280 protein-coding genes, 2 tRNA genes, 2 rRNA genes, 1 other RNA gene and 42 pseudogenes (2 of these 327 running past the window's edge) are annotated in these 224,605 nt (G+C 40.7%); 178 read left to right on the top strand and 149 right to left on the bottom strand.

Annotated elements, in window-relative coordinates; all coding sequences use genetic code 11:
* The 4 genes from KUH03_RS28490 to KUH03_RS28475 form a co-directional block, all read right to left on the bottom strand.
* Positions 1-415 (bottom strand): 23S ribosomal RNA (locus KUH03_RS28490) (it extends 2,458 nt beyond the left edge of the window).
* Positions 416-682: 267 nt separating this feature from the next.
* Positions 683-756 (bottom strand) — tRNA-Ala (locus KUH03_RS28485).
* A gap of 9 nt (positions 757-765) precedes the next feature.
* Positions 766-839, bottom strand: a tRNA-Ile gene (locus tag KUH03_RS28480).
* Between the two features lie 209 nt (positions 840-1,048).
* Positions 1,049-2,573: ribosomal RNA gene (locus KUH03_RS28475) — 16S ribosomal RNA — on the bottom strand.
* The 16S and 23S rRNA genes sit together here with 2 tRNA genes alongside, the layout of an rRNA operon.
* Positions 2,574-3,292: 719 nt before the next feature.
* On the opposite strand from KUH03_RS28475, the gene KUH03_RS28470 reads away from it, so the two are divergent.
* The 11 genes and pseudogenes from KUH03_RS28470 to KUH03_RS28425 form a co-directional block, all read left to right on the top strand.
* Positions 3,293-3,502, top strand: a complete 210-nt coding sequence (locus tag KUH03_RS28470; protein ID WP_257087796.1) for a hypothetical protein — start codon at positions 3,293-3,295, stop codon at positions 3,500-3,502.
* 923 nt (positions 3,503-4,425) lie between these two features.
* Complete coding sequence (locus KUH03_RS28465) at positions 4,426-4,794, top strand: hypothetical protein (protein WP_257087795.1); 369 nt, start codon at positions 4,426-4,428, stop codon at positions 4,792-4,794.
* A 118-nt stretch (positions 4,795-4,912) separates the two neighbouring features.
* Positions 4,913-5,257 (top strand): AraC family transcriptional regulator, encoded by a 345-nt coding sequence (locus KUH03_RS28460; protein WP_257087794.1) that lies wholly within the window; start codon positions 4,913-4,915, stop codon positions 5,255-5,257.
* A 481-nt stretch (positions 5,258-5,738) separates the two neighbouring features.
* Complete coding sequence (locus tag KUH03_RS28455) at positions 5,739-5,912, top strand: hypothetical protein (RefSeq protein WP_373564505.1); 174 nt, start codon at positions 5,739-5,741, stop codon at positions 5,910-5,912.
* Positions 5,913-5,929: 17 nt separating this feature from the next.
* The gene (locus KUH03_RS28450; protein ID WP_257087793.1) at positions 5,930-6,187 is read left to right on the top strand and encodes a hypothetical protein; all 258 of its coding nucleotides are present in this window, start codon (positions 5,930-5,932) and stop codon (positions 6,185-6,187) included.
* Between the two features lie 191 nt (positions 6,188-6,378).
* Positions 6,379-6,666, top strand: coding sequence for a SelT/SelW/SelH family protein (locus tag KUH03_RS28445; protein ID WP_120261932.1), 288 nt, complete (start codon positions 6,379-6,381; stop codon positions 6,664-6,666).
* Between the two features lie 79 nt (positions 6,667-6,745).
* Complete coding sequence (locus tag KUH03_RS28440; RefSeq protein ID WP_257087792.1) at positions 6,746-7,132, top strand: helix-turn-helix transcriptional regulator; 387 nt, start codon at positions 6,746-6,748, stop codon at positions 7,130-7,132.
* Positions 7,123-7,176: pseudogene (locus tag KUH03_RS49280) on the top strand (hypothetical protein); the annotation flags it as partial. The gene KUH03_RS28440 and the pseudogene KUH03_RS49280, both read left to right, overlap by 10 nt.
* Before the next feature lie 69 nt (positions 7,177-7,245).
* Positions 7,246-7,533 carry a methylated-DNA--[protein]-cysteine S-methyltransferase gene (locus tag KUH03_RS28435; RefSeq protein WP_306429203.1) on the top strand — a complete coding sequence of 96 codons (288 nt, stop codon included), beginning with the start codon at positions 7,246-7,248 and terminating at the stop codon, positions 7,531-7,533.
* Entirely contained in the window at positions 7,499-7,882 is a 384-nt protein-coding gene (locus KUH03_RS28430; protein ID WP_257087791.1) for a hypothetical protein, read from the top strand. Before KUH03_RS28435 ends, KUH03_RS28430 begins: the two co-directional genes overlap by 35 nt.
* Before the next feature lie 20 nt (positions 7,883-7,902).
* Positions 7,903-8,181, top strand: a pseudogene (locus KUH03_RS28425) (alpha-ketoglutarate-dependent dioxygenase AlkB); the annotation flags it as partial.
* A gap of 253 nt (positions 8,182-8,434) precedes the next feature.
* On the opposite strand, the gene KUH03_RS28420 reads toward KUH03_RS28425, so the two are convergent.
* The 4 genes from KUH03_RS28420 to KUH03_RS28405 form a co-directional block, all read right to left on the bottom strand.
* Entirely contained in the window at positions 8,435-8,593 is a 159-nt protein-coding gene (locus KUH03_RS28420) for a hypothetical protein (protein ID WP_257087790.1), read from the bottom strand.
* Positions 8,594-8,747: 154 nt separating this feature from the next.
* On the bottom strand, positions 8,748-9,002 hold the full coding sequence (locus KUH03_RS28415; RefSeq protein ID WP_257087789.1) for a hypothetical protein: 255 nt from the start codon (positions 9,000-9,002) through the stop codon (positions 8,748-8,750).
* Positions 8,999-9,907 carry a hypothetical protein gene (locus KUH03_RS28410; RefSeq protein ID WP_257087788.1) on the bottom strand — a complete coding sequence of 303 codons (909 nt, stop codon included), beginning with the start codon at positions 9,905-9,907 and terminating at the stop codon, positions 8,999-9,001. Before KUH03_RS28410 ends, KUH03_RS28415 begins: the two co-directional genes overlap by 4 nt.
* On the bottom strand, positions 9,844-10,275 hold the full coding sequence (locus tag KUH03_RS28405; RefSeq protein ID WP_257087787.1) for a hypothetical protein: 432 nt from the start codon (positions 10,273-10,275) through the stop codon (positions 9,844-9,846). Before KUH03_RS28405 ends, KUH03_RS28410 begins: the two co-directional genes overlap by 64 nt.
* A 289-nt stretch (positions 10,276-10,564) precedes the next feature.
* Between KUH03_RS28405 and KUH03_RS28400 the strand changes: the two genes are divergently transcribed.
* The 13 genes and pseudogenes from KUH03_RS28400 to KUH03_RS49270 form a co-directional block, all read left to right on the top strand.
* A complete protein-coding gene (locus tag KUH03_RS28400) occupies positions 10,565-11,032 on the top strand; it encodes a hypothetical protein (protein ID WP_257087786.1) in 468 nt (155 codons plus the stop codon).
* Positions 11,020-11,874 (top strand): outer membrane protein assembly factor, encoded by an 855-nt coding sequence (locus tag KUH03_RS28395; RefSeq protein WP_257087785.1) that lies wholly within the window; start codon positions 11,020-11,022, stop codon positions 11,872-11,874. The genes KUH03_RS28400 and KUH03_RS28395 overlap by 13 nt, the downstream gene beginning before the upstream one ends.
* A 109-nt stretch (positions 11,875-11,983) precedes the next feature.
* Entirely contained in the window at positions 11,984-12,250 is a 267-nt protein-coding gene (locus KUH03_RS28390; protein ID WP_257087784.1) for a hypothetical protein, read from the top strand.
* Complete coding sequence (locus KUH03_RS28385) at positions 12,241-12,792, top strand: hypothetical protein (RefSeq protein WP_257087783.1); 552 nt, start codon at positions 12,241-12,243, stop codon at positions 12,790-12,792. Before KUH03_RS28390 ends, KUH03_RS28385 begins: the two co-directional genes overlap by 10 nt.
* A gap of 19 nt (positions 12,793-12,811) precedes the next feature.
* On the top strand, positions 12,812-13,786 hold the full coding sequence (locus KUH03_RS28380) for a TonB-dependent receptor plug domain-containing protein (protein ID WP_257087782.1): 975 nt from the start codon (positions 12,812-12,814) through the stop codon (positions 13,784-13,786).
* A gap of 8 nt (positions 13,787-13,794) precedes the next feature.
* A complete protein-coding gene (locus KUH03_RS28375; protein ID WP_257087781.1) occupies positions 13,795-14,637 on the top strand; it encodes a TonB-dependent receptor in 843 nt (280 codons plus the stop codon).
* Between the two features lie 251 nt (positions 14,638-14,888).
* Positions 14,889-15,209: a hypothetical protein gene (locus tag KUH03_RS28370; protein ID WP_257087780.1), complete on the top strand. Its 321-nt coding sequence runs from the start codon at positions 14,889-14,891 to the stop codon at positions 15,207-15,209.
* A gap of 286 nt (positions 15,210-15,495) precedes the next feature.
* Positions 15,496-15,639 carry a hypothetical protein gene (locus KUH03_RS28365; RefSeq protein ID WP_257087779.1) on the top strand — a complete coding sequence of 48 codons (144 nt, stop codon included), beginning with the start codon at positions 15,496-15,498 and terminating at the stop codon, positions 15,637-15,639.
* Positions 15,640-15,737: 98 nt separating this feature from the next.
* A complete protein-coding gene (locus KUH03_RS28360; RefSeq protein ID WP_257087778.1) occupies positions 15,738-15,896 on the top strand; it encodes a hypothetical protein in 159 nt (52 codons plus the stop codon).
* Positions 15,897-15,925: 29 nt separating this feature from the next.
* Complete coding sequence (locus KUH03_RS28355; RefSeq protein ID WP_257087777.1) at positions 15,926-16,234, top strand: hypothetical protein; 309 nt, start codon at positions 15,926-15,928, stop codon at positions 16,232-16,234.
* Positions 16,231-16,767, top strand: coding sequence for an SNF2 helicase associated domain-containing protein (locus tag KUH03_RS28350; RefSeq protein ID WP_257087776.1), 537 nt, complete (start codon positions 16,231-16,233; stop codon positions 16,765-16,767). The genes KUH03_RS28355 and KUH03_RS28350 overlap by 4 nt, the downstream gene beginning before the upstream one ends.
* 86 nt (positions 16,768-16,853) lie before the next feature.
* A pseudogene (locus KUH03_RS49275) lies at positions 16,854-17,619 on the top strand (DEAD/DEAH box helicase).
* 234 nt (positions 17,620-17,853) lie between these two features.
* A pseudogene (locus KUH03_RS49270) lies at positions 17,854-17,961 on the top strand (hypothetical protein); the annotation flags it as partial.
* Positions 17,962-18,327: 366 nt separating this feature from the next.
* On the opposite strand, the gene KUH03_RS28330 reads toward KUH03_RS49270, so the two are convergent.
* The 5 genes from KUH03_RS28330 to radC all read right to left on the bottom strand — a co-directional run bounded on the left by KUH03_RS28330 (position 18,328) and on the right by radC (position 21,067).
* Positions 18,328-18,603 carry a hypothetical protein gene (locus KUH03_RS28330; protein WP_257087773.1) on the bottom strand — a complete coding sequence of 92 codons (276 nt, stop codon included), beginning with the start codon at positions 18,601-18,603 and terminating at the stop codon, positions 18,328-18,330.
* Positions 18,604-18,658: 55 nt separating this feature from the next.
* Positions 18,659-18,793 carry a hypothetical protein gene (locus KUH03_RS28325; RefSeq protein WP_257087772.1) on the bottom strand — a complete coding sequence of 45 codons (135 nt, stop codon included), beginning with the start codon at positions 18,791-18,793 and terminating at the stop codon, positions 18,659-18,661.
* A 100-nt stretch (positions 18,794-18,893) separates the two neighbouring features.
* Positions 18,894-19,355 carry a hypothetical protein gene (locus KUH03_RS28320; protein WP_257087771.1) on the bottom strand — a complete coding sequence of 154 codons (462 nt, stop codon included), beginning with the start codon at positions 19,353-19,355 and terminating at the stop codon, positions 18,894-18,896.
* Between the two features lie 246 nt (positions 19,356-19,601).
* Positions 19,602-20,351 carry a class I SAM-dependent methyltransferase gene (locus KUH03_RS28315; protein WP_257087770.1) on the bottom strand — a complete coding sequence of 250 codons (750 nt, stop codon included), beginning with the start codon at positions 20,349-20,351 and terminating at the stop codon, positions 19,602-19,604.
* Between the two features lie 17 nt (positions 20,352-20,368).
* Positions 20,369-21,067 carry a DNA repair protein RadC gene (gene radC, locus KUH03_RS28310; RefSeq protein ID WP_257087769.1) on the bottom strand — a complete coding sequence of 233 codons (699 nt, stop codon included), beginning with the start codon at positions 21,065-21,067 and terminating at the stop codon, positions 20,369-20,371.
* A 168-nt stretch (positions 21,068-21,235) separates the two neighbouring features.
* On the opposite strand from radC, the gene KUH03_RS28305 reads away from it, so the two are divergent.
* On the top strand, positions 21,236-21,694 hold the full coding sequence (locus KUH03_RS28305) for a peptidylprolyl isomerase (protein ID WP_120261942.1): 459 nt from the start codon (positions 21,236-21,238) through the stop codon (positions 21,692-21,694).
* 25 nt (positions 21,695-21,719) lie between these two features.
* Positions 21,720-22,124, top strand: a complete 405-nt coding sequence (locus tag KUH03_RS28300; protein WP_120261943.1) for a DUF5606 domain-containing protein — start codon at positions 21,720-21,722, stop codon at positions 22,122-22,124.
* A 177-nt stretch (positions 22,125-22,301) separates the two neighbouring features.
* Here the strand turns inward: KUH03_RS28300 and murA are convergent.
* From murA to guaB, 4 pseudogenes are all read right to left on the bottom strand, one after another.
* Positions 22,302-23,626, bottom strand: a pseudogene (gene murA / locus KUH03_RS28295) (UDP-N-acetylglucosamine 1-carboxyvinyltransferase).
* 277 nt (positions 23,627-23,903) lie between these two features.
* Positions 23,904-24,640: pseudogene (locus KUH03_RS28290) on the bottom strand (DUF4290 domain-containing protein).
* A 122-nt stretch (positions 24,641-24,762) separates the two neighbouring features.
* A pseudogene (locus KUH03_RS28285) lies at positions 24,763-27,040 on the bottom strand (ATP-dependent helicase).
* A 143-nt stretch (positions 27,041-27,183) separates the two neighbouring features.
* Positions 27,184-28,656 (bottom strand): annotated as a pseudogene (guaB, locus tag KUH03_RS28280) (IMP dehydrogenase).
* A gap of 222 nt (positions 28,657-28,878) precedes the next feature.
* On the opposite strand from guaB, the gene KUH03_RS28275 reads away from it, so the two are divergent.
* The 18 genes and pseudogenes from KUH03_RS28275 to rodA all read left to right on the top strand — a co-directional run bounded on the left by KUH03_RS28275 (position 28,879) and on the right by rodA (position 42,212).
* On the top strand, positions 28,879-29,352 hold the full coding sequence (locus tag KUH03_RS28275) for a hypothetical protein (RefSeq protein ID WP_120261948.1): 474 nt from the start codon (positions 28,879-28,881) through the stop codon (positions 29,350-29,352).
* Positions 29,353-29,606: 254 nt separating this feature from the next.
* Complete coding sequence (locus KUH03_RS28270) at positions 29,607-30,077, top strand: hypothetical protein (RefSeq protein ID WP_257087768.1); 471 nt, start codon at positions 29,607-29,609, stop codon at positions 30,075-30,077.
* Positions 30,002-30,754: a hypothetical protein gene (locus tag KUH03_RS28265; RefSeq protein ID WP_257087767.1), complete on the top strand. Its 753-nt coding sequence runs from the start codon at positions 30,002-30,004 to the stop codon at positions 30,752-30,754. Before KUH03_RS28270 ends, KUH03_RS28265 begins: the two co-directional genes overlap by 76 nt.
* The gene (secD, locus tag KUH03_RS28260; protein WP_257087766.1) at positions 30,691-32,580 is read left to right on the top strand and encodes a protein translocase subunit SecD; all 1,890 of its coding nucleotides are present in this window, start codon (positions 30,691-30,693) and stop codon (positions 32,578-32,580) included. The genes KUH03_RS28265 and secD overlap by 64 nt, the downstream gene beginning before the upstream one ends.
* Positions 32,581-32,705: 125 nt before the next feature.
* Entirely contained in the window at positions 32,706-32,876 is a 171-nt protein-coding gene (locus KUH03_RS28255; RefSeq protein WP_257087765.1) for a hypothetical protein, read from the top strand.
* Positions 32,877-32,905: 29 nt separating this feature from the next.
* On the top strand, positions 32,906-33,139 hold the full coding sequence (locus KUH03_RS28250) for a MarR family winged helix-turn-helix transcriptional regulator (protein WP_257087764.1): 234 nt from the start codon (positions 32,906-32,908) through the stop codon (positions 33,137-33,139).
* A 5-nt stretch (positions 33,140-33,144) separates the two neighbouring features.
* Positions 33,145-33,573, top strand: coding sequence for an NAD(P)/FAD-dependent oxidoreductase (locus KUH03_RS28245; RefSeq protein WP_257087763.1), 429 nt, complete (start codon positions 33,145-33,147; stop codon positions 33,571-33,573).
* Complete coding sequence (locus tag KUH03_RS28240) at positions 33,567-33,782, top strand: NAD-binding protein (RefSeq protein WP_257087762.1); 216 nt, start codon at positions 33,567-33,569, stop codon at positions 33,780-33,782. The genes KUH03_RS28245 and KUH03_RS28240 overlap by 7 nt, the downstream gene beginning before the upstream one ends.
* Positions 33,737-33,922, top strand: coding sequence for a hypothetical protein (locus KUH03_RS28235; RefSeq protein ID WP_257098066.1), 186 nt, complete (start codon positions 33,737-33,739; stop codon positions 33,920-33,922). The genes KUH03_RS28240 and KUH03_RS28235 overlap by 46 nt, the downstream gene beginning before the upstream one ends.
* Positions 33,923-34,148: 226 nt before the next feature.
* A complete protein-coding gene (locus tag KUH03_RS28230) occupies positions 34,149-34,481 on the top strand; it encodes a (2Fe-2S)-binding protein (RefSeq protein ID WP_257087761.1) in 333 nt (110 codons plus the stop codon).
* Positions 34,482-34,733: 252 nt separating this feature from the next.
* The gene (locus tag KUH03_RS28225; RefSeq protein ID WP_257087760.1) at positions 34,734-35,708 is read left to right on the top strand and encodes an NAD(P)/FAD-dependent oxidoreductase; all 975 of its coding nucleotides are present in this window, start codon (positions 34,734-34,736) and stop codon (positions 35,706-35,708) included.
* Positions 35,624-36,040 carry an NAD(P)/FAD-dependent oxidoreductase gene (locus KUH03_RS28220; protein WP_257087759.1) on the top strand — a complete coding sequence of 139 codons (417 nt, stop codon included), beginning with the start codon at positions 35,624-35,626 and terminating at the stop codon, positions 36,038-36,040. Before KUH03_RS28225 ends, KUH03_RS28220 begins: the two co-directional genes overlap by 85 nt.
* 446 nt (positions 36,041-36,486) lie before the next feature.
* A pseudogene (locus KUH03_RS46930) lies at positions 36,487-37,508 on the top strand (rod shape-determining protein).
* A 92-nt stretch (positions 37,509-37,600) separates the two neighbouring features.
* Positions 37,601-38,152: a rod shape-determining protein MreC gene (gene mreC, locus KUH03_RS28205; RefSeq protein ID WP_257087756.1), complete on the top strand. Its 552-nt coding sequence runs from the start codon at positions 37,601-37,603 to the stop codon at positions 38,150-38,152.
* Positions 38,122-38,442: a rod shape-determining protein MreC gene (gene mreC / locus KUH03_RS28200; RefSeq protein ID WP_257087755.1), complete on the top strand. Its 321-nt coding sequence runs from the start codon at positions 38,122-38,124 to the stop codon at positions 38,440-38,442. The genes mreC (KUH03_RS28205) and mreC (KUH03_RS28200) overlap by 31 nt, the downstream gene beginning before the upstream one ends.
* Positions 38,443-38,485: 43 nt before the next feature.
* Positions 38,486-38,701 (top strand): hypothetical protein, encoded by a 216-nt coding sequence (locus tag KUH03_RS28195; RefSeq protein ID WP_257087754.1) that lies wholly within the window; start codon positions 38,486-38,488, stop codon positions 38,699-38,701.
* Between the two features lie 277 nt (positions 38,702-38,978).
* Positions 38,979-40,958, top strand: a pseudogene (gene mrdA / locus KUH03_RS49265) (penicillin-binding protein 2).
* Positions 40,951-42,212: pseudogene (gene rodA, locus KUH03_RS28180) on the top strand (rod shape-determining protein RodA). Before mrdA ends, rodA begins: the two co-directional pseudogenes overlap by 8 nt.
* 28 nt (positions 42,213-42,240) lie before the next feature.
* On the opposite strand, the gene KUH03_RS28175 reads toward rodA, so the two are convergent.
* The 7 genes from KUH03_RS28175 to KUH03_RS28150 form a co-directional block, all read right to left on the bottom strand.
* Entirely contained in the window at positions 42,241-42,885 is a 645-nt protein-coding gene (locus tag KUH03_RS28175; protein WP_306429199.1) for a phosphorylase, read from the bottom strand.
* A gap of 2 nt (positions 42,886-42,887) precedes the next feature.
* Positions 42,888-43,094, bottom strand: coding sequence for a hypothetical protein (locus KUH03_RS46910; protein ID WP_306429198.1), 207 nt, complete (start codon positions 43,092-43,094; stop codon positions 42,888-42,890).
* Positions 43,091-43,708 carry a YigZ family protein gene (locus tag KUH03_RS28170; protein ID WP_257097400.1) on the bottom strand — a complete coding sequence of 206 codons (618 nt, stop codon included), beginning with the start codon at positions 43,706-43,708 and terminating at the stop codon, positions 43,091-43,093. Before KUH03_RS28170 ends, KUH03_RS46910 begins: the two co-directional genes overlap by 4 nt.
* A 121-nt stretch (positions 43,709-43,829) precedes the next feature.
* Positions 43,830-44,222 (bottom strand): hypothetical protein, encoded by a 393-nt coding sequence (locus KUH03_RS28165; RefSeq protein ID WP_257087751.1) that lies wholly within the window; start codon positions 44,220-44,222, stop codon positions 43,830-43,832.
* Complete coding sequence (locus tag KUH03_RS28160) at positions 44,213-44,575, bottom strand: hypothetical protein (protein WP_257087750.1); 363 nt, start codon at positions 44,573-44,575, stop codon at positions 44,213-44,215. Before KUH03_RS28160 ends, KUH03_RS28165 begins: the two co-directional genes overlap by 10 nt.
* A gap of 15 nt (positions 44,576-44,590) precedes the next feature.
* Complete coding sequence (locus KUH03_RS28155) at positions 44,591-44,740, bottom strand: thermonuclease family protein (RefSeq protein ID WP_257087749.1); 150 nt, start codon at positions 44,738-44,740, stop codon at positions 44,591-44,593.
* Entirely contained in the window at positions 44,704-44,979 is a 276-nt protein-coding gene (locus KUH03_RS28150; RefSeq protein ID WP_257087748.1) for a thermonuclease family protein, read from the bottom strand. Before KUH03_RS28150 ends, KUH03_RS28155 begins: the two co-directional genes overlap by 37 nt.
* A 99-nt stretch (positions 44,980-45,078) precedes the next feature.
* On the opposite strand from KUH03_RS28150, the gene KUH03_RS28145 reads away from it, so the two are divergent.
* The 7 genes and pseudogenes from KUH03_RS28145 to KUH03_RS28120 all read left to right on the top strand — a co-directional run bounded on the left by KUH03_RS28145 (position 45,079) and on the right by KUH03_RS28120 (position 51,058).
* Positions 45,079-45,234, top strand: a complete 156-nt coding sequence (locus KUH03_RS28145; RefSeq protein ID WP_257087747.1) for a hypothetical protein — start codon at positions 45,079-45,081, stop codon at positions 45,232-45,234.
* A gap of 369 nt (positions 45,235-45,603) precedes the next feature.
* Positions 45,604-46,217: pseudogene (locus KUH03_RS28140) on the top strand (prephenate dehydratase domain-containing protein).
* Positions 46,218-46,255: 38 nt separating this feature from the next.
* Entirely contained in the window at positions 46,256-46,426 is a 171-nt protein-coding gene (locus tag KUH03_RS49260; RefSeq protein ID WP_373564504.1) for a hypothetical protein, read from the top strand.
* Positions 46,427-46,541: 115 nt separating this feature from the next.
* Positions 46,542-47,653: pseudogene (locus KUH03_RS28135) on the top strand (chorismate mutase).
* Positions 47,622-48,839: pseudogene (locus KUH03_RS49255) on the top strand (3-phosphoshikimate 1-carboxyvinyltransferase). Before KUH03_RS28135 ends, KUH03_RS49255 begins: the two co-directional pseudogenes overlap by 32 nt.
* Before the next feature lie 274 nt (positions 48,840-49,113).
* Positions 49,114-50,217: pseudogene (aroC, locus tag KUH03_RS28125) on the top strand (chorismate synthase).
* On the top strand, positions 50,204-51,058 hold the full coding sequence (locus KUH03_RS28120; protein WP_257087746.1) for an ROK family protein: 855 nt from the start codon (positions 50,204-50,206) through the stop codon (positions 51,056-51,058). The pseudogene aroC and the gene KUH03_RS28120 overlap by 14 nt, the downstream one beginning before the upstream one ends.
* A gap of 117 nt (positions 51,059-51,175) precedes the next feature.
* Here the strand turns inward: KUH03_RS28120 and KUH03_RS28115 are convergent, their stop codons facing one another.
* From KUH03_RS28115 to KUH03_RS28095, 5 genes are read right to left on the bottom strand one after another with little or no spacing between them, the layout of a single operon-like run.
* On the bottom strand, positions 51,176-51,316 hold the full coding sequence (locus KUH03_RS28115; RefSeq protein ID WP_257087745.1) for a hypothetical protein: 141 nt from the start codon (positions 51,314-51,316) through the stop codon (positions 51,176-51,178).
* Positions 51,313-52,404, bottom strand: coding sequence for an alpha-ketoacid dehydrogenase subunit beta (locus tag KUH03_RS28110; RefSeq protein WP_257087744.1), 1,092 nt, complete (start codon positions 52,402-52,404; stop codon positions 51,313-51,315). The genes KUH03_RS28115 and KUH03_RS28110 overlap by 4 nt, the downstream gene beginning before the upstream one ends.
* The gene (locus tag KUH03_RS28105; protein WP_257097398.1) at positions 52,386-52,934 is read right to left on the bottom strand and encodes a thiamine pyrophosphate-dependent enzyme; all 549 of its coding nucleotides are present in this window, start codon (positions 52,932-52,934) and stop codon (positions 52,386-52,388) included. Before KUH03_RS28105 ends, KUH03_RS28110 begins: the two co-directional genes overlap by 19 nt.
* Positions 52,859-53,173 (bottom strand): hypothetical protein, encoded by a 315-nt coding sequence (locus tag KUH03_RS28100; RefSeq protein WP_257087743.1) that lies wholly within the window; start codon positions 53,171-53,173, stop codon positions 52,859-52,861. Before KUH03_RS28100 ends, KUH03_RS28105 begins: the two co-directional genes overlap by 76 nt.
* Before the next feature lie 55 nt (positions 53,174-53,228).
* Positions 53,229-53,585 (bottom strand): hypothetical protein, encoded by a 357-nt coding sequence (locus KUH03_RS28095; RefSeq protein ID WP_257087742.1) that lies wholly within the window; start codon positions 53,583-53,585, stop codon positions 53,229-53,231.
* A gap of 277 nt (positions 53,586-53,862) precedes the next feature.
* Here KUH03_RS28095 and KUH03_RS28090 point away from each other — a divergent pair, with 277 nt between their 5' ends.
* The 4 genes from KUH03_RS28090 to KUH03_RS28075 are packed head-to-tail and all read left to right on the top strand — an operon-like array spanning position 53,863 to position 56,340.
* Positions 53,863-54,465 carry a DEAD/DEAH box helicase gene (locus KUH03_RS28090; RefSeq protein ID WP_257087741.1) on the top strand — a complete coding sequence of 201 codons (603 nt, stop codon included), beginning with the start codon at positions 53,863-53,865 and terminating at the stop codon, positions 54,463-54,465.
* Positions 54,401-55,051 (top strand): C-terminal helicase domain-containing protein, encoded by a 651-nt coding sequence (locus KUH03_RS28085; RefSeq protein WP_257087740.1) that lies wholly within the window; start codon positions 54,401-54,403, stop codon positions 55,049-55,051. Before KUH03_RS28090 ends, KUH03_RS28085 begins: the two co-directional genes overlap by 65 nt.
* A 52-nt stretch (positions 55,052-55,103) precedes the next feature.
* Positions 55,104-55,847 carry a hypothetical protein gene (locus tag KUH03_RS28080; RefSeq protein ID WP_257087739.1) on the top strand — a complete coding sequence of 248 codons (744 nt, stop codon included), beginning with the start codon at positions 55,104-55,106 and terminating at the stop codon, positions 55,845-55,847.
* A 37-nt stretch (positions 55,848-55,884) separates the two neighbouring features.
* Positions 55,885-56,340 carry an NUDIX domain-containing protein gene (locus KUH03_RS28075; protein WP_257087738.1) on the top strand — a complete coding sequence of 152 codons (456 nt, stop codon included), beginning with the start codon at positions 55,885-55,887 and terminating at the stop codon, positions 56,338-56,340.
* 353 nt (positions 56,341-56,693) lie between these two features.
* Here the strand turns inward: KUH03_RS28075 and KUH03_RS28070 are convergent, their stop codons facing one another.
* Both KUH03_RS28070 and KUH03_RS28065 read right to left on the bottom strand, forming a co-directional pair.
* Positions 56,694-56,867, bottom strand: a complete 174-nt coding sequence (locus tag KUH03_RS28070; protein ID WP_257087737.1) for a hypothetical protein — start codon at positions 56,865-56,867, stop codon at positions 56,694-56,696.
* Between the two features lie 59 nt (positions 56,868-56,926).
* Positions 56,927-57,406 (bottom strand): class I SAM-dependent methyltransferase, encoded by a 480-nt coding sequence (locus KUH03_RS28065; RefSeq protein ID WP_257087736.1) that lies wholly within the window; start codon positions 57,404-57,406, stop codon positions 56,927-56,929.
* A 197-nt stretch (positions 57,407-57,603) separates the two neighbouring features.
* On the opposite strand from KUH03_RS28065, the gene KUH03_RS28060 reads away from it, so the two are divergent.
* From KUH03_RS28060 to KUH03_RS28050, 3 genes are all read left to right on the top strand, one after another.
* The gene (locus KUH03_RS28060; protein ID WP_306429196.1) at positions 57,604-57,828 is read left to right on the top strand and encodes a LysR family transcriptional regulator; all 225 of its coding nucleotides are present in this window, start codon (positions 57,604-57,606) and stop codon (positions 57,826-57,828) included.
* A 142-nt stretch (positions 57,829-57,970) separates the two neighbouring features.
* On the top strand, positions 57,971-58,483 hold the full coding sequence (locus KUH03_RS28055) for a LysR family substrate-binding domain-containing protein (protein WP_257087735.1): 513 nt from the start codon (positions 57,971-57,973) through the stop codon (positions 58,481-58,483).
* A gap of 238 nt (positions 58,484-58,721) precedes the next feature.
* Complete coding sequence (locus KUH03_RS28050) at positions 58,722-59,654, top strand: serine hydrolase domain-containing protein (protein WP_373564503.1); 933 nt, start codon at positions 58,722-58,724, stop codon at positions 59,652-59,654.
* Positions 59,655-59,838: 184 nt separating this feature from the next.
* Here KUH03_RS28050 and KUH03_RS28045 read toward each other — a convergent pair whose 3' ends face one another.
* The 4 genes from KUH03_RS28045 to KUH03_RS28030 all read right to left on the bottom strand — a co-directional run bounded on the left by KUH03_RS28045 (position 59,839) and on the right by KUH03_RS28030 (position 61,236).
* Positions 59,839-60,363, bottom strand: a complete 525-nt coding sequence (locus tag KUH03_RS28045; RefSeq protein WP_257087734.1) for a glutathione peroxidase — start codon at positions 60,361-60,363, stop codon at positions 59,839-59,841.
* An 11-nt stretch (positions 60,364-60,374) separates the two neighbouring features.
* Positions 60,375-60,641, bottom strand: coding sequence for a hypothetical protein (locus KUH03_RS28040; protein ID WP_257087733.1), 267 nt, complete (start codon positions 60,639-60,641; stop codon positions 60,375-60,377).
* Between the two features lie 17 nt (positions 60,642-60,658).
* Positions 60,659-60,856: a hypothetical protein gene (locus tag KUH03_RS28035; protein ID WP_257087732.1), complete on the bottom strand. Its 198-nt coding sequence runs from the start codon at positions 60,854-60,856 to the stop codon at positions 60,659-60,661.
* A 227-nt stretch (positions 60,857-61,083) separates the two neighbouring features.
* Positions 61,084-61,236 carry a hypothetical protein gene (locus KUH03_RS28030; protein WP_257087731.1) on the bottom strand — a complete coding sequence of 51 codons (153 nt, stop codon included), beginning with the start codon at positions 61,234-61,236 and terminating at the stop codon, positions 61,084-61,086.
* A gap of 383 nt (positions 61,237-61,619) precedes the next feature.
* On the opposite strand from KUH03_RS28030, the pseudogene KUH03_RS28025 reads away from it, so the two are divergent.
* Positions 61,620-63,238 (top strand): annotated as a pseudogene (locus tag KUH03_RS28025) (M61 family metallopeptidase).
* A gap of 124 nt (positions 63,239-63,362) precedes the next feature.
* Here the strand turns inward: KUH03_RS28025 and KUH03_RS28020 are convergent.
* Complete coding sequence (locus KUH03_RS28020; RefSeq protein ID WP_257087730.1) at positions 63,363-63,794, bottom strand: hypothetical protein; 432 nt, start codon at positions 63,792-63,794, stop codon at positions 63,363-63,365.
* Between the two features lie 182 nt (positions 63,795-63,976).
* Here KUH03_RS28020 and KUH03_RS46885 point away from each other — a divergent pair, with 182 nt between their 5' ends.
* From KUH03_RS46885 to KUH03_RS28010, 3 genes are read left to right on the top strand one after another with little or no spacing between them, the layout of a single operon-like run.
* Positions 63,977-65,005, top strand: a complete 1,029-nt coding sequence (locus tag KUH03_RS46885; RefSeq protein WP_306429195.1) for an AMP-binding protein — start codon at positions 63,977-63,979, stop codon at positions 65,003-65,005.
* Positions 65,006-65,034: 29 nt separating this feature from the next.
* Positions 65,035-65,742 carry an AMP-binding protein gene (locus tag KUH03_RS46880; RefSeq protein WP_306429194.1) on the top strand — a complete coding sequence of 236 codons (708 nt, stop codon included), beginning with the start codon at positions 65,035-65,037 and terminating at the stop codon, positions 65,740-65,742.
* 35 nt (positions 65,743-65,777) lie between these two features.
* Positions 65,778-66,779 carry a YihY/virulence factor BrkB family protein gene (locus KUH03_RS28010; protein ID WP_120261973.1) on the top strand — a complete coding sequence of 334 codons (1,002 nt, stop codon included), beginning with the start codon at positions 65,778-65,780 and terminating at the stop codon, positions 66,777-66,779.
* Here KUH03_RS28010 and KUH03_RS28005 read toward each other — a convergent pair whose 3' ends face one another.
* Both KUH03_RS28005 and KUH03_RS28000 read right to left on the bottom strand, forming a co-directional pair.
* Positions 66,780-67,256, bottom strand: a complete 477-nt coding sequence (locus KUH03_RS28005) for a hypothetical protein (protein WP_257087729.1) — start codon at positions 67,254-67,256, stop codon at positions 66,780-66,782. It abuts the gene before it with no gap.
* Positions 67,257-67,533: 277 nt separating this feature from the next.
* Positions 67,534-68,145 (bottom strand): WbqC family protein, encoded by a 612-nt coding sequence (locus tag KUH03_RS28000; RefSeq protein WP_257087728.1) that lies wholly within the window; start codon positions 68,143-68,145, stop codon positions 67,534-67,536.
* Positions 68,146-68,456: 311 nt separating this feature from the next.
* Here KUH03_RS28000 and KUH03_RS27995 point away from each other — a divergent pair, with 311 nt between their 5' ends.
* From KUH03_RS27995 to rplI, 7 genes and pseudogenes are all read left to right on the top strand, one after another.
* Positions 68,457-69,101, top strand: a complete 645-nt coding sequence (locus tag KUH03_RS27995; protein WP_257087727.1) for a lysophospholipid acyltransferase family protein — start codon at positions 68,457-68,459, stop codon at positions 69,099-69,101.
* On the top strand, positions 69,098-70,129 hold the full coding sequence (locus KUH03_RS27990; RefSeq protein ID WP_257087726.1) for a glycosyltransferase family 2 protein: 1,032 nt from the start codon (positions 69,098-69,100) through the stop codon (positions 70,127-70,129). The genes KUH03_RS27995 and KUH03_RS27990 overlap by 4 nt, the downstream gene beginning before the upstream one ends.
* A gap of 145 nt (positions 70,130-70,274) precedes the next feature.
* A pseudogene (gene ligA, locus KUH03_RS27985) lies at positions 70,275-72,269 on the top strand (NAD-dependent DNA ligase LigA).
* A gap of 36 nt (positions 72,270-72,305) precedes the next feature.
* Positions 72,306-73,183 (top strand): annotated as a pseudogene (gene dapA / locus KUH03_RS27980) (4-hydroxy-tetrahydrodipicolinate synthase).
* Positions 73,184-73,329: 146 nt separating this feature from the next.
* The gene (rpsF, locus tag KUH03_RS27975) at positions 73,330-73,698 is read left to right on the top strand and encodes a 30S ribosomal protein S6 (RefSeq protein ID WP_104385828.1); all 369 of its coding nucleotides are present in this window, start codon (positions 73,330-73,332) and stop codon (positions 73,696-73,698) included.
* The gene (rpsR, locus tag KUH03_RS27970) at positions 73,698-73,961 is read left to right on the top strand and encodes a 30S ribosomal protein S18 (protein WP_028071347.1); all 264 of its coding nucleotides are present in this window, start codon (positions 73,698-73,700) and stop codon (positions 73,959-73,961) included. Before rpsF ends, rpsR begins: the two co-directional genes overlap by 1 nt.
* 15 nt (positions 73,962-73,976) lie before the next feature.
* A pseudogene (gene rplI, locus KUH03_RS27965) lies at positions 73,977-74,419 on the top strand (50S ribosomal protein L9).
* A gap of 476 nt (positions 74,420-74,895) precedes the next feature.
* Here rplI and trxA read toward each other — a convergent pair.
* A complete protein-coding gene (gene trxA, locus KUH03_RS27960; RefSeq protein ID WP_104385830.1) occupies positions 74,896-75,216 on the bottom strand; it encodes a thioredoxin in 321 nt (106 codons plus the stop codon).
* Positions 75,217-75,340: 124 nt separating this feature from the next.
* Positions 75,341-79,754: pseudogene (dnaE, locus tag KUH03_RS27955) on the bottom strand (DNA polymerase III subunit alpha).
* A 209-nt stretch (positions 79,755-79,963) separates the two neighbouring features.
* On the opposite strand from dnaE, the pseudogene KUH03_RS27950 reads away from it, so the two are divergent.
* A pseudogene (locus KUH03_RS27950) lies at positions 79,964-80,719 on the top strand (Cof-type HAD-IIB family hydrolase).
* Here the strand turns inward: KUH03_RS27950 and KUH03_RS27945 are convergent.
* Positions 80,716-81,141, bottom strand: a complete 426-nt coding sequence (locus KUH03_RS27945; protein ID WP_257087725.1) for a hypothetical protein — start codon at positions 81,139-81,141, stop codon at positions 80,716-80,718. The pseudogene KUH03_RS27950 and the gene KUH03_RS27945 overlap by 4 nt on opposite strands.
* A gap of 221 nt (positions 81,142-81,362) precedes the next feature.
* Here KUH03_RS27945 and KUH03_RS27940 point away from each other — a divergent pair, with 221 nt between their 5' ends.
* Positions 81,363-82,262, top strand: a complete 900-nt coding sequence (locus tag KUH03_RS27940; RefSeq protein ID WP_257087724.1) for a pirin family protein — start codon at positions 81,363-81,365, stop codon at positions 82,260-82,262.
* Positions 82,263-82,480: 218 nt separating this feature from the next.
* Here the strand turns inward: KUH03_RS27940 and KUH03_RS27935 are convergent, their stop codons facing one another.
* The 24 genes and pseudogenes from KUH03_RS27935 to KUH03_RS27825 all read right to left on the bottom strand — a co-directional run bounded on the left by KUH03_RS27935 (position 82,481) and on the right by KUH03_RS27825 (position 94,173).
* Positions 82,481-82,888, bottom strand: a complete 408-nt coding sequence (locus KUH03_RS27935; RefSeq protein WP_257087723.1) for a hypothetical protein — start codon at positions 82,886-82,888, stop codon at positions 82,481-82,483.
* Positions 82,870-83,259, bottom strand: coding sequence for a hypothetical protein (locus KUH03_RS27930; RefSeq protein WP_257087722.1), 390 nt, complete (start codon positions 83,257-83,259; stop codon positions 82,870-82,872). Before KUH03_RS27930 ends, KUH03_RS27935 begins: the two co-directional genes overlap by 19 nt.
* A 526-nt stretch (positions 83,260-83,785) precedes the next feature.
* Positions 83,786-84,199, bottom strand: coding sequence for a TlpA disulfide reductase family protein (locus KUH03_RS27925; RefSeq protein ID WP_257087721.1), 414 nt, complete (start codon positions 84,197-84,199; stop codon positions 83,786-83,788).
* Positions 84,196-84,564: a hypothetical protein gene (locus tag KUH03_RS27920; protein WP_257087720.1), complete on the bottom strand. Its 369-nt coding sequence runs from the start codon at positions 84,562-84,564 to the stop codon at positions 84,196-84,198. The genes KUH03_RS27925 and KUH03_RS27920 overlap by 4 nt, the downstream gene beginning before the upstream one ends.
* Positions 84,525-84,761, bottom strand: a complete 237-nt coding sequence (locus tag KUH03_RS27915; protein ID WP_257087719.1) for a hypothetical protein — start codon at positions 84,759-84,761, stop codon at positions 84,525-84,527. Before KUH03_RS27915 ends, KUH03_RS27920 begins: the two co-directional genes overlap by 40 nt.
* 17 nt (positions 84,762-84,778) lie before the next feature.
* Entirely contained in the window at positions 84,779-85,063 is a 285-nt protein-coding gene (locus KUH03_RS27910) for a hypothetical protein (RefSeq protein ID WP_257087718.1), read from the bottom strand.
* Positions 85,006-85,272, bottom strand: a complete 267-nt coding sequence (locus KUH03_RS27905) for a hypothetical protein (protein WP_257087717.1) — start codon at positions 85,270-85,272, stop codon at positions 85,006-85,008. Before KUH03_RS27905 ends, KUH03_RS27910 begins: the two co-directional genes overlap by 58 nt.
* A gap of 61 nt (positions 85,273-85,333) precedes the next feature.
* Positions 85,334-85,537 (bottom strand): hypothetical protein, encoded by a 204-nt coding sequence (locus tag KUH03_RS27900; RefSeq protein ID WP_257087716.1) that lies wholly within the window; start codon positions 85,535-85,537, stop codon positions 85,334-85,336.
* Between the two features lie 14 nt (positions 85,538-85,551).
* On the bottom strand, positions 85,552-86,106 hold the full coding sequence (locus KUH03_RS27895; RefSeq protein WP_257087715.1) for a hypothetical protein: 555 nt from the start codon (positions 86,104-86,106) through the stop codon (positions 85,552-85,554).
* Complete coding sequence (locus KUH03_RS27890; protein ID WP_257087714.1) at positions 86,061-86,798, bottom strand: PKD-like family lipoprotein; 738 nt, start codon at positions 86,796-86,798, stop codon at positions 86,061-86,063. Before KUH03_RS27890 ends, KUH03_RS27895 begins: the two co-directional genes overlap by 46 nt.
* A gap of 11 nt (positions 86,799-86,809) precedes the next feature.
* Positions 86,810-87,241 carry a DUF4843 domain-containing protein gene (locus tag KUH03_RS27885; RefSeq protein ID WP_257087713.1) on the bottom strand — a complete coding sequence of 144 codons (432 nt, stop codon included), beginning with the start codon at positions 87,239-87,241 and terminating at the stop codon, positions 86,810-86,812.
* Complete coding sequence (locus tag KUH03_RS27880; protein ID WP_257087712.1) at positions 87,199-87,579, bottom strand: membrane lipoprotein lipid attachment site-containing protein; 381 nt, start codon at positions 87,577-87,579, stop codon at positions 87,199-87,201. The genes KUH03_RS27885 and KUH03_RS27880 overlap by 43 nt, the downstream gene beginning before the upstream one ends.
* A 91-nt stretch (positions 87,580-87,670) precedes the next feature.
* Positions 87,671-88,372, bottom strand: a complete 702-nt coding sequence (locus tag KUH03_RS27875; protein WP_257087711.1) for a hypothetical protein — start codon at positions 88,370-88,372, stop codon at positions 87,671-87,673.
* 62 nt (positions 88,373-88,434) lie between these two features.
* Positions 88,435-89,064 (bottom strand): RagB/SusD family nutrient uptake outer membrane protein, encoded by a 630-nt coding sequence (locus KUH03_RS27870; RefSeq protein ID WP_257087710.1) that lies wholly within the window; start codon positions 89,062-89,064, stop codon positions 88,435-88,437.
* Positions 89,065-89,067: 3 nt separating this feature from the next.
* On the bottom strand, positions 89,068-89,592 hold the full coding sequence (locus KUH03_RS27865) for a hypothetical protein (RefSeq protein ID WP_257087709.1): 525 nt from the start codon (positions 89,590-89,592) through the stop codon (positions 89,068-89,070).
* 26 nt (positions 89,593-89,618) lie between these two features.
* On the bottom strand, positions 89,619-90,557 hold the full coding sequence (locus KUH03_RS27860) for a TonB-dependent receptor (RefSeq protein ID WP_257087708.1): 939 nt from the start codon (positions 90,555-90,557) through the stop codon (positions 89,619-89,621).
* A gap of 2 nt (positions 90,558-90,559) precedes the next feature.
* A complete protein-coding gene (locus tag KUH03_RS27855) occupies positions 90,560-90,760 on the bottom strand; it encodes a hypothetical protein (protein WP_257087707.1) in 201 nt (66 codons plus the stop codon).
* Positions 90,761-90,768: 8 nt separating this feature from the next.
* On the bottom strand, positions 90,769-91,056 hold the full coding sequence (locus tag KUH03_RS27850) for a hypothetical protein (protein WP_257087706.1): 288 nt from the start codon (positions 91,054-91,056) through the stop codon (positions 90,769-90,771).
* Complete coding sequence (locus tag KUH03_RS27845) at positions 91,053-91,826, bottom strand: TonB-dependent receptor plug domain-containing protein (protein ID WP_257097394.1); 774 nt, start codon at positions 91,824-91,826, stop codon at positions 91,053-91,055. Before KUH03_RS27845 ends, KUH03_RS27850 begins: the two co-directional genes overlap by 4 nt.
* Positions 91,827-91,828: 2 nt before the next feature.
* Entirely contained in the window at positions 91,829-91,972 is a 144-nt protein-coding gene (locus KUH03_RS49250) for a hypothetical protein (RefSeq protein WP_373564502.1), read from the bottom strand.
* 149 nt (positions 91,973-92,121) lie between these two features.
* Positions 92,122-92,304: pseudogene (locus tag KUH03_RS49245) on the bottom strand (STN domain-containing protein); the annotation flags it as partial.
* Between the two features lie 195 nt (positions 92,305-92,499).
* Positions 92,500-93,060, bottom strand: coding sequence for a FecR family protein (locus KUH03_RS27835; RefSeq protein WP_373564501.1), 561 nt, complete (start codon positions 93,058-93,060; stop codon positions 92,500-92,502).
* A 14-nt stretch (positions 93,061-93,074) separates the two neighbouring features.
* On the bottom strand, positions 93,075-93,617 hold the full coding sequence (locus KUH03_RS27830; RefSeq protein WP_257087704.1) for a hypothetical protein: 543 nt from the start codon (positions 93,615-93,617) through the stop codon (positions 93,075-93,077).
* A gap of 31 nt (positions 93,618-93,648) precedes the next feature.
* Positions 93,649-94,173: a sigma-70 family RNA polymerase sigma factor gene (locus KUH03_RS27825; protein WP_257087703.1), complete on the bottom strand. Its 525-nt coding sequence runs from the start codon at positions 94,171-94,173 to the stop codon at positions 93,649-93,651.
* Positions 94,174-94,687: 514 nt separating this feature from the next.
* On the opposite strand from KUH03_RS27825, the gene KUH03_RS27820 reads away from it, so the two are divergent.
* The 5 genes from KUH03_RS27820 to KUH03_RS27800 are packed head-to-tail and all read left to right on the top strand — an operon-like array spanning position 94,688 to position 98,763.
* Positions 94,688-95,212, top strand: a complete 525-nt coding sequence (locus KUH03_RS27820) for a carboxypeptidase-like regulatory domain-containing protein (RefSeq protein ID WP_257087702.1) — start codon at positions 94,688-94,690, stop codon at positions 95,210-95,212.
* Positions 95,209-95,439 carry a TonB-dependent receptor plug domain-containing protein gene (locus KUH03_RS27815; protein WP_306429815.1) on the top strand — a complete coding sequence of 77 codons (231 nt, stop codon included), beginning with the start codon at positions 95,209-95,211 and terminating at the stop codon, positions 95,437-95,439. Before KUH03_RS27820 ends, KUH03_RS27815 begins: the two co-directional genes overlap by 4 nt.
* Positions 95,424-97,511 carry a TonB-dependent receptor gene (locus KUH03_RS27810; RefSeq protein ID WP_257087701.1) on the top strand — a complete coding sequence of 696 codons (2,088 nt, stop codon included), beginning with the start codon at positions 95,424-95,426 and terminating at the stop codon, positions 97,509-97,511. Before KUH03_RS27815 ends, KUH03_RS27810 begins: the two co-directional genes overlap by 16 nt.
* An 11-nt stretch (positions 97,512-97,522) precedes the next feature.
* Positions 97,523-97,843 (top strand): hypothetical protein, encoded by a 321-nt coding sequence (locus KUH03_RS27805; RefSeq protein ID WP_257087700.1) that lies wholly within the window; start codon positions 97,523-97,525, stop codon positions 97,841-97,843.
* Positions 97,825-98,763, top strand: a complete 939-nt coding sequence (locus tag KUH03_RS27800) for a hypothetical protein (protein ID WP_257087699.1) — start codon at positions 97,825-97,827, stop codon at positions 98,761-98,763. The genes KUH03_RS27805 and KUH03_RS27800 overlap by 19 nt, the downstream gene beginning before the upstream one ends.
* A 376-nt stretch (positions 98,764-99,139) precedes the next feature.
* Here the strand turns inward: KUH03_RS27800 and KUH03_RS27795 are convergent, their stop codons facing one another.
* Both KUH03_RS27795 and KUH03_RS27790 read right to left on the bottom strand, forming a co-directional pair.
* Entirely contained in the window at positions 99,140-100,141 is a 1,002-nt protein-coding gene (locus tag KUH03_RS27795; protein WP_257087698.1) for a hypothetical protein, read from the bottom strand.
* Between the two features lie 5 nt (positions 100,142-100,146).
* Complete coding sequence (locus tag KUH03_RS27790) at positions 100,147-100,515, bottom strand: hypothetical protein (RefSeq protein ID WP_257087697.1); 369 nt, start codon at positions 100,513-100,515, stop codon at positions 100,147-100,149.
* 383 nt (positions 100,516-100,898) lie between these two features.
* On the opposite strand from KUH03_RS27790, the gene KUH03_RS27785 reads away from it, so the two are divergent.
* Positions 100,899-101,216, top strand: a complete 318-nt coding sequence (locus KUH03_RS27785) for an AraC family ligand binding domain-containing protein (protein WP_257087696.1) — start codon at positions 100,899-100,901, stop codon at positions 101,214-101,216.
* 498 nt (positions 101,217-101,714) lie between these two features.
* Here the strand turns inward: KUH03_RS27785 and KUH03_RS27780 are convergent, their stop codons facing one another.
* Entirely contained in the window at positions 101,715-101,993 is a 279-nt protein-coding gene (locus tag KUH03_RS27780; RefSeq protein ID WP_257087695.1) for a DoxX family protein, read from the bottom strand.
* Between the two features lie 451 nt (positions 101,994-102,444).
* Here KUH03_RS27780 and KUH03_RS27775 point away from each other — a divergent pair, with 451 nt between their 5' ends.
* Both KUH03_RS27775 and KUH03_RS27770 read left to right on the top strand, forming a co-directional pair.
* Entirely contained in the window at positions 102,445-102,924 is a 480-nt protein-coding gene (locus KUH03_RS27775) for an alpha-galactosidase (RefSeq protein ID WP_257087694.1), read from the top strand.
* Positions 102,855-103,616: a glycoside hydrolase family 27 protein gene (locus tag KUH03_RS27770; protein WP_257087693.1), complete on the top strand. Its 762-nt coding sequence runs from the start codon at positions 102,855-102,857 to the stop codon at positions 103,614-103,616. The genes KUH03_RS27775 and KUH03_RS27770 overlap by 70 nt, the downstream gene beginning before the upstream one ends.
* Before the next feature lie 94 nt (positions 103,617-103,710).
* Here the strand turns inward: KUH03_RS27770 and KUH03_RS27765 are convergent, their stop codons facing one another.
* The 4 genes from KUH03_RS27765 to KUH03_RS27750 all read right to left on the bottom strand — a co-directional run bounded on the left by KUH03_RS27765 (position 103,711) and on the right by KUH03_RS27750 (position 105,935).
* Positions 103,711-104,124, bottom strand: a complete 414-nt coding sequence (locus tag KUH03_RS27765) for an alkaline phosphatase D family protein (protein ID WP_257097389.1) — start codon at positions 104,122-104,124, stop codon at positions 103,711-103,713.
* Positions 104,125-104,156: 32 nt separating this feature from the next.
* Entirely contained in the window at positions 104,157-104,546 is a 390-nt protein-coding gene (locus tag KUH03_RS27760; protein ID WP_257087692.1) for an alkaline phosphatase D family protein, read from the bottom strand.
* 47 nt (positions 104,547-104,593) lie between these two features.
* Complete coding sequence (locus KUH03_RS27755; protein ID WP_257087691.1) at positions 104,594-105,457, bottom strand: alkaline phosphatase; 864 nt, start codon at positions 105,455-105,457, stop codon at positions 104,594-104,596.
* A 232-nt stretch (positions 105,458-105,689) separates the two neighbouring features.
* Positions 105,690-105,935 (bottom strand): hypothetical protein, encoded by a 246-nt coding sequence (locus KUH03_RS27750; RefSeq protein ID WP_257087690.1) that lies wholly within the window; start codon positions 105,933-105,935, stop codon positions 105,690-105,692.
* A 94-nt stretch (positions 105,936-106,029) separates the two neighbouring features.
* Between KUH03_RS27750 and KUH03_RS27745 the strand changes: the two genes are divergently transcribed.
* Together KUH03_RS27745 and KUH03_RS27740 are read left to right on the top strand one after the other, a co-directional pair.
* Positions 106,030-106,971, top strand: coding sequence for a hypothetical protein (locus tag KUH03_RS27745; protein ID WP_257087689.1), 942 nt, complete (start codon positions 106,030-106,032; stop codon positions 106,969-106,971).
* Between the two features lie 52 nt (positions 106,972-107,023).
* Positions 107,024-107,380 (top strand): hypothetical protein, encoded by a 357-nt coding sequence (locus KUH03_RS27740; RefSeq protein ID WP_257087688.1) that lies wholly within the window; start codon positions 107,024-107,026, stop codon positions 107,378-107,380.
* 12 nt (positions 107,381-107,392) lie between these two features.
* Here KUH03_RS27740 and KUH03_RS27735 read toward each other — a convergent pair whose 3' ends face one another.
* Positions 107,393-107,593, bottom strand: coding sequence for a hypothetical protein (locus KUH03_RS27735; RefSeq protein WP_257087687.1), 201 nt, complete (start codon positions 107,591-107,593; stop codon positions 107,393-107,395).
* 516 nt (positions 107,594-108,109) lie between these two features.
* Here KUH03_RS27735 and KUH03_RS27730 point away from each other — a divergent pair.
* Positions 108,110-108,445, top strand: coding sequence for a hypothetical protein (locus KUH03_RS27730; protein WP_257087686.1), 336 nt, complete (start codon positions 108,110-108,112; stop codon positions 108,443-108,445).
* A 99-nt stretch (positions 108,446-108,544) separates the two neighbouring features.
* On the opposite strand, the gene KUH03_RS27725 is transcribed toward KUH03_RS27730, so the two are convergent.
* Positions 108,545-108,889 carry a helix-turn-helix domain-containing protein gene (locus tag KUH03_RS27725; RefSeq protein ID WP_257087685.1) on the bottom strand — a complete coding sequence of 115 codons (345 nt, stop codon included), beginning with the start codon at positions 108,887-108,889 and terminating at the stop codon, positions 108,545-108,547.
* A 99-nt stretch (positions 108,890-108,988) separates the two neighbouring features.
* Between KUH03_RS27725 and KUH03_RS27720 the strand changes: the two genes are divergently transcribed.
* Together KUH03_RS27720 and KUH03_RS27715 are read left to right on the top strand one after the other, a co-directional pair.
* Positions 108,989-109,510 carry an alpha/beta hydrolase gene (locus KUH03_RS27720; RefSeq protein ID WP_257087684.1) on the top strand — a complete coding sequence of 174 codons (522 nt, stop codon included), beginning with the start codon at positions 108,989-108,991 and terminating at the stop codon, positions 109,508-109,510.
* Positions 109,507-109,977, top strand: coding sequence for an alpha/beta hydrolase (locus tag KUH03_RS27715; protein WP_257087683.1), 471 nt, complete (start codon positions 109,507-109,509; stop codon positions 109,975-109,977). The genes KUH03_RS27720 and KUH03_RS27715 overlap by 4 nt, the downstream gene beginning before the upstream one ends.
* A 236-nt stretch (positions 109,978-110,213) precedes the next feature.
* Here the strand turns inward: KUH03_RS27715 and KUH03_RS27710 are convergent, their stop codons facing one another.
* The 6 genes from KUH03_RS27710 to KUH03_RS27685 form a co-directional block, all read right to left on the bottom strand.
* Positions 110,214-110,996, bottom strand: a complete 783-nt coding sequence (locus KUH03_RS27710) for a S41 family peptidase (protein ID WP_257087682.1) — start codon at positions 110,994-110,996, stop codon at positions 110,214-110,216.
* A gap of 360 nt (positions 110,997-111,356) precedes the next feature.
* Complete coding sequence (locus tag KUH03_RS27705) at positions 111,357-112,247, bottom strand: TonB-dependent siderophore receptor (protein ID WP_257087681.1); 891 nt, start codon at positions 112,245-112,247, stop codon at positions 111,357-111,359.
* A gap of 25 nt (positions 112,248-112,272) precedes the next feature.
* The gene (locus KUH03_RS27700; protein WP_257087680.1) at positions 112,273-112,674 is read right to left on the bottom strand and encodes a hypothetical protein; all 402 of its coding nucleotides are present in this window, start codon (positions 112,672-112,674) and stop codon (positions 112,273-112,275) included.
* Entirely contained in the window at positions 112,671-112,880 is a 210-nt protein-coding gene (locus KUH03_RS27695; RefSeq protein WP_257087679.1) for a hypothetical protein, read from the bottom strand. Before KUH03_RS27695 ends, KUH03_RS27700 begins: the two co-directional genes overlap by 4 nt.
* Positions 112,881-112,977: 97 nt before the next feature.
* A complete protein-coding gene (locus KUH03_RS27690) occupies positions 112,978-113,094 on the bottom strand; it encodes a TonB-dependent receptor plug domain-containing protein (RefSeq protein ID WP_257087678.1) in 117 nt (38 codons plus the stop codon).
* A gap of 29 nt (positions 113,095-113,123) precedes the next feature.
* The gene (locus KUH03_RS27685; protein ID WP_257087677.1) at positions 113,124-113,666 is read right to left on the bottom strand and encodes a carboxypeptidase-like regulatory domain-containing protein; all 543 of its coding nucleotides are present in this window, start codon (positions 113,664-113,666) and stop codon (positions 113,124-113,126) included.
* Between the two features lie 117 nt (positions 113,667-113,783).
* Here KUH03_RS27685 and KUH03_RS27680 point away from each other — a divergent pair, with 117 nt between their 5' ends.
* The 5 genes and pseudogenes from KUH03_RS27680 (at position 113,784) to KUH03_RS27665 (ending at position 117,063) form a co-directional block, all read left to right on the top strand.
* Positions 113,784-114,446, top strand: coding sequence for a metal-dependent transcriptional regulator (locus tag KUH03_RS27680; protein WP_257087676.1), 663 nt, complete (start codon positions 113,784-113,786; stop codon positions 114,444-114,446).
* A 322-nt stretch (positions 114,447-114,768) separates the two neighbouring features.
* Positions 114,769-114,888 (top strand): annotated as a pseudogene (locus tag KUH03_RS49240) (ferrous iron transport protein A); the annotation flags it as partial.
* Positions 114,885-115,715, top strand: coding sequence for a FeoB small GTPase domain-containing protein (locus KUH03_RS27675; protein WP_306429814.1), 831 nt, complete (start codon positions 114,885-114,887; stop codon positions 115,713-115,715). The pseudogene KUH03_RS49240 and the gene KUH03_RS27675, both read left to right, overlap by 4 nt.
* A 161-nt stretch (positions 115,716-115,876) precedes the next feature.
* Complete coding sequence (locus KUH03_RS27670; protein ID WP_257087675.1) at positions 115,877-116,197, top strand: hypothetical protein; 321 nt, start codon at positions 115,877-115,879, stop codon at positions 116,195-116,197.
* Positions 116,198-116,199: 2 nt separating this feature from the next.
* The gene (locus KUH03_RS27665) at positions 116,200-117,063 is read left to right on the top strand and encodes a nucleoside recognition domain-containing protein (RefSeq protein WP_257087674.1); all 864 of its coding nucleotides are present in this window, start codon (positions 116,200-116,202) and stop codon (positions 117,061-117,063) included.
* 94 nt (positions 117,064-117,157) lie between these two features.
* On the opposite strand, the gene KUH03_RS27660 is transcribed toward KUH03_RS27665, so the two are convergent.
* The 4 genes and pseudogenes from KUH03_RS27660 to fbaA all read right to left on the bottom strand — a co-directional run bounded on the left by KUH03_RS27660 (position 117,158) and on the right by fbaA (position 120,986).
* On the bottom strand, positions 117,158-117,748 hold the full coding sequence (locus tag KUH03_RS27660; RefSeq protein WP_120262010.1) for a 2,3-diphosphoglycerate-dependent phosphoglycerate mutase: 591 nt from the start codon (positions 117,746-117,748) through the stop codon (positions 117,158-117,160).
* 380 nt (positions 117,749-118,128) lie between these two features.
* On the bottom strand, positions 118,129-118,611 hold the full coding sequence (locus KUH03_RS27655) for a sterol desaturase family protein (protein ID WP_257087673.1): 483 nt from the start codon (positions 118,609-118,611) through the stop codon (positions 118,129-118,131).
* A 400-nt stretch (positions 118,612-119,011) separates the two neighbouring features.
* Positions 119,012-119,686: a head GIN domain-containing protein gene (locus tag KUH03_RS27650; protein WP_257087672.1), complete on the bottom strand. Its 675-nt coding sequence runs from the start codon at positions 119,684-119,686 to the stop codon at positions 119,012-119,014.
* 221 nt (positions 119,687-119,907) lie between these two features.
* Positions 119,908-120,986, bottom strand: a pseudogene (gene fbaA, locus KUH03_RS27645) (class II fructose-bisphosphate aldolase).
* A 378-nt stretch (positions 120,987-121,364) separates the two neighbouring features.
* Between fbaA and KUH03_RS46875 the strand changes: the two are divergent.
* The 8 genes and pseudogenes from KUH03_RS46875 to KUH03_RS27610 all read left to right on the top strand — a co-directional run bounded on the left by KUH03_RS46875 (position 121,365) and on the right by KUH03_RS27610 (position 127,351).
* Entirely contained in the window at positions 121,365-121,565 is a 201-nt protein-coding gene (locus tag KUH03_RS46875) for a hypothetical protein (RefSeq protein WP_306429193.1), read from the top strand.
* A gap of 14 nt (positions 121,566-121,579) precedes the next feature.
* Positions 121,580-121,663, top strand: coding sequence for a hypothetical protein (locus tag KUH03_RS46870; RefSeq protein ID WP_306429813.1), 84 nt, complete (start codon positions 121,580-121,582; stop codon positions 121,661-121,663).
* 92 nt (positions 121,664-121,755) lie between these two features.
* Entirely contained in the window at positions 121,756-123,033 is a 1,278-nt protein-coding gene (locus tag KUH03_RS27635; protein ID WP_257087671.1) for a hypothetical protein, read from the top strand.
* On the top strand, positions 122,939-123,640 hold the full coding sequence (locus tag KUH03_RS27630) for a M1 family aminopeptidase (RefSeq protein WP_373564500.1): 702 nt from the start codon (positions 122,939-122,941) through the stop codon (positions 123,638-123,640). The genes KUH03_RS27635 and KUH03_RS27630 overlap by 95 nt, the downstream gene beginning before the upstream one ends.
* Before the next feature lie 211 nt (positions 123,641-123,851).
* On the top strand, positions 123,852-124,400 hold the full coding sequence (locus KUH03_RS27625; RefSeq protein WP_257087669.1) for a hypothetical protein: 549 nt from the start codon (positions 123,852-123,854) through the stop codon (positions 124,398-124,400).
* A 255-nt stretch (positions 124,401-124,655) separates the two neighbouring features.
* A complete protein-coding gene (locus KUH03_RS27620; RefSeq protein WP_120262015.1) occupies positions 124,656-125,069 on the top strand; it encodes an Rrf2 family transcriptional regulator in 414 nt (137 codons plus the stop codon).
* Between the two features lie 8 nt (positions 125,070-125,077).
* Positions 125,078-125,725 carry an NAD(P)-dependent oxidoreductase gene (locus KUH03_RS27615; protein ID WP_257087668.1) on the top strand — a complete coding sequence of 216 codons (648 nt, stop codon included), beginning with the start codon at positions 125,078-125,080 and terminating at the stop codon, positions 125,723-125,725.
* 144 nt (positions 125,726-125,869) lie between these two features.
* Positions 125,870-127,351 (top strand): annotated as a pseudogene (locus KUH03_RS27610) (amino acid permease).
* Between the two features lie 106 nt (positions 127,352-127,457).
* On the opposite strand, the gene KUH03_RS27605 reads toward KUH03_RS27610, so the two are convergent.
* Together KUH03_RS27605 and KUH03_RS27600 are read right to left on the bottom strand one after the other, a co-directional pair.
* The gene (locus KUH03_RS27605) at positions 127,458-127,598 is read right to left on the bottom strand and encodes a hypothetical protein (protein ID WP_257087667.1); all 141 of its coding nucleotides are present in this window, start codon (positions 127,596-127,598) and stop codon (positions 127,458-127,460) included.
* 93 nt (positions 127,599-127,691) lie between these two features.
* On the bottom strand, positions 127,692-127,997 hold the full coding sequence (locus KUH03_RS27600; protein ID WP_257087666.1) for a DUF1543 domain-containing protein: 306 nt from the start codon (positions 127,995-127,997) through the stop codon (positions 127,692-127,694).
* 155 nt (positions 127,998-128,152) lie between these two features.
* Between KUH03_RS27600 and KUH03_RS27595 the strand changes: the two genes are divergently transcribed.
* On the top strand, positions 128,153-129,025 hold the full coding sequence (locus KUH03_RS27595) for a serine hydrolase (protein ID WP_257087665.1): 873 nt from the start codon (positions 128,153-128,155) through the stop codon (positions 129,023-129,025).
* Between the two features lie 18 nt (positions 129,026-129,043).
* Here the strand turns inward: KUH03_RS27595 and KUH03_RS27590 are convergent, their stop codons facing one another.
* From KUH03_RS27590 to KUH03_RS46855, 7 genes and pseudogenes are all read right to left on the bottom strand, one after another.
* Entirely contained in the window at positions 129,044-129,235 is a 192-nt protein-coding gene (locus KUH03_RS27590) for a hypothetical protein (RefSeq protein ID WP_257087664.1), read from the bottom strand.
* A 184-nt stretch (positions 129,236-129,419) separates the two neighbouring features.
* Entirely contained in the window at positions 129,420-129,830 is a 411-nt protein-coding gene (locus KUH03_RS27585) for a hypothetical protein (protein WP_257087663.1), read from the bottom strand.
* A 175-nt stretch (positions 129,831-130,005) separates the two neighbouring features.
* The gene (locus tag KUH03_RS27580) at positions 130,006-130,911 is read right to left on the bottom strand and encodes a bifunctional 5,10-methylenetetrahydrofolate dehydrogenase/5,10-methenyltetrahydrofolate cyclohydrolase (RefSeq protein ID WP_257087662.1); all 906 of its coding nucleotides are present in this window, start codon (positions 130,909-130,911) and stop codon (positions 130,006-130,008) included.
* Between the two features lie 69 nt (positions 130,912-130,980).
* Positions 130,981-132,769: pseudogene (gene lepA / locus KUH03_RS27575) on the bottom strand (translation elongation factor 4).
* A gap of 147 nt (positions 132,770-132,916) precedes the next feature.
* Entirely contained in the window at positions 132,917-133,480 is a 564-nt protein-coding gene (locus KUH03_RS46865) for a cation diffusion facilitator family transporter (protein ID WP_306429812.1), read from the bottom strand.
* A 14-nt stretch (positions 133,481-133,494) separates the two neighbouring features.
* Positions 133,495-133,629: a hypothetical protein gene (locus KUH03_RS46860; RefSeq protein ID WP_306429192.1), complete on the bottom strand. Its 135-nt coding sequence runs from the start codon at positions 133,627-133,629 to the stop codon at positions 133,495-133,497.
* Between the two features lie 23 nt (positions 133,630-133,652).
* Positions 133,653-133,904, bottom strand: coding sequence for a cation diffusion facilitator family transporter (locus KUH03_RS46855; protein WP_306429191.1), 252 nt, complete (start codon positions 133,902-133,904; stop codon positions 133,653-133,655).
* Between the two features lie 275 nt (positions 133,905-134,179).
* On the opposite strand from KUH03_RS46855, the pseudogene KUH03_RS27565 reads away from it, so the two are divergent.
* Positions 134,180-135,319, top strand: a pseudogene (locus KUH03_RS27565) (pyridoxal phosphate-dependent aminotransferase).
* A gap of 118 nt (positions 135,320-135,437) precedes the next feature.
* Here the strand turns inward: KUH03_RS27565 and KUH03_RS27560 are convergent.
* Together KUH03_RS27560 and KUH03_RS27555 are read right to left on the bottom strand one after the other, a co-directional pair.
* Entirely contained in the window at positions 135,438-135,656 is a 219-nt protein-coding gene (locus KUH03_RS27560; protein ID WP_257087661.1) for a hypothetical protein, read from the bottom strand.
* Positions 135,653-135,826 carry a hypothetical protein gene (locus KUH03_RS27555; RefSeq protein WP_257087660.1) on the bottom strand — a complete coding sequence of 58 codons (174 nt, stop codon included), beginning with the start codon at positions 135,824-135,826 and terminating at the stop codon, positions 135,653-135,655. The genes KUH03_RS27560 and KUH03_RS27555 overlap by 4 nt, the downstream gene beginning before the upstream one ends.
* Positions 135,827-136,020: 194 nt before the next feature.
* Here KUH03_RS27555 and KUH03_RS27550 point away from each other — a divergent pair, with 194 nt between their 5' ends.
* From KUH03_RS27550 to ssrA, 4 genes are all read left to right on the top strand, one after another.
* Complete coding sequence (locus tag KUH03_RS27550; RefSeq protein WP_257087659.1) at positions 136,021-136,254, top strand: hypothetical protein; 234 nt, start codon at positions 136,021-136,023, stop codon at positions 136,252-136,254.
* Positions 136,255-136,702: 448 nt separating this feature from the next.
* Positions 136,703-138,154, top strand: coding sequence for a M3 family metallopeptidase (locus KUH03_RS27545; protein ID WP_257087658.1), 1,452 nt, complete (start codon positions 136,703-136,705; stop codon positions 138,152-138,154).
* A gap of 234 nt (positions 138,155-138,388) precedes the next feature.
* On the top strand, positions 138,389-138,871 hold the full coding sequence (locus tag KUH03_RS27540; RefSeq protein WP_257087657.1) for a hypothetical protein: 483 nt from the start codon (positions 138,389-138,391) through the stop codon (positions 138,869-138,871).
* A 199-nt stretch (positions 138,872-139,070) separates the two neighbouring features.
* Positions 139,071-139,438: a transfer-messenger RNA gene (ssrA, locus tag KUH03_RS27535) on the top strand.
* A 45-nt stretch (positions 139,439-139,483) separates the two neighbouring features.
* Here the strand turns inward: ssrA and KUH03_RS49235 are convergent.
* Positions 139,484-139,702, bottom strand: a complete 219-nt coding sequence (locus tag KUH03_RS49235; RefSeq protein WP_373564499.1) for a helix-turn-helix domain-containing protein — start codon at positions 139,700-139,702, stop codon at positions 139,484-139,486.
* A 288-nt stretch (positions 139,703-139,990) separates the two neighbouring features.
* Positions 139,991-140,329: an AraC family ligand binding domain-containing protein gene (locus KUH03_RS27525; RefSeq protein WP_257087655.1), complete on the bottom strand. Its 339-nt coding sequence runs from the start codon at positions 140,327-140,329 to the stop codon at positions 139,991-139,993.
* 229 nt (positions 140,330-140,558) lie between these two features.
* On the opposite strand from KUH03_RS27525, the pseudogene KUH03_RS27520 reads away from it, so the two are divergent.
* The 8 genes and pseudogenes from KUH03_RS27520 (at position 140,559) to KUH03_RS27485 (ending at position 145,035) form a co-directional block, all read left to right on the top strand.
* Positions 140,559-142,237: pseudogene (locus KUH03_RS27520) on the top strand (GMC oxidoreductase).
* A 227-nt stretch (positions 142,238-142,464) separates the two neighbouring features.
* Positions 142,465-142,692, top strand: a complete 228-nt coding sequence (locus tag KUH03_RS27515; protein ID WP_373564498.1) for a gluconate 2-dehydrogenase subunit 3 family protein — start codon at positions 142,465-142,467, stop codon at positions 142,690-142,692.
* On the top strand, positions 142,677-142,832 hold the full coding sequence (locus tag KUH03_RS27510; protein ID WP_257087654.1) for a gluconate 2-dehydrogenase subunit 3 family protein: 156 nt from the start codon (positions 142,677-142,679) through the stop codon (positions 142,830-142,832). Before KUH03_RS27515 ends, KUH03_RS27510 begins: the two co-directional genes overlap by 16 nt.
* 38 nt (positions 142,833-142,870) lie before the next feature.
* A pseudogene (locus KUH03_RS27505) lies at positions 142,871-143,927 on the top strand (sugar phosphate isomerase/epimerase family protein).
* A 20-nt stretch (positions 143,928-143,947) separates the two neighbouring features.
* Positions 143,948-144,151: a hypothetical protein gene (locus KUH03_RS27500; protein ID WP_257087653.1), complete on the top strand. Its 204-nt coding sequence runs from the start codon at positions 143,948-143,950 to the stop codon at positions 144,149-144,151.
* Positions 144,152-144,185: 34 nt separating this feature from the next.
* Positions 144,186-144,236 (top strand): annotated as a pseudogene (locus KUH03_RS27495) (hypothetical protein); the annotation flags it as partial.
* 140 nt (positions 144,237-144,376) lie between these two features.
* On the top strand, positions 144,377-144,529 hold the full coding sequence (locus tag KUH03_RS27490) for a hypothetical protein (RefSeq protein WP_257098064.1): 153 nt from the start codon (positions 144,377-144,379) through the stop codon (positions 144,527-144,529).
* A gap of 8 nt (positions 144,530-144,537) precedes the next feature.
* Positions 144,538-145,035, top strand: coding sequence for a Gfo/Idh/MocA family oxidoreductase (locus KUH03_RS27485; protein ID WP_257087652.1), 498 nt, complete (start codon positions 144,538-144,540; stop codon positions 145,033-145,035).
* Between the two features lie 198 nt (positions 145,036-145,233).
* Here KUH03_RS27485 and KUH03_RS27480 read toward each other — a convergent pair whose 3' ends face one another.
* From KUH03_RS27480 to KUH03_RS27465, 4 genes are all read right to left on the bottom strand, one after another.
* Positions 145,234-145,386, bottom strand: a complete 153-nt coding sequence (locus KUH03_RS27480) for a hypothetical protein (protein ID WP_257087651.1) — start codon at positions 145,384-145,386, stop codon at positions 145,234-145,236.
* The gene (locus KUH03_RS27475) at positions 145,377-145,661 is read right to left on the bottom strand and encodes a glycosyl hydrolase family 18 protein (protein ID WP_257097375.1); all 285 of its coding nucleotides are present in this window, start codon (positions 145,659-145,661) and stop codon (positions 145,377-145,379) included. Before KUH03_RS27475 ends, KUH03_RS27480 begins: the two co-directional genes overlap by 10 nt.
* Before the next feature lie 14 nt (positions 145,662-145,675).
* Positions 145,676-146,155: a glycosyl hydrolase family 18 protein gene (locus tag KUH03_RS27470; protein WP_257087650.1), complete on the bottom strand. Its 480-nt coding sequence runs from the start codon at positions 146,153-146,155 to the stop codon at positions 145,676-145,678.
* Between the two features lie 216 nt (positions 146,156-146,371).
* Positions 146,372-147,601, bottom strand: coding sequence for a DUF5009 domain-containing protein (locus tag KUH03_RS27465; RefSeq protein WP_257087649.1), 1,230 nt, complete (start codon positions 147,599-147,601; stop codon positions 146,372-146,374).
* Positions 147,602-148,088: 487 nt separating this feature from the next.
* On the opposite strand from KUH03_RS27465, the gene KUH03_RS27460 reads away from it, so the two are divergent.
* From KUH03_RS27460 to KUH03_RS27445, 4 genes and pseudogenes are all read left to right on the top strand, one after another.
* Positions 148,089-148,589 (top strand): GNAT family N-acetyltransferase, encoded by a 501-nt coding sequence (locus KUH03_RS27460; protein ID WP_257087648.1) that lies wholly within the window; start codon positions 148,089-148,091, stop codon positions 148,587-148,589.
* Positions 148,590-148,660: 71 nt separating this feature from the next.
* Entirely contained in the window at positions 148,661-149,098 is a 438-nt protein-coding gene (locus KUH03_RS27455) for a hypothetical protein (RefSeq protein WP_257087647.1), read from the top strand.
* 331 nt (positions 149,099-149,429) lie between these two features.
* Positions 149,430-149,993, top strand: a pseudogene (locus KUH03_RS27450) (FAD-dependent oxidoreductase); the annotation flags it as partial.
* Positions 149,994-150,103: 110 nt separating this feature from the next.
* Positions 150,104-150,592: a hypothetical protein gene (locus tag KUH03_RS27445; RefSeq protein WP_257087646.1), complete on the top strand. Its 489-nt coding sequence runs from the start codon at positions 150,104-150,106 to the stop codon at positions 150,590-150,592.
* Between the two features lie 113 nt (positions 150,593-150,705).
* On the opposite strand, the gene KUH03_RS27440 is transcribed toward KUH03_RS27445, so the two are convergent.
* Together KUH03_RS27440 and KUH03_RS27435 are read right to left on the bottom strand one after the other, a co-directional pair.
* The gene (locus KUH03_RS27440) at positions 150,706-151,524 is read right to left on the bottom strand and encodes a universal stress protein (protein ID WP_257087645.1); all 819 of its coding nucleotides are present in this window, start codon (positions 151,522-151,524) and stop codon (positions 150,706-150,708) included.
* A 119-nt stretch (positions 151,525-151,643) separates the two neighbouring features.
* Complete coding sequence (locus KUH03_RS27435) at positions 151,644-152,531, bottom strand: sugar phosphate isomerase/epimerase (RefSeq protein WP_257087644.1); 888 nt, start codon at positions 152,529-152,531, stop codon at positions 151,644-151,646.
* 260 nt (positions 152,532-152,791) lie between these two features.
* Here KUH03_RS27435 and KUH03_RS27430 point away from each other — a divergent pair, with 260 nt between their 5' ends.
* Entirely contained in the window at positions 152,792-152,974 is a 183-nt protein-coding gene (locus KUH03_RS27430; protein ID WP_147420488.1) for a hypothetical protein, read from the top strand.
* Positions 152,975-153,065: 91 nt separating this feature from the next.
* On the opposite strand, the gene KUH03_RS27425 is transcribed toward KUH03_RS27430, so the two are convergent.
* From KUH03_RS27425 to KUH03_RS27405, 5 genes are all read right to left on the bottom strand, one after another.
* Entirely contained in the window at positions 153,066-153,752 is a 687-nt protein-coding gene (locus KUH03_RS27425; protein ID WP_257087643.1) for a hypothetical protein, read from the bottom strand.
* On the bottom strand, positions 153,730-154,158 hold the full coding sequence (locus KUH03_RS27420; RefSeq protein WP_257087642.1) for a hypothetical protein: 429 nt from the start codon (positions 154,156-154,158) through the stop codon (positions 153,730-153,732). The genes KUH03_RS27425 and KUH03_RS27420 overlap by 23 nt, the downstream gene beginning before the upstream one ends.
* 17 nt (positions 154,159-154,175) lie before the next feature.
* Positions 154,176-154,376, bottom strand: a complete 201-nt coding sequence (locus KUH03_RS27415) for a hypothetical protein (protein ID WP_257087641.1) — start codon at positions 154,374-154,376, stop codon at positions 154,176-154,178.
* Between the two features lie 187 nt (positions 154,377-154,563).
* The gene (locus KUH03_RS27410; RefSeq protein WP_257087640.1) at positions 154,564-154,986 is read right to left on the bottom strand and encodes a hypothetical protein; all 423 of its coding nucleotides are present in this window, start codon (positions 154,984-154,986) and stop codon (positions 154,564-154,566) included.
* A 1,552-nt stretch (positions 154,987-156,538) separates the two neighbouring features.
* Complete coding sequence (locus KUH03_RS27405) at positions 156,539-157,219, bottom strand: hypothetical protein (RefSeq protein ID WP_257087639.1); 681 nt, start codon at positions 157,217-157,219, stop codon at positions 156,539-156,541.
* Positions 157,220-157,631: 412 nt separating this feature from the next.
* Between KUH03_RS27405 and KUH03_RS27400 the strand changes: the two genes are divergently transcribed.
* The 5 genes from KUH03_RS27400 to KUH03_RS27380 all read left to right on the top strand — a co-directional run bounded on the left by KUH03_RS27400 (position 157,632) and on the right by KUH03_RS27380 (position 160,260).
* Positions 157,632-158,267 carry an AraC family transcriptional regulator gene (locus KUH03_RS27400; protein ID WP_257087638.1) on the top strand — a complete coding sequence of 212 codons (636 nt, stop codon included), beginning with the start codon at positions 157,632-157,634 and terminating at the stop codon, positions 158,265-158,267.
* Positions 158,198-158,419: a helix-turn-helix domain-containing protein gene (locus KUH03_RS27395; RefSeq protein ID WP_257087637.1), complete on the top strand. Its 222-nt coding sequence runs from the start codon at positions 158,198-158,200 to the stop codon at positions 158,417-158,419. Before KUH03_RS27400 ends, KUH03_RS27395 begins: the two co-directional genes overlap by 70 nt.
* A gap of 68 nt (positions 158,420-158,487) precedes the next feature.
* Positions 158,488-159,102 carry a YkgB family protein gene (locus tag KUH03_RS27390; RefSeq protein ID WP_257087636.1) on the top strand — a complete coding sequence of 205 codons (615 nt, stop codon included), beginning with the start codon at positions 158,488-158,490 and terminating at the stop codon, positions 159,100-159,102.
* Between the two features lie 655 nt (positions 159,103-159,757).
* Positions 159,758-160,045, top strand: coding sequence for a helix-turn-helix domain-containing protein (locus KUH03_RS27385; RefSeq protein ID WP_257087635.1), 288 nt, complete (start codon positions 159,758-159,760; stop codon positions 160,043-160,045).
* A gap of 65 nt (positions 160,046-160,110) precedes the next feature.
* Entirely contained in the window at positions 160,111-160,260 is a 150-nt protein-coding gene (locus KUH03_RS27380; RefSeq protein WP_257087634.1) for a hypothetical protein, read from the top strand.
* On the opposite strand, the gene KUH03_RS27375 is transcribed toward KUH03_RS27380, so the two are convergent.
* On the bottom strand, positions 160,232-161,068 hold the full coding sequence (locus KUH03_RS27375) for a fatty acid desaturase (RefSeq protein WP_257087633.1): 837 nt from the start codon (positions 161,066-161,068) through the stop codon (positions 160,232-160,234). The genes KUH03_RS27380 and KUH03_RS27375 overlap by 29 nt on opposite strands.
* A 381-nt stretch (positions 161,069-161,449) precedes the next feature.
* Here KUH03_RS27375 and KUH03_RS27370 point away from each other — a divergent pair, with 381 nt between their 5' ends.
* The 3 genes from KUH03_RS27370 (at position 161,450) to KUH03_RS27360 (ending at position 162,934) form a co-directional block, all read left to right on the top strand.
* Positions 161,450-161,737: a hypothetical protein gene (locus tag KUH03_RS27370; protein ID WP_257087632.1), complete on the top strand. Its 288-nt coding sequence runs from the start codon at positions 161,450-161,452 to the stop codon at positions 161,735-161,737.
* A gap of 8 nt (positions 161,738-161,745) precedes the next feature.
* Positions 161,746-161,892, top strand: a complete 147-nt coding sequence (locus tag KUH03_RS27365) for a hypothetical protein (RefSeq protein ID WP_257087631.1) — start codon at positions 161,746-161,748, stop codon at positions 161,890-161,892.
* Positions 161,893-162,271: 379 nt separating this feature from the next.
* Positions 162,272-162,934, top strand: a complete 663-nt coding sequence (locus KUH03_RS27360; RefSeq protein ID WP_257087630.1) for a DUF6266 family protein — start codon at positions 162,272-162,274, stop codon at positions 162,932-162,934.
* Positions 162,935-162,976: 42 nt separating this feature from the next.
* On the opposite strand, the gene KUH03_RS27355 is transcribed toward KUH03_RS27360, so the two are convergent.
* Positions 162,977-163,555, bottom strand: a complete 579-nt coding sequence (locus tag KUH03_RS27355) for a hypothetical protein (protein WP_257087629.1) — start codon at positions 163,553-163,555, stop codon at positions 162,977-162,979.
* A 363-nt stretch (positions 163,556-163,918) separates the two neighbouring features.
* On the opposite strand from KUH03_RS27355, the gene KUH03_RS27350 reads away from it, so the two are divergent.
* The 4 genes and pseudogenes from KUH03_RS27350 (at position 163,919) to pstB (ending at position 167,255) form a co-directional block, all read left to right on the top strand.
* The gene (locus tag KUH03_RS27350; protein WP_257087628.1) at positions 163,919-164,779 is read left to right on the top strand and encodes a PstS family phosphate ABC transporter substrate-binding protein; all 861 of its coding nucleotides are present in this window, start codon (positions 163,919-163,921) and stop codon (positions 164,777-164,779) included.
* Between the two features lie 6 nt (positions 164,780-164,785).
* A complete protein-coding gene (gene pstC, locus KUH03_RS27345) occupies positions 164,786-165,589 on the top strand; it encodes a phosphate ABC transporter permease subunit PstC (RefSeq protein ID WP_257087627.1) in 804 nt (267 codons plus the stop codon).
* 95 nt (positions 165,590-165,684) lie between these two features.
* Positions 165,685-166,521, top strand: a complete 837-nt coding sequence (pstA, locus tag KUH03_RS27340) for a phosphate ABC transporter permease PstA (protein ID WP_373564847.1) — start codon at positions 165,685-165,687, stop codon at positions 166,519-166,521.
* Positions 166,511-167,255, top strand: a pseudogene (pstB, locus tag KUH03_RS27335) (phosphate ABC transporter ATP-binding protein PstB). Before pstA ends, pstB begins: the two are co-directional and overlap by 11 nt.
* A 126-nt stretch (positions 167,256-167,381) precedes the next feature.
* Here the strand turns inward: pstB and KUH03_RS27330 are convergent.
* The 3 genes from KUH03_RS27330 to KUH03_RS27320 all read right to left on the bottom strand — a co-directional run bounded on the left by KUH03_RS27330 (position 167,382) and on the right by KUH03_RS27320 (position 169,899).
* Complete coding sequence (locus tag KUH03_RS27330; RefSeq protein ID WP_257087626.1) at positions 167,382-167,741, bottom strand: hypothetical protein; 360 nt, start codon at positions 167,739-167,741, stop codon at positions 167,382-167,384.
* Positions 167,742-168,004: 263 nt separating this feature from the next.
* The gene (locus KUH03_RS27325; protein ID WP_257087625.1) at positions 168,005-169,441 is read right to left on the bottom strand and encodes a VWA domain-containing protein; all 1,437 of its coding nucleotides are present in this window, start codon (positions 169,439-169,441) and stop codon (positions 168,005-168,007) included.
* Complete coding sequence (locus KUH03_RS27320; RefSeq protein ID WP_257087624.1) at positions 169,438-169,899, bottom strand: carboxypeptidase-like regulatory domain-containing protein; 462 nt, start codon at positions 169,897-169,899, stop codon at positions 169,438-169,440. The genes KUH03_RS27325 and KUH03_RS27320 overlap by 4 nt, the downstream gene beginning before the upstream one ends.
* Before the next feature lie 216 nt (positions 169,900-170,115).
* Between KUH03_RS27320 and KUH03_RS49230 the strand changes: the two genes are divergently transcribed.
* The 9 genes from KUH03_RS49230 (at position 170,116) to KUH03_RS27280 (ending at position 175,801) form a co-directional block, all read left to right on the top strand.
* Positions 170,116-170,325: an RNA polymerase sigma factor gene (locus tag KUH03_RS49230; protein ID WP_373564846.1), complete on the top strand. Its 210-nt coding sequence runs from the start codon at positions 170,116-170,118 to the stop codon at positions 170,323-170,325.
* The gene (locus KUH03_RS49225) at positions 170,238-170,498 is read left to right on the top strand and encodes a hypothetical protein (protein WP_373564941.1); all 261 of its coding nucleotides are present in this window, start codon (positions 170,238-170,240) and stop codon (positions 170,496-170,498) included. The genes KUH03_RS49230 and KUH03_RS49225 overlap by 88 nt, the downstream gene beginning before the upstream one ends.
* Positions 170,499-170,561: 63 nt before the next feature.
* Positions 170,562-171,215, top strand: a complete 654-nt coding sequence (locus KUH03_RS27310) for a hypothetical protein (RefSeq protein ID WP_257087623.1) — start codon at positions 170,562-170,564, stop codon at positions 171,213-171,215.
* Between the two features lie 59 nt (positions 171,216-171,274).
* Entirely contained in the window at positions 171,275-171,802 is a 528-nt protein-coding gene (locus KUH03_RS27305; RefSeq protein ID WP_257087622.1) for a carboxypeptidase-like regulatory domain-containing protein, read from the top strand.
* A gap of 416 nt (positions 171,803-172,218) precedes the next feature.
* Complete coding sequence (locus KUH03_RS27300) at positions 172,219-173,196, top strand: DUF3857 domain-containing protein (protein ID WP_257087621.1); 978 nt, start codon at positions 172,219-172,221, stop codon at positions 173,194-173,196.
* Positions 173,166-173,873, top strand: coding sequence for a hypothetical protein (locus KUH03_RS27295; RefSeq protein ID WP_257087620.1), 708 nt, complete (start codon positions 173,166-173,168; stop codon positions 173,871-173,873). The genes KUH03_RS27300 and KUH03_RS27295 overlap by 31 nt, the downstream gene beginning before the upstream one ends.
* 11 nt (positions 173,874-173,884) lie before the next feature.
* Entirely contained in the window at positions 173,885-174,076 is a 192-nt protein-coding gene (locus KUH03_RS27290; protein WP_257087619.1) for a hypothetical protein, read from the top strand.
* Positions 174,077-174,667: 591 nt separating this feature from the next.
* On the top strand, positions 174,668-175,216 hold the full coding sequence (locus KUH03_RS27285) for a dihydrofolate reductase family protein (RefSeq protein ID WP_257087618.1): 549 nt from the start codon (positions 174,668-174,670) through the stop codon (positions 175,214-175,216).
* A gap of 99 nt (positions 175,217-175,315) precedes the next feature.
* Positions 175,316-175,801: a MepB family protein gene (locus tag KUH03_RS27280; RefSeq protein WP_257087617.1), complete on the top strand. Its 486-nt coding sequence runs from the start codon at positions 175,316-175,318 to the stop codon at positions 175,799-175,801.
* 109 nt (positions 175,802-175,910) lie between these two features.
* On the opposite strand, the gene KUH03_RS27275 is transcribed toward KUH03_RS27280, so the two are convergent.
* The 5 genes from KUH03_RS27275 to KUH03_RS27255 form a co-directional block, all read right to left on the bottom strand.
* Positions 175,911-176,270: a hypothetical protein gene (locus KUH03_RS27275; RefSeq protein WP_257087616.1), complete on the bottom strand. Its 360-nt coding sequence runs from the start codon at positions 176,268-176,270 to the stop codon at positions 175,911-175,913.
* Between the two features lie 86 nt (positions 176,271-176,356).
* The gene (locus tag KUH03_RS27270; protein ID WP_257087615.1) at positions 176,357-176,491 is read right to left on the bottom strand and encodes a hypothetical protein; all 135 of its coding nucleotides are present in this window, start codon (positions 176,489-176,491) and stop codon (positions 176,357-176,359) included.
* Complete coding sequence (locus tag KUH03_RS27265; protein ID WP_257087614.1) at positions 176,488-176,706, bottom strand: hypothetical protein; 219 nt, start codon at positions 176,704-176,706, stop codon at positions 176,488-176,490. The genes KUH03_RS27270 and KUH03_RS27265 overlap by 4 nt, the downstream gene beginning before the upstream one ends.
* 145 nt (positions 176,707-176,851) lie before the next feature.
* Positions 176,852-177,130, bottom strand: coding sequence for a hypothetical protein (locus KUH03_RS27260; RefSeq protein ID WP_257087613.1), 279 nt, complete (start codon positions 177,128-177,130; stop codon positions 176,852-176,854).
* Positions 177,127-177,384 carry a GntR family transcriptional regulator gene (locus tag KUH03_RS27255; RefSeq protein WP_257087612.1) on the bottom strand — a complete coding sequence of 86 codons (258 nt, stop codon included), beginning with the start codon at positions 177,382-177,384 and terminating at the stop codon, positions 177,127-177,129. Before KUH03_RS27255 ends, KUH03_RS27260 begins: the two co-directional genes overlap by 4 nt.
* A 144-nt stretch (positions 177,385-177,528) precedes the next feature.
* Between KUH03_RS27255 and bioB the strand changes: the two genes are divergently transcribed.
* From bioB to bioD, 10 genes and pseudogenes are all read left to right on the top strand, one after another.
* Positions 177,529-178,128 carry a biotin synthase BioB gene (gene bioB / locus KUH03_RS46850; protein WP_306429190.1) on the top strand — a complete coding sequence of 200 codons (600 nt, stop codon included), beginning with the start codon at positions 177,529-177,531 and terminating at the stop codon, positions 178,126-178,128.
* Positions 178,129-178,142: 14 nt separating this feature from the next.
* Entirely contained in the window at positions 178,143-178,391 is a 249-nt protein-coding gene (locus tag KUH03_RS46845) for a hypothetical protein (protein ID WP_306429189.1), read from the top strand.
* 40 nt (positions 178,392-178,431) lie between these two features.
* Complete coding sequence (locus tag KUH03_RS46840) at positions 178,432-178,650, top strand: hypothetical protein (protein WP_306429934.1); 219 nt, start codon at positions 178,432-178,434, stop codon at positions 178,648-178,650.
* A gap of 40 nt (positions 178,651-178,690) precedes the next feature.
* Positions 178,691-179,931: pseudogene (bioA, locus tag KUH03_RS49220) on the top strand (adenosylmethionine--8-amino-7-oxononanoate transaminase).
* A 30-nt stretch (positions 179,932-179,961) separates the two neighbouring features.
* The gene (locus KUH03_RS27235; protein WP_257087610.1) at positions 179,962-181,086 is read left to right on the top strand and encodes an 8-amino-7-oxononanoate synthase; all 1,125 of its coding nucleotides are present in this window, start codon (positions 179,962-179,964) and stop codon (positions 181,084-181,086) included.
* A complete protein-coding gene (locus tag KUH03_RS27230; RefSeq protein WP_257087609.1) occupies positions 181,083-181,274 on the top strand; it encodes a hypothetical protein in 192 nt (63 codons plus the stop codon). Before KUH03_RS27235 ends, KUH03_RS27230 begins: the two co-directional genes overlap by 4 nt.
* 56 nt (positions 181,275-181,330) lie before the next feature.
* Entirely contained in the window at positions 181,331-181,555 is a 225-nt protein-coding gene (locus tag KUH03_RS49215; protein WP_373564497.1) for a pimeloyl-ACP methyl esterase BioG family protein, read from the top strand.
* Positions 181,556-181,570: 15 nt separating this feature from the next.
* Entirely contained in the window at positions 181,571-181,786 is a 216-nt protein-coding gene (locus KUH03_RS27225; RefSeq protein ID WP_257087608.1) for a hypothetical protein, read from the top strand.
* 1 nt (position 181,787) lies between these two features.
* Entirely contained in the window at positions 181,788-182,492 is a 705-nt protein-coding gene (gene bioC, locus KUH03_RS27220; protein WP_257087607.1) for a malonyl-ACP O-methyltransferase BioC, read from the top strand.
* A gap of 231 nt (positions 182,493-182,723) precedes the next feature.
* Positions 182,724-183,356, top strand: a complete 633-nt coding sequence (bioD, locus tag KUH03_RS27215) for a dethiobiotin synthase (protein ID WP_257087606.1) — start codon at positions 182,724-182,726, stop codon at positions 183,354-183,356.
* Between the two features lie 291 nt (positions 183,357-183,647).
* Here the strand turns inward: bioD and KUH03_RS27210 are convergent, their stop codons facing one another.
* The 5 genes and pseudogenes from KUH03_RS27210 to KUH03_RS27190 form a co-directional block, all read right to left on the bottom strand.
* On the bottom strand, positions 183,648-183,944 hold the full coding sequence (locus tag KUH03_RS27210) for a phospholipase domain-containing protein (protein ID WP_257087605.1): 297 nt from the start codon (positions 183,942-183,944) through the stop codon (positions 183,648-183,650).
* Positions 183,920-184,234, bottom strand: coding sequence for a phospholipase domain-containing protein (locus KUH03_RS27205; RefSeq protein ID WP_257087604.1), 315 nt, complete (start codon positions 184,232-184,234; stop codon positions 183,920-183,922). The genes KUH03_RS27210 and KUH03_RS27205 overlap by 25 nt, the downstream gene beginning before the upstream one ends.
* Positions 184,235-184,338: 104 nt before the next feature.
* Positions 184,339-185,205: an alkaline phosphatase family protein gene (locus KUH03_RS27200; RefSeq protein WP_257087603.1), complete on the bottom strand. Its 867-nt coding sequence runs from the start codon at positions 185,203-185,205 to the stop codon at positions 184,339-184,341.
* Entirely contained in the window at positions 185,181-185,555 is a 375-nt protein-coding gene (locus KUH03_RS27195; protein ID WP_257087602.1) for a hypothetical protein, read from the bottom strand. Before KUH03_RS27195 ends, KUH03_RS27200 begins: the two co-directional genes overlap by 25 nt.
* A gap of 8 nt (positions 185,556-185,563) precedes the next feature.
* A pseudogene (locus KUH03_RS27190) lies at positions 185,564-186,003 on the bottom strand (alkaline phosphatase family protein).
* A 468-nt stretch (positions 186,004-186,471) separates the two neighbouring features.
* Between KUH03_RS27190 and KUH03_RS49210 the strand changes: the two are divergent.
* The 15 genes and pseudogenes from KUH03_RS49210 (at position 186,472) to KUH03_RS27130 (ending at position 195,689) form a co-directional block, all read left to right on the top strand.
* A complete protein-coding gene (locus tag KUH03_RS49210; protein WP_373564845.1) occupies positions 186,472-186,663 on the top strand; it encodes a response regulator in 192 nt (63 codons plus the stop codon).
* A gap of 11 nt (positions 186,664-186,674) precedes the next feature.
* On the top strand, positions 186,675-187,049 hold the full coding sequence (locus KUH03_RS27185; RefSeq protein ID WP_257087601.1) for a response regulator transcription factor: 375 nt from the start codon (positions 186,675-186,677) through the stop codon (positions 187,047-187,049).
* Positions 187,046-187,327 (top strand): hypothetical protein, encoded by a 282-nt coding sequence (locus tag KUH03_RS27180; RefSeq protein ID WP_257087600.1) that lies wholly within the window; start codon positions 187,046-187,048, stop codon positions 187,325-187,327. The genes KUH03_RS27185 and KUH03_RS27180 overlap by 4 nt, the downstream gene beginning before the upstream one ends.
* An 89-nt stretch (positions 187,328-187,416) precedes the next feature.
* Entirely contained in the window at positions 187,417-187,809 is a 393-nt protein-coding gene (locus tag KUH03_RS27175; RefSeq protein ID WP_257087599.1) for a HAMP domain-containing protein, read from the top strand.
* Between the two features lie 100 nt (positions 187,810-187,909).
* Entirely contained in the window at positions 187,910-188,437 is a 528-nt protein-coding gene (locus KUH03_RS27170; protein ID WP_257087598.1) for a sensor histidine kinase KdpD, read from the top strand.
* 102 nt (positions 188,438-188,539) lie between these two features.
* Positions 188,540-188,938 carry a hypothetical protein gene (locus KUH03_RS27165; RefSeq protein ID WP_257087597.1) on the top strand — a complete coding sequence of 133 codons (399 nt, stop codon included), beginning with the start codon at positions 188,540-188,542 and terminating at the stop codon, positions 188,936-188,938.
* A gap of 228 nt (positions 188,939-189,166) precedes the next feature.
* On the top strand, positions 189,167-189,322 hold the full coding sequence (locus KUH03_RS27160; RefSeq protein WP_257087596.1) for a hypothetical protein: 156 nt from the start codon (positions 189,167-189,169) through the stop codon (positions 189,320-189,322).
* On the top strand, positions 189,319-190,044 hold the full coding sequence (locus KUH03_RS27155; RefSeq protein ID WP_257087595.1) for a TolC family protein: 726 nt from the start codon (positions 189,319-189,321) through the stop codon (positions 190,042-190,044). The genes KUH03_RS27160 and KUH03_RS27155 overlap by 4 nt, the downstream gene beginning before the upstream one ends.
* Positions 190,008-190,972 (top strand): annotated as a pseudogene (locus tag KUH03_RS49205) (efflux RND transporter periplasmic adaptor subunit). The gene KUH03_RS27155 and the pseudogene KUH03_RS49205 overlap by 37 nt, the downstream one beginning before the upstream one ends.
* 22 nt (positions 190,973-190,994) lie before the next feature.
* Positions 190,995-191,654 (top strand): efflux RND transporter permease subunit, encoded by a 660-nt coding sequence (locus KUH03_RS46835; RefSeq protein WP_306429188.1) that lies wholly within the window; start codon positions 190,995-190,997, stop codon positions 191,652-191,654.
* Positions 191,655-191,694: 40 nt separating this feature from the next.
* Positions 191,695-192,132 carry an efflux RND transporter permease subunit gene (locus KUH03_RS46830; RefSeq protein ID WP_306429187.1) on the top strand — a complete coding sequence of 146 codons (438 nt, stop codon included), beginning with the start codon at positions 191,695-191,697 and terminating at the stop codon, positions 192,130-192,132.
* Positions 192,041-193,339: an efflux RND transporter permease subunit gene (locus KUH03_RS46825; protein WP_306429811.1), complete on the top strand. Its 1,299-nt coding sequence runs from the start codon at positions 192,041-192,043 to the stop codon at positions 193,337-193,339. The genes KUH03_RS46830 and KUH03_RS46825 overlap by 92 nt, the downstream gene beginning before the upstream one ends.
* Positions 193,339-194,100: an efflux RND transporter permease subunit gene (locus KUH03_RS46820; RefSeq protein ID WP_306429186.1), complete on the top strand. Its 762-nt coding sequence runs from the start codon at positions 193,339-193,341 to the stop codon at positions 194,098-194,100. The genes KUH03_RS46825 and KUH03_RS46820 overlap by 1 nt, the downstream gene beginning before the upstream one ends.
* A 215-nt stretch (positions 194,101-194,315) precedes the next feature.
* Positions 194,316-195,148, top strand: a pseudogene (locus KUH03_RS27135) (sulfite exporter TauE/SafE family protein).
* A gap of 142 nt (positions 195,149-195,290) precedes the next feature.
* Complete coding sequence (locus KUH03_RS27130) at positions 195,291-195,689, top strand: DUF1634 domain-containing protein (RefSeq protein WP_257087593.1); 399 nt, start codon at positions 195,291-195,293, stop codon at positions 195,687-195,689.
* Positions 195,690-195,710: 21 nt separating this feature from the next.
* Here KUH03_RS27130 and KUH03_RS27125 read toward each other — a convergent pair whose 3' ends face one another.
* Together KUH03_RS27125 and KUH03_RS27120 are read right to left on the bottom strand one after the other, a co-directional pair.
* Complete coding sequence (locus tag KUH03_RS27125) at positions 195,711-195,944, bottom strand: GNAT family N-acetyltransferase (RefSeq protein ID WP_257087592.1); 234 nt, start codon at positions 195,942-195,944, stop codon at positions 195,711-195,713.
* 52 nt (positions 195,945-195,996) lie between these two features.
* Entirely contained in the window at positions 195,997-196,248 is a 252-nt protein-coding gene (locus tag KUH03_RS27120) for a hypothetical protein (protein WP_257087591.1), read from the bottom strand.
* A gap of 355 nt (positions 196,249-196,603) precedes the next feature.
* Here KUH03_RS27120 and KUH03_RS27115 point away from each other — a divergent pair, with 355 nt between their 5' ends.
* The 3 genes and pseudogenes from KUH03_RS27115 to KUH03_RS27100 all read left to right on the top strand — a co-directional run bounded on the left by KUH03_RS27115 (position 196,604) and on the right by KUH03_RS27100 (position 197,888).
* Positions 196,604-197,131: a Crp/Fnr family transcriptional regulator gene (locus KUH03_RS27115; protein ID WP_257087590.1), complete on the top strand. Its 528-nt coding sequence runs from the start codon at positions 196,604-196,606 to the stop codon at positions 197,129-197,131.
* A 165-nt stretch (positions 197,132-197,296) separates the two neighbouring features.
* Positions 197,297-197,697: pseudogene (locus KUH03_RS49200) on the top strand (YceI family protein).
* A gap of 29 nt (positions 197,698-197,726) precedes the next feature.
* The gene (locus KUH03_RS27100) at positions 197,727-197,888 is read left to right on the top strand and encodes a YceI family protein (protein ID WP_257097364.1); all 162 of its coding nucleotides are present in this window, start codon (positions 197,727-197,729) and stop codon (positions 197,886-197,888) included.
* Positions 197,889-198,028: 140 nt separating this feature from the next.
* Here KUH03_RS27100 and KUH03_RS27095 read toward each other — a convergent pair whose 3' ends face one another.
* From KUH03_RS27095 to KUH03_RS27060, 8 genes are all read right to left on the bottom strand, one after another.
* On the bottom strand, positions 198,029-198,853 hold the full coding sequence (locus KUH03_RS27095; protein ID WP_257087587.1) for an SDR family NAD(P)-dependent oxidoreductase: 825 nt from the start codon (positions 198,851-198,853) through the stop codon (positions 198,029-198,031).
* Between the two features lie 50 nt (positions 198,854-198,903).
* The gene (locus KUH03_RS27090; RefSeq protein ID WP_257087586.1) at positions 198,904-199,161 is read right to left on the bottom strand and encodes a hypothetical protein; all 258 of its coding nucleotides are present in this window, start codon (positions 199,159-199,161) and stop codon (positions 198,904-198,906) included.
* An 88-nt stretch (positions 199,162-199,249) separates the two neighbouring features.
* Positions 199,250-199,975 carry an AarF/ABC1/UbiB kinase family protein gene (locus KUH03_RS27085; RefSeq protein ID WP_257097362.1) on the bottom strand — a complete coding sequence of 242 codons (726 nt, stop codon included), beginning with the start codon at positions 199,973-199,975 and terminating at the stop codon, positions 199,250-199,252.
* Entirely contained in the window at positions 199,975-200,142 is a 168-nt protein-coding gene (locus KUH03_RS27080) for an AarF/UbiB family protein (RefSeq protein WP_257097360.1), read from the bottom strand. Before KUH03_RS27080 ends, KUH03_RS27085 begins: the two co-directional genes overlap by 1 nt.
* Complete coding sequence (locus tag KUH03_RS27075) at positions 200,115-200,531, bottom strand: hypothetical protein (protein WP_257087585.1); 417 nt, start codon at positions 200,529-200,531, stop codon at positions 200,115-200,117. Before KUH03_RS27075 ends, KUH03_RS27080 begins: the two co-directional genes overlap by 28 nt.
* Positions 200,532-200,611: 80 nt before the next feature.
* Complete coding sequence (locus tag KUH03_RS27070) at positions 200,612-201,019, bottom strand: hypothetical protein (RefSeq protein ID WP_257087584.1); 408 nt, start codon at positions 201,017-201,019, stop codon at positions 200,612-200,614.
* 221 nt (positions 201,020-201,240) lie between these two features.
* Positions 201,241-201,369 (bottom strand): sigma factor-like helix-turn-helix DNA-binding protein, encoded by a 129-nt coding sequence (locus KUH03_RS27065; RefSeq protein WP_257087583.1) that lies wholly within the window; start codon positions 201,367-201,369, stop codon positions 201,241-201,243.
* A 122-nt stretch (positions 201,370-201,491) separates the two neighbouring features.
* Complete coding sequence (locus KUH03_RS27060; protein ID WP_257087582.1) at positions 201,492-201,740, bottom strand: sigma-70 family RNA polymerase sigma factor; 249 nt, start codon at positions 201,738-201,740, stop codon at positions 201,492-201,494.
* A 148-nt stretch (positions 201,741-201,888) separates the two neighbouring features.
* On the opposite strand from KUH03_RS27060, the gene KUH03_RS27055 reads away from it, so the two are divergent.
* On the top strand, positions 201,889-202,182 hold the full coding sequence (locus KUH03_RS27055; RefSeq protein WP_306429810.1) for a thioesterase family protein: 294 nt from the start codon (positions 201,889-201,891) through the stop codon (positions 202,180-202,182).
* Between the two features lie 237 nt (positions 202,183-202,419).
* Here KUH03_RS27055 and KUH03_RS27050 read toward each other — a convergent pair whose 3' ends face one another.
* The 5 genes and pseudogenes from KUH03_RS27050 to KUH03_RS27030 all read right to left on the bottom strand — a co-directional run bounded on the left by KUH03_RS27050 (position 202,420) and on the right by KUH03_RS27030 (position 204,171).
* Positions 202,420-202,539 carry an Hsp20 family protein gene (locus KUH03_RS27050; RefSeq protein WP_257087581.1) on the bottom strand — a complete coding sequence of 40 codons (120 nt, stop codon included), beginning with the start codon at positions 202,537-202,539 and terminating at the stop codon, positions 202,420-202,422.
* A 61-nt stretch (positions 202,540-202,600) separates the two neighbouring features.
* On the bottom strand, positions 202,601-202,861 hold the full coding sequence (locus KUH03_RS27045; protein ID WP_257087580.1) for an Hsp20/alpha crystallin family protein: 261 nt from the start codon (positions 202,859-202,861) through the stop codon (positions 202,601-202,603).
* Positions 202,862-203,331: 470 nt separating this feature from the next.
* Positions 203,332-203,469 carry an ATP-binding protein gene (locus tag KUH03_RS27040; protein WP_257097356.1) on the bottom strand — a complete coding sequence of 46 codons (138 nt, stop codon included), beginning with the start codon at positions 203,467-203,469 and terminating at the stop codon, positions 203,332-203,334.
* Between the two features lie 25 nt (positions 203,470-203,494).
* A pseudogene (locus KUH03_RS27035) lies at positions 203,495-203,869 on the bottom strand (AAA family ATPase); the annotation flags it as partial.
* Positions 203,870-203,949: 80 nt separating this feature from the next.
* Positions 203,950-204,171, bottom strand: coding sequence for a dihydroneopterin aldolase (locus KUH03_RS27030; RefSeq protein ID WP_257087579.1), 222 nt, complete (start codon positions 204,169-204,171; stop codon positions 203,950-203,952).
* A gap of 329 nt (positions 204,172-204,500) precedes the next feature.
* Between KUH03_RS27030 and KUH03_RS27025 the strand changes: the two genes are divergently transcribed.
* From KUH03_RS27025 to KUH03_RS27015, 3 genes are all read left to right on the top strand, one after another.
* Positions 204,501-205,229, top strand: coding sequence for a DUF1080 domain-containing protein (locus KUH03_RS27025; RefSeq protein WP_257087578.1), 729 nt, complete (start codon positions 204,501-204,503; stop codon positions 205,227-205,229).
* Between the two features lie 158 nt (positions 205,230-205,387).
* Complete coding sequence (locus KUH03_RS27020; protein WP_257087577.1) at positions 205,388-206,197, top strand: DPP IV N-terminal domain-containing protein; 810 nt, start codon at positions 205,388-205,390, stop codon at positions 206,195-206,197.
* Positions 206,109-207,563, top strand: coding sequence for a prolyl oligopeptidase family serine peptidase (locus KUH03_RS27015; protein WP_257087576.1), 1,455 nt, complete (start codon positions 206,109-206,111; stop codon positions 207,561-207,563). The genes KUH03_RS27020 and KUH03_RS27015 overlap by 89 nt, the downstream gene beginning before the upstream one ends.
* 109 nt (positions 207,564-207,672) lie before the next feature.
* Here KUH03_RS27015 and KUH03_RS27010 read toward each other — a convergent pair whose 3' ends face one another.
* The 6 genes from KUH03_RS27010 to KUH03_RS26985 form a co-directional block, all read right to left on the bottom strand.
* Complete coding sequence (locus KUH03_RS27010; RefSeq protein ID WP_257087575.1) at positions 207,673-208,116, bottom strand: hypothetical protein; 444 nt, start codon at positions 208,114-208,116, stop codon at positions 207,673-207,675.
* Between the two features lie 23 nt (positions 208,117-208,139).
* The gene (locus tag KUH03_RS27005; RefSeq protein ID WP_257087574.1) at positions 208,140-208,643 is read right to left on the bottom strand and encodes a hypothetical protein; all 504 of its coding nucleotides are present in this window, start codon (positions 208,641-208,643) and stop codon (positions 208,140-208,142) included.
* Positions 208,643-209,764 (bottom strand): M20/M25/M40 family metallo-hydrolase, encoded by a 1,122-nt coding sequence (locus KUH03_RS27000; RefSeq protein ID WP_257087573.1) that lies wholly within the window; start codon positions 209,762-209,764, stop codon positions 208,643-208,645. Before KUH03_RS27000 ends, KUH03_RS27005 begins: the two co-directional genes overlap by 1 nt.
* Positions 209,731-210,207: a hypothetical protein gene (locus KUH03_RS26995; protein WP_257087572.1), complete on the bottom strand. Its 477-nt coding sequence runs from the start codon at positions 210,205-210,207 to the stop codon at positions 209,731-209,733. Before KUH03_RS26995 ends, KUH03_RS27000 begins: the two co-directional genes overlap by 34 nt.
* 149 nt (positions 210,208-210,356) lie before the next feature.
* On the bottom strand, positions 210,357-211,373 hold the full coding sequence (asnB, locus tag KUH03_RS26990) for an asparagine synthase B (RefSeq protein WP_257087571.1): 1,017 nt from the start codon (positions 211,371-211,373) through the stop codon (positions 210,357-210,359).
* Complete coding sequence (locus KUH03_RS26985; RefSeq protein WP_257087570.1) at positions 211,373-212,044, bottom strand: hypothetical protein; 672 nt, start codon at positions 212,042-212,044, stop codon at positions 211,373-211,375. The genes asnB and KUH03_RS26985 overlap by 1 nt, the downstream gene beginning before the upstream one ends.
* A gap of 505 nt (positions 212,045-212,549) precedes the next feature.
* Between KUH03_RS26985 and KUH03_RS26980 the strand changes: the two genes are divergently transcribed.
* Positions 212,550-212,858, top strand: a complete 309-nt coding sequence (locus tag KUH03_RS26980; protein WP_257087569.1) for a Crp/Fnr family transcriptional regulator — start codon at positions 212,550-212,552, stop codon at positions 212,856-212,858.
* Between the two features lie 319 nt (positions 212,859-213,177).
* Positions 213,178-213,396 (top strand): hypothetical protein, encoded by a 219-nt coding sequence (locus KUH03_RS26975; protein ID WP_257087568.1) that lies wholly within the window; start codon positions 213,178-213,180, stop codon positions 213,394-213,396.
* A 285-nt stretch (positions 213,397-213,681) separates the two neighbouring features.
* On the opposite strand, the pseudogene KUH03_RS26970 reads toward KUH03_RS26975, so the two are convergent.
* The 4 genes and pseudogenes from KUH03_RS26970 to KUH03_RS26955 form a co-directional block, all read right to left on the bottom strand.
* Positions 213,682-213,956, bottom strand: a pseudogene (locus tag KUH03_RS26970) (HopJ type III effector protein).
* A gap of 132 nt (positions 213,957-214,088) precedes the next feature.
* A pseudogene (locus KUH03_RS26965) lies at positions 214,089-215,924 on the bottom strand (UbiD family decarboxylase).
* 207 nt (positions 215,925-216,131) lie between these two features.
* Complete coding sequence (locus tag KUH03_RS26960; RefSeq protein ID WP_257087567.1) at positions 216,132-216,284, bottom strand: hypothetical protein; 153 nt, start codon at positions 216,282-216,284, stop codon at positions 216,132-216,134.
* Positions 216,278-217,000, bottom strand: coding sequence for a hypothetical protein (locus KUH03_RS26955; RefSeq protein ID WP_257087566.1), 723 nt, complete (start codon positions 216,998-217,000; stop codon positions 216,278-216,280). Before KUH03_RS26955 ends, KUH03_RS26960 begins: the two co-directional genes overlap by 7 nt.
* 482 nt (positions 217,001-217,482) lie before the next feature.
* Here KUH03_RS26955 and KUH03_RS26950 point away from each other — a divergent pair, with 482 nt between their 5' ends.
* From KUH03_RS26950 to KUH03_RS26920, 7 genes and pseudogenes are all read left to right on the top strand, one after another.
* A complete protein-coding gene (locus tag KUH03_RS26950) occupies positions 217,483-218,040 on the top strand; it encodes a deoxyribodipyrimidine photo-lyase (protein WP_257087565.1) in 558 nt (185 codons plus the stop codon).
* Positions 218,037-218,276: a hypothetical protein gene (locus KUH03_RS26945; protein WP_257087564.1), complete on the top strand. Its 240-nt coding sequence runs from the start codon at positions 218,037-218,039 to the stop codon at positions 218,274-218,276. Before KUH03_RS26950 ends, KUH03_RS26945 begins: the two co-directional genes overlap by 4 nt.
* 58 nt (positions 218,277-218,334) lie before the next feature.
* Entirely contained in the window at positions 218,335-218,736 is a 402-nt protein-coding gene (locus tag KUH03_RS26940) for an FAD-binding domain-containing protein (RefSeq protein WP_306429809.1), read from the top strand.
* A 180-nt stretch (positions 218,737-218,916) separates the two neighbouring features.
* Positions 218,917-221,654 (top strand): annotated as a pseudogene (locus tag KUH03_RS26935) (2-oxoglutarate dehydrogenase E1 component).
* A 63-nt stretch (positions 221,655-221,717) separates the two neighbouring features.
* Positions 221,718-222,961: pseudogene (gene odhB, locus KUH03_RS26930) on the top strand (2-oxoglutarate dehydrogenase complex dihydrolipoyllysine-residue succinyltransferase).
* A gap of 327 nt (positions 222,962-223,288) precedes the next feature.
* Entirely contained in the window at positions 223,289-223,894 is a 606-nt protein-coding gene (locus KUH03_RS26925; RefSeq protein ID WP_257087563.1) for a hypothetical protein, read from the top strand.
* Positions 223,891-224,322 carry a hypothetical protein gene (locus KUH03_RS26920; protein WP_257087562.1) on the top strand — a complete coding sequence of 144 codons (432 nt, stop codon included), beginning with the start codon at positions 223,891-223,893 and terminating at the stop codon, positions 224,320-224,322. The genes KUH03_RS26925 and KUH03_RS26920 overlap by 4 nt, the downstream gene beginning before the upstream one ends.
* 46 nt (positions 224,323-224,368) lie before the next feature.
* Here KUH03_RS26920 and KUH03_RS46815 read toward each other — a convergent pair whose 3' ends face one another.
* Positions 224,369-224,605: the 3' portion of a hypothetical protein gene (locus KUH03_RS46815; RefSeq protein ID WP_306429185.1), read on the bottom strand. The gene runs 123 nt beyond the window's last position; only the last 237 of its 360 coding nucleotides appear in the window; its start codon lies beyond the right edge, outside the window — the gene reads right to left on this strand; it ends in the stop codon at positions 224,369-224,371.

Genomic DNA, 224,605 nt, shown 5'->3' with positions numbered 1-224,605 from the left:
CACAGGATTTCTCCGGTCCCGCGGTACTCAGGATACCACTATGTCAACATTCTTTACCTGTACGGGGCTCTCACCCTTATCGCGCAGTTTCCCACCTGCTTCCAGTTCATAGCGCTGTACAATGTCGTGGTCCTACAACCCCGACCATGCCGTAACATGATCGGTTTGGGCTCTTTCCCGTTCGCTCGCCACTACTTGGGAAATCATTGTTATTTTCTTCTCCTACGCCTACTTAGATGTTTCAGTTCAGCGCGTTCGCGTATCATACGACTATTCTTCAAATAGTCAGGTTGCCCCATTCGGAAATCTCTGGATCAAGTCGCATTTGCCAATCCCCAAAGCTTATCGCAGCTTATCACGTCCTTCTTCGCCTCTGAGAGCCTAGGCATCCCCGTGTGCCCTTATTTACTTTCTTCACCGGCATAGCCTTTTGCTACTATGCGGCTGCTTTTGATATATATACCGATATGCTACGCAAAGATTCGTTCGGCCTGGACCGAGGGTCTCCTCCCTACATCAGACACATATCAGCATTGTCTCTATACTGTTGTCTTCTCTTGTAATTTTTTTCTCTTTCAATATGTCAAAGAACTCTTTTTTTTTTTTAGATAGGAGATTTTAGATCTGAGATATCAGACCTTGTATGGTCTGTTATCTTGCTCTATCTTTCCCTCCAAAAACGTGGAGAATAACGGATTCGAACCGTTGACCCCCTGCGTGCAAGGCAGGTGCTCTAGCCAGCTGAGCTAATTCCCCTTTTTTTCGTAGTCCCGAGCAGATTTGAACTGCTGACCCCTACATTATCAGTGTAGTGCTCTAACCAACTGAGCTACGGGACTAGCTATTCTGTTCATCTATCTCTCTCGGTCCTGCTCCTTATAGGGGCGGGCACTTTCTTCTGATGTTTCCTTTTTAGTAGTGAATAATGCCTAGTGTGTATTTGGGATCCTCTATGTCGCCATAAAATAATCCGGGTACTAGCTACTCAATTCTCAATACTATATTCAATCATATGTAACGTGACGAGCACCGATCTTCGATACTCTAGAAAGGAGGTATTCCAGCCGCACCTTCCGGTACGGCTACCTTGTTACGACTTAGCCCCAATTATCGGTTTTACCCTAACACGCTCCTTGCGGTCACATGCTTTAGGTACCCCCAACTTTCATGGCTTGACGGGCGGTGTGTACAAGGCCCGGGAACGTATTCACCGCGTCATTGCTGATACGCGATTACTAGCGAATCCAACTTCATGGGGTCGAGTTGCAGACCCCAATCCGAACTGTGAATGGCTTTTAGAGATTAGCATCATATTGCTATGTAGCTGCCCGCTGTACCATCCATTGTAGCACGTGTGTAGCCCCGGACGTAAGGGCCATGATGACTTGACGTCGTCCCCACCTTCCTCTCTGTTTGCACAGGCAGTCTGTTTAGAGTCCCCACCTTAAATGCTGGCAACTAAACATAGGGGTTGCGCTCGTTGCGGACTTAACCCAACACCTCACGGCACGAGCTGACGACAGCCATGCAGCACCTAGTTTCGTGTCCCGAAGGACGGATGCGTCTCTGCATCCTTCACTAACTTTCAAGCCCGGGTAAGGTTCCTCGCGTATCATCGAATTAAACCACATGCTCCTCCGCTTGTGCGGGCCCCCGTCAATTCCTTTGAGTTTCACCCTTGCGGGCGTACTCCCCAGGTGGATAACTTAACGCTTTCGCTTGGACGCTGGCTGTCTATCGCCAACATCGAGTTATCATCGTTTAGGGCGTGGACTACCAGGGTATCTAATCCTGTTCGATCCCCACGCTTTCGTGCATCAGCGTCAATACCAGCTTAGTGAGCTGCCTTCGCAATCGGAGTTCTAAGACATATCTATGCATTTCACCGCTACTTGTCTTATTCCGCCCACTTCAAATGGATTCAAGCCCATCAGTATCAAAGGCACTGCGATGGTTGAGCCACCGTATTTCACCCTGACTTAATAGGCCGCCTACGCACCCTTTAAACCCAATAAATCCGGATAACGCTCGGATCCTCCGTATTACCGCGGCTGCTGGCACGGAGTTAGCCGATCCTTATTCTTCCAGTACATTCAGCTCTCTACACGTAAAGAGGTTTATTCCTGGACAAAAGCAGTTTACAACCCATAGGGCAGTCATCCTGCACGCGGCATGGCTGGTTCAGGCTTCCGCCCATTGACCAATATTCCTTACTGCTGCCTCCCGTAGGAGTCTGGTCCGTGTCTCAGTACCAGTGTGGGGATTCTCCTCTCAGAGCCCCTAGACATCGTCGCCTTGGTAAGCCGTTACCCTACCAACTAGCTAATGTCACGCGAGCCCATCTCTATCCTATAAATATTTAATAATCCAACGATGCCGGTAGATTATATTATGCGGTGTTAATCTCTCTTTCGAGAGGCTATCCCCTGATAGAGGTAGGTTGCTCACGCGTTACGCACCCGTGCGCCACTCTCATGGAATCAGAGCAAGCTCTGGTTCCAATCCCGTCCGACTTGCATGTATTAGGCCTGCCGCTAGCGTTCATCCTGAGCCAGGATCAAACTCTCCATTGTAAAATGAAGTTTTTGATTCCAACTATTTACATAATCAGAATTCTTTTTTATATCTCTGATCTTGGATCGAATTGAACGAATTGCTTGAATTTGTTCATGACTTTCGTTTTGTCTACTCGTCACGCTTACATGATTGTGTTTTCTTAAAGAACTTATCTCGCTTCAACTTCCGTATCCGCTATATTCCGATGAGCATTGCGCCCCTCTTTATCTTTTTTGTTTCCCTCCGTTTCCGTTGGGACTGCAAAGGTAGAAATCTTTTTTGAACTTCCAAAAAACTTTTGAAGTTTTTTTCTTTTTTTTTCCCGATTTCCGCGTTTAAAATAATCTGAACGGGATTTTAAATCCTGTCGCGCTTACCTAAACCCTTCTTTTTTCATGGTCTCTTCTTTCGAAGTAACCGTCCCTCCCTTGCGGAGTGGTGCAAAGATAGGGAGTTTTTATAATCACTTCCAAGCCTTTTGTTCTTATTTATTTCATTTTGCCGCTAACTCGCTGTAAAGGTGGAGGATTGTTTTTCTCCGGACGGGTTCCGGTGGGGCTTCGACGGCGCGGAAAGGCTGGTTATGCGTGGGTCTGTGGTGGAAAGGGAACGGGAAAGCGCGCGCGGATAGCGCTGAAAGGCGGGATTGCCTATGGGCTAGACGTACGCCACAGCAGCGCAGAACCGGGAATGCGACGAAAAAGTCGCAGCAAGGCCAGCTATACGCAAAAAAACAGTGAAGGGAGAAAAGTGGATGGGCAGCAGAAACCGGGGATCAGGGAAGCAAGGAACCGCGACAGTCACTGCCAGAGGGGCTGAAGGGTATTTTCAAACGGGCGCTCCTCGGGATCTGCTCACCCCTTCTTCGCCCTTCCTTCGGCCTCCACCTATCGTTTACCTATCGTTTCCCTATCCATTCCCTATTGTTTGGATAGGTGAACGATAGGTAACGGATAGAGAATATATAGAGAATTTCCGAACAAAGGGCGAAGCGTGGACGAACGAGACCCGAACCGCAGCCGAAAAAGGCCAAGTATGCGTGGAAACGCGGTGGAAAGGGGGAAGCAAAGGCCGGATGGAATTACCAAACAGCTGCTCCTCTATGGAACAGCTATACCGATTCTGTATTATATCAGCATCCTGTATCTATAATAGAACAGAGATATAAGTGATCTGGGGATTTCAGAAAAATCCGAACAGCACAGAAAAAGCCTTCGATACAACGGTAGAACAACCGGCAGATTGCTTCCCAACTACTTCTAAAGTAAAAGGATATTACATAGGGTTTACAGGGGTATGACAGGGGTAAATACCTATTAATCAGGTGTAATATCAGTGTTAATACTTTGCTATAACTTTTTTAGGTGTAAACCAGGTAGGAAGTAATCCCAGAGATGGGCCGGAGCGGAATCAGAAATGAGAACCTAATGACTGACCCCGGAACTCCTGTACACCTCCGTCGGGACAGCTTTGCTATCTGTCCATAGTGTCTCCATGGTGAGTCCGTGCTGAGTCCGAGTCTAACACGCTAGAACAGCGGTAGCAATCCGGTCAAACCATACCAACATCTGCGCTCACACTCGTTCAAAGCCCGATTCGGTCCCGAACAGTTCTCGAATCACAGCCGAAAAAACCCAAAAAGGCCAAACACTCGGACCCACTGGCTGGAAACGCAGTTTTTTGAAGCAAAAGCATTCAAAAATTGCGCATCACATAAGGGGAATTAAGCTGTATATTTCCCCTACAAAAATGCCGACAGCGGAGATGAGACCAATTCATTGTTTTTATATGAAACGCAATTATATTGTATATCAAAAGCAATTTATCTAAGTTTGGATAATAAGGAAAACTTAATCGTTGTAAACAGGTTTGAACGAACTTTTCAAAATATATCAAGTCGATGCAAAAGAAGCACTACGCATCCAAGAGTCGAAAAATGAAATGCACCAACATGATTTCGAAGAACTGATTATTGGTGTAAAGGGACGATTAGAGCATTTTATCGATTTTAAAGCGCAAACATACAGCGCTCCCTTTGTCAGTTTTGTAGCGCAAGGTAAGAATCATCGCGTGAAACCGATTCTCCAAGACAATGACATCGATTTTTGGGTTATCCGATTTAAAAGCGAATTCATCCCCGAAACCACCTTCCAACTCTATGCGCATTTTCATGAAAATGCAACATTAACTTTTTCCAACCAACCTGTTTTTCCAGATTGGTCATCCTGTGCCAAATGATCCAACAGGAAACACAACAATCCTTAGTAGATTATGCCGTTATTAAGCAATTGTTGAGTACAATCTTTATTATGATCGAGTCAGAGCGAAAAAACAATTTCCGGATACCCAACAACAATTGAAAAACCAAAGTACAACGTTCACTAGCTTTCTTTCTATATTAGAAGAGAATTATCGACGACCAGAGGGGGTTAACTATTACGCGGAAAAGCTTTTTATGTCTGCGCGAAATTTAAACCTGATCTGCCAAAGTATATTGCAACAGAGTGTATCGGAGATCATTGAAACAAGAAAACTGATAGAGGCTAAAAATCTATTGTTAACAACCAATAAGACGATTTCAGAAATAGGCTTCGAATTAGGCTATCAGGAAAAATCTTATTTCACCAACGTTTTCAAAAAGAAAGCCGGAATGACACCATCTGAATTTAGAAATGAAATACAGAAGCTGATTTCCGAATAATACAACAGATTGACTAAAAACAATACCTCCACCCTCCCGACTCTACTTAATTTTGTAATAACAATTAACGCTATTAGGAATATTCAAATGCGTAGAAAGGATTTTATAAAAATTATGGCAACATTACCCTTATCAGGCATAGCTAGTCCTGCAAGTTCATTACGTAAATTGTCTACTGAACTTACTGCGACAGATAAATTTCCAGCTCTTTTTTAGGCCATGGAAGCCCCATAAATGCCATTGAAGACAATGAGTTTGTTCAGGGATTTAGAAAAATAGGACAAACATTCGAAAAGCCGAAAGCAATCCTGGTTATTTCGGCGCATTGGGAGACACGTGGAACATTTGTTACCGCCATGGAGCATCCGGCTACCATCCATGACTTTGGAGGTTTCCCCAGGCTCTGTTTGACGTACAATATCCTGCACCCGGAAGCCCCTCTTTAGCCCATGAAACACAGCGTATCGTCACGAAAACCGAAGTGCATCTTGACGATAAATGGGGATTGGATCACGGTTCATGGTCTGTTGTCAAACATCTATATCCAAATGCTGACGTGCCCATTATTCAGATGAGTATCGACTACACCCAACCAGCTTCTTATCATTATGAAATCGCACAGCAGCTGGCAGAGCTACGGAAAAAGGTGTGTTGATTATCGGAAGCGGCAACATGGTCCACAATCTCAGAATGGTAGCCTGGGATAAACTCAACACAAGCGGATACGCCTACGAATGGGCCACCATTGCGAATGATAAGATGAAAAAGTTTATTCAAGAGGGCAACCATCAGGCTTTAATTGATTTCAGGCAACAGGGAAAAGAGTTTAACCTAGCAATCCCAACACCGGAACACTATCTTCCTTTAATTTATACACTCGCTTTACAGGAAAAAATGAAGATCTATTTTTGTTCAATGACAATTCTGTAGCAGGTTCACTGACCATGACTTCATTAAAGATCGGTTAGTCGAAAAAACAAAATGATGAACTAAGATTTCATCCCAGACTATTCAACGACTATTTGTCAACGGTCTGGGGTGGATTTCTTATGGACGTTTTGATGACAGCAGAGAGATAAGTACATTTGTTTTATAGAACGCATACTATTTTAGTTTAAATCATGGCATCAAAACCTGTTATCGAAATTGAATACTGTCCAAAATGCAATTGGATGTTGCGTGCGGCTTATATGTCGCAAGAGATATTGAGCTCTTTCACGGAAGATATCCACGGCGTCCTGCTTATTCCAAGTGAAATTGCGGGCCGTTATACCATACGCATAGACAACAAAGAAATCTTTGATCGAAAAAGAGCAGGCCGATTTCCCGAAATAAAGGAATTAAAGCAACTGATCCGGGATATTGTCGCCCCTGAAAAATCATTGGGACATTCGGATAAAACTTCTTAAAAATTCGTTCAATTTAGCATAAATCGGATTTTATAAACTTCTTCTTCTTAGCAACTTTGTATAAACTAAATGGACAATCATGACTATTCAACAAGAAGTAGATTTTCAACGTATCGCCAAGGCAATACATTTCTTACAAGAAAATTTCAGAACTCAACCCACACTGGGACAGATCGCTTCTCATGTCTACATGAGTGAAGCTCATTTCCAACGGATGTTTACCTCCTGGGCAGGCACAAGCCCGAAGAAGTTCTTGCAATATATCAGTTTAAATCACGCCAAATCACTACTGAAGGAAAACAATATTGCAGAAACTACTTTCCAACTGGGCCTTTCGAGTAGCAGCAGATTACACGAACTGTTTATCAATATCGAAGGGATGACACCTGCTGAGTACAGAATGAAGGCGCCAACCTGCTTATTTCATACTATTATTATGAAACACTTTTTGGCCCCATCATCATAGCCTCTACCTCAAAGGGTATCTGTCATATTGCTTATGAAGAAGATAAAGAATCGGCGTTCGAAACGCTTCAAAAGCGCTTCCCAAACGCAAAATATATACAGCAGAAGGATGTAATGCATGAAAATGCACTAAAAGCATTAAATCCACAGGATAATGATATCGGTCAGGTGAAATTGCATCTCAAAGGAACAGAATTTCAGCTGAAGGTATGGGAAGCACTGTTAAAAATTCCTATGGGCAATTTGAGCACTTATGGTTCGATTGCTTCTCAAATCGGAAACCCCAAGGCTTCACGTGCTGTAGGCACAGCCATTGGCAGTAACCCTATTGCTTATCTGATTCCATGTCACCGGGTTATCCAAAACAGTGGTATATTTGGGGGTATCGTTGGGATCCTATAAGAAAGACAGCGATTATCGGCTGGGAGAGCCTCCACACAGCAATATAAGGCAACAAAACAGTAAGGATAACATGGAACTTTTCGGCAATCTTTTTGATGGAAACAAAAATATACTTCCCTATGATGGGACAGTCAATTACTATGGTAAAATACTAGATCCGCAACAAGCGGATCACTATTTTAACCTGTTGATGAATTCCATCGAATGGGTAAACGATCGTGCGATTATTTTCGGAAACGAAATTATCACTAAACGCAAAGTCGCCTGGTATGGGGATCAGGCTTTTGAGTATAGCTATTCCAATACCACCAAAAGAGCTCTCCCTGGACAAAAGAACTACTCGAACTAAAAACACTTGCTGAATTAAAAACGCAGGAAACTTATAATTCTTGTTTATTGAATCTATATCACAATGGTGATGAAGGGATGGCCTGGCACAGTGACGGAGAAAAAGACCTAAAGAAAAATGGTGCCATTGCTTCTTTAAGTTTTGGAGCCGAAAGAAAGTTTGCTTTCAAGCACAAAACGACAAAAGAAAAAGTAGATCTTATTTTGGGAAATGGTAGTCTTCTGGTTATGAAGGATCTTACACAGACGTATTGGTTGCACCGTCTTCCCCCTACAAAAAGGTATTTATGCCTCGTGTGAATCTGACCTTCAGAACTATTGACAATTTTCAATAACACGGACAATTGACTCTTCAAGCTGATTATTTTCAAGTTAACCATCCATATAGGAAAGGATATTCAGCGCTGAAACCATCAGCAACAAAGACATCAACTTTATGTTAGGGGCTGATCTAAGCACACAATAATTTCATTGTCAGACAATGTGCGGCTATAAATTTAATAGGATTGTGTCAATCTCCTTCATAAGAAGGAGATTGACACAAATAACGTTGTTATTTTACAGCTTCCCAATCATTGTCTTTAGCTGTATAGTCCATAAAGACACCTCCATCCAACGTAATTTTCTTCACTTTCTTTGAAGAGGACCAGCTGACTGTTGCCTGTTTTTCATTCTGTTGCCAAATTACAGGTGTTTGATGTTTTGTTTCCAAAGTGCCGTCTGTATAGGTAATCAAGACATCAAATGGAACCGCAAATCCCCTACGTTTGTGATCGACAAGGTATTTTTATTGCCAGACTGCTTAAAGCTATCCACCTTTAAATCGATGTAATTATTGGTAAAATACCAGTTTTTCCAAAACCAATTTAAATTCTGACCAGCTCCGGCATTGATACTGTAAAAGAAATCCCATGGCGTTGGGTGTTTACCATGCCAAAGATCCATATAATGATGTAGTGCTTTTTGAAAACCGCATCACCTAAATAATCCCTTAACGCGATATACGATAAGGCAGCTTTGATATAGGCATTATTTCCGTAGCCCAGACCATTTAACTGTGAAGTCATGGTAATCAATGGTTGATCCTCTTCTGTAGACGGGTCAAAGATGTATCGTTTCACGCGTGACTCTTTAAAAAGCTCCTTATTCTTTTCGGCCCCGATCTCCGCATTACCAATCCAAAATTCAAGTGCTGTAGCCCAGCCTTCATCCATATAACCATATCGGGTCTCATTGATCCCCATGTAAAAGGGAAATAGGTATGTGCGATCTCATGATCCGCTGTTTGTCGGGCATCAACAAAATTGTCGGGCACACTTGAATCATTGATCATCATCGGGTATTCCATATCCGCAAAGCCCTGTACTGCTGTCATTGTTGGATAAGGGTAGGTCACACCGGGCCAATTTTTGGAAAACCAGTCGATACAATATTGCTGCCAGCCAATGTACTGTTCAAAATCGGGAGTGCCAGCAACATAACTGGATTGTACACTGACGCGTTTGGTCCCTAGATCGACACTAGCAGCATCCCATATATAATTGTCACTTACACTGAAACAAAAGTCAGGAACATAAGTTGCTTTAAATTTCCACTTATTCCATTCCTGCTGTGCAGTTACCCTGCCCTCCTTCATTTCAGATGCTGTAGCAACATGGATAGGCTCATCACGCTGTTTCGATTGCTCAAAGCGTTCTAAAATAGGCTTCTGCAATACTTCCGCCGCATTCTGAAGCTCACCTGTAGCCCAGACAACAAAATTCTTAGGAACAGCAATTTCAAACTGATAATCATTGAAACCATTATAGAACTCCTGTCTACCGTTATGCTCCAAAACATCCCAGCCATTATAATCATCATACACAGATACACGTGGATAGGAATAAGCACAATAGAAAGTAGATGCATTGAGCATGCCATCGCGATCACTCTCCACTGATAACGGATATTCCCAGCTAATCTCTAAGGTTGCCACTGTTCCGGGAAGAATTTTCTGCCCAAAATCACCGAGTTTGACTGTTCCCAATCGCCACTATTGACCTCATAAACCTGTCCGTTGAGTTTAAAGGATTTTATCTTTAACCCTGATGTCAAATAGTCGTCCGAAGCATAATTAGCACGTGCAGCATTGGGTTTGTGTACATTGTTCACAAATCGAATTGCCAATTGCTTTAACGTATCGGGGCTATTATTGGTATATAAAATTGTTTCTTTCCCACGGACGGTCTTCGCGGCAGGATCCAGCTGTACCTTGACATCATATTTCCCAAAGTTTTGCCAGTAGTTTTTACCAGGCACACCGGTTGTGGTCCGCGTGCCTTTTTCAATGGCTTGTTTAATATTCCTGGGTGTATAGAGTTCCTGTGCTTGCGCAAAACCCGTGAGCAACAGCAAGGCCAAACTGCAGCGATATATATTTTGTCGTATCATATGTCTGAATTAAATAATCAAAACTAAGATAAATTTCCCCTTACTTCCAAGTTTAATTGCGTGATTCTATCCTATCACTGAAAATTGTCTACCGCACGCATTTCCGCATTTAAACATGCAACGATTCAAGCAGATAATTTCCGACCCAACAAGAATTGGCGAGCCCCAATACCTGTCCAAAATAAAATTGTGTTCATTCCTTTAAAAACATTTTAATATTTTTGACGTTTAGATCTAAGATAAACCCGAAGGTATGCAGCAATTTTTACGTCATCACTATTTATTCACGCTCTGTTTTTTACTACCTTGCTTTCTGCTGATATCCAATAGGCTTGTGGCTCAATCTGAAACCGAGATAGATTCGGCTTCCTTCTATAAAAAGCAACGCGATTCCATTCTCGCGAGCCAATATGATATCTCGGATTTGATCGGCCGAATTATTCACCCCAAACGTAAAAAGGAAAAATCCAGCAAACGTTCGCCAATTACCTTAATGCCAAACATTGCCTATAATCCGACGATTGGTGGACAGATTGGAGTCAAGGCTGTTGCTGGAAAAGTACTGGGTGATCCCAAAACAACGACTATGTCAATTGCGGCAACGTCAGCCTCCATTACGACCAAAAACATCATGGTTTTCTATATTAGCCACAATGTATTTACCCCAAACAATAAGCTGAATTTTCAGGGGCTTTTGCGTTGGTTAAAATGGTTGCCCTAGACGCAGGTTTGGGTATGACCCCGCAGGGCAAATGGAACAATGAGGAGGAGGAAATACTTGCTAATCCCGAGCATAAAAAATATGGGGCCAAATACGATGCCTTCACGTTTAATGAGAAGGTCTATAAAAAGGTTGCTGATGACTTATTTTTAGGGGCCGGACTGGCCTTCGATCTGCGACGGAAAATAACAAGCAGTAGCCCAAATGGCAATATTACACCCAATACAATATATACCGAAAAGCATGGTTTTGCTCCAGATAGCTACAACTCCAATGGCCTCCTATTGAATATGCAATATACCACCCGGGATAATCCCAACAGACCTTATAAAGGGATCTATTCGGATATTGGCCTACGATGGAATACAAGCTTATTGGGCAGTAGCAAAAATGCCGTCCAGCTCACGACCGACTTTCGTAAATACTTTAGTTTATCGCAGTCAGATCCAGCACATGTACTTGCTTTTTGGTATTGGGGCTCTTACAAACTTGGTGGCGTTCTCCCCTACTTCGACCTCCCTGGTACAGGAAGAGATGCTGCTGTAAGAACCGGTCGCGGTTATACAATCGGTTATTTCAAGGGACCTTCTTTTGCCTATGCGGAAACAGAATACCGCTTCCCAATTTTAAAAAATCGCTTTTTGAGTGGCGCGGCATTTTTCAACCTCCAAAGTGCAAGTGATGAATTAGGCACAAAACTTTTTGAAAGATGGCAGCCGGGCGGTGGTGCAGGGCTACGGGTACTGTTTAACAAAGCCACCCGAACAAACCTCTGCTTGGACTATGCCATAGGAAAATATGGATCCCGTGGATTCTTCCTCGGATTGAACGAAGCGTTTTAATTTAATGGAAAGCGGCAAGACTTCTTTTCTATAAAATCATTAAATTAGCCGATATTGTGACTTCGTCCAGAATCTAAGGGATGGAGTCCCCCATTGAAGATAAATACGCATGAATTTACAGACAATTTTTCTATACCTTTTGCTTTTTGGATTTGCTTCCTGTCAGCAAACAACACAATCTAATCCTCAGACCATTCCTACAAAAGACAGTGTGGTCAATAACCAAAGTCAGCAGGCGACTGAAAGTCCCCAAGTAGTGAAACCTTTGCTCGATACCTCCACCTATACTAATCCACGATTCAATAAGATGGCTAATCAGCAACGCGAACAGCTGGTCAAATTGGCTGATGAGGACTCTTTGAAAAGTTGCATCTAAAACTGCAAGCAGACCTTGCTGAAGAGCAAAAGAATTATTTCGAGAGTCATGCAAATCTCAATATCTTGGCGCATACAAAAGGAGATATTTTTGAGAATAAAGGGAACGATCTGGCATATATTGTTTATGATAAAGAAAAACATCAAATTGAAATCCTTCTTTTTGATCAGAAGAATAAACGCTTTAAAACATTATATCGGGACGTACAAGTATCCAATTTGCTACATCAATCCGATTGTTACTATGCCAATGGAACAGTAGATTATAGTATTGGCGCAGAATTGATTTATCAAGAGGATTATATCCGTTCAAGTCAATCAAATTATTTGATTGATGAAAATGCATTTTCGATCAACAATATTTCAACCAATCATATCTTTGACCTCAAACGAGGATGCTTAAGCAGGGATTTCCCGACAAATGCTATGGCAAATACGCTGTGCATACCGACGAGCTCGGTATATGCCAATTATCAATGCTTGAAATACAATAAAACCAAAGCAGTTTTTGAAATTTACTTTAGCCAAGAATTTGCTGACTAGGCCAACCTAACCATTAAAAATGAAAAGAAATTACCTACTTGCCGCAATTTGTCTATGCGGTAAATTATATGCCCAAACGACTGACAGCATCAACAATAGACTTGAACAGGTCGAAATTAAAGCTTATTTTAATAAACAACCCTTACTACGACTTACATCATCCGCTGCCGTATTAAGTCAGCAGCGGATTCAATCTCAGCAATCGCCAGCGCTTGTGGCTGTCATGAATACGGTACCTGGACTACGCATGGAAGAACGCTCTCCCGGAAGCTATCGTTTAGCATTACGGGGTAGCATGCTCCGTTCTCCGTTCGGTGTCCGTAACGTAAAGATCTATCTGGATGACTTTCCGCTCACAGATGCTGGAGGAAACACTTACCTCAATCTGATTGATCCTTACGCAATAGACCAGATCAATATTTTGAAAGGACCCGATGGTTCTATTTATGGTGCCAACTCTGGCGGTGTAATTTCACTCTACAGCAAGGGTTTTAATACCCTGACCAAACCAGAAGTCAACTTACAGCTAACCGGAGGTTCATATGGCTTATTTCAGCAGCAGCTCAATGCGGTGCTTCCAATCAATCAGACACAGCAATTGGCGATCAATCAAAGCTGGACACGCAGCGACGGTTATCGGCAACATTCATCCTTGAACAAGAAAACCATCCAGTTGAACTACAATTGGCAATATGCAAAACATTCTGAACTCAAATTCACGGGATTCTATACCGACTTGGGATATCAAACTCCCGGAGGTCTTACTACAGCACAACTGGAGAGCGATCGCCGGCAATCTCGTCCCAAAGGTGGCCCGAATCCAAGTGCTGCGGAACAAAAAGCGGCAATCTATGATAAAACATTTTTTGGCGGTGTAAGCAACCAAACGAGTATCAATTCTAAATTAACCTTGTTTGCCAATGTATTCGGTTCGTCCAACCAGATCAAAAACCCATTTATCACCAATTATGAAAAAGAGATGAAAAAAACTTAGGGACACGGTTGTATTTATCCTATGTTGATCGGTTCAGCAAAAACTTAACGTATGAACTACAATTTGGTTTAGAGGCTCAAAAAGGTTGGTACGATATAGACAATTATGATAATAATCAAGGGCAGGCTGGCAATCCACAAGCCAAAGATAAGCTGGAAAATAGTCAACAGTCATTCTTTGCGCGCACTCAGCTAGCTTGGTTGGAACGTCTTCAAGTCGAACTGTCCATTGGGCTCAATGAAAATAAAATCGCTTACCAACAGCGCTATCCAATTGCACAAGAGGATAAGGCACATATCAATTTTGGCAATACCTGGATGCCGCGAGCCGCCGTCTCCTATATGGCAACGCCAACATTAGCAGTCCGGGCTTCTATTTCAAAAGGTTTTTCAGCTCCGACAATTGCGGAAGTGCGCTCATCTGACAATATGATCAATAAGGACCTAAGGCCTGAGACTGGAACCAACCATGAATTCGGTGTTCGATGGCACTTGTGGAACCGCCGTGTTATATTAGATGCAGCAGCATACACGTATCAAATGGATGATGCCATTATTCGGCAAGTACGCGAATCTGGAGCAGAATATTTTCAGAATGCAGGAAAAATAGATCAAAAAGGAATTGAAGCTTCAATACTCGCCTATTTGTTAACACCAACGTCTGCCGGACTGATCCGTAGTTTACAGGTCGGAAGCAATTTTTCATTAAATAACTATTCTTTCAAAAACTATCAAGTTGGGGATAAAGATTACAGTGGCAATAAATTAACCGCTGTCCCAAAAACAGTTTGGGTAAACACTTTAAATATTCTTTTCCCTATCAACTTCGCTTGGATCTACTTTCCAATTTAACCGCTGCCATACCATTGATGACGCCAATACCGTTTATGCAAAACGTTACCATCTTTTACAAGGCAAAATATCCTGGAGCAAATCTGTAGGCCATGGACATAAAGTCAGTATTTTTGCTGGTGCCGACAATCTGCTGAACCAAAAATATAGCCTTGGTAATGACATCAACGCTTTCGGTGGTCGGTATTTCAACCCAGCCCCATTGCGAAATTATTATGGCGGCATGAATTTTAATTTTTAATATACTCCGTATGGATTTCCATCAACATACATTGACAACAATAGATTTCGGTACAGTAAGCCGTTACTCTTATTTTCCCTGGATGGATACCGCCTTGGCAAATATCCAAATCAATGTCCTGGAGATGGAATTCAATCAAGCTACCTTTCAGGTGATCGAAAGCTATACGAATTTTCAGGTGATGGTTATTTACAAATCACCTGTAACTTCGCTTTTCTGCAATTGTGATCAAACAGGCTTTTGTACCCACCAGAAAGCAACGTTAACGAAACTATTCGGACAAGAAAACTGGTTATCTTTTTTGACCTCAACCGTTATCGAAATCTACTAAAAAGGCCGCTGTTCAGTATGGTTTAGAAAATGAGCCAGCGCTGGAAACCTATTTTTCGGCACAGGTTAAAGATGCTGATCTGCAATTCGTCTTAAAAGACAAACACCTGACCTCCATAGATGATTTTGATCTACTGGAGCCGAATGCAAGCCCCTCTAAACCTTCAAGTGAACAGCAGCATAGTTTTATCGTACTAACGCGCAATCGCTATTATAAGCAATTACAGGTATTGTTATGCCAAGCGCCACAGTCGAAATCGGGGGCACCGAAAAATCCCATTTCGGTTATGGAAAGTCAAACACGTATCTGGCAAACTGATTCCATTGAAGAAACCCAGTTTTTTGCAGCAATCAACCAGCTTGCTCAACCTTTACAACAAGCGGATGTCGCTGTTGAACGCAGTTTGCGTGCTATTGCAAAAATCCGCTGACCCTGGATTTCTACCTCCACGATCACGAAAAAGCAGAAAATATAACAGCTACTTCGTTATCTCCAATTCAGATCAGTCTGAATAAGGGAGAGATTAAATTGTTAGTCGAGCAAAATGACGCATTCTATAGTATAAAAGGGGAATTATCCATTTACGGTATCACTTACGATCTACAGGATCTGCATATTCTTTTTGACCACTTTATCCTGATAAAAAGCACCTCTACCTTGTCGAAAATAAACTTCACCTCAAGCTGATTCGACTTTTTGGAAACAAAGGCAATCAATTGCGTATACACCGCAACAAGTTTAAAGAGTTTAATGAGCTATTTCTAGAACCCCTTGCCAATTCAGTCGCCTTAAATTTCAAGGATATTCCCAAGGCGAGCAAACCCCAATTGAAGGAAAATCTCTACTATCAGGATATGCAAGCACTCCTTTTCCTGGAAGAATCGGAAGACTTTGTCAACATGATACCTGTCATGCGTTATGGCGATGTTGAAGTTCCTATTTTGAGTAAAAGGAACATTTTTGGAACTGATGCAAAAGGAGCCCAATTTTTGGTGGAACGAAAAAAGAGGCAGAAACCAAAGTGATCTCACTACTGCTCAAGCAGCATCCCTATTTTCAGGAGCAATTAGATGATGATAGTTTTCAGCATCTCTATTTGCACCGCAAATATTTTCTGGATAAAGACTGGTTTTTGAATGCCTTCGATGAATGGCACAATCAGGGTATCCAGATTATAGGGTTCAATACGTTAAAGGGGAATAAACTAAGCCGTTTCAAAGGCAAGATACAAATTGAGGTATTAAGTGGCCAAAATTGGTTTAATGCCAATATGTTAGTCAAATTTGGCCCTAAAAGTGTTTCACTGAAGAAGCTTGAAAAAGCTGTTCGCAATCGTTCTCAATTTATCAATCTAGATGATGGTACGCTTGGTATTTTACCCGAGGAATGGCTGGAAAAATTTGAAGCCTATTTTAATGCCGCTGAAATCATCGAGGATGAACTTATTCAGATTCCCAAATATAAGTTTAGCGAAATCGATCTGCTCTTTGACAAAAAAGAGCTCGATCAGGAAGTATCAGCCGAGGTTAACTATTTAAAAATCAACTTTCCGCTTTAGCAACATACCCACCAGTACAATTACCCGATATTTTTGTTGGAGATTTACGCAGCTATCAGCAACAAGGGCTGCAATGGCTCAACTTTTTGGACCAGTTAAATTTCGGAGCCTGTCTAGCTGATGATATGGGATTGGGGAAAACGGTCCAAATCCTAGCCTTTCTGGCAACCCAAAAGCAAAGGGTATATCCGCTCCAACACTCTTGGTTCTTCCGACCACACTGATTTTTAATTGGAAGCATGAAATTCAGCAATTCCTGCCATCTTTTAACACGCTGATCCTCGAAGGACCAAACCGAAGCGATATAACAGACCGTTTTGAAGAGCTGGATATCGTGCTTATTTCTTACCATAATCTACTGACCGATATCAATAGATTAAAGAAGCTGACATTCAATTACGTCATACTCGATGAATCTCAGCATATAAAAATCCAGATTCACAACGGTACAAAGCAGTAAATCTATTGCGGTCGAGAAACCGTATTATTCTTACAGGAACGCCTATTGAGAATAACACCATGGATTTATTTGCACAGCTCTCGTTTACTGTTCCGGGTTTATTGGGGAATAAGAAATATTTTAAAGACGTCTATACGACACCAATTGATGCTTTTCACGATCGTAAAAGAAAAAGGATGTTGAAGGAAAAAATCAAGCCATTTATCCTGCGGAGAACAAAGCAGGATGTATTGGATGATCTTCCCGCAAAAAATGAATTGGTGCTCTATTGTGAAATGAAAACTGCGCAACGTCGGATTTACGATCTCTATGAAAAGGAGTTCCGTGAATTTATCTCTGCTAAAGATGGGGATGAAATCAAAAAAGTCCCATGCATGTTCTTAAAGGTCTGACCAAATTGCGTCAGATCTGCAATTCCAGTAAATTGTTACAAAGCGAAGACCTGACATCTGCAGATGATTCGGCTAAGATCGAAATGCTGGTGGAACAAATCCAACACAAAAAGATCAGCATAAAATCATCGTGTTCTCGCAATTTGTCAGCATGTTGCGACTGATTAAGGAAGCATTGGATAAGAATGGAATAGCGTCGCTTACACTGACCGGTCAGTCCAGAAACCGGGGCAGCTGGTCAGCGATTTCCAAACGGATCAAAATATCCGTGTTTTTCTCATTAGTCTCAAAGCTGGCGGGACGGGTCTTAATCTCACAGCAGCAGATGTTGTCTATCTGGTCGATCCATGGTGGAATCCAGCCGTTGAACAACAGGCGATCGACCGTAGCTATCGTATTGGCCAACGAAAGAATGTCACCGCCGTTCGTCTGATCAGTCCGAATACGGTTGAGGATAAAATTCAGGTGCTACAACAGCATAAAAAAGAAATCAGCAGCACGATTCTTGAAGATGGTGGAAGTTTAAATGCTTTCTACCTCGACAAAGAATACCTATTGAATATATTGCGGTAAAAATAATTGATTATACGTAAAAGGGGCATCCATGGATGCCCCTTTACGTATAATGTTTTCTTAAATACTATTTTTTATCGGAAATATAGGTTTTATTACCATTTCCATTGATGTAATATTTACCTCCTTTTGGACCTAGATAAACTGTATGGCCGTTGTATTTTTCGCTGGTTGCCTTGTCGGCTGTTGCTGCGGCATCTTTTTAACAGCAGACACCTGTTTTTGCGCTTTAGTAACGTCTTTCTTTACAGCTTTCTCTTTGGTTTCTACTTGAGCAGTTTTTGTCTCAGCTGCTTTCGTAGCTTCCTTCTTTACGGCTTTCTCTTTGGTTTCCACCTGAGCAGCTTTGGTTTCAGTAGCTTTTTTTGCTTGAGTAGATTTCTCTTTGGCTACTGCATCTTTCTTTTCCATCGCTTTAGTGGGGCAGCTTTCGTTTCGGTCCCGGAGGCCTTGGTCTTTACCTCTTTTACTTTTTGTTCTGTTTTTTTGCTTCTTTCTCCATTTTTTTAGGAGCAGTTTGCGCATAGGATTGTCCCAATCCAAATGTTGCGATCAGAGCTAATGCAGCTGTGATTTTTTTGAAACGATTTATTGATTTCATAACCCAATTGTTATTTAAATAATTATAGGTAAAAGTACAATACAAATGCCAAAATTTCTTTACAATATTTTTTTAACAAAGTTTTAACTTCACCACATAATCACCTGATGATCTGCTTTCTATATTTCGAATCAATTATATATTTTACCCCTTTTGCATCCACAAAAACTTGCTTTCCATCATAGCGCTCGTCAAGCTGTTTATCCAAGGCTACACGATATAATGTACTTGAACGGGAAGAGGAGTATTTTATCCCCGCTTTAGGCTTGCTATCTTCCACAACGGGAATCGAAACCTCTGCGGTCGGACGATCTACTTTATCTATAGTTTGTTTCTTTACGACTGAATTTTTGGCTTTATCATTGACGTCTAAGTCCAATGCAACCACATTAGCCTGAATATTTAAAGGGAAAAAAGGATCTATCCAACGATTCGCAAAATGAAAATTCCCCTCCCAGCTACTGAAGGAAGTAAGCTGTTGACCGTTTACCCTGCCTGCCAACACGAAAATTGGCACTAGAAATAAACACCGTCTAAAGAATATTAATTCAACTCCAAACATATCTTTTTAACTTATCCCTCAATCACTTCCAAATAAAATGCCATGTACCCATTCCAGCGAGATCTTTAACATTTTTTTAACTATCACAGACATAGGTGATACCGAATGCCATACACTTTACAATTGGTATCCGCGAGTACGGATAATGATCATATTTTGCCGCTAATGACACACATTCGGGCCGACCAAACTCGTTTTCAATAAAAAAAAGCAACAAAAGGCTCCCACAGGTTCCACTAGTGTGTCTTAGCTGATATAGATCTCGGTAATATATTTAAACACGATACGTTGAGAAATTGCATACTTTTCAAACAATAAGCGGAGGTCATCGTATAAGCTTTTATTTTCATCCCCTTCTTTAGGAAAATAAGAAGATGATCTTACCCTTCCCAGAAACGATTTTAGATCGAAAATCTGTTGGTTAGGTAAAGAGACCTTTGTCATTGGTCTATCCGCAAAAAAACTCCGAAGGTCGTCATCGCATATATTTTTATGACTGACAGATTGGTAATTAGGAATATGATTACGTAAAAACTGTTCATATTCCTGTTGGAAAGCATCCGCTGGATCACGTTGATTCCAAACCAAGACGATATGACCATTTTTGGTAAGAATACGATTGAATTCGTTGTAACAGGCTGTCCGATCAAACCAATGAAAAGACTGTCCCGCAAAAATTAAATCCACACAACTGGATTCTATGGACGTATCCTCAGCCGTGGCATTTAATGCAATTAAATTCCGGTAGGTTTTAAAATGGTGTACCAATGATTCCCGCATCTCCCGATTGGGCTCAACGGCAAAGACGTCATTTCCATTTTCTAAAAACAGCTGCGTCGATAAACCTGTACCACTACCGATATCTGCAACTAGCCATTTCTTATCCAAACCTATCTTTTCTTTAAGAATCTGAATAATTTCCTTTGGATAATTGGGTCTAAATTTTTCATAATCCACGACCCTGCCTGTAAATCGCTCAATACTATTTTTGCTCATGTTAGATTGTCCTATACCTAATTAATTATATCTTCATCTCTGAAGCTATAATATCCATTGTCTGTAAAGATCAGGTGATCATTTACTGTAATATCCATAATTTTTGATGCCTCGACAATTTTTTGCGTCAGAATCCTGTCAGCATGACTAGGCTGCAAAGTCCCAGAAGGATGGTTGTGAATCAGCACAATAGAATGTGCTTTTATTGCAAGGGCATTTCTTAGGATGATTCGAACATCGACCGGTGTAAAATCATTTCCACCACGACCAATGAGCTGTTGATCCAGTAATTTGCATCCAGTATTCAGATATAGTGTCCAAAACTCCTCATGGGGCAAATCTTGTAGAATAGGTTTCATAAAATCATACACGCGCTTGCTGCTATTTAAGATCTTCTTTTCTTCTACAGGAGCCTCCTTCTTACGTCGCGCCAGTTCTAAGGCTGCAATAATCGAGATGGCTTTGGCCTCACCAATACCTTTGTATTGACTCAATTCATAGACTTCCATCTTCGAGACTGTGTCTAAGCTATTGTTGGCATCGGCCAATATACGTCGGCATAGTTCCACTGCACTTTCGTCCATTGAGCCAGACCCAATCAAAATTGCCAATAATTCTGCATCGGAAAGGGCCCTCCGTCCTAAATTTAATAATTTTTCGCGGGGTCGATCCGCCTCAGACCATTCCCTGATAACTAATTTGTGCAGATTTGACATTGTTTTAACTTTAATTGGCTAGCTCACATAAATATATAAAATATTTCGCATTATTTTTCAGGTCATTGATCCGTAGATAGATCAATTAAAAAAAAAAAATGGAGATTACGAATTACTTCACATTTCACTCTGAAACATTATCTTTGTATTTCATAAAAATTTTTGAACATGAGTAAAGCGATTATTAAAACAGAAAAAGGCGACATGACTGTGGATTTCTACACAGCTGATGCTCCAAATACAGTGGCAAATTTTATTAAACTTGCTAAATCAGGTTATTATGATGGTTTGGCTTTTCACCGTGTTATCCCTGATTTTGTTATTCAAGGTGGTTGCCCAAATTCACGTGAAGGCGCTGCAGGCATCCCTGGAACAGGTGGTCCCGGCTATAAAATCGATTGTGAATTAACTGGAGAAAATCAATACCATGACAGAGGTGTATTGTCAATGGCACATGCTGGTCGCAATACAGGTGGTTCTCAATTTTTCATTTGCCACAGCCGCAACAATACAGCTCACTTAGACCGTAATCATACTTGTTTCGGAAAAGTAATTGAGAATGTTGATCTGGTAGATGATATCAGACAAGGAGACCGTATTTTATCAATCGAAGTAATCGAAGATTAATTCTTTGAGATTTAAAAAAATTAAAATGAATTTAAGAGCATTAGTATCTGTAACTGGTAAACCAGGATTGTTCAAGTTGGTTGGACAAAATAAAGGTGGTTTTATTTTAGAAACCCTTGATCAAGCGAAAATCAAGTCTATAGTAAGTTTATCTTCGACAAAAATGGCGACATTGGAAGATATTACCATTTATGGTGAAGAAGAAGAAATCCGTCTTTTGGATATTTTCGAAACCATTAAAGAAAAAGGTCTGACATTACCGGACACGAAATCGGATGGTGCTACATTGAGAGATTTCTTCCGTGAAGTCGCTCCTGGCCATGATGAATCCCGTGTATATACATCAGACATCAAGAAAGTGATTACTTGGTACAATATTATCAAGGAATTCCCTTTATTTGAAGAAGAAGCACCAGCTCCTTTGGTATAATGGGCTAGCAAATAAATAGAAAAGGAGTTGATATGATCAACTCCTTTTCTATTTATTCAAGTTTTGTTATTATACTTCATTTCATAAACCTCATTTCATAAAAAAAGCCCCAGATTTTCTCCGAGGCTCTTATTATCAAATATTATTTTTTACGGGCTACTTATTCCCAATTTAAGACTAGTGTCCTTTCGGCTCCACGTCAACACGCTTGATATCTGCTCCTAATTTACGTAGACGCTCCTCGATATCTTGATATCCACGTTCGATCTGTTCGATATTATGGATCACAGATTTTCCTTTCGCCGATAATGCTGCGATCAATAAGGATACTCCTGCACGAATATCTGGAGATGTCATTTCGATACCTTTCAAAGAATGCGATTTATTCAAACCAATTACTGTCGCACGGTGTGGATCACATAAAATAATCTGTGCCCCCATATCGATCAATTTATCGACAAAGAACAATCTGCTTTCGAACATCTTTTGGTGAATCAATACGTTGCCTTTCGCTTGCGTTGCTACCACTAGAATGATACTCAATAGATCCGGCGTAAACCCTGGCCATGGTGCATCCGAGATTGTCAAGATAGAACCATCTATAAAAGTATCAATTTCGTAAGAATCCTGTGCTGGAATAAAGATATCATCTCCGCGCAATTCAAACTGGATACCCAAACGGGAGAATACCGATGGAATCACACCCAATTCCTGGAAACAAACATCTTTAATGGTAATTTCTGATCCGGTCATTGCTGCTAAGCCAATAAAGGAGCCGATTTCGATCATATCAGGCAACATGCGATGTGATGTTCCACCAAGACGTTCTACTCCTTCAATGGTCAATAAATTGGATCCAATACCTGATATCTTAGCCCCATGCGATTCAACATCTTACAAAGTTGTTGCAAATAGGGCTCACATGCAGCGTTGTAAATAGTTGTTACTCCTTTGGCTAATACAGCAGCCATAACGATATTTGCCGTACCAGTCACAGAAGCTTCATCCAATAAGATATAATTACCTTTTAACTCTGTTGCATCCACATTAAAGAAATGTGTGGCAGCATCGTAAACGAATTTAGCACCTAGCTTTTCGAAACCTAGAAAGTGAGTATCCAAACGTCTACGTCCAATTTTATCGCCTCCCGGTTTAGGGATAGCAGCCTTTCCAAATCTAGCCAACAGTGGCCCAACAATCATAATGGAACCGCGTAAGCCACCACCTTTTTCTTTAAATTCAGGTGATTGGAAATAATCTATATTAATATCTTTCGCTTCAAAAACGTAAGTGTCTTTATCTATACGATCAATTTTAACACCCAATGCAGCCAACAAATCAATTAACTTATTGACATCCTTAATATCGGGAATATTACTGATGGTCATGGGTTCCTCAGTCAGTAAAACTGCTGACAGAATCTGTAACGCTTCATTTTTTGCTCCCTGAGGAATAATCTCTCCCTTTAACGGTTTTCCACCGATTATTTCAAATGCATTCATTTATATAACTGATATCTTCTTATTACAACAAAACCCGACTCATAATTTAGCTTATGTCACTAAATGACACTTCGGGATTCTTAAAATCGACAAATTGTATTGAAAAAATTTTGTGGAGCTGTCCAATCAAGAATCCTAAGCCGTCAAGGGTCTTATTGATCGATCACCTAAACCCGGACTGACAGACAAATCCATACTATAAATAAAGAAGGCAATTGTAAAGAAATCTATGAATCACTTCGCAATTGCCTGCTTCTTAAATCAAAAACTTAAAGAACTAGCCTCTTTTATTATTGTAATTATTTTGAGGTTTTCTATTTCTATTGTTGTTATTATTGTTATTGCTATTGTTGTTGCTGCCAAAGTTGTTACGCTTCATATTGTTATTGTTATTTGACATACGAGGCTTGCCACTACCACCCCCGCCTTTCGACTGATAACCTGAAGAACTATTATTGTTGCTATGGCTATTATTGTTTCCACTAGAGTTGTTCGTTGTAGGACCTTTGATACGATTTCCTGGAGGCGGGGTTTTAAAATCAAGTTTAGTCAATACCGTACCTTCAGGTAAAGTTAATTGATATCCTGACAATTCTTTCAGATCCTGAATAATCAATTCGTCAGATACTGAATCCTTGTTCCAGGTAACGTATGCCATTTTCATAAAATTAGCGATACCGATAACCATCTGCTCGCGCTTAGGTTCATCAGTTACCTTCAGCGCTTTATCGATCATTTTCTCCACTGTAAATCCATAGTGTTTGAATTTAATCGAATGTTGCGGATAGCCTAAATGTTCAACTTCATGTTTAACACTTTTTGCTGTCGCAATAGGATATGGCGAGTCGATATCAAGCTTAAAATCAGAGATAATCTGTAAGTGATCCCAAAGTTTATGCTTAAAATCTGAAACGTCTCTTAAATGTGGATTTAACACCCCATCATGTCAATCACGATTTGGGCATGTTTATTTCTTTCTTCCTTTGTGGGTAAACTACAGATGTAATCTACCATATTTTGCACATTGCGGCCATATTCTGCAAGGATCAATTTTGGCCTAGTGCTGTTGTAGTCAAAGTTCATATAGCTAATATAAGTACCTAATTAAACGGTTAAGATCTCGTTTTGGTATTTTATTATTGAATTATTCTAAGTTTTGCAAATTTAAGCAACAATTGTTTCTGTCCCAACTCTTTAAAGAAAATAGTTGCTTTTATATCTCCTTTGTTTCCTTCGAGATTGACAACTTTACCAAATCCAAAGCGTTCATGTTCAACTTCCATGCCGACCTGAAGATTTGATGTGTCAGAAGGAGCAAAACCCGCAGTAGGTTTGTGGGCTTTGGGCAGTATAGACGTTGTTTTAACCATTGCTTTAGGCTTAGGTTTAGAAAACGTATCATCACTGTCCTTTTGTTGCCATGCAATTCGTTCGCCTTGAAAACTGCCGGCTGAGGCGGAAGTTTGTCGTGGTTTAAAATCCAGTGCAAGACAAGCAGGATTCAATTCATCCAAAAACGACTGGGTTCGCAATTATTCAACGTTCCCCAACGATATCGCGAAGTAGCATACGAAAGTAGTAATTTTTTTCAGCTCTCGTAACAGCAACGTAAAAAAGTCTTCGTTCTTCTTCTAATTCAGTCCTGGAATTCAATGACAACTGAGACGGAAACAAGTTTTCTTCTAGACCTACGATAAAAACAACGGGAAATTCAAGTCCTTTAGAAGAGTGTATCGTCATCAAAGAAACTGTATCCGCATTGGGGTCTTTATCGTTGTCATCATTGGTCAATAACGCGATATCCTGCATATAGACATCCAGACCGCGGTCTTCAATATCTTCCCGTTCAGAAAACTCTTTGATACCATTGAGTAGTTCCTGAATATTTTCATAACGCGCCAACCCTTCTACCGACTTATCCTCGTAAAGTTCTTTCAAGATACCACAGTGCTGTGCAATATGCATGGCGGTATCAAACGCATTATTATTTTTAGCCAAAGCCTGAAAACTTTGTACCATCTGCGCGAAACCACCAACAGAGGTCGCACTACGACCATCCAGGAAATGTGCCGCATTCGCAACAACATCCCAAATACGATATTGATTTTGATCGGCAGCAATCATGATCTTTTCTATGGTTGTATCCCCGATTCCCCGACGTGGATAATTGATCACACGTTTCAATGCTTCCTCATCATTGGGATTGAAGGTGAGACGGAAATAAGCGATCAGATCTTTAATCTCTTTCCGTTGATAGAAGGATGTACCACCATAGATCTTATAAGGTATATTGATCTTGCGCAGCGCCTCCTCCATCGCACGTGATTGGGCATTGGTACGATAGAGAATCGCAAAATCTTTGTAATTGAGTCCCTTTAAGGATTTTTCCTCAATAATCTGGTCTGCAACGATCTTTCCTTCTTCATTATCGGAAAAAGCACGTGAAACCTTGATTTTTTCCTCCTCTTCGTTATCCGAAAAAACATTCTTTTCCAGCTGATTCTGATTATTGGCGATCACTGAGTTTGCGGCATTGACAATCATTTTGGTGGACCGATAATTCTGCTCCAATTTGAAAATCTTCACGTCTGGATAATCTTTCTGGAAATTCAATATATTCTGGATATTCGCTCCCCGAAAAGCATATATTGACTGCGCATCATCCCCAACAACACAGATATTTTCATTGACTGCGGCCAGTCGTTTTACAATTAGATACTGGGAAAAGTTTGTATCCTGATACTCATCGACCATCAGGTAACGGAATTGATGTTGGTATTTGTGTAATACCTCTGGATGCTTATTCAATAAAACATTTGTCTTGAACAGGAGATCATCGAAATCCATGGCACCCGCGCGATAACAGCGTTGTGCATAGGTCATGTAAATCTGTCCCAATTGTCCACGTCCATTTGAAATATCTTCGGCTAATATGGCTTCATTTTTATTGTATTCCTGAGGGGATATCAAATTATTCTTGGCTTGTGATATCCGGCCATAAACATGGTTGACATTGTATAATTTATCATCCAGGTTCATCTCCTTTAGGATGGCACGCAACAAACTTTTGGTATCGTCTGTATCGTAGATGGTAAAATTTCTAGGGTATCCTATTAGTTCAGCTTCAACGCGAAGTATTTTTGCGAATACGGAGTGGAATGTTCCCATCCAAATGTTTTTCGCTTCGCTTCCGACGACTGAAACAATACGCGCACGCATTTCCTTGGCTGCTTTGTTCGTAAATGTCAATACCAATATATTGAATGGATCAACGCCTTTTTGAATCAAGTGTGCAACACGATAGGTAATTACCCGTGTCTTTCCTGAACCGGCTCCTGCAACAATCATCACAGGGCCTTCTGTTTGCTCTACGGCTCCTCGTTGTGAAGGGTTTAAACCCGCTAAATAATCCAAATTAACTCCTTAAATTTTAAAACCTGAGAATAGGGTATAAAAGTACAAATTTCCTATCGATCACTAGGGCAATCATGCCAATATTTTTGCACAAAAAAATCCGACAATTTAAAACCGTCGGATTTTTATAGTATCACTTGTGTTTAACCTCTGCTATTATAGTTTGGTGACTCTTTCGTAATAGAGATATTATGCGGATGAGACTCTCTCAATCCGGCACCTGTAATTCGAACGAATTGTGCATCTTGCAGTTTTTCGATCGTTGCAGCACCACAATAACCCATTGAAGCACGTAACCCACCGATATATTGATATACAACTTCAGCCAATGTACCTTTATAAGGAACACGGCCCACAATACCTTCAGGGACTAGTTTTTTGATATCATCTTCCACATCTTGGAAATAACGGTCTTTAGATCCTTTTTCCATTGCTTCGATAGATCCCATACCACGGTACGATTTAAATTTACGTCCTTCGTACATGATAGTCTCTCCGGGAGCTTCTTCCACGCCGGCAAATAAAGATCCAGCCATAATTGTGCTTGCTCCAGCAGCGATAGCTTTTGCAATATCACCTGTTTGTTTGATACCACCGTCAGCGATCAAAGGCACTCCTGTTCCTTTAAGTGCTTTAGCGACTTCATACACCGCATACAATTGAGGAACACCGACCCCTGCAATAATACGTGTTGTACAGATTGAACCTGGTCCGATACCTACTTTTACGGCATCTGCACCAGCTTCAGCCAATGCTGTTGCGGCTGCGCCTGTTGCAATATTCCCTACGATCACCTGCAGTTCTGGAAACTTGGATTTCACCAATTTCAATTTATCAATAACACCTTTGGAGTGTCCATGTGCCGTATCGATCGTTACCACATCCACACCAGCTTTTACCAAAGCCTCAACCCTATCCAATGTATCTGGAGTAACACCTACTGCAGCACCTACTAATAAACGGCCATGGCTATCTTTAGCTGCATTCGGATAATGCTTATATTTTTGGATATCCTTAAAGGTGATCAAACCCTTCAAGATACCTTCGTTGTTGACAACTGGAAGTTTCTCAATTTTTTCGTTCTGAAGAATTTCTTCTGCTTTCACCAAATCCGTTCCTTCGGGAGCAACGACAAGATTATCTTTCGTCATCAACTCATTGATCGGACGAGTCATATCTTTTGAAAGCGAAGGTCACGATTGGTTACGATCCCCACTAATTGACCTTTTTCATTAACCACTGGAATTCCCCAATCTTATGTTCCTTCATAATATTAAAGGCATCACCAACAGTAGCATTGGCTAATAGTGTTACTGGATCTTGGATCATACCGCTTTCAGAACGCTTTACTTTGCGTACTTCAGCGGCTTGCTCTGCAATAGTCATGTTCTTATGTAACATACCAATACCGCCCGCTTGTGCTATAGCAATTGCTAAATCAGCACCAGTTACCGTATCCATTGCCGCAGAAACCAATGGAATATTTAATTTGATTTTTTTGTCAGCGAGGTACTCGTATCGACGTCACGTGGTAAAATTTCAGAATAAGCTGGAATTAATAAAACGTCATCGTAAGTGAGACCTTCTGCTACGAATTTTTGTGGATCTAATTGCATGGCAAATATGTATTGGGTTTTCTATTTGCCAGGCAAATCTAAGAAAAATAAGCAATATAAAAAAAAAAATAAACAAATTACAATCGCTAGACAAATTAGAACGGTTATGAATTGACACAAAAGATCACCCTAGCTGCTTGCATCCTTTTTTTGGCAAGCTATTTGCTTTTGGTTAGCACGAAAAGTAATTTTAATTAATGAAAATATAAAGTAAAGATAATTATGAAAAAGACCTTACTCTCATTAGCTGCTGTTGCAGCATTAGCATTTGGTGCACAAGAAGCGAAAGCTCAATCACCACAACGTGCCGCTATTGGTGTTGTTTTTGACGGAACTGGTGGTGATCTTTGGGGTGTTCAATACAAGCAATCTTTTGGTGGAACAAACAATGGTCAAGCGCAAGTGATGTTTGATGACAACGTTGTTGCTGTAGGTGCGGATTATCAATATGCTAGACCATTCCGTGGTGTAAACGGATTAGGATGGTATGCAGGTGTTGGTGCGCAATTGACATTTGTTGACGCTGGTGACAACATTACTCTTGTTGGTTTAAGACCACAATTAGGTTTGGAATTTAAAATCCCTGCTGCCCCTATCGGATTTCACGCAGACTGGAAACCAGACTGGAGATTAAATCATGGTAATGATTTCGATGCTTCAACTTTCACTTTCGGTATTAAATATACATTGAGATAGTGTTAAAGAATTATAAAAAGGCCCTGCTCAAGTTTGAGCAGGGCCTTTTTTATAAAATAAATCCATTAAATATTTCTTTTTTTCAGCATTTCTTCTAATTTTATGCCTTTGACCTAAATGGCATAAATAAAGCTTTTCATTCTACAAAAATTTTATACCTTTGCCATTCTTGGTAAAGTGTGATTAAACAAGAACTAATTATCAATTACATAAACAGTATTTAACATTAAAATTAATACAATTAATAACAGACGATGCAAGGTAAAGGGCTGATTAAACTTTTAGTGATAGTGGTGTCATTAGCGTGTCTATACTCCCTATCATTTACTTGGGTGACCCGCAAAGTGGAGCAAGATGCTGAGAATTTTGCCAAAGGAGATTTGGCAAAAGAAAAGAGCTATCTAGACTCTATGGCAGGTGAAGTAGTGTACAATTTAGGTTTTGCGAAATACACCTATAGGGAAGCAAAAGCGAATGAACTGGCTTTAGGATTGGATTTAAAAGGTGGTATGAACGTTACCATGGAGATCTCATTGGATGAGTTGATCCGTAATCTGGCCAACAATCCAAAAGATGAGAAATTCAACAAAGCGTTGGAACAAGCGGTAGCAAAAAGCAAAACCAGTCAAAAACGGTTGTCGCTTTATTTATGGAAGAATATAAATCCATTGGAGCTTCTACCCCACTTTCGACATTCTTTTCGACAAAAGACAACGCTTCTTTAATTAAACCAGGTGATTCTGATTCAAAAGTTGAATCATTCCTTCAAAAAGAAGCTGACAACGCCATTCAAAATTCGTACAAAGTACTCCGTACACGTATTGATAAGTTCGGTGTTGCTTCACCAAACATCCAGATTCAACAAGGTACAAACCGTATCTTAGTGGAATTACCAGGTGTAAAGGACGAAAGTCGTGTTCGTAATCTACTTCAAGGTTCGGCTAAATTGGAGTTTTATGAGACTTACACCAATCAAGAAGTTTACCCTGTATTAGAAAATATTGACAGAACATTAGCAACTACTTTAAAAGCTGCACCAGCTGCGACAACTAAAACTGTTGCTGACACAACGAAAAAGTCAGACGATTTATTGTCCAACTTAACCGGTGGTCAAAAAGACAGCAAAGCTAAAAAGGATAGTGCAGCGCTTAATCTAGGTCAGAAAAACCCATTATTTGAAGTGTTACGTCCAGCAGTTTATATGGGTGAAAACCAACAAATGGCACTTATGCCTGGCGCTATGGTCGGTATTGCTTCATTGAAAGATACAGCTAAAGTAAACGCTTTTTTGCAACGCCCAGAAGTAAAATCAATTCTTCCAGGTAACTTAAAGCTTTTATGGGCGGTAAAACCAGAGCAAAAAACACCAGAGCAACTTTCCTATATGCTATCAAAGCAGTAGGAGCAGATAATGGTGCTGTATTGACTGGTGACGTGATCACTGATGCAAATGCCAACTTTGATGAGAAAAACCAACCTGTCGTTGGTATGCAAATGAATAATGAAGGTGCACGTGAATGGAAGAAAATCACAGCAAAAGCGGCTCAAAATAGAGATGCTATCGCTATCGTCTTAGATAATGTAGTTTATTCAGCTCCTTCTGTTAATGGTGAAATTCCAAATGGTAGTTCATCAATTTCAGGTTCGTTTACTGTAGAGGATACAAAAGATTTAGCAAACGTATTGAAAGCTGGTCGTCTTCCGACCACAGCTAAAATCGTTGAAGAAGCAGTTGTTGGTCCGACATTGGGACAAGCGGCTATTGATGCGGGTATCAATTCAGCGGTAATCGGTATTGTCGTTGTGATGATCTTCATGATTGCATACTACAACACTGCAGGTATCGTGGCTAACATTGCTGTATTGTTGAACGTATTCATTATCATGGGTGTATTAGCATCGCTCAATGCCGTACTGACCTTACCTGGTATTGCCGGTATCGTATTGACAATGGGTACAGCTGTCGATGCTAACGTATTGATCTATGAACGTATCCGTGAGGAATTGGGCTTAGGAAAATCAATTCGTCAGGCGGTTGCTGATGGTTATAAACATGCTTTACCATCTATCTTAGATTCACAGATTACCACATTCTTAATTGGTATCATCTTATTCTTATTTGGTAGTGGTCCAATTTTAGGTTTCGCAACAACATTGATGGTTGGTATTATCACATCATTGTTTACAGCAATACTTGTAACACGTGTTATTTTTGAATGGATGTTGGAAAAAGATATTAAAATTAAAGTATCTTTCCCTTGGTCTGCAAACACCTTGCATAATGCAAACTTCAAATTCGTTCAAAAACGTAAAGTATTCTACGCAATCTCCGTTGTAGCAGTCTTAATTTCTGCAGCTTCAATTTTCACAAAAGGTTTCAGTTTAGGTGTAGATTTCCAAGGTGGACGTACTTATACTGTTCGTTACGATAAACCAGTTGATCCGGAAGCTGTTCGTACCAGTTTGGACGATATTTTCCAAAAAACAACTGAAGTAAAAGTATTTGGTGCATCAAACCAACTTCGTGTGACAACAACGTATCATATTGAAGAAACTTCTGATGCTGCCGATAAGGAAGTATTGGATAAATTAAACCAAGGACTATCCAAGGTAGATGCTTCCAACAAACATGAGATTCTGTCCTCACAAAAAGTAGGACCTAGTATTGCATCAGACATCAAGTCAAGAGCAACTAGCTCGGCAATATTCTCCATTATTATCGTGGCGGCTTATATCCTAATCCGTTTCCGCAAATGGGAGTACTCAGTGGGTGCAGCGATTGCAACCATCCACGATGCAATTATTCTATTAGGTTTATTCTCCATATTGGATGGTATTGTGCCATTCTCATTGGATATTGACCAACACTTTGTGGCGGCCATCTTAACGGTAATCGCATACTCGGTGAATGATACTGTGGTTGTATTTGACCGCTTGAGAGAATTCGTATCAAAACCTAATGCGCATAACGAAGATCTTGGTGAGGTTGTAAATCATGCGATCAACTCAACATTGAGTAGAACAATCATTACTTCATTGACGATCGTTTTCGTTCTTGCAGTCTTGTTCATCTTTGGTGGTGAGGTTATCCGTGGATTCTCTTTCGCGATCCTAATCGGTGTTATTGTGGGTACCTATTCTTCAATTATCCTGGCTGCGCCTTCTGTATACGATTTACGTAAAGGAAAGCATTTGGCTGAAGGTAATACTGCAAAAAAGCTGAAGTAGTAAGACCATAATAAACTTTAAAATAACATAAAAAGGCGTTCAAAAATTTGAACGCCTTTTTTTATTGCATTCAAATTACTTGTTGCACTAAATAATTTTAGATATTTGTTGTACTAAATATTTGTATGCTAAACGAAAAATTCGACCGTTATTCTTTCATCTTGGATCAAACGGCCAAGAAGGTAAAACAATTTGCGCAATCGTCCTTTACAGAAAAGGGATTTGACATTACGGTGGATCAATGGGCCGTCTTAAAGGCGCTATATGAAACTGACCAGCTATCCCAAAAGAATTAGCTAAACGATGCGGCAAAGATCAACCCACGTTGACCCGTATCGTGGATATCCTACTGAAAAAAGGTTTGGCTGAACGTGTTATTGACGAGACAGACCGCCGAAGTCTCTATCTCCATTTGACGGAAGAAGGGAAACTTAAGGTGGCATCCTTATCCCCTATCGTCGCAGCGATCCGCATGAAAGCCTGGGAGAAATTAACAGAAAAAGATTTCGCGGATTTTACAAGAATATTAAACACCATTTACAACAATTTAAATGTATAATAGCTATGATAAATACTGATATTTGTATCATCGGTGCTGGACCAGTAGGATTGTTTGCTGTTTTTGAAGCTGGACTTCTAAAAATGAGGTGCCATTTGATCGATGTTTTACCTCAGGTTGGCGGACAGTTATCCGAAATATATCCACACAAACCCATTTATGATATACCGGGCTACCTGAGCATCACCGCTCAGGAGCTTATTGATAATCAACTTGAGCAGATAAAACCTTTTGCGCCTACTTTTACACTGGGTGAACGTGTAGAACAGATCGAAAAACAGGATGATGGTTCTTTTATCATCGCCACGAGTGATGACACAAAAGTGCATGCCCAGGTTATTGTCATTGCCGGTGGACTCGGCTGCTTCGAACCCCGAAAACCTGAGATTCAAAATCTGCATCTCTTTGAAGGTAAAGGGTGGATTATATGGTAAAAGATCCCGCCAAATATGCGGACAAACGGATTGTGATTGCTGGTGGAGGGGACTCTGCGCTGGATTGGACTTACCATTTAGCTGATATTGCACAACACGTTACGCTCATTCATCGCAGTGATTCTTTTCGGGAGCGCCCGATTCGGCGGAAAAAGTCTTTAAATTGGCCCAACAGGGCAAAATTAATTTACTTTTATCCCATAACCTGAGTAATATACATGGAAATGGTACGCTTACAGCAGTTGAAACGATAAATAAGGATAAAGAAACGATTGCGGTCGAAGCGGATTATTTCATCCCACTATATGGTTTGACACCTAAGCTGGGGCCAATCGCTGACTGGGGTTAAATATTGATAAAAATGCAATTGAGGTCAATACCTTCGATTATTCGACCAATGTCGAACGCATTTATGCCATTGGCGATATTAATACCTATCCCGGCAAACTAAAGCTGATCCTCTGCGGTTACCATGAAGCTGCTCTGATGTGTCAAAGTGCTTTCAAATTTGTTTACCCGGATCAAAAGTTAACATTTAAATATACAACCGTAAACGGTATCAATACTTTTTAGCCATGGAAGACAATTTGATACAAGTAACTGTCGTCGATCGAGATGGTTCGGAAAACACAATCGAGGTACCTACAGATATCAATCTTTCGTTGATGGAAATTTTAAAGGCCTCAGCATACGATATATTGGCTACCTGCGGAGGTATGGCGCTATGTGCTACATGCCATGTTGAAGTCCTTGAAGGCCTGGATAATCTTCCAGAAGCTAGCGACCAGGAGTTAGATATGTTAGACACCTTACCAGATGCAGATGGGCAAAGTCGACTCGCCTGTCAACTTCATCTTCATAATAATAACAATGGCATGAAAATCAAGCTGAAAGGCGCATTGCAATAACAAAGTCATTGTGTATTTTATACACAATGACTTTGTTATCTATGCAAGTTTTTTTTTAGCGCCTCTCTGAGTCATAAAAGACTTAAAACCAAAACACTACAAAATATTTTATTAAAAGAATTGGCCTTATAACGATAAATTTCACAATGTATTGCCATAATAAATAAATATTTTTTAGTTTTTTGGTTCAAAATTTAAGATATTTGCAGCTTAATTCGATTGTACGAATTTTTACAACAAACTATTAAAAATATGCCAAGCAATAGTTCAAATAGAAAATTCCCAAGAGTAATCATTATTGGTGCTGGATTTGGAGGAATTGAAGTTGCTAAAAAGCTTAAAAATAAGGAAGTTGAAGTTCTCTTATTAGATAGAAACAACTTTCATACCTTTCAACCATTAATGTATCAAGTTGCTACTGGTACACTTTCTGCGGACTCCATTTCCTTCCCTGTCCGTAAAATGTTCAAAAATCAGGAGAACTTCCATTTTAGACTTGCCGACGTAAAAAGCATCGATAACGAGGCTAAAATTGTTAAAACTGATATCGGAGATTTTGACTACGACTATTTGGTTGTTGCCACTGGTGCAACGACAAATTTTTTCGGCAATCAGCAAATTACAAAATATGCCTTGCCAATGAAAAACATCCAGGAGGCACTTAATATACGTAGTTACGTTCTTCAAAATCTTGAAGAAGCAGTAATGATCCCTAATCCTGAAGATCGTAAGCCTAATTTGAACTTTGTGATCGTTGGTGGTGGTCCTACTGGAGTAGAGCTTTCTGGAGCTATTGCAGAAATCAAGAATAATGTGCTGGAAAAAGACTATCCTGAATTAAAGAAATCAGAGATGTCTGTTTACCTGGTGGAAGGCCTACCAAAAGTGTTGGCTAATCTATCGGAGAAAGCATCAAAAAATTCTGAAAAATATTTAAAGGATTTAGGTGTTGAAGTACTATTGAATGTACAGGTAACTGGATACGATGGTAACTCCATTACCTTCGCCGATGGTAGAAGCATCGAAACAAAAACAGTCATCTGGGGTGCGGGTGTTGCGGGTCAATATCCAGATGGATTCAAAAAGAGGTTATCCAACGTGGTAACCGTATACAGACAGACGATCAATGCCGTGTCATTGACATGCCAGGTGTTTATGCCATTGGTGACGTATCTGCATTTATTACAGACGATCTACCTCGCGGTTTACCGGGCGTTGCTCCAGTAGCACAGCAACAGGGTGGATATGTCGCTAAACACATCCTTCAGACGATGTCTAATCAACCTACCGAAAAATTCAGCTATTTTGACAAGGGTTCAATGGCTACAGTAGGGCGTAATAAAGCTGTCGTTGATATGGGCAAAATTCACTTCAGTGGTTTCTTCGGATGGATGACTTGGATGTTTGTCCACTTGATGTCCATTTATGGTTTTAGAAATAAGTTGATCACATTTGTAAACTGGACCGTGAAGTTTTTCACGAAAAACAGTGGTGTCCGCTTAATCTTCCATAAGTATGACGAGCCAACGCCTGAAGAACAAGCGAAAACGATACAATAAAAGTCGATAAATAAAATTGTAAAAGACAGATTAACACTGCTTTTTACACAAAAAAGAGTGCTATTATTCAATAAAAATAATGGCACTCTTTTTTTTCAGCACCACTAAAAAACAACCGAAAGTTGATCAAAAAAATAGTTGATCTTAAAACTTGTCGCCCACTCCCATATCGTTGTCAAAGCTACGGTCCTGAAAACCCCAGTGCTCATACGGATAGCAAAGAATTCAAAAACATATTTTTAATTCCTGCTTGCTATTGCTTCCAATAAAAAATAAGTTACTATTAGACGTAACAATTGTAGATTATATTCGTTAAATTTAAAGACAGTTTTTTCCAGATAGAATTTACTTGCAGAATATAGTTTTTTTTTGATGTAGAACCTCAAAAAGATTAATTTTTTTGTGTAGGTTTGCATATTATTTTAAAATAGCTTAAGGATTAGCAAATGGGCTTATTTAATTGGTTTACGCAAGAAGTTGCGATTGACTTGGGTACTGCAAACACCCTTATAATTCATAATGACAAAGTAGTAGTGGATGAGCCTTCTATTGTTGCATTTGACCGCACCACAAACAAAGTGATTGCCATCGGTCGACAGGCCATGCAAATGGAAGGTAAAACACACGATAATATAAAAACGGTACGACCTTTACGTGATGGAGTAATTGCTGATTTTACAGCCGCTGAACACCTGATCAGAGGGATGGTAAAATTGGTTAACAACGGTAAGAGTTGGTTTTTTCCATCCTTGCGTATGGTTGTCTGTATTCCATCAGGTATCACCGAGGTAGAGAAGAGAGCGGTACGCGATTCTGCAAAATTGCAGGTGCCAAAGAAGTTTATCTGATCCACGAGCCAATGGCAGCTGCCGTAGGTATCGGTATCGATGTGGAAGAACCAATGGGTAACATGATTATAGATATTGGTGGTGGTACGACAGAAATTGCCGTCATCGCATTATCGGGTATCGTATGTGATCAGTCCATCCGTGTAGCGGGTGACAACTTTGATTCGGATATTGTTCAATACATCCGTAGACAACATAATATCATGATCGGCGAACGTACTGCGGAGAAGATTAAAATTGAAGTTGGTGCGGCACTTCCTGAATTACAGGAACCACCTGCAGATTTTGCAGTTCAAGGTCGCGACCTCATGACTGGTGTCCCCAAACAGATTACCGTTTCGTACACTGAAATTGCCCATTGTTTGGATAAATCAATTTCGAAAATCGAAGAAGCCATCTTAAAAGCACTTGAAATTACACCTCCAGAGTTGTCTGCCGATATCTATCAAACAGGTATCTATCTGACTGGTGGAGGCGCGTTATTACGTGGTTTAGACCGTCGTATTCAAGCGAAAACAAAACTTCCTGTACACATTGCCGAAGATCCTCTTCGTGCTGTTGTAAGAGGTACCGGTATTGCGCTTAAAAATATTGGTCGATTCAAATTCTTGATGCAATAATTAGCGTTCGATAATTAACAAGATTTTATTAAAGAGCGATATAATATGCAAAATTATTATATCGCTTGCTTATTAAATACCCACGATAAAAAATGAGAAACCTTTGGTTATTCCTGAGACGATATAATGCATTCTTTTGGTTTATCCTATTTTTTGGATTCTCATTATTTTTGATTATTACCAACAATTCGTTTCAACGCAACTCGGTGTTAAATTCGTCCAACAGTGTAATCGGCAACCTCTATGCAAAGGTAAACTCGTGGAAAAGCTATTTACATCTAGGCGAGACAAATGATGCCTTAGCTAAAGAAAACGCGCAGTTACGGAAAGACCTTCAAGCCTATAAATCAACGGATAGTATTAAGATCGGACCAGTACCACTCATCGATAGCAGTGAATTTGGGCGTTACCAATTTATTATTGCAAATGTAATCAACAACAGTATTCATCAAAAAGCGAATACAATCACGTTGGATAGAGGTAGTAAAGATGGTATTGAAAAGGGCATGGGTGTGATTGCTCCAAATGGCGTCGTTGGTATCGTATTAAATGTTTCGCCTAATTTTCCACTGTGCAATCATTATTACATCCTGACACCCGTATATCAGTCACTTTGGGCCGTAGTGAGACCTTTGGCTCTTTAGTTTGGGGTAACAACATCGATTATCGCGCAGCTACGGTTAAGGAGATTCCGAATCATATCAAAGTAAACAAAGGCGACAAAGTTTATACCTCGGGATATTCAGGACATTTTCCAAAAGGTATTTTTGTGGGCACAGTTATTCAAACCGGCATTTCTTCTGGAGATGCATTCCTGGATCTTCGCATTCTTTTAAGCACCAATTTCTCCAATCTACAACATGTATATGTAGTAAAGGATTTATTAAGTAATGAATTAAAAACATTGGAGGAATCGACTAAAGACAATGGCTAGGATTTTAATATTTAATTTTATTCGATTTATCGTCTTAATTGGAATGCAGGTATTTTTGTTCCAAAATATTGGCTATTATAACTTGGTTGCGGCATTTCCCTATGTTTTATTTATCTTTTTGCTACCGACCGGAACACCCAATTTTCTGGTTTACCTGATTGCTTTTCTAACAGGTTTGACAGTTGATTCCTTTTATGACACATTGGGGTCAACACCGCCGCATGCGTGGCTTTGGCTGCATTCCGAATTTTCTTTATGAAGATCACCCTTGAAGTAGAGGAACGGGACTCATTTCTTACACCAATGTTGGGGTTGATGAATGTGAGATGGTTTTTCTCCTATATCTTTTTGGTACATTGATTCATCATACATTCCTGTATCTACTGGAATCTTTCTCCTTCCAACATATTCAATACACACTGCTCAGTATTGTTTTAAGTTGTATATTTACGGTAATTATCATGCTGTTATTTAGCATATTATTCTACAAAAAGAAAGATCGATTGTAGTAGATCAGTGAATAGAAATTTATTTCTATGAATAGTTTTTTTGCTCGCAAGTACGTCGTTTCCGGAATCTTTGTTGCCATCGCGCTGACTTTGATTGCCCGTTTATTTTATTTACAGATCATCGACGATTCCTATATACATTCAGCCAATAGTAATGTCATGCGAAAGGTCATTGTCTATCCTGCAAGGGGTGTTATTTTAGACCGCAAAGGAAAAGTATTGGTACAAAATGAACCTGTTTACGACCTAATGGTTACCCCTCGCGAAGTCAAGGAGATTGACACGGCTTTGTTTTGTAAATTAATTGATATTGACAAAGAAGGCTTTATTAAACGGATGGATAAGGCTCGTGCCCATTCTCCATACAGGGCATCAATTTTTGAAAAACAGCTATCCGTCCGGACTTGGGCGCAATATCAAGAATATCAATATCAGTTTCGTGGATTTTATGTTCAAAAGAGAACCATCAGAAGTTATCCCGATAGTATTGCCGCTCAGTTTTTGGGTTATGTGAGTGAAGTAAACGATAAAGATATTGAACGATCCAACGGATTTTACCGAAGTGGTGACTATATCGGAAGAAGTGGTGTCGAACGTTCCTACGAAGATCTGATTCGCGGTAAAAGAGGCGTCAACAATTTGATGGTGGATGCGCTAAATCGTCCCAAAGGGATATTTATGGAAGGGAAATACGATACCTTGGCCGTTGCTGGTGAAGGATTAGTTTCCTCGTTAGACAAGGATCTTCAAATATTAGGTGAAAACTTAATGAAAAATAAGCTCGGTTCTATTGTCGCCATTGAGCCCGCAACGGGGGAAATCTTGGCCTATATAAGTAGCCCGAGTTACAACCCCAATCTGATGGTAGGTCGACAAGTCGGCAATAATTACATGAAATTATTGAATGACGATACCAAGCCCCTTTTTAATCGTCCTATTCAAGCCTCATATCCTCCGGGATCCGTTTTTAAGGTTGTTTCAGCCCTGACTGCACAGCAAGCTGGCGTCATTGACCGAAACACTGTATTTTCTGTCCTCATGGTTATAGCTATGGTGGCGGACGCGGCTGGATGGGCTGTACCCACTACCACGGTTCAACCACTTTACAACGTTCTGTAGCCGTATCCTGTAATACCTATTATGGGTTCACCTACGCCAAAATGATCGACGGGCGGGGGCTTTCGGGGCCAAAAGCTTACGACCTATGGCGCAATGCAACTACGCAGTTTGGAATCGGGCACAAATTGGGGATAGATTTACCGGGGAAAACCGGGATTATTGCCTACATCGGAGTTTTATACAAAACGATATGGCAATGACAAATGGCGTTCAAGTTTCAACATCTCCCTCTCCATTGGCCAGGGAGAGATGGGTATAACACCCCTACAAATGGCCAATATTATGGCTATTGTAGCCAACAAAGGTTTTTACTATAGACCGCATCTCATCAAGGGTATCGGCGCACAAAAAATCGCCAAAAAGGAATTTACAGAAAAGATCAGCGCTGGGGTAGATGAAAAATATTATCCTGTAGTCATCCAGGGGATGAGCGACGCTGTCAACACGCCTGAAGGAACAGCTTGGTCCAATCGTATCCCGGGTATTGAAATGTGTGGAAAAACAGGGACGGCACAAAATCCACATGGAGAAAATCACGCCGTATTTTTTGCATTTGCACCACGGGAAAATCCTAAAATTGCCATCGCGGTATTTGTTGAAAATGCTGGCTATGGTGGAACTTGGGCTGGCCCAATCGCCAGTATGATGGTCGAAAAATACCTGAAGGATACCATTACGACACCAAAATATATTCAGGATCGGATTTATAAAGCAAATTTTCTTCCTGCACCAAAGAAAGTAATAGATCCGAAAAGTAAAGATGTCAAGAAAGCGGATTCGATCAAATCAAAAACAGATACTGTTAAATCAAAACGACAATTAGCGGCATTGGTAAAACCAAAAGAAACAATTGTTCACCATAGTGAGGTAAAAAGAAGACATGAATAATCAAAAAAATAGTTTCTTTGGAAAAATAGATTGGTTAACAATCATACTCTGGCTCTCACTTTGTCTGATCGGTCTATTCAATATCCGTGCTGCTGTATTTAATCCAGAAATGCCTGGTTTTTTCACCTTGGGTACCAACTATGGAAAGCAGTCACTCTATCTGGTCTCAGCGATTATTCTCGGTATATCCATCTTGATTATCGATGCCAAATTTTTCAGCTCGGCCTCACCCATATTTTATGGTATAACAGCTATACTCCTTGTCATTGTTTTGGTTGTCGGGCGAAATGTCGGCGGAAATCAGGCCTGGATTGATTTAGGATTTTTCAGGTTCAACCCTCCGAGTTTGCCAAGCTCTCCACCTGTCTGTTGCTGGCCAACTTCCTAAGTGCGCAGAGCAATAAAGCCCCCACCATGCAAACATTGGCCATGGGAGCCGGAATTGTACTATTTCCTGTATTTTTAGTTATGCTACAGCCCGACACCGGTTCTGCATTGGCATTCTTTTCCCTGATTTTTGTTTTTTATCGTGAAGGTTATGTAAACAATGAACTATTGATATTCGGAGGTCTCTGTATCTTACTTTTCGTTTTAGCGCTGTTATTCAATCCATGGATTCTTATTTTAGTCTTGGCTGCTATCATTGGATTTTTTATGTGGAGCTTCCGAAAAAAGAGAAAATATATTATTAATCTAAGTATCCTTTTTGCAGCCTGTACTGCATTTATATTATGTGTGGATCTGGTTTACGACCATGTATTACAACCGCATCAGCGCGACCGAATCGACATCATTTTGGGCAAAACAGAAGACCTCAAAGGAAAGGGTTATAATCTGAACCAGTCCAAAATCGCCATTGGATCGGGTCAGTTCTGGGGAAAAGGCTATTTGCAGGAACGCAGACCAAATATAACTTTGTTCCCGAGCAAAGTACTGACTTTATCTTTTGCACAGTGGGGAAGAATGGGGCTTTGTAGGTTCAGTAACATTAATTGCCATCTATCTCACGCTGCTCTTGCGTATCATCCATATTGCAGAACGACAGCGTTCGGCTTTCGCCCGAATCTATGCCTACGGCGTGGCTTCTATCCTATTTTTCACTTGTTTATCAATATCGGAATGACCATAGGAATTATTCCTGTCATTGGGATTCCATTGCCATTTGTCAGCTATGGTGGGTCTTCACTCTGGAGTTTCACGATACTACTCTTTATTATGCTCAAATTTGACTCCAACAGGAAAGGAGTTGTTTAATGCACATGTGGTACTTGGAGAGATTTTTCTAAATTCTTTCCAGTACCAGTTGAATGGCTTTTTCCACGACTGCTTCAGGATTCGGCGAAAATTCTCCCGCTACCCGACTTGCTAAAATGGCATTTACGGATAAGGCCTGATGGCCAAACATTTTCGCCAAAGCATAGATACCCGCGGTTTCCATTTCTAGATTGGTCAAACGGAAATTGTTATGCTTAAATGAATTTACCAAAGGAATCAGATCTGGAATCGTATTATCTGAGCGCAGACAACGTCCTTGTGGCGCATAGAATCCCGGCGCCGTCAATGTCATCCCCTTGGGCAGATCAAAAGCAATTCGGTCTAATAGACGCTCTCCGGCTCCTGCTACATAAGGTTTTAAACTCAATTGTGGGAAATACCGAATTAGAGCCTGCTGGATATTCAATTCAATCTCATCGTAAGGCTTTTGATAGAACTGCATCAATGCATCAAAGCCAACCCCATATTCCGAAGCCAATATGCTTCCCATTTCAACATCCGTCTGTACAGCACCAGAAGTACCGATACGCACGATATCCAAAGAGGTCAGCTCGCTTTTCACAACCTTATGCTGAAAATCGATGTTTACCAATGCATCCAGCTCATTCAATACAATATCAATATTATCTGTACCTATCCCTGTAGAGATCACGCTCAGCCGTTTAGTACCAATATATCCTGTGTGGGTGATAAACTCACGCTTCCCCTTTTGAGTTCGATACGATCAAAATATTTCGACACCTTGGCGACACGGTCCGGATCTCCTACCGTAATGATCGTATTGGCTAAATCCTCGGGCAATAAATTCAAATGGTAAATACTTCCATCTGAATTTAAAATGAGTTCTGAATTGTTTATCATATCGTTCTTAAATAATTCAATTGACAACCTTCAATTTTCGAAAAACGATCTACGACCCGGTTCACCTGCATTTTACGCACCTCAAATTCCAGATAGCAATTATTGTCAAATTCCTGCTTTTCGATTTCCAGTCCTTCTTCCTTAATAATGCGCATAACATCATTCATATTTAGATAATCAAAGGTCAACCCATAACTATCATTAACTGTTCGTTCAATTACCTGAGCTTGATCCAAGGCATCCTGTGTGGCCGATTTATAAGCATTAATCAAGCCTGGTACGCCCAAAAGGGTTCCACCGAAATAACGAACCACAACGACGATTATATTTGTAACATCTGCCGAGAGCAAAGCATTTAAAATAGGACGCCCCGCGGTACCAGAAGGTTCACCATCATCATTTATGCGAAATACATTACGATCTGGAGTCAGCCGATAGGCCCAGCAGTGGTGTCTTGCTTTTGGATGCAGGGATTTCACCTCCTGTAGCAGATCTTTTAATTTCTCCTCAGATTTAAAAGGAAATGCATAGGCAATAAATTTGCTTCCTTTATCTCTAAAAATTCCCTCATAGTTTGCATCGATCGTTCGATAAGTATCTTCAAATAAACTCACTGATATGCGATAATTAAAACTGAAATAATGGAAAGAACTATCCCCAGGTAATTCAACCATGAGAGTCTTTCTTTAAAAAATAATACACCCACCAAAGCACCCAACGAGATAACACCAATATTCATTCCAGTAAATACGATGGAAGGGTTCTCGGTAATGCCCGATGAGCTTTCATATAAAATAATATATTACAAAAATTGAAAGCGCCCAAAATCAGGCCATAGACGACAGCTTTACCTGAAAAGATCTGCTTTTCAACAAAGATAAAATAGCCTAGTAAACCAAATGCAATCAGCATGGCCATGACAAAGATAATAAACATCGAACTGACATAAGGTATCGTCACATGCAATGCCACCTGTTTAAAAAGGATATCAATAATCCCCATACCAATAAAAACAAGCAATGGGTAGAGACTATTTTTATATCCTGTATTTGACAGGGTTACTGTAGGGAGAGATTTTCGCCAACCGATGGAACATATTATCGCCAATAGACCTACCCCTATTCCCAATAGTTTATTTCCCTGTAGCTTTTCGTGGAACAAAAAAACGCTGCTAGTAAGGGAATAAATAAAGACAGTCGTTGGGCTACCTCCGTTTTTACCAAACCACTGTAACGGATAGATAGCGCAATTAATACAAACATCCCCGGTAAAAGTAAAGCCAGTGCTATATATAGCGGAAATGGTAAGGCATCCCAGCTAATTTCTTTTATTTCGGGCCGTAATATAAAGTAGGTCAAAGCAACCGCCATAGGATAATTCCAGACAATCACTTGTTTTGTTTCTACGCCATACTGTTTTGCCAATTTTAATAATACGGCTACAGTGACGCTACAAATAACACTGATGAGGACAAAAATCATTGTTCTATTACTAAATTATTTCCAAAGTCCACGCTTAGCCTGACGGGCCTGTCGTTCTAATTTTACAAAAAAATCAGCATACTGAACATTCGGTGTCAGGGTGTAAGTCACAGCATAGCCCTGCTCTACTAACTCCGCGTTAACAAATTTCTCCCTAAGATACACATAAGCGAGAAGTCTTCCATAACGATCCTTTTACCGACATCAAATACCAGCTTCACATTCTTTCCAGTCAACAAAGCTTTTAGATATTCTTTTGCCTCCACGCCATAGTAACCAACCTCCTTTCGTGCTGTTCTCCTTGTTTCGGGAGCATCAATCCCAATCAAGCGTACCCGTTCGCCTTTTTTACTACCATTTTCAATCACAAAGGTATCGCCATCAATTACCCGTCGCACCTTCACATACCGTTCCTCCCCTTTATAAGAAAAACCTAAAAACAGAAACAGATGATAGTGGCACTCACTAAAAAAATTAAATCGCTTTAGCATAAAAAATTACATTTGGGCAAAGGTAATAAAATACTTTTTCAGCAAACAACGGATAAAACACAGCATATTTCAACAAAAAAACTAGCATTTTTAATCAAAAAAACACCAAAAAAACAGCACTTTTTAATAATTTTTTATGTTAAAAAATTATTAAAAAAACAGACATAAAAAAGACATTAAAAATCATAAAACACTATATAAAAGAAAATTACAAAAATAAGCCATCTCAAAAAAGCTATAAAAAACACGTCTTTTCAATATAAAAAAGTAATAAAAAGCAATCAAAAACACACCGATAAATGATGTATTTTTTATAAAAATTATTTTTTTCTTTGATATTTCAAAAACATTCGTACATTTGAAATGTCAAACAACACAAGGATGAACAGATCATATACATATTTCTATTTTAACTTCTTTTATTTTAAAAATAAGAGCCGGGATTAGATTGTGTATACATTAAAATATAACAAGAAAGAGTCCCGGTTTAGATCATCGGGACTCTTTCTTGTTTAAGGGCAAAATAGCAACAAAAAAATGAGTTTAAAAATTGCGATACAAGGAGCAAAAGCTTCATTTCACGAGGAGGCAGCATTTAAATATTTTGGACGCGAAGTCGAAATTGTTGAATGCGATTCATTCAAAAAACCTGTGAATTGCTTAAGCAAAGAAAAGTAGATTACATTGTTATGGCGATTGAAAATTCGATTGCGGGTAGTCTGTTACCAAACTACAATCTGCTTCGGGATTATAAATTTCATATCACAGGAGAAGTCTATCTCAACATTCAACAGAATCTGATGGTATTACCGGGTGTTAAATTGAAAGACATCAAACATATCGAATCACATCCGATCGCGATCCGTCAATGCGAAGAATTTCTTTCGGAGTTGGAGGGTGTACGTATTACCGAAGGGTCAGACACAGCGGCCACAGCAAAGATGATTGCAGAACGGAAATTGACTGATACAGCTGCTATTGCGGGCACTTTGGCTGCTGAAATTTATGGGCTTGAGATTCTAGAAAAAGAATCGAAACCAATAAAAAGAATGCAACACGTTTTCTTGTTCTATCGAATGAGGTGGTCGAACATAAAAATGCCAATAAAGCATCCTTATCGTTCCAAACAGGGAATACGGTTGGTTCCTTAGCGACAATTTTACAGTGTTTTGCTGAGCAAAATATCAACTTGAGCAAGATTCAGTCTATGCCTGTTATCGGAAAACGCAACGAATATGACTTTTTCGTTGATGTTGAATGGAAAAAACAATCAGACTATGAGGCTGCGATCCGAAAAGTACTCAAACATAGTATCAATTTCAATATTATGGGCGAATACATCAAAAACGAGAAACTATAATCAACAATTTAATAATTAAAAAAATCAACTTACCCTGAATCTGTCGGAGCTATAAAGACTTACAAAACAAGCATAACAGCTTAGCAGACTCAAATACCTTTAAAAATTTATTCCGATGAAAAATACATTAGAAATCACTCCTTTGAAATCATGGTTGGATACTGGAGACAAACCTTTAATTATCGCAGGCCCTTGTAGTGCAGAAACAGAAGAACAACTGGTATCTACAGCTCATCTATTGGCAAACACTGGAAAAGTAAATATTTTACGTGCAGGAATCTGGAAACCACGTACTCGTCCAGGTGAATTTGAAGGTATCGGTTCCATTGGTTTGGAGTGGTTGAAGAGAGCGAAAGAAGAGACAGGTTTATTGACAGCTACAGAAGTTGCGACAGCAAAACACGTTGAAGAAGCTTTGGCAGCTGGTGTTGATGTACTTTGGGTAGGTGCACGTTCCACTGCAAACCCATTCACGGTGCAAGAAATCGCCGATGCACTACAGGGAGTAGACGTACCAGTCTTCGTAAAAATCCGGTTAACCCAGATTTATCACTGTGGATCGGTGCTTTGGAACGTATCAACCGCGCTGGCATCAAAAAATTAGGTGCTATTCACAGAGGATTCTCTTCTTACGAGAAAACAGCATTCCGCAATGAGCCGATGTGGGATTTAGCCATCCAGTTAAAAACTGCTTGCCCTAATTTGCCGATCATCAATGACCCTAGCCACATTTGTGGTAACCGCGAATTGTTACCGTACATCGCACAAAAAGCAATGGATATGGATATGCAAGGTTTGATCATCGAATCACATATTGATCCTTCTGTTGCATGGACTGATGCTAAACAACAAGTTACGCCAGCAGCCCTAGCAGAGTTGATCAATCATTTAACATTACGTAAAGCTGATTCTGACAACCCTTCATTCGAGGATAAATTAGCCGAATTGCGTAGCAACATTGACAAATTGGACGATCTAATTATCCAAAAAATCGGCGAGCGTATGAAAATTGCAGAGAAAATCGGTGAATACAAACGCGATAACAATGTGACGATCTTACAGGTAAACCGTTGGGATGAGATTGTTCAAAAACGCACAAAACTTGCTGAAGCACTTTCTTTGGGCAGTGAATTTGCAACAAAATTCCTAGAATTAATTCACAACGAATCTATCCGTAAACAAAACGCGGTAATGAATTCACAGGAACAACCAACAGCAGAAGCATAATGAATCAACAAGTCATCAAGCTGACGCACCCATCAAAAAAATAAAAGGCACGGTTCAACTGACAGGATCAAAATCCGAGAGCAACCGTGCTCTTATTATTCACTCGTTGAGCAAGGGGCAAGTTGATATAGCAAACCTTTCCGAGGCTGCCGATACGGTGACGTTAAACCGTGTATTGCAGATTGCATCAGCTCCTCAACCCGGCTACAACACGATTGACATCGGTCCGGCGGGTACAGCAATGCGCTTTTTAACGGCCTACCTGAACCTTGTTCAAGGAAACTTTATTCTTACAGGGACCGAACGCATGCAACAACGGCCAATAGGTATATTGGTTGACGCCATGAAGGAAATCGGCGCCGACATTCATTATGAAAAAAAGCCGGCTATCCGCCCCTAAAAATAGAAGGCGGCATATTTCAAGGAAAGGACCGTGTCCGGATAAAAGGAAATATCAGTAGCCAATACATCTCTGCGCTGCTATTAATTGCTCCCGCATTGAAAAAGGGCTTACATTGGAAATCGAGGGCGAACTGACTTCCAGACCCTATGTATCCATGACCCTCGATATGCTAAAAAGCGTAGGCATACAGCATGAGTGGACAGCGAATGAAATACATATTGCCCCGCAGACTTTTTCAAAAAGCACAATTTATGTGGAGCCAGATTGGAGTGCAGCTTCTTACTGGTATGCTATTGTAGCGCTGGCAGAAGACGGAGCATCTATCGTCTTACCTGGGCTAAAAAAGACAGTCTGCAAGGAGATATTGCAATTGTCGATATCATGCCCCATTTTGGCGTGCAATCCAGTTTTGAAGCCGATGGCTTGCATCTTCATAAAACAGCAATAGATTCGGAAAAAACGTTATTTGATTTCAAAGAATGCCCCGATCTCGCACAGACTGTCGTCGTTGTCGCTGCAGCTTTAGGTCGTGACGTTTCTTTTACAGGTCTTGAGACATTAAAGATCAAAGAAACGGACCGTATCGCGGCTCTCCAGACTGAAATAGCAAAATTTGGCGCTGAATTGATAGCAGATAACGAAACCTATCATCTTAAAACAGCAGAGGTATTCCAGCCAAAAGAGGTGACCTTTGACACCTATGAGGACCACCGTATGGCAATGGCGTTTGCCCCCTTGCATTGGTTTTTGACCAGATCAAGATTGCGGAGCCAATGGTTGTAGAAAAATCGTATCCTGATTTCTGGAAACATCTACAGGACCAATCTTTTATCATTGACTAATATTTAAAAACCTGGGAGAATACAGTTATATACTTCCAGGTTTTATAACCTATATACACGCTATTAATGGCTTTAATGGCAACAAAAGAAATACTACCCACGGACAGACGCAGTCATGATTGAAAATAATCAAAATTGATAAAGTCAGGTTTTACAGTAGTGTTTTCATTGCATTTAAAGGCAAATTTATCTAAGTTTATTGAAATTTAATTCTTATGGCAGGAAACTCATTTGGCGATTTATTCAGAATCAGCACTTTTGGCGAATCACACGGAAAAGCGATCGGTGTAATTATTGATGGTTGCCCCTCAAATATAACGATAGACGAAGAGTTTATACAGTCTGAACTAGATAAACGGAAACCCGGACAGTCCAGAATTACCACACAACGAAAGAAAGTGATACCGCTCAGATATTATCGGGCGTATTCGAAGGGAAGTCGACCGGAACTCCGATTGCCATTGTTATACCAAATGAAGATCAACGTTCCAAGGACTATACCCACATTAAAGATATCTTCAGGCCTTCCCACGCGGACTTCACCTATCAGATGAAATATGGTATCCGTGACTACCGTGGTGGTGGCCGTTCCTCAGCCCGGGAAACAGCCGCCCGCGTTGCTGCAGGTGCTGTTGCAAAGAGCTTTTTACAACAATTTGGCATCGAAATCTTCGCGCATGTTTCGGGTGTAGGTACGATCGAAGCTCCCAATTTGGACACCAAAGATCTTAAAGCCCTGCTTGAGCTTCGGGAATCTAATATCGCACGCTGTGCTGATCCAGCTACAGCCAATGAAATGGTCGAATTTATAGATTCAGTAAGAAAAGCAGGTGATACAGTAGGGGACGCATTTCGGCCGTGGTAAGACATGTACCCGTTGGACTTGGAGAACCTGTATTTGACAAACTCCATGCTGACCTCGCGAAAGCGATGATGAGCATCAATGCTGTACATGGATTTGAATATGGATCAGGTTTTGCAGGTTCAGAGTTGCGAGGTTCCGAACATAATGATATATTTGTAGCAGATGACCATGATTTAAATCAAGTGCATACACATACCAATTTCTCTGGGGAATACAGGGCGGCATATCAAACGGTATGGATATTACTTTTAAAGTAGCATTTAAGCCTGTTGCAACCATCATGAGAGATCAAGAAACAGTCGACATCCATGGCAACCCAGCCATCGCAAGTGGTAAGGGAAGACATGATCCTTGTGTTGTTTCGAGAGCGGTAATTATTGTAGAAGCCATGGCGGCACTTGTGATTGCGGATCATCTACTTAAACATCAAAGTTACAAACATGCTGCAAGATAATTATGTCGTAGGTGTTGATATTGGAGGCACTCATATTTCTGCCTGTATCATTGATACCAAACAATGGAATATACATTTAGAGAACGTGGTCAGAAACCACGTTTTTTCTCAAGGAGATGCTAAAACGATTTTACACACCTGGGCTTCCACAATACAGGATAGTATTACCACCTCACCCACTGCTATTCAATTCATTGGCATAGCAATGCCGGGGCCTTTTGACTATGAAAATGGCATCTCTAAAATGTTAGGGCAAAGCAAGTACGACAACTTGTACGATCAGGACATTAAAAGCCTTTTATCCGCTGAGTTGGGTTTACCTTCTACTGCTATTCACTTTATCAATGATGCAGCGGCTTTCCTACAAGGTGAAATATTTGTACAGAACCTTCAGACCAATCCGAGAATACTCGGGATTACATTAGGGACTGGCTTAGGATCTTCGGTATGGAATAAGGGCGAGAAGGCCTTCGATGCAGACCTTTGGAATACACCTTATCAGGAAAGTATCTTTGAAGAATATCTTGTGACAAGATGGTTTGTCAAACGGTTTAAAGAGCTCACTGGGAAAGATGTCACTGGTTTAAAAGAAATTTTGGACAATCATAGAGAAACAGCTGCATTCGCAACAATCAAAGATGAATACGCAACACATCTATTCGATTTTATGCAATTTTTTGAAGAAAAATATCAGACTAATCTCTTTATTATTGGTGGCAATATTGCGAAAGCACTTCCTATCTTTATCGCGGATCGGAAAGAATTCAATAGATTCACTATCTATACAGCTATATTGGGTGAAAAAGCAGCCATGATCGGTGCCGCAAGTATTTTTAGTTAGTTTAGGGACTTAAAAACACAAAATAGCGTTCTCCCTAAAAAATACTATTCAAAGAGCTTCTTGCAAGCAGCTCTTTGAATAGTATTACTAAAATAACAAATCCAAAGAAATATCCATTTATTCAAACATAGATGGATATTTTTCTGGGTTGGCCTCATGCATGATTGCATATACCGTCTCTACAACATCATCCGAAGATGGTTTTGAGAAATAATCACCATCCGAACCATAAGGAGGGCGATGCGCTTTTGCAGTCAATGTCCGAGGTTGGCTATCAAGTAAATAATAACCATTTTGATTTTCAAGTATTTCCTGCAGTATAAATGCGGCAGCGCCCCAGGCACATCCTCATCTACCACTAACAACTTATTTGTTTTTTTCAGAGACTCCGCACATAATTGTCCTTTATCAAATGGCAACAAGGTCTGCGCATCAATAATCTCGATAAATATTCCCAAACGTTCTAATTCTACGGCTGCTTCTTCGACAACACGCAAAGTTGAGCCGTAAGAAACAACAGTGATATCCTGTCCTTCTTTAATGCGCTCAGCATAACCTATTGGCACTGTAAATTCACCAACATTCTCCGGCAAACGCTCTTTAAGGCGATATCCATTCAGACATTCAACAACAATAGCTGGTTCATCTGAGCGGAAAAGCGTATTATACATTCCAGCAGCTTGTGTCATATTACGAGGTACGCAGACATGCAATCCTCTTAAAGAGCCCAGTATCACACATCGGTGATCCCGAATGCCATACTCCCTCCAATCGGTGTCCGCGGGTACGGATAATGACCGGTGCTTTTGCCCTCCGAAAGTACGGTAACTTAAGCTGGCTAAATCGTCACTGGCAACAGTGATACCGTAAATCAAATAATCTAAGTATTGAATTTCAGCAATTGGTTTTAACCCACGAATTGCCAATCCGATCCCTTTACCGATAATTGAATTTTCGCGGATCCCGGTATCAAATACGCGATGTGCACCGAGCTTATCCTGTAGACCTGCAAATCCTTGGTTAACATCTCCTATTTTCCCTACATCTTCCCCGAATGCCAATAAACGTTCATCACGTTGAAAATTTTCTTCAAAACAAAGATTCAAGACTTCCCGACCATCTACAATTTTAGAATCCTCACTATAAATCGCTTCCACTGTAGGCACATTGAAGGGAGAATCAACGCCATCCGTAAATAATTTGGAGTTATACCGTTTTTCGTTAATCTCCTGTTTAACCTTATACCAATTCAACAATTCCTGACGGCCTTCTGTGTCTTTTCCCTTTAGCTCATGTAGGATCTTCCGAACCTGACCATACACCTCTTTCAGAGAGGGTTCAACCATCGATTGCAGTTTTTTTGCTGCGAAGTCCGCTTTTTCATTTGGAATTCGTGACAATAGATCAATAGCTTCTTTTGCTTCAAACGCCAAAGTTCTGATATAATCAGTCCAAGCTCTTTTTGTTCCTGGCGAACAAAATCCTTAGCCTCACGATCCAGTTGATCCAATTCTTCGTCTGTAGCGATACCCGAACTTTGTATCCACTCTTTCATTTTCGCAATACAATCGAAGTCCGTTTCCCACTGCAAGCGTTCCTGAGATTTATAACGCTCGTGGGATCCTGAAGACGAGTGCCCTTGCGGTTGTGTCAATTCAGTCACATGGATCAGACATGGGATATGCTTTTCTCTTGCAATATTTGCGGCCTGTTCGTATGTTTCACACAAGCCCGCATAATCCCAACCTCTGACTTTAAAAATTTCAATTCCGTTTGTCAGTTCCTCTTTTTGAAAACCCTTCAGTATTTCAGAAATATCACCTTTTGTGGTCTGGGTCTCATTCGATACCGAGATTCCGTAACCATCATCCCAAATAGAAATAATCGCTGGAATCTGATGTACTCCGGCAGCATTGACGACTTCAAAAATACACCTTCTGAAGTTGCAGCATTACCTATTGTACAGAAGGTAACTTCATTTCCCCTATTCGAGAAATAGGACAAATAATCCAAGTTTCTATTTTGTTTATATAATTTAGATGCTAATCCTAGCCCCAATATTCTTGCCATCTGCCCACCTGTGGTAGATATATCCGAAAAGGAATTCTTCTGCACCGTTTGATCAAGCCAATTCCCTGATCATCCAGCACCCGTGTAGAAAAATGACAGTTCATTTGTCGACCGGCAGAGGATGGATCAGCTTCAACATCTGGATGTGCATATAATTGAGAAAAAAACGATAGACATCACTGATGCCTGAAGCAAATATAAATGTTTGGTCACGGTAATATCCCGATCGCCAATCGCCATTTCTGAAGACCTTAGCCATCGCAATTTGTGCCAATTCTTTTCCATCGCCAAAAATACCAAACTTCGCCTTACCAGTAAGCACTTCCTTACGTCCCAATAAACTTACGTAACGACTTTCCAAGGCGGTCCGATAATCATTCACAATAATCTTTCTGAACTCGTCAAAGCTCAAAGTGGAAATAGATTCATTGTTTTGGTCAAATGCAGTATCAAACATATTCTTTTTTGTTTCAACAAATTTAACAAAAATATTATTCTATATAATTGGTGTTTGTCAAATAATTTGACAATCAATAGTTCGTATTTGAAATAGAATATTCTAATTTCTCAAATTAGTACTTTTTGAGAAAAATTCCTAATTTTTGCAGATTTTTAATTATTATAGATAGGGATTGAACGCTAGCGGCAAGGGATCAGAAATTCATAGCTTCATGATCTCCTAAGACAAAGACTCGAGATTGAGATAGTTCTTTTTTAAATTTTAACTTTTTACTGTGAATTTTTCGACACTACAACTCAATAAGCTCCTTTTTTCCAACATTGAGAAACAAAAGCTTTCGGTATTAACAACTGTCCAGGAACAGGCTATCCCTGCTATATTAGCTGGCGAAGATTGTCTGGCGATTGCCCCTACGGGAACCGGAAAAACCGAGGCTTTTGCCATCCCGATCGTACAACATTTATTAGAAAAAGAACAAAGAGAATCTGCCTCCGTTCTTATTCTACTTCCAACACGCGAACTCTGTATCCAAACGAAAGATCGAATTGCTAAACTGATTGAGGGTACAGGTCTCAATATTGCCAGTTTTTATGGTGGCGGAACTTACGAAAGCCAGCTTGCGGCCTATCCTAAAGCTCAGCTGATCCTAGCTACTCCAGGCAGATTACTTGACTTTTTGGAACAACAGCTTGTTGATCTAAAAGCGATAAACACCCTAGTCATTGATGAATTCGATCAATTGCTCGATCTTGGTTTTGCATTAGAAATCAATAAAATTATACAGGCACTTCCAACCGAAAGACAGTCTATTTTTGTTTCGGCGACACGCACAGCAGAAATGGATAAGATCATTCAAAAAGGCTCAAAAATCCAATAGAAGTCAGAGTAGAAGATCATCTAAAAAAGGAAAAATAAGCGAGTATGTATTATATGTTGATAAAAATGACAAGAAAAATCTAGTCCGTTACCTTCTTGAAAACAAAATTAAATCACAAGCCCTTATTTTCACGCGGACGGTACATGCTGTCGAACGGATTGAAGCAGATCTTCATCGAAATGGTATTTCGGCACTAGCACTATACGGTGATAAGACGCAACAGCAGCGCGAGGACATTGTCGCTAAATTTAGAAATAAAGAAAACAGGGTTTTGATTGCCACAGATTTGCTAGCAAGGGGCATAGATTTCCCCGATTTGGAAGCTATCATAAACTATGAAGTACCGGACTCTCCGGAGGTATATACGCATCGTATCGGAAGAACAGGCCGCTCTCAGGCTGACGGTACGGCCATCACACTCTGCGACGCCGAAGACAACCAAAAGTGGATCAAACTACAGTTGTCACTAAATAAACAGATACAGATTGACGATCAACATCCATTTTTATTGAGCTGGGAGAAAATGCTATCCAGTAGCCAAAACAATGGCCGAAAAGGACAATCAAAATCAAGAAAACGTCGTTAAATTATAATTATTCTTTTACTTTTACCTGCAATTAACAAAATCACAGTCCAAGATGAGTACAATACATTTATTTGACGATAGTAACAATGCGAACGACAATCGCTTAGGGGATCTGGAAAAAACCATCATCATTAATAATCTGATGGAGGTTCCTTTTGCAGAGCGGGATGAATTATGGCGTGATACCTTCTTAAATAACATCGCCGAGTGTACATTAAAACTCGCCGAAACCGAAGTAGTCGTTGGTCCGGACGGATTTCCTTATTTCCAGTTGGAAAGTGTCCCCAAAGATCAGAATTTTCAGGCCTTTGTGATCAAAAACCGTTTAAAGGATTTTGTACTACCAAAAGGCTTTGGTATTGCCATTAATACACAAAATGAAAATCCAGACTGGATATTTACCTATGGCGATCTGGTCAATTATTTCCTGAATGAAGAGTTTTATACAGACGAGTATTTTTTCGCAAAAAACGAGCAAACCACAATCGGTAAAGATGAAGAAATTTTAGTTGGCCAACCCGCCGAAACGATCCTACCTTATCATGTTCGTACACAGCTTCGTGAGTTTCTGGATTATTATGGTGTCAAGAATGCCAAAATTATGCTTATCGCACGTAATTATAAAGACGAAGAAAAGGCCTCTCAAGATCTGGTATTTAATATCGTAGCCAATCAGTTTAGAACAGAGAAAGAATTTACGAATATCATGGAAGCAATTGGCTGGTTTTTACCAAGACATTACTCCTATATCGGGTTGGATGAATTTGCGGTTGAAAATGGTTTCATGCCATTATAGAAGAAAAAAATTTGATTATATAAATAGAGAATAAATAATGTTTCCATTTAACGTAAGAGTATACGGGATATTGATCAACGAGAAAGAGGAAGTGCTGATCAGTGATGAAAGAACGGAAAATGTTTCATTTACCAAATTCCCCGGTGGAGGGTTAGAGTACGGCGAAGGTCTATTGGAGGCTTTAATCAGAGAATATCAAGAAGAGTGTGCATTTGACATTGACGTCGTTAAGCATATCTATACCACTGATTTTTACGAAAAATCAAGCTTCAACGATAGTCAGATCATATCAATTTATTATCAGGTCAAAAATACTTCGACCATTCAGATCAGAACGACGACTAAAGCATTTGATTTTGATCTGGATCAGAAAGTTGAAGATAATAAGCGTCAATCCTTCCGTTGGGTTCCGTTACATACACTTTCCATAGAAGATCTGACATTCAAAACCGATCAAATCGCTTGGTTGGAATTTTTGAAAACAATCAAATGATAATAAATTTCTAATTTTCGTCGATTTTATTTGTATTTAAAAAATAAACATATATCTTTACGTAAACCAATGGAAATACTTTGTTTTTTTAAAGTATTGACCTTAATAGCTACATTTTATTATTTTTTTGATATCTCGCTAAGACGAGATGGGTGCAGGGGAAGTGATATCAAACAGACATTGGTTTATTGAATTTGTAAATTCCTAGTCCTATAGGTTTTTTAATAGTTAGTGTGATTTTATGGCGATACTCCCCGTATCGCCTTATTTTTTTCATTTTATTGCCTGTTTCCATACTCAGCATTTATCCTTGCATTTTGTCTGCTTTGTCGTATTATTATCAAGCAAGATTACTATTTGAATGCGACGAAAGAAGCAAAACACAAATTTTTGTGTAGTATATCTATATCTTTAAATCCCACCTTAGCCAATAGCTCAAGCTGATAGACCAAGGACCGCGGCGTATCTTCATGTTCTACATAGGCAAAAACATGGTCACGATATGCTTCGTTTTGCAATTTAGTCAAGTACGCACCATATTTCTCACGATAGATCAGCTGTTGAAGAGGGACACTATTTTGTTCGATTAAATCGAAAATCCATACACTTCCCCGCTTTTGAGAAGTTTAAAAAGTTTGCGAAATGCTGTCTCCCAATCTTGATCGTCTCTCAAATGATGCAAAACTGCTGTCGCAATAATCACATCAAATTTCTCCTCAGACAGATCGGCTTGTCGAAAATCGCCTTTAATCAAATGAACTGCGCCAGTTGTAAGTACGCCAACACGTTCTTTGGCTCGCTCCAACATTGGCAAACTCAGATCGACCAAGGTAACATCCGGATTGGACCTGACTTTCTGAAGCAGTTTCACATCATAATTACCTGCACCGCAGCCGATATCCAACACCTGCTCAAGATTCGGGTAGAGCGATGAAATTGCGTCTGTTATAAGTTCCATATTCCAGACCGCATCCAATGTAGTCGCCTGACCTGTTTCTAAATTAGAGAACCGTTCGACATCTTTGTCAAATCGCGTTTCAATTTCTTGTAATGTTGCCTTACTCATAGCTAAATAAATATTTGTGAGCTCAAATGCCCGGTTTGTCATTCCATGGAAATATCGAATATCCAAGTTATTTTCATAAGCGCTTTTTGCATTCTATGCATTGATATCACCTATAAATTTTAATTATTTAAAGGTAGGATTAACTCAAATTCATTAAAAATATTTATTTTGTCATCGATTCATACCAAAAAGTATCAATGGAAATCCGACATCTTATTTATTTCAAAACAGTAGCCGAGGAACTCCACTTCGGAAGGGCTGCTGAGCGGTTATTTATGTCCCAACCACCGTTAAGTCGACAAATCAAAGATCTTGAAGATGAGCTGGGTGTTATACTCTTTTTCAGAACGAACAAAAGGGTAGAACTGACCGAAGCCGGTAAATACTTTTGGAAGAGGTTGTTGAGATACTTCAAAACTTAGCGCATAGCAAAACGATCACAAAACAGATCCATAACAATATTTCAGGCGAATTTAAATTGGGCTATATCAGTTCCACACCAAAGCAGATGTTGGCAACCGTCTTGAAACAGATTCAACAAAAATTCCCTATCTACGGGTCAGCTTGTTTGAGACATCAACACAAAAACAGAAAACAGCCCTGGAAAATGGAAAACTGGATCTCGGCATTATGCGTGCGCCTATTTACGCGAGCGAACTGCTCGTCACTCCCCTATTTGAAGATCCCATGGTTATTGCTGGATCCACGGAAGTAGACTTTAAGAACATCAATTTTTTCAATGAAAATTTTATCTCTTTCAATCAAAAATATGCTTCTGAATATCATCGCCTAACAATCAATACCTGTAATCGCATGGGGTTTGAGCCCAAAATTGTGCACCAAAGCAATTCTATGTCTTCTATCCTTGAACTCGTTTCACAGGGATTAGGTTTGGCCGTGGTCCCGGCATCCACGATAAAACAGTATCCACATTTAAAATTGAAAATCCTGAAACTTGATGACGTAGATAGTAAAACAGAGGTAATTTTGGTTTCGAATATAAAAAGTAAGAATAGTGCTCTTGCTGAATTTATTCAATGTATTCAAAAAGAATATCTTAAATTCAATAAAGGTTAGTAACCAACCCTGATTATTTTATTCCCGTAGACATTATGAAAAAGACTATCATTATCATCTTTCACTTAGCGCTGTTACTCCCCGTATTATTGTTCGGACAAGAGACTTCAGAAATTGACCAACGATTGCAAACTATTATGCAACGATATCAAGCAATAGGACTTAGTGTAGTGCTGGTAAAAACAACCAGATTTATTTTCATAAGAGTTATGGTAACAAAAGTATCGAGGACAAGACTTTGCTCGATGACAATGATATCTTTCGGATCGCTTCCATATCAAAGTCATTTACCGCGACATCTTTTATGCAACTTTTGAAGCAGGGGCGATGTTCTTTAGATGATGATTTCGGAGATCTTATCGGTTTTCCGATTAGAAATCCAAATTATCCCGAGGAAAAAATTACCCTTCGAATGATACTTTCTCACACCTCGAGCATTAATGATCAAAACGGTTATTTTAATCTGGATGTGATCAATCCAACCAAAAATCCGAATTGGAAAAGTTCTTATAATAATTATACACCAGGCAGTCAATATCAGTATTGTAATCTAAATTTTAATATGGCTGGCGCCGTATTGGAAAAATTGACGCAGATGCGTTTTGATAACTACATCTCCAAAAACATTCTTAAGCCATTGCATCTTTATGGTGGATATTGTGTTGACTCGCTAGATCATTCGAGATTAGTCCCTTTATATTCATTCGATAACAACGCTAATATTATCGAAGAACCGAATGCATATGCACCAAGGCGTGACGAACTTGCAGCTTATCAATTAGGCTATACGACTCCTGTCCTCTCCCCGACTGGTGGAATGAAGATCTCGACACTCGATCTCGCAAAATATATGCTGATGCATATGAACTATGGGGTGGCTAGCGGGAAGAAAATAATGGATAAAAAATATGCAAAGATCATGCAAACAGCTGTTAATAGCGATGCAGGATATGGCCTCGCCATTATGAACGAAAATACGGTAATTCCAGGTGTTACATTAACGGGACATACGGGATCTGCTTACGGCTTATATAGCGCAATGTTTTTCAATCCTGTAAAAAAATATGGATTTGTAGTGATCACCAATGGTTGCAACATACCTGATAGCGAAAATTTTAATCCACTGCTCAAAGACTGCATCCGCGCCTTATATGACACGTATATAAAATAGGCTAATATTCAGTAAAAAAGTTCCACAATTTTTATTTTCAATCGTTTATTTTAACTGCGAAAAAAAGGCTTGATAAGCAGAAGAGTTGGAGCACTTTCAGAATCATCCCGCTGTCTTTCAGCCATAAAAATACCCCAAATAGTTGAACACTATTTGGGGTATAGCTGTATTTCTTGCTTTTTACTTATTTCTTATTTCCTACCCAATTTACAATCGCTGGATCCAGTGGATTGGTAGCTGATCGAAAGCGATGTACTAATTTACCATTTTCGTCGATCAGGAATTTTTCAAAGTTCCATTTAATCTCTCCTGTAAAATCGGGATTTTCCTGTGTGACCAGATATTTAAATAAAGGTGAAATCTGATCCCCTTTAACTTCCACTTTTTCAGCCATTAAAAAGTCTACACCATAGTTTTGTTCACAGAATTCCTGAATCTCTGAATTGGAGCCAGGTTCTTGCTGTCCAAAGTTATTCGCCGGAAAACCAATGATAACCAATTTGTCGCCAAATGTTTTGTGTAGTTCTTCCAGGTCCTTATACTGTTTCGTAAAACCGCATTTAGAAGCCGTATTGACAATCAATATCTTCTTTCCTTTGAAATCGGACATTTTCACCTCCTGCCCTTCTAGCGTCTTAAAAGTGAAATTATAAATTTCGGGATTGCCAAATAACATTGACATGTACACCATAATAGTTGCTACGATCATATTTATTTAATTTAAAGACTCAACAATGAGTTACTCTCTCTTTCCAGCACCGCATTGAACAATTCGTTAATAGGTGACTTTAGTATTGTTCCGACCTTGATCTGATGTGTTTCACACACTTCACGCAATAACAGATCAAAGCTATAAGCAATTGAGCCAACAAAGTGGCACTCATACTGTGTATAATCCGCATAAGTCAAAATAGAGGCCTGAACAAACTCTTCAAAACCACCTTTTACCAGATCAATAATAAATGGATGGGTAATATTATCAGACATAAATGGTGCAAAGGAGGCTAAAAAGCATTCGGCCGTTCTTTTTGGTACACATTTTTGATAACAACCTCTTTATTTATACGGTATTTAACGGCGAATTTCTCATTCAAATCTTTTGGCATACGCCCATATAAAAATAAGCGTAGGAGCTTTTTACCGAAGTAAGCGCCCGAACCTTCGTCTCCCAGCACATAACCATTACCATTGTGGGAGGCCATGAGCTCCTCACCATCAAAAAGCTAAGATCCGATCCAGTACCAAGTGTAGCTACATAACCTTTTTTATTGCCACAGGTTGCTAAAGCACTACCAAAAGGTCGTTCTCAACTGCGATATAAGCATTTTCAAATAAAGGGGTCAATGCATTTGAAACCATTTCACGACGGTCAGGGTAATACAGCCCGCCCCAAAAAAATAAAGCTCTGTAACCTCGTCAGCATAGGGTATTATTTCAGGTATTTCTTTAATAACCCGTGTGATTTCTTTTTCATTAACGAAAAAGGATTGAGTCCATTTGTACTGAACGAAATAGGAGCACTATCAGGCAATTCCAATTTCCAATCTGACTTTGACGAGCCACTATCAACAACTAAGATCATACAAATTCTTGATTATTTTCCCCTTATAAACTAGTGTATCAAATATACAAAAATTACCTCCAAACTGAAACGACGATTCTTAAAGAAAATACGTATCTTGGAATTCTTATGTGACATCTTTACAATCCAATGAGACTTTTGAATCAATCAAAGTAAGACGGATCTAATAAGCTATTGAAGAACCAACAAAACATTTTTTTGTTTGATTTAAGCATAAGATACTTTTAATTTTGTAAGCGCATACTAAAATTATTTTTCATGGATAGTGACCATTTAAATGTACCTACAATAAACTTTGAGGTATCATTTCCAGAAGTACAAGCTCATTACATTGACGTAAAGATGAGCATCAAAAACTCAATCAACCCTATGTTGATCTAAAAATGCCAGTCTGGTCACCAGGTTCCTACTTAATTCGTGAATACGCAAAAAATGTAGAGCGATTTAAACCTGTCGATGCCAATGGAAATCCCATTCCTTTCAGCAAAATATCAAAAAATACTTGGCGTGTTACAATAGATGCACTGGATCAGATAGATGTCCACTATTCGGTATATGGCTTTGAGGTCTCTGTCCGTACAAATTTTTTCGACAGCGACCACGCATTTATCGTCCCAACAGCAACATTTCTACATATTGAAGGCTATCTTAACGTCCCTTCGACGATCGTTATTGTGCCAAAAGAAACCTGGAAAAGTATATCAACAGGACTTGAACGGTTGACGCAGCATACTTTCCATGCGCCCAACTTTGACGTTTTATATGACAGTCCGATTGAAGTAGGCAACCAGGATATTTGGAAGTTTCATGCTGCAGGCGTAGAACATGAGTGCGCAATGGTGGGTGGTGGCTCCTATGACAAAGAACGTCTTACCACAGACATTACACGTATTGTGGAAGAAGAAACCCGCATTTGGGGATCAAACCCCAACAAACGTTATGTCATTATCACACACAACTATCAATCTGGTGGTGGCGGTCTTGAGCACCTCAACTCTACCGTACTGGGGGCTTCGAGAAATGCATATCGCAATGAACACAGCTACAAAACATATCTGAGCCTCGTAGCCCATGAATATTTCCACCTATGGAATGTAAAGCGTCTTCGCCCCAAGGCATTGGGCCCATTTGACTATGATGGGGAGAACTATACCACAGGATTATGGATCATGGAAGGGTGACCTCCTATTATGATAATTTAATCATCAAACGCTGTGGGTTCTATGATGAAAAGGAATACCTTTCATTATTGGTCAATGATTTTAATATTATATTGAACCGTCCAGGACATGAGATACAGTCTGCGGCTGCATCAAGCTTTGATACTTGGATCAAATATTATAGACCAGATGAAAATGCCATTAATTCGGCTATTTCTTATTATAACAAAGGGGCTATGCTTACCGCCCTGCTTGATATCAAAGTAATAGCAGCCACAGATGGAAAAATAAAATTAGACGACATCCTCCGTGCTGCTTATGAAGAATTCTTCTTAAAACTTGACCGTGGCTTTGAAGAAAAAGAGTTTCAGAGCCTCGCGGAGCGTATTGCTGGCACCTCGCTGGATGATATATTCCAGGCAGCACATCAGGATGGCGAACTCGATTACAACGCTTATTTTAATTTGGTAGGATATGAAATTGTGGATACCAACGAAGATAATGACACATTAACCTTGGGTATCACGACCAACAAAGTAGATGGTGTAATCAGTGTTGCGACTGTTGAAAAAGGAACAGGTGCCTACGATGCTGGTTTAAATGTCAGAGATGAATTAATTGCAATCAATAATATCAGACTTGATTTAAAAGACAAGGAAATTGATTTTATCATCCAACATGCTACTGATGGTGAAATATTGAATTTCCTTATTGCAAGAGACGGCTTAATTCGAGAGATACCCGTTCAAATCAGAAAAAATAACAAGAAGATTCATGAAATCCGTCCGCTTAAAGACCAAACCTTTCTGCAGGAACTGTTGGGAAAAATCTGGATGGCTTAATGTGAACGTTAGTCAACTGTACCATTTAACAGAAAGAGCAGAAATATATTTCTGCTCTTTCTGTTAATTTTAAAACTTATATCTTACCGAGAATCCAATAGGATCAAATATCTTGAGGCTGGATTCATTCAAAAAAATCAAAATAAGGTTTTACATCCAATGAAATCTGAAATGGGGCTTGGGGAATATTATACTCTATCCCGACAATACCATCTATACTTAAATTAAGATGTGAATCAAAGGATTGACGTTGACCATTTATAATTTTGTCTTTTTCTTTGTACGATCCGATACTTCCACCAAAACCATAGTACCAATTTAAACCTGTCGCTAAAGGTTTGTAAATTTCATACAATCCAACTACACGAAATCGGCGGAAATCAGAATTGCTTTGAATACTCATAATACCTTCTAACGCATGATTTGAATTAAGTGTATGACGATAAGTAATCCCTTGAGCAGAACCAAACCGCCCACCAATAGCGCCTTTATTATCCAGCTGAGCTACAGCTTTATTGGATAACGCACCAAACATCAGCATTCCACCGACAGCCAAAAATATTTTCTCATAAAAATTGAACGCTTTATACTCTACTTTATATCTTTCAAAAGTAACAATTACAGCTATAACGACACAATGTTTAATTTGTTATGACATTAATCCCAATATCTCCAACTTTATTTCTGATATTTTTTTATATTTAAGTCAATAGTGATAACCAAATAAACTCAAGTGATATGGGCAGAATTTTTGACTTTATAACCTTATATAAAGAAAAATACGCAAAGGACATTATGGTGGCGGGCAGAGATTCCAGTGGCAACTGGAAAACTTACTCCACCAAAGAATATACGGAGGCAATTGATTCCTTGAGTAGGGCTCTATTGAAATTGGAGCTTAAGAAAGGGGATCGTGTCGGAATAATGTCCGGTAATAGACCGGAATGGAACTTGGTTGATTTTGCCTGCAATCAAATCGGGCTTGCAACAGTCCCGCTCTACCCGACATTATCTACACAAGATCTTTCATTTATTGTGAACGATTCCGATGTTAAGGTGTTATTTGTAAGCAATAAAGACTTGACTGCCCGTATTGAGCAGGCGATCAAGGAACATGGCATACAACCGCAGGTATATACCTTTGACCAGATTGAAAATCATACTCCTCTAACTGAGTTAATTGCAAGCGCAAAAGGAGATACGACTGATCTGTCCACTCATCGAGATAGTGTTACCGAAGATGATCTATTGACCTTGATTTATACCTCTGGCACCACAGGGCGTCCCAAAGGTGTTTACCTATCTCATAAAAATGTCTATAGCAATGTCACCGCCTGCAATTACCTGATACGGGAGGATTTCAAAACTGCACTTAGTTTTCTTCCGTTATGCCATATTTTCGAACGTATGGTTGTGTATATGTACTATTCAAAGGGGATTCAAATTTACTTCTCAGAAACCCTGGATAATGTCGTTGCTGATATTAACGATGTAAAACCAGATGTCTTTACAACGGTACCACGTGTACTGGAAAAAGTCTACGACAAGATCATTGAAAAAGGTAAAGCACTGACCGGTATTAAAAAGAAACTATTCTTCTGGGCAGTAGACTTAGGGTTAAAATTCCAGGAGCCAGGCAAAAATGGCATGCTCTATTCGATTAAACTGGGCATTGCCCGTAAGCTGATCTTTTCTAAATGGCAGGAAGCATTGGGAGGTAATATTAAGATTATTGTCTCAGGCGGTGCCGCCTTCAAGAGCGCTTAGCGCGTATATTTTGGGCTGCTGACCTCAAGGTGCTTGAAGGATATGGATTGACGGAAACATCTCCTGTTATAGCCGTAAACTCGTATCTACCGAATGGACTAAAATTTGGAACAGTTGGAAAACCGCTTAAAAACCTTGAAGTAAAAATCGCATCAGATGGTGAGATCCTAGTGAAAGGCCCTAGTATAACTACAGGCTATTATCAAAACGAGGAAGCCACTAAGGAAGCTTTCGATGAAAATGGTTTCTTCAAAACCGGAGATATTGGCGAAATTACGACAGATGGTTTCTTAAAGATTACTGATCGAAAGAAAGAGATGTTTAAAACAGCTGGCGGAAAATACATTGCACCGCAGTCTATTGAAAACAAATTAATGGAATCAACCTTGATCGGCCAGGTAATGGTAATCGGCGAGAATCGCAAATTTCCGAGTGCATTAATCGTACCTGCTTTTGATGTCCTTTCAAAATGGGCTGCCCAAAAAGGGATATCCAGTAGTTCAAATGAAGAACTTATCAAAAATTCCGACGTTGTTCAAAAATACCAAGAGGAAATAAACCGATTATCAGGTAACTTTGGCCATTGGGAGATTGTCAAGAAATTTATTCTTTTACCAAAAGAATGGTCAATAAATGAAGGTCAATTGACCCCAAAATTGAGTTTGAAACGAAAAGTTATTTTAAAAGAGAATGAAACTGCGATCGACAAATTGTATGTGGAACAGAATCAAGAATAACAATTTGCACGATTATTGGAGCGGATAATCTTATTATGAAGCACGTTACACTAAAAGATTTATTTACATTCGGGTACTGGAAAAATATTTGGCAGGTCATGATTGATGCCTTCAACGGATTCAATGATGACAAGTGCATGAAAAAAAGTGCGTCGCTAGCCTATTATACGATCTTTTCGATCGGTCCGTTGCTAATGATCGTCATTTGGTGTATCGGTTTCTTTTATGGTGAACATCTTCAAAGTGGTTCTTCTGCACAAGATGAAGTGCTGGACGAAGTTACGATACTTTTTGGACAGGGTGTGACCACGCAGATTCAATCCTATCTTCAGAAAATTACTTTTGAAAACAAATCCAATATAGGCATTACAGTCGGTATTGTTACTTTGGTCCTTTCCTCCACGACTTTATTTGTCGATATCCAGGATTCAATAAACAATATCTGGAAAGTGAAGCCTAAACCCAAGAAAGGATGGTTAAAATTGATCATCAATAGACTCATCTCCTTTTCCATCGTGATTGCTTTAGGCTTCTTATTAATTGCTTCATTGATGATAAACGGAGTTATTGTCGCGGTCACCAACCTGGTTATGACCTATTTCCCCATTATTCCGATTGCCCTGATATCTTGGGTAAATACCGGCATTACGTTTTCTGTCATTGTGATACTATTTGGATTTATCTTCTCATTCTTACCGGATGCCAAGGTGAAATTCCGCGATATGCTCGGTGGAGCTATTTTCACTGGCCTTCTTTTTATGCTGGGTCGCTATGGTATCTCGATTTATCTCAACCTCTCCTCCACGGCGAGTTTTTACGGTGCCGCAGGCTCTATCATCATTATGTTATTGTGGATCTATTATTCCGCAGCAATACTCTACTTTGGAGCTGAGTTTACCAAGTTTTATGCGATCAAATTTGGAGCGGGTATTGTTCCATCCGCATTTGCCGTTGCTGTTGAACAAACAGAAAAAGTCAAGAAAATGGGCTCCGATGCAGAAGCCCATATCGGAGATACGATTCAAGTCTTAAAGTAGTCACACTATTTTTTTCTTTTTCCCACTGATAGAGCCATCTATTCCGATCACATCAATAACCCTGTCACCAATTTGTGTGATATCTGATTTCAGTCCGATCATCACCGTAAAAATATTGACCGGTGTATCCTGTATCTTTCTGAAATTGTGCAAGTAACCTAATTCCAATCCAAGGAAAAAGCCATTGAATTTATAGTCAGCTCCAGCCCCTAGTTTGCTGGACAGGTTAAAACGATTTATATTTTCCATCTTAACCAGCTTCTGATCAGCCATTACATTCGCACGGGGTTCACTTGTCAAGCCTATTCCAGGCCCAAGAAAACCGTAAACATTCAATCGACGCATCTGTTTTCGCACACCGCCCGAAAATGCGAAAGTATAAAAATTCGTATTTGCATCCTCAATACGATAAGCAAAATTCGGATCAGGTAAGCGCTGTTTATATTTGAATGACAGGGTATACAATGTTGGCGACACAAAAACATCGAATTTTTAAGGAGATATCCAGACCAATACTACCAGAAAATTTTGGAGAGAGTATATCTTTCGTTTTGCCTATAGGAAATCCCATTCCGGTGGTTCCCCAATAGTAAACTTTCCGATAATGTATTGTATCAACACCGTTCTGGGCATAAGTAGCAATGCTAAACAAAGGAAGAAGAACGAAAACAAGAAGAAGTCTATTCATTTAAAAGCGTTTAATATTGAATAAGAACAATATTAAACGCAGAATGTTCAAGGTATCTAAAATAATTTAAAGATAGCTTTTGGACTGTGGACCTTGATTAAATAACAGATCGATAATACTCAAATCTGGATAGAAACCATTTTTATCCAAGAAAACCTGATAGTACTCTTTGGGTGCAACCAATATACTTTCCTTTTTCGGATGTATGATTTCCCGATAATCGATCGTGTCCGCATCATTGACCGTATATTCCTCGGTAAAAGAAACTGTTCTTTTTAGCTTAGTTGATTTTAGTATCAATTCCAACTGTGCAACGTTGAAGTCCAAGAGATAATCGAACTTTTCTTGATAAAAACGATTAAAATCATCTTCATAATATTCAAAATACGCAGAACTTCGATAGGCGGTCTGAATACTTAACCAATGTAAGCGCTGCCAGTCAAATTCATAACTTATCCGGATATCTTTCATTGGGACGCGTTCCTTATTACCATGTTGTATTGGAACGATTAAATCCTGTACTCCATTGGCAGAAGCAATGCGCGCCCGCGTACGATAGCTTTGTTTTTGAAAATGTTCATATTTTTCGATTACAATAGGGAGATTATTTTCCTGAATGGTATGAAAATAAGATATCGGCGGAAGATAACATGCTGGAAGTATTAACTGCGATTCCATAAAAACTGATGATTTTTGTTATAAGTGACGCAAAAATAACTTAATTTAAGGATATTTGTAAAATACAACTGGGAATTTTAGCTATAGCATGAAACAAAAAGCGTTAAACGCATTAATCTATGTCATCTCTCTTCTCCCCTATTGGTTTCTATATTTGATTTCCGATGGGCTTTATTATATCCTCTATTATATGATAGGGTATAGAAAGGGTATCGTATTCCAAAATTTAGAAAACGCTTTTCCCGAAAAAAAACCGAGGCTGAAAGATTGGTAATAGCAAAAAAATTCTACCGCTTTTTCCGGATTTACTTGTGGAATCCATTAAGCTAAAAACGATTTCAGCCAAAGAAGTCAAGCGGAAAATGACATTAGAAAATGAAGAGGAACTGACGCGCCATCTTGCTGCCGGGAAAAATGTGATTGGGGTAACCTCGCATTATGCCAACTGGGAACTCGGGATACACCGTCTGAGTTTGATCACTGATTTTCCAACATTGATTGTTTACAAACCGTTAAACAACAAGGATATTGATACAGTCTACAATACGATGCGTGGTCGTTTTGGTGCAGAAATGGTTCCAATGAAACAAATTCTCCGGCATATTGTAAAATTGAAGGGGCAACCCAATGTTAGTATGCTAGTAGCTGATCAGACCCCATTATATTCAGACTCTGATTATTTTATCAATTGGTTGAATCAAGAAACATTGGTCTATACAGGAGCTGAGCGGCTATCAAGAATAAGCAAAGCCCCTGTTGTATTTTGTTATATTGGCCGAAAGGCAAAAAGAGGACAATACTTCTGCAAGTTTGTGACTTTGGTAGAGGACCCTTCTGAATTTGCCGAACATGAAATAACCGATTTGCACAATCGCTTTGCGGAGCAAATAATTCGTGAAAATCCCGAATATTGGCTTTGGTCACATAATCGCTGGAAAAGGAAACGTAGAAAATGAGTAAATTACCAAAAGTAGCTGTTGTCATACTGAACTGGAATGGTCGTTTCTTCCTGGAGAAATTCTTACCTTCTGTTTACAACAGTTCTTATCCAAATATTGAGTTCGTCATTGGAGACAATGCATCGGATGATGATTCTATTCTGTTTGTTAAGCAGTACTATCCCACCATTACCATTCTTGAAAACGACAAGAATTATGGTTTTGCCGGTGGTTACAACAAAATCCTGGACCGTGTAGATGCGGATTATTATGTCTTGTTAAATTCAGATGTAGAAGTTAGCCAAAACTGGATAGAGCCTGTTATTACATATATGGAGCGTAATCCGGGTATTGCTGCCGCACAACCCAAGATCCTATCCTTTCATAATAAGGAGAAATTTGAGCATGCCGGTGCTGCCGGAGGCTACCTGGACTATTTTGGTTTTCCTTTTTGCAGAGGAAGAATTTTACATGAGGTAGAGGAAGACCATGAGCAGTACAATCAGGAATCCGAGATTTTCTGGGCATCAGGAGCCGCACTTTTTATCCGCGAGAAAGCCTGGAAAGAAGCAAATGGCCTGGATGAAGATTTCTTTGCCCATATGGAGGAAATTGACCTATGTTGGCGATTGAAAAAAATGGGTTATGGTATAGGTTACTGTCCAACGTCTGTTGTCTATCATGTAGGTGGCGGAACATTAAATGCCAGCAACCCCAAGAAGACCTACCTAAATTTCAGGAATAATCTCGTTATGTTGCAAAAGAACCTACCTTTGGGTAAGGCAATTTGGATAATTTTCCTACGGCTTTGGTTCGATTTGGCCGCATTGATGAAGTTTCTAATTGACCGAAAGCCGAAAGATGCATGGGCGATCAGTCGCGCGCATCAGTATTTCTTCCTAAATATTTTTAAAAATGCTAGAAAACGAAAGAAATATACGGCGATAGAAAACCAGACAGGACAATACAATAATTCAATTATTATTGATTTTTACACGAATAATAAACATAAATTTTCGCAATTGAATCCAAAGGATTTCAAATAAGGCATTTGAAGTTCGGATCGTAAAATGCACAAAAACGCATTTTAGAAATAAGGCACTCTTTACAACAAGATTCTTTATTTATTTTATTTAAACGTACTTTTTATTTGTAATTTTGCAACATGTTGGCGATGGATATTGAAAAAAGATAAAAGACTTAACAGCAGAACTTAATCATTACAACTATCAATACTATGTATTGGCGAATAGTCTTATTTCAGATTATGACTTCGATCTCAAGTTAAAGGAACTCGAAGCACTGGAACGTCAATATCCAGAATTTGCTGATCCAAACTCACCTACACAACGTGTCGGTGGCGATATCACATCTAAATTTAAAACGGAAAAACATCGTTGGCCCATGCTTTCTTTGGGCAATACCTACAGCCAAGAAGAATTGTTTGACTTTGATCAGCGAATCCGCAAGATCATTGGCGATCAGTTTGAGTATGTCTGTGAATTAAAATTTGATGGCCTTTCCATTAGCCTCACCTATGAAAATGGGATACTGAGCAAAGCGGTTACCCGCGGAGATGGAACACAGGGTGATGTCGTGACAAGCAATGTCAAAACGATTCGCTCCATTCCGATCAGACTCAAAGAAGGTGACTACCCTGAACAGTTTGAAATTCGGGAGAGATATTTATGCATAAATCCGCGTTTTTACGTCTGAATAAGGAACGCGAAGAGAATGAAGAACAGACTTATGCCAATCCGCGTAATTTTGCTTCGGGCACAATAAAACTTCAGGATTCGGCAGAGGTTGCCAAAAGACCCTTGGATTGTTTTCTATATTTCCTGTATTGTGACAATAGGACCAATTTATTTCACGATCACTGGAACAGCCTGGAACGTGTGAAAAACTGGGGCTTTCCTGTTTGTGAACACACAAGAAAATGTAATACACTGACAGATGTCTTTGAATTCATTGACTATTGGGATACCGAACGACATAACCTTGGATACGAAATCGACGGGATCGTTATCAAAGTAAATGATTATGCCCAACAAGAAGATCTCGGTTTTACGGCCAAGAACCCAAGATGGGCGATATCCTATAAATTCAAAGCTGAACGTGTTGAGACAACACTCAAGACCATTAGCTACCAAGTGGGGCGTACTGGAGCGGTGACTCCAGTAGCTAACCTTCAACCTGTAGTGTTGGCGGGTACAACGGTCAAACGTGCATCACTGCACAATGCCAACGAAATTGCACGGCTAGATTTACATCAAGGTGATACCGTCTATGTAGAAAAAGGTGGAGAAATCATTCCAAAAATCATTGCTGTAAACCTTGAAAAGAGATTAGCAGATGCAACAGCCTTTGTCTATCCAGACAGCTGTCCAGAATGTGGCACCGCATTAATTAGACAGGAAGGTGAAGCAGTCCACTACTGTCCCAATGAAACAGGATGCCCTCCACAGATCGTCGGTAAAATGCAGCATTTTATTGGGCGTAAAATGATGGATATCGAGGGGATGGGCGATGAAACAGTAGAGACCTTTTTCAAAAAGGACTATTGCATAATATCGTCGATATCTACGGTCTAAAAGATCATCAGGAAGACTTACAGCAACTCGAACGCTTTGGCCAAAAATCCATAGACAATATGCTTGCGGGCATTGAGAAATCAAAAGAGAAACCTTTTGAGAAAGTGTTGTTTTCTTTGGGCATACGTCATGTTGGCGAAACAATCGCAAAAAAACTAGCACAGCATTTCAAGAACATCGATGCTCTTGCTCAGGCTTCAACGGAAGAAATTGAAGGGGTACAAGATATCGGACGCCGTATCGCGGAGAGTGTCAAAGAATACTTAGACAACCCTATTCATCAGCAACAACTCATTAGCCTAAGACAGTATGGCTTAAATTTGGAAATTGAGGAAAAGGAAATCATTCTGGCAAGCGAAAATCTCAGCGGAAAGACTTTTTTGATTTCAGGTGTATTTGCTGATTATTCCAGGAGCAGCTCGCAGAGCTGATTGAGAGCAATGGCGGCAAGATGCTTTCTTCGATTTCTGCAAAGTTGAATTATCTGGTTGCAGGAGATAAAATGGGACCATCTAAATTAGCGAAGGCGGAAAAATTAGGTGTCCCGATGATTAATGAAAAGGATCTCTTAGACCTTATTCATGCCAAATAGGATTTTTAATTAAATTTATATAAATACAAAAACAAGATGAACGAGCTTCACGGCGCAGGAGTAGCATTGGTCACTCCTTTTAACTCAGATGAATCTGTTGATTTCGAGGCATTAGGTCAACTTATTGACTTGCAAATCAACGAGGGTATGGATTATTTGGTTTCTTTAGGTACAACTGGAGAAGTTGCCACACTGACTAAAGAAGAACGAAAGCGTATCTGGGATTTCACTGTCAAGCGCGTGAACGGTAGACTTCCTTTGGTTGCTGGTATCGGTGGCAACAATACAGCAGAGATTGTAGAACAGATCAAAGCTTTTGATCCGACTGGTTTTTGTGCCATCTTATCTGTGTCACCTTATTATAACAAACCGACACAGGAAGGAATTTATCAGCACTATAAAGCTATTGCGCAAGTTTCCCCTTTACCTATTATATTATATAATGTACCGGGCCGTACGGGTAGTAATATGACAGCACAAACGACACTACGTTTGGCTAATGATTTTTCAAATATTGTTGCAATAAAAGAAGCTTCCGGCAATTTTGCTCAATTCAGCGAAATCTTACGGACAAACCTGCAGATTTTCTATTGATCTCTGGAGATGATCCAGTGACTTTACCCATGATGGCACTCGGTGCTGCTGGCATTATCTCTGTCGTTGGAAATGCATTTCCAAAACGCGTTGCCAAGCTGGCAAAATTATGTGCAGAAGGGAATTATCATGAAGCAAGAGCAATCCATAACGATCTACTCCAGCTAACAGATCTTTGTTTTGTCGAAGGAAATCCTGCTGGCGTCAAATATATTCTTAAAAAATTAGGCATCGGTCATGATACTTTACGCCTTCCATTGGTAGGTATCAGTGAAAAAACACAAGTAGCGATAGCTGAAGAAATGGGCAAATTGAACTAAGCAATCAATTTGTTTGTTGTTGAAAAAGTTTAGATCTCGCTTGAGGTCTAAACTTTTTTGCTTCAAACGTTGCAATATAACAATATAATACCTACCTTTGCACTTCCACAAATGTGGAATTTTAAATAACAAAATTAATTAACAAAATGCAACAGTACGAATCTGTAATCGTTCTTACCCCGTTGCTTTCTGAAGATGCTGCGAAAGAAGTAATCGCAAAATTCAAAAACATCTTAACAGAAGGCGGAGCCGAGATTGTCGCTGAAGACAATTGGGGTTTGAAAAAATTAGCGTATCCAATCCAGAAAAAATCTACTGGATTTTATCACTTAACTGAATTCAAGGCTCCAGGTGAATTAATCAACAAATTAGAGGTTGAATACAAACGTGATGAGCGCATTATGCGTTTCTTGACTGTAAGTTTAGACAAACATGCTAGAGCTTACAACGAGAAAAAACGTAGCGGTGCATTCAACAAAAAAGCTGAAACTAAAACTGAGGAGGGCGCAAACTAATGGCTAACGAAAATATCCAATACGTAACTGCTCCTAAAGTAGAGGACAACCGTAAAAAATACTGTCGTTTCAAAAAGAATGGTATCAAATATATCGATTATAAAGATGCTAACTTCTTGATGAAATTTGTAAATGATCAAGGTAAAATCTTACCTCGTCGTTTAACTGGTACATCTTTGAAATTTCAACGTAAAGTAGCTCAAGCTGTTAAACGTGCTCGTCACATCGGTTTGTTACCTTACTTAGCTGATGCAATTAAATAAGGAGGACGATAGAAAATGGAAGTAATTTTAAAACAAGATATCAAAGGCTTAGGTGAGCAAAACGATATCGTTAATGTAAAACCAGGTTTCGGTCGTAACTACTTAATCCCTCAAGGATTTGCTATCCAAGCGACTGAATCTGCAAAGAAAGTTTTAGCTGAGAACATCAAACAAGCTCAGTTCAAACAAGAGAAAATCAAAAAGACGCTACTGAATTAGCTGGTAAATTGGAAGCTATTAAACTTTCAATTGGCGCTAAAGCAGGTGAATCTGGTAAAATCTTCGGTAAAGTAAATAGCATCCAAATTGCTGATGCATTGAAAGCAAAAGGTTTTGATGTAGATCGTCGTCGTATTACATTCGAAGTTGAGCCTAAGGAACTAGGTGAATATATCGCTAACTTAAACTTACACAAAGAAGTTAAAGTTCAAGTTCCTTTCGAAGTAATCGCTGAATAATTTTATATTATTTAGTACAATATACAAAAGCGGCTATCAATGGATAGCCGCTTTTTTTCGCTTACCTTCCTTACACCTGCTTAAAACAAAAAAACTCGCGCTGCTGAGAACAACGCGAGGCATAATCTAGGGTATTTGAAAGGGAAAATCTTTATTTATATCAAAATATCAATAAAAAACATAAATAAAACAAATAAATCAGAAAAATATACAGTTTTATCTCGTTTTAATATTCAAAAGAAGTAAAAATTATCCATTTATCAAAATAAAATTGATTTTATTTTGATAAATAAGCATAAACAACACAAAAACACAAATATTAACACTAAATTTAAATGAAAAACACATAAAAAACTTAAAAATACATTTTTTATGTAAAAAATTCATTTAAATCAGATAAAACAAAAAGAATTATCAAAAAAAAAAAAAGACCTGAAATAAAAATATTTCAGGTCTTTTTATCGAAACAACAACTACTATGCTAATTGCTTCTCTAATTTCTCATTTAAAACTGATTTTGGAACTGCTCCAATTTGCTTATCTACAATTTCTCCATTTTTGAAGAACAATAAAGCAGGGATATTGCGGATACCATAACGAACTGAAATTTCTGGATTTTCATCTACGTTTACTTTCCCTATCACAGCCTTACCTTCGTAATCTTTAGCTAATTCTTCAACAACAGGACCAACCATACGACAAGGACCACACCATTCTGCCCAAAAATCAATTAATACGGGTTTGTCCGCTTTCAAAACAACTTCTTCAAAGTTGCTATCTGTAATTTCTAATGCCATAATCTTTTAATTTTATAAACCGAAGTTATATTTACGATACTACTTAATTGCTAAAATCAATAAACAAAGATAGTAACAACTGTCAATGTAATTGTAATCTTAATTACACAAAATCTAATCCAAATTAGTTCAAACGGTAATTAATCCCCTCAAACTTGTCTATACAGTCCAAAAACTCATTTGTAAGGTTTATTTTCAGACTTTTAGCTGGCATTTCGACAGAGATTTCATCCTGAGGATCCCAGATTTTAAATTTCAATTGACAATTTGGCACAACGCCTTCAATCTCGTTCTGCGCTAAGACATTTTTAATACCATCTAAGAATTCTTCGTTCAGCTTTGGCAGAGGAATATTAATTGTAAAACTCTTCGCCATCTTTTCGCGGAGTTCAGAAAGCAGCTGCACACTTCTTAATTCAAAGCCCCAGTTTCCGACCTGTCTAAAACGCTCCTGAACCAATCCGCGCAATTGAACAAAATACCCCTCCTGTAAATACCCCTTTAGCTTCACATACTCTTCCCCAAACACAGCCATATCATAAGAGTCACTGTAGTCCTCAATGATAAAGGAGGCAAACGGTTTACCGTTTTTAGTCAGGCGATGATTTGCCGAAGCTATAATCCCGCCAATAACTAATTCTTTGTTTTTGATACGATTAAACTCGAGTAATGTCTCCTCATCTACTTCTGCAGCTTTCGCTTTGTTAATCAAGGAGAGGTCTGACACCGGATTATGACAAAAATGTTCGATCTCAAACCGATAAGTATCTAATGGATGACTTGTCAGGTATATACCAATGACATCTTTTTCGTATTTAAGCTTCTCGATCAATCCCCATTGTGGACAAGGTGTCAATACAGGTTCAGGCAGCTCGGCAGCTTCACCGGCACCAAATAAGCTGGCCTGTGCAGAGTTTTCATTTTCTTTATAGCGTTGTGCAAATCGGATTGCTTTCTCCATACCTGTTGAATTATCCTCGGTATGGAAATACTGCGCGCGATGGGTACTTTCGAAACTATCAAAACCACCGGCGTAAGCCAAACTCTCAAAAGCTTTTTTATTGACCGCACGTAAATCTATACGTTTGGCCATATCAAAAACAGACTTATACAATCCAGATTGTCTCGTTTGCACAATGGCATCTACAGCACCCGCCCCCACGCCTTTGACAGCACCGATACCAAATCGAATTGCTCCACGTTCATTTACCGTAAATTTATAGTAAGACTCATTCACATCCGGACCGAGTACCTCCAAGCCCATACGCTTACATTCCTCCATAAAGAATGTCACCTGTTTGATATCATTCATGTTATTGGAAAGCACCGCCGCCATATACTCTGCAGGGAAATGCGCCTTTAGATAAGCTGTCTGATAAGCTACCCAAGCATAACAGGTGGAATGTGATTTATTGAACGCATAACTCGCAAAAGCTTCCCAGTCCGTCCAGATTTTCTCCAGCACTTTTGCATTATGCCCTTTTTCCTCTGCCTGTGCAACAAACTTAGGCTTCATCTTATCAAGTACAGCCTTTTGTTTCTTACCCATCGCCTTACGCAAGACGTCAGCATCACCTTTGGAAAAACCTGCCAGCTTTTGGGATAAAAGCATTACCTGTTCCTGATATACCGTAATCCCGTAGGTTTCCTTCAAATACTCTTCACAAGCATCCAAATCATAGACAATAGGATCAATCCCATGTTTACGTTTAATAAAACTCGGGATATACTCGATTGGCCCTGGACGGTATAGGGCATTCATCGCAATTAAATCGGCAAATACCGTAGGCTTCAGATCGCGCATGTACTTTTGCATCCCCGGTGATTCATACTGGAATACACCGATTGTTTCACCACGCTGGAAAAGCTCGTAGGTCAATACATCATCTATCGGAAATTTGTCGGGATCTAAAACGATACCATGGCTTAATTTAACATTCTCAACAGTATCCTTGATAAGCGTAAGGGTCTTCAACCCCAAAAAGTCCATTTTCAATAGGCCAGCACTTTCAACGACGTGGTTATCAAACTGGGTTACATACAGATCGGAATCCTTTGCCAGAGAAACAGGGACGAAATTGGTAATATCATCCGGCGTGATAATCACACCACAGGCATGAATACCTGTATTCCGGACAGAGCCTTCCAATACCCGTGCCTGACGAATCGTTTCGGCTTCGAGTCCGGCGCCATCAGCGATCGACTTTAAGCGATTGACGGCCTCAATCTCTTCTGTTCTTAACTTCTCCTTTAGACCAGCATCATCCAAAGTAAATATTTTGGATAACTTCAGATTTGGAATCAATTTGGCGATTTCATTTGCATCTCCCAAAGGCAGATCCAGCACACGAGCAGTATCTTTAATCGAAGACTTGGCAGCCATTGTACCATAAGTAATGATCTGAGCTACCTGACTGGCGCCGTATTTATCGATTACATACTGCATGACCCGTCCACGTCCCTCATCATCAAAGTCAATATCAATATCGGGCATGGAAACACGATCGGGATTTAGAAAACGCTCAAATAGCAAATCGTATTTTATGGGATCAATATTCGTGATACCAAGGCAATACGCAACAGCTGACCCAGCCGCAGATCCCCGGCCCGGCCCAACCGAAACACCCATGTCACGTGCTGCAGCAATAAAATCCTGTACAATCAAAAATACCCGGGATATCCTGTTTTTCAATCGTCGCTAATTCAAAATCCAGACGTTCCCGAATGTCAGCTGTTATCTCTTCATAACGTTTCTCTGCACCAACATAACATAAGTGAGCAAGATATTTATTCTCCCCTCTTTTTCCACCATCTTCATTGTCCTCGGCAACCTGAAATTCTTCTGGTATATCAAATTTTGGAAGCAGGACATCTCGATTCAATTTGAAGATCTCCACCTTATCTACGATCTCCTGTATATTCAGAATCGCTTCGGGTAAATCTTTGAATAGGGTCTTCATTTCGTCAGAAGATTTAAAATAATACTCCTGATTTGGCAATCCGAAACGGAACCCGCGCCCCCTACCTTTTGGTGTAGAAAGCTTCTCGCCATCCTTTACACATAAAAGGATATCATGGGCATGTGCATCCCCTTTCTTTTCGTAATAGGTATTATTGGTTGCTACAACTTTAACATCGTATTTACGGGCAAACTTAAGTAAAGTCTGGTTTACCCGATCTTCATCTTCCTGTCCATGTCGCATGAGCTCCAGATAAAAATCTTCCCCAAAATGTTCCTTCCACCATTGCAAAGCTTCCTCCGCCTGGTTTTCACCGATATTAAGCACTTTGCTGGGCACTTCTCCTTGAAGGTTTCCCGAAAGCACAATGATATCTTCTTTATACTGTAGAATAAGATTTTTATCTATACGGGGCACATAATAGAATCCTGCGGTATAGGCGAAAGAAGCCAACTTAGCTAAATTATGATAACCGCGTTTATTTTTTGCCAACAAAACAACCTGATAACCATTATCCTTTCTGGATTTATCTTTATGATCTTCGCAAACAAAGAATTCACAACCTACTATTGGTTTTAGGAGCTGACCGGTAGGTTCCTCCCCTTTTTCCAGCGCTTCCGCATTCTGTGCTTCTACTTCTTTATTATGACTAATGACCCTGAAACAAATTCAAATGCCCCCATCATATTACCATGATCGGTAAGCGCAACAGCTGGCATATTATCCTTTACGGCAGCCGAAACTAACTTGTCATAGGACATTGTCGACTGTAAAATAGAAAATTGCGAATGGTTATGTAAATGTGCGAATTTCGCTTCTTTAAGTGCTGATAATGTATCTGCATCTACGACAACACGAACATCATCCGGTTCAGCCCGTTTTCTGATCTCATCAGAAGCGGCTTTTAAATTAACATGTTTAAGTCCTGTCGTAGGAACGGGACCAGGATTGTTCCTTTTGAAATCAACGAAGTAACCGGTATCAACCTGGAGTTCCTCCACCGTAAACACCTCTCTTCTGACCAGTTCAAGAAAACAACGCGTTGTCGCTTCAACGTCGGCAGTGGCATTATGGGCCTCAGCAAATGGCACGCCAAATAAATAGGAGTGTAATTCAGTCAGATTCGGGAGCTTGTATCGACCACCACGACCACCGGGAATTTTCAATAAATCTGCCGTTACCTCGGTACAGGTATCCAAAACCGGCATGCTCGCCATTTTAGATTCTACACCATAACGATAAAACTCGCAGCCCATGATATTGAGGTCAAAACCAATGTTCTGTCCGACTACAAATTTTGCACTATTTAATGCGATGTTAAATTTCTCCAAAGCAACCTGCAAGGGAACCCCTTCTCTTCCGCCAATGCCGTGGATATACCATGTATTTTTTCGAGTCATAAGGTATATCAAATCCATCTGGTTTAATCAAAAAATCCTGATGTTCGACCAAATTCCCCATCTCATCATGAATTTGCCATGCCAGCTGTATACAACGTGGCCAATTATCCGTATCCGTAATTGGCGCGTCCCAACGCTTCGGCAAACCCGTCGTCTCTGTATCGAAAATAATATACATAAATTTCTAAACCTCTTTAATACAACACATTAAATGTAAGCATATTTACATTTATTTGAACTTGAAATTTACGAAATTCTTAGGGAAGATTATGTCAGATTTTTGCGAAAAGTATTAACAGCTATTTAATATTGTACCTGTTACACTATTTCTTTATTTGCTATATTTGAACTTGACTCAATTTCTATGATTAAAGCGATTTTTTTGATATAGATGGGACGTTGTTAAGTTTCAAAACACATCAGGTCCCAGACTCTACGCAACAGGCATTTCAGTTACTAAAAGAAAAAAACATAAAAGTTTTCGTTTCAACCGGTCGGTCCTTTAACCAATTGGGACATATCCGCTACCTTGATTTCGATGGCTTTATCACATTTAATGGTGGTTATTGTGTCACCAAAGATGAACAGGTTATTTATAAAAATAACATTGCCCAAAAAGACATTCGTTCATTAATTGATTATGCGAAGCATCATCCCGAGCTTACCTTTTCATTTATGTCCGAAAAAGAAATCTCCTTAAATCAGGTCACGCCCGAAGTGCTACAAATGTATCAACAAGTCAACGTAAAGACGCCGCCTATACGCAATTATGAAGACAACTTTGATCTGGAATCTGTCATGCAGATCAATGTTTTTATCAACCCGGAAGAAGAGGCTGAGTTTATGGAAAACATTATGCCCAACTCGGTTGCATCACGATGGACATCCGTTTTTGCAGATGTCAACCCAATGGGCCAAAGTAAAAAGTCGGTATAGATGTTTTTTAGAACATTTTGGCATCGAACTTTCGGAGACCATGTCTTTTGGTGACGGGGAAATGATATTACCATGCTCGCCCATACACAGGTTGGTATCGCCATGGGAAATGCGAATCCTGAAGTAAAAGAAATCGCAGATTATATTACCGATGATGTGGATAACAACGGCATCTGGAATGCCTTAAAACATTTTGGTGTAATTTAGAAGTGAATGGTGAGTGTAGCGCGACAGGTATTGCTATTGCTGTTCAATAGCAAACTATGTCGTTCTGGAAAAAGATATTCCAATCTGTTCTGGAAATCTGTCATTAGGGTATTCTTAAATTGACCGTCAAGGTAATGATTCATACGATGACTTACCTCAAATAGCATTACTTTTGGAGATCCCGAGAGACGGATTCGGATAGGATGTGAAGACATGCTATTATATCCGTTTGCAACTGCATTTTGCACCATCGGAAATAATAGAAGTGGCGGTATCATCAGCTCATTTTCCGACTGAAAACGGTTTTCCCATTTCAAGGAGAAACCGGCAGGCATCAATCTATTGACCATTTCGAAATATTGGTTTAACAGATCCAGCTCAACCTTTATTTCCTGGTAGGTCCCTGGCTCCAATAGCAACATTTTTTTTTTTGAAATATCCGATATTCCGATTCCAACACAGCCTCTTCCGCTAAAATCCCTTCCATTAGAAAATGATCTATTTGACTGTTACCAAATGACAATCTATCGGACAGTGCTAATGCCTCTTCATTTCTTACAGACTTTTTACGCAGAATGCGATCGATTATACCTGACATTTCTTAAATTGCTCTAGATTAGATACACAAAAATAAGGAAACATTATGTCAAATATTGCAATAGTTATTGAAGAAAGAGCCGCAGACATAGGTAATTTCTTGGTAGGAAGACTACTTCCTTTCAGACAGAAAAGGATGGTCGGTCCGTTTATATTTATTGATCATATGGGACCTGAAACGATCTCCGATCCTCAGTTCATGGATATTGCTCCACATCCTCATATTGGATTATCAACATTAACGTACCTGTTTGAAGGAAGTATTATGCACCGCGACAGTCTAGGAAATGAGGTCGAAATAAAACCGGGTGCGGTAAACTGGATGACAGCTGGAAAGGGGGTAACACATTCCGAACGAACTCCGGACTATCTAAGATCTATCACTCATGAACTACATGGTTTACAGATTTGGGTAGCATTACCAAAGGATCTGGAACAGATGGAACCAAATTTTGTTCACATTGAAGAACCTCAACTTCCCCATTGGAGCGAAGACGGTGTAAACTATCGCCTGATTGCGGGCGAGATTAACAATCATCGTTCCGAAGTACCTGTATACAGCCCCTTATATCTTATTGAAATTAAAGCTGACAAAGACTCCCTTATTAAATTAGGTGAACATCTCTATGGAGAAAGTGGATTGTATATTCTTCATGGCTCAGTGCATGCCGAAGGCCAGGAATTTGGCCCCAAACAAATTCTGGTTGCAAAGGATGCCAAATTATGTGAATTCGAAATCAAAGCAGGCACATCAGTGTACATCTTTGGTGGCGAACCTTTCCCCGAACAACGCTATATCGACTGGAATTTTGTTGCTTCGGACATTGAGACCCTCAAAATCGCCAGAGCTAAATGGGAGCAACACCAATTCCCTGAAGTTCCCGGAGATGATGGCTATATTCCCATTCCGCCAGTAAATCCGACATTAGGACAAAAGAAAGCTTAAAAACAGTACAAACCTTGGTTGAATGATACAAAATCAGGTATCCAATCTTTGAAATGCAAAAAAGTTGGACAAATTAACATTTTTAAGTTTTTTGTGCGAGAGTTCGGTATTGAAATGCCCCAAAAGTTAAACAATAACTTTGGGGACATTTCAATAAAGTGGACAACACTTTATTTTTGTACAGATACTTTTAAATAATTACTAATTCGCGGGGTTCATTAGCTGAATCGCCTTTTTCGTAAAGATATAAGAGGGTGTACTATACGTGCCATCGGCATCAAGTCCATAGCTAAAGATGCCACCTTTTTGCCATCACTAGGTTGCCATGCTGCATATTGATAAAAGAGTGCTGGCGTCCCATTTCTTGCCGAACCATCTTCAAAACTCGCTCCGAGAACGTATTTTCCTGGAGGAATATTTCCTTTATACGCCTCATTGTAAAGTTTGTCAAGCTGGCCACCAAAATAGCGCTGCATAAAGAAATAGTCAATATAAGGTTCGATATCTTTTAAGAATTTAGGCGGTAAATTGACATAATTCAGATCCAGGATAAACAATTTCCCTGTTCCAGACGAAGGTCCAAAATGAGCACCTAAAGCTTTTATATTCAACGCAATCTGATCCAAATCCAGCTGGCTACCACTAAAAAACCACCAAATAAGCCAGTCGATGTCGTCCCTCCACCGCTTTCAAAATCAAGATCTATCCCATCATAGTTGTAGTTCTGGGTATCGTCATTAATGTTTTGAACCCAAGTATTGCGATCTGCTACCGACATTGTCCATGGCATCCCCCTAGTGTAGACAACACGTGTACCTCTGCGATGAAGATAAGGGATGTACTGGTCGCGGAGTGCGGTCCAAAAAGGGCTCGTAGCAGGTGTGTAATCCGTAAAAACATTGACAATATCCACACTATCAGGAATAGCAAGCATCGTTTTTTGTCCTGAGTTTGATTCAACCAATGAATCACCCCAGGTCCGATAATAGCCGGCCATAATCTGGTGCGGGCTTTTTTATACGCCTTTAATTTTTCAAAATAAGCTATCGAATCAGAAACAGGTTCCAATTCTAAATTCGAGCATTACTTTTCTGACATGAAGATACCATGCTGATCAATACAAATAAACCAGCACAAAAGTTAAGTAGTGTTTTTCTTTCTGTTCTCATAATTTATTTTAATCTTTTATTGACTAAAGTATCTATACACTATAATATACGATTATCTCGCCTAATTATTTTAAAAAAATCACTTTTAAATAAAGAAATCATTCAGATACAGCAAAACAAATTTACTTTACAGAAAACAAAACACTTCCAAACAATATCCTTACACGCGGTGAAATGCTCATTTATGGAAAAGGGAAATCCCTCCCAATAAGCTGCGGGCCTCTGCCAATACAGATGAAGCCAATCTCCGGCAGACCAAAGTCTTTCATGATCTGCAGCATGTTTAATAAAAAATCCGTAGCTATCTAAAAAGAAAGCTACGCATTTCAGTAGGCTTAAGTTATTATCGTAGACTTATGTTCTTGTTCTAGGACGGTTAGCCCTTTTTGCGAGTTCAATCTTGGTTGAGATTTCATGGACAATTTTTTCCACGTCGGCGCCACCACCCGAAGATTGGAAACGAATAAAACCCTCTTTATCAATAATGACTTTAGTAGGTATACCTTTGACGCCATATGCTGTAACAACCGACTTATCCCGATCTTTCATTTCATCAAATAAAACATGGAAACTATATTTATTTTCGTTGATAAAATTATTGACGAGCTCTTTATAATTCTCTTCTTTCTGCCATGTGTTAATAAATAAAAAGGCTACATCAGGATCATTTGCATATTTGTTTACCGCAGCCTGCATTCCAGGAAAAGACATTTTGCAAGGACCACACCAGGTCGCCCAAAAATCAAGTACTACAACCTTACCTTTCATACTTGCCAGGAGACTTCTTTACCCGAACGATCGACAAGTGAAAATTGTGCGGCCTCCTTTTTGACCATTTCGCCTTGCAATTTCGATACCAGCATTTCATCAATACGCGAATTGAGGCCTTTTAGATAATTAGTCGTATCCGACAGGCTATTATTCAATTTTCTATACAGGGGCAGCAATTCTGCCATTATTTTAGGTTCTTTTCCATTTTTGATTACCTCAGACTCCAGAAGCTGAAAAGCATCTAAGCTCTTTCCTTTTGCTTCCAGGGCTTTAGCATAGGCTATGGTCGCCGTTTCTGAAGGTGATTCCTGCTGCACTTTTGCTAATATCTCCAGCGCTTTGTCCACTTGTTGATTACCCAACAAGGCCTCCGCATATTGTAAGCTGATTCCCCCTGATATTGCCGCCCCGTATTTCCTTTTTGACCTTCCGATTTTTGCTGGCTTAGATTGAGATAAACCGGTTCCAGTATTTTTTGCGCAAAGGCATACTCTTTCTGCTGGTTTAATTCCCGGCCAATAGCGAAAATAGCATTCGTATAATTTGCCGTGGATTTCAACTGATCTAAGTAGCTGTTTACCTTCTCAAGGTTTTCTCTTTTGCAAACTGCTGGGCGACGACTCCAAGGGCAAATCCGTATATCCCCTGTTTTTTCATCGTAACTGCTTTCTGAAATTGCTTACTTAAACGAATATACTCCGCCTCTGCTTGCGCAGCTGTTAGTTCATTTTTTTCAAACAGGTTACCAAAGGCTTCGTTTCGGGCTGTTATTCCTTTAGGAAATTTTTTACTGATGCTCTTTTTTATGGCTTCTGCCTTATCGTTTTTTTCCAGGCCAGTATAGATTCGCCCGGCGAGCAACTGGTCTTCTTCTTTTTCGATTTTGCTAAATAATCAGCTTCTTTCAAAACCTCCGCTTTGGACGCAGCTGTTCCTTGTTGGAACAATCCATTGAGATGTTTATAAAGTTCTTCTTGTGTAATTCCTTTCTTCGCGGCCAGCTGTCCGAAAGAGGCTTGACTCCCCAAAAGCAATAGGGGAATCGCCAATGTTATTGTTTTTAAGTTCATATTTTTAGATTTATTCGTTTTTATCCATTATACAAGGACTTATATTTTGCCCTTAATCTCATTATTCTACCAGTATGCCTAAATGCACATCAACAATATCATCAACAACATGATTGTAGGCCTGTTCCAACAGCATTGTATTGGCATTATAGATATAGATCGAGCCCGGTTTATCAGCAGTCGGATCATTTGTGGCAATCATTAATTTTCCATCCAGGATCTTAAACTTAACAATATCACCAGTGGCATCCGATGGCAGCTGCACATATTTTTGGAATTCTACCCCAGATAAGAGGCCATATAAATTGTCTTGCCTGCAGCCATATACCATCTGCTTGTGCGCCCGTCAAAATAAACATAACCGATTTGATTGGATGTGGGCACTGCAGCGGTCCCCAACTGACTGAAAGCTTTGGGTTTATAATCGGCACCATAATCCAAACGATAGGAATACAGTTGATTATCTTGCCTGAAGAGATAAATATGGTTGATCGATGGGATGTTAGCATAGCTACAGGCCAGGAATGTTTTTCCGTTCATCAATTCCTGCCCCGCAATTTCCTTATAGTCATTTACATAATTATATTCGTTACTGGTCACCCCATTATCCCAGACACGCACTCTTTTGTTGTTTTCGTCGTATATACTCATAAAATACCGCCCGTTTCCAAGTGGTGTGGCAACCCCATTTGGAGCTATTTTATAGTCCGAAGGATCATTGATAAATGCTGGAAGTGCAATTGTACCTTTCCTTAATACATGGAATTTACCTTTATTGACCGCATAGATCACCTCATTATAGAGATCCGCCTGTACCTGGGTCGGGCGGAACACAAAATCTCCCCCACGTAACTTGACGAATTGTACAATAAAGTAGGAACAAACTCACGGGAATCAATAACTACCACGGGATTTACAGCATCCTGAACACCAATGGTCAAAACATTATAAAAGTCCGAAGACGAGGCGCCGTATTTTTTTGTTCCGCTGATGGACAGTGGGTTTTTCCCCAACTTATCCAAGCTGGATAGCAGGACCTGGTCAAACGAGGATTTTTTGGAAATACTGGATAAGCAATAGAGTGAAGCATCTTTCGCTTTATTCTGGGTCAAAACATAGTAGCCCCATTTATAGGGATTCACAATATTCAAAAAGCAATTATAGCTTGTTGTCGTACCCGTTGATTTGTCTGTGACATGAAACTCCGCGGAAATCTTCCCATAGCGTTTATTCGCTATATAGAAAAGGTTTTTCGTTTTACTTACTGTTACGGAATCCACCTTCCATTCAAAAGTCAGCGCACTGGTATCACTGCCTGATAGTGAGCCCGTGACCGTAGGGTTCAATCGGACGGTATCATGAAAAGGAATTTCATAGATCCGACCTGTGGGATGACTATTGTCCAATAAACCGCCGATTGAAATGGAGTTCACATCTCTGTAATCATAATTGCCCAAATCCTTGGAGCAGCCTTCACATAGAAAAATTGCCAAGAACAGGATATAGGTTAGATTTTTTAAGTTCATCTGCTTGAGCGTTAAGGTAATTGAATTCGTTCTTTCGTACTATCGCCGTCCGGATACACCTGATGGTCGATAAAATACTGCTTGAGCACCTGGATATAGTTAAATGTCACAGGATACCAGCTGACAATCGTTGAGGTAGGCATATTATTCCAGTAATAAACCGGTCCTGGTGCTCCTGTGGTTAGCTCAGGCGATGGATCTGCCCCGAGGTAGTAGATCTGCATCCATTGCTGAAATATTTCTTTTTGATACGGGCCGAAATAGTTCTTCCAGGTATTCCACCATGTAGGTTCGTTCAGAATATCATCAACAACAATTTTTATTTTCTGATTGTACACGTTCCCCGGAACAAATTCACTATTTCCTTCCAAGCGCAAATAGAGTACTGTCGGTTCGGTCTTCATCTTGATGGAGCGCTGGAATGTAATAAACAGCGTATCCACAAAGTTATTTGCCCCATCACCGGGGAAGAGAATTTCACCGTATTGGGTTCATATCGAGAAGAATCTTCGACGATGTAAGCATAGGTACGGTTATTAGATCTTGACTCCCCACCCACACGAATAGGCACTGCGATTGTTTTTTCTTGGCGTCGCAGGTCGGCATCGAGAGCAAAACCATAATAAACGCTATCAATGTATTTTTCTGCCGCCCGGGTATTAGCATTTGGATAGGCAAAATAAATGTAGCTCTGCCCCGTATCAAACTGAAGCATGTTGTCATTTTTGTTACATGCACTCAATATCACAGTAGCACAAAAAAGCAAAATATATCGTTTCATCTTGATTAATTTTGAGGATTATACAATAATTCATCCGCTGGGATCGGTAGCCTGAAAATTTCATTTTTAGCCTGCACTAATGTGGCTCGATCTATCGGCCGAAAGAGGCGCTTATATTCTGTGAATAAATACCCTCACCAATATTTTCCTTACGCATTTCGTCAAATATCAAATCCTTGATCTTTTGTGTGGTCATATCCGAGCTCAGCGCAAGATCCGTGGTAATATTTCTAGTATTACGGACAAGGTTTAGATATTCCATTGCCTTGGCTGGGCTACTTGACGCATAGTTTTCGGCCGCAATCATATAGATTGTATGTAAGCCGATCACTTTGCTTTCATACAAAGGCCTGTAATTCACGTCTGAAGGCAGACGAGTCTGATCAAACAGGTATTTGGACAGTTTCCAGGGATAAGAGGTATTGGGCTGTACAAACCAACTCGCGAGACGTGCATCATTGAGGGAGCCATGGACCGCGCTATTGTAAAGATTCGTTCGCAACCAGTTATAGTTGGGAAATAAAAACGGTGAAGTCGAGCCTGTTGTCGCATCCGCCTGTGCGAAAACAGTGCTTACCTTTGCCCCTAACCTACTGGAGAACAAAGCAAAGATATTTTCCATGGGCATGCGGGTATTTCCCACAGATCCAATTTCACTGGAAAGTGCCATCCGAATACTTTGCGTTGTCTTCAATTCGGTAATGAGCTCCTCTGCATATTTCCCGGCGTTGACCAGATCACCTTTCCACTGTGCGACCATGGACTGTAACGCGACAATAGCGTAATAATTCATTCGATCCCCGGTAATCAATCAAGCTATTGTATGGCTCATAGGCAAATTGATTTAAATTGGCATTACGGGCATTGGACCGTATTGATCTTTTTCAGTAAATCCCGGGCCTCGGACAGGTCTTTTTCCAGCAAAGCGATCGCCTCCGCTGCGGAAGAAAATTTAGTGGCTGAATACACAACCGCAGTCCGGTAAGGGATCGCTTTCGCCTCAATCCCTTCGCTCGAAATGGATGGTCCAAACAATTTTAACAGCTGAAAATGACAGAAGGCCCTTAGCCCGATTGCTTCGCCACGCACCAGATTATAGTAGGGATCATTTTCAATACGGCCTACATTTCCCAGTATAATATTTGTCTGATTGATACACTGGTAAAACCTCGCCCAGATGTTATCGATCATTTTCTTCGGCTCGTCATAATTATACTCATAACGAAAGGAACGATAATATTTATGGGCTGAATTAGTCACATTATATGACCCCACCAGACTTTCCATAAAACCATATTTCATCTCCCGGCCATACAGCGTATCTGTATTTAATGTTTCGTATACCCCGCAAAGTGCCGCGTTGAAACCTGAACGATCGGTGAGCAGATCTTCTTCATAGGCCTTATCCGTTGGGTTTACATTTAAGAACTTTTCGCAGCTCGACAATACACCGAGCATCACGATGGCAATTAGTAACTTTTTCATGCTTTAAAATTGAACCATTACACCAAAATTAAATTCTCGGGCATAGGGATAGCTTAATCCCTGCTCCATGCGTACCGTGCTCCAGCGGAACATATCATTCATGGAGAAGTTAAGCCGTAGCCTTTCCAACTTATACCGCTTGAGGATTTCATTATTGAATGAATAATTGATATTGATCGTGGAAAGCCGGAGGTAAGATTCGGTCTGTATAAAACGGCTCGAGGGCTGCGTAAAAGACTGATCACCAATAGCCTTGTAATTTGTCTGATCCCCAGGCTGCTTCCATCGTTCTTCCAATACACGGCGATCCGCATTTTGATAAGCGATATTATTTTCGATCTTATCCACAAGGGTCTGATTGTAAATATCCCCGCCCAAGGAATAGTTACCAATAATTTGCACAGATAGTCCTTTAAAGTTGACCGAGGTGCCGACATTACCGTATAGGGTTGCCTCGGTATTGCCTACAACCTGTTGATTATTGGCGTCCCAAACATAGGTAACATCACCATTCCGATCCCGGTACAATTCACGTCCATTGGCCGGATCTATCCCTAGAGAAGGTACCGCACGGATAACGCCGAGGACTGCCCCTGTTGATAATACTGGGATGGCTGTATGACATTGCCTTTATCATCTTTCTTTACCAGCGACTCATTTAATGTGCGCAGTTCATTAGATATTTCCTTCAATTTGCTCCTGTTCTGCACGGCGCCGAGCGAAAGGTACCAGCTAAAATCCTTTGCGGAATTATTGAGAATCCGCATGTTGGCCATCGCCTCAAATCCTTTGTTCTGTACCTTTCCTAGATTTTGAAAAAATTTATTATCATAAAAACCAAAGGATGGGGCAACATTGACGGTGGAAATCATGCGGTTGGTAACCCGGTCATAAAAGGAAACATCAACTTTCAGAAAATCACCCATGATGCCAAATTCAGCACCTATACTCCTTTGCTGCTGCTCAGGCCAGCGCACCGCTGGATTTCCCTGCCCACTGTAGATGGCGGCATATTGATTGTAATAATTACGTCCCGAAAGAAAGTTGTACGATGTGCTCACCATACCCACATTAAATTCACTGACCGTACTTGAGGTACCCGCATTCAGATACCAGCGTAATCTTGTAAGGAAATCATTTTTAAACCATTCTTCGTTATGCATGTTATAGGAAAATCCAGCGCTCCAAAAAGTTCCAAAACGATTTTGACTTCCATAGATGGAGGCACCATCCGAGCGCAGCGTGCCACTGACATTATATTTATTATCGTATGTATAGAACAAGGAACCCAAAAAGCCGACAGACCGCACCGGCAATGACGTTGACTCAGGCAGTGACCCAGCCGCATATTGCAAAGCCATTTGTGGCGTCATAAAACGATCATCCACATACCCTGTCACTGTATTCCGATTTCCGACGGTATTCTGCTTTCGGATCTCAGCAACGGCATTGGCCACCAATTGATGTTTGCCAAATTTGTTGGAATATTGCATATCTACTTTTCCTTCATATTTGGTAAAATTCTGATTTCAAAAACATAAGAACCTTTCAGATTAGCATCCGTAATATTGGTATAATCCGTATGAAATGGTGATTTATACTTGTCTATATCTGTGCTTGTCCTTACGATAGTTCCAGAAGCCCTCACTATTAATTTGGGCAACGCAAACCATTCGATGGACATATTGTTCTGCAAGGTTTGGCTTACCTGATCACTACGGAAACCAAGTCCTGCGTTATAGAGTGGGTTAAACATCGTTGATCCCCAACTATACCACTGTCCGAGTTCCCAAAACGGATGTTATACTTTCCTTGCTCATCATAAATTTTTTCATAGGGATTGAGTTTGGTATAGGTATCGAAACTCCCGAACGGACTATCGTATGCTTTCGTATAAAGATAGGTGGCCACATTGCGGAAGGTAATAACATTAGGTATCCGATAGATCAGTGTAAAACCTGCATTTCCGCGTGTTCTACCCGACTCCTTCATGACGCCTTTGTTATCAAAATAACCACCTTCAAGACTATAACGTACTCCATTCCCCCGCCTTCCATCCGCAGGCTATGATTGATGGAAACTGTATTTCGAACAGGCTGTTTCAACCAATAGGTGTCTACTCCGCTCAACACATCTTGTTCACGTTTGGTCAGTAAATTATTATACTGCTCCTGCTGAATCAGATCCCAGGCAGCATCGCCGCTTTTTGATGTGTATAAATCAGCCAGTTTTTCATATTGCAATTTCTCAGTGGCATTCATCAGGTTATAATCCGATAGGTCGACCATGGACACCGATGGCTTCATGTCATAGGTTACCGTAAACTTACCATCTTTGGGCAATCTGGTTTCGATAACAACCACACCATTTCCACCACGGGAACCATACAAACTCGTAGAACTCGCATCTTTTAAAATAGAAATTGTTTCAATGCGGTTAACATCAATGTCGTATAAAGTAGTGATCGGTACTTCGAAACCATCCATAATAATCAACGGGGCATTGACGGCATACTCTCCTACACTAGAGACCCCTCGAATATTGATCTGTGGCATTACGTTGGGATTGGACCCCGCATTTACCCGTTCGTCTACCTTAAAAGAAGGATCCAAAGCCTGCAGTACCGTAAAGATGTTTGTGGAATTGAACTTTTCCAGCTCCTGTCGGGTCACCATGGTCGCCGCTCCTGTAAAATTATCGCGGCGTACCCGCGTATAGCCCGTCACTACCGTTTCATCAATTTTATTCTCGACCTGACGCATAATCACTTGTAGCGGCTCCCCGATGCTACTTTGACCTGCTGAGTTTCATAGCCTATCATCGAAAATATTAGTTCCAACGGTTCATTAACAAAAACATAAAACTGGCCATTTTCTCCAGATAAAACGCCATTACGCGTACCTCCCAAAATTTTAATGGAGACCCCGGCCAAAGGCTTTCCCCCGCATCCCTTACACGCCCTTCTACCCGTATCTGGCGCTGTTCTGGTGCTTGATGTTTGTGTTTACTAGGCTGGTCATTGTTTGTTCTATTTGGCAATGATTCTTTTCGACGTACCAAAATGGTATTATTGCGAAAAATCAAATCGACATCCTGTCCAGCAGCAATTTCCCGTAACACCTGCTCGATATCTTTGTCTTTCACCTGAATACTGATCGGCTTACTATTTTTAAGTAAGGCTAAGTCACCAATCAGATCTACATTTGCTTGTTTTCGGATCTTCTCCAGGACCGAATACATGGAACTTTGGCTTTCTTTAAGTGTGATACGTTGCGCCACTGCTGTCCCGAAAAAGCCCGATAAAAGCAGTCCGCTAAGCATCAACCTCGACAGGCATTTACCGACATCTTTGGGCAAACCGGTAGCTGCCATTCTTTTTTCAAAATGGTAAACTTTCAATTTCATAAGGTTAGTTTTTGTTAGTTTGTCGTTCCTCTATTTGATATATATGTAATTATTTTCCATAGTATAGTTCATAGGATGTACCTGCGCTATCAGGTCCAGTACCTCTTTGAGGCTTTTATCGCGTCTTACGCGACCAAATAGCTGGACTTGCGCCAAACTATTATCTACCTTGATCTCCACGCCGTACCAAGCACTTAATTTTCGGGACAATTGCCCCACATTCAAATCGTTCAGATCAAAATAGCCTTCTTTCCAATCGATGTAACGGGCAATATCTTTGGCCTCGATAATCTTCTTTCCATCATATACTTGATTAGGCCTGATTCGCACGGAAAACTGGTCCTTTCTACTCTGCTCCAAGCTTGATCCCCGATCGGAGAAAGCGACCGAACCTTCCAATAAAGCTGTTTCATTGTTAGCCGTAAAATCAGCATTGAATTTCGTTCCCAATACCTGAATTGTTTGTCTATCGCCACGTACAAAAAATGGTACTCTTTTATGGTTTCGTTCTTGTTTGGCAACTTCAAAATAGCCTTCACCATCTAAGGCAACCTCGCGGATATCACCTCTAAAAGAAATCGGATAACGCAATTCACTATTGGTATTCAGCCAGACCTTAGTACCATCAGCGAGCTGTACATGTGCTGTCCCCCTGTCTTTGTGCGAATTGTATTGTAGACAACTTTCGATTTTTGTGCAGGATCAATTAAATAGATGATTTGATCGTCATGAGTTCGCACAATTCGATAACTTCCGGCATTTAAGGTATCATTAGGTTTTAATTTGTCAAGATCATATTCCGTATTATTTTCCAACACGACAATAGCATTGGATTTTATGGGCGCCTGTATCGCGTCAATACTTGCATATCGAACATGTTCAGCTCGTTGGCTCCAATAGATGTAAACAGTCGTTGTCAGCATAACGATAATGCTCGCCGCAGCCATCCACTTCCATCCAAACTGTCTTTTACGTTTTTTGATAAAAGGCATTTCGTTGTCGAGATTCTCCAATAAGATCAGCATCTGCCTATCTATGGGTTCGGGAAACCGGTCCAACTGATCCAACCAACGCTCAACCAAAGCTATTTCCTCCGCGGAACATTCCCCAGCTTGATACTTTGCGAAAAGTGAATCGTCAATCTTCATAGTAATAATTGTTAGTTTAGCTCTAATGTTGCTATACTAAGGTAAACGGCGCTGCCAGACGATTGTCCCTCAAAAAAAAAAAAAAAAAAGACGAAAAATTAGAGCGTATGATTTTTAAAGTAGATGAATATTGATTGCGTACCGTCTTTTCAGAAAGGCCCAACATAACTGCTATTTCGGGATTGGAATATCCCTGCAAACGCAATTTTAGAACCGCTTGATATTGCGGACCGTAGCGATGGAGTACAGCGAAGATGGAATCACGAAAAGACTGTGCGCGGACGTGTTCATCAGCTTCGTCAAATGCAAATTCACTGGCATAGGATTTGAGATCCTCCAGATAGCCTTGCGCATTGTTTTCTTTGGCGAAATAATCCATGATACGACGTCTTAGCGCTGTAAAAAGATAGGCCTTAAAGTCTTCCTGATAATCAATTGAGTACCTATTGTTCCAAGTACGAATAAAAACATCCTGCACCAGATCTTCCCCAGCATCTTGGCCGACCCGCTTGATCGCATAGACCAGTAAAGCTGCCTTGTACCTTTCATACAACATATGAAATGCCCCATCTTGGTTCTTGGAAACCAAAGAAATAGCTCCTCATCGCTTAGACTTTCCAACTTAGGCATGATGTATTGATTTGAACAAATATAGTTTTTAGATTTTTTTATACAAGAAGATCATAAAACCTGAACAGCTAAATTTCACTATGCATTCATTTCTTACCTGCATTATATAATATTAGACAGCACATATACATGCCATCTAGGATAACAGTGCTACAAAAATAGCAAAACCATAATTAAAAACTACTAAACAAATAGACTTTATTTAAACGACCCAGGAAATACGGAGAGTGAGGTTTTCGAAGCCGGCATATTATTTATTGTAATTCGACTAAACTATTTCCAATTAAACAGTTAGATTGGTACGTTTCGTTAAAAAAGTTAAAAACCAATTTGTCAATTCTGAGTATATGATTACCTTTGCGCAAATTTTACCTTATTTAGATCAAAACTAAATAAAGAAAAACAGTCTATAAAAATCATATGTATCGAATTTTTACTTTTTGAGCATCACTTTGCTTTCCTCTTTTGCCCTTCAAGCGCAAAATATTCAAGGTATCGTGCATGACAAGAGCACGGGTGTGATCGTACCGGGAGCGAGTATTATCATCAAAGAGCGCCCTCAAGGCGGAACTGTCGCCGATGGCAACGGAAAATTTAGTCTTGTACTTCACAATGGGGAGACCCTACTGGTTAAAATGGTTGGCTATAAAAGCTACGAGCGTTATTTTGCCAAGGTACAGGAAGGACAACAAGTCGAGATCAGTCTTGAATCCGGTGTTGCACTGGACGAAGTATTGGTCACAGCAAGTTTGGCCAATTCACGGAGCAAACGCGCAATTGGTACCAATGTTGATCATATTGATGCCGCAGATATTGTCGCAAAAAGTAATCCCTCTTCTCTAGCGGAACTGGTAAACGGAAGAATTAGCGGCGCCCAAGTATACAATACCAACGGAAAAGTAGGTATGCCCATCCGTTTTGATATTCGTTCGGCAGCAACCTTCAGTATGGAACGGATCCCCTGATCTTTATCGATGGGGTACGCTACGGTAGCAGTAATACTGCTGATGTAAATTCCTCACAAGAAGCGATGAGTGCGCTGAATGACTTACCGATGAACGATATTGCTTCTATCGATGTGATCAAAGGACCGGCGGCAGCAGCTTCCTATGGTGCAGAGGCAGCTAACGGTGTTGTTATTATCCAGACCAAACGTGGCCTGAGCGGCAAAAAGGCGTGGCTGTCAATGTAAAATATACCGGCGGTTTCAGCGAACTCGCCAATAAATACACAAAATATGTCAACAACGATGCGCTGAATAACTTTTTTGACCGCGGTCATCAAAATCAGTATTACGCCAATTTATCGGCACAGTTTGATCAGGCAAACAGTCTATTCTTTTCGGCCAATTCTAATATTACCTCAGGTATTGTTCCGGGAAACAAAGACAATAGACAGACCTTTCGTGCAGGATATGATTTTACTAAAGACAATTTCAAACTGGGCTTCACCGCTGGCTATGTCAAAGGTAAACTGAGCATCCCACAGTCAGCTTCGGGACGTGATGATGCCATCTGGAATCTAATGCGCGATCAGACGCCCTGGCCTTTTATTTCCGAAGAAACCTGGCGTGCCATTGAGAAAAGCTATTCCAATGACCGCTTTACAGGAAATGTCAAATTAAACTATACGCTTCCTTTTAATATCAAGCTGGAAAGTCTTGTGGGGCTTGACCTAAATCGGATCGATGGGTTGAACTATCTTCCTTACGGCTACCTACAGGGTACAAACAGCACGGGTGCCAAACAGGTCAGTGACCGTAAAAACCAGAATATCAACTGGGATGTCAAGTTGTCGCGCAACTTTGCCCTAGCGGATAAATGGCAACTGAATCTAGCCTTATTATCTCAGTTGACTAAATCTACCGAAACTGTCAGTGGTATCAGCATACGTAATTTTGCAGTACCAGGCATCAGTAACATCTCCTCAGCAGCTGAGATCTTAGGTACAACAGATACTTATTTCGAAAAACGTACCCATGGTATCTATGGTGAGGCATTTTTAAGCTACAACAATCAGTTATTTATCAATACCGGTGTTAGAAGAGACGTATCCAATATGATTGGTCGGAATGTAGCCAGTATCTGGTACCCCACCGTGAGTGTTGCCTACAATGTGAAACCGTTTGAATTTATGCGAGGTAAGATCGATGAATGGAAGATAAGAGCCGCTTATGGTGAATCTGGTCGTTTACCGTATCCAAATGATGCGCAGACAGCCTATCTTATTGAAAACTCTTCGTTTGGTACCTTGGTTAGACCATTGCGCAAAGGTAATCCTGATATCAAACCAGAGCGCACCGGTGAGTTTGAGATCGGTACGGATCTCAGCTTTTTCAAACAACGTTTGGGCTTTACCTACTATTTGCAAAACACACGCGATGCAATAGTATATACCACATTATTGCCTTCTTTGGGTTGGCCTTCAAGCTTGAGTGGGGACTATCCCGAAAATGTGGGTAAAATTCGTGGTAAAGGGATTGAACTGACTTATAACAGCCGCGTATTTACCAGCAGTAATCAGAAAAATAGTTTGGATCTCTTCTTTATTTTCAATCACCAGTCCAATAAAGTCATCAGCTCAGGTGGAAATGACATTATCAACACGGTCAATCTGATCCGTCCGGGACTTCCAGCATTCTCGTTCTATACAGGTGTATCCGAAGGTGCCAATTTCAATAGCAACGGCGTATATACAGGTGCTAAAGAAAGCGCACCGCAGGTTTTGGGCAAACCTTTCCCTACCTATAATGGATCATTTGGGTTCAATCTTCAGTTAGTCAATAACCTCCGTATCCAATCTTTGTTCAACTATTCAAAAGGCGCTAAAGTCTATAATATCTCCAATCGAAATGTAGCCAGCCAAGGGAATAACTTCAAGGCAAGCGAGGATCTCAAAGCACAGCTTGCCACGCAGACACCAGGCACGCCGGAGTATATTGCAACAGCAAATGAACTTGCCCAATATGCTGGCCCCCGTGGTAATTTTATTGAGAAAGCCGATTTCATCCGTTTGAGCAATGTCACCATCTCCTATGATTTAGGTGTTTGGGCCAAGAAACAAACCAATGGTCTATTCAAAAGCTGCGTGCTATCATTAACAGGAAACAACCTGTGGCTGACGACCAACTACGGCGGTATCGAACCACAAATAGATTCACAGGGCGGTAGTAAACGTACCCGTGGTATCAGCTATCTATCATCCGACTGGACTGCGGTACCGGCTCCACGCAGCTACGCTATGAGTGTAAATATTGGTTTTTAAAAATGATAATTATGTCTATCAAAATAAAAGATATTTGGAAAGCAGGATTCGTCTGTATGGCAGTACTTTCCTTTTCCTCCTGTGACAAGTGGGTGAACGACACCAAGTTGCCGGACAACACCATTGATGAATCACAGCTAAACAACATCGCTATGCTCGGTCGTATCGAAAAAGGTGCTTATGTCTATGGTCCTGTCATCGCCGGTGTATGGCGCGCGGGAGCAACATCCGCGTCAGACCTGTTGGTCGCTTCCGGTGCTATTGTGGATGAAATTGTCCCTACCGCAGTTCCAAACTCTCCTTTTACAAGGAATTGGATGAAGATAAATTAACTCCGGACAACACTTCACTCTTTAGTGTATGGTCCAATGTGCAAAACTACCGTGCCCGTGCCGAAGATGCTATTGCCAATGCAGAATCTTTAAATCCAACGGATGAAGATGGCATCAAGATCAAACAAGCGGCTTTGGTCAATGCAAGGTTACATGCCGGTTATGCCTGGTTGCTAATGGCGGATTATTTCAGTGTCAGCAATAGCAGCCACTCTGTCTATGCTGACCACAAAGAGGTTAGTCATCAGGAAGCCTATACCAAAGCACAGACTTACTGGCAACAGGCACTTCCTGCTGCCAGCGATACCGAGAAACGATTGCTTCATGCCCTACTGACAAAGCTGGGAATCCATACTGGCAATTATCCCCTGGCTGTGCAGCATATCAACCAGTCGTTTACTGCAACGGAAAACTTCAGCTTTCTGAATACCGTAGGTACTGTCAGCAACGGTTTCTTTAATGCATTAAATATCAACTCAAGAGATGCGGCCGTTGATCCAAGTTTGGTTGCCGCATCAAAAACCATAGCTGACAAAGCCCGTGTTCCGGTTGTAAAAGCAGCCAAAGGACATTGGTCACTGACCTTGTTTAAGGAAAGAGATCCCTTGCTTGTCAGCGATTTCGATGAAATGCAATTGATCCGTGCCGAATTGATTGTACGCGGACTGATTACGGGTAATGCCGTGGAACTTGTTAATTCGGTTATTTCAAAATATGATACCTCCGGAGCATCCAATTATACACCATCCACAACCCTAACGCTGAATGACATCGTTGTTGTCCGCCGGATATTTTTATCCTGGCGTGGTACACGTATCATCGATCTGAGAAGGTTTAAAATTGACGGTGATGTCAATCCAGGTTTCACCCAGCGCAAATGGCAATGGATCGGTATACCCGAAATTGAAACACAGTTTTAAGTTCATCCTACCCAGGTAGATCATATCCGAATTGCACGTAAATCTGTGCCATCGTTGATTCGACGGGTATAGCTTGAAAAAGATTAAATAAGGCCGTGAGAATGAGATATTCTACACGGCCTTAACATTATGAATAAATCTAGAGGGTACTACATTTTTCAAGATTTTCCTCATATAATTCAACAATCCCCTTATTTCTGCGATCGTTACTATCATACAAAATGATAGTAACGATCGTATGGCAGTATCCCGATAAGTGTGTAAGTTATTGATAAAAGGTAATCTAGGTTTTGAATAAACACTTAACTTTAGAACAGATGTCATACAAGTCCCCCATAATAAGCATACTTGTGCTAAATAAAGCAACATCACCTATTTATCTTGTCGGCTGTAGCTGAATTTCTGGTAAGGAGCGATTCCGGTCTTTAATATCAATAGCAACAGTATATCCTGTATAATCGGGCACGTCAATCTCCAAAAGATAATGTCCACTGTTTAATTCGCCGATTTTAAATTCTCCATTCTGATGATGTACGGTGTCTACCCGCAATCTGTCTAGCTTCTCTTTCTGTTGATTAGACTTATATACATGAACTACAAAATAGCTAACGGGATTATATTGATGATCCACCAATCTACCTGTTACAACGTAAGCATCTAGAAGAAATGATGAAAGTAGGGTACACAAAATTTGGAACTTTAACATAACATATATATATTTTCTGTTACTTATTTTTTTAAAGAGTCCAGCACCTAGATCCGAACCAAAAGATCCCATCTTCAATTGAAGATAATTTGCTTTACTTTGATCTCTTTCAATCTGTATGTCTCCGGAAAGAGTCACTCTTTCCATTGTTAAAAAGTCCGACGAAGTGGGATTGTCACCTCTCAAAGGTCCACTTCCATATCCAGCAAGATTGGTATAGTCAGAAAAAATACAATCGAAGGCTTTGTATTGCTTTGTACTCCCCTTCTCCCTGACCCATACCGTACTACTATTTGCAATAATATTGTGATGGAATTCAAAAGTATCCCCATTGGTTCCATTTGTTGTCCAGACTCCACTAAAGTAGCTACCATATACCAGACAATACCGCATGGCATTACCGCTTCCTGCCTGTCCCTCAGATTTCCAAAAGACAACTGGATTTTTACAATTGGAAAATACACAGTGGTCAATAATTAATCCGTATCCATTAGCAATAACACCCACATGTAATGGTAACACATCAATATCACCCACAAAAAGACATTGTGTGACAAGCAAGTCGTCCAATTGTTTACCATCACGCCATATCGGGTACGAGCGGCGTGAGTTATCCTCATCCATATAGGAATAATCCGGACTCCCCGTAAATCGTATGCCCTCAATGGTCACATGGTTTACCTCGGGTTGAATCCCCTACCCTCCATTCCACCAAATCCGGGAACTAATGGCACAGCTGTCATGATCACAGGCATCTGCTGTGGAGTCCAACCTTCATCATCAGGCATAAGTTCGGCGCGAATTGTTAGACGATTTTTAGCTGTATATTTATTATTGGAAAATAAAACCGTTTCGGTTAACAGGTGTATACCAGCGGAAAGTACGACCGTGGAGGCTCCCTTTTCTTGATTTGAATTTATACGCTTTGCCGCTGCTAAAATAGTTTTTAGGGGATCTGATTTTTCTCCCGAATTCAGATCATTTCCAGTCTTGGGATTAACATACAACTGCTCCGCCAGTATATCCGACGCTGCTATTGTAAGCATGAAAAGGATGATTAGATACCTCAACTTCATAAGTCTTGAATTTGAATTTGATTATCATCAAAATTACAGGATATCTATTCGTCTAAATGGTCATTTTATGGCAAATATGGTCATTTATAATCCATGTTTTTTGGGGTATCCCATTTGATGCTGAAACGGCTTTTTCTAGATTTTACACTAATTCCTCCATAGAAAAAACATTTGTTTTTAAATACCAAATATTAATACCTTAACAATTATGTACTTTCAGCTGTTATCAAAGGAACATAAATGCTATATTGTATCAGTGATCAACGAAAAACTGATTATCAATGGATAAAAGGACCAACAATAGCAAGAAAATTAAAACATATCATTTTCTCCCATATAAATATAATCGACATTTGTTATTCGATATAGGTCGCATTGAAACCTTAGAAAATTATGTTTTAGATGACTCATTGCATCAACTCAGTTTCTATGAGATTATTTTTATAGAAGAAGGAACTGGGACATTATCAATTGGTGATAAAACAATCTCACTTTCCAAGGAAAGCATTGTCTTTACCAGTCCTGGACAGACGCGAAGATGGGCAATTGAAAAGGATATAACTGGTTATGTCCTATTTTTTGAAAAAGACTTTCTTGATCTATTTTTTTCGATAATCTGTTCCTCTATAGGTTTCAATTCTTCCATCAATATATCCAACCTCCTGCTCTAAAACCGGACGAATATTTTTTCAATCAATGTCTCCACCTGATTCAAACAATAACGCGAGAATTTTCCTGTCTCTTGCATGATAGCGATCATTTAATAAGAGCTCTTTTATATCAGCTACTCATAACAATAAATCGCCTTTATTCAAAAACATATAACCTTCAAGACAATGGTGTCATTCATTCAGATTTCCAAAAGTTCAAGCTTCTATTGGAAAAAGAATATACCATGAACCATAATATAAGCAGTTACACGAAGCTGCTCAATATCAGCCCGAAAACACTTAACAGGCTATGCAAACAATATAGTGGTTTATCGGCTCAACAAATGATCCATCAGAAATTGATATCGGAAATAAAAAAGAACTAATTTTAAAAAAATCAGCCAAAGAGATTACCTATGCTTTTGGTTTTTCGGACCCATCGAACTTCAATCGTTTTTTAAACGAAATACCGGACTTACTCCGCAGCAATTTCAAAAAGAGGTATAGCTCCATCTTTCATCAGCTAGACTTAAACGGATATTGCAAATAAATAATAACTAAATTGAGCATTAGGAACGGTAACTCAATGACCACGCCCTTTAGGTCTTTATTTACCAAATGGAAACAAATAATCATCAGAATTGTTGCAGCCATTAAAAAGTTGCCCCAGACAAATGTCTTAGGAAACAGAATCAGAATAGCTGCAAGAATTGTGACAAGACCATTGATACATACTGCAGTCTTACTGAATCCCCAATTACCAAACAGCTGCAACATTTCCTGTTTGCCAGAAACCATGGCATACCCTGTTTGAAACCCATGGCAACTGCGATGAGTACCAATATCACATTTATAATTTTCAATACCATCATTTTACATCTTTAAAGATCCAAACAACAGTACTATGACTATTGTTTGGAGCAGAACGACCTTTCCTTTTACATCGTTGTTTCTCATGATTTATCGTTTATAATTAAAAAATTTGACCTACATCTATTTTGTGTCAGACGTATCTATATAAGACGATTGAGAACTCGATTTGTCCCTGGAAATAAAAAAATGAGACCTACAGATAGGGGATATCGTTATACAAAACGATGCAGATTGACATCCGATATTTTGCATTTTATTGGTTTGTACGTTCAATTTATTAGATAAGGAGCATCGCTTTTTTTTCTCAGCATACACACCCAATGTGTGCTTCATTGTGCATTTGAACTTATTTAGTGTTATCTTAGAACAAAAAAACATGTATTTATCCAACATCAGAACATTGAGATTATCCTGTGTTTTATTCGTGCAATTACTTGTTCTTAATGTAGTCGGACAAGAAAATAAAGCGCCTATTATGGGCTGGAGTAGCTGGAACAACTTTCGTATTCACATTAATGAAAACCTGATTAAACAACAGGCGGACGCCTTGATCTCAACAGGCCTATATCAGGCGGGCTATCGCTATATCAATGTTGATGACGGTTATTTTGGAGGCCGGGACAGTCATGGAAAACTTTACGTGGACAGTACTAAATTCCCGAATGGCATGGATTCCATCGCAGCATATCTCCATCAGAAAGGATTAAAAGCCGGTTTATATTCCGAAGGAGGGCGAAATACCTGCGGATCGATTTGGGATAACGATAAAAAGGTATTGGAGCAGGAATGTATGGACATGAGCAGCAGGATGCTGAACTATTCTTCAAAGAATGGAACTTTGATTTTATTAAGATAGATTGGTGTGGCGGACTGGAAATGAAACTAAATGATCAGGAACAATACAGTAAGATTATTTCCGCCATACGCGGGGTTAAGCCCAATGCGCGGATCAATATCTGCCGCTGGCAATTTCCCGGCGAATGGGCTATTAAACTAGTGGACTCCTGGCGGATATCCGAGGATATTCGAAACAATTTCGGTTCTGTTTTAGCTATTATTGATCTCAACAAAAATTTGAATCAATACAGCAGCCCCGGCCATTATAATGATATGGATATGTTGCAGGTAGGCCGAGGAATGACTTACGAAGAAGATAAAACACATTTTTCCATGTGGTGTATGCTGAATTCGCCACTTCTAGCTGGGAACGACCTCACCAAAATGTCGAAGGAAACCATTGCCATATTAACGAACCGAGAACTGATTGCCTTAAATCAGGACACAGCCTTTAAACAAGCTGTATTTATAGGAAATGACGGTACGGTTGATCTTTGGATGAAGCAACTAAAGGGTAAAAACAATACCGCTATCGCTATGCTGAACAGATCGGATAAGGCTGTGGATTATCATCTGGACAGTAAAAAGCTTCAAATTTCTCCGAATACCAAAGTACGTGATCTTTGGATAAAGAAGGATTTGGGAAGACTGAGCAACATCAAAACATTACACATTCCGCCACATGGTATTGTGGTGCTAAAAACGAAATAAACATCATGTATATAGACAGTCTCCAAACACTTAGCCCATTTCGTTGAGAGATTGAGCTACTTTGCTTGGAGACTGGTTATTATTGAGGCTCTTACTAGGAAATAGTATACGTCTTTTCCGTCGTAACAGTATAACTATCTGAAATGACGTTATCCACAAATCTCCATTCTGCAAGCGACGTGGCGGCCGTAAATTTCACTTGTAGATACCCTCTCTTATAAAGATTGGCATATTCTAGTTCATCAATTAATACAGAAAAAGCCTGAGCAAGTTCCATTGCTTTTTTAGTATCTGTGGTAATTCCCAAGTAACTCTCTAATCCAGGTGAAGAGACCGAACTGCAGGCCAATTCTGTTCCTATAAATTTACCCTGAGCATCTGCCAATTTTCCTAGCCATGCATTGTGTGTATCGCCAGCCAATACGACGACCTTCTTACCTGCTAAAATCGAATATAAACGCTCTCTTTCCATAAAATAGCCATCCCATGCATCGAGATTATAGGGCAGTACCGTTGTAATTCTTGCGATGTCCTGCTGTGTCAGTGTAGGATCTTTTGCAGGTATCTCGTTTTTAGGATGACCAACTGCCCTATTGCAGCTGAAAGTGCAGCCATTGTAGATGGCTGAGCATTTCCAAAATGTGCTATTTCAGTCATCACTTGGTTCAGCAACATCAAGAGTTCCGCAGGAATCAGCATCTTAGTCATAAGGATCTGTTGCCCCAACACTTTCCATGTTGTCGTATCAGCGTTAATCTGAGCTCCTAACCAAGTCATTTGTTCGTCACCTATCAACTTTCTATTGTTACTGAGCAGATCAGTCTGAAATTGTGTCTGTTTAAAGTTTCCGCTTCCATCTATATAGTTTGTGTAATCCAATTGTTTATCCCGTGCGATTATCCGGGTATCCAGCATATAGAGTGAGAGCAAATTACCAAAGGTAAAACTCCTATAAATACGTTGGTCCTTGCCTGTCTTCAGGGAATATATTCACTATAAGCTTGAAAAGCAGCCATTTTACGGGTGTCAAAGCTTCCCTCCTCTGGCTGATGATTTTCAGCGCCGGATCGGTATGCATTATCGGCAAGTTCGTGATCATCCCATACACAAATAAATGGTTTTTTCTGATGAAGAAGCTGCAAATTTTTATCACTTCTATATTGTCTATATCTTTCTCTGTAATCTGCGAGATTTACAATCTCTTTAGCCGGTTTATGGGCTCTGCCGAGTTCATTGGTATAGGGATTGGTGCCATATTGACCAGGAGCATACTCATAAATGTAGTCCCCGAGGTGTACAACAACATCAGCCTCCGATTTTGCAATCGCCCCATATACGTTGAAAAGTCCAGCTGGAAAATTAGAACAAGATACCACAGCCATTTTTACTTCATTGACATTATCTGTTTTAGCAGGAAGCGTTAATGTTTCACCAACAACACTTGCTTCTTTAGTCTTGGCATTATAAAATCTATAATAATATTTTGTATTGGATGCGATATTCTGAACATCAATGGCCAATGTAAAATCATTGGCAACATCGGCCTTCACCTGTCCCCTTCGAAGGATCTCCGAAAAGCTATTCTCTTTACTTATTTCCCAGGTAATTTCAGCATCTGTCTCTACAGAATATCTCGTCCAGATGATTATCCCGGTTGCCGAGGGGTCAAAGCTCGCAACTCCAGATTCAAAGCCACCATTTTTAAGGTTGTCTGGTGCGCTATCAATATCTGTAGGGTCATCCGAACAGCTTTCAATAAGCGGTGCTATAAAAACCCCTCCTGCTGCAATTAATGAATTTTTAAGAAATCTCCTCCGGTTAATTTGCTCGTTATTTTTCATCTCTACTTTTTTAGGTGAAAATACGGCGCCACCGGAAACTACATGTTAAGCCAATTTTATTTATTCTTTATCTTTCCAATTATATATAAACTATACGATGACCTACTCATTTTTTTAATTTGTCAAACTTGTTGATGGGATACTTTATTCTTATTTTCTCCGATTAGATAGCTTTAGTGTAATAATAGTTGAAATTATCCTGGTGTCAATGCTCTTAACAAGAACAAGTAAATTAAAAACCAAATGCACCAAAACCGCCCGACTTATCACCGATCACCACCAAAATCGGTCGTGTCAACAATATTCCGGCGAGATAAAAGCCATCCCAGCCCATTCCAATACTTAAACGGGAGTATACAACACACTTGGCACCGCCCACAATTTGTCCCTGTGATATTGTACAATGATCTGTTGCCTCCAATACATCAATATCTGTTATACCGGCAGCTTTACCAGCCTCTACTGATTCAGGTAGCATTTTTTACTGATATTGATCAACAGATTCATGATACAGGTTCTATTTTAGCTGAATTTAAAATCTTAAATTAGCGTATCGAAAACGATAATTGAACATGCTTAATTTTTTCAAGAATAGCTCCAATTTCCCAAAAGAAAATGATAAAAACCGCATCTGGCTGGATGGCGATCGCTTACATTACCTCGATCATGGTAACGAAGAAGAGGTCAACTTATCTCAATTGCGCTATGCATACGTTCAATTATTAGCTGGAGATCCCTACTTATTTCTATTTGACGATCATCAGCATTATATTCCCGCTCGTTCACAAGGTTTTTCGAAGGTCTATCCCAAGTTGTCCGAGCAATTTGGATTTGATGATGCATTATTCTTTCATACCATTAAGCAAAAACAGGACTGCAAGGCCAAAATCTGGATCCAGCAACAAACTCGCAACTATAATATTCTACCCGGGGACTTTGAAGATGACCATATAGGTTTTGAGGTTTATGCCGAACCAACGCAATTTATTTCTTGGGATATCAGCTATGCCGACATCGAAAAACTCGGTATTGGACACCAATATGCAAGCGAATATGGGACACTCTATTTCAAAATAGATTACCCGGTTCGTATCGGCAATCTATGGTTGAAAGAACTGGAAATTTACTGTGATGATATTCCACCGCATGTACCAATTCAAGAGTATTTTATCACTATTTATGACGAGTCCAATACAGATAAAAGTTACAAAGACCTCCGCGATCTTTGGTTAGATGGCGAAGACTATGACGCGGAGGATTATGGTTATGAAAGAGAAGACCAATGCTATTTATCTTTTGATTTTGGTGATCACATCTCCTCCTCCATCTGTTATACCTACGATGATGAGAGCAACTACGACGATGGCGGTACCTCCCTCCATTTTTACAACCAGCGTGATTACCCCGCTCTTTTGGAAAATCCTGCATACGATCAGCTCATCGAAGTGACCGAACTTGTCAAATTGAAAACAAGTGGGACATTAAGGAGGATTTCCGCAAAAATGCTGCTGTAAAAATATTCCCACAAGCATACAACAACAACTGGGAAAGTCAAGCGGTATCTGGTTGGACAAGAAAAATAATAAAATTGGCTTTGCTGGAAGGAAAACAAGTCTAATTTACGATATCGAGGACATTGATTTCTTCGAAATTGAGAATGTCCTACCTGCAAAAGGCCCCGGCTATGCCATACTTCGTGCGAACTTAATCAATGGCAGTTATAACTATATTTTTGACGCCGATACCTACGAACTGGATCCTTATGCAATCACATTGGAAAATTGGACGCATAAAAAGTCTCGATACCTGAAGCGTATTATAACTGTTAAGTTTCTATCCTATATTACGATTAGAAACCACAGAAATCAGATTCTTCTGCCTCTCAAAACTGTGGAAAACAATCTTTTTCTCAGCTATTCTTAGCTGTCGCATTTCCTATAATTTTTTAAGTTCCGCTTCCGGCCAAGTAATTAATTCCTTTAGCAGATAGGTCTTTGGCTTGGCCTCATCAGCAAATTGCTCCAAAAACTCCGGCAAATCTCCTTCGACTTTTAACAGCTTCCCACCCTGTAAGACGTCATAACCTTCTGCCAACCATTGTTCTATTTTCTTTCTATTGATTTGAGTATGTTCCATAGTAAATTATTTAAGCTTGTGCTACCCGTGCTTGTGTGTCCAATAAGTTCTTCTATCCTTTTACTTATTAAATGAACAATGTTCAAGCGGATATCGTTTCAGCAAGGTGAGTTGAATTCCTCAGTTTTCAATTTCAATAGAAATAAAAGGCTAAAAAATTAGCATAAATGATCAAGAGTGGAATAAAAAAAAATAATACACTTATAATAAAACAGTTAACGAGACAAAACATTTTAAACGAATGAAAAACCAAGGCTTGGCAAAGTATTTGTTACAACAGCGAAAGTTTTCAATTCGAAAACTTAACACTAACATTTTTTAAAATATCATGAAAAAGTACTTCTACCTATTCTGACACTTTTTACATTCTTATTTGTCATCAATAGAGAGGCAAATGCACAAACACCTTATCGTACAGCCCTTGGTCTAGGTATCGACCTTGGCGATGGCCAAACACTATTCGGTCCACAGATAAAACACAGTTTTGGCAGAAATGATGCCGTAAATGCACAAGTATTGTTCGGAGATAACATTACAGTTGTTGGTGTAGACTATTCGTACAACGAACGTATACGGGGAACCCGTGGCCTATCTTGGTATGTTGGCGTAGGTCCTCAGGCTTCGTTTATCGACTATGGCAAATGGCATGGCGACTGGGATGATGACTACCATTGGAAAGACGGAAACACACACACGCATTTTGCAATCCGTCCAGCTTTGGGTTTAGAGTTTAGAATTCCTTCAGCGCCATTGGCAATGCATTTTGACTGGAAACCTTGGTGGAACTTATCGCATGGTTCGAATTTCGAGGCCTCGCGTTTCTCATTGGGATTCAAATTCGTTTTGAAATAAAAACTGATATTCAGAAACAACAAAATCCTGCTAACTTTATGTTCACGCAGGATTTTTTGTTTCTGAATCTTTAAACGCTTCAATCTTCTTGCACTGCTTTCATATGCTCCTTCCCCAGCCCTCCAATTGGCTCAATATGGGCAGAAGCCCTTTGCCTAATAAGGTCAATTCATATTCAACTCTTAGCGGCACCTGTGCATATACTTCTCTTCGGATTAATCGGCTACCCTCCATCTTCTTTAATTGGAGTGTCAACATACGCTCTGTAATATTGGGAATGCTATTTTTCAGTTCAGAAAATCGCAGCCGACCTTTCTTTAGGTGGTAGCAAATACACAGAATCCATTGACCGCTGATCAAGTTAATCGCATAGATTTCAGCACAATCTTTTTCCAACGTTTTTTTATTCTCAAAATTTGTTGACGTCTTTTTAATTTTAGTCATACTTACATTTTTGTATGTTTCATACAACAGGCTGTTTATTTGCAAACAGTTGCTGAGGTATCTAAATTTACAAAAACACCACAAAAATTTATTCTGTAAATGAAGGAACTTATTTTTTTGACGATCATTCTATCCCATTTTCTTATGGCAACAGCACAAAATAAACTCGATCTAAATAGAATCAATAGCGAACTAAAGGCAAGTATTGAAGGCACCGCGCAATCCCTTGAGCTTGATAGCTCCCTGTTCCTGAATAATCCGGCAGCGATACAGCAGGAAAGAGCCGAATTTATAAGAAACAATCCTATTCAAAAACCAGTTCATATTCAGGTTCGCGATATTTTTATCGAAAGTACAATAGATAAATACAATATTAGGCTACACTGCTATCAGCCCAAAGACTATAGCGCTGAACGGGTCATTCTTTATTTCCATGGCGGCGGATATATTTTTGGTCAACCAGAACAAGTTGACGGGCAGATGTTTCAGCTTGCAACGGCAGCCAAAGCCACCATTATATCCGTAGATTACCGTTTATCCCCTCAATATCCCTTTCCCGTACCTGTCACAGATGGTTTTGACGCACTACAATGGATAATTAGAGATGGAAAAAGATTTTGAATATCCATCCAGATGCGATCACGGTATACGGCGCCAGTGCCGGTGGCCATCTAGCCGCTGCCGTCACCCAAATGGCTGTAGATAACAATATAAAGAACATAAAACATCAATTTTTGCTGTACCCTGTCATCCATAACAAACTTAATACACACTCTATGGAGGAATTTACCGATGCCCCACTCTGGAACAAAAAATATGCTGAGATTGCATGGGCTCATTTTCTCGGTAAAAACAATGTAAAGAAAAGCATTCGATATGCAGATCTAACACACTTTGATAAGTTTACATATCTGCCACGAACCACAATTGTAGCCTGCGAATTGGATCCACTGCGCGATGAGGGTATCGACTATGCCCAGAAATTATACCAGGCAGGAGTAACAACAGAACTATGGGTTGTCCTGGAGCATTACATGTGTTTGATTTATTCCCGTCTGCACTTACGGATAAATTCACCAGGTTTCTGACGGATCGGATTTTAATGGACTAATTGCTGGGTGTGGACGCTGTTTCGTAAAAGAAAACACGATGACCGAAAGCCGAATAGTTGATGAATACAATCCTCCGGGTATATAAGCAGAGCTAAAAACATGGGCTATTCAAAATAATTGGATAACCCATGTTTTTAGTATAAAGGAGATTTACATTCCCTGCTTTTTCATATAATCAGTAGCCAGTTGGATATATACCGGAGTAGCCTCTTTTACAGCTTGACTAAGCTGGTCGAAAGTAATGATCTCGGGATCCCCAAGACTTTGGCAAAATCAATTACCAAAGGAACATCGGGTTTGATACCTTCTCCTATTCCGTAAAGCTTTCCTGTACGATCTTTAATGACGCTGGTTGTCAAATTGATCATGTAATTATTTCCAACTGCGAATTGCTCGTTCGCGGAAGTATGACCACTTGTTGTCTGCCCGATGACGGTTGCATTTTTCTGCCCTTTAAAATGAGCCGCAAAAAACTCGCCTGAGCTTGATGTAAACCGACTGACCAATAACACAATAGGCACATTTTTATTTTTTAAAGCAATAGGTGGCACTTTATCGTATTCCAGGTCAAATAACTTAGCCCATTTTTGATCCTGATCATTCAGATTATTCATTCGTACATTTTGTTTGGATTCAACACCCGCTCTATCCACAACCGAATAAGTGCTGTCGACATCGATCAAATCCGCAAAGTGCCAGATCATCGGAAAAATGCTCCCGCCATCGTTTTCTCTCAGATCGATGATCCAGCCTTTTGGCTGCTGTGCGTCCAATATTTTTAGCTGTGCTCCTATAGTGTCCACATATCGTCGTTGCTCATAAACTACCGCTGGGATCCGAATATAGGCATAACGGTCTTTCGTCATAAAATGATTAAAAACTTTGGGTGGAAAACCGGCCTCCTGATCGGTCATACCGGCCATTCTTACAAACAACTCCTGTTCAGCCTCCTTATTTTGATCAGCTTTCTCAAAAAAAAAGTCTGGAATGACCATCCTTTAATTGACTTAAGATTTTTTTAAAATGGGGTTCCAAGGCATTAATATCCGATATGGTCCTTGTCTGTTCAATAAAAACTGGCCGGATAGAATCCCATTTGATCAACGATCCACGATAAGCATACCGTTGGACAGTATCTAAAAATGCATTGGCAAGCTGGTTCACCGATGAGACCTGGGCATAGGACCGGACAAAAAAACCGGTTAAAATCAGTAAAAAAGGACTATTTTCTTTTGCATCTGGTTAATAATTATCCCTCCAATGAGATAGCACTAAATTAGTTTAAAAATATTTCTCTAAGCGTAACAAGATTGAAATGTTTTACACAGATCCGGTATAATGCCCTGTCAATTTACCTAGGGTGTCTTTATCTTTAACCCAACAAAGAAAGTTCGGGGCATATTAGGACCGTAAATGTAATTGCTATCCCGATTTTTACCTATATCAAAATCATGCTGGTAAGCGTTAAAAATATTCTTCACCCCAGCATAAACTTCGATCACATTTTTAAATTTTGACAGATTAAAAGTATGTGACACTTTACTATTTACCTCTGAGAATGCCTTTGTATGAACCATTTGATCTTCCGGAAAATTGTCCGCACCACCAGCATGAGCGATCTTCATCTTACCCGTGTACACATAGTTCAAATTGATTGTCCAGCGTTTATTCGGTGTAATATTGAGGTTTGCAAAACCATATTCATCTGGTGTTCTCAAGAATGATCTAGTAGCTTCTATACCCTCCAGGTAAGATACAGGATTTTCATATTTGCTCTGTTGCAAGGTAAAGCCGGTCTCCAGTTGCACCTTTTTATTATAATTGGCACGCAATTCAAGTGTAGTCCCCGCTACCTTCGCATTATTCCCATTACGTTTTTCAAACACCTTACCAAAGTCGTCCGTACCGATTTCCTCAAGTACAAAGGCATTTTTCAGTTGTGTATAGAATCCCTCCAATGTAAAACCCGCAATCCATTTCTCCGTGGCTTTATCATAGTTTACCGAGCCGCTGAAACTCTTTGATCGCTCCTCCCGAAGATCTGGAGCTAATTGAACACGTGAAACACCACCTCCCGCAAAGGCAATATGAAGGTCTGTATCAAAAGCCTGTGGTGCCCGAAAACCCGTTCCATAGCTAAGGCGAAACTGCGTATTGGCCGCATGCTTATATAACAGTGCTACACGTGGGCTGACAATCACTTTGTCCAATAGATTATGTTTGTCCACACGAACACCAGAGAGCAAGTTAAACTTGTCCGCAAAGTCCCAGTCACTCTGAAAAAACTCCCCAATCTTTCGTATGCTGATCGACCAAATAGTTATAACTCGGAATTTCATCGTAAACCTTATCGGACACATATTCCGATCCAATCGTCAGCACATTCCGATGGTTCAAAAAATTGCTAATCTCATGGTTCAATTGAAAACCGCCCTGTAATGTTGTTGTCTTTGAATCGCCATAAGGCGGATTTTTGAGGTGATTTTCGATCTCTTCCGGACTATCTGGGAATATTCCGGTATAATGCTTTCTATTGGTATTTTGAAAAGCTGTATAGAAGATCAATGAAGATTTATCCTGATTAAAATTAATCTGATAATCCGCACTTCCCATCCATATTTTATGGGTACGTTCCTCAGACTGAAGTGTAAGGTAGGCCGGTTTTTTCGTCATCTCACCCCAAATCTATATTCGTTCAGATTGCTCAAGGAGACTTCCAATTTTTGATTTTCAGAAAATTGATAGAATGAGTTGATACCGAAGGAGGTATTTTCAATTTTAGGTATTTCCGAAAAATTATCACCATTTGCATCGTAAAAACCGCGATCGCGCTTATTGAAGAAAAAGGATGTTCCTGCGTTCCCCTTTTCATTGACCAAGGTGGCATTTCCGCCAAGATTAAAATCGCTTGTTTTTCCATCAATGCTTTGGTAAAAGAATTGACTTCATAACCACTCTGCTTCGGCAATTTGGTGATCACATTGACAGTGCCCCTATGGCACTTGAACCATATAACGAAGAACCTCCACCTCGGACCACCTCAATCTTTTCGATCATATTGACCGGCAGTTGCTCCATCCCATAAAGCCCCATCAAAGGACTGAAAATAGGCCGCCCATTAATCAGTATCTGCGAATATCCCCCTGGAGTCCATTCATCCGCAATTGGGTGTAGTTACAGGTCTGACAGTCTGTTTCCACCCGCAAGCCCGGTTGAAATTTCAGTCCCTCCGAAAGATTACATACCTGTAGGTTGTCCAGGGTTTTACTATCCAAAATATTGACGATCACCGGACTTTCAGTTTTTCGTTTAAATGTCTTCGTTCCAGTGACCACAATTTCATCCAATAAAAAGATGGAACCATCTAAACGGATATCCCTGGTCTCAGATACATGTTCGATCCTGATCGAATCGCGATAAGCATTAAAACCAATATGCTTCACTTCTACTTCCCAAGTACCATAGGGAATCTTTTCCAATGCGAATTTTCCAAGCTCATTGGATTTGGTGCTCATCTTAAGAAGAGGGATAGCCACAGATACCGACTTCAGCGGAAGTCCATTGCTATCATAAATTTTACCTACTACCTTACCTGTCTGCCCAAAGGAAATAAATCCGATCAGCATGAATACTGTTGTCAAGAGAACTCTGGATCCCGTCATCATTGTTTTGTTTTGATTAATTATAAATTTAGAATTACAAATCTAATAAGTTAGATTATACTAACAAAATATTTTCTAACATTACTATTAGACGAGACTAATATTTATTAAATTTGGGCTATGATATCACAGACTGAAGAGAACTACTTAAAGGCATTATACAATCTGACTTACCTAAAAGGCGAGGCCAGCGTCAACGAGATCAGTAAACGACTGGAAATCAAAATGCCAACGGTAAATAGCATGATGAAAAAACTATCCGAAAAAGGTTTGGTCCATTACGAAAGCTACAAACCCCTCAAACTTACAGAAGAAGGAAAAAAAAAAGAAGCTGCACTTATCATTCGCAAACATCGACTTACCGAAATGTATCTCGTTGAAAAAATGGGTTTTGCATGGGACGAGGTTCACCAAATCGCGGAACAGATTGAGCACATCCATTCACCTGAATTTTTCACCAAGATGGATCAATTATTGGGTTATCCGACAGTAGACCCCCATGGCTCGCCGATTCCTGACCATAATGGAGTCATGCGTTCGGAAAGCTATATCTTTCTCGATACATGCAAAACTGGAGATGTAGTGACGTTAATGGCTGTACAACCCTCTTCCAAAGAATTGTTACAATACCTGAGCGCCAAAGATCTCGAATTGGGCACAACATTAACCATCCTTTCCATTGAACCCTTCGACAACAGTATAACAGTCAGTTATGGCGATCGAACTTCAGCAGTACTCAGTAGTAAAGTAACCGCTACACTACTTGTACGCCCCATTTCTTAATAATAACTCTCTGTATTTTCGGGTCACCCATCCATACTTCCCAGGAGTCTGAACATAGGACTCCCATTTTTTTCTAATAGCCCTAAAACCTCTTCGGCACATTACCCATTTGCATCTTTTGACTAAAATATAACGCTACATTTTGTTAGTCTAATCTAATTTTATAATTTAGTAAAACTAAAAACAAAATAAGTAATGATAAACAATCAGGTAATCACATTGGGGTTATTAAAAAAGGAGAGCTTGCAAGCATCGCGGGAATAGCGACAGATTGTCGCCAGGAAATCCGACAGCGCTTGCTTGATCTAGGTTTTGTCAGGGCGCTGAAATAAGCATCCAGAATATAAGTCCCCTAGGTGATCCGATCGCCTATAATATACACGGCACCCTGATTTCACTTCGCAAAGAGGATTCGTTACAGGTATTGATTACCCATAAATAGATGACGATGAAAAACATACTGCATGCGAAACCTGCCAGCTGAATCCCACTTCGGATCTAAAGCAATGGGGAGCAAATTCGGGAAATTCCACCTACACTATTGCTTTAGCGGGAAATCCCAATACAGGCAAAAGTTCAATTTTTAACGCGCTAACGGGATTAAAACAACATACGGGAAACTGGCCAGGCAAAACTGTTACGCGAGCTGAAGGAAGTTATTCACATAAAGGTGATAAATTTAAAATCATTGATCTTCCCGGTACCTACTCCTTACTTTCTACATCCGAAGATGAAGAAGTCGCCCGAGATTTTATCCTATTTGGCCAACCCGATGTCACCGTCATTGTTGTCGACGCCAGCAGGTTGCAACGCAATTTCTGTCTAGTTCTTCAAATCCTCGAAATTAGCAACAAAGCGGTCTTATGCCTCAACTTGATGGATGAGGCACGACGTCATCGGATAGAGATTGATGTACGAACCCTATCAAAGGATCTCGGCATCCCCGTTATTTCCACCAGCGCCCGCACTAAAGAAGGCCTTTCAGACCTCCTGGCGGCCATTCATCAAGTGGCCGACGGTAATTTTCTCCCCACAAAAACAACCTCTTTTCAGTTGACAAAGCAAACCGGCACCGCTGTTGCGACAATAGCCAACCATCTCCACACGCTGGACAGCACGCTAACCAACACGAATTGGCTGGCCATGCGTCTGATCGAAGATGATAAAAGCATTATTGATGCCTTACAAAAAGGGCAACTATCCAATTCCATAGGCAGTGAAAACTTAGCCCCATATTACATCACGCCACAGCATATCGGTTTAAACTAGGAGATAATTATCGAAATGAGCTGGTTGAAGCGATCTATGCAAAAGCGAGCAAACTGGTAAAAGAACATGTTTCTACAGATTCGGAAAGCTATTCATTTCGAGTAGACCGCAGTATCGATCATATCGTCACCCACCGCATCTGGGGATTTCCGATTATGTTTATGCTGCTCGGATTAATCCTTTGGCTCACCATCACAGGGGCAAATTATCCTTCACAAATGCTGTCAACACTATTGCTCGATCATGTTTATACGTTTTTAAAAGATACGTCAACAGACATGGGTATTCCTGCTTGGCTAGGTGGGTTTCTGATTGACGGGATCTATCTGGCTACAGCCTGGGTCGTATCGGTCATGCTGCCACCGATGGCGATCTTCTTTCCATTATTTACATTGTTGGAAGATTTTGGGTACCTCCCTAGGGTTGCATTCAATCTAGACCGGATATTCAAAAGGCGGGTGCTCATGGCAAACAAGCACTAACCATGAGTATGGGCTTTGGCTGTAATGCTGCCGGCGTTGTTGCGACAAGAATCATCAACAGTCCACGTGAAAAATTAATTGCTATCATCACCAATAACTTCTCGCTGTGCAATGGAAGATGGCCCACACATTTTGATCGCCAGTCTTTTTTAGGTGTTTTAGTCCCCTCCAAATGGTCTGGTTCAGTGGCCATGTTTGCTGTAATTTTCATTGCGATACTTGGTATTGCATTTACATTTTTCACCTCCTGGCTATTGTCAAAAACATTGCTCAAGGGAGAATCCTCCTTCTTTACGCTGGAACTCCTCCCTTATCGCCCGCCGAGATTCTTTCAGACATTATACAGCTCATTCATAGACCGCACATTGATCGTCTTATGGCGGGCTATCATTTTTGCTGCACCCGCTGGTGCAATTATTTGGTTGATCTGCAACATTCATATCGCTGATCAAAATATCGCGCTCTGGCTCATTCATGGCCTCGACCCGATGGGCTTATTTATAGGTCTAAATGGTGTTATTTTATTGGCTTATATCGTTGCCATTCCAGCGAATGAAATTGTTATCCCGACCATACTCATGTTAACTGCGCTCACGGTAGGGAGTACCGGAGCTGGTACGGGTGTATTGTTTGAAGGCTCAGCAAATGAGGTCTCTACCCTATTACATGCGGGTGGGTGGACAACATTGACCGCCATTAATTTGATGCTGTTCAGTCTCCTACACAATCCCTGCAGCACGACAATATACACTATTTATAAGGAAACAGGAAGTCGCAAATGGACCGCAGTAGCGACATTGCTACCCGTATTTTATGGCCTGATTGTATGCTTCCTGGTAACAAAAGTTTGGCACTTTTTTGCCTAATCTTTTGACCTATGATGCCTGTCCATATACCGTGCTGATTGTTTGCAAACAGTTCAGTCTATTCGAACTAAACCTTAGCGACAAAATCCGACTATTATATGATTTTATTATTGTGATCCCATTGATAAGTGATGGGATCTCCAGTCGCTATTTCTCGCTCAAGGATCTGCGCTGGGGTGAGATGTTCCAGATACATAATGAGCGCTCTTAAACTGTTACCATGTGCGACAATAAGAACATTTTTACCTGCGTCCAACTCTGGCTGTATGAAATTCTCAAAATACGGTATCACTCGATCGTAGGTATCTTTTAAGCTTTCACCGCCCGGAGGAGCTACATCAAAAGATCTTCGCCAGATATGGACTTGTTCCACACCATATTTTTCAGCGGTTTCATCCTTATTTAGTCCTTCTAAGTTTCCGTAGCTCCGCTCGTTCAGTGCAGCATCAACGATAATCGGAATATTGGGCTTTCCGATTTCCTCAAGAATAATTTGCAAAGTATGCTGGGCACGAATTAGTGTAGAAGTAAATGCGATATCGATTGATTCATTCATTAACGCTTTCCCAGCTTGTCGCGCTTCCTGTTGTCCCAAGACTGTGATATCAATATTTTGCCAACCGGTAAAACGGTTCTCAAGATTCCATTGCGATTGTCCGTGACGGACTAAAAATAATTTTACCATTACTCCTATTATTTATTGTTTTAGCGGATAGCTACCCGAAGCAAACTTATAACCAGCACAGCAATGAGATTTATTGAAGGGGTATTGCATAGATAATCCCCTATCAGATCATTTCTATTTGTAGCTATCTATAGACAAAATAATACTTTGCGGTCTTTTGTTTTAAAGTATAGCTAATCCTCTTCATATCGCCTAAATTTTATTTATTATTCGCGTTCAAATAATTGTACCTTGAATAAATCCAAAAAGCACATTCTTTTAGTTCGCATTTTAAAATTCAAATTCGTCTACTATAAATATTGCCCACAAAAAAAAAGCCTCTGGAATTACTCCAAAGGCTTTCTTATTAAGAATAGAAAAGCATTATGCTTTTTCTTCTTTTAGTGTCGATGTTTCTTTTTGGGCTCTTTTTCTTCGAAACCTGAACGTAATATTTCATCCCATAATGACGAGCTCACACCGAATCCTTTTTCAGGATCCGAATAGTGATGTAACATATGATGCTGTTTAATGCGTTTGAAAATCCCACTCTTAAAGTTTGCATGGTGCATGGCATAGTGACATTCATCATAGATCAAGTATCCAATCATAAATCCGGAGAAAAAGCAAGCCAGGATAAACTCATTTGAAAAGAACAATGTGAATCCAAAATATACCAGCGCTGCCAAAGGGATACTTGCCGATAAAGGCATCACCAAGCGCATCCGGTCTCTGGGATAGTCATGATGTACACCGTGAAAAATGAAAGCAATCCGTTTCCCCCACTCTGAGGTCGGATGAAAGTGGAATACCCAGCGGTGGAGTGCATATTCAAATGCTGTCCAAAATGCCAAACCAAAAACAAAGTACCCAAGATATGTCATTAGGGAAACTTCTCCCAAACCAGAGCTTTATACGAAAAGAAAACAACTACGGGTACATAGAAAATCAAAGGTACACTCCAGTGCACTTTCGTCAAAGACTCCAAAAAGTCATTTTTGAACATGCGCGTAGATTCCGTAGAATTTGAAACATAATTACGCTTTGCCATAATACTATTTTTATTATTCCCTCACAAAAATACGTATTTTAAGCACAAATGAAGAAGGTTCAAGACTAGAAAAACAAAATATTTGACCTTTTCAACAAAAAGGTTAAACACATAGTTAGGAAAATCTTAGTCTAAAACCTTTTATTTGATCTTTTAACTTAAATTTTCTTCAAATTTTGTCAATTTTGATCAAAAATACGCACGATCAAAATTGACAAAATCAAGACAGTTTCTTATTTAAAGTTGACTGTTCCACCCGCCATTTTCTTTTCTACGCGCTGTTCTGGCTTGCCATACACATCGATTGTGCCGCCACCACGCGTTTTCGTTTCAATAGAATCAACCGCATTGACTTCCGCTTTTCCACCGCCGTTCACTGTGACGATCGTGGTTTTCGTTTTAAAATCTTTCCCCTCATATTTACCACCAAAATTTGAGATAATCTCCTGTCTATCCGCTTTACCATAGAGTGCTATCGTCGCTCCGGAGGTCACTTTCACCTCAGCATTTTTCGCATCAGCATAGAGGTCCACCAACCCGCCCTCCGATGCATAGAGTTTTAGCTGGTCAGATGACACGACATTATTTGATGTAGCAAATACTTTAGCCCCTTTCTTAGCCTCTATATTTTTCAAACTTTTATAATATACTTTTACAGAGATATTCCCTCCCTGCAACATATTTAGGGTATTCATTTTTAGAGCCAGAGCACCATTTGTATTGACTACCTTTACATTCTCGTAGTTCTGCCCTTCAAAGGTCACCAGGGATTCATTGGATTTGATCAGTTCCACCTGTATTTTATCTGTAGCGACAACTGAACTAAAATCGCCTACATTTTGTTTCGCCTGTCCGAAACCGACTTGGGTCATTAATAAAAGAAATGCACTGATTCCTAAAAATTTCATAACTGTTTTATCTATATTTCCACCTTTTTGATATACTTCTCCGCCGTATCGTTACTTAATATTGTCCAACGGGATTGCATATTCATTCTGACTTATTCGAATTTCTTAATGTCAAAAAACACGCCAATCATCACTATTAAGCCCTTTTTTAACCTATTTTGACAAAAAAAAAGGTGTCCTGTAATCCAGGACACCTCATATTATGTTATGTTTTGTTCAGCTTACAATTTGCTGTTTACGTCTACTGCATTCAAATCAGCAAATGCTTCTTTCAAGCGAGCAACAAATGTTTCTTCACCTTTACGTAACCATACACGTGGATCGTAATATTTCTTGTTTGGAGAATCTGCACCTTCAGGGTTTCCGATCTGTCCTTGCAAATAATCGTGGTTTTTAGCTTCGTAACCTCTCACGCCATCCCAAAATGCCCATTGCATATCTGTATCGATGTTCATTTTGATCGCACCATAAGAGATCGCTTCAGCAATTTCCTCTGGAGAAGAGCCAGATCCACCGTGGAATACAAAGTTCACTGGTTTTTCAGCAGCAAGCTTGTATTTTTCGCGGATATATTCTTGAGAATTGTGTAAGATCACAGGTTGTAATTTTACATTACCTGGTTTGTAGACACCATGTACGTTACCGAATGCTGCCGCAACTGTAAATTTGTCAGATACTTTAGACAATTCTTCGTATGCGTAAGCAACCTCTTCTGGCTGTGTATATAATTTAGAGCTGTCCACATCTGAGTTGTCAACACCATCTTCTTCTCCACCTGTAACACCTAATTCGATCTCTACAGTCATACCTAGTGGTTTCATGCGCGCTAAGTATTTTGCAGAAATTTCGATATTCTCTTCGATTGGTTCTTCAGATAGATCCAACATATGTGAAGAGAACAATGGTTTACCGTGTTGTGCAAAGAATTTCTCACCAGCGTCCAACAAACCGTCGATCCAAGGTAAAAGTTTTTAGCAGCGTGATCGGTGTGCAAAATTACCGCAACACCGTAGTGCTCTGCCAGCAAATGCACGTGTTGTGCTGCAGATACCGCACCCAATACACAAGCTTGCAGGTTGTCATTATTTAATGTTTTACCCGCATAGAATTGTGCACCACCATTTGACAATTGAATAATTACAGGAGAGTTTACTGCTTTAGCAGTTTCCATTACCGCATTGATAGAATTTGTTCCGATAATGTTTACCGCAGGCAAAGCAAATTTGTGTTTCTTTGCAACTTCAAACAACTCTTGTACTTGATCTCCCGTCAATACACCTTTAAAATCTTTTAGGCTCATATTACTGTTATTGATTTATTTTAATCTTTATTAACTCTTAAAGCTACTAAATTATTAAAAATAATTATCACTTCCTAATTTTTAAAGTGTACTAAATACACTATCAAATATTTATTACCATAATCCTTGTACACTGATAAAGCAGGCAGTTGTTCGTCATCCAAAATGTAGTTTATCCAGCCAGGCCAATTCAAGCCACATCAGATAGATTGACATGCAAAGGCTCACAAACTCCCGACACTGTCTAACTATTCAACAAAAAACAGGACTGATAAGGCATGAAATGCATCATGGATTATTTAAATTTGAGCTCACTAATATTGTAATCATTATGCTACAGATATACGGTATCAAAAATTGTAACACAGTAAAAAAGCCTTGACATGGTTAGAAGACAATCAGATTGCCTATCAATTTCATGACTTCAAAAAGGAAGGTGTCAGTGATGAAAAACTACAAGAATGGGAGAAAAAGGTTGACTGGCAATCACTGGTCAATAAAAAGGGTACTACCTGGAAGAAACTGACCGCAGAGGAACAAGCGGGGTCGTTGACGCAAACAGTGCCAATAACGTATTAAAGGTACACACCAGTATGATCAAACGCCCTGTGATCGAACACGATAAGGGTATCCTACTCGGATTCAGTGAAGACGACTATAACAGCAACTTAAAATAATTGTTACAAGCTCCTTAAAAAGGAGCTTTTTTTGCCTTATGTACTTTTCATTGTATATTGTGACCAATAAACATAATTTAATACGAACAGATATGATGAAAAGACTTGCATTGGCTTCTTTGAGCCTTGTTGCTTTGAGCTATGCTTTTCCGTCCTTTTCCCAGGAAAAAACATCCAACTATAGTTATACAGAAGCTTTTGCACCATTATTTTTCAAGAACAATGGAAATGATTATCGTTCTGCGGCCGGTAAGCCCGGACCCGGATATTGGCAAAATGCTGCGGACTACAAGATACAGGCATCACTAAACGACCAAAATGATCAGGTAACTGGTGCAGTGGAGATTACCTATAGTAACAACAGTCCTGACAATATGGATTACCTTTGGCTTCAATTAGACCAAAATATGTTTTCACAACATGGCCGTGGTCAGTTGATTTCTCCCTTGACCAATAGCCGATATGGTGATGGAAACTCAAAATTTGATGGCGGTTACCAGATCCAATCTGTCACCGATGTCAATGGAAAAACCATAGAGCATATTATTGATGATACACGTATGCAGCTGCGGCTACCGGCCGCGCTGAAAAGTAAGGGTGGAAAAATTACATTCAAGATTACTTACCAATATACCGTGCCACAATATGGTGCTGACCGTACGGGTATCCTTGACACCAAAAATGGAAAAATCTATGCTATTGCGCAATGGTTTCCCCGGCTTTGTGTCTATGATGACATTAGAGGATGGAATACATTGCCTTATACAGGACCCGGAGAATTTTATCGCGAATTTGGCAATTATCAGGTAGAAATCACAGCACCTGCTAATCATATCGTTGTTCTAGGAGGTGAGCTCTTAAATCCACAGGAGGTATTTACAGCAGACCAATTCAAAAGATATCAACTGGCATTACGAAGTGATGAGACGGTATTGATTCGCTCTGCGGAAGAAGTGACCGCAAAAAGTTCCAGACCAAGCAAAAAAGCGTTGACCTGGAAATATCAGCTCAACAATGCACAGGATATCGCATGGGCATCCTCTACTTCCTTTATATTAGATGGCGCTAAGATCAATCTGCCAAGTGGCAAAAAAGCTCTTGCGCTGTCAGCTTATCCTGTAGAAAGTAACAGCAACAATGCTTGGGAGCGTTCAACAGAATACACCAAAGCTGCCATCGAAATTTATTCCAAAAACTGGTTTGAATACCCCTACCCGGTAGCCGTAAATGTTGCCTCCAACGTAGGTGGTATGGAATATCCTGCCCTGTCATTCTGTGGCAATCAAGCCAAGGCAGGCTCACTCTGGGGTGACCAATCACGAGTTTGGCCACAACTGGTTCCCAATGATTGTCGCGTCCAACGAACGTGAACATGGCTGGATGGATGAAGGCTTCAATACTTTTATCAATGAGCTAGCGACACAAGAATTTAATAAAGGTGAATATCATCGTCCTCAGGCTAGCCGCTCGTATATTTTCACGTCACAGAATCTCGAGCCGATTATGAGTACACCGCAAAATATGAAAGAGCGTAATATCGGTGCCCTTGTATATTACAAACCAGCCTATGGACTAAAATTATTGCGCAATGAGATTATCGGCAAAGAGCGCTTCGATTACGCCTTTAAAAAATACATCCAGGAGTGGGCTTTTAAACACCCGACACCAGAAGATTTCTTTAAAGCGATCGAAAACGGAACCGGTGAAAACCTCAATTGGTTTTGGCGGGGATGGTTTGTCAACAACTGGCAAATGGATCAGGCGATCAAGGCTGTTTCCTATGTCAACAATCAGCCTATGCTCGGCGCACTGGTAACTGTGGAAAATCTGGAAAAATTGCCAATGCCTATTATCGTGGAAGCAACCACCGTATCGGGCAAAAAAATAAGAAAAAACTACCCGTGGAAATCTGGGAAAGAAACAATGTATGGCAATTTAAAATTGCGACAAACGAAGCTTTACAGTCTGTTCAGCTAGATCCCGATGACGTGATGCCAGACAAGAATCCGGACAATAATACATGGAAGGCAAATTAGCGCGATAATTCAAAATCTATTCGTTATTTTTGATAAGGAAATTCTCTGCAATGAAACCATTATGATCAAAAATTATTCATCATGGTTTCATTGCAATAAACGAATAAAAACGGAAGGTAACAAGCTCATTTATGTATAATATATATATCCCCATGAAAGTAATACAAACGATTCTAAGCTGCTTATTGATTACGTTGGTCTCCGGACAACTATTTGCACAGGAAAAAACCAAAGGTATTATTATGGAGCTTGTCAGCGGAGAAAAGATAGAAGCTGCGCAGATCCAGAATTTACGGAGCAAAGTAGAAGTTCAGACCAACAGGGATGGATCATTTGCCATCGATGCCAATCTCAATGATCTCTTATTGATCAAAGCCAACGGATATGAACAAGATACTGTATTTATTTATGATACAAGTCTACGGAGAATCTATTTGAACAGAATAAATACCCCTATTGAATTGAGCCAAGTTGTCGTCGAACGGATGACTGACAGTAGACTTGCAGCTGAAATTCAACGGGAAAAAGAAGCCGGAAAATATTCGGATGCTAGCAAAAACCGCGGCGGGATCCGTATCTCTCCCAGTCGCATATTTGGCAAGGAGGGTAAACAGGCACGCTCAAACTACAAACTTCTCGTAGCGGAAATGGAAAAAGAGCCGTTGACCGGAAGTTTACTGATAATCTCATCAAAGAGCTGACGCCTCTCAACGCTTCCGAACTGGCATTATTTAAAGAAAGATTTAGACCTTCATATCAGTTTATCCAAAACAGCAGCATAGAAACACTGCGGGTCTATATCATGGATAGTTACAAGAAATTTAACGAGAAAAAATAAAAAACGATACTTTTTATCATGTGATTGTCAGAATGTTTTAAACTGTAATATTTTTTATTTCAGTTTAAAACCTTTTGCATTACCTTTGTGTTATCAAAATTAAAAAATCAGCAACAGGATGTTACACAACTTGAGATTTGCAACAGCTTTACATATTATGGTCCTAGCACAATTGGAGGAGTCCGAACAGTGGCTCTCTTCCGAATATATCGCGTCAAGCATCCAGGTAAATGCTGTTGTAGTCCGCAAGGAGATCGCTTCGCTAAAAGCAGCGGCTTTATTAGTGAGTAAGGAGGGCAAAGGTGGAGGGATTCGCATCAACAAAGAAAAAGAGCGCATCAGTCTTGCAGACATCTATCAAAGTACAAAACAAAATGAGCTATCGGGTAAATTCAACAATCCCAATCCAGCTTGTATTGTAGGTAAAAACATCAATGCCAAATTGCAGGATCTTTATCAGGAAGTCGACACTGATATTGTAGCGCGTTTGGGAAAAATGACGCTGGTTGATTTCAGTAAAACATTTAATTAAAAACACACATGAAAGTAGCAGTAATTGGATCCACAGGATACGTAGGAACACATCTTGTCAAAGAATTGGTTGACCGCAACTACCAGGTCGTAGCACTAGCTCGTCATACAGATAGCATTACATCGAACGACAAGATAACGAAAGTACAGGTTGACATCAACAATCATGAACAGTTGGTAAACGCCTTAACAGGCGTTGATGTAGTTATTTCGGCATTTAATGCAGGCTGGACTAACCCTAACCTTTACGAAGATTTTACCCAAGGTGCTTTAGCAATTCAACAAGCCGTTAAAGATGCGGGCGTTAAACGATTTATTGTTGTTGGTGGAGCTGGAAGCTTATTAATTGATGGCAATCGTCTGGTCGATTCACCAGATTTCCCTCAGGAAATCAAACCCGGAGCTTTGGCAGCAGCAGATTATCTTGATACCATTCGCAAGGAAGAACAGCTGAACTGGACGATGATCAGCCCAGCCATAGAGATGAATCCGCATGCTGGCGGTACACGCACTGGCAATTATCGCACAGGCTTGGATACGCCGGTATTTGATAAAGAAGGGCGTTCGAGACTATCGGTTGAAGATCTTGCCGTTGCCATTGTGGACGAGATCGAGAACAAACAGTTTACAAACAAACGTTTTACAGCTGCCTACTAATCGTGCTACAATCGTTTGATTTAGATTTTATACAAATTTTTATTACAAAAGGGAAGCGCAATCTTCCCTTTTGTCGTTGATATCATTTATATTTGACATTAATTAAACAATTAAAAAGCTAAATAATCGAAAAGAATTAATCCTATGCTATTTAAAAAATCGATTCCTAAACTGATTGCTGAGGCAAATGAAAATGGTGAACATACACTGAAACGAACATTAACAAGTGGCGGATTAATTGCGCTAGGCGTTGGAGCTATCATTGAGCAGGACTATTTTCCCTAACCGGAATTGCAGCTGCAGAGAATGCTGGTCCCGCTGTTATCTTATCTTTTATTATCGCTGCCGTTGGTTGTGCCTTTGCAGGTCTCTGTTACGCCGAATTTGCATCCATGATTCCGGTCGCTGGGAGCGCCTACACCTATTCTTACGCAACTATGGGTGAATTCGTTGCCTGGATCATCGGATGGGATCTTGTATTGAGTACGCACTAGCGGGTGCCACCGTAGCCGTCAGTTGGTCGCAATACTTTAATCAGCTCCTGATGATTTTTCACATCCATCTACCCGACGCACTGCTGAAAGGCCCCTGGGAAGGAGGTATGGTTAATTTACCAGCCATCATTATCGTATGTTTGCTTTCTCTGCTATTAATGCGTGGAACACAGGAATCATCACGCGTAAACAATATCCTAGTGATCTTAAAGGTAGGCGTTGTATTGATTTTTATTGCGTTGGGATGGAGCTTTATCAACCCCGCAAACCACGATCCTTTTATCCCAGTAAATGCTGGTGAGGAGATGGTCAAAAATGGACAGCTAGGCTTTTGGGCTTTTCTAAAGAGCGATGACTTCGGTCATTTTGGAATCAGCGGTGTATTGCGTGCAGCAGGTGTCGTATTCTTTGCTTTCATTGGTTTTGATGCTGTAAGTACGGCTGCCCAAGAGGCGAAAAATCCGAAAAAGGAATGCCAATTGGTATCATCGGATCATTGGTTATCTGTACCCTTCTTTATGTATTGTTCTCTTACGTAATGACAGGTATTGAAAATTATACCATGTTTAAAGGCGATGCCAAACCAGTAGCCACAGCATTTGCGAAAACAGGATATCATTTTCTGAATACAGCATTAATTATTACGATTATTGCAGGTTATACATCTGTTATTCTTGTCATGTTACTCGGACAAAGCCGGGTATTCTATTCCATGAGTAAAGATGGCTTGCTTCCAAAAATATTTTCTGATCTTTCCAAAAGACAGACTCCTTGGAAAACAAATGCAATCTTTATGGTATTCGTAAGTATCTTCGCTGGATTTGTTCCTGTTTCCGACCTTGGCCACATGGTGAGTATAGGCACCTTATTTGCCTTTACATTGGTTTGTGTAGGTATATTGGTACTCCGCAAAACCGATCCCAATCTAGAACGTCCATTCAAAACACCTCTAGTTCCTTTTGTTCCAGTTATGGGTATCATTGTCTGTGTACTGATGATGGCCTCACTACCTATCGAAAGTTGGGAACGTCTGGCAATCTGGCTGGCTCTAGGCCTATTGATTTACTTCGTCTACGGTAAAAAGCATAGTGTTATCCGCAAACAACACCGAGATCAACAAGGTATAGAATAATAGAGACAAACACGATCTATTGATACTTGTCTCCAAATAAACAAATCGGGCTTCTTAAAAAAAGCCCGATTTGTTTATTTGTTTTTGAATTCGCATGCCAAATAAGCTATAATGCGCTCAACTTAAAATAGCCATTTGCAATTACATCTTCTTTCAACCCGGTTTTGGGAACAATCTGAATATGATATTTTACTTTATCTGCATCAAGCAACAGATCTTCTATTTCATAAATATCATCTACATCCAACCCATATTTATCATCAATATGAGCTGTACTATGGTGCTTCCAAAAACGGTGCGTTTCGCCTTCTCTGTTGCTTTAGCCAAATTGGGGCAACAATCAGTTCCTTGTAATGAAATTCATCAAACTCATTTGGCTTATAGCCCCCAGGTTGACAAAAAATAATTTCAACTCTGTATCCGACACTGTAGAATTATTTTTTTCTACCACCTTAATTTCATACTCTCCGATTTTATTAACCACACGGTAAGCATCAATATGAATTTTACCATCGGCATCAGGCCAGAAATCTTTAATTGGGTCTATAAAATCCTTCAGTTCATTACCGATTCCAAAAAAGATATCATGCTGTTCTGTACGTCTATTTTTCGGTTTACAACCGATCAAAATCATAAATAATTTCATATGCAAATAATCTGTCTTTGAATGGCTATATGGAATATCCAGGTTATTTTCATCAGTGTTTGTGCTTTCCAATCATGGATATTTCATAACTTAAGCCCATTAAACAATAAAAATAACGATTATCCACCACATTTAATACAGATAAAGACCTGACTATGAGTAAAATTTTCCTATCATTTACGTTACTATTCCTGTCTTTGTATTCTTTCGGGCAAAAACGAAGTACAGATAAAAAACTTGAAAAACAGATAAAACAGCTTATTCAGGGTTTTCAGGGAGAAGTAGGTATCTATGTGCATGACCTAAAGAAACACAAGGAAGTCAACATCGGAGCCGATAGCATCTTTCCTACCGCAAGCGTTGTCAAGATCCCGATTTTAGTGGGTATCTTTGATAAAATTGAAAAAGGACAGTTACAGTTAGACCAAGAGTATGTCTATCGTGAAAGTCAAAAGTATGGTGGCTCGGGTCTGATGCAATTTTTTAAGGACAGCAGCAAGGTTGATCTCAAAACACTGGTCGCCCTCATGCTCTCTTATAGCGACAATGTAACAAGCATCTGGAATCAAAAGCTCGCTGGTGGTGGCATAGCGATCAACAAGTTGATGAGCGATCTTCAATTACAGCATACACGTGTCAATTCACAAACCGAAGGAAGAAAAGCTGATTGGGAAAAATACGGTTGGGGGCAGACGACAGCCAAGGAGATGGCAGATCTCCTAACTTTGATCCGTCAGGGAAAAGTAGTCTCAGTAAAATCTTCGGATCGGATGTATCGTTTTCTGGGCAATATGTTCTATGATGAAAGAGCGCTTTCCCAGATTCCTGCGACAGTCAAGGCAGCCTCTAAAACTGGTTCCTTGGATGATGTACGTAACGAAGTGATTTTGGTCAACGCACCTAAGGGCGACTATGTATTCAGCATATTCACCAAAAACAATCAGGATAAGAGCTGGGGTAAAACCAATGCTGCAGAAGTGTTGACACGCAATCTCTCCAAATTACTGTGGGATTACTACGGCAAATAATTTGTGTGCTCCGATTGATTAAGCCTGCCTGCACCGCAGCACAACGATGATATGATCCTTTGGTAGCGCTAAATTTGATTCAAATGACAGCATATAGTTGTAGGCTGATAATAATATTGGATATGCTGCTGTAATGACGATTAGCGTCCCTCCAACGTCGGCACGTCGCGGTGATATCCGCTCCAAAAGCTGATCATTAATGACCGTCAATACAAATAAAGAACATAAAAACGGAGGCTGAAACAGTCTCCGTTTTTATGTTCTTAAATAAGCGAATTAGTTTTTCAACAAATCACTACCATTTCTGGCTTTGCGGCCATTATTGTCATTTACTTTTTAAAAGCATCCTTCACATCTTTTGCAGCTTCTTTTGTACCGGATGCAACATCCTTAGCTACCTTTTTAGTACCATCAGCAACGTCACCAGCCACTTTTTAGTACCATCCGCTACATCTTTTGCCACATCCTTAGTTTTATCGGCGGCTTTATTCGCTGCATCTACCGTAGCATCTTTCGCATCTTTCAAACCTTCTTTTACGTCCTGACCAGCATCACGCAATGCAGTTTTAGTTTTCTCCCAAGCTGTGTTAGCCTCTTCCGAAGCCGCACGGGCCTTCTCTTCTGCAGCCTTATCACCTTTGGCGATTGCTTCATCTAAGGCCTTCTTAGCTTCCTCAGCTTTCAAACGCGCAGTTTCCTCAGCGTTCTTTAAATCTGCTATTGCTGCATCTACATGCTCACCTACTGTTTGTGCAGTATCTGTAGCGTCTGACGCTTTCTTCTCCGAATTATTGCAAGAAGACATTACCAATGCTCCCGCTACTACTGCTAAAAGTGCAATTTTTTTCATTAGAATATTTGTTTTTAATGGCAAGAAGTCATCAAGAGCTTATATCTATCCTTTTTGGAGTCTATTCACTGCATGATGGTTTCATGTAAGTTTGTAATTATATGATTAACTAGTCTTCAATTTACAACTTCTATGCCAAATAGAAAAACTTATTGTTTTGGGTAAATTGTTCCTTCGCCGCTTCCAATGTATTTTTCAATAATCCAACGATGGTCATTAAACCCACACCGCCCGGTACCGGAGTAATCCAGGAAGCTTTAGGTGCCACATGCTCAAAGTCCACGTCACCATATAATTTAAACCCAGATTTTGTTTCAGTAGATGTTTCTCTATTGATACCTACATCAATTACCACAGCTCCCTCTTTGACCATATCTGCAGTAACAAAATTCTTTCTACCGATAGCAGCCACGACAATATCACCACGCAAAACCTCAGTTTTAAGATCTTTCGTACGACTATGTGTTAACGTAACAGTACAGTTTCCGGGATTGGCATTGCGAGCCAATAAGATGCTCATCGGCGAACCAACAATATTGCTTCGGCCTACCACCACTGCATGTTTACCCGCTGTCTCGATCTTGTAATAATCAAGCATCAACATAATCCCATAAGGTGTCGCTGGGATAAAACAAGGAAGATTACGTTGCATACGCCCCAAGTTGATCGGGTGAAATCCATCCACATCTTTGCGATAATCAATTGCTTCGGTAACTTTGTCCGGATCGATATGTTTTGGTAAAGGCAATTGAACGATCAGACCGTCGATCGTATCATCTTTGTTGATTTCTTTGACCTTAGCGATCAATTCCTCTTCGCTGATACTTTCATCGTAACGGATATTTGTAGATTCAAAGCCGACCAATTGACAATTGCGCATTTTGCTGGCTACATAGGTCTCACTACCACCATCATTACCAACAAGGATAGCCACCAAATGCGGTTTACGGCCAGTTTGCGTTGTAAATTCAGCCGCGTCCAACGCAATTTGTTCTTTGATTTTTTCGGAAACTAGTTTACCATCTAATAGATTCATGTTTAGGAGATTTGATTGTATTTAAAAGGAGCCCAAGAGCTCCTTTATTTTATATAATTTAAAATGTTATTAATCCAATTTCAATACAGCCATAAATGCAGATTGCGGAATTTCTACGTTCCCAACCTGACGCATGCGTTTTTTACCTTTTTCTGTTTTTCCAACAATTTACGTTTACGCGAGATATCACCACCATAACATTTTGCGGTTACATCTTTACGCAAAGCGGAGATCGTTTCACGTGCGATGATCTTCGCCCCGATAGAAGCCTGAATACGGATCTCAAATTGCTGGCGAGGGAGAAGTTCTTTCAGTTTCTCACAGATTTTCTTACCAAAATCATAGGCATTGCTTCGGTGAATCAAAGAAGACAAGGCATCCACAGGTTCATCGTTCAATCGGATATCCAATTTAACCAAATCCGAAGTACGGTAACCGATCTGATGATAGTCAAATGAAGCGTAACCTTTGGAAATAGTTTTCAACTTGTCATAGAAGTCAAATACAATCTCACCCATTGGCATCTCAAAAACCAACTCCACACGATCCGAAGTTAGGTAATGCTGATTCATGATTGTACCGCGTTTTTGAATACACAAAGACATGATCGGTCCCACGAAATCCGATTTCGTGATAATATTAGCTTTGATATATGGTTCTTCAATCGAATCCAATTTACTTGGATCGGGCAAGTCTGAAGGATTATGTACAATCACTTCTTCCTTATCCTTTGTCATGTAGGCTTTATAAGATACGTTGGGCACGGTAGTAATTACCGTCATATCAAACTCTCTTTCCAAGCGTTCCTGAATAATCTCCATATGGAGCATACCCAAGAAACCACAACGGAAACCAAAACCTAAAGCTGCTGAAGACTCCGGTTCGAACACCAAAGAAGCATCATTCAATTGCAGACGGTGCATTGATTCACGCAATTCCTCGTAGTCTTCGGTATCCACAGGATAGATACCGGCAAAGACCATTGGTTTCACCTCTTCAAATCCTTGGATTGCCGCACCGCAAGGGCGGTCTTTATGGGTAATGGTATCCCCTACTTTCACTTCACGTGCTTCCTTGATACCAGAAATAATATAACCTACATCCCCTGTCTTGATGACTTCTTTTGGCACTTGATTGAGCTTCAAGGTACCGATCTCATCCGCAAAATACTCTTTGCCAGTCGCAACGAATTTTACTCTATCCCCTTTACGGATCTCGCCATTTTCAACTTTGAAGTAAGCCATGATACCACGGAATGAGTTGAATACAGAGTCAAAAATCAAGGCCTGTAGCGGTGCATCAGCATCACCTACAGGATGTGGGATACGTTCAACAATGGCTTCCAGGATATCTGGAACGCCAAGACCTGTCTTTCCAGAAGCAGGAATAATTGCATCACGTTCACCACCGATCAAATCCACGATCTGATCTTTCACCTCTTCAGGCATCGCCCCGGAAGATCCATCTTATTTAAGATCGGGATAATTTCCAAGTCATGCTCTAAAGCCAAATATAAGTTTGAAATTGTTTGTGCCTGAATCCCTTGTGATGCATCCACAATTAACAACGCCCCTTCACAGGCAGCGATAGAACGGGATACTTCATATGAAAAGTCAACGTGTCCAGGAGTATCAATCAGGTTCAAGATATATTCCTGACCATCTTTTTTATAATTCATTTGGATGGCGTGACTCTTGATCGTAATACCACGTTCACGTTCCAAATCCATATTATCAAGTAATTGTGCCTGTGCTTCGCGCTGACTGATGGTATTGGTATACTCTAAAAGGCGATCTGCCAAAGTACTTTTGCCATGGTCAATATGCGCAATAATACAGAAATTACGAATGTGCTTCATATAGGATTTTTAAACTCTTTTGCTAAAAGGCAAAGATACCTTTTTTATACATATTTATAGAATCAAGTATATTTTTCGTTTGTGGAATAAGGTAGGACGAAAAGATTCGCAATAGCCATGAGCCACAACCAGAAAGCTTTTTTATTTTCATTCGGCTACCGCGTAGGAAAAATGCTTCTGGTTGCGTGTCACCTTATCCATATCCCAGGTGATCTTATTTTTAAATTGTTCCGAACGTATCGGACAGTCCGTCACCTGGCAATAACGGCAACATTGTGGGAGACAAGGATCTGCATGTACAAAAAACTCGGTGCGAACAGACATTTCCTTATTGACAATCTTATCGACTGCCGAAATTTCATCGTGTACCTTCACTAAATCAAGGTAACGGGGTAAGGTCAGATGGCAATCCACATGCAGTTCGTTGCCATAACGCTGCACCCGAAGATTATGCACATCAATCCACTCCGCCTTACGATTACGTTCCAAAATAGCCACCACATCCTGCACAAGCTCGGTATCCGATTCATCCATCAGACCACCGATAGACTGCCGAAGCAATTTGTAACCGTTGAATAAGATAAAAAGGCCCAATATAATGGAAATCACCACGTCGATCCATTGGAATCCCGTTAGCTTCATCAGAAGTAAACCCAATATCAAGCCGATTGTACTATAGGCATCCACCTGCAGATGCTTACCATCGGCCACCAAAGTAATGGATCCTAGGGCACGCCCCTTTTCATGATATAAAACCCAACAGCAAAATTGATTAGCGAAGTAATTCCGATCAAATAGATCCCTTGTTCGAGATGCGTAATTTCTGCCGGGAAAAAGATATTGTAACAGGCTTTTGCCAAAATAATCGCACCAGCGATAAAGATCAGTCCGCCCTCAAGGAAAACAGAGAAAACTCAACTTTACCATGTCCATAAGGATGGTTTTCATCTTTAGGTTGTGCAGCAAGGTAAATGCTATAAAATGCGAAACCTGAGGCCACAACATTGACGATACTCTCGGCAGCATCTGTAAAGATGGCGCTGGAATCTGTTAAAAAATAGGCAACAAACTTAATGATCATTAAGCCTATTCCCGTAAACAGGGATAATAAAACCAATCTTGTTTGTCTCGACATGACCTGTATTTTGTAGGGCAAAGGTAAAGATATAACGCCAAATCAAATTGATTAGTTTTACACATCAATAGCACAAAGATGTCAATATTTGTTGGCTAAATCGCTTCAAGCGCTTTTTGTTACCAAAGCGCCAATAAAAACAGTCCTTTTCTTTGTAAATTTTCAAAAATAAAGACAATTATTTGCGACGTATATAATATCTTTGTCTTACCATGAGCACATCATCATACTTATCAGACAGGATAAATAATTTGTCCGAATCGGCTACACTTAAAATGACCAAGTTGGGCCGCGAATTAGCAGCAAAAGGCGTTAATGTAATTAGCCTTAGCGTAGGTGAACCTGATTTTAACACGCCTGAACATGTAAAAGATGCAGCAAAGAAGGCCCTGGATGAAAACTGGACACGTTATTCGCCAGTACCCGGATATCCTGAATTGCGTCAGGCGATTGTGAATAAATTGAAGACAGAGAATAATCTGGACTATGATATTTCGCAGATCGTTGTTTCAACAGGAGCAAAACAATCCCTGTCTAATGTGATCCTAACGTTGATCAATCCAGGTGATGAGGTGATTATTCCTACACCATACTGGGTATCCTACTCGGAGATGGTTGTTTTAGCAGAGGGAAAATCAGTATTTATCAATACAGAGATCGACAATAACTTTAAGATTACACCTGAGCAACTGGAAGCGGCCATTACGCCAAAAACCAAACTGTTTATGTTCTCTTCACCAAACAATCCAACTGGAACAGTTTATAGTAAAGATGAACTAGCTGCATTGGCTAAAGTTTTTGAGAAACATCCACAGATATTCATTCTATCTGATGAGATCTATGAGCACATCAACTTTGTGGACAAACACGAATCCATTGCACAGTTTGACAGCATCAAAGACCGTGTTATTATCATCAATGGTTTCTCAAAAGCCTTTGCGATGACAGGCTGGCGTTTGGGTTATATTGCGGCCAACAAAACTATCGCGGCGGCAAATGATAAATTGCAGGGCCAGACAACTTCAGGTACTTGCTCGATTTCACAACGTGCAGGTATTGTTGCATACGAACAAGGATTAGAGTCAGTCAACAAGATGAAAGAAGCCTTTGCACGTCGTCGTCAATTGGTCTACGATCTTTTGAGTGATATCCCAGGGTACGCACCAATCTTCCAGAAGGTGCTTTCTATTTCTTCCTGAAATTTCATCCTTCTTCGGCAAAAAGACCAAGATGGCAATATCATTAAAAATTCATCTGATCTCGCTTTATATTTATTGAATGTTGGTCACGTTGCAACCGTAGGCGGTGACTCTTTTGGTAATGACAACTACATTCGTTTATCTTATGCTGCTTCTGACGAAAGTCTGATCGAAGCATTAAAGCGAATCAAAGGAGCATTAGGCAAATTAGCATAATCAATACACCCTATACTGAATGGGCTATCCAAGAAAATTGGATAGCCCATTTTTTTATCAATCCCAGTTGTATCAATCTCGCTGTATTTTCCACAACGGTATATTCAAATACGTTCTTTTATTTGATATGCTCCATCACCTCAATGAATTTCTTACCCTTATTTTTCGGATCAAAAAGCATTTTTTCTACCTTATCTAGCTCAAGAGCCTCGAGATGACTAGGTAACACACTCTCTTTCATCAACTTCAACAATTGATCCCAGTCCGCACGATTGATCTTGTGCTGAATCAAGGCCATCATCTGGACCGCATTGCGGTATTCCATACTTGTTTTCAATTCCCCACCATATCCATCCAGTCACCATAAGTGAAAAGCCTATTTTTTACCTTTTGCAATTGTAAGGCTTTCATCTTGACCATATCATAACCCAGCAGCATCTCCGTGACAGAATCAATCTCGATACAGGTCGCGATCTTCGCATAATCTTTTGGGAACTCCCCGTGCATCGTCATCCAAAAGCTTACAGAACGCTGGTACCTCCTTTTTCAGGGAATCACAGTTCTGCTGCGCATGCAGTTCCATTGTCATGATCAGGACTAGTCCGATTGCTAACATCCGCAGATAAATAGATTTCAATTTCATGCTTCGAAGATACCCATTTTTGGGAAATATCATCCATAGCACATAATTCACAATGATTTTGGCGCTTCAGCCAAATATTTATTACATTTACCTTTATGAGTATTTTAACAGAAAAATTCAAAACGAAGCACGATACGGCTCCGTTTTCACAGATAAAAACGAAGATTATATCCCTGCATTTGATGCAGCAATTCAAAAACAAAAGATGAAGTTGACGCCATTGTCAACAATCCTGACGCAGCTACATTTGACAATACCATTGCAGCGATGTCCTATTCCGGACAGACCTTAGACAGGTTGTCCAGTATCTTTTCAATCTCCATTCTGCGGAGACCAATGATGAACTCGAAAAGATAGCACAGGATGTTGCCCCTAAATTATCCGCTTTAGGCAATGACATTACGCTAAACTTCGACTTGTTCAAACGCGTAAAAGCGGTTTACGATCAGAAAGATCAACTGTCACTTACCACAGAACAAACCACATTATTGGAAAAAATCCTACAAAGATTTTGTTCGCAATGGAGCGTTGTTGAATGATGAGCAGAAAGAACAGTTGCGTGCGATTGATGCCGAACTATCGCTTTTAAAATTAAAATTCGGGAGAATGTTCTTGCTGAGACTAACGCCTATCAGCTGCTGGTTAGCGAAGAAAAAGATCTGGCGGGACTTCCAGAGGGAGCCATTGAAGCAGCCCAGGCATTAGCTAAGGCCAACGAAAAAGAGGGCTGGTTATTTACGTTGGATTTCCCAAGTTATCTGCCCTTCGTCACTTATGCCGATAACCGCGAATTGCGTCGGGAGATCACCCTGGCTGCGGGGCGCAAGGCCTTTCAGGACAATGAGTACAACAACGTTCAAAATGTATTGAAAATCGTAAAACTACGTTTTGAACGCGCTAAATTATTAGGTTATGCAACCCATGCAGATTTTGTGTTAGCCGAGCGTATGGCACAAAATCCAACAAAAGTAACCGAGTTTCTGAACGATCTGCTTGGAAAGGCAAAACCGGCAGCACAGCATGAGTTTGCTGAATTAGGTGCTTTCGCCAAGAAACTGGATGGTATCGAGCAGCTTGAAAAATGGGATGGCGCTTACTATGCGGAGAAACTAAAACAAGAACGTTTTAATCTGGATGACGAAAAGCTGAAGCCCTATTTTAAGCTCGAAAATGTGTTGCATGGTGCATTTGAGGTTGCCCACCGACTATTTGGTATCAATTTCAAAGAAGTCAACGACATTGAAACCTATCACGAAGAAGTTCAGACTTTTGAGGTCACCAAAGATAATGGTGAATTAGTAGCGATCTTCTACGCCGATTTCTTTCCACGTAAAGGGAAACGAAATGGTGCTTGGATGACATCCTTCAAACCTCAGTATGTGCAAAATGGTAAACAACAACGTCCGCATGTATCTATCGTATGCAATTTCACCCGTCCGACAGCGACTAAGCCTTCTTTATTGACCTTTCAGGAAGTAACAACCCTATTTCACGAATTCGGTCACGCCCTCCATGGCATGCTTGCAGATACCATCTATCCGACCCTATCCGGCACATCGGTCTATTGGGATTTTGTTGAGTTACCAAGTCAGGTAATGGAAAACTGGTGCTATGAAAAAGAAGCCTTGGAATTGTTTGCCAAACATTATGAAACCGGAGAAGTGATCCCAATGGAACTGGTGGAAAAAATCCGTGAGAGTGCATCTTTTCTGGAAGGAATGGCCACAATGCGCCAATTAAGCTTTGGCCTGTTGGATATGGGCTGGCATGGACAAGACCCAAGTGCCATTGCTGATCTGAAAGCATTCGAAGATGGACAATTCGCATCCACCAAGTTGTACCCCGATGTGAAAGAGAATGCGATGAGCACAGCCTTTTCCCATATTTTTAATGGCGGCTACTCATCAGGCTACTACAGCTACAAATGGGCCGAAGTACTGGATGCAGATACGTTTGATTATTTCAAACAAAATGGCATTTTCAACGCTGATATTGCCCATAAATTTCAGGACAACATCTTATCCAAAGGGGGACAGAACATCCAATGGTGCTCTATAAGCGATTTAGAGGACAGGAACCGTCTGTCGAGCCCCTACTCAAACGAGCAGGATTACTTAAATAAAAGGCGGTATCAAAAGTCAATCTTTGTGATTGACGGCAATGATATTTTTGAAAATCCATCCAATGATTAAATAAGGTCCAAGTTCGATTCCGAATTTGGATCTTATTCTTTTCTAATTACAAGGAATATCAACTACCTTACAATTTGCTCCACTACCCCTAGTTTGTTCCTAAAAGATCCCTTTTCACCTCCATAATACGATTGACGCAACTGACTACAACAAATCATAAAGAATTTGTTATATTCACCATTTATTAATTCTTCAAAAGATAGAAATTAGGATCAATCCAAACAGCCCAACACCATGAGTGAAATCAACTTTTTATTACGTGATAAAAACCGGCGCAAATTTTTCTTCAAATGCATTTTAATTGGCCTCCCTGTATTGATTAGCCTGGCATTATTGATCAATTATATGGAAGATAGTTCAGCTGCCAAAGGTACTCCGAACGACAAAGGTGGGATGGACTATTATTTTAGGGATGCCGTTACCGAAACCGCTCCGGATGTACTTTGCAAACTGATTCCCATGTATCCCAATGGTAAAATCACCTATTACAACTTTTCCACCGATCAAACGGATAATCCAGCTGGAGACCTATTTCTGTTTACAGCCGATTCCTTTGAAAAGGTGAAAGCATTCTATCAGGAAAAAGGAAAGATAGTCGATGATGGGACAGATACATTTGTCTGTGATATTGGTGGAAAGAAAATAACCTTAAGCAAATTCACAACGAAAGAAGACGATCCAGTTCAGGGTGAAAATAAGATCAATATTTCATTTTAAATTTTGCGGCAGCAGGCCCCATAACATCGAAATTTATCATTAAACAACAATTAAGTTTGAAGCCCAAGCCCCGTTCGTTATTCGGGCTACAGTTTGAGCACATGACACCTTGCGGCTATTTTTATCAGGGTCTTCCCCAAATAAAAGCTGTCTGTGTTGATTTATCATCAAAAAAGCTGTATCTTTGTAAAACATAATTGGGGTTGACCGGAATTGACAGGATGGAGACGGTTATGTAAGCATGTAGTGCGTTGTTAGTAGAGCACTTTAATCTGAACTTTCAGAATTATAACTGGCGAAGAAAACTACGCCTTAGCTGCTTAAGTTAGACTTAACATAGCTATTTGTCCCGTTAGATCCTGTTCTTTGGTTTAACATTCGGGGCATCGAACGATAGAACTGGCAAGTGTGATGTTGCTAAGCACTTGTGAGAAACAGCAACTACGGCGTACGGTATAGGTAAGCGACTCACCTTCCCTCGCTCGACAATCAAAGAGAAGCTAAACATGTAGAAAGCGTATACAGTACCATGACTGGACGAGAGTTCGAATCTCTCCAGCTCCACTAGAAAAGCCATATTCAACATTGAGTATGGCTTTTCTTTTTAAAACACTATCCCGTACGAAACTGTTTTCTATATTTTAGCGGAGATGCCTTTGTCACCACCTTAAATTGTTTGCTAAAATGTGCCCAGCTGTTATAGCCGCTATTATAGCAGATGTCCAAAATAGGCCGATCTGTATCGCGTAATAGTTTGCAGGCATGACCGATCCGGAGTTCTTTGATAAAATCAAAATAACTCTTTTTATGTTCTTTTTGAAAAAACGGCAAAATGCCGAAACAGACATATTGGTGCTGGAAGCAACCTCTTCGAGTGAAATAGGATTTAAAAAATTCTTAAAAGAATAGTCTATTATCGCTTCTATAACGATGTTTCCTTCTCTACCGGCAATCGTATCAAAAGCCATCGTAATCACCTTATGCTCTTCGGACGATCCAATCTGTTCCATACAGTTCAATAATAACTGAATACGTTCAAGCCCCTCTGTATTTTCTATTTTGCGGATCATGAGATCAATTTCCGCTGCAAGATTTCCAATAAGCTGGATTCCCGTGCTGTCATTTTTCAACAATCCAGCGATCACATGCATCTCGGCAGCGCCAAAAATCCCGTCCCCAAAAGTCCTTGAGGAAATGAACAACAATTGCACTACCAACCGCATCCTGCCTGGATTTACGGAACCAATGCGGCAGATCCGAACCGAGGAAGAATACATCTCCCTGCTTATAATCGCCGATATAATCACCAATAAGTGCTGTTCCATTACCTTCTGTGATCACAATCAGCTCGCACTCAGGATGCCTATGCCAAGCTGTTTCAAAAGTGGGCGTCCTGTACGTTCGACAAGCGAAAGAATACTGTTCTTCGACATGTATTTTCTGGATCAGTGTTTTCATGATAAATTATTGCTAACGAATACATCTGCTATCTGAACACATAATATACGATTATAAACACAACAAATAGCAAGATAGCATATTTTTTCACCCAAATAGCGGTTGAAAGATGCTCAGCTGATGCTGTAAATTTATCTTACGACAAGGGAACCACATGTAAGCGTATGCGGCTATCGCATAAGAATAAACCGAAATAAAATTATGAACTCAATTTCAACGATAACCAAGTATGGAAAATAATACCTATGATGCCATCGTCGTTGGCTCTGGCATCAGTGGCGGATGGGCCGCAAAAGAGCTTTGTGAAAAGGGATTAAAAGTTCTGATGCTCGAACGCGGCAGCCCTTACGAGCATGTCAAAGATTATAAATCTGCACTACGGGAACCCTGGGATCTCCCACACCGCGGACGCACAACCGTAGAACAGAAAAAAAAATATCCTGTTATCCACCGTGGCTGGGCAGCCTCAGAAGCGGTCATGGATGGTTGGGTAAATGAAGAAGATTGTCCCTATACCGAATTGAAACCCTTTACATGGTGGCGCAGCTACCGCATGGGAGGACGATCAACCTTATGGGGTAGACAATCCTATAGGCTGAGCCAAATGGACTTCGAAGCCAATGAGCGGGATGGGATTGCCGTGCCATGGCCCATAGGCTACAATGATATCGCTCCTTGGTATGACCATGTCGAAAAATTTGCCGGAATCAGCGGATCCCTAGAAAATATTGCACACCTTCCGGATGGACAGTTCCTACCCCCATGGAGTTGAACTGCGTAGAAAAAGATGTGGCCAAACGAATTAAACAAGAATATGGGGACAAGCGGCACCTGATCATTGGGCGGGTTGCAAACCTTACAGCCCTGATCCCTGGGAGATCAAAATGTCAATTTCGGAACCGTTGCTGGGAAGGATGCCCCTTTGGAGGCTATTTCAGCACCCAGTCCTCTACCTTACCTGCCGCAATGAAAACAGGTAATTTGACCGTCCGGCCTTATTCGCTGGTTCGGCAGATACTTTATGACAAAAATACCAAAAAGGCCACTGGTGTTGAGGTCTTAGATACCGAGACCAACCAAACCTATGAATTCAAGAGTAAAGTGGTCTTTCTATGTGCTTCGACCCTCAACAGCACCTGGGTCTTATTTAACTCCGCAACGGACATTTGGCCCGAAGGTTTGGGGAGCAGCAGCGGCGAGTTGGGTCATAATGTGATGGACCATCATTACAACATCGGTGCTTCCGGAATAGTGGAAGGCTATGAAGATCGCTATATATTCGGCAAAAGAGCCAATGGGTTTTATATTCCCCGATTTGTCAATATTGGCAGTGACAAAAGAGATTACCTACGTGGCTTCGGTTACCAAGGCGGTGCCAGCCGTGAAGGTTGGGGCAAGGAGGTTGCCGAACTCAATATAGGTGGCAACTTTAAAGACGCACTTACTGAACCCGGTCAGTGGACTATCGGCGCAACAGGTTTTGGAGAGATACTCCCCTATCACGAAAATAAAATCTCACTGGATAAAGATCGCAAGGACAAATGGGGATTGCCTGTTTTGGCGATGGACGCTGAACTGAAAGACAATGAGTTGAAGATGCGAAAGGATATGCAGGAAGAGATGAAAGCGATGCTTACTATCGCAGGTGTAAAAAATGTAAACACCTGGGACAGTGGTCATGCCATGGGACACGGTATCCATGAAATGGGAACCGCGAGAATGGGACACGACCCCAAAACCTCGGTACTCAACAAGTGGAATCAGGTTTGGGATTGTCCCAACGTATATGTTACCGATGGCGCCTGCATGACTTCATCGGGATGCCAAAATCCATCATTGACCTATATGGCATTGACTGCACGGGCCGTAGACCATGCCGTCAATGAGCTCAAGAAAAATAATAGCTAAGCCCATGGAAAGAAGAACACTTTTAAAGATGATTGCCCTGCTTACAGGCGGAGCCGTGATTGGTGGCAATGCTTTTTGACTGGCTGCAGTTCCAACAAAGAAAGCGACCTTAAGGAACGCCTCAATTTAACTCCCCAGCAAATCGCATTCCTGGACGAAGTAGCAGACACCATACTTCCAACTACCCCAAAAGCCCGGGTGCCAAAGCAGCCAAAGTCGGCTCATTTATGAAGGTCATGGTGAACGATTGTTATGAAGCTCCGGATCAACGGGTCTTTCTTGAAGGAATGGACAACTTGGATGCGGCCTGTAATAAAATGCATAAGCTGGGATTCGTGGAAGCCACGGCTGAGCAAAGGCTTAGCCTTCTCACAGCAATCGATAAAGAGGCAAAAGAGTATATGTCCCAAAAGGAGATTTACCCAATCACTACTATACCATGTTTAAGCAATTAACACTACTAGGCTATTTCTCTTCGGAAATAGGCCATAAACAGGCGCTGCGATACAATCAGGCGCCAGGTCGATACGAAGGGGATGTGCCTTATAAAAAGGGGATCGTTCCTGGGCTTAAAATAACGAACTTACGGATATAAGGTTCCACAAAGGAACCTTTTCACCTAAAAAGAGATTTATGACAACAATTAAAGGACCTGCAATTTTTTTGGCACAATTTGCCGGTGACAATGCACCCTACAATACCTTGGAAGGTATTTGCCAATGGGCAGCTTCCCTCGGCTACAAAGGTATCCAGATACCTACTTGGGATGCGCGCTTAATAGATCTTCAAAGAGCTGCTGAAGACAAAGACTATACACTGCAGCTCCAGTCTACCGTACAATCCTATGGACTGGAGATCACCGAACTATCAACACATCTCCAAGGGCAACTGATCGCTGTGCATCCGTCTTTTGATCCATTATTCGATGCATTTGCGCCACAAGAGCTGCATAATAATCCCAAAGAGACAACAATGGGCTGTACAGCAGCTCCATTATGCGATTAAAGCCTCCCATAATCTCGGTTTGAAAGCCCTCGCAACCTTTAGCGGTGCATTTCTATGGCCTTATGTTTACCCCTGGCCGCAACGTCCCGCCAATCTGATCGAGACAGGGTTCACTGAACTCGCCAAAATATGGCTTCCCATATTGGATATCTGTGAACAGTACGATGTCGATCTTTGTTATGAGCTTCATCCGGGTGAAGATCTGCACGACGGCGTTACCTTTGATCTGTTTTTAGAAAAAGTAAATTACCACAAACGAGCAAATATTCTATACGATCCATCGCACTTTGTCCTGCAATGCCTCGACTACCTGCAATTCATCGACATCTACCACGAGCGGATTAAAATGTTCCATGTAAAAGATGCTGAATTCAACCCTTCTGGTCGTCAAGGTGTTTATGGTGGATATCAAGATTGGCAAGCAAGGGCTGGCCGTTTTCGCTCTATTGGGGATGGACAGGTCAATTTCAAAGCAATTTTCACCAAGTTGACACAATATGATTTTCAGGGCTGGGCAGTCCTGGAATGGGAATGTGCATTTAAAAATTCAGAAGACGGCGCTCGCGAGGGTGCACAGCATATCAAAGAGTACATTATCCGGGTAGGCGATCGCGCATTCGACAATTTTGCTGCTGCTGGTAGCGATGATGACTTGAATAGAAAATTGATCGGTTTATCAGAATAATAGCCTAAAATACAGTTACTATGGAAATCAGAAAAATCAGGATGGGCATGATAGGCGGTGGCAAGAATGCTTTTATTGGCGCTGTGCACCGTATGGCTGCAGGGATAGATGGACAGGTCGAACTATGCTGCGGCGCATTAAGTTCTGACCCCGTTAAAGCGCAGGAGTCCGGAGAGCTGCTTTCGCTCCCGACGGATCGAATCTATACAAATTTTAGGAAATGATCCTGCGCGAAAGTCAGTTGCCCCTGACGAACGGATGCATTTTGTAAGTATTGTCACCCCCAATGTTGCCCATTTTGAACCCGCCATGCTTGCTCTTGAACATGGATTTCATGTGCTCCTGGAAAAACCCATGACCTTCTCCTGCAGGAAGCCCAATTATTACAGCAGAAAGTCAATGAATCGGGATTACTACTTTGCGTCACCTATACCTATTCGGCCTATCCGATGGTCAAACAGGCACGTCAGTTGGTCCGCGAAGGCAAGCTTGGAACTATCCGTAAAATCATGGTCGAATATCCACAGGGCTGGCTCAGCACATTGATCGAAAACGAATCCCCGCTTGCCGCCTGGCGAACAGACCCTGAAAAAGGGGACTAAGCAGCTGTATGGGAGATATCGGAACACATGCCGCTCATCTCGCTGAATATATTTCCGATTTAAAAATAACCAAGGTCTGTGCTGATCTTCGTACAGTCGTAGCAGGAAGACGACTGGAAGATGACGGTAATGTCCTGCTGGGATTTGAAAATGATGCAACCGGCGTACTCTCTGCCTCACAGGTAGCGGCAGGCGAAGAGAATGCTTTAAAAATAAGGATATATGGAGAAAAAGCCGGTTTGGAATGGAACCAGCAAGAGCCCAATAGCCTCCTATTGAAACCGCTTAACGAACCGGCACAACTGTTTCGTGCAGGACAACAATATCTCAGTCCTCTAGCTCAGCACAACAGCCGCTTACCCGCTGGACATCCGGAAGGTTACATCGAAGCATTTGCCAATATCTATCGGAATTTTTCAGCTACAATTCTTGCAAAAATAAACGGCACCCGTCCTCGGAGGCCATGCTGGATTTCCCTACCGTCGCAGATGGAACAAGGGGCATGAAATTTATCGAAACGGTAATAGCTTCTGGACAGTCCAGTCAAAAATGGACTCCCCTATGATCAAGTCCATAGGGACATCGACATGAAAGTCGATTCAATACCGAAATTACTGCGTCATCAAGTAAGGAGTCTTGCAACAGGTCAGTAATTTCGGTTTTCCAGGTTCTTTTGAAAGGCTTTAATATTGGAATGCCCTATGTCAACGTATAATCCCCTTGTACACCGCATCCCGTAACACCCCGCCTTCGGTATCACCGGCATATTCCCAATACATCGCCCCCAGTAAGCCCTGTCCATGCACATAATCACATTTCAAGGCAATGGATTCTGGAGTTTCAAAAGTCAGTACCAATTCTCCTGTGCATTGACCAGATAGTGGGCCTTCGCTTCATCATCCCATTTCTGTTCAAAGCCCTGTAAATTCAGGAGATCCTTATAGTCTATAAACCCCTTGATATCCGTTTTATTTCCCCGTCCGTAAAACGGAATACCAAGCACCAATTTTTCGGCAGGCATTCCAGCGGCAATATGTGCCTTGACGGCTTCAGCGCAGGTCGTGCGCCCCGATAAGGGAGAACGATGCAAGCTCGCATGATGATACGGTGGATTCCCTGAGTCGTAAGTCATGATGTTCACAAAATCTACATCGTTTTTATCCGATCAAAAGCAATATATTGACCACTTGATACCGAAGCGAGTGTCAATAGTTTTTTCTTACCGATAGCCTTCCGGATATCCCGCATCAATAAGGTAAAATTCTCGGTATCTGATTTCGTCGCAGAAATACCGGCGGAAGAATTCGTTGGATATTCCCAATCAATATCAATGCCGTCGAGTTTAAACTCTTTTACAAGCCGTTCACAATCCTTGGCAAATTTCCCCCGATTAACGGCATCAGCAGCCATCTCACTAAAGCGACCACTTCCCCAGCCACCAATGGATAACAATACTTTCAAGTGTGGATGCTTTTTCTTCAGCGCTATAATACTTTTTAATCTGGCTTCATTGTCGATACGCACTCCGTCAAAACTGTCATTGACATGCCCAAATGCATAATTGATATGGGTCAGGTAAGTCGGATCCGGCATCACTGTTGACCAGGATGTAACGTAGGCAATCACCACTTTTTATTTTTCCCATGTGCACAACTCCCTTGTGGACTAAGCGTCATTAACAATAAGGCTATTGCTGTAAAGCTAAGGGTTATTAACTTGAGGGGTTTATAACATTTTTAGATTTCATACACATCATAATATTCAATATAAATAGCACCGATATTGAGCCAAATTCCGCTATCCATTTAACAAAAGAATAAGCGGACAACGATCCGTCTTCTATTAAAGTTTTAAATAGATATTTATCTTTTTCAGTAAAATAGCATACCACAACATGGCGAAAGCCCATAGCAGCGAACCACCAACAGCAAGAAGCATGTTATCCGATTGCTTATAGAAAAACAAAGGAATCTGCAATCCCCAACAGATGAAATAAATTAAATCTGGCGCAAGATAGGTTGTCAAAGAATTCTTTCCGGCTTCCTCGAAAACGAATATTCCTTTATGGTATTTCCGGATATCTATTACATAGTAGATAACAAGCAGTAAGAGCAGGCTGATGCCACAACAGAGCAATGCCCAGCTTGGCGTACCGTGAATTTTGGATAATATAAACCAGGGGCGCAGCGCAAACCCACCCAGTAACCAAAGTATTCCAATAATCAGCATCCAACGTAAAAGTAGCTTAGGTGTAGCAGCATACCGTTTTATCAAGATGCCAATGATTGTTCCGGCCAATACAATGCAAGGTACATTACCCGATAACAGCACATTCAGGTAGTTCCCGATGATCGGAATATGCAATTTGAATGCTGTTTGAGACAGAATATTTAGGACAAGAAACAGCAGCCAAAAGCATACTACAATGGAGAGCCTTCCCCGACTTAACACAAAAGTAGTAGCAGCAGCAAAATAACCCCAGCCGATTAAGCCCAAGATTCCCCACCAACCGATCTCCAAGCCTTTACCCTCTGCAGCTTTAAAACAGTAAACCAAATAACAGATCCCCAATACCCCGACCAGGCGCATCCCTTTAAATAAGGTCTGACTGCCGGCAGTAGTAGGATACCTATTCCAGATCAGAAATACGCAGAGATACAACAATCCTAGCCACCAAAAACCAGACATACCCGTCAATGAAGCATCCACACGTCCACCGTTCAGAATCAAGACACCAATCAGGATTAAACTCGCGGTACGGGTGACAATATGCGCAAAAATCAGACGAGGAGATTCTCCCAGCTTCTCCCGGGCAGCGACAGCATATGGTACAGCCATGCCCACCATAAAAAGAAATCCCGGAAAAACCCAATCTGCCAGCCCCATACCGTCGACATCCGCTTTGGTATGCAGCAGCCATTCTGGGACACCGGGCGCAAATAAATCGTTGACAAATAACATGAGAAATAGAGTCATACCCCGCATGACATCCATTGAGCGAATTCGAATTAATTGTTTAGGTTGTTGTTGATCCATAATGATACGATAAATCCAAAGCAAATCAGCTGTCATAGCCCAAAACGTCCCGTTTACCCAATTCTGCCACAGACGACTCAGCTACTTTAAGGAATTGTAAAATGCAGGACTCGGTCGCTTAAAATACGCCTACGCGATTCCGTTCGCATTCAGGTTTATAATTTTTAGCAAACAGAACAACTATTTGCTTACCCTAAGATGAGCATATTATATCATATTCAAGAGAAATAATTGTTCAAATTAGTGTAATTTTTGCTTTTATCATACAAGTTTCCTGGAATTATGCCTTCATCTCACAACATTTTGAAAAGCGCATTGCCCACGTTACGTTTCGTGTAGCCTCTTTTTACCAGCGGATAAGAAATGGCGTGGAATCCGGTGTTAAATATATGCTGTTATATAAAAACAATCACCTCATCACAAAAAGCTGCAACCAAATAAACAGAGGAAAAAATTGATCAAAAAGCATCAACTATAGTGTAAAACTAATATTTTTGACGTTAGTTCTAAAACAACATATAACATGAGCCAGTTAGTATTTCGTGACGCCAGACAAGAAGATTTACCTCGTATCGTAGCCATATACAATACCACCATTGCTTCGAGAATGGTCACAGCAGACACCAGTCCTGTAACCGTAGAAAGCAGACAGAAATGGTTTGATGAACACAGCCCGTCAACGAGACCATTATGGTTGGTAGAGGAACAAAATAATATCCTCGGCTGGGTCAGCTTCCAGTCTTTTTATGGTCGCCCAGCATACGATGCCACAGTAGAGATCAGCATCTACCTGGATGAACAACAGCGAGGCCGGGGACTGGGCAAGCAAATTCTCCAATACTGCATAGACAAAGCCCCCAGCCTTGGTGTACATACCTTATTGGGTTTCATCTTTGCGCATAATGTACCTAGCATCACCTTATTTGAAAAAATGGGATTCCAGGAATGGGCCAACCTGCCCAATATTGCTACGCTAGATGGGGTAGAACGAAGTTTAAAGATATTGGGAAAAAGGCTAAGTTAAGTAACACAACTGGCTTCCAAGGAAAAAGTCATTAGCTTTAAGTAATTATTTTACACTCTTAATTTACAATTATGACTCAACGACTACAATTAATGTTAATATTCACCCTTTCTATGTTGTTTTGGATCAATATTGCCACTGCACAAGATCCAGAACGGATAAAGACCATCACAATTTCCGCAGATTCCACCTATACAAAAGTCGTACAAGCACTTCAAGAAAGTGGCTACTATATTGCTCAATTAGACCGTTCTTCAGGTTTTATTCAAACCAGTGTATCGCTTAAAAGCAAATCAATATTTGGTCGTGATGGTGATAAAAGAATCTTCAATTTTCTAGTCGTCCCGCTTCCAGATCGAAGGTCCAAAATCATTCTCAATATCTTTCTGTTCGAACGCCTTCAAGCCGGAAGCGGTAATTCCGGAAATTATTACTACGATGACAAGGGCCTTGTCCAGGATGATAAAATCTATCAGCAGATCTGGGATAAAATTTTGCCACAGCTGTAATAAAGCATGTATTGCATGCACCTAGAATAAAAATAGAACTAAAAGACAATAAATTTGTATTATTTTGGTGGTGAAATATTTTTGCAATATTGCGCGATATCTAATTGATCAAAGCCAATGCGTGTAACTAAAAAAACAAACTTTTTCATTCGTTATTATAGTTATTGTTCTTGGCATTATTGCATTTCCAATTTTCCATATTCTTAGAACAAAATGGGGCGAAACAGACATCCACAGGACTTCCGCCTCATTATGTGGATGATGCCAGTACCTTAAACCCAACCAAAGTCGACACCATCATTGCCATTCCAAAAGACAGGTCAGCAATCGAAAATCAATTGCGGCAAATTCTGCAGTATGCAAATGCCAAGGGCTTAAAATCTCCGTCGCAGGGGCGCGTCACAGTATGGGTGGTCATACGATGTATCCCGATGGAGTTGTACTCAATATGCTCCCATACAACCACATGGAGCTGGATACGGTAAACAATGTACTGACAGTCGGTTCGGGAGCACTTTGGTCAGATGCTATTCACTATTTAGATCATTATGGCAAATCAATTGCGGTGATGCAAGCATTTAGTTCTTTTTCTATTGGAGGCTCGCTCAGTGTAAATGGACATGGATGGCAAAAAAATTCGCCACCTTTAGCATCCAGTGTACTTTCCTTTACATTAATGAATGCCAAAGGTCAGGTGCTCCTTTGCAGTAGGAAAGAAAATAGCGAACTTTTCCATCATGTGATTGGTGGATATGGCTTATTTGGTATTATACTCGACGTGAAACTTAAAGTCGTCAATAATCAATCTCTAAAATTTCATTACATCAATTTAGCACCCGAAAATTACACGAAATACTATAAAAATATATTCTTGACAATCCGAAGGTCGATCTAGTTTTTGGTCGGTTACGCGTCTCTAACAAGAATTTTCTAGCGGAGGCTACGCTCAACTATTTTGAGCAGACGGCAGAACAACCGATACAGCTGGCTCAACAGAGCAAGAAAATGGAAGAAACCAAGAGACTCATATTTCGGGGCAGCGTCAATAACGAATATGGAAAGCGGCTCCGCTGGGACCTTGAGACATCCTCCGCTATTCCGGCAAGGCATCTTACCTTCACCAGAAATGAGATCATGGATAGCCAAGTCTCTTTGATTGAAAATAAAGATACCGCATCGACAGATCTGCTCCACGAATATTTTATTCCTGAACGAAATTTCATGAAATTCATTCAGGATATAAAACCTATTTTATTAAAATCAAAGCTAGATCTACTAAATATTACGATCCGTGCGGTCAATCGGGACGATGATGCTTACCTAAATTATGCACAGGAAGATGTTTTCGGTTTCGTACTGCTGTTTAATCAGAAAAAACAGCACAGCAAGAAGCCGAGATGCAGACACTCACAGATCTTTTGGTTGATGCAACCATTAAAAATGAAGGAACCTATTATCTTCCTTATCGTTTACACATCACAAAAGACAAAATGAGGAAAGTCTATCCACAAGCAGACAGTTTTTTCAGGACCAAAACAAAATACGACCCGTCGGAACTCTTCAACAACAAATTTTATAGGCACTATAAATAACCGCCGGGTATTGAGCTATATTGATATTGTCAGCAATGGAACATCGAGGCCAGAGGCCATCATCCGTGTTTTGCTGCGATGTGTCAACGAGCTCCAGAAACCATATTTATAAGGAATCATGACCAATAGGTCCGTATGGCTTTCTTTGACCTCATCACGAATAGCTTTCACCACTTCATTTGAAGTTACATTTTTATAGTAATAGCTGACGATCCCCATCACATCGTTGATGGCTTCGCGGGTAGCACTACCTTTTTCCTCGTTTAGTTGTTCGACGGTTTTACGGATATTGAGCACCTCTAGGACAGCATTAAAGTCAGTTGCAAAATCTTTAACTTTTTCTAGGATCTCTTTTTGGACACCACGAACGATGTCGCAGGCAAAGAGAATATGTTTTAGTCCGGTGAATTGTGCTCCCAAGGGTACAGAGAGAATAGGAATTTTTAGCCTACTGATGGCTGCGGTCGTTGTATTGCCCAACATGTCCTGGTCAAACGACCGTTTGGCCATTCCCATGACCAGTAGATCGGCACCGGTTTCCTGAATACATTTTGTAATCTGATCATAGAACAAACCAGTAGCCAGATAAGGGACGGCGGGCACCCCACTCTTCTGGGTAATAGCCTCCGCTTTATGTTTTAAAATCTTGTTTTGATGTTCAAAAATTTTGAACATAGAATCGGGAGAAAGACGTGCATTCATCGCATGGATGGAAGGGTTCTGGAGAGAAAATAAGACAATCTCATATTCTTTACCTGCAAAAACTTCCAGTATAAAATTCAAGGCATGTTCTGCCTCTTCAGCATAGTCTGTAGCAACAATAATCCGTTTCATATGATCCGATTTAATACGATTAAACAATTCCTTATTAATACGATCAAGTTACCGAAAAATAATAAATCTATCAACCGGACAATTGTCTCAGCATCGTCAATTTTCTCCCGATTTTCCAGCTATTTTGAATAGCTATCTTTTACAAAAGAAGCCTTTTTCAGGTAGTCGATACTTTGCTCAAGGCCTGTGTAAATATCATTGCGTGTATCTTCCAGTTCAACGAACAGATATTTCAGTCCACCTGTTTTAGCATTGTTAAAGATCGCATCAAATCCAACCATTCCACTTTGACCGATTTCACGGTGGTCTTTGATATGTAAAGCTTTAAATCTGCCTGCGTACTTGTTGAAATAATCCACAGGGCTTACATCTCCGATTACTGCCCAGTAAACATCCATTTCAAAAAACACATTTTCAGGATTGGTATGCTCCAACATGTAATCGAACATCACTTTATCCTCTACCTTTTTAAATTCGTGTGCATGGTTGTGGTATCCATACAATATTCCCTGTTGGCGGCATTTTGCACCCACAGCATCCAAATAGCGGCATTGCGTTTCAAGATCTTTGAGCGTCTTAGGCACATCCATCCAAGGTGTTACAATGTATTTCATACCGGCAGCTTTGTGGGCAGCGATACATTCGTCCCACCATTTTAGGGATTCGGAGAAATCTCCAGATGCAAGTTCCTGTGCAGACAATGTTTTTGTCGCATGGGAAGACAATACCTTCATTCCTGTTTTTTCCACTTTGGCTTTAAATTCCTGTGGGCTCAGGTTGTACAGTTTACCCTCTTTATAACCAGCAGCTTCCACTCCAGTATAACCAAGCGCCGCGATCTTTTGTAGAATTTGATCGAAATTCGGGTTCTTGCTGATTTCTTCACGTACAGAGTATAACTGTAGACCAATTTCTTTTTTTGCGGCTTTTTGTTGCGCAAAAGTCGGATTGATGGCCAATAGCATACAGCCAGCCATTAAAGATCCGATGAGTGTTCTTCTTTTCATGAGTTTTATTTATTCTATAGACCTATCCAACACGAAAGACTATTGTAAACATCAGTTTACGGGTTGTTTAGGTTTATTCGTGTTAAGTGCAGCTGCAATGTATGCAAATCCATTAAAAAACACAACGTTTTGGTTTTTTATTTATTCACATCCTCAGGTTTTTGAAGGTTAGCAGCAGGCTTCTTTCAACTCAAAAATCGAACATTTTAAACGATTTGCAGCTCAAACTTGTTCTATTGGCAGAGACAATAATTAAAAAGATGGAAAATCAATTCAACACCCCAGAACATAGCAATGAGAAGCAGGAGGAAAAATTACCTCCGATAGCCGTTGAAGAAAAAGATGATGCACCTGCTGGTCGCAATATCAAACGAACGATAATTATTGCCGTTTGTGTGCTGATTGTATTTTATTTGATCTATTATTTTATGAGTTCACATTAAATATGGAGCAGTCCATTGGTCATGAAATAAAGAGCTATCCAATCAGAATATTTCAGTTTTATCAGCCCGGAGTCTGATAAAACTGAAACAATTATTCAACAATAACGTTAATTCCCACCATTTTAGCTTTGTATTTAATCTTTTCGATGAGGCCATAATAGCTCCAGTTGCGCAATAAAAATTCATCATCTTTGGCCAGTTCCTCTTTATTCGATTGATTGACTAATAAAAGTGTTCCGGCTTGCGTTTTGACACATAGTTCAATCAATCGCCGGCTATATAAGTGGAGTTTACTGTCCACATAATTTTTCTCTTTATCGTTATAATGTTCCAGGCTTTTCATTTTCCGTTTTCTTCCGCGTCCACCTTTATTGAAAGCTGAGGCCTTTTGCAATCTATGGCGGGCGGCCTGAATAGCCATCCGTCGGTAGAGGAACTCCTCTTTGTTACCGATCTGAAAGGACTCTTTACCTACGATAACCGAGATGGGGTGTTCAATTGCCAGTGAAGCTTCTGCAATTACATGTTCTTTCAGTTCTTGGATTTTCTTTGGAAGTTCGAGCGCCAGCAGCAGGAATATTTTGCCTTTGACAATATTAATTGCGCTGCTACAGACTTTAATCTGGCCCACCAGTGCCCGTTGCAGTAGCACCCTTTTGTCCGATCGGTCTTTGCCGAGGTAGGTCCGAAATGGTATTTTGAATAGTGTGAATCTAAAATCTCTATTATTCTCATCTTTGCTGAAATTAACCTGTTTACCAGAAAAAGGGATCGGCATATCTTTTTATAGTTACGGAGAGACTTCTCCCCTTCCAATAAGCCAGGCGATCTGCCTGAAAATATTTTATTAAGGCCGTATTTATATGCGACAAGATATCCGTTGGAATCCGTCCTTTGAAGTAAGCGGATAGCAGGCGATAGGTGGTATTCATGCGGGAAGTATTGAGTATCCCCGCCTCATCTTTGGCATGATCTGCCAATTTCAATTTGACATCCTCTTTCAGGTAAATCAGATCTTTCAGATTTTCCTGCACATATTGATGCGAGATGACCATATTGGCACCACGGAAAACGACATCCTGCCATTCAAAGAGTTGTTTAAAATATTCAGATCGTTTTTCCTTGTCATCGCAGTCCACGAATACCTGAATTTTGCGGGTCAATACCATTGTATCGGTAGCCATATCTTTTGTTTATTTGGTTATGCTGTTTTCTTTGGAACCTTAATTTTTGCATGTGCATTGATAAATAATTTCCGCACCTGTCCACCATCCAATTGCAGCGCTTCGGAAATCTGATCAAATGAATACTGCAGTTCGTAACGCATGCGGAATATCTCCGCTTCTTCGGCTGTCATTTCGTTGTTTAATTTAAATTCAGCGGGTTTGGCTATCAACTGCATTTTCTCTTGGTTATTAAAGATGGAGCGAAGGAGTTCTATGGTTTTCTCTACACGGAGGCTGACTTCATAATCCGATATTCCCCCATGTGGTAAGCGATACGTTCATAGTTAAAACTATATTTAAGACAGAGTCGAATGAAGAGCTGTTGATCGTTGTTGAGGTTGGGCAGGATTTGGTTGAGCTGTTTTAGTTGCTCTTTTTCTCCAGTTCCAGTTGTTCGAGGTAGAGGATATCCACTTCGGGCTCCTCTTCGAGTTCATAGCCCAGCAGAAACTCCTGATAATCTTCGATACCATCCAATCGAAGGAGGCTACGGTGGAACCTATTGCGTGATTTTTGGAAGAAGGCGTTTATGGCGGATTTAACCTGAGATTTTAGGAATTCGAACAGTTCGGTTTCGGAATTCACATTTTCACGGAATAGCCAGAGTCTGAGAAAGGCTTCCTGAGCAATACTTTCTCCGGTACATTCGTCATCTGTTGCACGGTGGGCACGAAAGCGGAAGTAGTCGTAGAATCTTTGATAGAAGAATTTCAGCCCATTTTCATTGCCATTATGAAGGCATTGGAGCGCATTTTTTGCGTCCTCATTACGTACAAGAAGTTTCATAATTAGTTTATATAGTTAGTAAAAATCACTTACCAACGCCCCAGTAATTCTGGCGGATTTTGTGGGGACTGGAGCGAGGTAAGTTTATCGCATGGTATGGTAAAAGCTTATTGGTATTGAGAATGGGAAGATTGCGAAGAAAATGTCTTTTATTTCTGCTTCGATATAACGAAGGGGCCAGACGAACTTCTAAGCTCGTTATTCATACCCTACATTTCATAGCTTCCAACAACCTACCCAACCCTATCTCTCTGTAAAACAAGATATAAATCAGCTTCTATTCAAAAAATCAGTTGTTAGGATACATAATATCTTTTTTAAATAAGGATATTTAGTGAGTCATACTTAGTTCACCCCTACGGCATAACAAGATGCCTCAATATAATTTTATCATTGATTTTGGAAAATATCGTTGTTATACATCAGGTCAAATCGTAGTAGACTTATTAACTTTAACAACCAGATCAAAAGAAACGAAAAAGTGCCTTTAGTCGTTTACACCCTAATTTTATCGTCTTTTACAACTATGATATTTAGCCACTCGGCTCTGGGTGATTGTAAATGAACTATAAGTAGAGATACATCGTTAATCAAGGCGTTGTAGATACCTTACATTTCATAGCAACTAACAACAAGTTCAAAGTTATTGTAGAGAGCTAATTGGTTGCAGATACCCCAAATTCATAGCATCTAACAACTTTCGAAATGGCATCGCCAAAGCTACACGGTTGTAGATACCCTACATTTCATAGCACTTAACAATCTACCAAACCCTATCTCACTATATAAACCAAACTACAAATAATCCAGTTGTTAGGATACATAATATCTTTATTAAAAAGGGTATTTAGTGAGTCGCCTTTTGCGCTCACCCTACGGCTTAACAAGAAGCCTCATCTCATAATCGAACCGATCATCAAGAATCTGATCAGTCTATATTTTTAATCCTCCTTATTTCAATACCAATAAGTCAAAGAACGTTCACATTATTTACACAAACCCATACCGTAAAATAATACATTATTTTTGCGCAAAATAAAATATAAACAAACTCAAAAACAGAGTCCATTTCAATCTTTCAAATAATTTACTTTTTTTATTCATCCTATGCTCTGAGCGGCAGTTACAAGTCAATAATAGAATTTATCAATATAGGATACAAGCTATAGGTCTATAAAATCGAATTCAATTTTATTCTGGAGACTTTACGATATTTTTATGCTTTAGTTTTCTCATTTATTAGATTTTAATCACTCAACAACAATTGTCCCTATTTAATGGAACATCGCTGTTATTCATATTTAGTTATCGGCTATCGTTAATACAAATATAATTTTTTAAATTATATACACAAATATATTTATTAAATTAAATACATTTTTTGCGCAAATATATTATCATAAATATTTATAATATGATACAAATAGGTCTAGATCCTATCCAAAAACAGATCCCAGACAGCCAAATTACCGCCAATCAAGTTTTGAAAATACAAGAGAATAGTTTTCAGAACCTATAAAATTGAGACCTATTACTATTCAATAAATTGGTTTTAACTCGGTTCCATGTCGTTCCCTACCCAAAAGATCTTATCCCGCAAAAATGGCAAATTCCAGTCTTCGCTATAGATCGTATTTTCAAATTCTGCAGACCAGCCATCAGTAACAACATCTTTGTACCCTTTTTCTTTCCGGATAACGATATATTTTCCGGTAATGAAATTGATAGATTTTGTAATAAAGAAGGCGTCTTTCCGATAACTCAGATCATAGCCTATGATTTGAATCCTGCGGTTTTCGACATTAAATCGATATTTTATTCTTTCAACCAAATCTTTCCTCTCTCCGGATATATTCGGGACGGACTTCTGATCCGGATATTCAACTCTTATTTCAAGAATCTTATTGTTTATGAATTTAAAAAACGTCCAATAATCGACACCCTTCCTATTATATAAAACACTATTATTCAGAATATTTATATTGACTTCTCTTTTTATCGCGGATAAATTAGCTAAAAGAAAAGATTGTACGATTTCATCTTCATTTTTTACGATTTTGAAATGATCAGGAATAGTATCATCATCAAACTTCGATGATAAGCTGCCTGCGATTTCCTCATCCTTTATTCTTTCTTCATCCGTTTCTATTTTTACATTACCGCTATCCTTTTGAACTTGTCTGTTTCCGGCTTCCAGCGTTTTTTGCGCTCCGTTCGCGGTTATTTTTTGCACGCTGTTTTCACAGGACTGTACAATAAAAACCAGGAACAGCAATAGGCATATATTTTTCATTCTTTCTTCTATTGGATAGTTTATTAAATCGTATATCAACTCATCAATATTTCTTATTTTTTGTATTCAAAGCATAAATCTGTTTTAAATCTAGTTCTTTTCCTAGTATCAATAAACCCCATTTTTATATTCGACAGCCCCTATTTATAATTCGTTTTAAAAGAATATTCATTCGATATGCTAAGATACCCTTAACATGTCTCCTATTTATAAACAAATGAAGGCATTGCATTTATGGATATGATATTATGACGACTATATAACATGAAGCCCATAACTAAAAATTTTGTATTTTACTCCTATGACGTCTTCACTTATTCAAGTTGGAATCCCGGAAATACTGTCCACACAGTTGGAATTGACAGAACCATTCTACTTCATTATTTTGATGGAACAAGAACTTCATTTTTCGATAGACCTGGTGCCTTATCGATCTGCTGCGAAAAGCATTTTATTTCTATCTCCTTTTCAACTGTTTTCAGTTCAAGAAAAATTACCTGACCATACGAAGGTTTTAAAATTTCATGGCGATTTCTATTGCATTGAGTATCATAAGGACGAGGTAGCTTGTAATGGTTTATTATTCAACAACATCTACCAGCAACCACATGTCGCATTGACACCAGAGGCTTTCCAGGAGATTACGGCGGTCATAGACAAAATAGATCATTTAAAATATTCACACGCTTCCTTTGACCAAGCTATTACAAAGACTTATCTGCAGCTCATCCTTGCCATTGCAAGCAAGCAGAAAATATTGACCAATAAACTATCCTTGCCAACCACATCACGCAAAGACCCTATCGATGGTTTTGAACAACTTTTGGAGAATGAGTACAAAACACATAAAAGTGTATCTTTTTATGCAGCATATTACAATCTGAGTTCAACCGCTTTCACAAAAAAAGTGAAACAGAAATGGGGCAAATCCCCTCCACACTTATTCAAGAACGTATTGTGCTCGAAAGCAAAAGGCTTCTCCACTTGACCCCAAAGAGCATCAAAGAAATTTCAGCCGAACTACAGTACCTGGATGAATTTTATTTCAGTAGGTTTTTCAAAAAGATGACTGGTGTATCCCCTAAGGTCTTTCGCGAAGAGGTTGGACTCTCCATTGTTGCTAAAAAGTCTATGTTATAACCTCATTTGTCCATGTTTTGACTACCTCATCCTATCTAATTTTGCTGTATCCTTTCAAACAAAGTAAGATGGAAAAAATAGTAAACATGCTCGCCACAAGCCAAAACAGCTTTATCAATTTTGCCCGCATCGCGATATTTATCGTTATGGCCTGGATAGGTTGTTTAAAAGTGTATCAATATGAAGCGGATGGTATCGTACCATTTGTCATCAATAGCCCCTTTATGAATTTCTTTTACCACAACACCGGAAAATATGCCGAGGATAAAAATGGAAAACTGGTTCCCGAATATCAGCTATTCAAAAATCCAGAAGGTCTGATGGTGAAGAAAAATATGATCTGGCATCAGCAAAATGGGACATATACCTTTGCTTATCTGTTGGGTTTTGTGATTGTTGTCATCGGTTCGATGACTTTATTGGGAATCTGGTTTCCAAAAATAGGTTTATGGGGCGCCATTTTTACGATAGGGATGTCCATCGTGACACTAACATTTCTCATAACCACACCTGAGACCTTTGTACCAAAACTAGATGGCGATTTACCTTCGCCAAACGTTGGCTTCCCTTACCTATCCGCAGCAGGCCGTTTGGTATTAAAAGATGTTATTATGCTAGCAACAGGGCTGCTCATTGCTTCCGATAGCGCCAAGCGCATACTGGCCAATAAATCCACTGTCTAACTTGATGGTTCTTGCGCAAAAGGAACACTTGGATACGAAAAATAGAGAGATTATAAAAATTACCAAAAGTAGAAAAAAGTAACTTACCTCAGCCTTGGAAGAACTTCGACAGATTCTTATGGGGTCCAAGGCTGGGTAAGTCGGCTGCGCGTGCTACTTTTTTACTTTTTCAAGCTACTTACCTCGGCTCCGATAAAAATTTGACGGGATATTTGTGTTTTGAGACCTGGTAAGCCCGTATGCAATCAAGCAGTACAATTTTTACTTTTCTTTACGCAACTTACCGCAGCCTCGGCGGAACTTGACGGATTCTTTTGAAAACCGAAGCTGGGTAAGTCGACTTTTACTTTATTTATTTTTCATTGGTATGCGCTAGATTATCTCTAGAACATGGATATAGGGCTATTTTGCAATTTTTTAAACACATTGATAAAAAGAAAACACAACCTCAATAAAGTATCAATAAAGGAATAAATATTTAATAAAAATACATATTAAGAACTAAAAGATTAAATAATATACATAAAAATCAATTGCAACATCAAATATTCTTTTAATGACATGTTATAACGAATATAGAGAAAAAAATATAATTGCAAATTTTTAAACAAAATAATAATCCATTTTTTGCACAAATTGTTATTCAATTCGTTACATGACGGACGATAACAAACACAGACTGGAACGGATTGGTTTACGCTTTCGTACAAAGCGTAATGAACTCTATTATTCTTTGAGAGATGTATCAAACCTGACAGGCATTTCCACAGGAACCTTAAATGGTATCGAGAAGGGGCGAGATCTCACTATGACCAACTTTCTCCTACTCTGTCATAGCCTTGAAATCCAACCCAAAGTTTTCTTTCAGGATGATATTACCTTTAATCCACCTTATTCACTCTCCCCGACGTACAAGAAAGAATATCGATCAATAAGAAACTAGATCAACTGGTTTATCACTCCAATTTCTTTCATCGTCCCAAACGCGTCGCGGAGGTTCTAAATGAATTGGAAATTGACAAAAGTCAAAGCAACAAGTTCTCTGTATATCTTTCCGCTTATTGCGAAGAAGGTGCACTTGAATTTGAACAACAAGGCAACTATAAAGAATACTGGAAGAAAAGTGATACTACTTCGAAAATTCCCGAAAACGATTAGCCCTTTTGAATGTGCCCAGATCATTGAATCGAACGCCGTACTTTTTCAGGACTTCCTGTGCTTTCTTACGACCAATATGACGTACATAAAAGGTTTCATTGACGACAAAGTGATGAATACTATGTGTCCAGCCAAAAAAGAAACAGAATAATTGCATCGGGTATGTCCACCAGATATTGAGAACCTGTGTCTGCTCAATCACATTCCCCTCCTCCACATCACCGAAATAATGCATATTGGAAGTGATAAAATGCAAACAAAACTGCCGCAGCAAATTAGGTAAGAGGATCGTATAAATAATCACATTTAGACTTATCAACATGTTATCCACATAGTGTGGAAAACTCAAATCCACCACAGAACGTCCATTCAACCAATCCAATAGCGCGTCCGCAAAGAAAAAATATAAGATAACATGTGCAAAAATTGTCACAGGTACAATACTCAGAAACATGATCTGTTTCAATTTTGATGATGTCTCCACTTTCAGGTTTCCATTCTTGACTTCCCGATCCATATCACTAAACATACGATGTAAACGTAGCAGTCCACCCAAAACAACATCGGGCGTTGTCAACAGCCGTTTTATGGTCCAAGGTTCACCATTGGTCACACTGCGCTCCTCCACATCGTGTAATGTCCCCGAAAATTTGTGATGATGATGGTGTAAGGTCCGTCGGATCCAAGGGTTGACTGTCAGCGGACGTAAGATCCAAACCGTGAAAAGCATAAAATGGTGTACAGTCTTCTGCTTCTTAAAATAAAGCCAATGAATAAGATCATGCTCGATTTCATGAAGAATCCCCATAAAAAAGCGTTCGCAACAATCATAAGCCAGGTCGGAACAAGCGTTTTGTACCAGCCTATCGATACGGCAAGGATAGCGACAATAGCAATTAAAAATATAACCAATCCGATACTATTTTGAAGTTTTAATATGGGATAAGCCCCTTTAAGCTGTTGATAGGATAAATTTATCTCCTTTCTGATCTGACTCGACTTTTGTTGATGTGTCAATGTAATGTGATTTTAAATACAAAAATACAGTTTTTTTACCGGACATCACTGCAGCTCTTTCCGTTAGAATGTGGATGACTGCAAGATATTTATCACATTTTTAAAAAAATCTGTAACATAATTTCCAACGCCAATACTAATTTGAAAAATAAACATATTAAACTAGACCATTATGGAAAAGCGATCTATTTACAATTGGAAAAACAATTTATTGGGAAATAAATCAAAATTATATAACAATGCTACCCTGATCGGCTCATTGGAATCCAATGACTGGACACTAGATGCCAATGTCTCTATCCGCTCAGATCAATATAGTTTTAAAAATAAAGGTCTTTTCAACCCATATACTGAAATACGCAATAAGCAGGGTGAACTGATCGGTGATATCGAATACAACAATTGGACAGGAGGGGCAACCATTAGTCTAATTGACAAAAATACAAATGGAGTAAACTGAATATGTGGATGTTGGCCTGGAAAATCGAAGATGAACAAGGACAAATTGTCGAAGTAAGTCCTTCTGTCATGGGTACTGGCGGAACAATAGAAAGCATTGAAAACAGTGAGCTATTACTATCGATCAGTCTTTATCTTCAAAAAGAGTCGCGGTGATGTATTCAATGGTTGCACTTATTCCCATCTTCGCGCTACTCCTATTTTAATCCATCTCAACGATATTCATTACGATTTCATATCTCATAAAACAGGCGAAATGCCTGTTTTTTTGTACTAATCACAGGCCGAAGGCCTCCCCCATTCAATACTAAAACTGGTCTTCAACTAGGGTTCAACTAGGGATCTAACTTTCATTTAATAGGGACTTCATACGGACCTCATTCGGACTTCACTCGGACCTCATTCGGATGAAAACGTATAATCTCCCTGTTATATACCTGTTTTATATCTATTAATTTACAACAAATGTACTATTTGAGGCAAACTTTACCACTACTTGTTTGTTAAAAGAATCAAACCAATTATAAAAGAATTTATGGCACGAGTAAATAACGGAGCAAACGGCGCTCCATCCGGAAAGGTTGGCGCTGTCGTATTTTGCAAATGGAAGGATATCAACTATGTACGTTCGCTTCCTAAAGTCAAGAAAAGAAGGAAACTATCTGATAGAGAGAACGAAAACAGGGGTAAATTTGCTTTTACACAAACTTTTCTGGGTCAGTTCACAAAATTTTTCCGTTTAGGTTTTCAGCGATATAAAGATAATATGACCGCATTTAATGCGGCGATGTCCTATCATCTTGAACATGCTATCCTCATGGCTGCACAGGGACCTGCGATCAATTATGAAAAATTTGCGATCAGTAGAGGACTGGAAGATATTATCGTTTCCACATCTACCGAGATACTAAGCGGCAAGCTCGAAATCAAATGGGAGCTCAAACTGACCAAGGAATTGCTGCACCATGAGCTTAGTGACTTTAGAAGCATGGTACTCCTATTGCCTGAGGATCCGAAAAACCATGCCACTGGAGTATCATTGGGCAACTCTATCGAATATCGATCCCAATTGATTGATCTACCGAAGGTCAGTGAAAGCTCAATTTTTCATCTCTATCTGGGTTTTGCTGCAGCAGATGGCAGCAATCGTAGCATGAACAGCGTTTATCTGGGTATCGTAACAGTAGAGAAAGAATGATGGAACTTTATGCCAAATACCCTATGACGATAAACAGAATTACTATTCTCGTTTCGTCGTAAATGACTCATAGCTTTTCTGTATATAAAGGTACAGATCATACGTATTCCAGGATTGTACCTGCTCAAAAGATGGCCTGTAGGCTTCCATAAAAGGCGTAATATCCTCGTCTTTTATGGAAGTACTCATTTTAACAGCATTTCTATTAAAGACACTGTCTATTTTGCTTTCCTTAATCACATGTTGAATATTCTTCTCCATTGCTCTCGCTCGTTTTCCATTCTTGCTAAAAAGTTCGTAGAAGAAAGTGATCGGTTTTCCGCCAAAGGGATTCAGTAGTGCGATAGGTGGCTTTCCGCCGTAATAGATGCCAGCTTTCTTGTTCTTCTCCTTTTCTATTTCTTTTAAATCATCGATCTCTTTGTTATGTCGGTTCCTTGTGATCACAATTTCATCAAGGACGATAGGGCGTTTCTTTAGAAAGACAGAATCCTTTAGCTTGTCTCCATAAACTAGCTTTGTTTCCCAGTGATCATGTCTAAATTCAATGGTATCACCTAATTTATAGTCAAAGACAAAATTTCCATACTCATCTGAAACAGTATGTTTTTTTGAACTCAAATTTAAAAGGTTAATCCCCGGAGTAGCAAGGTTGTATCAGCCGACAAAATTGTCCCCGGTATTCATTTCTCTTTTGGCCATAAACTGGCCATAAATAGCTAGATAAACTAATAATGAATAACAACAATAAAAACTTACCGGAGACGCTCATAACAAGACTATTATCGAAGCTGAAAAATTACCACAATCTATCAAATCATTTCAGTTTATAAAAACGCTTTAACACTATTTAGCTGTTTGCTGAATGTATTATCCAAATAGATTAAAGCCGACACGAGGTAATGTGTTTACAAAATATTAATTCACAATAAGATAACACAAACCTAACACAAAATCATTCCTCTTGTGTTTAACTTAGTAAGAATGAATGATATGGCTCTCAATCGTCTTATTTCTACTGTCCTTCTTGGTTTCAGTATCCTGTTATGGTCCTGCGGTAATACCGATCATACCATCAAAATGAAAGGTTCGGATACCGAAGTGAATCTTGCTGTTAATCTAGCCGAGGCGTACAATAAGACAGATCCGACATTCAGTATGGCTATCTCCGGTGGTGGGTCCGGACTTGGTATTACTTCCCTATTGAATGGGCAGGCAGATATCGCCAACTCATCGCGTCCTTTGACTGAAGAAGAACTGGCACTCTTCAAAAAGAAGAACATGCTCCTCAAAACCGTAGTCTTTGCCGAAGATGCCACCGCTTTTGTTGTTCACAGCGACAATCCGATCACAGAAATCGATGTGAAAACGCTTTCAAAAATCATGAGCGGTCAGGTCGAAAACTGGAAATCTGTTTCTGGACAGGATGTTCCGATCAATATCTATGGTAGACAAAGCAGTTCGGGAACCTATTCATTTATTCGCAAGAAGCTAAAAATAGCTTATAGCCAAAAGGCCAAAGAAATGACCGGAAATGCACAAATTCTGGAAGCCATCAAAATCGACAAGTCTGGCATCGGTTATGTCGGTGCCGGTTATATTTCCAAAAAGATTCAAGACAACAAGGGGATCAAAGTATTGAAAATTAAAAATGATGCAGATTCCAATGCCATATCGCCCTTAGATCCTACAGCAATAAAAAATAGATTATATTTTTTTCAACGTCCCCTCTATCAGTTTATTCCCGAAAAATCATGGGCCAAAGTGCTGTCATTTATCCAATTTGAAACCAAAGGAGAAGGGACCAAGATCATCGAAAACTCAGGTTATTACCTTATTCAATAAAATAACATGCAGTACAAAAAACGCGTCGCCATCGATAAGATCGCCAAAATCATATTCAAGTCCACCGGGTATATGGTGCTTGCACTTTTGGGTGGTATTTTCTTCATGTTGCTTTACAATGCAATTGCCTTCTTTCTGGAAGTTTCGCCATTGGATTTTATCACCGGAAGCCAATGGAATCCCACGGCAGCAGAACCAGCCTATGGCATTCTGCCATTAATCGTAAGTACCTCGATTGTTTCTTTGGGTGCGATGTTGATTGCCATTCCACTGGGTGTGGGTACCGCAGCTTTTATTTCCGAATACGCAAGCCCCAAACTCAAGACGATCTTAAAACCCGCCATAGAGATGCTTGCAGCAATTCCTTCGGTCGTGATCGGTTTTTTGGGGATCGTATTGGTTGGTCCCGGAATAGCGGATCTAAACAATCTACCCAATGGGCTAAATGCTTTAAATGGAGCAATCTTACTGGCCATTATGGCCCTCCCAACAATCATTACCATTTCCGAAGATGCCATCCATGCTGTACCGCAGACTTACCGCGAAGCGAGCTATGGTCTCGGAGCATCTCGCTGGCAGACACTGCGCAAGATTACGATCCCGGCAGCAGCACCGGGAATCATTGCCGCCGTCATGCTGGGACTGGGAAGAGCCATCGGTGAAACCATGACTGTATTGATGGCCACGGGGAATGCTGCAATATTTCCCAAAGGATTTTTGACTCGGTCAAAACCATTACCGCAACAATTGCGATCGAAATGGGTGAAGTCCCCTATCAGACCACACATTACTATGCCTTGTTTGCCATAGCGATTGTCTTGTTCTTTATGACCTTGGTAGCCAATCTGATTGGTGAATATTTTATCAACCGCTTTAGAAAATACCATGCTGCATAAATTTAAAAACTGGCACCGATCGTCGAATGGGGTACACTTCTCCTGTCCACAGGACTTGTATGCTTCTTTTTGTGCGTGATCCTATACGATATTTTCACGAAAGGCTCCCATGTGCTATCCTGGGATTTTGTCTCCAAGCTACCATCCGATGGTATGACACGTGGAGGTATTCTTACTCCGATTATAGGTACGGTATTTCTGACCCTGATAACGGCATTATTTTCCATTCCCTTTGGAATCTGTTGTGCCATTTACCTCAACGAATATGCAGAGAATACCTGGCTGACCCGCACGATCCGGGCTTCCATCCGTAATTTATCCGGTGTTCCATCGATTATCTATGGTCTGTTTGGTCTGGCACTCTTTGTTCAGGCCCTGAATTTCGGTACTTCAATTTTGTCTGCCGGATTGACCTTGGGCTTACTGTCCCTTCCCTATATCATTACCACAACGGAGGAGGCCCTGCTCCGTATTCCACGAAGCATGCGGGAGGCCGCATTGGCTGTAGGAGCCACCAAATTTGAATCAATTAAAGATGTGGTCCTTCCCGCCTCTCTACCGGGGATACTCACAGGTATCGTCCTGACACTTTCTCGCGCAGCTGGTGAAACAGCACCGATACTATTTACAGGAGCCGCATTCTATATCACCAATTCCTTTGGCAACCTCAATCAGGAGTTTATGGCCCTGCCCTATCACCTGTATATGTTGTCCACGCAGCATCAGTCGATTGAGGAGGTCAGACCTATTGCATACGGAACAGCATTGGTGCTTATCATTGTGGTCTTCCTCATGAATTTAACAGCTTTCTATATTCGATATAAGTTTAGAAATAATGAAAAGTAAATTGGTCACTGAAAATCTCAATCTATGGTTTGGGAGCAAACAGGTGTTGAAAAATATCAATATCGAATTTGAGGAAAATAAAGTTACGGCGCTGATCGGACCGTCAGGATGTGGCAAGAGTACCCTTTTGCGGAGTTTTAACCGTATGCATGATCTCTATCCGGAAGCCAAAATAGAGGGCCATATCAAATTAGATGGCCGCGAGATCTATCAAAAGGATATAGAGGTGACGGATCTACGCAAGCGTGTGGGTATGGTATTCCAAAAAGCCAACCCCTTTCCCAAAAGTATATACGAAAACATCACCTATGGTCTCAAAATCAACAATCTGATTGTTGATAAGACAACCGTACAAAAGGCATTGGAAGAAGCGTATATCTGGGAGGAGGTAAAAGATGATCTGAAAAAACCAGCTACCCGGCTTTCCGGAGGGCAACAACAAAGACTCTGTATCGCCCGTGCGGTAGCCCTGCGTCCCGAAATTATTTTAATGGATGAACCTTGCTCGGCATTGGACCCCGTGAGTACCTTAAAGATCGAGGAACTTATTCACCATTTGAAAAAAATACACCATTGTCATTGTCACGCACAATATGCAGCAAGCGCAACGTGTCGCCGACAAAACCGTCTTTATGTATCTTGGGGAAATTATTGAACAGGGAGACACGCATCAGATTTTTAACAATCCACAACACGAAACCACTCGTAATTATATCAGCGGGCATTTTGGTTAACCCTTCAGCAATCCGAAACACAGCTTCTATGTGCATGCCCCAGACTTTCTCTTATGTTCGGCGAGTTCGTGTCTTGCCGAACATACTAGAAGAAAAAAAGTTTAGCTACAGTACGACAACGCGACTTTAGCTTCCAAAAGGATCAGTCTTCTTTTCAATCTTTAGTATCCCGATCAAATGCTGTACAGCTTTCTGCAGACGTTTGGCATCATCTTCGGTTTGAATGGCCCACAAGATCTCCTCGGTATTTGCAGCGGATTTATAACGGATTTGGTATCCTGATTTTACGCGTGCAATGACAAGCGGTTCGGATTTTGACAGATCGCTTCTATAGTGCTGACCAGTGGACAGAAAAACGGTCAGGACTTTTCCGTCCACCGTAACCGTGTCAATTTTGGTTTCTTTATAGCGATAGGCAATCTTGTACAGCTTATTGATGTAAGCTATGGTCTGCTGTTTGTTGAGCGCTGTATTTTGGGCTTCCAACCCGCTATGCACTCCAAAAAAAAAGAAAACATATTAATAGGAAGTTCTTCATGCATCAAATTTATTAATAAACTCCACTTTCCCGACTTTATTATCTCAAATTTATTTATTCGCTAAAACAAAAAAACTTGAAGAAGGTACGCTGTTTGAAAATTCGATAAAAAAACAATTAACCAGTTTTAAGGAAAGTCCGGAAATCAGCCACAGGAAGTAAAAGGAGTGTTTATTATTCAATTGTGTCTGACCGGTAACTCTATTACTGGTCAGACACAGTTTTCTATCGAATAATAATGCGACTTAGCTTGTATTTTAAGCCGCCTACATTTTCGTTTTCGATAAGTCACGTGCATTTTCTGCCATTCGGATAAATTCGGCACGATAACCCTCATCATCTGCTCCCTTGCGGTCTTCGCACGTGCGATCAAACTATCAAAATTAGCCTGTTGTTTAAAGTCCGAATCACGAAGTAACATCCCCAGTTCGGCCACAGCAGTTGCAAAACGTAAATCTTCACTGGCCTTATTCAACTCGGTCACCTTAGCCTGTACCACCTGTTGTTGCAATTTGCTTTTATCACCATCAGGTTCTTTGTAACGGAATTTGACGGTTGCCAATTCCCCATTTCCCTTGACAGCGATATTTTTGGTTGAGTTCTGCTGGTATTTCAACGGATCAACTTTCCCGACCATTGTCGAGTTGACACCGACTGGAACGATCTCATACAGGGCGGTAACCACATGACCTACACCCATATCACCGCCCATCTTTTGATCGTTGTTGAAATCTTCCGCTTCAAGCAAACGGTTTTCATAGCCAACCAGTCGATAAGCCTGTACATAATTCGGATTGAACTCTACCTGAATCTTCACATCTTTAGCCACCGTAAACAATGTCCCTCCAAATTCGGTGACCATGGCTTTCCGAGCTTCGGAAATATTGTCTATATAAGCATAATTACCATGCCCTTTATCTGCTAAGATCTCCATCTTACTATCTTTCAAATTTCCCATACCATAGCCAAGCACGGTCAGAAAAACACCAGATTTACTCTCTTTACTGATCAGTTCCTCCATAGATTCATCACTACTCTCGCCCACATTGAAATCACCATCGGAAGCCAGGATAATTCGATTGTTTCCACCCTTGACCAAATTTTGGCGGGCAATCTCATAGGCTTTTTTGATCCCTGCAGCTCCGGCAGTACTTCCTCCAGCCTCAAGTTCATCTATGGCCGTTTTGATTTTCATTTTCTGACTACCGCTGGTACTCTCTAATTTCACTCCGGCCGAACCTGCATAGGTTACAATAGCAACACGGTCGATATCACGCAGCTGATCCACCAACATTTTCAAGGAAGATTTTACCAAAGGTAATCGTCCCGGCCCCATCATCGACCCCGATACATCGATCAAAAAAACCAAGTTCGAGGCTTTGAGTTTGTCCGTCGGGATATCTTTGGCTTTTAACGTCACCCGCATCAACTGATGTGCATTGTTCCACGGTGCTTTGGTCAATTCGGTCACTATATTCACCGGTTCGCCATTCTTTGGGCCTTCCACCTGATACTGAAAATAGTTGATCATCTCCTCAACACGTACGGCATCCTTATCGGGTAAATTACCCGCATTGATAAACCGACGGACATTACTGTATGAAGCAGCATCCACATCTGCAGCAAATGTTGACAGCGGCTCCTTCATTGGATTGATAAACTTGTTTTCCTTGATTTTTGATACGATTCCTGATTTTGATCCGGTATATACCCGCCTCGAATATAGAGTCCCTGAGTCTGGCCTGCTAAGGCCGTAGAAGCAGTCATCATATTTGCTGTATTTCGTTTCGCAACTTTACCATAGCTCATAACGACAACCTCATCCAGTGTACGGTTATCCTGTACCATTGCAATGTCGACTTTACCCTTTCCTTTTACTTCGACACGCTGTGTAATATAACCGAGGTAGCTGAATTCCAAAGTCGTCTTACCAGTAGTGACCTGAATCTGGTAATTTCCATCACGGTCAGTGGATTTGCGTTCGTTGGTCTGCACATTTGTTACCACCACTCCGCTTAACGCTAATTTGCTCGTTGCATCCGTCACCTTCCCTTTCACTTCGTATTGTTGGCCGGCATATCCACCAATGGATAGCAGCATGCTCATTAAAAAAGTATCGTTCTCATATCGTTCAATTTTTTGTCAAGGGATGCAGCAAATATTAAATTTCCATAAACCAGAAAAAAAAATATTTTTAGCAAATAAAATGTTCGCATTCAAGTCGTCAAAAAGGATTCAACGCAAGACCAGGAGCTCTTGCAACAATACCAGGAGGCATCTGATCTCAAGGTATTGGGCAACCTTTATCAGCGACATACCGAAATGGTTTATTATGTCTGCCTACGGTATCTCCAAGATCCAGAATTGAGTAAAGATGCCGTAATGAATATTTTTGAAGAGCTCATCTACAAAGTTAATAAGCAAGAAATCAAAGACTTTCCGAGATGGCTCTATGTATTGAGCAAAAACCATTGCCTGATGTATTTAAGGTCGCAAAGAACAAATCACAAATTTCTTTGGATGAATTTGTGAAATATCCCGAAGATCTGCATCAGTATGAACAACAGGATGAAAAGGAGGAGCAATTGACTGCAATGGAAGGCTGTCTGGAAAAACTACCGGACAAACAGCAACAGTCCGTCAGACTCTTTTCCTGGAGGAAAAATGTTACAAAGAGATCAGCGACTCGACAGGATATAGCTTAAATGAAGTTAAAAGTTACATCCAGAATGGGAAGCGGAATTTAAAAAATTGCATGGAGGCTTGGAATGAGCGACAGTAATTATGACATAACGTACTTAAAGAAATACGTCAACGGCCAACTTTCTCCCAAAGAGATGTACGCCATTGAACGTGAGGCCCAACGTGATCCCATGTTGGCAGATATTCTTGTGGGTATAGAAATGGATCAAAACAGTGCTGTTCCTTCCGAACTCAACGCGCGTATTGCCCAACGCATTGAGCATAAAAAAGAAACTAAAATAAAAGTCTTCGATTGGAAAAGACTGGCCATCGCTGCGACAGTAGTAGCTATCCTAAGTGCGGGTATACTCTATTTCCAGCAGCAAAAAAATCCCACCGAGACTAAGCGGACTGCAGATGTTGCTGTACCGGCTGATGTACCCTTGTCAAAATCGATCCCTCAGAATGACACAACGGCCTCATCTGCCATTGAACCCAGTATAAAAGAGAAGGACAGTCCTCACTTGGCGGACAACCGTAAATCTTCCGATCTAGGTCAATATAAGGAGGAGACCGTGCCAGTACATCAGGAGCCATCGGTACGCATAGCTCCAGTTGAAAAAATGAATAGTGGCATCCATAGAGACCGAGCCATAGCTGATTCAAAAATGTTAGACAGTGTGGAGGTATTTGGTTATACCCCCAAGCGAAAAAGAGTATCACGGGAAGTTCAGTTGTAGTCCGAGGCCAACAAGTCAATCAAAGCAATGCGCTCGCTGGCAGGATAGCAGGTGTCAATGTGACCCCACAAACCTTTGGTAGTCCTTTACAAGTCACTGTACGTGACAAAGAAACTGGCTTGCCGATATCAGGTGTTACCATCATGCAGCCCAATAGCAAACTGGCAACAAATACAGATTCTCAGGGCAAGGCTACCATCCAACCGAGCACAGTAGATTCACTGGTTGATATCATGGCTGTAGGTTATAACACAGTTGCATTAAATATGCGTCGCAACAAAAACCTGAATATAAAATTGCAACCTTCCAGTGCGACACTTGACGAGGTAGTAGTTACAACCATGTCCTCTCGGAAAACAAAAAGTGCAGAACCTGTTTGGGGATGGAAGTCATTTAATAATTACGTTAGAAAGAAAACAGCTAACAGTCGATACGAAGGTACCGTGCGCTTGAATTTCTATATCGATAAAGATGGTTTCCTTCCAATATCAATATCTTACAAAGTGCCAATGATTATCTGGACAACAAGGCCAAGGAGATTTTACTTTCCGGACCAAAATGGAAGGGTGAGGACAACCGATATGTAACGCTGACCTTTGATTTCACGTATTAAAATCCGTCAGAACAGGATATTAATGTGCTACAATAACTTTCTTTTTGAGCGAAATAAGTATACCCGAAAATCGGCATTGGTATCAAAAACAGCAGGGACAGTTCCTGTAGGATCTGTCCCTGAATTTCAATTTCTATCGTTGATAGTCCTGAGGGATTACATTTCGTAAACACCGCCATAGCAACTATTCACCAACAACTTAAACAGAAAATTTTTACTTATAAAATTTAAGATTATTTCATACATTAGTGCTATAATTCTTAACCATATAGTGACTTTTTATGAAAGGTTTTTTCACCAGCCTGCTTCTTTTCGGCAGTTTTGGGCTCATGCCCAAGATTTTTCATTCGGTAAAGTAAAAAAGAGGATTTCGCAATCGATATTGGTAAATTGGACACTGCCGCCAATGCATTTGTCATTCGGGAGTATGGTTCCGCACAGGTCAACTACACTTCGCACACAGGTCTGGTTGTCGAATTCGTCAAACATGTTCGGATCAAAATATTGAACAAGGAAGGGTACAACCATGCAAACTTCACCATCCCACTTTACAAAAGCGGAAATGAACGTGAGGTCGTCACTGACATCAAAGGAGCTTCCTATCACCTCCAAGGCGATAAGGTCGTCGAAACTGAAATGACAAAGGCAAATATTTTTAACGAAAATTCTTCAGAAAACATCTCCTTGACCAAGGCTGCCATTCCACAGGTTCAAGAAGGAACAATTATTGAATATCGCTACAAAACGGAATCGCCTTTTATTTTTAACCTCAATACCTGGGAGTTTCAGGAGGAGATTCCCAAAATCTATAGTGAGTATGTCACACGTATACCAGAAATCTGTCATTACAAATCCAATTTAAAAGGAGGGTTTCCCATCAAAGACCGTAAAACAGAAAATTACAATACCAGTCTGCGTAGTGAAATCGGTGATATTCTGGGCACCAAAACGACCTATATCATGGAGAATATCCCGGCCTTCCATAGTGAAGACTATATGACTTCTTCTAAAAACTTCCGGTCTATTCTATTTTTTGAACTTGGACGTTATAGCGTCCCTATGGGACCCACAAAAGACTTCTCCCTAACCTGGGAGAACGTACGGGAAAAATTAATCGCTGATGAAAGTTTCGGTGGTCAGGTCAAACGAAAAGGAGCCTTAAAAGAATTTATCGAACCCGTGCTACAAGGGGCAAATAATGATATCACAAAAGCCTCCCGCCTCTATGCTTATTTTCAGAAACGGATCAAATGGAACAATAAGCACTCGATCTACGCGAAAAATATCAAAGAAGCGCTTGAAAAAGAACAGGCAATAGTGCCGACATTAATCTCGGATTGGTCAATGCACTGCGTTATGCTCAGTTAGAGGCTATTCCCGTTATTTTATCCACCCGCGACAATGGTTATGCCGGATTGTATTCACCTGCAATATCGGAATTCAACCATGTTATCGCCCAGGTAAAACTCGGTGAGGAATACTATTTATTGGATGCAACCTCTCCTTATGAACCCTTCGGCAATATTCCTTTAAAATGCGTCAACTATCAAGGTCGTTCTATTCCCTTGACTGGTGAGTCTGACTGGGTGAAACTCGAGTCAAAACTCCCCTCTTCACAGAGTAATTTCTTCTTTGGTGAACTTATGGAAAATGGCACGTTAAAAGGAAAATGGGTAACCTCCCGCAATGGCTACCTGGCATCAAGAATGCGTGAACGCCTACAGGGTAGTAATTCAGAAGAGGAATATTACGAAAAATGGGATGAGGAAAACAACCGTATCAAAATCAATAGCTTTAAGGTTTCCAACAGGGACTCCTTAGACAAACCACTCGCCGAAGAGTTTGAAATCGAGATTGAAAATTTTGCTAGCCTGCAAAATGAACAGCTTGCTTTCAATCCTTACATTGAAAGCAAAACCACCAAAAATCCTTTTAATCTGACCGAACGGAATTACCCAATTGATTTTGGATCCATGATCCAAGAAGAAAGCTATATGGAGATCAAATTACCCAAAGGGTATACATACGCCCCGAGACAAAATTAAAAAACATCAGTATGGCACTCCCCGAACGGGCAGCCCGTTATATTTTTAAAGTCAGCAATTCGGATCCGAATACCTTACTTATTGAGAGCGCAACACAATTTAACAAACCGCTATTTCTGCCCGAAGAATATTTTGATCTAAAAGAGTTTTTTAGCCGGATTATCCAGGCGCAAAAACTAGATATTGCGCTCAAAAAGATATAATCGTCGCCTTAACAAAAACTTCATGTTATATTGACGATAAACTTAAATAAGGGTGATAAATTTGAATATCAAAAAATAAGAAATAAAATGATTAAAGATTCAGAATTATTCGAACTAGAGTATACCTTTCTTGGTGAAGGTTTCGAGTTAGATGGTGATGACATTATCACCGATGAAGACTAGGTCTTCACTTTTTTAAGCAAGTATTATTCCCCTTATATAATCTCTAAGCCCGGTTGATTCCTCTCCGGGCTTTTTCTTTGATTTGAATTTTCACCATTCTGTCATCATCTACGCATCGGCAGCAGCTCCGTTCCTCAGGAGTCTACTTATGGCGCTTTCGCCTTTCCGCCAAGATCTACCGCATGGCAACAGCCTGAAGCTAAAGTTTAGTACAAATACGAGCGCAAGTTTAACGCCAATTTTCAGTTCAAATGCGGGCAGCATTTGCCTACATTTTTTAATCTAACTATATTTAGGCATCCTTAAAAACACAGGGATCCCCTCATAATTCAATACTCCTGCCCAACATCCGCACGACAGATTATGATAGGGTTTATTCATGAACAAACATATTCAAGCAATAGCTATATGAGAAAAATCATATTGGATCTAGCCATGACGCTAGATGGATTTATTGAAGGTTCAAACGGCGAAATAGATTGGTGCATCATGGACGATGATATGGACTTCGATGGTTTTTTAGCAGGCATCGATACCATCTTTTATGGGCGTGTCAGTTATGATACCTGGGGAAATTTTCAGCCGGACAGCAGTGCCAACGAAACTGAAACTAATCTTTGGAAAAATGTTCACGCAAAGAAAAAATATGTTTTTTCCCATCAGCCAAGACAAGACCCAGGTGCTATCTTTATCAGTGAGGACATTCAGCAAAGAGTTTCCGCGATAAAGCAGCAAGAGGGAAAAGATATTTGGCTTTATGGCGGAGCAAGTTTAATCAAAACATTTATCCAGTCGAATCTTGTTGACATATACCGTATCTCCGTTCATCCAATTGTTTTGGGTAAAGGAAAACCATTATTCGAAGATCTATCTGAACGATTGTATTTAAAACTTGTAGAAAGCAGGGCATTCAAATCGGGTGTCGTACAGTTAATCTACAACGCTGACACAAAATAAAGGCTACTCGCCAGTGCCAAAATAGCAACTAGGATATGGTCTTGTTAGGCATTTCTTGACAACCATAAATTCAAAAAAGAGAAGGTAGTATCAGCATACATGATCAAAGAATTAAAACAACTGGGAGAGATCCTATCCAAAAGTATAACTAATCTAACCGAGGATCTGGAATGTGCTGGTTATTTCGGCTTTAATTTTCAACTTGATGAGCGAAATATCAAGTTTCGAAAAGCCAAAATAACGCCGACAAAGGTGGGACAATTCGTCACCCTCTGGAAACGTGCCCCACAGGGTCAAACGACAGCATTTATTGCCGATGATGCTATTGACTATTACATTATTGCTACAGAACAGGAACCACATGCGGGTTTCTTTGTTTTCCCAAAACAGGTTCTGATCGACAGACAAATCCTAACAACAGCGCGAAAGGAGGGCAAACGTGGATTTCGTGTATATCCAGCCTGGAGTATCACCCAAAACAAGCAGGCGACACACAGTAAAAATTGGCAGGGACAATACTTTATTGATCTTAATATTCCTGCTCAGGAAATAAAGAAAAAAATTGACAGCTATCCTCCAGATTAGTTGACTACAATTCCGACCCTATCTTCATATAGCTTTCAGGTTGCAGACGGATCATAGCTATCTTTCTCATCGAGATGAGCGAAACCTAAGCGGCAAGGCTGTCAAAATCCTACCTAGCCCCGACAGTCTCTTGATAGGCTTCATGCAACAAACTGACCGCATCACACATGTCTTTCTCATCGAGATGAGCGAAACCTAAGCGCAAGGCTGTCACAGTTCTATTCTGGTACAGGCAGTTACTCGGTAACAGTAGTCCTTTTCCCTTTGCTTTTTCTTGTAAGGAGGTCAGTGAAAAGCTGACATTGAATCTGGTCCAAAACGCTAGCCCTGAAACCGGAACTTCAAATGTAACTTTGTTTTCAAAATTACCTTGTAGTAATTGCGCAAATAGGTCTTTCCGTTCAGCAACTATTTTTTGAAACTTTCGCTGATACCGAAAGATATCGCCCTGATGGATAATTTCACCCAATGTTTTTCGATCATAAAATTGGGCTTACCAAAAAGATTTAGGTATTTTTTCCCTCCTCCAGGAGATCTTGAGGAGCAATCAAAAATTCATCTGAAAACCGGGATCCAAAAACGACCAAATGTTCCCGTATAGATCACCCTATTCCCTGCATTTTTGCGAAAAAGAGATTCTCCCTTGTCTTTGACCAGCGAAGACTCAAAATCAACATCATCTTCGATCACAATAAAATTATATTGTTCGGCCAGTTGTAACAGCTGTATTTTCCTTTTTCAGAAAGACTTACTGTAGTAGGGTATTGGCATTTTGTATTGATGTAAACACACCTGATCTCACCGGGTGCAAAATGATCTGCGATATAATCAATATCCATTCCCATCGCATCTACAGGAACCGTTTTCAGTTTGGCTCCGGCTTGGCTAAAGATCATGTTCGGCAAAAAATAGCTTGGATTTTCGACCAGTACAATATCCCCTGTTGAATCAATAAGCGTGATAAAATAGAAAAGATCTGCTCACGGCTGGCAATGGGCAGTAGAAAGTTCCGCGAGAGATGGAAACCACGTGTCAAATTGAGATAATAGCTCAATTGATCCCTAAAAATAGATTCCCATCAGTCGTAGCCGGAAATTCATCACTCTTCTTTTTCCGTTTTACCATGGAGGCGTAAAAACGCACCAGCTCCTCAGTCTCGATAATACGGTAGTCTGGAGTACCGTCCGTGAAGTAATATTTTTCAGGAACTTCAAATACCGGTGTATCCAGGATCAATTCTTTTCTAAAATGATACGGAGCCCGATCCGGTGGTTGCCGAAAAGCTTCGATTGCCGAAGCAGCAGTAATCACACGTTCGGGATTTTTCACAAAGGTCCCCTGTTTGGCAGAATTTCCACCCAGCCTTGCTCTTGTAGTTCCGCTAGTGCGGCGACCACCGTTTTTCGGTGCACCTTCAATTCCGTCGCTATCTTTCGGCTTCCCGGGAGAAGATCCCCATCCTCCAGCAGGTTGCGCTTGACAGCATTGATAAATTGATAGACGATCTGTATATAAACAGCATCCTCCTTGCGGCGATCTATCTTGATAATCGAATGAAAACCTATACTAACCGGACTACTCATTATGTTTATTTCGGACTACCAAAGTTAAGATTTAAACTGTAATCTTTGCAATTCAACTGAAAAAAACAGGCGTATGGAAATTTGATATCTACCGCATTTTTCTGTGATAGAAACCTGATTTCCAAACGATCAAACACAACAAATATGAGCACAGAAAAGAAATGGACACAGGCCGAAGTTGTTGCCTTATATAACAAACCGATCATGGAACTGCTGTACGAAGCTGCTACAGTTCACCGTACCTATCATGATCCAAATAAGGTACAGGTATCTACCTTGATTTCCATAAAAACTGGTGGATGTCCTGAAGATTGCGCTTACTGCCCGCAAGCAGCACGCTATCATACTGATGTTAAGGCCGAGCGGCTGATGAGTGTAGAACAGGTAAAAGCGCAGGCTTTGGCAGCCAAGGCTGGCGGCAGTTCACGGATATGCATGGGTGCCGCTTGGCGCAATGTCAAAGACGGGCCAGAGTTTGATCAAGTATTGGATATGGTCCGTACACTGAACAGACTCGATATGGAAGTCTGCTGTACCTTGGGTATGCTGACCGAAAATCAAGCACTGCGGTTATCGGAGGCAGGACTCTACGCCTATAATCACAACCTGGACTCCTCAGCGGAATACTATGAAGAAATTATCTCGACCCGAAGTTACGATGACCGCTTGCAGACCATCGAAAATGTACGTAAGACAAATATCACGGTATGCAGTGGCGGTATTATTGGTATGGGGAAAGCATAGCCAACCGGGCGGATATGCTGATTACACTCGCTTCGCTCATTCCACAACCTGAGTCGGTACCAATCAATGCGCTGGTTCCGGTCGCTGGCACACCGATGGAAGAGATGGAAACGGTATCCATATGGGAAATGGTGCGCATGGTTGCCACCGCCCGGATTTTATTACCGCAAACGCAGGTTCGTTTATCAGCGGGTCGCAGCAATATGAGTCGCGAGGACAAGCTTTATGTTTTTTGCTGGCGCAAATTCCATTTTTGCAGGTGATAAGCTACTCACAACCCCCAACCCTGCTATAAACGAGGATATGGAGCTATTCAAAACGTTAGGGCTGATTCCCCAACAGCCTTTTGAGAAAAAAGCCAACCCGAAACCATCGCGATGGAGGATAGCCAATACCAGGCACTGGGTGAAAAACCACAATGGTCGCGACCTGACCACAAAATTCAACGCAATCTGGACAAACAGCATCAGTAAAAATAGATCAAGGACAGTAAATCAGGAATTGAAAAAAATAACATCATGACAGCGCAGCATACGACCGACGATTTCGACAGACAGCACCTATGGCACCCTATACCAGTATCACAGACCCACTGCCAGCCTACAAGGTAAAGCGGGCGGATGGCTGTAAGATTGAACTGGAAAATGGGCAGCAGCTGATCGACGGCATGTCATCCTGGTGGTGTACCATCCATGGGTATAACCATCCCGTATTAAATGCCGCGGTAACAGCCCAGCTTAACAAGATGTCGCATGTGATGTTTGGTGGTTTGACACATGAACCGGCAATTGCTCTTGGCAAAATACTCCTTGAAATCACACCGCCTTCACTCAACAAAATATTTTATGCCGATTCAGGTTCCGTTGCAGTAGAAGTGGCACTCAAAATGGCTGTACAGTACTGGGTGGCACAAAAGAAGATCAACAAGACAAAATTTGTTACTGTTCGTTCGGGATACCATGGTGACACCTGGAATGCCATGTCTGTATGCGACCCTGTGACCGGTATGCACCGTATTTTCGGCAATACCCTCCCCTTCGTTACTTCGCCGCGGCCCCTCAAATTGGGTTTGATGCAGCATGGGATGCCAGCGACATTGCTCCACTGGCCGAACTTATCAGAACACATCAGGACGAACTGGCGGGTCTGATCCTTGAACCGATCGTCCAGGGTGCCGGTGGAATGCGCTTCTACCATCCCGAATACCTCCGTCAGGCAGCACAACTCTGTAAGGAGAATAATATCTTACTGATTTTTGACGAAATCGCCACCGGATTCGGTCGCACCGGTAAGCTCTTTGCCTGTGAACATGCAGCTGTAGCGCCAGATATTCTATGCCTTGGCAAGGCCTTGACAGGTGGATACATGACCCTATCCGCAGTAATCACTTCTACGGCTGTTGCAGATACAATTTCCAATGGCAGCCCAGGTATGTTTATGCATGGCCCGACTTTTATGGCAAACCCGCTGGCCTGTGCCGTAGCCCTTGCGTCGATCAAATTATTATTGTCAACGGACTGGAAAGCAAAGGTGAAATCTATTGAAGAACAACTGACACAAGCACTTGCACCAGCAAAAGACTTTCCCCAGGTAGAAGATGTCCGGATTTTGGGGGCCATTGCTGTTATCGAAATGAAGCATCCGGTAGCCATGGCCAGTATACAAAAACGATTTGTTGAAGAAGGTGTCTGGATCAGACCTTTTGGCAAATTGGTTTATATCATGCCGCCTTTTATCATTGGTACTGAAGAGTTAAACAAACTGACACAGGCTTTGCTCAAGGTCGTCAAAGAAATCGACTAATGGAAAACAATCTACTCGATAGTTTTGTGGATGAACTTCACAAACTCGAAAAACAAGGAAATAGGCGAACACTCCCCTGATTACCCAGCAGGAAAACCGTATCCAATACGAAGAGAAAACGGTTATAACCTCTCCTCAAATGATTATCTGGATCTGGCTAAGGACCTGACATTGCGCGAAGAATTTTTACAATCGGTCAACAGCGACAATGCGCTTTTCAGCGCTTCATCTTCACGCCTATTAACTGGAAATCATGTGCTGTATACCCAACTGGAGGAGCGGTTGAGCGCTATGTTCGGTACCGAAAGTGCCCTGGTATTTAACAGTGGTTATCACATGAATACAGGTATACTTCCAGCCATCTGTCATGGGCGTACCCTAATGCTAGTAGACAAATGGGTGCACGCCAGTATCATTGATGGGATCCGGCTTTCAGCAGCACAGCATTTCCGGTATCGCCATGCCGACTATGCCCATCTGGAAGAATTACTAGCAAAACATGCTTACCGCTTCGAACGCGTCATTATCGTCACGGAAAGCATTTTCAGTATGGACGGGGATTGTACAGACCTCGGTTATCTGGTTCGCCTCAAACACCGTTATTCGAATGTCATGTTGTATGTGGATGAGGCTCATGCGGTGGGCGTACGTGGCGAAAGAGGACTTGGCTGCGCTGAAGAGCAGGGATGCATTGCTGCTATTGATTTCCTGACAGGTACCTTTGGAAAAGCACTGGCCTCGCTAGGCGGCTACCTCGTCTGTCGGCAGCCGATTCGGGATTATCTGATCAATAAAATGCGGACATTGCTATTCACAACTGCCCTCCCGCCGATCAATCTCCACTGGAGTTTATTTATTCTGGAACGCTTGGACAGTTTTTCAGATCGACGTCAGCAATTGTGTAAAAACAGCGCGTTGCTCAAACAACAGATGATCGCAAAGGGGTACGAATGTGGTTCACAAAGCCATATTCTGCCTCTTATAATAGGCGATAGCAATGCGGCTGTCCTGAAAGCAAAAGAACTGCAGCGAAAAGGATTTTATGTCCTTCCGATCCGTCCACCTACCGTTCCGGAAGGATCTTCAAGAATACGTATTTCATTAACAGCAGGGATGCCGGCATCGCTGATTCATCAACTTGCAGCAAGCCTATGATTTTCAAAAAAATTACCCATGCACTTCACCCGGTCAACCCAGATAATTTGGTATCACTGAATAATCCACTATCATCCAACAAAAAGCTTGTCTTATTCTTTGCGGGATGGGGAATGGATGAACATCTGTTTTCTGGTTACGCCCGATCTGGACAGGATCTGATGATCGCCTACGACTATTCTTCCTAACACTGGACGAAAACCTCCTAAAGGGCTACGAAGAAATCCAGGTTTTCGCTTGGTCTATGGGCGTATGGGCAGCTTCACAGGTATTACCGAAACTGCAGATGCAGCATTATCCGATCAGTACCTGCACAGCAATCAATGGCACGCCATTTCCGATTGATGACAGCAGAGGAATTCCAGTCCAGGTATTCAGGGCCACCTTGAACACGTTAAGCGAAAAACGCTTGATAAATTCAGACTACGGATGTGCGGTTCAAGGGGATATTAAACCATTTTCTTGCTAAAGCCCCAGGCGGGACATGGCGAGTCTTCGAACAGAACTGATCGCAATTGAAGAGCAGGCGACAGTACCATCAGCAACAGCTTTTCGATGGGATGAGGCCTATATCGGAAATGATGACCGCATTTTCAGTTCGGAAAACCAACAACGGGCATGGGCCCACACTCCTCATAAATGTGTCGACATGGCCCACTATCCCGAAAAATTATTTAAACAGCTTTTGCAGGAGATCTAAAATGCTTAACATCATGGACAAACAACGGATCAGATCCCGCTTTTCGAAAGCCGCACAGAGTTACCACTCGGCCGCGGTTGTGCAAGGTCAAATTGCCGAAAAAATGATCAACTTGCTCCGGAACCTTTTTCTCATCAGCCCAGACAGAGTGCTCGAAATAGGCTGTGGAACCGGACTCTTTTCCCGCCTATTGCTCCAGTACCTTTCTCCGAAGCATACAATCTTCAACGATATCTGTCCAGAAATGATCAAAAGCGTAATGAATATCGTCTTGTCGCAGCATAGTTCGCAACATTACAGCTTTATCTGTGCCGATGCCGAAACCTTCAGCCTACCCGACGGACTGGATCTCATTACCTCCTGTTCCACTATTCAATGGTTTGAAGACCCTAGCGCCTTCTTTGCGCGCTGCCATACCGCACTTCATGCGCATGGTATCCTAGCATTCAGCACATTTGGCGAAGAAAATATGCGCGAGATCAGCAGCACAACAGGAGTCGGTTTAACCTACCATACCCAATCGGCACTGGTAGCGAAATTGTTGGCATTGGGCTATGAAATTCTCCTGGTAGAAGAAGAACTCCTGAACCTCAGTTTTGAAAGCCCTTTGCAAGTACTCAGCCACCTGAAAGAAACCGGAGTGACAGGCATAAAAATCATCGTTGAACAAAAAGCAAGCTTCAGGCCTATTGTACCGAATATATAGATCGTTATGCTGTGGGCACGCGAGTTCCACTGACTTATCACCCCATCTATATCATCGCAAAGAAAAAATGAACAATTAAACAAAGGAGTGTATGGAAAGCAAACCTAAAAGAGCGAACTGATGCGTAGTAAATCTGCTCCTGAATGCGCTGGCAGATGACAGATCCTTGCGAAATCTCAACAGCACATCCCACTGAATTGGCAATCGAATAAGCAGCAAAAAAACATAGAAATGAAAAACAACATTTATTTTGTATCTGGCATAGATACCGGAATAGGCAAAAGTTACGCAACTGGTCTTATTGCAAAGCAATGGAATGCAGAGGGTCTGCGTACAATAACTCAAAAAATGGTACAGACCGGAAACACAACAATTTCTGAAGATATTACCTTACACCGCCAACTGATGGGCCTCGCCTTTACCGAAGATGACCAGGAGAAAATAACCATGCCTGAAATTTTCAGCTACCCCGCATCACCGCACCTGGCGGCGCAAATAGATAAACGCGAAATAGACTTCGAAAAAATCAGGCAAGCGACAGCGCAGTTAAGCCAGCGCTATGATGCTGTACTGGTGGAAGGTGCCGGTGGCCTCATGGTACCACTCACCGAGGATTACCTGATCATCGATTATATCAAGGAAATGAATTATCCTTTGCTTTTTGTAACCTCCGGCAAATTGGGCAGTATCAATCATACCTTATTAAGTCTGGAAGCCGTTGCCACACGTGGGATTAATCTGCATACCGTCATCTACAACACTTTTCCCGTACTTGAAGACAGCACCATCAGCACAGAAACACAGCGTTATCTCCGCAATTACATTCAAAAGCATTTTCCCGAAACCAAATTTATCACCTTATAAACGCATTTAGGCAAATAATGCTGTTTAGGACGACAATCATTGCGTGTAGATCACTAAATCAAGTTCAGTAATCGAATCTCCAATCTTATTTCAAGTCACAATAGGTCCATTAGTACGTTCTTCTCATTGCAGCTATTTCGCTTACGATGAGAAGAACGTCTAACCGCAGTTTTAAATGACCTTAGTCAAGCTGCTCCAGTCAAATTGCTGTATTACCTAAATCCTGCAACGAAAGGTCCAACCGACTGTCACGGCGGGACTGCTCATGAAAACAGCTTTGCGTGTAAAACACTAGGCCAATAAGGGATCAGTCGTGGTTTCCACTCCAGTTTCCAATCGTCCCGCAAGCTGTAGTTCAAAACCAGCATTGCCCAGCCCCTTGATGGCAAGATCGTACCAATTGCCCTGTGCGGCAATATCCAAGGTCAGGATAAGTTCTTTACCGGCTCCGATTTCCTTTGTCGCTGTATAATGCTGATAATTCAAACTTTTCACCTCCACCTGAACAGGCTTTGCATCCAGATTTTTGAGTGTTAGTTGCAGTTTGCCTGTCGGTGCTTTGGTCAGTGATTTAAGTTCTGGAGACACCGCAGCCGACAATGTTGGCGCCTCTTTTGTCCGGCAAACTTTCGGTAAAAACCATTTGGTCCATGTAGCTCAAAGGCATATTGCTGTCCTTCAAATTTCCGCAGATCCCATTGATAGTCGAGGCTATCTCCGGCCCTGACCGCAAAATTCCAGTTTCGATAGGTTTCGATTTGGCCCTCTTCGTCTGTATAGGCAAGTGGACTATAGACGTTGAAAGGCACTCCAGTCGTTTTTTCACCAAATATGGTTTTATCCACCTGCATCTTCAGGTTAAATTGACCGTTCTGCACATAACCAACAGCATCATGTCCATAGGGTAAGGCCGCTGATTTACGGGTTCCTTTTTCCTGTACGCGATTGAATTTCGAAGTCCAAACCTGTTGTTTAGCCTGATTCAGGTCCGTAATTTCAATAAACCCGCCCGGATTATCCTTGAACTGGGCGTTGTATATGGTTTCGATATACTGGTTTCGTTGTAGAAAAGGGAGCTGCTCTTGCGTTTGGACAAAGGGGTGAAAGCTGCTGTCAGATTACCACAGATCGTCCGCCGCCAGGCGCTGATATGATCCAGATGAATATTTTTGTTGTATTTATGGTTAAAGAAGTATTCCAAGAACTGTAAAGTCGAGGTATGGTCAAACACTTGAGAGCAGACTTTTCCTCCCCGTGACCAAGGCGATGCGATATACATCGGCACACGGAATCCCAACCCAACCGCTCCCTCACGGGCCTGTTTTTTTGGAATACCCTGTTTGAGCTCATTGTCCAAACGTACCATTTCCACTTCGCTATCAATTCCCGTCGAACAGGCTCCTGTATCTTTCCTCTTTAGATCCGGTATGAGGAAAGGTTTCACATGGTCGTAATAGCCATCATTCTCATCGTAAGTGATGATAAAAATAGTCTTTTTCCAGACCTCCGGATTTTTGGTCAGGATATCCAATACTTCCGACACGTACCAGGCACCATACCAAGGAGCACTGGGATGATCCGAGAAATTTTTGGGACCAGCCAGCCAGGATACCGCAGGTAATTTACCGCCGTCGACATCTTTTCGGAACTGATCCAGCACATCCCCTTTGGGCACTTCCAAAGTCCGCTTTTTACCCTGTTCCTTAAACTGCAATGTCTCCAGATTACGGTAATTATTATCCCCTTTATTGATCGTAAAGGCTCTTTGATGTAAAGATTTCGTAAGATCAGACAGCTTATTATAATTGTCGCCATTGAACTCTTTCAGTTCGGCTTCGGCCCGCTCCAACGCTTCACTTTTCTTACGGATATCAACACGGATTTTTTCGGTCTGCTCTTCGGATTCCGGCGACCGCTCTTCGAGCTTAGAGATTTGCCCTGGCAGATCACGTACCTGTGTTGCAAGGTTGCTGACATAAGTATCTTTGAATTTGACCTGATAGGCCTGAAAAATTCCAATAGATTACAGCCAAAATTGGACAACCAGGCCCGCTCTTCACCCGATAGTCCGCCACCACAGCTTGTTTCATTTTGATAAAAACGCCAATCTATATTGTTCTTTTCCAACAACTCCGGAAAGGTCTCCCAGGTCATTTTGCCATAGCCGAAATCATCATTACGAATATTGACCTTCTGCAATCCATCTTTTATTTCGGTGATCTTACCTGTCCAAAAGAAAGAACGATTGGGGTTGTACTGGTCATGCCTGAACAGAAATTCTGATCACATACGGTAAAAGCATCCGCCAGCGCATAGTGGAAAGGCAAATCTTCACGTGTGAAATAACCCAACGTCAACGGCATTGCTGCATATTGCTTGTTACCCGATTGCTTCGCAGTCAACCATTGGTCGTATTTCCCTGGTTATAGGCGTCCACCTGACTCGCCCTGCTATGGGGAAGCGAGCCCATCCAAGTCACCTTGCTCTCTTTGAGATTTAGCCGAAAAGGAGCAAATATTTTCCCAGCCTTATCTGTCTGATACCATACCGGGAGGTCGTTGGGTAACCGTACTGCACGTGGATCATTGAAACCCCGTACGCCGGAGAGACTCCCCAACGTATGATCAAAGGAACGGTTTTCCTGCATCAGGATCACAATATGTTCCGCATCCAGAAAACTACTTCCCGGCACCGGATCTATCGCAAAGGCTTTCTGAATGGAGGCCGGCATAAAACTAGCGATACCAGCAGCTCCGGAAAATAACAAGGTCTTTCGAAGAAATTCTCTTCTGCTTTCCATAATGTTTATCTATAATTTCGATTTGAATCTACTTAGATTTCTTTTTGTTTCATATTTCTTCGTGTAAATCTTGTGTTACTAAATTATTTACAGGAGAAGAATATGTCAAAAGGGTGGAGAATTTGTCAAGAGAAGAATATCGTAAATGGATGCGATGGATAGGGTTTGCAAAATTTGCTTACTTTTACAAAACGACAATGCATACATTTATGGTGGACATTTTGCTACTCGAAGATGACAGGGTTCTTTCTACTGAAATTAAATCCTTTTACTAAGTCAGGGTTTCTCTTGCGACCAGGCCTTTGATGGCATTGAATTTTTGGCGCAGACGCATCAAAAAAATACGGCTTTTACCTGCTGGACATCAATGTTCCCAAGATAAACGGTCTAGAAATCTGCAAGAAAATACGCAGTCATGATGCACTGACCCCGATTATCATTCTCTCCGCCTATGATGATATCGACGACAAAAGGAAGCATTTCTCCGTGCCGCAGATGATTATTTAGTCAAGCCTTTTGTGCTGGATGAATTGTTGATGCGCATCAATTCACTTCTTCGCCGGCAGCAACACAACGAAAGCAATAGCGCCAAAACGTTGGTCATCGATGATCTGATCATTTATCCTGAAGAGGCCAGGGTGCTGCGGTCAAATGAAGAAATCAACCTGACACAGAAGGAATTTCAGTTGCTGTTGCTATTGGCACAGGCCAATGGACGCACCTTATCCAAACAACATATTTCCGAAGAAGTATGGCAAAATCAATTTCAGACAACACAAAATACCATCGAAGTCTACATCAATTTTTTACGTAAAAAAATTGATAAGAATTTTGAAAATAAGCTTATCCACACCAGACCTGGATTTGGCTATTACCTCGCTGCGGATAAATGACTTTAAAAAAGAAAATAGCGATCAGTTTTAGTATTGCGTTCTCCATCCTATTCGGAATCGCGATGCTCATCATCTATTATGCCAGCGTTGATTTCAGAAATGATCAATTTCGTCAGCGTCTAGTTGATAAACTGGATTATATTTCACATTATATTGCCAATACGCCTTCTTTTGACCGCGAATCTTATAAAACTTATTTTCAAGATATTGAAGATGGGCTCTTTTATGAGGATGTCATTATTCTGGACAAGCATAAAAACTTATTTTCAGCACGGTAAAAGACAAAACAATTACCTGGAATCAGGCGATTATCAACCGTCTGGACAATGAAAAACGAATCTTCTACAAACAGGACCAATATGAAATATTGGGCAAATATTATCTAATCAACAAACAGACTTACTACCTTTTGGTCAAAGCCCAGGATTATTCTGGCAATGAGAAATTAGATCACCTGGCGATCGTATTAACTATCCTATTCTTACTGAGCACCTTGCTAATCTGGATCTTTAGCTACAATCTTATTCTCCGCTTATTACATCCTTTGGACAGACTCAAAAAGGACATTACACAAATCAATGCCAGTAAGTTGACCAACCCAGTTAAATATACCGGAAATACGGATGAGATCGCGGTATTAACCCAAGCATTCAATACCATGCTGAAACGGCTGTCCAGTGCTTTTGAATCCCAAAAGAATTTAACGCGAGTGCTTCCCATGAGCTGCGCACACCACTGGCCAGAATGTCATTCCAATTGAGAACCTCCGGCATCAACAACAGCTTGATGAAAATGTCAGTCATGTACTTGACAATATCGCAAAAGAAACACAGCATCTTTCCGAAGTCACAAACTCGCTAATGCTCCTTTCAAAATTTGATTCGGCAACACTCCAAACCACTTATCAGGAAGAACGGATTGACGAAATCATTTTCACGGCATATGAAAAGGTCACAAAAGCCTTCTCTGATCTGCAGCTTGATTTTTCTATTAAAGGCATTCCAGATCCTAAATTGACCCTCGTTTGTTCGGCGCAGTTGATTGAAATCGCCTTTGTCAATCTATTCAAAAATGCTGCGCTGTACTCTTATCACCCTGAAGTAAGCGTTGTTATCCATGAATCTCCGACACAGCTGAAAGTACGGGTAACCAATCATGGAGCTGCGCTCAGCACTACTGATCAAAAGCGTATTTTCGATGCGTTCAGTCGCGGCGAGAATGCCTCAGAAACCACCGGATCGGGTTTAGGGCTGCGGATCGTCAAACGCATTATGGATTCACATCAGGCCAGCGTCGAATACAAAGCCAATACACAGCATTCGGCCCATACATTTACACTTAGATTCCCCAAGTCGACCATCGAAAACAGCGATCCCCTACCTCTCTAATAGGCAGCTGAGGTAAAGAATGATCAAATTTTAAGCTTTTTTAAGTATTTATTAAGGGGCTTTTAATCTGCGCCCGCGTTCTTTGTTGCATAAGATTCGATCATGATGACAAAGAAATCCTTGCTATTTTTGCTGTATTTAAATTCCGTTGCATTTGCACAACAGAACCCCACAATTACCTTCGATGCTATGCATTCGAAAAATATAACTGCTCGTTCTGAAAATACAACTGGCAAAACAATACAGCAGTCTTCTGCCAGAAAAATGACGCTTCCTGAATGCGAAGAAGCCTTCCGAAAAAACAACCTCTCCCTATTGGCGCAACAATATGATATCAGTCAAGCCGAAGCGGATGTCATTCAGGCCAAAATCTGGGAGCTTCCGCAATGGAAGTCGCTGTCAATGCTTATGACCCACAAAATAAAAAGGCATTCCATGTGGGAGGATCAAAAGATGCCAGCGTATCCCAATTGCTTTATCTGGGTGGAAAAAGAAAAATGAGGTTGAGTTTGCCAAATCAAATGTTGAGCTTTCAAAACTGCAATTCAGCCAGTTGTTGGCCAGTCTACGCGCACAACTAAGGACAACATTCTATTCTCTTTATTTCGAGCAGCATAAACTGGCAGACATCAATGTGCAATTGGATTACCTCAACAGCCTATTGACCGCCTATAAGGAAGAGGGCAAAAGGGAAACGTTTCACTTCGGGACCAAGTTCGTCTGCAAACCATGGCTATCGATCTCACCAATGAAAAAACGAGTGCCACCAATACCATTATCGGTATGCAACAACAATTAAGGGTGCTGCTCTCCAATCAGGAAGATGTACTCCCAATCTATCGGATACGGAGGCAGATCGGGAACTGGCAGTCAGGCCCACAATGAGCTTGGACAAGATGTTCGACCTCGCACTTGAAAATAATGCCGACTATCAATTTGCGTTAAAAACTGCCGAAAGCTCACAGCTTTTTACCAAATGGCAAAAATCATTGAATACACCCGATATCAATCTCGGATTAGAATACAGCCAAAACGGAGGAACATTTCACAATGAACTGAATCTCAAAGCAGCGATTCCACTTCCACTATGGAAACAAAATAAGGGAAATATCATCAAGGCCAAATATGCCGAAGAAGAAGCCAAAAAGAATATCGAAGTACAACGACAGCTATTGGAATCGCAGATCCGTTCCAACTATCAGTCTTGGGAAAATCAATACAATCAATATTTCACTATTACGGCTGACGACCTGCACAATATTGCTGTTGTCTACGATGGTGTGTTCAGCAATTTCAGAAAAGGAAATATCTCCCTTGTTGAGTTCACCGATTTTATGGATAGTTATCGGATATCCATCCTCAAACTTTATGATATGAAAAAGAAATTATCCTCAATGCCGAGCAGCTTAACTACTTGGCGCAAACCCCTATATTCAATTCAAGCCATGTCAATTAAACAACTTCTCCTAAGCACTGTGGCCATCGTATTCTTATACGCCTGCCAGAATCATAAAGAAACCGACAATTCAGCGATTGTCAAAGGTTTTGAAATCAGCGAAACGATGCTCAAATCGACAAGTTTTGCGACTGTAAAAAAGAAAATGTAACGGAGGAGCTAAATTTCTTCGGTAAGATATCGGCCGATCAGAACAATTACATTGACATCTTTCCACTCGTTGGTGGAAATGTTGTATCCGTCAATGTATCCTTGGGTGATTATGTGCATAAAGGTCAGGTACTCGCAACGATCAGAAGTACAGAGGTTGCGGGTATACAAAAAGATCTATCCGATGCGAAAACGGATGTGCTGCTTGCCGAAAAGAATTACCGTGTCGCAGAGGATATGTATAACGGTAAATTGAGTACCGATAAAGATATGCTTGAGGCTAAAGGGCAATTGACCAAAGCCAAGGAGCAGCTGCGCCGTTCAGAGGCCGTCAGTCAGATTTACAATGTTCGTACGGGCAATATTTACTCCGTGGTATCTCCTATTGATGGGTATATCGTTCAAAAAACATCAATAAAGATATGCAATTGCGTAGTGACCGCAGCGACAACATCTTTGATGTTGCCAACACCAAAGACGTCTGGGCGATACTCAATGTCAATGAAACGGATATCGAAAAGATCAGCATGGGCATGCCCGCCGTTGTCTCTACATTGAGCTATCCCGACAAAAAATTCGAGGGCAGTATCGACAAAATCTTTAAAATCATTGATCCACAAACCAATGCCATGCAGGCACGCGTTGTTTTGGACAACAAAGATGGCCTTCTTATTCCGGATAGTAAAGCCACGATCAAGCTGCTTCATCACTCCAATACTCAGGCGCTGGCCATCCCTTCAGATGCGGTCATTTTTGATCAGAACAAGTATTTTGTGTTAATCTACAAATCACAAAACGACATCAAGATCCAGGAGATCCAACCCATGAAACAGAATGTAGAAACCACCTACGTCAGTGCCGGGTTGCAGGAGGGAGAGCAAGTAATTGTCAACAACAAGCTTTTGATCTATAGAGCATTGAATAATTAACCCGTGTTAGCTTTTTACGAGAATGAACAAATTCATTAAAAATATCATTGCCTTTTCCATAAAAAATAAAGCGTTCACCTTTATTTGGGTTGGTATTTTGGCTATTGCTGGCTTTATAAGTTTCAAAAGTATGCCTATTGAGGCATTTCCAGATGTCACCAATACACAGATTACCATCATCACCCAATGGAACGGCCGTAGTGCCGAAGAGGTAGAACGCTTTGTGACCACTCCTATTGAACTGGGCATGAGTCCTGTTCAGAAGAAAACCAGTATCCGCAGTACGACCATGTTTGGGCTTTCCATTGTTAAAATTATCTTTGATGATGGAGTGGATGATACTTTTGCGCGCAATCAGGTCAACAACTTGCTGCGTTCGGTCAGTCTCCCCGAGGATATAGACCCTGAGGTGCAACCGCCATACGGTCCGACAGGAGAAATATTCAGGTATACCCTACATAGCGACCAACGAAATTCCAGGGATCTATTGACCTTACAGACCTGGGTTATTGACCGGGCATTGAGAGGTGTTCCGGGCGTTGCTGACATTAATGTGTTCGGTGGGCAGGATCTCGTTTATGAGATCAGTACCGATCCCATCAAATTGGACAAATACAATCTTACCCCTTACAGGTTTACGATGCCGTCAGCAAAAGTAACCTCAATGTTGGGGGCGATGTGATCGAAAAAGTGGACAGTCCTATGTCGTCCGTGGTATCGGTTTGGTCAACTCCATCAATGATATCGAAAACATTACGGTGATCAACGAACGTGGAAACCCTGTATTCGTCAAAAATGTAGCGGAGGTCAAAGAAAGTTCCATGCCCCGGGTAGGGCAAGCCGGTTTTGGCAAAAGCGATGATGTTGTTGCCGGTACGGTGGTGATGCGTAAAGGAGAAAACCCCAGGGAGGTACTGACTGCCGTAAAAGCAAAAATTGCGGAACTCAACGACAAGATATTGCCCAAGGATGTCAAAATGCAAACCTTCTATGACCGCGACAACCTGATGGATTTCACGACCCACGGTCATGCACAATTTGATCGAGGGTATTGTACTGGTCACCCTGATGGTATTGCTTTTCATGGCCGACTGGCGCACGACAGTAATCGTTTCCATCGTCATTCCCCTTGCTCTGTTATTCGCATTTCTATGTCTTAAACTGGCAGGTATGAGCGCCAATCTGCTCTCTTTGGGTGCGGTGGATTTCGGAATTATTATCGATGGTGCTGTAGTCATGGTCGAGGGTATATTTGTCATGCTGGATCATAAGGCCCATAAACTGGGGATGGAAAAATTCAACAAAATGGCTAAGGCAGGATGGATCAAACAGACCGGTACCGGATTGGGGAAAGCCATTTTCTTCTCCAAACTGATTATCATCACCTCATTGATCCCTATATTTTCCTTCCAAAAGGTGGAAGGAAAAATGTTCTCGCCGCTGGCTTTTACCCTCGGTTTTGCGCTATTGGGTGCATTGTTATTTACACTGACCCTGGTACCGGCACTATCCCATATTCTGTTAAACAAAAATGTCAAAGAACGGCATAATCCCTTTGTGGAGTTTTGGAACAGAATCGTAGCCAAAAGTTTTGGATTTACCTTTAGAAATAAACGTCTCAGTTTAATTGTATCACTGGTCATACTGGGCGCGGTATTATTTTCCGCTAAATTTCTAGGAACTGAGTTCCTACCTACATTAAATGAGGGTTCACTTTGGGTAACCGCCGAAATGCCGATGAGTACTTCCTTAAAGGAATCCATCAAAACAACCAAAGTATTAAAAACGACATTGGAATCCTTTCCGGAGGTGACTGGTGTATTATCGCAAACCGGACGGAGCAACGACGGAACAGATCCAAATGGTTTCGGTTTTGTGCAATTTGCTGTAGCACTGAAACCTAAGGAGGAATGGACACGAAAGATTAACATGGATCAGCTGATCGAAGAGATGGATCATAAGCTCAAGCAGTATCAGGGGATCACCTACAACTATTCTCAGCCCATTTCTGACAATGTCGCGGAAGCTGTCGCGGGATTTAAGGCCGAGAACGGGATTAAGATCTTTGGTGACAACCTCGCTACGCTGGACCGCCTATCGAAAGAGGTCTTTGCACAGATCAAGGATATACAGGGGATCAAGGAGCCCGGTATTATCCTGAATATCGGTCAGCCGGAGGTCAGTGTTATCCTGGACAGAACACGCATGGCGGCATTTAATGTGTTACCGGCTGATGCCCAGGCGGTATTGGAAATGGCTTTCGGCGGAAAGACAGCTTCCGTATTATACGATGGGGAGCGCAAGTTTAACATACGTCTGCGTTATGCGCCAGAATACCGGAAGACAGAAAAGATATTGCGCAGCTGATGGTTCCCTGTGGTGATGGCACCTTGATCCCTCTAAAAAGTATCGCAACAATAGAAAAGGACAATGGCGCTGCCTTTATTTATCGGGATAATATCAAACGCTATATTGGTATCAAATTTTCCATCCGTGATCGTGACCTAGGGAGTACCATTGCCGAAGCACAGCAGAAAGTCAGCAAGATCAAATTGCCCGATGGTTATTCCATTGGCTGGACCGGTCAGTTTGAGAATCAGCAACGGGCGACACATCGCCTGGCGCAGGTCGTGCCAATCAGCTTGGTGTTGATCTTCTTCTTATTGTTTATCTTATTCGGCAATATCAAAGACTCTTTGCTCGTTTTAGCCAACGTCCCTTTTGCATTGATCGGCGGAATTATTGCACTGCATGTGACTGGCATGAATTTCGGAATCTCCGCGGGTGTGGGCATGATTGCCTTATTTGGGATATGTATCCAAAATGGTGTTATCCTGATTTCCGAATTCCATCAGAACAAAAAAGATGGCCTGCCCAACGATCAGTCTATTTACAAAGGGGTCAAATCACGTACCCGGCCTGTGGTCATGACGGCATTAATGGCTTCAATTGGATTGTTGCCAGCCGCACTCTCTACAGGTATAGGTTCGGAATCGCAAAAACCGCTCGCGATCGTCATTATCGGTGGACTGATATCCGCCACCATCTTGACTTTGCTCGTGTTCCCGATTATCTATGACATCTTCAACCGGACTGAAAAAGTACAACGGAGAGTCGCAGATCAATAAAGTCCATTTTATATACTATATACTTAGACCATTCATGGTCATCGGTACTGCCTACGCCGTGAGGTGTAAGGCAGTATTTCTTTCGAGATACATGTTGGTGTAACATTTGTATCTATTCAGGGCATAAAGTTTCAAAAACAACAAAAAGCCCTTAAGTTTACAACAAATTATCGTTCAGCTGGTATTATTCCATGCTGGATCAATAAACAAAATATATGACTATTCTCACCTTTACACTCATCCTCCTTTTGGGTGCTTTTGTTGCGGGACTCTTAGGATCGCTGACAGGCTTGGGGGAGGGGTCGTCGTCATTCCATTGCTGACCCTTCTATTTCATGTTGATATTCGTTATGCTATTGGGGCCGCACTGCTGGCTTCCATTGCCACCTCTTCCGGGGCTGCTACAGCCTATGTCAAAGAAGGGATTACCAATATTCGGCTCGGCATGTTTTTGGAAATTGCAACCACAATCGGTGCTGTCATCGGTGCTGTTATTGCAATTTATATGCCGACCAATACGATCGCCATTATCTTTGGTGTGGTACTGATCTTTTCAGCCGCAATGACGGTGCGCAAGAAAAATGAGCATGCCTTTTCCGGCGGTTCAGCTTTAGCCGAAAAGCTAAAATTGAACAGTACTTATCCATTGGATGGCAAACTTGTCCCCTACAAACTGACCAATGTGGTCGGTGGTTTTTCATTGATGGGTGTCGCAGGTATTCTATCTGGTTTGCTGGGTATCGGTTCGGGTTCTCTTAAAGTACTCGCCATGGATAGCATGATGAAAATCCCCTTTAAAGTCAGTACGACCACGAGCAATTTTATGATCGGTGTGACGGCAGCTGCCTCAGCGGTGGTCTATCTACAACGGGGCTATATGGATCCAGGGATTGCCTTTCCAGTCATTCTGGGTGTACTTTGTGGTGCCATTACCGGTTCAAAGCTTTTGAAAAGAATGAATCCCAAGACCCTGCGTATTATTTTTGCCGTTGCCATCACATTGGTCGCACTGGAAATGATTTTTAATGGATTTCAACATAAATTTTAGGCGAATAAGCTTTACACATTTGATATTCACCAGTATCACACAGTCGAATATCAGTTTTGAACAGTGTAAGTTCAATTACATAAAAATTAATACGCTCGTTTATGCCCTTGGCCATAGACATTTAATAAAAAATTATTTGCAGATGAAACAAGTATTTTCAAAAAACTATTGGAGCGATAAGGACATCTCACTTTTGGTGGGACAGATTTTACGGACAGGTGTTATCTTGGCCTCCTCCGTGTTAGTGATCGGTGGGATCTGGTATTTGATCGTCCACGGACAGGATACGGTACCCAACTATAAAGATTTCGTCGGTGAGGGCAAATCCAATACGACCATCAGCGGTATTATCGTAGGAGCATTCAACAAAAATATTCCCCAGATCATACAACTGGGGTTTTACTTTGATCTGTACACCGATTGTACGGGTGGTCGGCTCTCTTTTGGTTTCGTTATCGAAAAAGATAAGCTCTATATCGTCATCACATTGATTGTGCTGGCTGTGATTATCGGCAGTATATTGAGCGGAGTCAAGGGATAATCCTGTAAAGAGATCAGTCCCTTATCTCTTGGCTCTAAGCCAGGTCGATTTCTCCAGTGCATATTCAAAATTCTTCCGTTCGGGTTCGTTGACATAAGACACCATTTTTTCGGCGACTTTGCTTGCCCCCAAACGTTCGACAGCTTTTTGTGAACGGAAATTTTCAGCACCTACGTGTAAATAGATCTTATCCACAAAATTAAAGGCAAAGTCAAACATCATTTCTTTGACCAAAGGATTGATACCCGCCCCCAATAAGCCCTTGCATAGAAGGTAAAGCCAACAAAAATAGATTTTTCGGCCTCATTCAGACCATAATACCGGGTGCTTCCGATACATTCCCCAGTCGCTTTATCCAAAATAAGATAAGCTGCTTTGCTTTCCAATGCAGCATCAAAAAAGACCGAAAAACCTCCTCTTTCCAGCGGTCTTTGTTGGGATGCTGCTCCCATATCAACGGATCTTTAGCTACTTGATAAAGCGTATCAAAATCACTTGGGTCAATCAACTTTAATACGACCTTATCATTTTCAAGTTTATTCGGTGCTACAAACTTCATTAGAACATGTTTAACGTTGGACTTCTACCAAAATTTTAAATTTCATTAAAAGATACCAATTATTGATGAAACTAAGTTGAATTACGTTTCCTGTTATTCAAATATTACACCAAAATGTCCAATTGACAGATTAGGACAACATATCTTTACTATTACCCTCAATAATAAATTTACCGACAAAGAACAACGAACGATACAATGGATAAAAGATGTCTGGTTTTTTGATTTTCATCGTTTTGCAATTGTGTCACCACTGAAAACAAAAATTCGCCTGAGGCATACGTTTCATAAAATTCTATCATTCTAGCTGCTGATTGTACTTTATAAAGCGCAAATTTTCGTATTTTACACCCTAATGGAACAGTTCAAGGAATTTGTAAAACAACGGATCAATGTCAGCGAAGAAGAATTAAATGATATTGTATCGCGTTATCATGTCAGAAAAATAAAGAAGAAGGAATACTTTTTAAGGGCCGGTGAAGTCTGTCATTATGAAGCTTATGTAGTCAGTGGTCTATTTAAGTCATTCTATGTCACGGCTGATGGAATAGAACATATCCTTCAATTTGCCATAGAAGACTGGTGGGTGGGTGATATTGCCAGTTTCAACTATCAGGAACCGGCTTTACAAAATATTCAGGCACTCGAAGATTCAGTTGTACTCACCTTATCAAAAACGGATAAAGACAAACTCTACGAAGACCATCCGATTTATGAAAAACTTTCCAGAATTATGGCCCAACGTGCACAGATTGCATCCCAGCACCGTATTATCTCCAGCATAGGTTTTACGGCTCAGGAACGCTATCTGGATTTTATCAAGCGCTATCCTAAAATATATCCCAGGATCTCAATATGCAACTGGCCTCCTATCTTGGGGTGACACAAGAGTTTTTGAGCCGCTTAAAAGACAAATTTTAAAGCCTAATCGAAATTCTTGACCTACATCAATTTTTTCTATTCAAGTTTATCCCAACTTTGCAGAAGCTTGTTCAAACAAACATTTTGAACAATTAAACGTTTGATAAATAAACAAATAGAAAACAACATGAATAGATTTTTCCAATTTTTGGCAGTGGCAGCGTTAATGGTTAATGTTGCTGTAGCGCAGGTAAAATGGTCTGCTGATCCGGGACATACCAATGCAAGATTTGATGTAAAACACCTTGGTATCAGTTTTGTCGATGGTCAGTTTACCAAAGTGGAGGAACAGTGGAAACTGCAACCGCTACAAGTTTCAACAATGCAAAAGTAAACTTTTCCATTGATGTCAATAGTGTTGACACGCGTATTGAAGCACGTGACAATCACTTAAAAACAGATGATTTCTTCGCTGCAGACAAATTTCCAAAGATGACTTTAAAATCCGTCACCTTCAAAAATGCGAAAGTGAAAGGTAAATATATTATGGTAGCAGATCTGACCATCCGCGACGTAACTAAAAAGTAACTTTTGATGTTACTCAAAACGGTGGTGTTATTACCGATCCTTGGGGAAAAACACGTGCAGGCTTTACAGCAAAAACAAAAATTAACCGTCAGGATTTTGGGATCAAATACAATGATAAATTACCTTCAGGTGTAGAAGCAGTGGCCTCTGATGTGGACATTATTGTTAATACTGAATTGGTTTTAAACTAAGCAAAGTTCTTTAAATCACCCTAAAAAAGTGGCTACCCAAGATTTAGGATAGCCACTTTTTTTTTAGGGTTTACGACTACTCAGTCATAAGCTCGCCGTTCTCATTCTCGGGCGAATTTCTTTTTTACTTTACAAACCTTTCAACATACCACCATCCAGCGGAATATTGGCTCCAGTGAGGTAGTTGGCGTAGGTCGAGCAGATAAAGGCGACCAGGTAGCCATATTCTTCAGGCTCCCCAAACGAGCAGCCGGCACCTGTTTTAACCGCAATTGCAAGGCTTCTTCATAGGATATACCCAAGCGCTGTGCATCCATATTGGTCAAAGACTGAATTCTTTCGGTATCAAATAGCCCTGTTAATATACTATTGACTGTCACGCCATCCTTTGCAACATCTTCTGAAAGCGATTTGCTCCAGCTTATCAGGGCGGTACGGATGGTATTTGATAAAACCAGATTAGATACGGGCTCTTTTACAGTGGAAGACGATACATTGATAATGCGTCCGTAACCATTTGCCAACATGTAAGGTAAGGCACAAGAAGTCGTATAACAGTGATTTTGAAATAAAAGTTCAAAGGCATGCTGATAGTCCGCCAGATTTTTCTGATCAATCGTTCCCGCTTGTGGTCCGTTGGAGTTATTGACCAGGATATCCACCTTGTTTGATTCAAAATAACGATCTATTTGTACTTTATAGTCTTCATGGTCATTGTAATCGACCAGAATATATTGGTGTGCCTGCCCTTTCGAGCTGTCCAGGCTTTCCAAAGTATGCTTCAATTTCTCCTCACTACGTGATGCTAGGGTAACCGAGGCACCACAGGATGCCAAAACTTTGGCAATCCCGGCACCGATGCCGGCAGAACTTGCGCCAATGAGGGCTTTTTTCCAATTAGATTGATTTCCATAACTATTTCGTATGTTATTAGCTTCAGCTAATTTGTTGTGTGTATTATTCAAAAATATAGATGAACTGGGGACGGTCATTTAATCATTATCTTTTGCCCGGATCATGGCAATAAATAAATAGACCGCAAAGACCCAGGCCGAGCCCAGACATATCCAGGCAAAAACGGAATGCCCCACCATTGCGGTTCAATACGCGCCACAATCACCATTCCTCCCAGTAAGTTGAGGGACATAAACATGATACCGATCACAATGCGGTTGACCCCTTTACGAAGTATGGCATTGAAGGACCGGGCACTGATCAGACGATGATTCAAGGTGAAATTTCCCGTACGGAATAAGCGTACCAAAGCCCGCATATCCTCTGGAAGTTTTCGACATCACGTGCGAAAGACTCTATCTTATGTTTTCCCTTCTTGAAAATCGCTTCTGGCGACAGCCGTTCCATCATGATCCGTCGGGCAAAGGCTTAATGCTCTCCATGATATTGAGATCAGGATAAAGCTGGCGGCCGATTCCCTCCATCAAAGAGATACCCCGCATGAGCTGATAGATATATTCCGGAAAATACAAGCGATTATCACCAATGATCTTCCAGAGTTTATTGAACAGCAGATCAAGACTGAGATCACCTAAGGAAACATTATCAATCATGTCAAATATTTCATATAGGGAGCGTTCAAACTGATTTCGGTCAGGGATATGACTCACTACAGCCACGTCCTCAATAACATCCGCCAGTCGGACCGCATCCTCGGAAATCGCTGATTGGATAAACTCCTCAAGCTGTCGTCGGTCAATTCCGAGCAATTTGCCCATGTTGCCAAAGTCCAGAAAGGCAATACGCCCATCGGGCATTACCATCATATTACCGGGGTGCGGATCACCGTGAAAAAAACCGTGGATAATCACCTGTTCCAGATATAGGTTGATCCCATTTTTCACCAAGGTTTCCACATCCATTCCCCGTCGTTTAATTTCCACGGCATCTGTCACTTTGAAACCATCGAGATACTCCATACAGAGCACGCGGTCGGAGGACATATCAGGGTACACGTTGGGCACCTTGATCAGTTTATTGCCTTTAAAATTTTTAGCAAAGCGCTCAATGTTATGGCGTTCGATGACCAGAGACATTTCCTCTTGCAGGGTCATGGCGAAAGATTCTACGATCAGGAAAGGTTGAGATTTTCCAGTGCGTCATTGTACATGGTCAGAATCTTGGCGATATCACGCATGAGCGCAAGATCAACACGCATGACCTCATCTATTCCTGGTCGACGCACTTTTAAGACGACATTTGTGCCATCTTTCAACGTCGCCCGATAGACCTGCGCAATAGATGCAGCAGCAAAGGGCTCCGACGCGATGGTCTCAAATTGTTCGGTGATGTCAATCCAAGTTCTTCAGCGAGGTATTCCTGAATATCGACTTCAAAGGGCGGGACGTTATCTTCGAGCTTTTTGAGTTCCTCGACAAGATCTTTTGGGAGCAAACCTTCACGGGTGGAAGCCGATTGTCCCAACTTGATAAAGGCTGGTCCGAGCTCTTCCAAAGCCATGCGAATACGCGTATATACACTGATTTTATCAACATCTATATTACGCTCTAAACTCGCTCTTGGCCCTTTCCATGGCAATCGGGCAATGGCATCTTTGAAACCATATTTTGCTAATATGCTTAAGATTTGGGAACTACGCTGTAACTTCTTGGTCGGATTGTACATCATGGACAAGGATTTTCGATAACAAGATACGAAATATCCAAGTCCGAAAAACACAAATACCTTACCTTTTTCGCATCATTCCCTTATTCCGCTTCCATCTGATCCAGGTTTTCTTTGATCTGTTTGACATAATCCCCATAATAGGCACGGATCATAAACTCGGTAATCAACACGATAATAACGATCGAAATAAGTGCCGAAAGGATCATCCATAATATAAAATTGGGATCCAGCTGAAGGGTTTGTCTGAAGTTATATAATTTCTCAAACCAAGCGACCGCCCTATTTTGACCAATCATAATGAGATAAAGAAACAAGGCTTGCGGAATCATCACATAGGCAACGATACGATAGGTCTCCACGGCATATTTGAGATCGTAATACAGCTTGAGAAGATGTTCACGTGATGCCAAAAGATCAATCTGCTTGGCACTTTTGATCAGGTAATAGAACCTGCGGTAATACAACAGGCTCGACAGCGAGATCTGCACAATAAAAAGTAATACGCAAAAGCTGCATACCCTGAGATTTTATAAACCGGCAACATAGGCACAGCAATCAGGAAAAACATGCATACCACCCAGGACACAAATTCCCGCTTGATATTGCGTCTCAGCTTGGCCATGATATTGCCGACCTCCTTATAATGTTTGAGATTTGGATTTTGTAAATCCTCATCTGTAGGCTGTTCCTGCCAAGATTTTTTAATTCATCAAAATTCATAATTGTATTTTTTAATGATTTGTTGAATCCGTTCTTTTGTACGATTTAATTTTACCCGTGCATTGACTTCGGATATACCAAGATGCGCAGCGATTTCGCGATGGCTCTGGCCTTCCAAAAAAAAAGATCAACGCTTTCTCTACGGCATTCAATTCATGCACCGCCTGATAGAATATTTTGAGCTGTTCATCTTTATCCGGATTATAAGATTCGTCCGGAAAATCATGCCGTTCTTCCAGGCTATCGTAAATCTGGTGTTTTTTTTTTCTTTAAAAATACCATCGCGGTATTCAATGCAACACGATACATCCATGTTGAAAATTTACTTTGCTGCTTAAACGTTGCGTAAGACTTCCAGAGCTGATACACAATTTCCTGATAAAGATCTTGCCGTCCATCCTGGTCATCCATATACATACGGCTCACCTTGACGATAATTCCTTTATTTTCGTCAATCAACTGAAGAAATTCTGTTTCCGAATGAGCCAATGGTAAATTTTCTTTAAGATCTTTTCAGGTAATAAGTATAGCAAACAAACAAAGTGTTACAGCTTAATTTAAAAATATGTAAATTGTTCATAAAAAGGAGGCAAATCACGATAATAATTATGGAAAATATATTTTATGAGGACAGGTCATCTGGGCACAAATAGATGCCAATCGGCACATGCGTCATTCTGCCTATGCCGATATCTGTGCACAGGCACGAAGCAACATGTTGAACAAAATGGGTTTTTCTTTGGACAAGTTCGCCCAGTTTCAGATCGGACCGATTCTATTTCGGGAAGAATTGATCTACGCTAAGGAGGTACATCTGGATGAATACGTTCAGGTAAAAGTGGAATTGACTAAATACAATAAAATCAATAGTCGTTTTTCTTTTTTATTCATCAGGTTTATCGCCAGGATGGCACATTATGTTGTACAGTAAACGTTGATGGCGCTTGGCTTGACTTAAAGCTGCGAAAACTAACCAAGTTACCGGAAGAAATGGAGCCCTATCTTGCCAAAGTACCACGTGCGGTAGGATATGAAGAGATTGGATAAAAAAATCCCTCGGAATATTTTTGTATTCCGAGGATCAAAACATAAACTAACCTAAAAAACTATCTTATTTGAGTATCAACTGACCGTCGGTCAGGATGCGCCTATCATATGGGCGTACGAACTATTTTACTTCGATCAAACGCTTTGCGATAATAGCGTCTTCTTTCTTGCCAACAGTTAAAATCAATATTCCACCTTCATAGGCTGCTTCAATATTGCTATAGTCAACCGTTTCAGGCAAGGTAAATGATCTTGAAAATGAACTATAATTGAATTCCTTCTTGCTATATAGTTTTCTTCACTTACTTGCTCTTCTTTTTCTCTGCAGAAATAGTGATCAGATTTTTATCCACATTGATTTTAAAATCTGACTTATCCAATCCCGGAGCTGCCATTTCGATCTTAAATGATTTTTCGGACTCCGAAATATTCACCGCTGGAACACGTGAAACCAAACGATCTGAAATAAAATTATCATTGAATAGATTGTCAAATACAGTATTTACAAATGGATTTACTGCGTCGGTATTTAAACTTTTTGTAGGGAATTTAATTAATGCCATTTTTTGTCCTCCTAATTTTTTTATTTTTTGTTAAGCTTTATTTTCTAACTCTTTTCTAGGGATATTCAATTCACGTACCAGTTGCAAAACAAAGACAAAATGTCATTTTCAAATAATTTAAAGCGACATTTTGACACAAAACACTTAAAAACCTTCCATAAAAGGGCGCGATATTGTCATTGCTTGGAAGACATGATCCCACTACTCGGTATAGCATTAACGTAGCAGTAGGCAAACTGTTTTCGGGCGGATTTAATTTTACAAAACATTAACCTTAGCGCTTTACCCTTCTGGTTCTGGTCTTTCTTGTTGTTCCAGTGCCTTAATCAGCAAAAATTTAACAGCATCGTAGATATAATCTTTTGCCTCTGCATAGAAACATCATAAATCCGTGATACCAATGCATCATATTGCGGAAAGGAGAAAATAATTTAGCGTAATAGGCATCTAGCTGTGCATGAGTGGGTAATTCAAAAGCCAGCCGAAGCTGAAAATCGCCGGATAATTGCTGTATCCAATATCTCGGGATGGTTGGTTGCCGCGATCAATACAGCTTCCGCCGGAAAATAATCGATCAGTTGGATAATCGTATTTACCAGGCGGCGCATCTCCCCCTACATCTTTCTCTTCACTGATCCGTGCTTTTCCGATCTGGTCAAATTCATCGAGAAACAGTACAGCCTTTTCACGTCCTGCCTTGTCAAAGACCTGCTTGATATGCTGTGAAGTCTCACCAATGCGGGATGAGATCAAGTTACTCAGATTCAAGATATAGATCGGTTTGTCGAGTGCCGTCGCCAACGCTTTTGCCGTCGTTGTTTTTCCGCAACCCGAATAACCGTGTAATAGAATCTTGTTGCTTACAGGCAGACCATATTGCGAGAGCTCTCGAATATAGCGATGCTCCTTAATCAGCTGCTGCAGTTTCTGCCGGCTATCTTCCGCTAAAAAAACATCTTCTAATGCTATCTTTTCCTTATCGGCTATAACAAGATCGTAAATATTCATCTTAACAATTTGACACTTTTATACAATGGATCCGCAAATTTAAGCAGGTATTTCAAACTTTTGCTGGTCCAGTTTGAAAATTAATCATTCAGGTATTTCAAACCGACATGCGAATAGGATAAGTCGCCGCCAAAAGGTGGATTCGATTTGCGAATAACAACCTCAATCATTACGGCATGAGGTACCCCTAGCCGAATCTGTTCCAATATTTCTGCCGCTGCAGATTCCAACAGTTTCCGTTTGGGTTGCATCACACGAGCAGTGATCTGATACAGTTCTTCATAATTTAGCGTATTACGCAAATCTTCGGTTTCTGTATTATGAAAAGGGAAAGAGACATCAATAGACACAAAAATTCATTCCCGAGAATCTGCTCCTCCTCGTAATAGCCAATTGGCGCATAAAACCGCGCTTCTTTCAATGAGACTGTCTGTAAAATGGTTGCCATGCACAAACCTAAGCAAATTGTTCCGAAATCAAAAAATCGACAGTTTCGACGATTTCAATAGCATCAGACAAGAGAAAAATCTCATCCATATACATTCATGCACTTAAATAGATCCTATTCTAAAATTATAATTGTATATAAAGGCAAATTTTCCTAAGTTTAAATACACCAAAAACCCAACAGATGAACTTTTCTTTATCTTCGGCACTAACCCTGGCGATCTTATGCGGTTCCAGCGCAATCTATGCCCAAACAAATATGAAACCCAGCGATACAGAATATTACAAACCTGTTCCGCCAACGGTAACACTCAACAAGGGAATCCCAAGTGATGCCATTGTTCTTTTTGATGGCAAGGACCTGAGCAAATGGAAGAGCGAAAAGGGGAATGCAAACTGGACAATTGCCAATAATACGCTTGAAGTAAAACCCGGAACTGGAAATATCGAGACAACCGAGCATTTCGGCGACTTTCAGCTCCATATTGAATGGAAGAGTCCTGAGCTCATCAAGGGCGAAGGACAAGGCAGAGGGAATAGCGGCATTTTCCTGCAGGGGCTCTATGAAATTCAGGTATTGGACAACAATAACAATCCGACCTATGTCAATGGTGGTGCAGGAAGCCTTTACAAGCAACGTCCGCCGTTGGCTCAAGTCATTGTAACGGACAAATGGCATGTATACGATATCATTTACAAGGCTCCCCAGTTTAACAAAGACAGCCTATTGATCAGCAAAGGCACAGTGACTGTGCTCCACAATGGCGTACTTGTCCAGAATAACACCCAGATTGATGGCACAACAGAGTACATTGGACTTCCGAAACAGGTGAGCCATGGTCCCGGCCCCATTATCCTGCAAGATCATGGTGATCTGGTCCAGTTTAGAAATATCTGGCTCCGCAAACTATAGATCGACACAACAATTTCAGTTACACAAGCAACAATTCTGTACTAGGTTTTATAGGGCTATTTCCCTAATTTAGCCCTATAAAATTTAAAAGCAAACTCCATCATAAGAGCAAAAAACACTTATGGTCGGCTCAGCATCATTAAAAATAAATTATTCTAATGAAAAGAATTGCGCTATTCTTCTTGTTGGCAAGTGCCTTAACCAGCCATGCCCAACGAAACCTTAATTTGGAAGAAACGGTATTCGGACCGCGCACCTATGCGCCAACATCGATTACTGCTGCTTCCTGGATACCAAAATCAAACAGCCTCTCTTACCTCGATAAATCGTATCAAAATCTGCTCTCCAAAAGTGCAGCAAACAATTGGACAGAGACGAGCTTGTTATCTAAAACTGAGCTCGAAACAGCTTTGAAAGCTGCAATTCCAAACGAAACATTCAGCTTACGCATGTTTCCTTACGACTACAAATGGCGTGATAGCAATTCACTCCTACTCCAGGTAGATGGGAAGGACAAAGTATATACGGTGGTCTATAATGTCAAATCCAAAAGTATCGAAAGTTTTATCGGCAACGATAGCCAAGGTGCTAACCGCGAATTGAGCACAGACCTTTCTAAAATCGCTTATCTGGTGGACAATAATATCGCCATTGTTGACAAAAATGGGAAAGTATCTGCGGTAACCGACGACAGCGACAAAGGTATTGTCAATGGAAGTGATTATACCCACCGGCAGGAATTCGGTATAAAAAAGGCATGTGGTGGAATGCTCAAAATGACAAATTACTCTACTACCGCAAGAATGAAACCATGGTCGCCAACTATCCACTCCCCAATGGAGTCCGAAAGTTGCCGAAATCAAATGGATAAAATACCCCATGACAGGGCAAAAATCGGAGGAGGTAACACTGATTGTCTACAACAGTGTTACAGGACAAAAAGTAACCTTACAGACCGGAGATCATAGCGAACAATACCTGACCAGTGTAACCTGGGATCCTTCAGGCAAATTCATTTATGTAGGCGTTCTCAACCGCGGTCAAAATGACCTCAAGTTCAATAAATACAATGCTGAAACCGGAGCGCTGGTTAAAACATTGTTTGAGGAAACCGCAACAACTTGGGTAGAGCCAGAAAATCCACTTACCTTCTTGCCAAACACAGCGGATCAATTTCTTTACCAATCCGACAAAGATGGCTACAACCAGCTTTATCTCTACAATACGGAGGGAAAACTGATCAGAAAATTAGGCTTTAAGGACATAGTGCTAGAAAATCTCTTGGACTTCTCAGCTGATGGAAACAAAATAAGTTATATCGGTGTCACCAACAATGGGATGGACCGTCAATTATTTGAGGTAGACCTCAAATCCGGAAAAACAGTACAGCTAACAAATGAATCGGGTATACACCAGGCATCGTTGAGTGGTGATGGCAAATATATCTATGACCAATATAGTGACCTGAAAACCCCAAACATGATCCAGATCAAAGAGGTCAAATCGGGTAAGGGAACTGTTCTGGTCAAAGCTGACAATCCATTCAGCGGAAAAATTAATAATCCAAAAATAGAATTTGTCCAACTGACTTCGGCTGATGGCAAATATCCACTGACCGGCCGTATTATCTATCCAAATGATTTTGACCCTGCCAAGAAATATCCAGTCATGTATTATCTGTATGGTGGTTCTCATTCGCAATTGGTTTCCAACAAATGGCTAGGTGGAGCAGGTTACTTTGATCTCTATATGGCCCAACAGGGATATATTGTTTTTACAATGGACAATCGCGGCACCAATTACCGAGGCCGTGATTTTTATACGGCTACTCACCGTAACCTTGGCCAAAATGAAATGGCCGATCAGCTCAAAGGAATTGAATTCCTAAAATCAAAATCCTTTGTCGATCAACAACGTATGGGGATCTTCGGCTGGAGCTTCGGTGGATTTATGACGACTTCATTTATGTTACATCATAACGACATTTTTAAAGCCGCAGTCGCTGGAGGTCCAGTTATTGACTGGAAGTTTTATGAAGTAATGTATGGCGAGCGTTATATGGACACACCTCAGGAAAACCCTGAAGGATATAAACTGACATCCCTGTTGAACAAAGCGGATCAGTTAAAAGGGCGCTTATTGATCATCCATGGCGCGCAAGACCCTGTGGTTGTACAACAAAACAGCATGGAGTTTTTGGAAGCCTGTATTAAGGCCGGGAAACAGGTCGATTATTTCTTATACCCTACCCACGAACATAATGTGATGGGCAAAGATCGTATCCATATGTACGAGAAAATTGCGGATTATTTTAATCAGCATCTAAAAAAATAAATAGTTAACAGCTTATCATACAAAGGCGCCTTTCTTTTCGGATTGGCGCCTTTGTATTTTTTCGGGTTACGCAACGGAAAGCCTATTCGTAAAATAGGCGATTCAACGGCTAATTTGAATATTGTTCCAATCCTTCAGAAAGACTATACAGTGTCCAATGTTTTGCTTTAATAGCGTCGGATTCTGTCTGGAGCAACCTGATAAAATCCCGCACCCCCAGCTCTTCATTACCATTCCCATGAATCAAAACAATGCTACCATTATGCACCGGTTGCCCTTTAGCCAGCCAAGCATCAGAGCCAACGGCAATTAGACCAAAAGATAGCAGCTTTTCGATAATCGCACGATCCGAAACCAAACCTGGGCAGCGGAAAAAGACAGAAGGCATAAGTCCATTTTTCAGCATCAATTTTTCATTGGCCAGTATTTCATAACTTAAGTTGGTACCCTGCGACAAGAGAAAATTAGAACTCAATGGCTTATTGTTAAAAACATGATCATAGGTATGATTAATCCAAGTGATCTCGATCCCCTTTTTCTCCAAAGATTTCAACCAGGCCAAGTCGCTTGGATGATTTAACAGCCATTTCCTGACACAGACACCGCCAATGGCAGTGTACTGTCCAGCCCCTTAAATGCAGATAGTACATCCTCAAAAATATCCTTGTCCAAAGGTTTATGGGAAGGACACAAATCAATCGTTAAGTTTATTCCAGATTCTTTGGGCAGTCTAAAATTCAGTCCCGCATCCTGCAGATTATTTTCGGTTTTCCTCGCGATGGAAAAACAACTTGCATACACTGTTCCAATTAAGCTTTTGTTGACCTGTACAGAATCTCTACTACGGACTTTAAGCAACTTACTATCCACAATACGGGTCTCTAGTGTCATTGGATCTACTATGAGATAATATTTACTTCCCATGACCGTAAAACTTCGTATCCCGATCAGCGGTCGGGCGTTTTCCTGTACGGCAATCCATTCTCTTTTATAATTATCCAGATCCCCATGGGGAATCTGGGCAAAAGCGAAACTGAAGAAGAAAAGGAATACGATCGTAAATACAAGCTGTTTCATCATTAATTACCGCTTGTCCTTTTGGGCTGTAAATTTGTTGGCCAAGCCATTTGTTTACCAGTTTTATCCACAGGTAATACGATTTTCTCTCTTGACACCAATGCAGGCTCCTCACAAGCAAGGTAAGTTAATACCGCAACAATAATCGCATTCTGCTTGACTTCGTCGAAGACAATTTTATCGTAGGTATCCCGATTCGTGTGCCAGGTTACTTTTCCATAATCCCAAGAAATGGAAGAAAGACCAAAGGCCGGAATCCCTTTTTGTACAAAAGAAGAGTGGTCACTTCCGCCTGTACCCGGCATTCCCGGAAAGCTGGTCTGGATCTCGTTGCGAAATTCTTCGGGTAGATATTGTAACCAACGGCCGATATATTCATATGCCTTTTCAAAACCACTGCCGCCGATACGCACAATACGTCCCGTTCCATTATCCTGGTTCCATACCACCTGAATATTTTTTGCGATATCGGGATGATCCTCCACAAAAGCCGACGAGCCATTCAAGCCCTGTTCCTCGCTCCCCCAATTACCGACCAAGATCGTTCTTTTATTTTCGGGATATACTTTCCGCAGGATACGAACTGCTTCCATCATTGTAATCACCCCCGTTGCATTATCTGTCGCACCCGAAGCACCATCCCATGAATCTAAATGTGCAGACAAAACTACATACTCATTGGGCTTCTCTTTTCCTTTGATCTCGGCAATGCTATTATAAGTTTTTGCTGTACCGAGTTCCTTGGATTTACCCTGCAAGAGTATACGCGGTTTGACGCCACGCACAGCCATACGATGAAGGAGGCTATAATCCTCCAAAGCAATATTAAAAACAGGAATCTGCTTCGATTTCGCATCAAAAATCCGTGTAAGCCCCGGCAGTTCTGTCCAGTAAGAATCGATCACACCTACAGCACCAGCGGTTTCCAATGCCAATGGTAGTGTACGTCGTGTACTCCCAGTATAGGTCATACTGAGCTCCCATTGCTTGAGCTGTCCACTCTTTAAGGCCTGATATTTTTCATAACCCTGGGCAGAGGCAGATTCCTTCCAGTTGGCATCCGAACGACCCGAGATCGGGTTCATGCCAATCAGGACAATTTTACCTTTACCGTCTTTAACCAAGATTGGAAATCAGCCTGAGAACTAAACAAAGGCATCGCCACCACTTCTGCTTCTACACCTTTTTCCTTCGTCATCGGACTAAAGGCTAATTGCGTCCCTTCGAGTGATTTGATCCGTGGATAGGTCATCGTTACCGCTGAGGTCCCTCTTTCCCAGGAACGCCATTCTCCATAAGGTTCATTTCGTGCATCCGCACCAAGTGCGGTGTATTTTTTGACCACCCAGTCGTGTGCCTGCTGCATCTGTGGACTCCCCACCAAACGTGGACCGATCATATCAACAAGTTCAAAAGCATAGTTTTCGAGCTGGGAATTTGCCTGAGCTTCCTGAACAATAGCCGCAACAACAGCATCTTTATTTTGTGCAAAAATCGCTGAGCTACTCAATAGCATAAATGCCAACCCAAAAGACTTCAAATTTCTCTGTTTAGTATATAGTTTCATTTGTAATTTAATTAGTTCACCACTCCGTAGGTTCTGTTGAATTGGTTTTTTCCGAAAATTACTAAAGATAATTCAAAAACATATTCCAAAAAAATAGGGATGCCTTTGGACACCCCTATTACAACATTAGTATATGGTTGGTTGATTATCTAAACAGCTTCTACTTTGGATTTTTCGTAGCTCTCCTGATGCACAGAGGCTACTGCTCTTCCAGATGGATCATTTAGATTTTGGAAAGAAGCATCCCAAGCAAGGGCTTCCGGTGTGCTACAAGCAACAGATTTTACTGAAGGAACAGTCTGTGCAGCAGCTGCGGAAGGAAAATGCGATTCGAAGATTGTTCTATACAAAAACTCTTCCTTGTTCTTTGGTGTATTGATTGGGAAACGTTCGGCTGCTGCTGCAAATTCCTGATCAGAAACCTTGCTTTCTGCCTGCTCTTTTAAGGTATCTATCCAGCTATAACCGACACCATCCGAGAACTGTTCTTTTTGACGCCAGGCGATGCTTTCCGGAAGATAATCCTCAAAAGCTTTACGCACGACCCATTTCTCCATTTTACCATCACGGATCATTTTATCGAATGGATTGATACGCATGGCAATATCCATAAATTCTTTATCCAGGAAAGGTACACGTCCTTCGACACCCCAGGCTGCCAGCGATTTATTTGCACGTAGACAGTCATAGAGGTACAGTTTTTTCAGTTTACGAACAGTTTCCTCGTGAAACTCCTGCGCATTAGGCGCCTTGTGAAAATATAAGTAGCCGCCAAAAAGCTCATCTGACCCCTCACCAGACAACACCATTTTGATGCCCATGGATTTGATCACACGTGCCAGTAAGTACATCGGAGTCGAAGCGCGGATAGTCGTCACATCGTAAGTCTCCAGGTGATAGATCACATCGCGGATGGCATCCAAACCTTCCTGAATGGTGAAGTTGATTTCATGGTGGATTGTTCCAATATGATCAGCAGCCTTTTGTGCTGCAATTAAATCTGGTGCACCTTTCAAGCCAACAGCAAAAGAATGCAATTGAGGATACCAGGCGTCCTCTTTATCGTCAGTTTCAATACGTTTAGATGCAAATTTTTTTGTAACCGCAGCAATCACAGAAGAGTCAAGACCTCCCGAAAGCAATACACCATAAGGAACATCAGACATTAATTGGCGATGTACTGCATCTTCAATGCTTTACGCAATACGGCGATATCAGTCTCTTTATCTTTCACCGTGTCATAGCTTTCCCAATCGCGTTGGTACCAACGTTGCGGTGTTGTACCTTCTTTACTATATAAATAATGTCCCGGAGGAAATTGCTCGATCGTCTCGCAGAAACCTTCCAAAGACTTTAATTCAGAAGCGACAAACAGTTGTCCTTGCGCATCCTTTCCGTAATACAATGGGATAATCCCCATATGGTCACGGGCAACAAAAAATGAGTCATCACGCGAATCATATAATGCGAAACCAAAGATACCGTTCAACTCATCGACAAACGATGGTCCCTTGGCTAAATACAATGCCAATATTACCTCCGAATCACTCTGTGTTGCGAACGCATAATCCGGAAGGCTATTCCTTAATTCATGGTGGTTATAGATCTCGCCATTTACAGCCAATACAACTTTGCCATCCGGACTGTACAAAGGTTGACTACCTGATTTCGGGTCAACAATAGCTAATCGCTCATGAGCCAATAAAGCTTTCTCGCCCGTAAATATGCCAGACCAATCTGGACCACGGTGACGAATACGTTTTGACATTTCCAATACTTGGGATCTCAATGAGTCTGCAGGTTGCTTCAATTCAAAAGCGCCAATAATTCCACACATATTATGAAAATTTTAAATATTTCGTTTTTACATTATGTTCTTGACACAAAGTAAAACAATTAAAAACTAAATTCATAATAATTTTTAATTTTTATTACACTTTTACTAAAAAACACCTTTTAAACAAATAAAATTAGCAACAAAACAACTATTTATTTACAATAATCACACAATAGATTAACAACAGCTTTCAAGATTTATCATTAAATTCACTTAGTAATCAAATAAACCAAAGACATGGATCTAATAGGAACTTTTTACAGTGATCTCGCAATTACGCCTGATGAGCTGAATTCCATAAAAGAGAAACACCAAGCCATTACGATAAAAAAAAAGGTGATTTTATACTACACAAGGGACAGGTTTCAAATGCCTACTATTTAATAGAATATGGCCTTACACGATCTTTTTTGCACGACTACGAAGGCAACGAGGTCACGATCGGCTTTTGCAGTGACAACGATGTGGTTATCGAAGTTGCATCTTTTTCCAGCGTACGCCCACAGTGGAAAATATTCAGGCGCTTACAGATACCAAGCTTTGGAAAATACGATTTGAAGATCATCAGGAACTATTCCATCGTATTCCTGAATTTCGGGAATGGGGACGTTCATGGATGGCAGCAGAACTGGTACACAGCAAAAACAGAGCTATTGCCATGATCACCGAACCCGCGACCAGCCGATACCTGCGTCTGATCAAAGAAAAACCAATCCTGATCCAGCAGGCTCCTTTAAAACATATCGCCTCTTATCTCGGCATCACAGATACCTCACTGAGCCGTATCCGAAAGGAAATTGTTCACGGCAATTAAAGATTTTTCTTGTCAGCGAAGGTCCATTTTTCAAATCTTGCCTTAGGGCAAGATTTTTATCAAAACTTCAGCCTAATTTTATCTTCAGGTCCAAAGACAGTCCTCCTGGTTACTGCTCATTGGAAGAAAATTTGAGAAGATAAGGTATAACGCGGATCTTTAGCAGTATCAACGCAAAAAGATACGCATCAAGAGATAATCAATATATTCAAAAATTAGAAATCATGGCAAAATTACACGCTTATTTAAATTTCGATGGTAACTGTGAAGAGGCTTTCACATTTTATGAGAAGGTTTTCAAACCAAAAATCCGGGATACATGCGTTATGGTGACATCCCCGCAGATCCACAAATGCCAGCAATTCCAGATGAGGCCAAAAACAAAATCTGTCATACAGCCATTTCCATCAATGGCGAGAGCATGCTTATGGGCGCAGATGTCGTCCCAGCTTTCGGTCAGCAGTACGTACAGGGCAATAATACTTATGTGATGTTAGTGACAATGCTGAGGAAGCAAAAACCTTACATACGGCGTTAAGTGCCAATGCAAAAGTAGTGGAAATGCCCTTGGGAGAAACATTTTTGCCGAACTCTACAGCTCATTCCAGGATCAGTTTGGCATCTGCTGGATGGTCTATTTTGGTGGCAGTAAAGACGAAGATTGCGAAAGCAAAGGTTAATATAGACAGGTGCGCTGTACTATAAATTAGTTTACAAAAATAGGGGCTTCTTTCGAGGCCCCTATATATTGATCGGATCGTGTACAGATCCTGCAATGGCAGTTGGCTTATATTTGACTCAAATGAAAGATCACATCCCCGACTTATTTGTCAGTCAGTACATCCGCCTCAAAAACAACCCCATCCCAGCCATTTGCCATAAACTGGCGGATATTTTGATGCCCCTCACCTGCGGGGTTATCAATACATTCTGATAATGCTCAGCAAACAAAAGCAGGGTATCTGCCGCTGAAAGATTATTCAGTTTAGCGAAATACAATACTTTCGCACTTCCCTGATTTTCCGTTGTGGAGTTTTTAAGGTTTCCATTTTGAAATGACGCCGGACTATAGGTATACTGTTCTGCGATATGATCCAAAACTTCCTGAAACTGAAGCTGGCTTCCTTTGACTTCGCTAATAATTCTTCTGTTTTCATCAGATTAAATTGTATATGCTTTATGCTAGTTGTTTATTAAAGTTCTTTGTATATAGCCCTTCCTGTCGAATTTCTAAATAATTCCATGGAGGGAGCCACCTTTGCCCCCAGTAGATCAACCCGTTTTTCAACCGCTTCATCTTTAATCAATGCCGGTGCATGATGCGGCTTCGTTCGGGCATCAATAATAATGGGTCCTTCACAGCCCCAATGTTTGAAGGCAGTAAAGCTCTTGATTCCATAGATATCAAATGCTGGGTTACTCCGTGTAAAGGTTGTCCAGACAAAGTTATTCACTGTCTCTGCTGTAAAACTGGCATCGTCGCACAATACCAGCAGCGGAAAACCTTCCCATGCCAATCCTTCGGCTGTGCGGCACCATTCCTGAATCACCGCAGCCCCATCTGCATAGGTTGTGAAGGCTTGTCCATCAATTGCCAATACACCCGGCATCACCAGCTTCGCTTGGTTGAAAGGCCTTGGCAGATCAAAATTTGCAGGTAGCTCCCGTGCAAGTTCCCTTTTCTTTGTTCCCGCAGCTGCAAATACGACCTTCGAACCCGCATTTAATCCATCGCCCGAATAATCCAAGGTATCTATGGTCGTATTTGTTTGAAAATGAAGATCCCGCGCAGGATCAATCCGTTCCAGAATATGTCCAAAAAAGCTGGAATATCATAGATATCCAATTTGGGATTATCCTCATATGCCGAAATAAAAAGATATTTGGCCAAGCTCAGTTGGTTTTTTCCAAGAATCTGATTGGCAATGGTTAAAATCTCCTGTGGACGGTCCACACGTTGATAAGGAGTATAACGCTCTGATCCTATCGCAAACAATAAGGGATGCACTCCTGCCGCGTCCACCGCATTGACGGCATGCAGGCCGGAGATTTCCTGAGGAATTGCTGCCCCTGTGATTTCGTGAATAAGCGCTCCAAAGCTAGTATCTTCCTGCGGTGGTCGCCCTACCACTGTAAATGACCAGATCGGATCCTTCTTATGGTATACATTATGCACCTTCATCAAGGGGAAAGGATGGGTAAGACTATAATAGCCTATATGATCCCCAAAAGGCCCCTCCGATTTATTCTCATTGGGATAAACGGTACCTGTAATCACAAAATCCGCATCCGCTGAAATACAAAAACCTTCGTCGTCGTAAAAATAACGGAACCGTCTATTGCCTAAAGCACCAGCGAAGATCATTTCAGAAAGACCTTCTGGCAGCGGCATGACTGCAGACAGAGGATGCGCCGGTGGGCCACCCACAAAAATACTTACCTTAAGCGGCACACCAAGTTCATTGGCCTTTGTCTGATGAATACCGATTCCGCGGTGCAGTTGGTAGTGCAATCCTATTTCCCGGTCCGGAATATAATCGTTGCCTGAAAGCTGAATCCGATACATCCCCAGGTTGGCATGCATGATCCCCGGCTTATTTACATCTTCCGTATAGACCTGCGGCATGGTGACAAAAGCACCGCCATCCATTGGCCAGTTAACAATTTGAGGAAGCTTACTGATGCTTGTTTTACCGTGCAGGATTGGAGCGCCCGACTTCTTTTTCCAAGGCAAGGCGCCTAGCGCAGTCATGGATGAGCCTATATATTGAAATGGATTTTTTAACACAGCACCCGGGTTCATCTTGACATCCACCAACTTTTTAAGATGATCCAACGAATCACGAAACATAAACTTCGAACGGTCCAATGTACCAAAGAGATTGGATACAGCCGGAAATTCCGAACCTTTGATATTTTCAAAATACAATGCTGGTCCTCAACATCAAATACCCGCATATGAATTGCAGCCATTTCGAGGTAAGGATCGACTTCCTCTTTAATCCGGATTAAATGACCATGTTTTTCAAGATCCGCAACACATGCTGCTAGACTGTTGTATCCCATATATTAAATCTGTATCAACGCGTTAATCCACAAATTTAACAGAATAATTTAGAAGTAAATAATTATTCACCCCTGTTTATCTCCATGGGAACTACAAATGCTTTATATAAAAAGCATAAACTCACAAACCAAAAAACCTTATAGCGACAAGCATCAAAAGCAAGCATGCAGCAGGTTTTCGTTCGTCGTTAGACCATTCAGAAAAACTCAGGTATCCATACTGACATAGGCTTTCAGTGGCGTGAATTCAAAGGACTGGACCTTCTGCCAAGTTGAATTGTCCACATTTTTTTCATAATAGAGCACTCGTCTAAATTCATCGATATCTTCCTTATTGATATCGTTGAACCTGCTCAGCAATAGTTTCGCAAAAATTTATTCACGCCGATCTCGCGCTTTTGTGTATCGGAAGTATAATTGAGAAATTGATAAAATAAATTCCTAAAGGTCACCTCTTCATGTCCGCCAAGGTAAATCACCTCAGATATAAAGTTACCTTCCCAGGGCATTTCCCGAAGCCAACGGTAGACATCCAATAAGGGCAAGGGATGAAATTTCAGTGAAGCGACCCAGTTCCAATAGAATATCGTCTGCCGTTTAGCAAGTTTGCTAAAAATTCGGTTCAGCACACTTTCCTTACCGATAACGCTACTTTTAACCACAATGGTGTACTGTACGCGCAAAGCTTCCAATAGATTCCGAACAGGTTCTAAAAAATGCTCATCCATCAGCCGGGCCACATAGATCACCCGGTTATTGCCCGCCCGCCTACAGATTTCAACAAAATTACGAAGACCTAGCAGTTCCAGCTGAAGCTGTATATCGTTATCCAAGGTCGGAACCTGCGTAAAATAAATTCCGAAGTTCACGTTACTGATCTGAAAATTATCATAAGCTGGTCCCTTCCGCAACAAATCAAGTTCAAAAAGTCTTGCGGTTACTTTCTCCTTCACAATTTTATTAAAAATGGACAAGTTGCGCACCAAACCTGTAACATCAAAATCCTTCGTTTGTAAATAGCATGACGCCCGTCGTCCCAAATAGGTATTTAGCCCACTAATTAACACCTTTTTCATTCTTATAATTATTTCTGAGCACTCGCTTTCAATGGTATAAATGTGCTAGTTGCAGCCTTTTTATTATTATTTTTATGGTAAGCATGAGACTACCTTTGGTTTTAATGAGTAACCAAACGATCGGCTGGATCTCATTTTAACTGTCCTATAGATTGCAAAAGCCCATGCTAGTTTTTCTCCTCAAATACGTTGACTAACTAATATCATAATTCTCTAATTTTAGAACAGAGAAACATCAAATAAGTTTAACACTATTTTTATTTTTCTATTTGAGCACCTGCCGTCAAGTCGATCAACAAGACAGTGGTCTATATGTTGGAGCATAAGATAGGGGTGGTCTAAAACCTATTCTTTGTCCTTTTTATGTCAATTCACGCCTAAATATTTTCACAAACACAATATCCTTATATATTTGTAAATCTTCTGAAAATAGGCTGCACTAAAAAGTATTTATCTTCACCTCTATGGACAAAAGGGCTACAATGATCTGGTTTAGAAATGATTTAAGACTTCATGACAATGAGGTATTTTATCAAGCCTCTGAGAAGAGTTCCTTCATCATTCCTGTCTATTGTTTTGATCCCCGTTATTTTGACCGCAATCAGTTTGGCAATTTAAATACAGGTGTGCTGCGCGCAGCATTTGTGATCGAAGCTGTCACTGCCTTAAAAGAAAAATTAAAAAGCCATGGAAGTGACCTACTGACCTATATTGGCAAGCCTGAGGATATTATCCCGCGTATTGCCCAAAAATATCAGGTTAATGAAGTCTATCATCATCGGGAAGTTGCACTGCGCGAGACCTCTATTTCCGAAAAAGTAGAGAGTGAACTCTGGAACAGCAAAATCAACCTCCGTCATTTTATTGGACATACACTTTACCATAAAGAAGATCTCCCTTTTCCGATCAAAGATATTCCAAATGGATTTTCCGTTTTCAAGAAAAAGGTAGAACGTGAGAGTTCAGTGCGCCAACCGATTCCTTTTCCCTCAAATTTCCTGACTCCCCACATCTTGAGGACACCAAGATCCCCACATTGAAGGACTTAGGTTATTCAGACGAGGAGATAAAATCTGTTGATGACATCTATATATTGGGCGGAGAGGATACGGCATTGAGTATTATGCATTCGGTCTTGTCCACTTATCCGGAAACGGAGCAGGATCCTGTCATATTGGGTCCTTTTATCGCTGCTGGAGCTTTATCCCCGATCCTTCTTTACAACAACATAAAAAAATTAGGGAAGGAAAAAAAGACAAACGATTTGAAAAAATAATAGATATCTTACTTTGGCGGGATTATTTCCGTTTTATGCTCAAAAAATATCCTAATGTATTTTTCAAATCGCTGGGTACAAAAACAGTACTACAGCAGATATTCCGGCGTTAACGATGAATGAGGAGCTATTCGAAAAATGGAAATCCGGTCAGACAGCGCATGATTTTATCAATAGTACCATGATACAATTGAAAAAGACGGGTTATATCCCCTATCAGGCGGGATTGATCGCCGCCAGTTACTTGGTCCATGAATATCAGGTCAATTGGTTAAAGGGAGCATCTTGGTTTGAAGAACAGCTTTTGGATTATTCTCCAGCCACCGTATACGGACAATGGTCCCATGTCGCTGGTGTAGGCACGAGTGAAAAAGATAACAAGGCTTTGGATTGGCAGAAATTGATCAAAACCAACTTCCCAAACGGTCTTCCAAAATTGGATGAATTATTTGCTAAATAAATCTTCGGCAGAAATAGATAATTTCAAAACAAAAGAAATTTGTATGGCCCTGTGGGGCACTTTTAAATCATGCTAAAAATGTTAAGAATTGGATAGATTTATTGATTAAATTATTCAATTTCAGTATTAGAAACTCTTTTTTATTCATAACTTTGACAAATTTCATAGTTTTAATTGTAAATGGACAATCTGACATATTTGAGTAATGCTGATTCGGCTTATGTCGATGGCTTATATCAATCGTACAAGCAAGATCCCCAATCGGTAGATTTCGGATGGCAAAAATTCTTTGAAGGTTTTGATTTCGGTCAAAATGCTGGTGGAACAACAAGTTCAGTAGGCGAGGCAACTCCTGAGCACGTATTGAAAGAAATCAATGTGCTGAACATGATCAACGGTTACCGTGACCGTGGCCACCTCTTCACGCACACTAACCCTGTTCGCGAAAGACGTAAGTACTACCCTGGAAAGGAATTGGAAACGTTTGGTCTTGCTGAGGCAGACATGAACACCGTTTTCAATGCTGGTGTTGAAGTTGGCTTAGGTCCAGCAACATTAAAAGATATCCGTCAACTGGTTGAAGATACCTATTGCCGTTCTATTGGTGCAGAATTCAAATATATCCGTAATCCAGAAAAGATAAAGTGGTTGCAGGACCGCATGGAAGCGGACCGCAATATGCCAAAATTCTCTTTGGATACAAAAAGAGAATCCTGAACAAACTGAACGATGCTGTTGTATTTGAAAACTTTTTGGGCACTAAATTTTTAGGTCAAAAACGTTTCTCTTTGGAAGGTGCAGAAAGCTTAATCCCTGCATTGGACTCGGTTATCGAAAAAGGTTCAGAAATTGGCATCCAAGAGTTTGTAATCGGTATGGCTCACCGTGGTCGTTTGAACGTATTGACCAATATCATGGGTAAATCTTACAAATCCATCTTCTCGGAATTTGAGGGTAAAACCTATGCAGACGATCCTGAGGTAAACTTCGGTGGTGACGTAAAATACCATTTGGGTTTCTCTTCAGAAGTAAAAACTAACGATGGCAAATCGGTTCACTTGAGTTTAGCGCCAAACCCTTCCCATTTGGAAACAGTAGATCCAATTGTAGAAGGTATGGTACGTTCTAAAATCGACTTCAAATACGATGGTGATTCATCGAAAATTGCACCGATCATTATCCATGGTGATGCTGCAATTGCTGGTCAGGGCGTGGTATACGAGGTAACTCAAATGTCCAAACTAGATGGTTACAAAACTGGCGGTACAGTACATATCGTTATCAATAACCAAATCGGATTTACAACAAACTATAAAGATGCACGTTCTGGAACATATTGTACAGATGTTGCAAAAATTACTTCTTCACCTGTATTCCATGTCAATGGAGATGATGCAGAAGCAGTAGTTTATGCGATTAATTTGGCTGTTGAATACCGTCAAAAATACAAAACAGACGTATTTATCGACTTATTATGTTACAGAAGATTTGGTCACAATGAGGCTGATGAACCTAAGTTCACACAACCTTTGTTGTACAAAATCATTGAAAAACATCCGAATCCAAAAGAAGTATACGCTAAAAATTAATCTCCGAAGGAAGTATTGATGAAGCCTATTCAAAAATATAGAAAAAGAATTTAAGGCGGAATTGCAGACGAAACTTGAAGAAGCGAAAACTATTGAAGTATTGACTGAAGATCTTCCGATGTTTAAAGGTGCCTGGGAAGGATTACGTCCGGCGAAAAAGGAGAAGTATCGACAACTACGGATAAAACTAAAGTTGCAAAAGATCTTTTCTTGAAATTGGCGAAAGAGATCACAACTTTACCTTCGGACAAAAAATTCTTCCGTAAGATTACTCGTCTGTTTGAAGATCGTGCAAAAATGATCAGCAATGATGCATACGATTGGGCAATGGGTGAGTTAATGGCTTATGCGACGTTATTGGATCAAGGCAACCGTGTTCGTATCTCAGGTCAAGATGTACAACGTGGTACATTCTCACACCGTCATGCGGTATTAACATTGGAAGATTCTGAAGAGAAATATATTCCATTGGCAAATATCAAAGGTGGCGACAAATTCTCGATCTACAACTCCTTACTTTCAGAATATGCTGTTTTAGGTTTTGAATATGGTTATGCCTCTTCAAATCCAAACTCGTTAACAATTTGGGAAGCACAATTCGGTGATTTCTACAATGGTGCTCAAATCATCGTAGATCAATATCTATCGAGTGCGGAAACAAAATGGAGACGTTCAAACGGCTTAGTGATGATGTTGCCACATGGTATGGAAGGGCAAGGTCCTGAGCACTCTTCGGCACGTATCGAAAGATTCTTGGAATTATGTGCAGATGAGAACATGATCTTGGCAAACTGTACCTTACCAGCCAACTATTTCCACTTGTTACGTCGTCAATTGGTACGCGAATTCCGTAAACCATTGGTGATCTTTACACCGAAATCATTGTTGCGTCACCCGAAAGTTGTTTCTCCATTGAAAGACTTCACAGAAGGTGTATTCCAAGAGGTCATTGATGATGCAAATGTAGCTGCAAAAGATGTAAAACGTGTATTGTTCTGTTCGGGTAAAGTTTATTATGACTTATTGGAAAAACAAGAAACGGACAAGCGTAAGGATGTAGCAATCGTTCGCATCGAGCAGTTGTTCCCAATCCCGGCTGAGCAGTTGAAAGCGATCCGTAAAAAATACAACAAAGCCAAAGAGTTTGTATGGGTGCAAGAGGAAAATGAGAACATGGGTGCATGGTCTTACTACTGCCGCAAACTGATGGGCACTGAAATTGCATTTACAGGTTTCGTAGCACGTAAAGAAAGCGGAAGTACAGCAACAGGTTATATGAAACAACACGTTGCTCAACAAGCAGAGATCTTAAATAAATCATTCGAATAAAAACAATTTAAAATCAATTGCGTCTTATGTATAGGACGCAATTGTCAATAAAGAACATTATATATGAGCTTAGAAATTAAAGTACCAACCGTAGGTGAATCTATCACGGAGGTAACCTTATCACAATGGTTGAAACAAGATGGCGATTATGTGGAGATGGATGAAAACATCGCCGAACTGGAGTCAGACAAAGCGACGTTTGAATTACCAGCTGAAAAAGCAGGTATCTTAAGAATCATTGCACAAGAAGGTGATACTTTAGAAATCGGTGCTGTCGTTTGTACAATTGAAGAAGGTCAAGCTCCTGCTGGTGGTTCAGCTCCGGCTGCTGCACCTGCGGCTGAGGCATCATCTAATGCAGCTCCAGTTGCTGCTGCTGCAAAAGACGAAGATCCAGATAGCTACGCTGCTGGTACAGCTTCTCCTGCTGCCGCAAAATTTTGAGAGAAAAAGGAATTGATCCTTCAACTATAAAAGGAACAGGTAAAGATGGCCGCATCACAAAAGAAGATGCTGACAAAGCTCAACCTGTTGCAAAAGCTGCAGCTCCGGCTGCGAAACCTGCTGCTCCTGCCGCTACAACTACAGCTGCACCAGTTGCTGGTTCCAGAAATGAGCGTCGTGAGAAATTATCTTCTTTACGTAAAACTATCGCAAAACGTTTGGTAGCTGTTAAAAACGAAACAGCCATGTTGACAACTTTCAACGAAGTCAATATGCAGCCGATCATGGATCTACGTGCTAAATATAAAGATACGTTCAAAGAGAAATTTGGTATCGGTCTTGGTTTCATGTCTTTCTTTACAAAAGCAGTAACTACAGCATTGGCAGAATGGCCAGCAGTGAATGCTCGTATCGAAGAAAATGAAATCGTGTATTCTGATTTTGCAGATATTTCAATTGCAGTTTCTGCACCTAAAGGGCTGGTTGTTCCTATTATCCGTAACGCAGATGCGATGTCATTGGAGCAAATCGAGAAAGCGATTGCTACATTGGCGGGTAAAGCTCGTGATAACAAATTAACGATCGACGAGATGACAGGTGGTACATTTACAATCACTAACGGTGGTGTATTTGGATCAATGATGTCAACGCCTATCATCAATGCACCGCAATCAGCAATCTTGGGTATGCACAACATCATCCAACGTCCTATCGCTGAGAATGGTCAGGTTGTGATCCGTCCAATGATGTACATTGCACTTTCTTACGATCACCGTATTATTGACGGTCGTGAGTCAGTAAGCTTCTTGGTTCGTGTAAAACAATTATTAGAAGATCCAGCTCGTTTATTGTTGGGCGTATAATTGTTACCAAAATTATAATATTAAAAAGACCTGTACGATTGCCGTACAGGTCTTTTTATTGTACCTTATCTCCCCTTCTCCAAACTTCCTTTCCTTCGGAATTTGACGAATATGAATTGGACATAACCGCTATCCTCCCGCTACCCCATTTCCTATGGCTTTTGTGAGATTTCTGCCTGCGAATATAAATCCAGATTTTTTTCATCTTTTTATTTTATACTTTCACTTACAGTTATTTGTTCGCTAATAGATTATCAGCGAATTAAATAAGCTAACGAGGTTCATTTTTTTGACCAGCGGAATGGAAGATGCATTAAATAAACAATTATGAACAGTAAGATAATAGGTCTGACGATTATTCTTTTGCTCGCTGCATTGGCACTCTCAGCCAATATGGCCAATCCTTTTGGTCCTCATAGCATCACAGCACAACTGGTTCCTTCGGGTAAAGCGAAAGTACTTCGCGAGCGAATAGATATCCAGCTTGTGCAAGACACACTGGATTATGATTATCAGAGCCAATTCAATATCGAGTATATTATCCATGCGGAGGAAAATATGGACTTCCCTTTGGTATTCCTTGCCTTCAATTTAGATGGATTAGAAAAGGTGACTGTTAACCAAAATGAGATTAAATCCCTCCCCTTGGATCCATCAAACACAAAATTCCCTTTCCTACGGCTCAAAGATGGTTATTATGAGATCAGCTATGGAAAAGCGGAATGGGAACGAATTAACCTGAATGATGGATTTTATTTTACCGCCAAACTTCACAAGGGTGAAAACAGCATCAAAGTTCAGTACCGTGCTTTAATGAAGTATGACCGGCGGATATCCTCACAAAATATGAAATTGAATACCTTTTATTCCCCTCCAAGTATTGGTCTTCCTTTGGCCCAATTGATCTGTACCTGCATACGGGAGATAAGATGAAGGCTTACGCACAGAATTTGGGCGTTCCTAAACAGCAAACGGACACACTCGTACATTGGGTCATTGAATCCGTCGGAAAACAGGACAGTTTCAAAATCGAAGTTGGGGAAAAGACCTCATTTTTAGCAAGTACCATCCTCTGGATCAGTCCGGGGCTCCTCGCATTCATCAGCTCCCTAGTGCTATTTTATTTACACATCAGGTATATCTATAAAAAGTACAAAATCGGCCGGTACCGTTATGCATTGCTCATTGGAAATCTGATCGTACCGGCTTCATTCTATAGTTTTTGCTGGTTTTGGAGCAGTTTGGCAAATTACCTGGTCAATGGTATTTTTGCAGATAACAGTCGGGGTTTATTCTATTGGTCATTGTTACCTTGCCATTTATCTATATCATTTATGATCTGGTTCTTTTGTCATCGATAGAAGCATCCGGATCAAATTTCAAAAACAGCAACCGAAATAAGCTGACCTATTTTTTATAGGTCAGCTTATTTTCAATCATCCGATTGTTATATTGTTGAATAAAAGCTTTCATCTTGGTTTCCATCGTATCCAGGACAGCTGGATGTTGTTTTATCAAGTCCTGTTTCATCAAGCGATCTTGCTTCATATTATAAAGAGATAATGGTTTAAGACCATCGTAAGACATCATATAGTCTTTGTAGTAAAAATTATAGCTTCCTGCATTATTGTTCAGCACAAAATT

The sequence above is a fragment of the Sphingobacterium sp. E70 genome, assembly GCF_019285695.1.
In the GTDB taxonomy this organism is placed as follows: Bacteria; Bacteroidota; Bacteroidia; order Sphingobacteriales; family Sphingobacteriaceae; genus Sphingobacterium; species Sphingobacterium detergens.
This window is presented reverse-complemented; position numbering and strand designations above follow the sequence as displayed.

Excerpts from the sequence above, each read along its gene's own strand:
- KUH03_RS28450 (WP_257087793.1), top strand. The coding sequence starts at position 5,930 with ATGGTCCACAATCTCAGAATGGTAGCCTGGGATAAACTCAACACAAGC.
- KUH03_RS28445 (WP_120261932.1), top strand. The coding sequence starts at position 6,379 with ATGGCATCAAAACCTGTTATCGAAATTGAATACTGTCCAAAATGCAAT.
- KUH03_RS28440 (WP_257087792.1), top strand. The coding sequence starts at position 6,746 with ATGACTATTCAACAAGAAGTAGATTTTCAACGTATCGCCAAGGCAATA.
- KUH03_RS28435 (WP_306429203.1), top strand. The coding sequence starts at position 7,246 with ATGCATGAAAATGCACTAAAAGCATTAAATCCACAGGATAATGATATC.
- KUH03_RS28400 (WP_257087786.1), top strand. The coding sequence starts at position 10,565 with ATGCAGCAATTTTTACGTCATCACTATTTATTCACGCTCTGTTTTTTA.
- KUH03_RS28395 (WP_257087785.1), top strand. The coding sequence starts at position 11,020 with ATGGTTGCCCTAGACGCAGGTTTGGGTATGACCCCGCAGGGCAAATGG.
- KUH03_RS28390 (WP_257087784.1), top strand. The coding sequence starts at position 11,984 with ATGAATTTACAGACAATTTTTCTATACCTTTTGCTTTTTGGATTTGCT.
- KUH03_RS28380 (WP_257087782.1), top strand. The coding sequence starts at position 12,812 with ATGAAAAGAAATTACCTACTTGCCGCAATTTGTCTATGCGGTAAATTA.
- KUH03_RS28370 (WP_257087780.1), top strand. The coding sequence starts at position 14,889 with ATGGATTTCCATCAACATACATTGACAACAATAGATTTCGGTACAGTA.
- KUH03_RS28365 (WP_257087779.1), top strand. The coding sequence starts at position 15,496 with ATGGAAAGTCAAACACGTATCTGGCAAACTGATTCCATTGAAGAAACC.
- KUH03_RS28330 (WP_257087773.1), bottom strand. The coding sequence starts at position 18,603 with ATGGAAAAGAAAGATGCAGTAGCCAAAGAGAAATCTACTCAAGCAAAA.
- KUH03_RS28325 (WP_257087772.1), bottom strand. The coding sequence starts at position 18,793 with ATGAAATCAATAAATCGTTTCAAAAAAATCACAGCTGCATTAGCTCTG.
- KUH03_RS28320 (WP_257087771.1), bottom strand. The coding sequence starts at position 19,355 with ATGTTTGGAGTTGAATTAATATTCTTTAGACGGTGTTTATTTCTAGTG.
- KUH03_RS28315 (WP_257087770.1), bottom strand. The coding sequence starts at position 20,351 with ATGAGCAAAAATAGTATTGAGCGATTTACAGGCAGGGTCGTGGATTAT.
- radC (WP_257087769.1), bottom strand. The coding sequence starts at position 21,067 with ATGTCAAATCTGCACAAATTAGTTATCAGGGAATGGTCTGAGGCGGAT.
- KUH03_RS28305 (WP_120261942.1), top strand. The coding sequence starts at position 21,236 with ATGAGTAAAGCGATTATTAAAACAGAAAAAGGCGACATGACTGTGGAT.
- KUH03_RS28300 (WP_120261943.1), top strand. The coding sequence starts at position 21,720 with ATGAATTTAAGAGCATTAGTATCTGTAACTGGTAAACCAGGATTGTTC.
- KUH03_RS28275 (WP_120261948.1), top strand. The coding sequence starts at position 28,879 with ATGAAAAAGACCTTACTCTCATTAGCTGCTGTTGCAGCATTAGCATTT.
- KUH03_RS28270 (WP_257087768.1), top strand. The coding sequence starts at position 29,607 with ATGCAAGGTAAAGGGCTGATTAAACTTTTAGTGATAGTGGTGTCATTA.
- KUH03_RS28265 (WP_257087767.1), top strand. The coding sequence starts at position 30,002 with ATGGAAGAATATAAATCCATTGGAGCTTCTACCCCACTTTCGACATTC.
- secD (WP_257087766.1), top strand. The coding sequence starts at position 30,691 with ATGGGCGGTAAAACCAGAGCAAAAAACACCAGAGCAACTTTCCTATAT.
- KUH03_RS28255 (WP_257087765.1), top strand. The coding sequence starts at position 32,706 with ATGCTAAACGAAAAATTCGACCGTTATTCTTTCATCTTGGATCAAACG.
- KUH03_RS28245 (WP_257087763.1), top strand. The coding sequence starts at position 33,145 with ATGATAAATACTGATATTTGTATCATCGGTGCTGGACCAGTAGGATTG.
- KUH03_RS28240 (WP_257087762.1), top strand. The coding sequence starts at position 33,567 with ATGGTAAAAGATCCCGCCAAATATGCGGACAAACGGATTGTGATTGCT.
- KUH03_RS28230 (WP_257087761.1), top strand. The coding sequence starts at position 34,149 with ATGGAAGACAATTTGATACAAGTAACTGTCGTCGATCGAGATGGTTCG.
- KUH03_RS28225 (WP_257087760.1), top strand. The coding sequence starts at position 34,734 with ATGCCAAGCAATAGTTCAAATAGAAAATTCCCAAGAGTAATCATTATT.
- KUH03_RS28220 (WP_257087759.1), top strand. The coding sequence starts at position 35,624 with ATGCCAGGTGTTTATGCCATTGGTGACGTATCTGCATTTATTACAGAC.
- mreC (WP_257087756.1), top strand. The coding sequence starts at position 37,601 with ATGAGAAACCTTTGGTTATTCCTGAGACGATATAATGCATTCTTTTGG.
- KUH03_RS28195 (WP_257087754.1), top strand. The coding sequence starts at position 38,486 with ATGCAGGTATTTTTGTTCCAAAATATTGGCTATTATAACTTGGTTGCG.
- KUH03_RS46910 (WP_306429198.1), bottom strand. The coding sequence starts at position 43,094 with ATGATAAACAATTCAGAACTCATTTTAAATTCAGATGGAAGTATTTAC.
- KUH03_RS28160 (WP_257087750.1), bottom strand. The coding sequence starts at position 44,575 with ATGATTTTTGTCCTCATCAGTGTTATTTGTAGCGTCACTGTAGCCGTA.
- KUH03_RS28120 (WP_257087746.1), top strand. The coding sequence starts at position 50,204 with ATGCTGCAAGATAATTATGTCGTAGGTGTTGATATTGGAGGCACTCAT.
- KUH03_RS28110 (WP_257087744.1), bottom strand. The coding sequence starts at position 52,404 with ATGGTTGAACCCTCTCTGAAAGAGGTGTATGGTCAGGTTCGGAAGATC.
- KUH03_RS28095 (WP_257087742.1), bottom strand. The coding sequence starts at position 53,585 with ATGTTTGATACTGCATTTGACCAAAACAATGAATCTATTTCCACTTTG.
- KUH03_RS28080 (WP_257087739.1), top strand. The coding sequence starts at position 55,104 with ATGAGTACAATACATTTATTTGACGATAGTAACAATGCGAACGACAAT.
- KUH03_RS28075 (WP_257087738.1), top strand. The coding sequence starts at position 55,885 with ATGTTTCCATTTAACGTAAGAGTATACGGGATATTGATCAACGAGAAA.
- KUH03_RS28065 (WP_257087736.1), bottom strand. The coding sequence starts at position 57,406 with ATGAGTAAGGCAACATTACAAGAAATTGAAACGCGATTTGACAAAGAT.
- KUH03_RS28060 (WP_306429196.1), top strand. The coding sequence starts at position 57,604 with ATGGAAATCCGACATCTTATTTATTTCAAAACAGTAGCCGAGGAACTC.
- KUH03_RS28045 (WP_257087734.1), bottom strand. The coding sequence starts at position 60,363 with ATGATCGTAGCAACTATTATGGTGTACATGTCAATGTTATTTGGCAAT.
- KUH03_RS28040 (WP_257087733.1), bottom strand. The coding sequence starts at position 60,641 with ATGTCTGATAATATTACCCATCCATTTATTATTGATCTGGTAAAAGGT.
- KUH03_RS28035 (WP_257087732.1), bottom strand. The coding sequence starts at position 60,856 with ATGGCCTCCCACAATGGTAATGGTTATGTGCTGGGAGACGAAGGTTCG.
- KUH03_RS28030 (WP_257087731.1), bottom strand. The coding sequence starts at position 61,236 with ATGATCTTAGTTGTTGATAGTGGCTCGTCAAAGTCAGATTGGAAATTG.
- KUH03_RS46885 (WP_306429195.1), top strand. The coding sequence starts at position 63,977 with ATGGGCAGAATTTTTGACTTTATAACCTTATATAAAGAAAAATACGCA.
- KUH03_RS28010 (WP_120261973.1), top strand. The coding sequence starts at position 65,778 with ATGAAGCACGTTACACTAAAAGATTTATTTACATTCGGGTACTGGAAA.
- KUH03_RS28000 (WP_257087728.1), bottom strand. The coding sequence starts at position 68,145 with ATGGAATCGCAGTTAATACTTCCAGCATGTTATCTTCCGCCGATATCT.
- KUH03_RS27990 (WP_257087726.1), top strand. The coding sequence starts at position 69,098 with ATGAGTAAATTACCAAAAGTAGCTGTTGTCATACTGAACTGGAATGGT.
- rpsF (WP_104385828.1), top strand. The coding sequence starts at position 73,330 with ATGCAACAGTACGAATCTGTAATCGTTCTTACCCCGTTGCTTTCTGAA.
- rpsR (WP_028071347.1), top strand. The coding sequence starts at position 73,698 with ATGGCTAACGAAAATATCCAATACGTAACTGCTCCTAAAGTAGAGGAC.
- trxA (WP_104385830.1), bottom strand. The coding sequence starts at position 75,216 with ATGGCATTAGAAATTACAGATAGCAACTTTGAAGAAGTTGTTTTGAAA.
- KUH03_RS27945 (WP_257087725.1), bottom strand. The coding sequence starts at position 81,141 with ATGTTGCTATTGGAGCCAGGGACCTACCAGGAAATAAAGGTTGAGCTG.
- KUH03_RS27940 (WP_257087724.1), top strand. The coding sequence starts at position 81,363 with ATGTCAAATATTGCAATAGTTATTGAAGAAAGAGCCGCAGACATAGGT.
- KUH03_RS27930 (WP_257087722.1), bottom strand. The coding sequence starts at position 83,259 with ATGGCCGGCTATTATCGGACCTGGGGTGATTCATTGGTTGAATCAAAC.
- KUH03_RS27925 (WP_257087721.1), bottom strand. The coding sequence starts at position 84,199 with ATGAAAGGTAAGGTTGTAGTACTTGATTTTTGGGCGACCTGGTGTGGT.
- KUH03_RS27905 (WP_257087717.1), bottom strand. The coding sequence starts at position 85,272 with ATGAACTTAAAAACAATAACATTGGCGATTCCCCTATTGCTTTTGGGG.
- KUH03_RS27890 (WP_257087714.1), bottom strand. The coding sequence starts at position 86,798 with ATGAACTTAAAAAATCTAACCTATATCCTGTTCTTGGCAATTTTTCTA.
- KUH03_RS27880 (WP_257087712.1), bottom strand. The coding sequence starts at position 87,579 with ATGAAACGATATATTTTGCTTTTTTGTGCTACTGTGATATTGAGTGCA.
- KUH03_RS27875 (WP_257087711.1), bottom strand. The coding sequence starts at position 88,372 with ATGAATTATTACGCTATTGTCGCGTTACAGTCCATGGTCGCACAGTGG.
- KUH03_RS27870 (WP_257087710.1), bottom strand. The coding sequence starts at position 89,064 with ATGAAAAAGTTACTAATTGCCATCGTGATGCTCGGTGTATTGTCGAGC.
- KUH03_RS27860 (WP_257087708.1), bottom strand. The coding sequence starts at position 90,557 with ATGCAATATTCCAACAAATTTGGCAAACATCAATTGGTGGCCAATGCC.
- KUH03_RS27850 (WP_257087706.1), bottom strand. The coding sequence starts at position 91,056 with ATGAAGGAGTCGGGTAGAACACGCGGAAATGCAGGTTTTACACTGATC.
- KUH03_RS27845 (WP_257097394.1), bottom strand. The coding sequence starts at position 91,826 with ATGCGTCAGGTCGAGAATAAAATTGATGAAACGGTAGTGACGGGCTAT.
- KUH03_RS27830 (WP_257087704.1), bottom strand. The coding sequence starts at position 93,617 with ATGAAGATTGACGATTCACTTTTCGCAAAGTATCAAGCTGGGGAATGT.
- KUH03_RS27825 (WP_257087703.1), bottom strand. The coding sequence starts at position 94,173 with ATGTTGTATGAAAGGTACAAGGCAGCTTTACTGGTCTATGCGATCAAG.
- KUH03_RS27805 (WP_257087700.1), top strand. The coding sequence starts at position 97,523 with ATGTCTATCAAAATAAAAGATATTTGGAAAGCAGGATTCGTCTGTATG.
- KUH03_RS27790 (WP_257087697.1), bottom strand. The coding sequence starts at position 100,515 with ATGCTTACAATAGCAGCGTCGGATATACTGGCGGAGCAGTTGTATGTT.
- KUH03_RS27780 (WP_257087695.1), bottom strand. The coding sequence starts at position 101,993 with ATGGTTTCTGGCAAACAGGAAATGTTGCAGCTGTTTGGTAATTGGGGA.
- KUH03_RS27775 (WP_257087694.1), top strand. The coding sequence starts at position 102,445 with ATGTATTTATCCAACATCAGAACATTGAGATTATCCTGTGTTTTATTC.
- KUH03_RS27770 (WP_257087693.1), top strand. The coding sequence starts at position 102,855 with ATGTATGGACATGAGCAGCAGGATGCTGAACTATTCTTCAAAGAATGG.
- KUH03_RS27755 (WP_257087691.1), bottom strand. The coding sequence starts at position 105,457 with ATGAAAAATAACGAGCAAATTAACCGGAGGAGATTTCTTAAAAATTCA.
- KUH03_RS27750 (WP_257087690.1), bottom strand. The coding sequence starts at position 105,935 with ATGCTACCTGAATCAGTAGAGGCTGGTAAAGCTGCCGGTATAACAGAT.
- KUH03_RS27745 (WP_257087689.1), top strand. The coding sequence starts at position 106,030 with ATGCTTAATTTTTTCAAGAATAGCTCCAATTTCCCAAAAGAAAATGAT.
- KUH03_RS27735 (WP_257087687.1), bottom strand. The coding sequence starts at position 107,593 with ATGGAACATACTCAAATCAATAGAAAGAAAATAGAACAATGGTTGGCA.
- KUH03_RS27725 (WP_257087685.1), bottom strand. The coding sequence starts at position 108,889 with ATGACTAAAATTAAAAAGACGTCAACAAATTTTGAGAATAAAAAAACG.
- KUH03_RS27720 (WP_257087684.1), top strand. The coding sequence starts at position 108,989 with ATGAAGGAACTTATTTTTTTGACGATCATTCTATCCCATTTTCTTATG.
- KUH03_RS27710 (WP_257087682.1), bottom strand. The coding sequence starts at position 110,996 with ATGGTCATTCCAGACTTTTTTTTTGAGAAAGCTGATCAAAATAAGGAG.
- KUH03_RS27700 (WP_257087680.1), bottom strand. The coding sequence starts at position 112,674 with ATGACGAAAAAACCGGCCTACCTTACACTTCAGTCTGAGGAACGTACC.
- KUH03_RS27690 (WP_257087678.1), bottom strand. The coding sequence starts at position 113,094 with ATGGGGCTTTATGGGATGGAGCAACTGCCGGTCAATATGATCGAAAAG.
- KUH03_RS27685 (WP_257087677.1), bottom strand. The coding sequence starts at position 113,666 with ATGATGACGGGATCCAGAGTTCTCTTGACAACAGTATTCATGCTGATC.
- KUH03_RS27680 (WP_257087676.1), top strand. The coding sequence starts at position 113,784 with ATGATATCACAGACTGAAGAGAACTACTTAAAGGCATTATACAATCTG.
- KUH03_RS27670 (WP_257087675.1), top strand. The coding sequence starts at position 115,877 with ATGCTGCTCGGATTAATCCTTTGGCTCACCATCACAGGGGCAAATTAT.
- KUH03_RS27665 (WP_257087674.1), top strand. The coding sequence starts at position 116,200 with ATGAGTATGGGCTTTGGCTGTAATGCTGCCGGCGTTGTTGCGACAAGA.
- KUH03_RS27660 (WP_120262010.1), bottom strand. The coding sequence starts at position 117,748 with ATGGTAAAATTATTTTTAGTCCGTCACGGACAATCGCAATGGAATCTT.
- KUH03_RS27655 (WP_257087673.1), bottom strand. The coding sequence starts at position 118,611 with ATGACATATCTTGGGTACTTTGTTTTTGGTTTGGCATTTTGGACAGCA.
- KUH03_RS27650 (WP_257087672.1), bottom strand. The coding sequence starts at position 119,686 with ATGAAATTTTTAGGAATCAGTGCATTTCTTTTATTAATGACCCAAGTC.
- KUH03_RS46870 (WP_306429813.1), top strand. The coding sequence starts at position 121,580 with ATGATCAAACGCCCTGTGATCGAACACGATAAGGGTATCCTACTCGGA.
- KUH03_RS27635 (WP_257087671.1), top strand. The coding sequence starts at position 121,756 with ATGATGAAAAGACTTGCATTGGCTTCTTTGAGCCTTGTTGCTTTGAGC.
- KUH03_RS27625 (WP_257087669.1), top strand. The coding sequence starts at position 123,852 with ATGAAAGTAATACAAACGATTCTAAGCTGCTTATTGATTACGTTGGTC.
- KUH03_RS27620 (WP_120262015.1), top strand. The coding sequence starts at position 124,656 with ATGTTACACAACTTGAGATTTGCAACAGCTTTACATATTATGGTCCTA.
- KUH03_RS27615 (WP_257087668.1), top strand. The coding sequence starts at position 125,078 with ATGAAAGTAGCAGTAATTGGATCCACAGGATACGTAGGAACACATCTT.
- KUH03_RS27600 (WP_257087666.1), bottom strand. The coding sequence starts at position 127,997 with ATGAAATTATTTATGATTTTGATCGGTTGTAAACCGAAAAATAGACGT.
- KUH03_RS27595 (WP_257087665.1), top strand. The coding sequence starts at position 128,153 with ATGAGTAAAATTTTCCTATCATTTACGTTACTATTCCTGTCTTTGTAT.
- KUH03_RS27585 (WP_257087663.1), bottom strand. The coding sequence starts at position 129,830 with ATGTCTTCTTGCAATAATTCGGAGAAGAAAGCGTCAGACGCTACAGAT.
- KUH03_RS27580 (WP_257087662.1), bottom strand. The coding sequence starts at position 130,911 with ATGAATCTATTAGATGGTAAACTAGTTTCCGAAAAAATCAAAGAACAA.
- KUH03_RS46855 (WP_306429191.1), bottom strand. The coding sequence starts at position 133,904 with ATGTCGAGACAAACAAGATTGGTTTTATTATCCCTGTTTACGGGAATA.
- KUH03_RS27555 (WP_257087660.1), bottom strand. The coding sequence starts at position 135,826 with ATGCACGGGGAGTTCCCAAAAGATTATGCGAAGATCGCGACCTGTATC.
- KUH03_RS27540 (WP_257087657.1), top strand. The coding sequence starts at position 138,389 with ATGAGTGAAATCAACTTTTTATTACGTGATAAAAACCGGCGCAAATTT.
- KUH03_RS27525 (WP_257087655.1), bottom strand. The coding sequence starts at position 140,329 with ATGAAAACACTGATCCAGAAAATACATGTCGAAGAACAGTATTCTTTC.
- KUH03_RS27515 (WP_373564498.1), top strand. The coding sequence starts at position 142,465 with ATGAAGGTCATGGTGAACGATTGTTATGAAGCTCCGGATCAACGGGTC.
- KUH03_RS27510 (WP_257087654.1), top strand. The coding sequence starts at position 142,677 with ATGTTTAAGCAATTAACACTACTAGGCTATTTCTCTTCGGAAATAGGC.
- KUH03_RS27500 (WP_257087653.1), top strand. The coding sequence starts at position 143,948 with ATGGAAATCAGAAAAATCAGGATGGGCATGATAGGCGGTGGCAAGAAT.
- KUH03_RS27490 (WP_257098064.1), top strand. The coding sequence starts at position 144,377 with ATGGTCAAACAGGCACGTCAGTTGGTCCGCGAAGGCAAGCTTGGAACT.
- KUH03_RS27485 (WP_257087652.1), top strand. The coding sequence starts at position 144,538 with ATGGGAGATATCGGAACACATGCCGCTCATCTCGCTGAATATATTTCC.
- KUH03_RS27475 (WP_257097375.1), bottom strand. The coding sequence starts at position 145,661 with ATGACTTACGACTCAGGGAATCCACCGTATCATCATGCGAGCTTGCAT.
- KUH03_RS27465 (WP_257087649.1), bottom strand. The coding sequence starts at position 147,601 with ATGACAGCTGATTTGCTTTGGATTTATCGTATCATTATGGATCAACAA.
- KUH03_RS27460 (WP_257087648.1), top strand. The coding sequence starts at position 148,089 with ATGAGCCAGTTAGTATTTCGTGACGCCAGACAAGAAGATTTACCTCGT.
- KUH03_RS27455 (WP_257087647.1), top strand. The coding sequence starts at position 148,661 with ATGACTCAACGACTACAATTAATGTTAATATTCACCCTTTCTATGTTG.
- KUH03_RS27445 (WP_257087646.1), top strand. The coding sequence starts at position 150,104 with ATGGAAGAAACCAAGAGACTCATATTTCGGGGCAGCGTCAATAACGAA.
- KUH03_RS27440 (WP_257087645.1), bottom strand. The coding sequence starts at position 151,524 with ATGAAACGGATTATTGTTGCTACAGACTATGCTGAAGAGGCAGAACAT.
- KUH03_RS27435 (WP_257087644.1), bottom strand. The coding sequence starts at position 152,531 with ATGAAAAGAAGAACACTCATCGGATCTTTAATGGCTGGCTGTATGCTA.
- KUH03_RS27430 (WP_147420488.1), top strand. The coding sequence starts at position 152,792 with ATGGAAAATCAATTCAACACCCCAGAACATAGCAATGAGAAGCAGGAG.
- KUH03_RS27425 (WP_257087643.1), bottom strand. The coding sequence starts at position 153,752 with ATGCCGATCCCTTTTTCTGGTAAACAGGTTAATTTCAGCAAAGATGAG.
- KUH03_RS27420 (WP_257087642.1), bottom strand. The coding sequence starts at position 154,158 with ATGGCTACCGATACAATGGTATTGACCCGCAAAATTCAGGTATTCGTG.
- KUH03_RS27415 (WP_257087641.1), bottom strand. The coding sequence starts at position 154,376 with ATGCAGTTGATAGCCAAACCCGCTGAATTTAAATTAAACAACGAAATG.
- KUH03_RS27410 (WP_257087640.1), bottom strand. The coding sequence starts at position 154,986 with ATGAAACTTCTTGTACGTAATGAGGACGCAAAAAATGCGCTCCAATGC.
- KUH03_RS27395 (WP_257087637.1), top strand. The coding sequence starts at position 158,198 with ATGGGGCAAATCCCCTCCACACTTATTCAAGAACGTATTGTGCTCGAA.
- KUH03_RS27390 (WP_257087636.1), top strand. The coding sequence starts at position 158,488 with ATGGAAAAAATAGTAAACATGCTCGCCACAAGCCAAAACAGCTTTATC.
- KUH03_RS27385 (WP_257087635.1), top strand. The coding sequence starts at position 159,758 with ATGACGGACGATAACAAACACAGACTGGAACGGATTGGTTTACGCTTT.
- KUH03_RS27375 (WP_257087633.1), bottom strand. The coding sequence starts at position 161,068 with ATGGGGATTCTTCATGAAATCGAGCATGATCTTATTCATTGGCTTTAT.
- KUH03_RS27370 (WP_257087632.1), top strand. The coding sequence starts at position 161,450 with ATGGAAAAGCGATCTATTTACAATTGGAAAAACAATTTATTGGGAAAT.
- KUH03_RS27365 (WP_257087631.1), top strand. The coding sequence starts at position 161,746 with ATGTTGGCCTGGAAAATCGAAGATGAACAAGGACAAATTGTCGAAGTA.
- KUH03_RS27360 (WP_257087630.1), top strand. The coding sequence starts at position 162,272 with ATGGCACGAGTAAATAACGGAGCAAACGGCGCTCCATCCGGAAAGGTT.
- KUH03_RS27350 (WP_257087628.1), top strand. The coding sequence starts at position 163,919 with ATGAATGATATGGCTCTCAATCGTCTTATTTCTACTGTCCTTCTTGGT.
- pstC (WP_257087627.1), top strand. The coding sequence starts at position 164,786 with ATGCAGTACAAAAAACGCGTCGCCATCGATAAGATCGCCAAAATCATA.
- KUH03_RS27325 (WP_257087625.1), bottom strand. The coding sequence starts at position 169,441 with ATGAAGGAGCCGCTGTCAACATTTGCTGCAGATGTGGATGCTGCTTCA.
- KUH03_RS27320 (WP_257087624.1), bottom strand. The coding sequence starts at position 169,899 with ATGAGCATGCTGCTATCCATTGGTGGATATGCCGGCCAACAATACGAA.
- KUH03_RS49230 (WP_373564846.1), top strand. The coding sequence starts at position 170,116 with ATGGTTTATTATGTCTGCCTACGGTATCTCCAAGATCCAGAATTGAGT.
- KUH03_RS49225 (WP_373564941.1), top strand. The coding sequence starts at position 170,238 with ATGGCTCTATGTATTGAGCAAAAACCATTGCCTGATGTATTTAAGGTC.
- KUH03_RS27310 (WP_257087623.1), top strand. The coding sequence starts at position 170,562 with ATGAGCGACAGTAATTATGACATAACGTACTTAAAGAAATACGTCAAC.
- KUH03_RS27290 (WP_257087619.1), top strand. The coding sequence starts at position 173,885 with ATGGCACTCCCCGAACGGGCAGCCCGTTATATTTTTAAAGTCAGCAAT.
- KUH03_RS27285 (WP_257087618.1), top strand. The coding sequence starts at position 174,668 with ATGAGAAAAATCATATTGGATCTAGCCATGACGCTAGATGGATTTATT.
- KUH03_RS27280 (WP_257087617.1), top strand. The coding sequence starts at position 175,316 with ATGATCAAAGAATTAAAACAACTGGGAGAGATCCTATCCAAAAGTATA.
- KUH03_RS27255 (WP_257087612.1), bottom strand. The coding sequence starts at position 177,384 with ATGAGTAGTCCGGTTAGTATAGGTTTTCATTCGATTATCAAGATAGAT.
- bioB (WP_306429190.1), top strand. The coding sequence starts at position 177,529 with ATGAGCACAGAAAAGAAATGGACACAGGCCGAAGTTGTTGCCTTATAT.
- KUH03_RS46845 (WP_306429189.1), top strand. The coding sequence starts at position 178,143 with ATGCTGATTACACTCGCTTCGCTCATTCCACAACCTGAGTCGGTACCA.
- KUH03_RS46840 (WP_306429934.1), top strand. The coding sequence starts at position 178,432 with ATGGAGCTATTCAAAACGTTAGGGCTGATTCCCCAACAGCCTTTTGAG.
- KUH03_RS27235 (WP_257087610.1), top strand. The coding sequence starts at position 179,962 with ATGAACTTCACAAACTCGAAAAACAAGGAAATAGGCGAACACTCCCCT.
- KUH03_RS27230 (WP_257087609.1), top strand. The coding sequence starts at position 181,083 with ATGATTTTCAAAAAAATTACCCATGCACTTCACCCGGTCAACCCAGAT.
- KUH03_RS49215 (WP_373564497.1), top strand. The coding sequence starts at position 181,331 with ATGGGCGTATGGGCAGCTTCACAGGTATTACCGAAACTGCAGATGCAG.
- KUH03_RS27225 (WP_257087608.1), top strand. The coding sequence starts at position 181,571 with ATGGCGAGTCTTCGAACAGAACTGATCGCAATTGAAGAGCAGGCGACA.
- bioC (WP_257087607.1), top strand. The coding sequence starts at position 181,788 with ATGCTTAACATCATGGACAAACAACGGATCAGATCCCGCTTTTCGAAA.
- bioD (WP_257087606.1), top strand. The coding sequence starts at position 182,724 with ATGAAAAACAACATTTATTTTGTATCTGGCATAGATACCGGAATAGGC.
- KUH03_RS27180 (WP_257087600.1), top strand. The coding sequence starts at position 187,046 with ATGACTTTAAAAAAGAAAATAGCGATCAGTTTTAGTATTGCGTTCTCC.
- KUH03_RS27170 (WP_257087598.1), top strand. The coding sequence starts at position 187,910 with ATGCTCCTTTCAAAATTTGATTCGGCAACACTCCAAACCACTTATCAG.
- KUH03_RS27165 (WP_257087597.1), top strand. The coding sequence starts at position 188,540 with ATGATGACAAAGAAATCCTTGCTATTTTTGCTGTATTTAAATTCCGTT.
- KUH03_RS27160 (WP_257087596.1), top strand. The coding sequence starts at position 189,167 with ATGGCTATCGATCTCACCAATGAAAAAACGAGTGCCACCAATACCATT.
- KUH03_RS27155 (WP_257087595.1), top strand. The coding sequence starts at position 189,319 with ATGAGCTTGGACAAGATGTTCGACCTCGCACTTGAAAATAATGCCGAC.
- KUH03_RS46835 (WP_306429188.1), top strand. The coding sequence starts at position 190,995 with ATGAACAAATTCATTAAAAATATCATTGCCTTTTCCATAAAAAATAAA.
- KUH03_RS46825 (WP_306429811.1), top strand. The coding sequence starts at position 192,041 with ATGGTATTGCTTTTCATGGCCGACTGGCGCACGACAGTAATCGTTTCC.
- KUH03_RS46820 (WP_306429186.1), top strand. The coding sequence starts at position 193,339 with ATGGTTCCCTGTGGTGATGGCACCTTGATCCCTCTAAAAAGTATCGCA.
- KUH03_RS27130 (WP_257087593.1), top strand. The coding sequence starts at position 195,291 with ATGAAACAAGTATTTTCAAAAAACTATTGGAGCGATAAGGACATCTCA.
- KUH03_RS27120 (WP_257087591.1), bottom strand. The coding sequence starts at position 196,248 with ATGAAGTTTGTAGCACCGAATAAACTTGAAAATGATAAGGTCGTATTA.
- KUH03_RS27115 (WP_257087590.1), top strand. The coding sequence starts at position 196,604 with ATGGAACAGTTCAAGGAATTTGTAAAACAACGGATCAATGTCAGCGAA.
- KUH03_RS27090 (WP_257087586.1), bottom strand. The coding sequence starts at position 199,161 with ATGCGGGCTTTGGTACGCTTATTCCGTACGGGAAATTTCACCTTGAAT.
- KUH03_RS27075 (WP_257087585.1), bottom strand. The coding sequence starts at position 200,531 with ATGATGTACAATCCGACCAAGAAGTTACAGCGTAGTTCCCAAATCTTA.
- KUH03_RS27045 (WP_257087580.1), bottom strand. The coding sequence starts at position 202,861 with ATGGCATTAATTAAATTCCCTACAAAAAGTTTAAATACCGACGCAGTA.
- KUH03_RS27040 (WP_257097356.1), bottom strand. The coding sequence starts at position 203,469 with ATGCGCCGCCTGGTAAATACGATTATCCAACTGATCGATTATTTTCCG.
- KUH03_RS27025 (WP_257087578.1), top strand. The coding sequence starts at position 204,501 with ATGAACTTTTCTTTATCTTCGGCACTAACCCTGGCGATCTTATGCGGT.
- KUH03_RS27020 (WP_257087577.1), top strand. The coding sequence starts at position 205,388 with ATGAAAAGAATTGCGCTATTCTTCTTGTTGGCAAGTGCCTTAACCAGC.
- KUH03_RS27015 (WP_257087576.1), top strand. The coding sequence starts at position 206,109 with ATGACAGGGCAAAAATCGGAGGAGGTAACACTGATTGTCTACAACAGT.
- KUH03_RS27005 (WP_257087574.1), bottom strand. The coding sequence starts at position 208,643 with ATGATGAAACAGCTTGTATTTACGATCGTATTCCTTTTCTTCTTCAGT.
- KUH03_RS26995 (WP_257087572.1), bottom strand. The coding sequence starts at position 210,207 with ATGAAACTATATACTAAACAGAGAAATTTGAAGTCTTTTGGGTTGGCA.
- asnB (WP_257087571.1), bottom strand. The coding sequence starts at position 211,373 with ATGTCTGATGTTCCTTATGGTGTATTGCTTTCGGGAGGTCTTGACTCT.
- KUH03_RS26985 (WP_257087570.1), bottom strand. The coding sequence starts at position 212,044 with ATGTGTGGAATTATTGGCGCTTTTGAATTGAAGCAACCTGCAGACTCA.
- KUH03_RS26975 (WP_257087568.1), top strand. The coding sequence starts at position 213,178 with ATGCGTTATGGTGACATCCCCGCAGATCCACAAATGCCAGCAATTCCA.
- KUH03_RS26955 (WP_257087566.1), bottom strand. The coding sequence starts at position 217,000 with ATGAAAAAGGTGTTAATTAGTGGGCTAAATACCTATTTGGGACGACGG.
- KUH03_RS26950 (WP_257087565.1), top strand. The coding sequence starts at position 217,483 with ATGATCTGGTTTAGAAATGATTTAAGACTTCATGACAATGAGGTATTT.
- KUH03_RS26925 (WP_257087563.1), top strand. The coding sequence starts at position 223,289 with ATGAACAGTAAGATAATAGGTCTGACGATTATTCTTTTGCTCGCTGCA.
- KUH03_RS26920 (WP_257087562.1), top strand. The coding sequence starts at position 223,891 with ATGAAGGCTTACGCACAGAATTTGGGCGTTCCTAAACAGCAAACGGAC.